Annotated in this window: 209 protein-coding genes, 2 tRNA genes and 2 pseudogenes (2 of these 213 cut by a window edge); 101 read left to right on the forward strand and 112 right to left on the reverse strand. The window is 61.7% G+C overall.

Annotation, left to right across the window (positions count from 1 at the left end; translation table 11 throughout):
• On the reverse strand, positions 1-869 hold the 5' end (the start) of the coding sequence (gene alaS / locus MUN73_RS02710; RefSeq protein WP_250138912.1) for an alanine--tRNA ligase. It extends 1909 nt beyond the left edge of the window; only the first 869 of its 2778 coding nucleotides appear in the window; it begins with the start codon at positions 867-869; its stop codon lies beyond the left edge, outside the window.
• 257 nt (positions 870-1126) lie between these two features.
• Between alaS and MUN73_RS02715 the strand changes: the two genes are divergently transcribed.
• On the forward strand, positions 1127-2758 hold the full coding sequence (locus tag MUN73_RS02715; protein ID WP_250138913.1) for an ATP-binding protein: 1632 nt from the start codon (positions 1127-1129) through the stop codon (positions 2756-2758).
• A gap of 99 nt (positions 2759-2857) precedes the next feature.
• On the opposite strand, the gene MUN73_RS02720 is transcribed toward MUN73_RS02715, so the two are convergent.
• Positions 2858-5947, reverse strand: a complete 3090-nt coding sequence (locus MUN73_RS02720; protein ID WP_250138914.1) for a replication factor C small subunit — start codon at positions 5945-5947, stop codon at positions 2858-2860.
• Between the two features lie 193 nt (positions 5948-6140).
• On the opposite strand from MUN73_RS02720, the gene MUN73_RS02725 reads away from it, so the two are divergent.
• The 6 genes from MUN73_RS02725 to MUN73_RS02750 all read left to right on the forward strand — a co-directional run bounded on the left by MUN73_RS02725 (position 6141) and on the right by MUN73_RS02750 (position 9716).
• Positions 6141-7220, forward strand: a complete 1080-nt coding sequence (locus MUN73_RS02725) for a bactofilin family protein (RefSeq protein ID WP_250138915.1) — start codon at positions 6141-6143, stop codon at positions 7218-7220.
• Positions 7221-7467: 247 nt separating this feature from the next.
• A complete protein-coding gene (samp2, locus tag MUN73_RS02730) occupies positions 7468-7689 on the forward strand; it encodes a ubiquitin-like small modifier protein SAMP2 (protein ID WP_250138916.1) in 222 nt (73 codons plus the stop codon).
• A gap of 122 nt (positions 7690-7811) precedes the next feature.
• Positions 7812-8162: a nuclear transport factor 2 family protein gene (locus MUN73_RS02735; protein WP_250138917.1), complete on the forward strand. Its 351-nt coding sequence runs from the start codon at positions 7812-7814 to the stop codon at positions 8160-8162.
• A 142-nt stretch (positions 8163-8304) separates the two neighbouring features.
• Positions 8305-8847: a redoxin domain-containing protein gene (locus MUN73_RS02740; protein ID WP_250138918.1), complete on the forward strand. Its 543-nt coding sequence runs from the start codon at positions 8305-8307 to the stop codon at positions 8845-8847.
• 8 nt (positions 8848-8855) lie between these two features.
• Positions 8856-9287, forward strand: coding sequence for a GNAT family N-acetyltransferase (locus MUN73_RS02745; protein ID WP_250138919.1), 432 nt, complete (start codon positions 8856-8858; stop codon positions 9285-9287).
• Between the two features lie 66 nt (positions 9288-9353).
• Positions 9354-9716 (forward strand): hypothetical protein, encoded by a 363-nt coding sequence (locus tag MUN73_RS02750; RefSeq protein WP_250138920.1) that lies wholly within the window; start codon positions 9354-9356, stop codon positions 9714-9716.
• Positions 9717-9779: 63 nt separating this feature from the next.
• Here MUN73_RS02750 and MUN73_RS02755 read toward each other — a convergent pair whose 3' ends face one another.
• Positions 9780-11120 carry a tryptophanase gene (locus tag MUN73_RS02755; RefSeq protein WP_250138921.1) on the reverse strand — a complete coding sequence of 447 codons (1341 nt, stop codon included), beginning with the start codon at positions 11118-11120 and terminating at the stop codon, positions 9780-9782.
• Positions 11121-11323: 203 nt separating this feature from the next.
• Between MUN73_RS02755 and MUN73_RS02760 the strand changes: the two genes are divergently transcribed.
• Positions 11324-12970 (forward strand): long-chain fatty acid--CoA ligase, encoded by a 1647-nt coding sequence (locus MUN73_RS02760; protein ID WP_250138922.1) that lies wholly within the window; start codon positions 11324-11326, stop codon positions 12968-12970.
• A gap of 172 nt (positions 12971-13142) precedes the next feature.
• Complete coding sequence (locus MUN73_RS02765; protein ID WP_250138923.1) at positions 13143-14693, forward strand: lipopolysaccharide biosynthesis protein; 1551 nt, start codon at positions 13143-13145, stop codon at positions 14691-14693.
• A 149-nt stretch (positions 14694-14842) separates the two neighbouring features.
• Here the strand turns inward: MUN73_RS02765 and MUN73_RS02770 are convergent, their stop codons facing one another.
• Together MUN73_RS02770 and MUN73_RS02775 are read right to left on the reverse strand one after the other, a co-directional pair.
• A complete protein-coding gene (locus MUN73_RS02770) occupies positions 14843-15001 on the reverse strand; it encodes a hypothetical protein (RefSeq protein WP_250138924.1) in 159 nt (52 codons plus the stop codon).
• 113 nt (positions 15002-15114) lie between these two features.
• The gene (locus MUN73_RS02775; RefSeq protein WP_250138925.1) at positions 15115-16293 is read right to left on the reverse strand and encodes an aspartate kinase; all 1179 of its coding nucleotides are present in this window, start codon (positions 16291-16293) and stop codon (positions 15115-15117) included.
• A 234-nt stretch (positions 16294-16527) separates the two neighbouring features.
• Here MUN73_RS02775 and MUN73_RS02780 point away from each other — a divergent pair, with 234 nt between their 5' ends.
• Together MUN73_RS02780 and MUN73_RS02785 are read left to right on the forward strand one after the other, a co-directional pair.
• Positions 16528-16965 (forward strand): hypothetical protein, encoded by a 438-nt coding sequence (locus MUN73_RS02780; protein WP_250138926.1) that lies wholly within the window; start codon positions 16528-16530, stop codon positions 16963-16965.
• Between the two features lie 123 nt (positions 16966-17088).
• Positions 17089-18771, forward strand: coding sequence for an acetate--CoA ligase (locus MUN73_RS02785; protein ID WP_250138927.1), 1683 nt, complete (start codon positions 17089-17091; stop codon positions 18769-18771).
• 48 nt (positions 18772-18819) lie between these two features.
• Here the strand turns inward: MUN73_RS02785 and MUN73_RS02790 are convergent, their stop codons facing one another.
• Both MUN73_RS02790 and MUN73_RS02795 read right to left on the reverse strand, forming a co-directional pair.
• A complete protein-coding gene (locus MUN73_RS02790; RefSeq protein ID WP_250138928.1) occupies positions 18820-19728 on the reverse strand; it encodes an amidohydrolase family protein in 909 nt (302 codons plus the stop codon).
• 74 nt (positions 19729-19802) lie between these two features.
• On the reverse strand, positions 19803-21395 hold the full coding sequence (locus MUN73_RS02795; RefSeq protein WP_250138929.1) for a DNA-directed DNA polymerase II small subunit: 1593 nt from the start codon (positions 21393-21395) through the stop codon (positions 19803-19805).
• A 197-nt stretch (positions 21396-21592) separates the two neighbouring features.
• Here MUN73_RS02795 and MUN73_RS02800 point away from each other — a divergent pair, with 197 nt between their 5' ends.
• Entirely contained in the window at positions 21593-22687 is a 1095-nt protein-coding gene (locus MUN73_RS02800) for a S26 family signal peptidase (RefSeq protein ID WP_250138930.1), read from the forward strand.
• Between the two features lie 147 nt (positions 22688-22834).
• Here MUN73_RS02800 and MUN73_RS02805 read toward each other — a convergent pair whose 3' ends face one another.
• On the reverse strand, positions 22835-24547 hold the full coding sequence (locus tag MUN73_RS02805; protein ID WP_250138931.1) for a Cdc6/Cdc18 family protein: 1713 nt from the start codon (positions 24545-24547) through the stop codon (positions 22835-22837).
• Between the two features lie 1420 nt (positions 24548-25967).
• Here MUN73_RS02805 and MUN73_RS02810 point away from each other — a divergent pair.
• The 5 genes from MUN73_RS02810 (at position 25968) to MUN73_RS02825 (ending at position 29090) form a co-directional block, all read left to right on the forward strand.
• On the forward strand, positions 25968-26606 hold the full coding sequence (locus tag MUN73_RS02810) for an Era-like GTP-binding protein (RefSeq protein WP_250138932.1): 639 nt from the start codon (positions 25968-25970) through the stop codon (positions 26604-26606).
• 6 nt (positions 26607-26612) lie between these two features.
• Positions 26613-27014 (forward strand): DUF2073 domain-containing protein, encoded by a 402-nt coding sequence (locus MUN73_RS02815; protein WP_250138933.1) that lies wholly within the window; start codon positions 26613-26615, stop codon positions 27012-27014.
• Positions 27014-28000, forward strand: coding sequence for a Zn-ribbon domain-containing protein (locus MUN73_RS02820; protein WP_250138934.1), 987 nt, complete (start codon positions 27014-27016; stop codon positions 27998-28000). The genes MUN73_RS02815 and MUN73_RS02820 overlap by 1 nt, the downstream gene beginning before the upstream one ends.
• A 218-nt stretch (positions 28001-28218) precedes the next feature.
• The gene (locus MUN73_RS22735; RefSeq protein WP_425492713.1) at positions 28219-28308 is read left to right on the forward strand and encodes a hypothetical protein; all 90 of its coding nucleotides are present in this window, start codon (positions 28219-28221) and stop codon (positions 28306-28308) included.
• On the forward strand, positions 28308-29090 hold the full coding sequence (locus MUN73_RS02825) for a DUF7089 family protein (RefSeq protein WP_250138935.1): 783 nt from the start codon (positions 28308-28310) through the stop codon (positions 29088-29090). The genes MUN73_RS22735 and MUN73_RS02825 overlap by 1 nt, the downstream gene beginning before the upstream one ends.
• Before the next feature lie 134 nt (positions 29091-29224).
• Here the strand turns inward: MUN73_RS02825 and MUN73_RS02830 are convergent, their stop codons facing one another.
• Positions 29225-29542, reverse strand: a complete 318-nt coding sequence (locus MUN73_RS02830) for a nucleoside triphosphate pyrophosphohydrolase (protein WP_250138936.1) — start codon at positions 29540-29542, stop codon at positions 29225-29227.
• Positions 29543-29588: 46 nt separating this feature from the next.
• Positions 29589-30167, reverse strand: a complete 579-nt coding sequence (locus MUN73_RS02835) for a DUF7090 family protein (RefSeq protein ID WP_250138937.1) — start codon at positions 30165-30167, stop codon at positions 29589-29591.
• Positions 30168-30609: 442 nt separating this feature from the next.
• On the opposite strand from MUN73_RS02835, the gene MUN73_RS02840 reads away from it, so the two are divergent.
• Positions 30610-31290, forward strand: a complete 681-nt coding sequence (locus tag MUN73_RS02840; protein WP_250138938.1) for a class I SAM-dependent methyltransferase — start codon at positions 30610-30612, stop codon at positions 31288-31290.
• A gap of 217 nt (positions 31291-31507) precedes the next feature.
• On the opposite strand, the gene MUN73_RS02845 is transcribed toward MUN73_RS02840, so the two are convergent.
• Both MUN73_RS02845 and MUN73_RS02850 read right to left on the reverse strand, forming a co-directional pair.
• Positions 31508-32098: a DUF1684 domain-containing protein gene (locus MUN73_RS02845; RefSeq protein WP_250138939.1), complete on the reverse strand. Its 591-nt coding sequence runs from the start codon at positions 32096-32098 to the stop codon at positions 31508-31510.
• A gap of 117 nt (positions 32099-32215) precedes the next feature.
• The gene (locus tag MUN73_RS02850; protein ID WP_250138940.1) at positions 32216-32455 is read right to left on the reverse strand and encodes a DUF7127 family protein; all 240 of its coding nucleotides are present in this window, start codon (positions 32453-32455) and stop codon (positions 32216-32218) included.
• A gap of 151 nt (positions 32456-32606) precedes the next feature.
• On the opposite strand from MUN73_RS02850, the pseudogene MUN73_RS02855 reads away from it, so the two are divergent.
• Positions 32607-33419: pseudogene (locus MUN73_RS02855) on the forward strand (ATP-dependent DNA helicase); the annotation flags it as partial.
• A gap of 66 nt (positions 33420-33485) precedes the next feature.
• Here the strand turns inward: MUN73_RS02855 and MUN73_RS02860 are convergent.
• Both MUN73_RS02860 and MUN73_RS02865 read right to left on the reverse strand, forming a co-directional pair.
• Positions 33486-34739: a hypothetical protein gene (locus MUN73_RS02860; RefSeq protein ID WP_250138941.1), complete on the reverse strand. Its 1254-nt coding sequence runs from the start codon at positions 34737-34739 to the stop codon at positions 33486-33488.
• Between the two features lie 89 nt (positions 34740-34828).
• Positions 34829-35143 carry a hypothetical protein gene (locus MUN73_RS02865; RefSeq protein ID WP_250138942.1) on the reverse strand — a complete coding sequence of 105 codons (315 nt, stop codon included), beginning with the start codon at positions 35141-35143 and terminating at the stop codon, positions 34829-34831.
• 515 nt (positions 35144-35658) lie between these two features.
• Between MUN73_RS02865 and MUN73_RS02870 the strand changes: the two genes are divergently transcribed.
• Positions 35659-36726: a DUF7961 domain-containing protein gene (locus MUN73_RS02870; RefSeq protein WP_250138943.1), complete on the forward strand. Its 1068-nt coding sequence runs from the start codon at positions 35659-35661 to the stop codon at positions 36724-36726.
• A 90-nt stretch (positions 36727-36816) separates the two neighbouring features.
• Positions 36817-37674: a hypothetical protein gene (locus MUN73_RS02875; protein ID WP_250138944.1), complete on the forward strand. Its 858-nt coding sequence runs from the start codon at positions 36817-36819 to the stop codon at positions 37672-37674.
• Between the two features lie 255 nt (positions 37675-37929).
• Here MUN73_RS02875 and MUN73_RS02880 read toward each other — a convergent pair whose 3' ends face one another.
• The 5 genes from MUN73_RS02880 to MUN73_RS02900 all read right to left on the reverse strand — a co-directional run bounded on the left by MUN73_RS02880 (position 37930) and on the right by MUN73_RS02900 (position 42936).
• A complete protein-coding gene (locus MUN73_RS02880) occupies positions 37930-38814 on the reverse strand; it encodes a hypothetical protein (protein WP_250138945.1) in 885 nt (294 codons plus the stop codon).
• An 835-nt stretch (positions 38815-39649) separates the two neighbouring features.
• A complete protein-coding gene (locus MUN73_RS02885; protein ID WP_250138946.1) occupies positions 39650-40426 on the reverse strand; it encodes a hypothetical protein in 777 nt (258 codons plus the stop codon).
• Between the two features lie 333 nt (positions 40427-40759).
• Positions 40760-41797 carry a tyrosine-type recombinase/integrase gene (locus MUN73_RS02890; protein ID WP_250138947.1) on the reverse strand — a complete coding sequence of 346 codons (1038 nt, stop codon included), beginning with the start codon at positions 41795-41797 and terminating at the stop codon, positions 40760-40762.
• A 90-nt stretch (positions 41798-41887) separates the two neighbouring features.
• Positions 41888-42397, reverse strand: a complete 510-nt coding sequence (locus MUN73_RS22740; RefSeq protein ID WP_382181327.1) for a hypothetical protein — start codon at positions 42395-42397, stop codon at positions 41888-41890.
• On the reverse strand, positions 42397-42936 hold the full coding sequence (locus MUN73_RS02900; protein WP_250138949.1) for a winged helix-turn-helix domain-containing protein: 540 nt from the start codon (positions 42934-42936) through the stop codon (positions 42397-42399). The genes MUN73_RS22740 and MUN73_RS02900 overlap by 1 nt, the downstream gene beginning before the upstream one ends.
• Before the next feature lie 370 nt (positions 42937-43306).
• Here MUN73_RS02900 and MUN73_RS02905 point away from each other — a divergent pair, with 370 nt between their 5' ends.
• Positions 43307-45589: a phospholipase D family protein gene (locus MUN73_RS02905; protein WP_250138950.1), complete on the forward strand. Its 2283-nt coding sequence runs from the start codon at positions 43307-43309 to the stop codon at positions 45587-45589.
• Between the two features lie 16 nt (positions 45590-45605).
• On the opposite strand, the gene MUN73_RS02910 is transcribed toward MUN73_RS02905, so the two are convergent.
• From MUN73_RS02910 to MUN73_RS02940, 7 genes are all read right to left on the reverse strand, one after another.
• Positions 45606-48080 (reverse strand): Eco57I restriction-modification methylase domain-containing protein, encoded by a 2475-nt coding sequence (locus tag MUN73_RS02910; protein WP_250138951.1) that lies wholly within the window; start codon positions 48078-48080, stop codon positions 45606-45608.
• 89 nt (positions 48081-48169) lie between these two features.
• A complete protein-coding gene (locus MUN73_RS02915) occupies positions 48170-48469 on the reverse strand; it encodes a hypothetical protein (RefSeq protein ID WP_250138952.1) in 300 nt (99 codons plus the stop codon).
• A 323-nt stretch (positions 48470-48792) separates the two neighbouring features.
• The gene (locus MUN73_RS02920; protein WP_250138953.1) at positions 48793-50436 is read right to left on the reverse strand and encodes an ATP-binding protein; all 1644 of its coding nucleotides are present in this window, start codon (positions 50434-50436) and stop codon (positions 48793-48795) included.
• Complete coding sequence (locus MUN73_RS02925) at positions 50436-51101, reverse strand: DUF8166 family protein (protein WP_250138954.1); 666 nt, start codon at positions 51099-51101, stop codon at positions 50436-50438. Before MUN73_RS02925 ends, MUN73_RS02920 begins: the two co-directional genes overlap by 1 nt.
• A 70-nt stretch (positions 51102-51171) precedes the next feature.
• Positions 51172-52437, reverse strand: a complete 1266-nt coding sequence (locus MUN73_RS02930) for a DNA double-strand break repair nuclease NurA (protein WP_250138955.1) — start codon at positions 52435-52437, stop codon at positions 51172-51174.
• Entirely contained in the window at positions 52437-55148 is a 2712-nt protein-coding gene (locus MUN73_RS02935) for an AAA family ATPase (RefSeq protein WP_250138956.1), read from the reverse strand. Before MUN73_RS02935 ends, MUN73_RS02930 begins: the two co-directional genes overlap by 1 nt.
• Positions 55145-56644: a metallophosphoesterase family protein gene (locus tag MUN73_RS02940; RefSeq protein WP_250138957.1), complete on the reverse strand. Its 1500-nt coding sequence runs from the start codon at positions 56642-56644 to the stop codon at positions 55145-55147. The genes MUN73_RS02935 and MUN73_RS02940 overlap by 4 nt, the downstream gene beginning before the upstream one ends.
• A 258-nt stretch (positions 56645-56902) precedes the next feature.
• Between MUN73_RS02940 and MUN73_RS02945 the strand changes: the two genes are divergently transcribed.
• From MUN73_RS02945 to MUN73_RS02955, 3 genes are read left to right on the forward strand one after another with little or no spacing between them, the layout of a single operon-like run.
• The gene (locus MUN73_RS02945; protein ID WP_250138958.1) at positions 56903-57400 is read left to right on the forward strand and encodes a type II toxin-antitoxin system antitoxin SocA domain-containing protein; all 498 of its coding nucleotides are present in this window, start codon (positions 56903-56905) and stop codon (positions 57398-57400) included.
• A complete protein-coding gene (locus tag MUN73_RS02950; RefSeq protein WP_250138959.1) occupies positions 57400-57891 on the forward strand; it encodes a hypothetical protein in 492 nt (163 codons plus the stop codon). Before MUN73_RS02945 ends, MUN73_RS02950 begins: the two co-directional genes overlap by 1 nt.
• Positions 57854-59110 (forward strand): hypothetical protein, encoded by a 1257-nt coding sequence (locus MUN73_RS02955; RefSeq protein ID WP_250138960.1) that lies wholly within the window; start codon positions 57854-57856, stop codon positions 59108-59110. The genes MUN73_RS02950 and MUN73_RS02955 overlap by 38 nt, the downstream gene beginning before the upstream one ends.
• 247 nt (positions 59111-59357) lie before the next feature.
• On the opposite strand, the gene MUN73_RS22745 is transcribed toward MUN73_RS02955, so the two are convergent.
• Positions 59358-59597, reverse strand: a complete 240-nt coding sequence (locus MUN73_RS22745) for a DUF8139 family protein (RefSeq protein ID WP_382181335.1) — start codon at positions 59595-59597, stop codon at positions 59358-59360.
• A 121-nt stretch (positions 59598-59718) separates the two neighbouring features.
• Here MUN73_RS22745 and MUN73_RS02960 point away from each other — a divergent pair, with 121 nt between their 5' ends.
• From MUN73_RS02960 to MUN73_RS02970, 3 genes are all read left to right on the forward strand, one after another.
• Positions 59719-63030, forward strand: a complete 3312-nt coding sequence (locus MUN73_RS02960) for an AAA family ATPase (RefSeq protein WP_250138961.1) — start codon at positions 59719-59721, stop codon at positions 63028-63030.
• Complete coding sequence (locus MUN73_RS02965) at positions 63020-64378, forward strand: hypothetical protein (protein ID WP_250138962.1); 1359 nt, start codon at positions 63020-63022, stop codon at positions 64376-64378. Before MUN73_RS02960 ends, MUN73_RS02965 begins: the two co-directional genes overlap by 11 nt.
• 161 nt (positions 64379-64539) lie before the next feature.
• Positions 64540-65019 carry a hypothetical protein gene (locus MUN73_RS02970; protein WP_250138963.1) on the forward strand — a complete coding sequence of 160 codons (480 nt, stop codon included), beginning with the start codon at positions 64540-64542 and terminating at the stop codon, positions 65017-65019.
• Between the two features lie 133 nt (positions 65020-65152).
• On the opposite strand, the gene MUN73_RS02975 is transcribed toward MUN73_RS02970, so the two are convergent.
• The 8 genes from MUN73_RS02975 to MUN73_RS03010 form a co-directional block, all read right to left on the reverse strand.
• Positions 65153-66139, reverse strand: coding sequence for an HNH endonuclease (locus tag MUN73_RS02975; RefSeq protein WP_250138964.1), 987 nt, complete (start codon positions 66137-66139; stop codon positions 65153-65155).
• A 226-nt stretch (positions 66140-66365) separates the two neighbouring features.
• Positions 66366-68840, reverse strand: a complete 2475-nt coding sequence (locus tag MUN73_RS02980; RefSeq protein ID WP_250138965.1) for a DUF262 domain-containing protein — start codon at positions 68838-68840, stop codon at positions 66366-66368.
• A 314-nt stretch (positions 68841-69154) separates the two neighbouring features.
• Positions 69155-71335 carry a PglZ domain-containing protein gene (locus MUN73_RS02985; RefSeq protein WP_250138966.1) on the reverse strand — a complete coding sequence of 727 codons (2181 nt, stop codon included), beginning with the start codon at positions 71333-71335 and terminating at the stop codon, positions 69155-69157.
• A 2-nt stretch (positions 71336-71337) separates the two neighbouring features.
• The gene (locus MUN73_RS02990) at positions 71338-75240 is read right to left on the reverse strand and encodes a hypothetical protein (RefSeq protein WP_250138967.1); all 3903 of its coding nucleotides are present in this window, start codon (positions 75238-75240) and stop codon (positions 71338-71340) included.
• A complete protein-coding gene (locus MUN73_RS02995; protein WP_250138968.1) occupies positions 75237-75758 on the reverse strand; it encodes a hypothetical protein in 522 nt (173 codons plus the stop codon). Before MUN73_RS02995 ends, MUN73_RS02990 begins: the two co-directional genes overlap by 4 nt.
• A 7-nt stretch (positions 75759-75765) precedes the next feature.
• Positions 75766-76557 carry a hypothetical protein gene (locus tag MUN73_RS03000; RefSeq protein WP_250138969.1) on the reverse strand — a complete coding sequence of 264 codons (792 nt, stop codon included), beginning with the start codon at positions 76555-76557 and terminating at the stop codon, positions 75766-75768.
• A 5-nt stretch (positions 76558-76562) separates the two neighbouring features.
• Positions 76563-78980: a DNA methyltransferase gene (locus MUN73_RS03005; RefSeq protein WP_250138970.1), complete on the reverse strand. Its 2418-nt coding sequence runs from the start codon at positions 78978-78980 to the stop codon at positions 76563-76565.
• A gap of 254 nt (positions 78981-79234) precedes the next feature.
• Positions 79235-79447, reverse strand: coding sequence for a hypothetical protein (locus tag MUN73_RS03010; RefSeq protein WP_250138971.1), 213 nt, complete (start codon positions 79445-79447; stop codon positions 79235-79237).
• 210 nt (positions 79448-79657) lie between these two features.
• On the opposite strand from MUN73_RS03010, the gene MUN73_RS03015 reads away from it, so the two are divergent.
• From MUN73_RS03015 to MUN73_RS03055, 9 genes are all read left to right on the forward strand, one after another.
• Positions 79658-80098, forward strand: coding sequence for a DUF8112 family protein (locus MUN73_RS03015; protein WP_250138972.1), 441 nt, complete (start codon positions 79658-79660; stop codon positions 80096-80098).
• The gene (locus MUN73_RS03020) at positions 80095-81066 is read left to right on the forward strand and encodes a hypothetical protein (protein ID WP_250138973.1); all 972 of its coding nucleotides are present in this window, start codon (positions 80095-80097) and stop codon (positions 81064-81066) included. The genes MUN73_RS03015 and MUN73_RS03020 overlap by 4 nt, the downstream gene beginning before the upstream one ends.
• A 219-nt stretch (positions 81067-81285) precedes the next feature.
• Positions 81286-82104 (forward strand): DUF8168 family protein, encoded by an 819-nt coding sequence (locus tag MUN73_RS03025; RefSeq protein WP_250138974.1) that lies wholly within the window; start codon positions 81286-81288, stop codon positions 82102-82104.
• Positions 82101-83090, forward strand: a complete 990-nt coding sequence (locus tag MUN73_RS03030; RefSeq protein ID WP_250138975.1) for a hypothetical protein — start codon at positions 82101-82103, stop codon at positions 83088-83090. Before MUN73_RS03025 ends, MUN73_RS03030 begins: the two co-directional genes overlap by 4 nt.
• The gene (locus tag MUN73_RS03035) at positions 83090-83755 is read left to right on the forward strand and encodes a ribonuclease H-like domain-containing protein (protein ID WP_250138976.1); all 666 of its coding nucleotides are present in this window, start codon (positions 83090-83092) and stop codon (positions 83753-83755) included. Before MUN73_RS03030 ends, MUN73_RS03035 begins: the two co-directional genes overlap by 1 nt.
• 126 nt (positions 83756-83881) lie before the next feature.
• A complete protein-coding gene (locus tag MUN73_RS03040) occupies positions 83882-84937 on the forward strand; it encodes an HNH endonuclease (protein WP_382181345.1) in 1056 nt (351 codons plus the stop codon).
• Between the two features lie 235 nt (positions 84938-85172).
• On the forward strand, positions 85173-86507 hold the full coding sequence (locus tag MUN73_RS03045) for a hypothetical protein (RefSeq protein WP_250138978.1): 1335 nt from the start codon (positions 85173-85175) through the stop codon (positions 86505-86507).
• Between the two features lie 46 nt (positions 86508-86553).
• A complete protein-coding gene (locus MUN73_RS03050) occupies positions 86554-86928 on the forward strand; it encodes a hypothetical protein (protein WP_250138979.1) in 375 nt (124 codons plus the stop codon).
• A 169-nt stretch (positions 86929-87097) separates the two neighbouring features.
• Positions 87098-88495: an ATP-binding protein gene (locus MUN73_RS03055; protein ID WP_250138980.1), complete on the forward strand. Its 1398-nt coding sequence runs from the start codon at positions 87098-87100 to the stop codon at positions 88493-88495.
• Positions 88496-88520: 25 nt separating this feature from the next.
• On the opposite strand, the gene MUN73_RS03060 is transcribed toward MUN73_RS03055, so the two are convergent.
• Positions 88521-89099, reverse strand: a complete 579-nt coding sequence (locus MUN73_RS03060) for a hypothetical protein (protein WP_250138981.1) — start codon at positions 89097-89099, stop codon at positions 88521-88523.
• The gene (locus MUN73_RS03065; RefSeq protein ID WP_250138982.1) at positions 89092-89946 is read right to left on the reverse strand and encodes a hypothetical protein; all 855 of its coding nucleotides are present in this window, start codon (positions 89944-89946) and stop codon (positions 89092-89094) included. The genes MUN73_RS03060 and MUN73_RS03065 overlap by 8 nt, the downstream gene beginning before the upstream one ends.
• Before the next feature lie 176 nt (positions 89947-90122).
• Between MUN73_RS03065 and MUN73_RS03070 the strand changes: the two genes are divergently transcribed.
• Positions 90123-90737, forward strand: coding sequence for a tetratricopeptide repeat protein (locus MUN73_RS03070; RefSeq protein ID WP_250138983.1), 615 nt, complete (start codon positions 90123-90125; stop codon positions 90735-90737).
• Between the two features lie 397 nt (positions 90738-91134).
• Here the strand turns inward: MUN73_RS03070 and MUN73_RS03075 are convergent, their stop codons facing one another.
• Entirely contained in the window at positions 91135-91818 is a 684-nt protein-coding gene (locus MUN73_RS03075; RefSeq protein ID WP_250138984.1) for an RING finger protein, read from the reverse strand.
• A 759-nt stretch (positions 91819-92577) separates the two neighbouring features.
• On the opposite strand from MUN73_RS03075, the gene MUN73_RS03080 reads away from it, so the two are divergent.
• The 6 genes from MUN73_RS03080 to MUN73_RS03105 all read left to right on the forward strand — a co-directional run bounded on the left by MUN73_RS03080 (position 92578) and on the right by MUN73_RS03105 (position 97281).
• Positions 92578-93822 carry a hypothetical protein gene (locus MUN73_RS03080; protein WP_250138985.1) on the forward strand — a complete coding sequence of 415 codons (1245 nt, stop codon included), beginning with the start codon at positions 92578-92580 and terminating at the stop codon, positions 93820-93822.
• 847 nt (positions 93823-94669) lie between these two features.
• A complete protein-coding gene (locus MUN73_RS03085) occupies positions 94670-94912 on the forward strand; it encodes a hypothetical protein (protein ID WP_250138986.1) in 243 nt (80 codons plus the stop codon).
• Positions 94913-94921: 9 nt separating this feature from the next.
• The gene (locus tag MUN73_RS03090; RefSeq protein ID WP_250138987.1) at positions 94922-95209 is read left to right on the forward strand and encodes a hypothetical protein; all 288 of its coding nucleotides are present in this window, start codon (positions 94922-94924) and stop codon (positions 95207-95209) included.
• Positions 95210-95262: 53 nt separating this feature from the next.
• The gene (locus tag MUN73_RS03095) at positions 95263-95727 is read left to right on the forward strand and encodes a hypothetical protein (RefSeq protein ID WP_250138988.1); all 465 of its coding nucleotides are present in this window, start codon (positions 95263-95265) and stop codon (positions 95725-95727) included.
• Positions 95687-96166: a hypothetical protein gene (locus tag MUN73_RS03100; RefSeq protein ID WP_250138989.1), complete on the forward strand. Its 480-nt coding sequence runs from the start codon at positions 95687-95689 to the stop codon at positions 96164-96166. The genes MUN73_RS03095 and MUN73_RS03100 overlap by 41 nt, the downstream gene beginning before the upstream one ends.
• Positions 96163-97281 (forward strand): tyrosine-type recombinase/integrase, encoded by a 1119-nt coding sequence (locus MUN73_RS03105; RefSeq protein ID WP_250138990.1) that lies wholly within the window; start codon positions 96163-96165, stop codon positions 97279-97281. The genes MUN73_RS03100 and MUN73_RS03105 overlap by 4 nt, the downstream gene beginning before the upstream one ends.
• 172 nt (positions 97282-97453) lie before the next feature.
• On the opposite strand, the gene MUN73_RS03110 is transcribed toward MUN73_RS03105, so the two are convergent.
• Positions 97454-99541 (reverse strand): hypothetical protein, encoded by a 2088-nt coding sequence (locus MUN73_RS03110; protein WP_250138991.1) that lies wholly within the window; start codon positions 99539-99541, stop codon positions 97454-97456.
• Between the two features lie 268 nt (positions 99542-99809).
• Between MUN73_RS03110 and MUN73_RS22670 the strand changes: the two genes are divergently transcribed.
• On the forward strand, positions 99810-102212 hold the full coding sequence (locus MUN73_RS22670) for an ATP-dependent DNA helicase (RefSeq protein ID WP_250138992.1): 2403 nt from the start codon (positions 99810-99812) through the stop codon (positions 102210-102212).
• Positions 102213-102510: 298 nt separating this feature from the next.
• Here MUN73_RS22670 and MUN73_RS03120 read toward each other — a convergent pair whose 3' ends face one another.
• Positions 102511-103017 carry a hypothetical protein gene (locus tag MUN73_RS03120; RefSeq protein ID WP_250138993.1) on the reverse strand — a complete coding sequence of 169 codons (507 nt, stop codon included), beginning with the start codon at positions 103015-103017 and terminating at the stop codon, positions 102511-102513.
• 143 nt (positions 103018-103160) lie between these two features.
• On the opposite strand from MUN73_RS03120, the gene MUN73_RS03125 reads away from it, so the two are divergent.
• Both MUN73_RS03125 and MUN73_RS03130 read left to right on the forward strand, forming a co-directional pair.
• On the forward strand, positions 103161-108221 hold the full coding sequence (locus MUN73_RS03125) for an ATP-binding protein (protein ID WP_250138994.1): 5061 nt from the start codon (positions 103161-103163) through the stop codon (positions 108219-108221).
• 158 nt (positions 108222-108379) lie between these two features.
• Positions 108380-108982 (forward strand): hypothetical protein, encoded by a 603-nt coding sequence (locus tag MUN73_RS03130; RefSeq protein ID WP_250138995.1) that lies wholly within the window; start codon positions 108380-108382, stop codon positions 108980-108982.
• Between the two features lie 161 nt (positions 108983-109143).
• Here the strand turns inward: MUN73_RS03130 and MUN73_RS03135 are convergent, their stop codons facing one another.
• The gene (locus MUN73_RS03135) at positions 109144-109575 is read right to left on the reverse strand and encodes a hypothetical protein (protein ID WP_250138996.1); all 432 of its coding nucleotides are present in this window, start codon (positions 109573-109575) and stop codon (positions 109144-109146) included.
• A gap of 382 nt (positions 109576-109957) precedes the next feature.
• Between MUN73_RS03135 and MUN73_RS03140 the strand changes: the two are divergent.
• Positions 109958-111520: pseudogene (locus MUN73_RS03140) on the forward strand (ATP-dependent DNA helicase); the annotation flags it as partial.
• Positions 111521-111560: 40 nt separating this feature from the next.
• Here the strand turns inward: MUN73_RS03140 and MUN73_RS03145 are convergent.
• The 6 genes from MUN73_RS03145 to MUN73_RS03170 form a co-directional block, all read right to left on the reverse strand.
• The gene (locus tag MUN73_RS03145) at positions 111561-112022 is read right to left on the reverse strand and encodes an FAD synthase family protein (protein WP_250138997.1); all 462 of its coding nucleotides are present in this window, start codon (positions 112020-112022) and stop codon (positions 111561-111563) included.
• Positions 112019-112330: a DUF7521 family protein gene (locus MUN73_RS03150; protein ID WP_250138998.1), complete on the reverse strand. Its 312-nt coding sequence runs from the start codon at positions 112328-112330 to the stop codon at positions 112019-112021. The genes MUN73_RS03145 and MUN73_RS03150 overlap by 4 nt, the downstream gene beginning before the upstream one ends.
• A gap of 249 nt (positions 112331-112579) precedes the next feature.
• Positions 112580-112891, reverse strand: a complete 312-nt coding sequence (locus tag MUN73_RS03155; RefSeq protein ID WP_250138999.1) for a carboxypeptidase-like regulatory domain-containing protein — start codon at positions 112889-112891, stop codon at positions 112580-112582.
• 123 nt (positions 112892-113014) lie between these two features.
• A complete protein-coding gene (locus MUN73_RS03160) occupies positions 113015-114085 on the reverse strand; it encodes an ABC transporter ATP-binding protein (RefSeq protein WP_250139000.1) in 1071 nt (356 codons plus the stop codon).
• On the reverse strand, positions 114082-115965 hold the full coding sequence (locus MUN73_RS03165) for an ABC transporter permease (protein WP_250139001.1): 1884 nt from the start codon (positions 115963-115965) through the stop codon (positions 114082-114084). The genes MUN73_RS03160 and MUN73_RS03165 overlap by 4 nt, the downstream gene beginning before the upstream one ends.
• A gap of 4 nt (positions 115966-115969) precedes the next feature.
• A complete protein-coding gene (locus MUN73_RS03170) occupies positions 115970-117100 on the reverse strand; it encodes a thiamine ABC transporter substrate-binding protein (RefSeq protein ID WP_250139002.1) in 1131 nt (376 codons plus the stop codon).
• A gap of 144 nt (positions 117101-117244) precedes the next feature.
• Between MUN73_RS03170 and MUN73_RS03175 the strand changes: the two genes are divergently transcribed.
• Complete coding sequence (locus MUN73_RS03175; protein WP_382181359.1) at positions 117245-118399, forward strand: AI-2E family transporter; 1155 nt, start codon at positions 117245-117247, stop codon at positions 118397-118399.
• A 195-nt stretch (positions 118400-118594) separates the two neighbouring features.
• On the forward strand, positions 118595-119164 hold the full coding sequence (locus MUN73_RS03180) for a DUF5518 domain-containing protein (RefSeq protein WP_250139003.1): 570 nt from the start codon (positions 118595-118597) through the stop codon (positions 119162-119164).
• A gap of 260 nt (positions 119165-119424) precedes the next feature.
• Here MUN73_RS03180 and MUN73_RS03185 read toward each other — a convergent pair whose 3' ends face one another.
• The 3 genes from MUN73_RS03185 to MUN73_RS03195 form a co-directional block, all read right to left on the reverse strand.
• Positions 119425-119784: a hypothetical protein gene (locus MUN73_RS03185; RefSeq protein WP_250139004.1), complete on the reverse strand. Its 360-nt coding sequence runs from the start codon at positions 119782-119784 to the stop codon at positions 119425-119427.
• An 85-nt stretch (positions 119785-119869) separates the two neighbouring features.
• Positions 119870-121237: an ABC transporter permease gene (locus MUN73_RS03190; protein ID WP_250139005.1), complete on the reverse strand. Its 1368-nt coding sequence runs from the start codon at positions 121235-121237 to the stop codon at positions 119870-119872.
• On the reverse strand, positions 121234-122052 hold the full coding sequence (locus MUN73_RS03195; RefSeq protein ID WP_250139006.1) for an ABC transporter ATP-binding protein: 819 nt from the start codon (positions 122050-122052) through the stop codon (positions 121234-121236). Before MUN73_RS03195 ends, MUN73_RS03190 begins: the two co-directional genes overlap by 4 nt.
• A gap of 121 nt (positions 122053-122173) precedes the next feature.
• Between MUN73_RS03195 and rpiA the strand changes: the two genes are divergently transcribed.
• Complete coding sequence (rpiA, locus tag MUN73_RS03200; RefSeq protein WP_250139007.1) at positions 122174-122881, forward strand: ribose-5-phosphate isomerase RpiA; 708 nt, start codon at positions 122174-122176, stop codon at positions 122879-122881.
• 88 nt (positions 122882-122969) lie between these two features.
• Here the strand turns inward: rpiA and MUN73_RS03205 are convergent, their stop codons facing one another.
• Both MUN73_RS03205 and MUN73_RS03210 read right to left on the reverse strand, forming a co-directional pair.
• A complete protein-coding gene (locus MUN73_RS03205) occupies positions 122970-123218 on the reverse strand; it encodes a hypothetical protein (RefSeq protein ID WP_250139008.1) in 249 nt (82 codons plus the stop codon).
• Between the two features lie 97 nt (positions 123219-123315).
• The gene (locus MUN73_RS03210) at positions 123316-123738 is read right to left on the reverse strand and encodes a hypothetical protein (protein WP_250139009.1); all 423 of its coding nucleotides are present in this window, start codon (positions 123736-123738) and stop codon (positions 123316-123318) included.
• Positions 123739-123859: 121 nt separating this feature from the next.
• Between MUN73_RS03210 and fni the strand changes: the two genes are divergently transcribed.
• The gene (gene fni / locus MUN73_RS03215) at positions 123860-124918 is read left to right on the forward strand and encodes a type 2 isopentenyl-diphosphate Delta-isomerase (RefSeq protein ID WP_250139010.1); all 1059 of its coding nucleotides are present in this window, start codon (positions 123860-123862) and stop codon (positions 124916-124918) included.
• Positions 124919-125170: 252 nt separating this feature from the next.
• Here the strand turns inward: fni and MUN73_RS03220 are convergent, their stop codons facing one another.
• Positions 125171-125338: a DUF1931 family protein gene (locus MUN73_RS03220; protein ID WP_004267503.1), complete on the reverse strand. Its 168-nt coding sequence runs from the start codon at positions 125336-125338 to the stop codon at positions 125171-125173.
• Positions 125339-125616: 278 nt separating this feature from the next.
• On the opposite strand from MUN73_RS03220, the gene larB reads away from it, so the two are divergent.
• The 5 genes from larB (at position 125617) to MUN73_RS03245 (ending at position 129097) form a co-directional block, all read left to right on the forward strand.
• Positions 125617-126375, forward strand: a complete 759-nt coding sequence (gene larB / locus MUN73_RS03225) for a nickel pincer cofactor biosynthesis protein LarB (RefSeq protein WP_250139011.1) — start codon at positions 125617-125619, stop codon at positions 126373-126375.
• Positions 126376-126577: 202 nt separating this feature from the next.
• Complete coding sequence (locus tag MUN73_RS03230) at positions 126578-126727, forward strand: DUF7563 family protein (RefSeq protein WP_250139012.1); 150 nt, start codon at positions 126578-126580, stop codon at positions 126725-126727.
• Between the two features lie 83 nt (positions 126728-126810).
• Complete coding sequence (locus MUN73_RS03235) at positions 126811-127083, forward strand: GIY-YIG nuclease family protein (protein WP_250139013.1); 273 nt, start codon at positions 126811-126813, stop codon at positions 127081-127083.
• A gap of 80 nt (positions 127084-127163) precedes the next feature.
• Positions 127164-128552: a phosphohexomutase domain-containing protein gene (locus MUN73_RS03240; protein ID WP_250139014.1), complete on the forward strand. Its 1389-nt coding sequence runs from the start codon at positions 127164-127166 to the stop codon at positions 128550-128552.
• A gap of 176 nt (positions 128553-128728) precedes the next feature.
• Positions 128729-129097, forward strand: coding sequence for a hypothetical protein (locus tag MUN73_RS03245; protein ID WP_250139015.1), 369 nt, complete (start codon positions 128729-128731; stop codon positions 129095-129097).
• Positions 129098-129133: 36 nt separating this feature from the next.
• Here MUN73_RS03245 and cysE read toward each other — a convergent pair whose 3' ends face one another.
• On the reverse strand, positions 129134-129643 hold the full coding sequence (gene cysE / locus MUN73_RS03250; RefSeq protein WP_250139016.1) for a serine O-acetyltransferase: 510 nt from the start codon (positions 129641-129643) through the stop codon (positions 129134-129136).
• 182 nt (positions 129644-129825) lie between these two features.
• A complete protein-coding gene (locus MUN73_RS03255) occupies positions 129826-130491 on the reverse strand; it encodes a metallophosphoesterase family protein (protein ID WP_250139017.1) in 666 nt (221 codons plus the stop codon).
• A 128-nt stretch (positions 130492-130619) separates the two neighbouring features.
• On the opposite strand from MUN73_RS03255, the gene MUN73_RS03260 reads away from it, so the two are divergent.
• The gene (locus tag MUN73_RS03260) at positions 130620-130949 is read left to right on the forward strand and encodes a YbjQ family protein (RefSeq protein ID WP_250139018.1); all 330 of its coding nucleotides are present in this window, start codon (positions 130620-130622) and stop codon (positions 130947-130949) included.
• Positions 130950-130984: 35 nt separating this feature from the next.
• On the opposite strand, the gene MUN73_RS03265 is transcribed toward MUN73_RS03260, so the two are convergent.
• Complete coding sequence (locus MUN73_RS03265; protein ID WP_250139019.1) at positions 130985-131575, reverse strand: IMP cyclohydrolase; 591 nt, start codon at positions 131573-131575, stop codon at positions 130985-130987.
• Between the two features lie 110 nt (positions 131576-131685).
• Between MUN73_RS03265 and MUN73_RS03270 the strand changes: the two genes are divergently transcribed.
• The 3 genes from MUN73_RS03270 (at position 131686) to MUN73_RS03280 (ending at position 133552) form a co-directional block, all read left to right on the forward strand.
• Entirely contained in the window at positions 131686-132471 is a 786-nt protein-coding gene (locus MUN73_RS03270; RefSeq protein ID WP_250139020.1) for a homing endonuclease associated repeat-containing protein, read from the forward strand.
• A 134-nt stretch (positions 132472-132605) separates the two neighbouring features.
• Positions 132606-132678 (forward strand) — tRNA-Gln (locus tag MUN73_RS03275).
• A gap of 130 nt (positions 132679-132808) precedes the next feature.
• A complete protein-coding gene (locus MUN73_RS03280) occupies positions 132809-133552 on the forward strand; it encodes a rhodanese-like domain-containing protein (RefSeq protein WP_250139021.1) in 744 nt (247 codons plus the stop codon).
• Positions 133553-133581: 29 nt separating this feature from the next.
• Here the strand turns inward: MUN73_RS03280 and MUN73_RS03285 are convergent, their stop codons facing one another.
• Positions 133582-134952, reverse strand: a complete 1371-nt coding sequence (locus MUN73_RS03285; protein ID WP_250139022.1) for an oxidoreductase — start codon at positions 134950-134952, stop codon at positions 133582-133584.
• Between the two features lie 135 nt (positions 134953-135087).
• Here MUN73_RS03285 and MUN73_RS03290 point away from each other — a divergent pair, with 135 nt between their 5' ends.
• Positions 135088-135420 carry a DUF4234 domain-containing protein gene (locus MUN73_RS03290; protein ID WP_250139023.1) on the forward strand — a complete coding sequence of 111 codons (333 nt, stop codon included), beginning with the start codon at positions 135088-135090 and terminating at the stop codon, positions 135418-135420.
• Between the two features lie 79 nt (positions 135421-135499).
• Here MUN73_RS03290 and MUN73_RS03295 read toward each other — a convergent pair whose 3' ends face one another.
• Positions 135500-136543, reverse strand: a complete 1044-nt coding sequence (locus MUN73_RS03295) for an NAD(P)-dependent alcohol dehydrogenase (protein WP_250139024.1) — start codon at positions 136541-136543, stop codon at positions 135500-135502.
• 149 nt (positions 136544-136692) lie between these two features.
• Here MUN73_RS03295 and MUN73_RS03300 point away from each other — a divergent pair, with 149 nt between their 5' ends.
• The 3 genes from MUN73_RS03300 to MUN73_RS03310 all read left to right on the forward strand — a co-directional run bounded on the left by MUN73_RS03300 (position 136693) and on the right by MUN73_RS03310 (position 139588).
• Positions 136693-137553 (forward strand): hypothetical protein, encoded by an 861-nt coding sequence (locus tag MUN73_RS03300; protein WP_250139025.1) that lies wholly within the window; start codon positions 136693-136695, stop codon positions 137551-137553.
• Between the two features lie 152 nt (positions 137554-137705).
• Positions 137706-138770 carry an amidohydrolase family protein gene (locus tag MUN73_RS03305; RefSeq protein WP_250139026.1) on the forward strand — a complete coding sequence of 355 codons (1065 nt, stop codon included), beginning with the start codon at positions 137706-137708 and terminating at the stop codon, positions 138768-138770.
• Positions 138770-139588 (forward strand): iron-sulfur cluster assembly protein, encoded by an 819-nt coding sequence (locus MUN73_RS03310; RefSeq protein WP_250139027.1) that lies wholly within the window; start codon positions 138770-138772, stop codon positions 139586-139588. The genes MUN73_RS03305 and MUN73_RS03310 overlap by 1 nt, the downstream gene beginning before the upstream one ends.
• Before the next feature lie 33 nt (positions 139589-139621).
• Here the strand turns inward: MUN73_RS03310 and cgi121 are convergent, their stop codons facing one another.
• Both cgi121 and MUN73_RS03320 read right to left on the reverse strand, forming a co-directional pair.
• Positions 139622-140167 (reverse strand): KEOPS complex subunit Cgi121, encoded by a 546-nt coding sequence (cgi121, locus tag MUN73_RS03315; RefSeq protein ID WP_250139028.1) that lies wholly within the window; start codon positions 140165-140167, stop codon positions 139622-139624.
• A complete protein-coding gene (locus tag MUN73_RS03320; RefSeq protein ID WP_250139029.1) occupies positions 140167-142542 on the reverse strand; it encodes an ATP-dependent DNA helicase in 2376 nt (791 codons plus the stop codon). Before MUN73_RS03320 ends, cgi121 begins: the two co-directional genes overlap by 1 nt.
• A 93-nt stretch (positions 142543-142635) precedes the next feature.
• On the opposite strand from MUN73_RS03320, the gene MUN73_RS03325 reads away from it, so the two are divergent.
• Complete coding sequence (locus tag MUN73_RS03325; RefSeq protein WP_250139030.1) at positions 142636-143067, forward strand: universal stress protein; 432 nt, start codon at positions 142636-142638, stop codon at positions 143065-143067.
• Positions 143068-143110: 43 nt separating this feature from the next.
• On the opposite strand, the gene MUN73_RS03330 is transcribed toward MUN73_RS03325, so the two are convergent.
• A complete protein-coding gene (locus MUN73_RS03330; protein ID WP_250139031.1) occupies positions 143111-144319 on the reverse strand; it encodes an inorganic phosphate transporter in 1209 nt (402 codons plus the stop codon).
• Between the two features lie 52 nt (positions 144320-144371).
• Positions 144372-145169: a class I SAM-dependent methyltransferase gene (locus MUN73_RS03335; RefSeq protein ID WP_250139032.1), complete on the reverse strand. Its 798-nt coding sequence runs from the start codon at positions 145167-145169 to the stop codon at positions 144372-144374.
• Positions 145170-145333: 164 nt separating this feature from the next.
• On the opposite strand from MUN73_RS03335, the gene MUN73_RS03340 reads away from it, so the two are divergent.
• Together MUN73_RS03340 and MUN73_RS03345 are read left to right on the forward strand one after the other, a co-directional pair.
• Positions 145334-145579 (forward strand): ferredoxin, encoded by a 246-nt coding sequence (locus MUN73_RS03340; RefSeq protein WP_250139033.1) that lies wholly within the window; start codon positions 145334-145336, stop codon positions 145577-145579.
• A 113-nt stretch (positions 145580-145692) separates the two neighbouring features.
• Entirely contained in the window at positions 145693-146100 is a 408-nt protein-coding gene (locus MUN73_RS03345; protein WP_250139034.1) for a nucleoside 2-deoxyribosyltransferase, read from the forward strand.
• A 181-nt stretch (positions 146101-146281) separates the two neighbouring features.
• On the opposite strand, the gene mdh is transcribed toward MUN73_RS03345, so the two are convergent.
• Positions 146282-147196 carry a malate dehydrogenase gene (gene mdh, locus MUN73_RS03350; protein ID WP_250139035.1) on the reverse strand — a complete coding sequence of 305 codons (915 nt, stop codon included), beginning with the start codon at positions 147194-147196 and terminating at the stop codon, positions 146282-146284.
• Positions 147197-147349: 153 nt separating this feature from the next.
• Here mdh and MUN73_RS03355 point away from each other — a divergent pair, with 153 nt between their 5' ends.
• From MUN73_RS03355 to MUN73_RS03370, 4 genes are all read left to right on the forward strand, one after another.
• Complete coding sequence (locus MUN73_RS03355; protein WP_250139036.1) at positions 147350-148564, forward strand: MFS transporter; 1215 nt, start codon at positions 147350-147352, stop codon at positions 148562-148564.
• 58 nt (positions 148565-148622) lie between these two features.
• Positions 148623-149069 carry a TIGR00725 family protein gene (locus MUN73_RS03360; RefSeq protein WP_250139037.1) on the forward strand — a complete coding sequence of 149 codons (447 nt, stop codon included), beginning with the start codon at positions 148623-148625 and terminating at the stop codon, positions 149067-149069.
• A gap of 68 nt (positions 149070-149137) precedes the next feature.
• Positions 149138-149584, forward strand: a complete 447-nt coding sequence (locus tag MUN73_RS03365) for a GNAT family N-acetyltransferase (RefSeq protein WP_250139038.1) — start codon at positions 149138-149140, stop codon at positions 149582-149584.
• 137 nt (positions 149585-149721) lie between these two features.
• On the forward strand, positions 149722-150489 hold the full coding sequence (locus tag MUN73_RS03370) for an Sjogren's syndrome/scleroderma autoantigen 1 family protein (RefSeq protein ID WP_250139039.1): 768 nt from the start codon (positions 149722-149724) through the stop codon (positions 150487-150489).
• A gap of 30 nt (positions 150490-150519) precedes the next feature.
• Here MUN73_RS03370 and MUN73_RS03375 read toward each other — a convergent pair whose 3' ends face one another.
• On the reverse strand, positions 150520-152961 hold the full coding sequence (locus tag MUN73_RS03375; protein WP_250139040.1) for a DEAD/DEAH box helicase: 2442 nt from the start codon (positions 152959-152961) through the stop codon (positions 150520-150522).
• A gap of 143 nt (positions 152962-153104) precedes the next feature.
• The gene (locus tag MUN73_RS03380) at positions 153105-153578 is read right to left on the reverse strand and encodes a nucleotidyltransferase domain-containing protein (protein WP_250139041.1); all 474 of its coding nucleotides are present in this window, start codon (positions 153576-153578) and stop codon (positions 153105-153107) included.
• Between the two features lie 102 nt (positions 153579-153680).
• On the opposite strand from MUN73_RS03380, the gene MUN73_RS03385 reads away from it, so the two are divergent.
• The 4 genes from MUN73_RS03385 (at position 153681) to MUN73_RS03400 (ending at position 156365) form a co-directional block, all read left to right on the forward strand.
• Positions 153681-153887 carry an antitoxin VapB family protein gene (locus MUN73_RS03385; RefSeq protein ID WP_250139042.1) on the forward strand — a complete coding sequence of 69 codons (207 nt, stop codon included), beginning with the start codon at positions 153681-153683 and terminating at the stop codon, positions 153885-153887.
• Positions 153888-154009: 122 nt separating this feature from the next.
• Positions 154010-154510, forward strand: a complete 501-nt coding sequence (locus MUN73_RS03390) for a TspO/MBR family protein (protein ID WP_250139043.1) — start codon at positions 154010-154012, stop codon at positions 154508-154510.
• Between the two features lie 83 nt (positions 154511-154593).
• Entirely contained in the window at positions 154594-155529 is a 936-nt protein-coding gene (locus tag MUN73_RS03395) for an ABC transporter ATP-binding protein (protein ID WP_250139044.1), read from the forward strand.
• Positions 155526-156365, forward strand: coding sequence for an ABC transporter permease subunit (locus MUN73_RS03400; protein WP_250139045.1), 840 nt, complete (start codon positions 155526-155528; stop codon positions 156363-156365). Before MUN73_RS03395 ends, MUN73_RS03400 begins: the two co-directional genes overlap by 4 nt.
• 51 nt (positions 156366-156416) lie before the next feature.
• Here the strand turns inward: MUN73_RS03400 and MUN73_RS03405 are convergent, their stop codons facing one another.
• The 3 genes from MUN73_RS03405 to MUN73_RS03415 all read right to left on the reverse strand — a co-directional run bounded on the left by MUN73_RS03405 (position 156417) and on the right by MUN73_RS03415 (position 159765).
• Positions 156417-157001 (reverse strand): diacylglycerol/polyprenol kinase family protein, encoded by a 585-nt coding sequence (locus tag MUN73_RS03405; RefSeq protein WP_250139046.1) that lies wholly within the window; start codon positions 156999-157001, stop codon positions 156417-156419.
• Between the two features lie 141 nt (positions 157002-157142).
• Positions 157143-158921 carry a glycine--tRNA ligase gene (glyS, locus tag MUN73_RS03410; RefSeq protein WP_250139047.1) on the reverse strand — a complete coding sequence of 593 codons (1779 nt, stop codon included), beginning with the start codon at positions 158919-158921 and terminating at the stop codon, positions 157143-157145.
• On the reverse strand, positions 158914-159765 hold the full coding sequence (locus tag MUN73_RS03415; RefSeq protein ID WP_250139048.1) for a CBS domain-containing protein: 852 nt from the start codon (positions 159763-159765) through the stop codon (positions 158914-158916). Before MUN73_RS03415 ends, glyS begins: the two co-directional genes overlap by 8 nt.
• Before the next feature lie 135 nt (positions 159766-159900).
• Between MUN73_RS03415 and MUN73_RS03420 the strand changes: the two genes are divergently transcribed.
• Both MUN73_RS03420 and MUN73_RS03425 read left to right on the forward strand, forming a co-directional pair.
• Complete coding sequence (locus MUN73_RS03420; protein WP_250139049.1) at positions 159901-160062, forward strand: DUF7556 family protein; 162 nt, start codon at positions 159901-159903, stop codon at positions 160060-160062.
• 95 nt (positions 160063-160157) lie between these two features.
• The gene (locus tag MUN73_RS03425) at positions 160158-160673 is read left to right on the forward strand and encodes a DUF7974 family protein (RefSeq protein WP_250139050.1); all 516 of its coding nucleotides are present in this window, start codon (positions 160158-160160) and stop codon (positions 160671-160673) included.
• A 133-nt stretch (positions 160674-160806) separates the two neighbouring features.
• Here the strand turns inward: MUN73_RS03425 and MUN73_RS03430 are convergent, their stop codons facing one another.
• From MUN73_RS03430 to MUN73_RS03455, 6 genes are all read right to left on the reverse strand, one after another.
• On the reverse strand, positions 160807-160962 hold the full coding sequence (locus MUN73_RS03430) for a hypothetical protein (RefSeq protein WP_250139051.1): 156 nt from the start codon (positions 160960-160962) through the stop codon (positions 160807-160809).
• A 215-nt stretch (positions 160963-161177) separates the two neighbouring features.
• Positions 161178-162506 (reverse strand): ABC transporter ATP-binding protein, encoded by a 1329-nt coding sequence (locus MUN73_RS03435; RefSeq protein ID WP_250139602.1) that lies wholly within the window; start codon positions 162504-162506, stop codon positions 161178-161180.
• Positions 162507-162534: 28 nt separating this feature from the next.
• Entirely contained in the window at positions 162535-163725 is a 1191-nt protein-coding gene (locus MUN73_RS03440) for an ABC transporter ATP-binding protein (RefSeq protein WP_250139052.1), read from the reverse strand.
• 2 nt (positions 163726-163727) lie between these two features.
• A complete protein-coding gene (locus tag MUN73_RS03445; protein WP_250139053.1) occupies positions 163728-164759 on the reverse strand; it encodes an ABC transporter permease in 1032 nt (343 codons plus the stop codon).
• 2 nt (positions 164760-164761) lie between these two features.
• Positions 164762-165763 carry an ABC transporter permease gene (locus MUN73_RS03450; protein ID WP_250139054.1) on the reverse strand — a complete coding sequence of 334 codons (1002 nt, stop codon included), beginning with the start codon at positions 165761-165763 and terminating at the stop codon, positions 164762-164764.
• A gap of 118 nt (positions 165764-165881) precedes the next feature.
• The gene (locus MUN73_RS03455; protein WP_250139055.1) at positions 165882-167471 is read right to left on the reverse strand and encodes an ABC transporter substrate-binding protein; all 1590 of its coding nucleotides are present in this window, start codon (positions 167469-167471) and stop codon (positions 165882-165884) included.
• Positions 167472-167651: 180 nt separating this feature from the next.
• On the opposite strand from MUN73_RS03455, the gene MUN73_RS03460 reads away from it, so the two are divergent.
• Together MUN73_RS03460 and MUN73_RS03465 are read left to right on the forward strand one after the other, a co-directional pair.
• Entirely contained in the window at positions 167652-168071 is a 420-nt protein-coding gene (locus tag MUN73_RS03460) for a PPC domain-containing DNA-binding protein (RefSeq protein WP_250139056.1), read from the forward strand.
• A gap of 1 nt (position 168072) precedes the next feature.
• On the forward strand, positions 168073-171696 hold the full coding sequence (locus MUN73_RS03465; protein ID WP_250139057.1) for a DNA polymerase II large subunit: 3624 nt from the start codon (positions 168073-168075) through the stop codon (positions 171694-171696).
• A 68-nt stretch (positions 171697-171764) separates the two neighbouring features.
• Here MUN73_RS03465 and MUN73_RS03470 read toward each other — a convergent pair whose 3' ends face one another.
• The 6 genes from MUN73_RS03470 to MUN73_RS03495 form a co-directional block, all read right to left on the reverse strand.
• A complete protein-coding gene (locus MUN73_RS03470; RefSeq protein ID WP_250139058.1) occupies positions 171765-172673 on the reverse strand; it encodes an alpha/beta fold hydrolase in 909 nt (302 codons plus the stop codon).
• Positions 172670-172831, reverse strand: coding sequence for a hypothetical protein (locus MUN73_RS03475; RefSeq protein ID WP_250139059.1), 162 nt, complete (start codon positions 172829-172831; stop codon positions 172670-172672). The genes MUN73_RS03470 and MUN73_RS03475 overlap by 4 nt, the downstream gene beginning before the upstream one ends.
• A 244-nt stretch (positions 172832-173075) precedes the next feature.
• Positions 173076-174086: a metal ABC transporter permease gene (locus MUN73_RS03480; RefSeq protein WP_382181784.1), complete on the reverse strand. Its 1011-nt coding sequence runs from the start codon at positions 174084-174086 to the stop codon at positions 173076-173078.
• A gap of 53 nt (positions 174087-174139) precedes the next feature.
• Positions 174140-174913: a metal ABC transporter ATP-binding protein gene (locus MUN73_RS03485; RefSeq protein WP_250139061.1), complete on the reverse strand. Its 774-nt coding sequence runs from the start codon at positions 174911-174913 to the stop codon at positions 174140-174142.
• A complete protein-coding gene (locus tag MUN73_RS03490; protein WP_250139062.1) occupies positions 174910-175131 on the reverse strand; it encodes a DUF7511 domain-containing protein in 222 nt (73 codons plus the stop codon). Before MUN73_RS03490 ends, MUN73_RS03485 begins: the two co-directional genes overlap by 4 nt.
• A complete protein-coding gene (locus MUN73_RS03495; RefSeq protein ID WP_250139063.1) occupies positions 175128-176207 on the reverse strand; it encodes a metal ABC transporter substrate-binding protein in 1080 nt (359 codons plus the stop codon). Before MUN73_RS03495 ends, MUN73_RS03490 begins: the two co-directional genes overlap by 4 nt.
• A 458-nt stretch (positions 176208-176665) precedes the next feature.
• On the opposite strand from MUN73_RS03495, the gene MUN73_RS03500 reads away from it, so the two are divergent.
• On the forward strand, positions 176666-176965 hold the full coding sequence (locus tag MUN73_RS03500) for a TFIIB-type zinc ribbon-containing protein (protein ID WP_250139064.1): 300 nt from the start codon (positions 176666-176668) through the stop codon (positions 176963-176965).
• A 228-nt stretch (positions 176966-177193) separates the two neighbouring features.
• Positions 177194-178126, forward strand: a complete 933-nt coding sequence (locus MUN73_RS03505) for a ketopantoate reductase family protein (protein WP_250139065.1) — start codon at positions 177194-177196, stop codon at positions 178124-178126.
• A gap of 37 nt (positions 178127-178163) precedes the next feature.
• Here MUN73_RS03505 and MUN73_RS03510 read toward each other — a convergent pair whose 3' ends face one another.
• Together MUN73_RS03510 and MUN73_RS03515 are read right to left on the reverse strand one after the other, a co-directional pair.
• A complete protein-coding gene (locus MUN73_RS03510; protein ID WP_250139066.1) occupies positions 178164-178520 on the reverse strand; it encodes a NifU family protein in 357 nt (118 codons plus the stop codon).
• Between the two features lie 55 nt (positions 178521-178575).
• Positions 178576-178893: a DUF5783 family protein gene (locus tag MUN73_RS03515; protein ID WP_250139067.1), complete on the reverse strand. Its 318-nt coding sequence runs from the start codon at positions 178891-178893 to the stop codon at positions 178576-178578.
• Positions 178894-179053: 160 nt separating this feature from the next.
• Here MUN73_RS03515 and MUN73_RS03520 point away from each other — a divergent pair, with 160 nt between their 5' ends.
• Entirely contained in the window at positions 179054-179440 is a 387-nt protein-coding gene (locus tag MUN73_RS03520) for a hypothetical protein (protein WP_250139068.1), read from the forward strand.
• Between the two features lie 777 nt (positions 179441-180217).
• Positions 180218-180973, forward strand: a complete 756-nt coding sequence (locus MUN73_RS03525) for a PHP-associated domain-containing protein (protein ID WP_250139069.1) — start codon at positions 180218-180220, stop codon at positions 180971-180973.
• Between the two features lie 16 nt (positions 180974-180989).
• Here the strand turns inward: MUN73_RS03525 and recJ are convergent, their stop codons facing one another.
• From recJ to hemC, 6 genes are all read right to left on the reverse strand, one after another.
• Positions 180990-182471, reverse strand: a complete 1482-nt coding sequence (gene recJ / locus MUN73_RS03530; RefSeq protein WP_250139070.1) for a RecJ family nuclease — start codon at positions 182469-182471, stop codon at positions 180990-180992.
• Between the two features lie 62 nt (positions 182472-182533).
• Positions 182534-182893 (reverse strand): hypothetical protein, encoded by a 360-nt coding sequence (locus MUN73_RS03535; RefSeq protein WP_250139071.1) that lies wholly within the window; start codon positions 182891-182893, stop codon positions 182534-182536.
• A 107-nt stretch (positions 182894-183000) separates the two neighbouring features.
• Positions 183001-184116 (reverse strand): CapA family protein, encoded by a 1116-nt coding sequence (locus MUN73_RS03540; RefSeq protein WP_382181393.1) that lies wholly within the window; start codon positions 184114-184116, stop codon positions 183001-183003.
• Positions 184117-184213: 97 nt separating this feature from the next.
• On the reverse strand, positions 184214-184975 hold the full coding sequence (locus MUN73_RS03545; protein ID WP_250139072.1) for a uroporphyrinogen-III synthase: 762 nt from the start codon (positions 184973-184975) through the stop codon (positions 184214-184216).
• Entirely contained in the window at positions 184968-185786 is an 819-nt protein-coding gene (gene cobA / locus MUN73_RS03550; protein ID WP_250139073.1) for a uroporphyrinogen-III C-methyltransferase, read from the reverse strand. Before cobA ends, MUN73_RS03545 begins: the two co-directional genes overlap by 8 nt.
• Positions 185787-186923: a hydroxymethylbilane synthase gene (gene hemC, locus MUN73_RS03555; protein ID WP_250139074.1), complete on the reverse strand. Its 1137-nt coding sequence runs from the start codon at positions 186921-186923 to the stop codon at positions 185787-185789. It abuts the gene before it with no gap.
• A gap of 213 nt (positions 186924-187136) precedes the next feature.
• Between hemC and MUN73_RS03560 the strand changes: the two genes are divergently transcribed.
• The 3 genes from MUN73_RS03560 to MUN73_RS03570 all read left to right on the forward strand — a co-directional run bounded on the left by MUN73_RS03560 (position 187137) and on the right by MUN73_RS03570 (position 191325).
• Positions 187137-187499 carry a group I truncated hemoglobin gene (locus tag MUN73_RS03560; RefSeq protein ID WP_250139075.1) on the forward strand — a complete coding sequence of 121 codons (363 nt, stop codon included), beginning with the start codon at positions 187137-187139 and terminating at the stop codon, positions 187497-187499.
• A gap of 195 nt (positions 187500-187694) precedes the next feature.
• A complete protein-coding gene (locus tag MUN73_RS03565; RefSeq protein ID WP_250139076.1) occupies positions 187695-190019 on the forward strand; it encodes a nitric-oxide reductase large subunit in 2325 nt (774 codons plus the stop codon).
• 127 nt (positions 190020-190146) lie between these two features.
• A complete protein-coding gene (locus MUN73_RS03570) occupies positions 190147-191325 on the forward strand; it encodes a sensor histidine kinase (protein WP_250139077.1) in 1179 nt (392 codons plus the stop codon).
• 37 nt (positions 191326-191362) lie between these two features.
• Here the strand turns inward: MUN73_RS03570 and MUN73_RS03575 are convergent, their stop codons facing one another.
• Both MUN73_RS03575 and hemL read right to left on the reverse strand, forming a co-directional pair.
• Positions 191363-192037 (reverse strand): hypothetical protein, encoded by a 675-nt coding sequence (locus MUN73_RS03575; RefSeq protein WP_250139078.1) that lies wholly within the window; start codon positions 192035-192037, stop codon positions 191363-191365.
• A 121-nt stretch (positions 192038-192158) separates the two neighbouring features.
• Entirely contained in the window at positions 192159-193505 is a 1347-nt protein-coding gene (hemL, locus tag MUN73_RS03580) for a glutamate-1-semialdehyde 2,1-aminomutase (protein ID WP_250139079.1), read from the reverse strand.
• Between the two features lie 227 nt (positions 193506-193732).
• Between hemL and MUN73_RS03585 the strand changes: the two genes are divergently transcribed.
• Positions 193733-194653, forward strand: coding sequence for a DMT family transporter (locus MUN73_RS03585; RefSeq protein WP_250139080.1), 921 nt, complete (start codon positions 193733-193735; stop codon positions 194651-194653).
• A gap of 49 nt (positions 194654-194702) precedes the next feature.
• Here the strand turns inward: MUN73_RS03585 and MUN73_RS03590 are convergent, their stop codons facing one another.
• The 6 genes from MUN73_RS03590 to MUN73_RS03615 form a co-directional block, all read right to left on the reverse strand.
• Complete coding sequence (locus MUN73_RS03590; RefSeq protein ID WP_250139081.1) at positions 194703-196355, reverse strand: ammonium transporter; 1653 nt, start codon at positions 196353-196355, stop codon at positions 194703-194705.
• Between the two features lie 426 nt (positions 196356-196781).
• Entirely contained in the window at positions 196782-197792 is a 1011-nt protein-coding gene (gene hemB, locus MUN73_RS03595) for a porphobilinogen synthase (RefSeq protein ID WP_250139082.1), read from the reverse strand.
• 164 nt (positions 197793-197956) lie between these two features.
• Positions 197957-199474: a glycoside hydrolase family 55 protein gene (locus MUN73_RS03600; protein WP_250139083.1), complete on the reverse strand. Its 1518-nt coding sequence runs from the start codon at positions 199472-199474 to the stop codon at positions 197957-197959.
• A 242-nt stretch (positions 199475-199716) separates the two neighbouring features.
• A complete protein-coding gene (locus tag MUN73_RS03605; RefSeq protein ID WP_250139084.1) occupies positions 199717-200808 on the reverse strand; it encodes an SDR family oxidoreductase in 1092 nt (363 codons plus the stop codon).
• Positions 200805-202415 (reverse strand): succinic semialdehyde dehydrogenase, encoded by a 1611-nt coding sequence (locus tag MUN73_RS03610; RefSeq protein ID WP_250139085.1) that lies wholly within the window; start codon positions 202413-202415, stop codon positions 200805-200807. Before MUN73_RS03610 ends, MUN73_RS03605 begins: the two co-directional genes overlap by 4 nt.
• 169 nt (positions 202416-202584) lie before the next feature.
• Positions 202585-203592, reverse strand: coding sequence for an asparaginase (locus MUN73_RS03615; protein ID WP_250139086.1), 1008 nt, complete (start codon positions 203590-203592; stop codon positions 202585-202587).
• Between the two features lie 154 nt (positions 203593-203746).
• On the opposite strand from MUN73_RS03615, the gene MUN73_RS03620 reads away from it, so the two are divergent.
• The 4 genes from MUN73_RS03620 to MUN73_RS03635 all read left to right on the forward strand — a co-directional run bounded on the left by MUN73_RS03620 (position 203747) and on the right by MUN73_RS03635 (position 206672).
• On the forward strand, positions 203747-204922 hold the full coding sequence (locus MUN73_RS03620) for an MFS transporter (protein WP_250139087.1): 1176 nt from the start codon (positions 203747-203749) through the stop codon (positions 204920-204922).
• A gap of 117 nt (positions 204923-205039) precedes the next feature.
• A complete protein-coding gene (locus MUN73_RS03625) occupies positions 205040-205192 on the forward strand; it encodes a hypothetical protein (protein WP_250139088.1) in 153 nt (50 codons plus the stop codon).
• An 89-nt stretch (positions 205193-205281) separates the two neighbouring features.
• On the forward strand, positions 205282-206100 hold the full coding sequence (locus MUN73_RS03630) for a TrmB family transcriptional regulator (protein ID WP_250139089.1): 819 nt from the start codon (positions 205282-205284) through the stop codon (positions 206098-206100).
• 248 nt (positions 206101-206348) lie between these two features.
• The gene (locus tag MUN73_RS03635) at positions 206349-206672 is read left to right on the forward strand and encodes a 4Fe-4S dicluster domain-containing protein (protein WP_250139090.1); all 324 of its coding nucleotides are present in this window, start codon (positions 206349-206351) and stop codon (positions 206670-206672) included.
• 36 nt (positions 206673-206708) lie between these two features.
• Here the strand turns inward: MUN73_RS03635 and MUN73_RS03640 are convergent, their stop codons facing one another.
• Positions 206709-206873: a DUF6757 family protein gene (locus tag MUN73_RS03640; protein ID WP_173834868.1), complete on the reverse strand. Its 165-nt coding sequence runs from the start codon at positions 206871-206873 to the stop codon at positions 206709-206711.
• A gap of 56 nt (positions 206874-206929) precedes the next feature.
• Entirely contained in the window at positions 206930-207742 is an 813-nt protein-coding gene (locus tag MUN73_RS03645) for a PHP domain-containing protein (RefSeq protein ID WP_250139091.1), read from the reverse strand.
• Between the two features lie 230 nt (positions 207743-207972).
• Here MUN73_RS03645 and MUN73_RS03650 point away from each other — a divergent pair, with 230 nt between their 5' ends.
• Positions 207973-208260 carry a DUF5789 family protein gene (locus tag MUN73_RS03650; protein ID WP_250139092.1) on the forward strand — a complete coding sequence of 96 codons (288 nt, stop codon included), beginning with the start codon at positions 207973-207975 and terminating at the stop codon, positions 208258-208260.
• Between the two features lie 222 nt (positions 208261-208482).
• On the opposite strand, the gene MUN73_RS03655 is transcribed toward MUN73_RS03650, so the two are convergent.
• Both MUN73_RS03655 and MUN73_RS03660 read right to left on the reverse strand, forming a co-directional pair.
• On the reverse strand, positions 208483-208722 hold the full coding sequence (locus MUN73_RS03655) for a hypothetical protein (RefSeq protein WP_250139093.1): 240 nt from the start codon (positions 208720-208722) through the stop codon (positions 208483-208485).
• A gap of 274 nt (positions 208723-208996) precedes the next feature.
• The gene (locus MUN73_RS03660) at positions 208997-210004 is read right to left on the reverse strand and encodes a DUF5784 family protein (protein WP_250139094.1); all 1008 of its coding nucleotides are present in this window, start codon (positions 210002-210004) and stop codon (positions 208997-208999) included.
• A gap of 101 nt (positions 210005-210105) precedes the next feature.
• On the opposite strand from MUN73_RS03660, the gene MUN73_RS03665 reads away from it, so the two are divergent.
• Positions 210106-210279: a DUF5786 family protein gene (locus MUN73_RS03665; protein WP_250139604.1), complete on the forward strand. Its 174-nt coding sequence runs from the start codon at positions 210106-210108 to the stop codon at positions 210277-210279.
• On the opposite strand, the gene MUN73_RS03670 is transcribed toward MUN73_RS03665, so the two are convergent.
• From MUN73_RS03670 to MUN73_RS03680, 3 genes are all read right to left on the reverse strand, one after another.
• Complete coding sequence (locus MUN73_RS03670) at positions 210276-211013, reverse strand: DUF7530 family protein (protein WP_250139095.1); 738 nt, start codon at positions 211011-211013, stop codon at positions 210276-210278. The genes MUN73_RS03665 and MUN73_RS03670 overlap by 4 nt on opposite strands.
• Positions 211013-211951: an NAD(P)H-binding protein gene (locus MUN73_RS03675; protein ID WP_250139096.1), complete on the reverse strand. Its 939-nt coding sequence runs from the start codon at positions 211949-211951 to the stop codon at positions 211013-211015. Before MUN73_RS03675 ends, MUN73_RS03670 begins: the two co-directional genes overlap by 1 nt.
• Before the next feature lie 187 nt (positions 211952-212138).
• Entirely contained in the window at positions 212139-213119 is a 981-nt protein-coding gene (locus tag MUN73_RS03680; RefSeq protein WP_250139097.1) for a YkgJ family cysteine cluster protein, read from the reverse strand.
• 92 nt (positions 213120-213211) lie between these two features.
• On the opposite strand from MUN73_RS03680, the gene MUN73_RS03685 reads away from it, so the two are divergent.
• Positions 213212-213451: a DUF7561 family protein gene (locus MUN73_RS03685; protein ID WP_250139098.1), complete on the forward strand. Its 240-nt coding sequence runs from the start codon at positions 213212-213214 to the stop codon at positions 213449-213451.
• A gap of 134 nt (positions 213452-213585) precedes the next feature.
• On the opposite strand, the gene MUN73_RS03690 is transcribed toward MUN73_RS03685, so the two are convergent.
• The 5 genes from MUN73_RS03690 to MUN73_RS03710 form a co-directional block, all read right to left on the reverse strand.
• Positions 213586-213673 (reverse strand) — tRNA-OTHER (locus MUN73_RS03690).
• Positions 213674-213783: 110 nt separating this feature from the next.
• Entirely contained in the window at positions 213784-214503 is a 720-nt protein-coding gene (locus MUN73_RS03695) for a TOBE domain-containing protein (protein ID WP_250139099.1), read from the reverse strand.
• Between the two features lie 46 nt (positions 214504-214549).
• On the reverse strand, positions 214550-215317 hold the full coding sequence (locus tag MUN73_RS03700; protein ID WP_250139100.1) for an amino acid ABC transporter ATP-binding protein: 768 nt from the start codon (positions 215315-215317) through the stop codon (positions 214550-214552).
• On the reverse strand, positions 215314-216036 hold the full coding sequence (locus MUN73_RS03705) for an ABC transporter permease (protein WP_250139101.1): 723 nt from the start codon (positions 216034-216036) through the stop codon (positions 215314-215316). Before MUN73_RS03705 ends, MUN73_RS03700 begins: the two co-directional genes overlap by 4 nt.
• A complete protein-coding gene (locus MUN73_RS03710) occupies positions 216036-216989 on the reverse strand; it encodes an ABC transporter substrate-binding protein (protein ID WP_250139102.1) in 954 nt (317 codons plus the stop codon). The genes MUN73_RS03705 and MUN73_RS03710 overlap by 1 nt, the downstream gene beginning before the upstream one ends.
• 223 nt (positions 216990-217212) lie before the next feature.
• Between MUN73_RS03710 and MUN73_RS03715 the strand changes: the two genes are divergently transcribed.
• On the forward strand, positions 217213-219024 hold the full coding sequence (locus MUN73_RS03715; protein ID WP_250139103.1) for a helicase C-terminal domain-containing protein: 1812 nt from the start codon (positions 217213-217215) through the stop codon (positions 219022-219024).
• A gap of 251 nt (positions 219025-219275) precedes the next feature.
• Here the strand turns inward: MUN73_RS03715 and MUN73_RS03720 are convergent, their stop codons facing one another.
• Positions 219276-220082, reverse strand: coding sequence for a helix-turn-helix transcriptional regulator (locus MUN73_RS03720; RefSeq protein ID WP_250139104.1), 807 nt, complete (start codon positions 220080-220082; stop codon positions 219276-219278).
• Between the two features lie 460 nt (positions 220083-220542).
• On the opposite strand from MUN73_RS03720, the gene MUN73_RS03725 reads away from it, so the two are divergent.
• The gene (locus tag MUN73_RS03725; protein WP_250139105.1) at positions 220543-221196 is read left to right on the forward strand and encodes a hypothetical protein; all 654 of its coding nucleotides are present in this window, start codon (positions 220543-220545) and stop codon (positions 221194-221196) included.
• Between the two features lie 4 nt (positions 221197-221200).
• Here the strand turns inward: MUN73_RS03725 and MUN73_RS03730 are convergent, their stop codons facing one another.
• The gene (locus MUN73_RS03730) at positions 221201-222439 is read right to left on the reverse strand and encodes a class I SAM-dependent methyltransferase (protein ID WP_250139106.1); all 1239 of its coding nucleotides are present in this window, start codon (positions 222437-222439) and stop codon (positions 221201-221203) included.
• The gene (locus MUN73_RS03735) at positions 222432-223622 is read right to left on the reverse strand and encodes a 60S ribosomal export protein NMD3 (RefSeq protein WP_250139107.1); all 1191 of its coding nucleotides are present in this window, start codon (positions 223620-223622) and stop codon (positions 222432-222434) included. Before MUN73_RS03735 ends, MUN73_RS03730 begins: the two co-directional genes overlap by 8 nt.
• 362 nt (positions 223623-223984) lie before the next feature.
• Between MUN73_RS03735 and htpX the strand changes: the two genes are divergently transcribed.
• Positions 223985-224860 (forward strand): zinc metalloprotease HtpX, encoded by an 876-nt coding sequence (gene htpX, locus MUN73_RS03740; RefSeq protein ID WP_250139108.1) that lies wholly within the window; start codon positions 223985-223987, stop codon positions 224858-224860.
• Between the two features lie 245 nt (positions 224861-225105).
• On the opposite strand, the gene MUN73_RS03745 is transcribed toward htpX, so the two are convergent.
• The gene (locus MUN73_RS03745; protein ID WP_250139109.1) at positions 225106-225345 is read right to left on the reverse strand and encodes a hypothetical protein; all 240 of its coding nucleotides are present in this window, start codon (positions 225343-225345) and stop codon (positions 225106-225108) included.
• Positions 225346-225435: 90 nt separating this feature from the next.
• Here MUN73_RS03745 and pspAB point away from each other — a divergent pair, with 90 nt between their 5' ends.
• The 3 genes from pspAB to radA form a co-directional block, all read left to right on the forward strand.
• Positions 225436-226089 carry a PspA-associated protein PspAB gene (pspAB, locus tag MUN73_RS03750; RefSeq protein WP_250139110.1) on the forward strand — a complete coding sequence of 218 codons (654 nt, stop codon included), beginning with the start codon at positions 225436-225438 and terminating at the stop codon, positions 226087-226089.
• A 313-nt stretch (positions 226090-226402) separates the two neighbouring features.
• On the forward strand, positions 226403-227503 hold the full coding sequence (locus MUN73_RS03755; protein ID WP_250139111.1) for an outer membrane protein assembly factor BamB family protein: 1101 nt from the start codon (positions 226403-226405) through the stop codon (positions 227501-227503).
• 233 nt (positions 227504-227736) lie between these two features.
• Positions 227737-228377: the 5' portion of a DNA repair and recombination protein RadA gene (gene radA, locus MUN73_RS03760; protein WP_250139112.1), read on the forward strand. Its footprint extends 391 nt past the window's final position; 641 of the gene's 1032 nt are visible here — the first part of the coding sequence; the start codon lies at positions 227737-227739; its stop codon lies beyond the right edge, outside the window.

Consider the following 228377-nt stretch of genomic DNA (forward strand, 5'->3'; position numbering starts at 1 on the left):
ATCGCCGCGTTCTCTTTCAGGAACCCGATCATCTCGGGGTAGATCGCCTCGTACACCGTCGGGGTGCCCTGGCTCATCCAGGTCCAGCGTTCGAGACCGTACCCCGTATCGACGATGTACGTGTCCATGTAGGAGTAGCGGTTCCCGTCCTTGAGTTCGTACTCGCCGTCGGGATCCTGCTCCATGCACATGAAGACCAGCGTCGCGAGTTCGAGTCCCCGGTAGATGACCTCGATCGCGGGACCGGCGTTGCCGCCGCCGACCCACGGGTCTTCGATGTAGGTGACCTCGGTGATGTCCGCACCCATCTCGGCGAGGAGTTCGTCGCAGAGTTCGACGGTCCGGTCCTTCCAGTACACCTCGCCGTGGTAGGCGTACTCGTCTTCGTCGACGTCCTCGCGCGTGTTGAACGCGTGGTGGGCCATCATCTCGAACGCCATCGTGTGTCGGCCCGTCTTGCCGACGTTGTCGATGTCCTGCATCCGGATGCAGGGCTGGGAGACCGTCAGCGGGTTCGCCGGCGGCGGCGTCTGGCCGCTCGTCACGAGCGGCTGGAAGTCGTAGATCGACGCCTGCGTGAGCAGGACGTCGTCCCGCCAGCGGTTCGCCGCGACGGGGTAGGGATCGATCCGTTCGTGGCCGTGTTCCTCGAAAAAGGAGAGGAACGCCTCCCGCATCTCCGACAGGCTGTACTCCTCCGCGAACCCGGGCTCGCCGATGAAGTCGTACTCCGCGCACGGCGGCTCACCACAGGTCTCGCGGTCGTGGTCGCGCGTCCAGAAGTGGTCCCCACACTCGGGACACTCCTTGCGCTCGAATCCTTCCTCCTCGAAGTACTCGAGGCGGTATTCCTCCGCCAGTTCGCTCATTGTACGTGTTTGACCGTGCAGCGGGTAAAACAGTTCCGCAACTGGTATGCAACGTCGGTACCGTGACGACGGTTCGGCCGAGAGAACGGTCCAGGCAGCGATCGACCGGCGTTTCGATTCAGCGGTACCCCGGACGGCGAACCGGTCGATCGCCGCGTCTCACCGCGACTTGCGGGCCAGGTCGACCGGTACGTATTTATTGCCGTTCACTCGCTGTGTGTGACGAGGACCTGAAGTCCACACAGCGATCGATTCGAATGAGCCAGATCGTCCTGTACGTCGCTGCGACCGAGTCCGACGCCGTCTCGGGGGCCGCCGCCCTCGAGCGAGCCGCTGCCGGCCTCTCCGTAGCACCGGCCGTCTCGATCGAGACGGTCCGCGACCGAGCGCCGCGGGCCGACTGCGTCGTCTTCGCCGAGACGCCGACGACCGCGGACGGGTCCCACCTGCGCGACGTGATCGACGCCTGCGACGCGACGCCGCTCGTCCTCTACACCGAGCCGGAGTACGCGCCGACGACCGCGCGGGCGACCGACGGCATCGCGGGCTACGTCCGTCGCGACGGCGATTGCTCCGTGGCCCACCTCGCCGACGAGGTTCGCTGGACCTGTCACGCACCGGAGCGGGGAACGGAACGGTTCCCGATCCCGATCGGGCCGGCCGATCCGCCAGCCGATCCCGACGCCCACGGGAGCGAACCGGCCGATTCCGACGACACGCCGTCGACCGAACCGGACGACACCGGGGACGACCCCGACGGACTCGACGTGGACGGCTGGCTCGCGACGCTCGTCGAGGCCGTCCCGGATCCCGCCGTCCGGTACGGGGTTCCGGAGTCCGACTCGGACCCGGAGTCGGACGCCGACCCCGACGCCGTCGTTCGAGACGTCAACACGGCCTTCGAGGACGTCTTCGGGGTCGATCGCGCGGCGCTCGTCGGCACGCGCCTCGCGGATCACGACGTGCTCGAGACCGTGACGATCGACGCGGCGTCGCCCGCCGAACCCCGATCGGACGACGTCCCGCTCCGCGTCGTCGACCGCTGGGAGACCACGGACGGTCGCCGGACCGTCCTCGTCACCGCCGTCGCGCTCGATCGTGGCGACGAGTCGAGCGGCGGACTGGCGACGTTCAGGGACGTCACCGATCGCAATCGACGCAAGCGCGAACTCGCCGCCCAGCAGAAGCGACTCGAGAAGTTCGAGCGGATCGTCGAGGGAACGCTTCGCGACCTGCTCAACGTAGCGCAGGCCTACCTCATGGTCGCACAGGAGACGGACGATCCGGACCACTTCGCGGAGGTCGAGACGGCCCACGATCGACTCGACGAGTGGATCGACACGCTGTCGACCCTCGCCCGACGACGGGACGTGATCACCACCGTCGAACCCGTCGCCCTGCACGACATCACCCGCCGCGCGCTGGCGCGACTGGACGGGGAAGCCGACCTGAACCTCCACCTCGAGGACGATCGGCTGCTCGAGGCGGACAAGGAACGGCTGACGGACGTTCTCGAGCACCTGTTCCGGACCGCCGACCCGGACGCCGGGTCCGGGGCCACCGCTTCCAGCGACTCCGACGCCTCCGGGCCGATCACGATCCGCGTCGGCACGTGTTCGGACGGGTTCTTCGTCGCCGACGACGGCGCGCCCGTTCCGGAAGCGCAGCGCGAGGGACTCCTCGAGCCGGATTCCGAGACGGACGATCGACGGGGCTACGCCCTCGCGATCGTGCGACGAATCGCCGAGGCCCACGGCTGGACGGTGGCGATCGACGAGAGCGAGGCGGGCGGCACGCGCGTCGAGTTCACCGGCGCAGCAGTCGACGCGACCGACGTCTTTCCCGATTCGCTCCAGGAGCCGGCGATCGATCGGGAGGACGATCGGTGATCGACCGTCGGATCAGCGATCGACGGACGACCGACGGGAGCGGCCGCGATCGGCGATCGAACGGCGAGCAGGCGGCAACCGGGGCCAGAGAAGAACCAGTTATTCGTCTTCGAGCGCCAGCGACGCGAGCAGCGCCTCGAGTTGCAGGCGCTCGTTCGCGCCCTCCGTAATGCGGTAGTCCACCTCGCCGAGCCGCTCGAGCAGTCGCACTGTCGCCCGCTCGGGAACGTCGAACTCCCACGCGGAGCGGTGAAGCTGGTCGATCACGTCCCCGCCGGCGAGGCCGCGATCTGTCAGGAGGTCCTCGAGCGCCGCGCGGGCGGCCGTGAAGTCACCGTCGATGGCGTGCTCGACCATCTCCTCGACCTCCTCGGGCCGAGCGGTCGAGGTGAGCGCGAAGACGGTCTCCTCGTCGACGGTCTCGCCCATCACCGCGGCGGCCTGCAGGGCGTTGATCGCCTTTCGCATGTCGCCGTCGGCCGCGTAGACCAGCGCGTCGACGCCGTCGTCGGTCACCTCGATCCCCTCGGTTTCGGCGATCTCGCGAACCTGGGCCTCGACCGCGTCTCCCGAGAGTTCGGTAAAACGGAAGACGGCACAGCGCGACTGGATGGGGTCGATGATCTGGCTCGAGTAGTTACACGAGAGGATGAACCGGGTGTTGTTCGAGAACTGCTCCATCGTCCGGCGGAGCGCGGACTGGGCGTCGCTGGTCAGCGCGTCGGCCTCGTCCAGGAAGATGATCCGGTGGTCGTAGCCGCCGAAGGAGGATCGGGCGAAGTCCTTGATCCGATCGCGGACGACGTCGATCCCGCGCTGGTCGGAGGCGTTGAGTTCGAGGAAGTTCTCGCGCCAGTCGTCGTCGTAGACCTCGCGGGCGATCGCTTGCGCTGCGGTCGTGTTGTGCATGACCGTCGGTACGTCACCCGCAACGTAGTTCCGCGTTCCAGGCACCGTGAGGTCGTAGACGCGACGCTCGTCCTCCATGCGTTCCACGTCCGTCACGCGATCGAAGTAGAGGGTCTCCCGCGAAAGTCGATCGAGTGCGACCAGTCCTTCGACGACTTCCATCGAACACATCTCGTCGGCTACATCGAGAATCCGATCGGCGACGGTCTCGAACCGCGGCAGCGACGCCAGATCGTGATCGTCGTTCTCGACGAGGTTTCGGACGTCGCTGCCGAGCAGCTCCGTTCCGTCCGCGATTCGATTGTCCGAGACACCGAGTGCGTCGATCGCATCCCGGAACGATTCCTGGATTGAATCGGTCTCCGGCATTTCGGTATGCGATTCGAGCGTGGCGAGCAACCTTCTCGCGCGGCTCCCGGTTGGAGATCGCCTCCCATCGGCGTATTCTAGCAAGCGATCCGTCCGGATACCGGTCGTTGCTTCGACCTCCTTTCGTACCTCAAGCGGTTCCAGCGCGTCACGCTGGCCGACCCATGCCGCCGGAACAGCACTCACGGAACGAATGTCGGACCGGACCTGCTCTATTTCTCGCTTGACACGCTGTGCCGCCTCGAGACGGTCGGCCGCCGTCTCGAGAACGCGGTCGACGTCCTCGAGGTAGGACTCGCGGCCGGGGTTTTTGGGGTCCAGACTGTCGGTTACCAGCGGCTTCTTTTTCAGTGCGAGCGTCCGGCACAGGTAGTCGACCGCCGTCTGTGCGGGCATCGTGTCGTAATTCGGATTCCCGGAACCCGCCGTCGCGTCGGCAAGCCGATCGCGCTTATAGTCGATGGTGAATCCGATTGCGTCCTCGAAACGCGAGAGTGCCGAGACACCGGAGACATACAGCGTGTGGTACACCTGTTTCGATCCGGAGCCGTTCGTCGCTCGCTTCTCAACGTGTTTCCGTCGCGTCGGAATCCCAAAGGAAGCGAGCAGATACGAACAGAGCGTGATCAGCGATTCGTCTTTCTGCGTCAGTTCGATCGTTCCCTGATCCGCAACGTATGCCTCCGAATCGAAAACGGCCTGCAGGAACGCCGCTCGCACGTCGTCCGGAGCGTGAACGAGAGTCGAACCGATACCCGATTCCGGTGAATCACCGAAGACGTCGAAGCAGGACTCGAGGAAGTGGTGGAGTGATTTTGTTCGGAGTTCGACGTACGGCACGTCTTTTTGTACGCCACGGGTAGTTTCGACGTCGAACAATTCTCGGGCGATCCGCTCGAACGACTCGCGAAGTGCATCGTCGGTGTTGTAGAATTTGATTCGGCCGTTGTCGATCCGCGCTTCGCTGATCGCGAGTCCGACGAACCGGGCCAGATCCGGCGTGAGTTGCCACGGCGGCGAAATTGGGCTGGATCGGTTGTTGTACGACGTCACGTACTGAACGGACTCGACGTGAGATTGCAGTTCCGATTCCTCGGCGTCGAGCGATCGAAGGTACGCCAGTGAACAGGTCGTCGACGGTTCCTCGAGATCGATCGACACCGTACGTGCGTAATCAGTCGCAGTTTTGCGAGAGATATCGTACTCGGAGACGATCTCGTCGATCGAGTAGCCGCGACGGAGACAGCCGATCACCGTCTTTTTCTGTCGTACGTAGTTTTCTTCTGCAGGGATCTCGTGTCGGCGGGCGAACGACTCCGATACGGTAACGAACGTTCGGTCGCCGTCCATCGACGAGAGCCAGTCGAGCGATAGAGACGAGTCATCGTCAAGAACTGGAGTTTCAAGTGGGCGAACGATACGTTCCCCACCGGAAATCGTTTCAGCCTGCCGCCACGTGAGTCCGCTCTCGTCCGCGACGAGGAGTTTGTGTTCCGGTGTGACCGTGAACTCGTTCCCGTCACGCGTCTCGATCGAAACGAGATCGGTCGCAACCTTGGAGAAAAGGTGTGACGGGGCGACGTACTCGAACGAGCCATCGCTGTCGTACGTCAGTATCTCGAGGTCGTCGTCCGGGGTGTCGAATCCGTCGACGTCGCCGACGACGGTGGAAATGGGGGCGACTCCCTCGTTCGTCAGCACTGGAGTCTCGCCCGTAACACACTTTCCAGTACCTGCCGGCCCCGCGAACATGAGGTGGGGCAGGTCGTCCTGCTCGACGTATCGCTGGAGTCGCGGGACGATGTTCTCGTGGCCCTTGATCTCGTCGAGCCGTTCCGGCCGGTACTTCTCGATCCAGACCTCGGTCTTGCCGGGTGTCGGCTCCGCCGCCTCGGCGTCGGCCTCGCTCATACCGATCGCAAGGGCCGGCCCGCAGATAAATCGCCCGAAGGGCTGTTTCCGACGCGCCGATCGGCACCGATCGATCGAGGCCGAGCCGCGGAGAACGGCCGAGCCGCAAGTTCTCACGCCACGGGCCACCGGACACTTCCCCCGTCGTGAGAACGAGGTGACACCTTTTGGTCGCGGGAATCGTACGAACAGTATGGATCGCACGTCATTTTCGTGGACCCGGGTGCTCGTCGTGGCCGTCCTCGTCGTCGTACTCATCGGAACGCTGCCGATCGTGTCCGTCGCCCAGTCGAGCGAGCGAACCGGCGGCACGATCGTCGTCGAAGAGGGCGAGACGGTCGACGAGATCGAAGCCTTCGCCGGGAACGTGATCGTCCGCGGCACCGTCACCGGCGACGTGAGCGCCTTCGCCGGGAACGTTCACATCGAGGGGGACGTCGGCGGCAACGTCGAAGCCGTGGCCGGCAACGTCGAGATCAGCGGCACCGTCGACGGCGACGTCAGCGGGGCGGGCGGGAACCTCGTCCTCGCCGAGGGCGCGACGATCGGCGGCTCGCTCGAGGCGGGCGCCGGAACCGTCGAGATCGACGGCACGATCGAGGGCGACGCCGCGATCGGCGCGGAGACGATCCGGCTCGGCGAGAACGCCGCGATCGAGGGCGACCTCCGGTACGGCGGGACGCTCGAGGGGAACACCGACGCGGTCGCGGGCACGATCATGGAGGATTCGCGGATCGGGGTCGGAATCGAACCGACGCTCCAGCCGATCACCGGGTGGCTCTTCGCGGCCTACGCGTTCGTCATGAACCTCCTGCTCGGCGCGGTCCTGCTCGCGCTGTTCCCCCGGTTCTCCGCCGACGTCGCCCGTCGGGTCGCGACCGATCCGGTCAGGACCGGCCTCGCGGGCCTCGGCGTGCTCGTCGGGATCCCCATCCTGCTGATCGCGATCGCGATCACGATCGTCGGGATCCCCGTCAGTATCGTCGGCAGCCTGCTGTTCGGACTCCTGGTGTGGATCGGCGTCGTCTACGGCCGGTTCGCCGTCGCCGCGTGGCTCCTCGCCGCCGTCGACGTCGGGAACCGCTGGCTCGCGCTCGTCGTCGGCCTGCTCGGCGGCGCGATCCTCGGGCTAATTCCCGTTCTCGGCGATCTCATCAACTTCGTGATCCTCCTGCTGGGCCTCGGCGCGCTCACGATCGGACTCTACGCGCGCCGCCGACAGAGCCGCGAGACCCCGACGGCGGCCCAGACCGGGGGCCCCGCCGCGGAATAGGGGGCGATCGCGTTTCCCGGTTCTCGATCGCGTCGCGATTCCGATCGCTTCCTCCTCGTTCGTATCGCGGTTCTCGCTCACGTCGCGGCTCACGGGTCGTTTCGCTCCCCGATCGCATCGCGGTTCTCGCTCACATCACGGCTCACGGGTCGCTTCGCTCCCCGATCGCATCGCGGTTCTCGCTCACTGCGTTCGCTCCGAACCGCGCAAACAACGCCCTCAAGACCCTACACTCGTAACGACGGGTATGCACGTCACCGTCGACGTCAAGGGCGAGGACACCCACGAGTTCGACCTCAACGCGGTGGCGACCGACGCCGATCGGGGGCCGACCTACGCCGACCTGCTCCGCGAAGTCGACCTCAGCCCCCACGAGGTGAGCGTCCTCGTCGACGGCCGCCCCGTTCCCGAAGATCAACCGGTCGACCACGACCACGTCACCGTGTTGCGGCTGATCAAAGGCGGGTGAGCCGCGACCGGGGGGTGGAGATCCGGGGTTCGGAGCGGTTCGTCCCGGCGGAACCGTTATACCTGATTTTGTGGAACGTCAACACACCGGCCGGACGATCGACTCCGGCGGGGTGGATACACATGAGTTCGACAGAAGCCGTTCTCGAGCATCACCTCGATGCGTTCGAGAACCAGGATCTGGAGGCCGTCATGGCCGACTACACGGACGAATCGACCGTCGTCACCAGCATGGGGACCTTCCGCGGGCGCGACGAGATCGAGGGGCTGTTCACGAACCTGTTCGACGAGTTCGACGATCCCGACGCCTCGATCACGATGGACGAGACGATCGTCGAGGACGAGTTCGCCTACATCATCTGGCACGCCGAGACGCCCGAAAACGTCTACCAGTTCGCAACCGACACGTTCCACGTTCCCGACGACACGATCGCGTTCCAGACGTTTGCGGGGAAGATCTCGCCGAAGGAGTAACTGGATCGGGCCGGCTTCCGGGACGGCACGGAAGCGACTCCCTTCCGGGACGCCCTGAGTCCGGCCGATCGGCATCCGCTCCCGATCGCGCCACGGTGATGAAAGCCGGATCGTTTTCGGTGTGGCCGGCGTCGGTGGCGCTATGGAGACGCGTCCCACGGGGCTTGGGCTTCGGTTCCCGAACGTCGGACCGGGTCCCGATCCGCTCTCGCTCGTCGACCTGACCGCACCCGTCGCACCGCCGGATCCGACGACGGTCGAGGCTCCCGATCCGGCACACGAGGCCATCGTCGTCCTGCTTCACCGGGACCACCACGCCGGGAACTGCCGCCGTCAGGTCCGGGCCGTCGCCGATCGGTACGACGAGTTCCGCGAACGGGGCACCCAGGTCGTCTCGGTCGTCTCGGAACCGCGCCACCGCGTCCGCGAGTGGCAGGCGCGCTACGACCTCCCGTACCCGATCTGTGCCGATCCGGCCGCCGAGGCGGGCGAGGCGTTCGACCAGCGCGTCCGACACGGGACGCTCGGCCGAACGTTCGACCTCCTGGGCCGAATGCCGGCCGCGATCGTCCTCGACGTCCGCGCTCCGGGTGACGTCGCCGTCCTCGCGACGCATCGCGGCGATTCGATCTGGGATCGGCCCCGAATCGACGCGCTGTTGAGCGACGTCGCCCAACGATCGTGAAGAGTGCGATGTTCGTCCGAACTGCAACCCCCGACGACGTCCTCGAGGTTCGGCGCATCCTCGACGCCGCGATGCTCGAACCCGGGGACGTCGAGGCACGGACCGCGGCGGGAGACGTCCTCGTCGGTGGCGATCGACGCGGGACCGCGAGTGCGGACCGCGACGGTGACGGGTCCCGCGACGACGAACGGATCCTGGGCACGCTCGTCCTCGAACCCCGCGATCGGGGCGGCCACGTCGCCGCGATCGGCGTTCGCCGTCGCCACCAGGGTCGCGGTATCGGTCGCGCGCTGATCGAGCGGGCGCTCGAGCGCGAGGGCCGACTGACCGCGCGGTTCGACGACGGCGTCCGCCCGTTCTACGAGCGGGTCGGGTTCGCGATCGAACCGATCGACGACCGGCGCCACCGCGGGATCGCGGAGGCGACCGAACGGGCGTAGTATGCTCCCATTACCGGTCCGCTCGCCAGCGACTTTTATCAGAGAGAACGTGGTACGTCGGCTCGCATGGCGCTACAACGGATGCTCAGCGGCGACCCCTCGCGGAGTTCGAAACTCTACCTCGCGATCGGCGTCATCTCGCTCGTGAAGGCGATCGCGGTCCGGAACGACTCGGAGCGGTTCCGCCGGGAACTGGTCGACGCCGGCCTGTTCCTCGGCGTCGGACTCCTCTTGCGACAGTACAGCCGGATCAAGGCGGAGAAACAGGCCGAACTGGAGTCCCAGCTCCCCGACTGGCTCGCCGGCGGGTCGTCGGCCCAGTCGTCGGGACTGCGATCGATGGCGAAAGGCCGCCTCGGCGGCGAGTCCGAACCGGCCCCGGAGCCGACGCTCGCCGATCGCGCCCGGGACGTCATCGCCAGCCGATAGCGACGGAAACTGGTCGCGAGGGCGGTGGTTTCTGCTCACGCAACCGTCGAATCGGCTCCGACGCTACGTCTGGACCGGTTCGAGATCGGCGGTGAAGTGGCGGAGTTCGGGAATCGACGGCTCGGACGCGAGCCGGAGCCCGTCGACCTCGGATCGCGTCTCGAGGACCGTCTCGACCGTCTCGACGACGTGGTCGAAGTGTTCCCGGTGGTAGGTTCGACGGGGCACTGCGAGCCGCACGAGTTCGGGGCGATCGGTCTCCGGGAACGCGAAACTCCCCAGTTCGACGCCGCGGACGCCCCCTTCGCGGTAGAGTTCACAGACAAGCGCCTGGCCGGGGAACACGTCGGACGAGAGGTGCGGAAGGACGGCCCCGGCGTCGAGGTACACTGCGTGGCCGCCGGTAGCGACCGGAACACCGGCCTCACCGAGCAACGAGCCGAACTCGCGAACCTGTTCGACCCGATCGGCGACGTACGCCTCTTCGACGGCTTCGCGAAGCCCGACGGCCATCGCCGCGACGTCGCGGCCTGCCATCCCGCCGTAGGTCGGGAACCCCTCGTAGAGGATCGCGCGCTGTTTGCACCGCTCGAAGAGGTCGGGGTCGTCGGTCGCGACGAAGCCGCCGGCGTTGACCAGCCCGTCTTTCTTGCCGCTCATCACGACGGCGTCGGCGTAGGAGAGCTGTTCGCGGGCGATCTCGGCGATCGAGGCGTCCGCGAACTCGTCTTCGCGCTGTTTGACGAAGTAGGCGTTCTCGGCGAACCGGCAGGCGTCGATCACGAACGTGGCGTCGATCTCGTCCGCGAACGCCCGGACGCGACGGGTGTTCTCGACGCTGACAGGCTGGCCGGCCGCCGAGTTGTTCGTGATCGTCTGGACGACCACCGGGACCTGCTCCGGACCGACCTCGTCGACGACCGTCCGGGCCCGATCGAGCGAGAGGTTCCCCCCGAAGGCGGCGTCGGACTCGAAGTCGTAGGCCTCGTCCACCGGACAGTCGACCGGGTCGGCGTCCTGGTTCGCGACGTGAGCGCGAGTGGTGTCGAAGTGGGTGTTGTTGGGGACGACGTCGCCGGCCGAGAGCAGCGTGCCGTAGAGGACGTTCTCCGCGCCCCGGCCCTGGTGGGCCGGGATGACGTGCTCGAACCCCATCACGTCCGCGACGGCCGACTCGAGCCGATCGAAGCACTCCGAGCCGGCGTACGCTTCGTCGGCCCGGACGAGCGCGGCCCACTGCTCGTCGCTCATCGCGCCGGTCCCGCTGTCTGTCAGCAGGTCGACGTACACCTCCGCGGCGGGAACGTTGAAGACGTTGTAGCCGGCCTCCGCGAGCGTTCGTTCACGTTGCTCCCGCGCCGGGAGCGTGATCCGTTCGACCATCTTCGTCCGATAGGCAACCATAGAACCAGTCTCTCGGCCAGGTAGTTCAATTCGAGTGACCGGGGGTGGCGACCAGTGTACTGGAACCGACCGTCGACGGACCGATTCGCCGCTCCAGTCGCGAATCGGTCCACTCGATCCCAGACGTGGAAACCGATGGCCAGCGGCGGACCGGCACCTACTATTATTACAGTCGATTCGCAAGCAACCACTGGGAAGAAATTATGGCCGGATACGATCAGACACTGAAGCCGTTTCTCTGGCGCGCCGAGCGCCTCCACCCCCAGCAGGAGGTCGTCTCGCGAACCCACGAGGGGATCGTCCGCAACACCTACAGCGAGTACGCCGATCGAACGCGACAGCTCGCGAACGCCCTCGAGGAGGCGGGGATCGAGGACGGCGATCGCGTCGGGACGTTCTGCTGGAACCACCACCGCCACGCCGAGGTCTACTTCGCGGCCCCGAACATCGGCGGCCAGCTCCATACGATCAACCCGCTGCTCCCGCCGGAGCACGTCCAGTACATCGTCCAGAACGCCGAGGACAAGGTGCTGTTCGTCGACCAGTCGCTGCTCGAGCCGTTCGAGGCGGCCTACGACGAGGAGGCCTTCGAGACCGTCGAACAGTTCGTCGTCATGGGCTCGGACGTCCCCGAGACGAGCCTCGAACCGGTCACCGACTACGAGTCGTTCGTCGGCGCGCAGGACGCGGAGTACGACTGGCCCGAACTCGACGAGGAGAACCCCGCCGGGATGTGTTACACCTCCGGAACGACGGGCAAGCCGAAAGGCGTCGAGTACACCCAGAAGATGCTCTGGGCGCACACGATGGCCACCCTGACCCCGCAGGGCCTCGGCATCGAGGAGGACGACGTCGTCATGCCCGTCGTCCCGATGTTCCACGTCAACGCGTGGGGACTGCCGTTCTCCACGACGGCCGCCGGTGCGAAACACGTCTACCCCGGCCCGTCGCCAGACCCCGCCGATCTGGTCCAGCTGATCGAGGAGGAAGGCGTCACGATGACCGCCGGCGTCCCGACCGTCTGGCTCGGCGTCCTCGAGTACCTCCAGGAGAACGACGCCGACCTCTCGAGCCTCGAGCGCATCGTCATCGGCGGCGCCGCCGCGCCGGAGAGCCTGATCCGCCAGTACGACGACCTCGGCGTCGAGGTCGTCCACGCCTGGGGCATGACCGAGATGTCCCCGATCGGGACGGTCGCCCACCTCAAGGCCGATCTTCAGGACATCTCGAAAGAAGAACAGTACAAGAAGCAGGCCAAACAGGGCCTGGTCGTCCCCGGCCTCGAGTTCAAGGTCGTCGACGACGACGGGAACGAGGTCCCCTGGAACGGGGAGGACTTCGGCGAACTCTACATCCGCGGTCCGTGGGTAACGGACTCCTACTTCAAGCGGCCCGACGCCAACGAGTCGGACTTCGAGGGGTCGTGGCTCAAGACCGGTGACGTCGTCACCGTCGACGAGGACGGCTACATCAAGATCGTCGATCGCGCCAAAGACGTGATCAAGAGCGGCGGCGAGTGGATCTCCTCCCAGGAACTCGAGAACGCCATCATGGCCCACGACGACGTCAGCGAGGCGACCGTCGTCGGCGCACCCCACGAGAAGTGGCAGGAACGACCCGTCGCGTTCGTCGTCCCGACGGACGACGCCGCGATCGACGAGGACGCCTTCCTCGAGGAACTCAACGAGTTCCTCATGGAGGACTACCCCAAGTGGTGGACCCCGGACTCGGTCGTCCACATCGACGAGGTTCCAAAGACCGCTACGGGCAAGTTCGACAAGAAGACGCTCCGCGAGCAACACGATATCGAGTCGCTTCTCGACGACGCTCCGGACCCGGACGCCGAGTAAGTCCGGTCTACGGCGGGTATCGCACACGGAGTCTTCTCCCGCTTTCGGACGATCGGATCGCTCGATTCGTAGCCTCTCTCGTCGTATTCGGTACGAATCAAACAGCGACCGATTCGACATTCCCTGGAACGATTGACTTTTCACCATCAGATGAAGTGATACGGGTACGATAGTGAGTCGAGACGATGAGGAGACGGTTCCGGACGACGAGCGAGACGCCCTCCTGACGATCGCTCACGGCGCGGTCGTCACGTCCGGCGGGATTTCCGGACAACGGGCACTGACGACGGCGGTCGAGGTCGTCCTCGCACGAGGCCTCGGCCCGATGGCCTACGGCGTGTACGCGATGGCGTGGCGGATCGCACAGATACTCGTCCGGATCGTGACCTTCGGGAGCGTGCCGGTGCTTCAGCGATACGTCCCCGCATACGACGGAACGCCGAAGCGCCAGTCGGTCGTCGTCGGGTTAGCGTACGCGACGACGGTCGGGTTCGGCGTCGTACTGGCGATCAGCGTCTGGCGATTGGCCCCGTGGATCAACGAACTCACCGTCGACCAGCCGTCGTTCGTGCCGACGATGCGCGGGTTCGGATTCCTCGTGGTGTTGCTCGGCGTCGTCACGATCGTCTCCGGAAACTTCCGGGCAGTCGGCTCCGCCCGCGGCGAGGTAGTGTTCAACAAACTGCTCCGCCCGGGGGTTCGGTTCGGCTGTGCGACCGCGGCACTCGCCCTCGGATACTCGGTCGTCGGAGTCGCCGGCGCGATCGTCGTCGGCACTGGCGTCCTCGCAGCGCTCGCCGCCCCGATCGCGGCGCGTGTGACGGGAATCGTGCCGTCTCTGCGCGAGGCCCGAAGCGAGGTTCGACGATTCTACAATCATGCGGCTCCCGTCGCGATGAGTAGTCTCGGAAAAGTGTTCCAGAACCGCGTCGACGTGCTCCTGGTGGGGGCGTTACTGACGACGGTTGCGGCCGGCGTGTACAACGCCCTCCTCGTGTTGATCGCGATCGCGTGGATTCCGTTGCAGTCGTTCAACCAGCTGTTACCGCCGGTCGCATCGGAACTGTACGCCGACGGTCGGATCGAGGTGCTCAACGAGATCTACACGTCCGTTACGCGGCTGATCGTCACCACGGTCGTCCCCGTTCTCGCGATCCTCCTCGTCTACGGGCGAGACCTCCTCGCGCTGTTCGGCCCGACGTACACGCAGGGGTACGTGCCACTGGTCGTGTATCTCGGCGGCGTGTTCGTCGGCAGCGCCGTGGGGGCGACCGGGTGGCTCCTGATGATGACCGACCATCAGTACGCTCGAATGCTCCTCGACTGGCTCCTCGCCGCCCTCAACGTCGCGCTGACGTACACGTTCATCGTCCAGTTCGGCCTCGTCGGTGCCGCCCTCGGCACGTCGCTCGCGATCGCCATCCAGAACGGCATTCAGGTGCTCCTCCTCCGACGGTTCGAGGGCCTGTGGCCGTTCGATCGAACGTTCCTCACGCCGATCGCGGCTGGCGGCGTCACGCTGCTCGTCATGTGGACGATCCGCGTCAGCGTTTCGAGTAGTCTCGCCCCCGTACTCGGTAGTGTCGCCGGGTTGGGAAGCTACATCGTGTCGCTCCACGTACTCGGTATCGATCCTCGCGATCGACTCGTCGTTCGCGAACTCGTCGATCGGTATCGGACCGACCTGACCGAGACGCTACAAACGGCCACTCGATCCGCGTAGGCGAATGGAACCGTTTTGGAGCCGGGAGCAGCGAAGATACGTCGTGTACCGGCGCCGTCGATCGAGTCATACAGTTTACTGCAAGTCATTTCCGGCGCAACCGCGATCCGGGCGGCGGTTGCGCCAGTAAACCGTTACAGCAATCCGTATCAGAAGTCCATCAGCACGAACACGACGAGGTAGGAGACCGCTCCAAAGGCGACGACAGCGCCCATCCAGACGGAGATGATGATCGCCGCCTGTTTGCCGGTCATCTCCTCCCCGTCGAGGATCGTTTCCAGTTCGGTGAGCGAGTCACGGAGGCTCATGACCGAGGATACCCCGCAACGCGTGAAAAATTTGACGTACTGACATCTCAGTGCCGATCGAACACGCCGTTCGTGTGATAAATAGGAGGGTCTAGAACAGGTTCCACAGGAGTCTAAAACAGGTCCTGGGTCAACTCGAGGGTCTCCTCCCGATCGTCCCAGTCGACGAAGATGGCGACGCTGGTCGCGCTGGTGATGATGTCCTGGACGTTGATCCGGGCCTCGGCCAGCGGGTTGACGATGTCGCTGATGACGCCGGGCTGGTTCGGGAGTTCGCCGCCGGTCACGCGGACGACGGCCATCGGTTCGTCGACGGTGACGCTCGAGAGTTCGTCGCGCGCGATGACCTCTCGGTGGAGGATGTTCTCGGCGCGTTCGGCCTCCTCCTCGTCGATGTAGAACGTGACGGTGTCGAGGCCGCTCGCGACGGCGTCGATGTTGACGTCGCTCTCGGAGAGGGCCTCAGAGAGATGGTAGAAGACGCCGGGCTGGTTGCGGATCGCCCGGCCGGCGACGGTGAGACAGGCCAGCGGGCGCTCGCGCAGGTCGACGAGGTTCTGGAACTCGCCTTCGATGCTGGTCCCGCCCGAGAGGAGGTCGCCGTGCTGGTAGTGGACGACGCGGACGTCGAGGTTGCCGTCCTTGTACGACAGCGCGGAGGGCGCGACGACCTCGGCCCCGCGGAACGAGAGGTTCCGGAGTTCGTCGACCGAGATCTCGCCGACGTTGCGGGCTCCCTCCACGACGTTCGGGTCGCCGGTCATGACGCCCTCGACGTCGGTGACGATGACGACCTCGTCGGCGTCCATGTACTTGCCCATCATGACCGCAGTCGTGTCGCTGCCGCCGCGGCCCAGCGTCGTGATCGAGCCGTCCGGTCCCTCCGCGAGGAAGCCGGTGATGACCGGGACCGTCCCGTCGAGCTCCGCGGCGACCTCTCCGGCGCGTCGCTGGGTCTCCTCGACGTTGACCTCGCCGTACTCGTCGGTGACGACCGGCCAGTCGTCGCTGCCGGGCTCCAGGAAGGTCGCGTCGATGTCCCGGGCCGATAGCGCCGCCTTGAGCATCCGGACCGAGGTCCGCTCGCCCATGCTGACGATCTGGGCCCGATCGGCCTCGTCGGTCTCGAAAGTGATCTCCTCGAGCAGTTCGTCGGTGGTCGATCCCATCGCGCTCGCGACGACGGCGATCTCGTGGCCGTCCTCGACGGCCGCCGCGATCGAATCCGCCGCGCGGTTGATCCGATCGCCGCTCCCGAGACTCGTCCCGCCGAACTTGGCTACGACGCGCATACTGGCACCTCGCAATTGCGGTTCGTTCGCGTACCGGTGGCGTGGCTCATGTGCCAGTGCGTAACCAGAGCGAGCAGATAACTGTGTCCCATTGCCCGCATTTTTACCGGGCTTTTGCCCGGAACCGATCGCCGAATCGCCCTCCTCGAGCGGGATCGATCGGACCTCGTGACTGTCCGCTCGTCGTGAACTGCGGGCGGGATTTATGTTCGTGGGTAGCATTGCCACACGCAAATGAACGTACGGGACGCACTCGAGGCCGATGCCGACGCGCTGGCGTCGATCGCGGACTCTCCGACGGACGTCATGCGAAATCTGGTTCACGATCGGACGGTCCGCGTCGCCGAGGACGGCCCGCGCGACCCGAACGCCGACGTCGGCGACTCCCAGTACGACGGCTCGGATCCGGAGGATCTGCTCGGGTTCATCAGTTTCGACGCGAGAGAGGACACCGTCCACGTCACCCAGCTCGACGGTACGAGCGAGGCCTGCGAGCGGCTGCTGGCCGAACCGGTCCGGTTCGCCGAACAGGAGTCGATGGCCGTCGAGGTGCTGGTCACGCCCGGGGCCGAACTGATCGAGTCGGCGGCCGAGGAACTGGGCTTCGAAAGACGGGGAAACGGCCCCCGGTTCAACGGGTCGCAGACGGTCCGGTTCCGTCTCGATCCCTGAGGAGCCTCGCCCCCCACCGAACGCCGTCGATCCAGACCGGACGGCCGACGTTATTTTTATCATATCCGTAGTGTCGAGAATAACCGAAGCAATTATTGCCGACAACGGTGCCTCCCGCGATGTATGCCATCGGATCACAACATGCCCGACTACGAGCAGGTCCGCGAGGGATTCTCGTGGGAGGACATCTACGACGCGGCGGACTGGGACGCACCGGACCGGATCAACATCGCACACGAGGTCTGCGATCGCCACGCCGAGAACAGGGAGAAGGTGGCGCTCTACCAGGTGAGCGAAGACGGCGATCTGACGACGCTGACGTTCTGGGAACTGGCCGAGCGGACGAACCGGTTCGCGAACGTCCTCGAGAGCCTCGGGATCGAGCAGGGCGATCGCGTCTTCTCGTACATGCCGCGGATCCCGGAACACTACGTCGCGCTTGTGGGGACGGTAAAGCGCGGGGCCGTCTTCGGCGGGATCAACGAGCGGTTCGGTCCTGACGGCATCTCCTACCGCCTGGACGACTGCGACACGAAGGCGATCGTCACCACCGCCGAGAACCGTGACACCGTCGCGGATGCGCTGGAGAACGCCCCATCCGTCGAACACGTGATCGTCGTCAGCGACGACGGGACGGGAATCCTGCGCGGAGACGTCAGCTACCACGACGAGATGGAGACCGCGAGTCGCGAGTACGAACCGGCCGACACCGGCGGCGAGGACGACGCCCTGCTGTACTACACCAGCGGAACGACCGGGCTGGCAAAGGGCGTTCTCCACAAGCACCGGTGGGTCACCGGCGTCGCCGCCACCCAGAAGTACGCCGTCGACCTCCAGGAGGGCGACCTGTACTGGTCGACGGGCGATCTCGGGTGGCTGACCGGCCCGATCAACACGCTGGGCGCGTGGTTCTGGGGGACCGCGCTGTTCACCTACGAGGGCGAGTTCGACCCCGCGGAGTGGGCCGACCTGCTCGATCGGTTCCCGGTCACCGTGCTGTTCTCCATCCCGACGGCCTACCGCATGCTCCGCGAGCACGAGGACGTCCTCGAGGGGGTGTCGCTCGATCTGCGCCACGCGCTGTCGATCGGCGAACCCCTCTCGGCGGGCGTCGTCGAGTGGGGCGAGGAGACGCTGGGCGTCACGATCCACGACACCTACGGCCAGACCGAGACGGGGAACATGATCATCAACAACTACCCGACGATGGAGGTCCGGCCGGGGTCGATGGGCAAGCCGCTTCCCGGCATCGAGGCCGCCGTCGTCGACCCCGAGACCGGCGAAGTGCTCGATCCCGGCGAGACGGGCGAGATCGCTCAGCGCGGAGACTACCCCTGTTTCTTCGCGGAGTACTGGGAGAAGCCCGCACAGACCGAGTCGTGTTTCGTCGACGGCCCGGACGGACAATGGTACCTCTCGGGTGACCTCGCGAACGTGGACGAAGACGGCTACTTCTGGTTCGAGGGCCGGGCCGACGACGTCATCCTCTCCTCGGGGTACCGGATCGGGCCCTTCGAAGTGGAGAGTTCGCTCGGCGAGCACGAGGCCGTCGCCGAGGCCGCAGTCGTGCCGAAACCCCACCGGGAGCGAGGGAACATCGTGAAAGCGTACGTCGTCCCCAGCGAGGCCGCGACACCCTCCGAGGACCTCAAGGAGGAGATCAGGACTCACGTCCGCGACGAACTCTCGGCTCACGAGTACCCACGCGAGATCGAGTTCCGCGACGAACTCCCGAAGACAGTCACCGGGAAGATTCGCCGGACGGAACTCCAGGACGAGGCCGAAGAGGAGGTCGAGGCCGACTGACTGCGCGTCGGAACCGGTTCCAGATCGGGGACCCGGGAGCGCGCCTCCCTAGGTAGATCCCGTTTCGAGTACGGGATCGTCCTCGAGTCCCAGAAAGTCGATCGCGGTCCGGTAGAAGATGTCGCGGGCCGTCTCGCGGGGCAGATCACGGGCCAGCAGTCCGGCACGCTCCTCGCGGTAGGGGTACGGGACGTTCGGAAAGTCCGAGCCGTACATGATCGAGTCGGAGCGGTCGATCAGGGTTTCGTCGGCGATCGACGACGGGTCGAAGCCCATCGTCTCGGGGGCCGACGCCGACATCGCGACCGTCGTGTCGAGGTAGACCTGTTCATTGGTCCGCGCCAGATCGAGGAACGCATCGACCTCGTAGGTTCCCATGTGCGCACAGCAGACCCGAAGGTCCGGGTACGAGTTCACCACCTCCGCGAACGCGTCCGCACCGACGTAGGGGCTGTCCTCGAACATCGGCGCAGTGCCGCCGTGATAGGTGATCGGCCGATCGTACTCGGTCGCGACCTCCAGTGCGGGCTCGATGCGCGAGTCCGCGGGACGACACTCCTGGACCGGACAGTGAATCTTCAGGCCGCGAGCCCCGTTCTCGAACGCCTCGCGAACGACGTCGGCGACGTCTTCGTCGTCGGGATGGACAGTCGCGAACGGGATCATGAACGTCGACGCCTCGGCCTGCGCACCGAGCCACGCGTTCAGGTCGCGCGCGAGTCCGGGCTCGTGGGCGTACGGGAGGGCGACGTAGGCCGCGACGCCGGCCGATCGAAGGACGTCCTCGATTCCCGTTCGGGACGTCGGCGAGGAAAACTCCCAGCCGGCCTCCTCGGTGAGCGTCCGCTGGATCGCGGCGGCGAGGCGATCGGGGAACACGTGCGTGTGGGCGTCGATTGCCGGGCGAAACGCGGATGGGGGCTCCTCTGCCGCCGACCGTCGATCGGAAGGTACCATAGCTGTCGGACACCGGTCCATACCGGATCAGGAGTGATAGCTGTACTGCCCGCAAAGAGGCCGGACCCGGGCCGCTAGCTGAACTTCTGGACCGTCACGTCGAGCGTATCGAGGTCGACGATCGGTGCGTATCCCGCGTCGGGATCGATGTTGACGCTCTTCTGGAAGTCCGTCTGGGCCTGCCAGCAGCCGGAGTTGATCGCGAGCACGTTGTGGTACTTGCCGAACCCGAGTTTGTGGACGTGTCCGGTATGGAAGATGTCGGGGACCTCGTCGATCGCGAGGTAGTCCTGCTCCTCGGGTGCGAGACGGGTGTGGCCGCCGAACTGGGGCGCGACGTGGCGTTTCTTCAGGAGCTGGTACATCGCCCTGTGGGGCTCGTCGTAGCTCGCTTTCTCCTCGGGCAGTTCGGCGATCACCTCGTCTAGCGAAACGCCGTGGTACATGAGCACGGACACCCCCTCGATCGTCACCATCGACGGATTGCTCACGATGCGTGGATCGTGAGCCGACATGATCTCCCGGAGTTCCTCGTCGAATCCGGGCTGGGGCTCGGCGAGTCGCACCGCGTCGTGGTTGCCGGGAATCATGACGATCTCGAGATCGCCGGGCACCCGTTTCAGGTGCTCGTTGAACGCCTCGTACTGCTCGTAGATGTCGACGATGTCGAGTTCCTCGTCCTGGTCGGGATAGACGCCGACGCCCTCGACCATGTCGCCCGCGAGCAGCAGGTACTCGACGCGCTCGCCCGCCTCGGTGTGGAGCCAGTCGGCGAAGCGATTCCACGCGTCCGCCATGAACTCCTGACTGCCGACGTGGACGTCGCTGATGAGTGCCGCCTGAACCGGCCGATCGGCCGTCGAGGGCTCGTGGGTCCGGGGAACGTCGGGGAAGTGCATCGAGTCGACGAACGCGATCCCCGAATCGTCCGCCAGCGTCCCCTCCATCGCGAGCACCTCGTCACAGAGCAGTTCGTCCACGAGGTCGACGTACTCCCGGTCTTTCATCACCAGCCACGGGAAGGTGCCCGTGGCGTCCTCGAGTTCGACCAGCCAGTGGCCGCTGGCCGTCGATCGGACGTCGTTGACCAGTCCGACCATCGCGACTTCCTCGCCGCCCGGCATCGACTCGATCGCCGTCGCCGGGCGGTGGTTGACGCGACTCCGCAGTTTCGAGCCGAGACGATCGAGCCGATCCCGGAAGACCGAGACGAAGTCGCTGTACTCGCCGGTCCCGGTACTCGCCCCGGTCATGTCGTTGCTGATTTCGAGCGACCGGAGGTCCGGATCGACCGATCGATCGGCGACCGACGAAGACCCCTCCGTTTCAACTGGAGACGGCCCGACCTCGTGCGTCGAATTCGGAGAGGACTCTCCAGTTGAAACGGAGGGGTCGGTCGTGGAGGGGCTCGCCGCGGACTGCGCCGCGGCGTCGGTCGAATCGCCGGATCGATCGGAGGAGGGTCCAGTCAGCTGGCTCCCATCGAGGGCCGCGTCGACGTGGTCGGTCGTGACGACGAGGGCTCCCTCGGGGAGCGATTCGATGACGCGCTCGAGGACGGCCCGGGAATCGTCCGCGGACGCGATCTTCGTCACCGCCTCACGTTCGGCGTTGTACCCGCGACTGGTGAGTTCGCTGACGATCCGGGCCGGGCCCTCGAGTGGCACACCCCTCGCATTCGTGACCGCGGGGAAAAACGTAGCGAATGCCCGATCGAATCCGGAAACGTAGCAGCCTCGATCTCGATCGAATCCGGTAGCGGAGCGTATCCCGATCCAGGAGGTATCGACGATCGGATTCGAGCGTCGCGGTCGAACCAGCCCGAACAAAACGTTGATTGCCGGCCCCGGCAAAACACGGGACGATGAGCGGTCCCGATTCCGGAGACTCCGCCGACGACGGCCACGGTGACGACGCTCCCGACACCCGCGACGAGCCGCCGTCGGATGGGACCGACGCTCCGGACGAGACGCACGCGAAAGATACCTCGACACGGTCGTCCGACGATTCGACCCGGCGAACCGACGGGACGTCGAATCGAACCGCCGGTGACGAGACTGACTCGACTGGCGACAGCGCAGTCGCCGGCTCGAACGGCGATCGAGACGCCACCGTGGGTACAGCCGCAAACACCGGCGATCGAGGCGACGGCGACGCCGTCACCATCGAGGACGACGGCGTGATCCGCTGGTTCCTGAACACGGACGACGGAACCGTCGTCTTCGCCCGCGACGTGTTGAGCAGCGTGGCGATCGTCGCGGTCGTCGGACTCTTGCTGTTCGGGGTCAGCGGGATCTGGCCGCCGCTGGTCGCCGTCGAGAGCGGGAGCATGGAACCGAACATGGAACGCGGCGACCTCGTCTTCGTCGTCGACGACGATCGGTTCGTCGGCGACGGTTCCGCCGCCGGCACCGGGGTCGTCACGCTTGATAACGGACAGGAGAGTGACCACGAGAAGTTCGGCAACCCCGGCGACGTCATCGTCTTCAGGCCGGACGGGACGGATCACCGGACGCCGATCATCCACCGGGCCCACTTCTACGTCGAGGAGGGCGAGAACTGGGTCACGACCCAGGCGAATCCGTCGTATCTCAACGGAAACGACTGCAACGATATCCGGTCCTGTCCGGCACCCCACGACGGGTTCGTGACGAAAGGCGACGCGAACTACAACTACGACCAGGTCGGGTTGAGTCCCAAGTCCTCCGTCGTCAAACCCGAATGGGTCACGGGGAAGGCGATGTTCCGGATCCCCTGGCTCGGCCACGTCCGCCTGACCTTCGACACGATTCTCGGCGGGACCGTCACCACGTCGCCGACGATCGTCGGGGCGAGTCCCGCCGGAGCAGGTCCCGCCGCGACGGGAACACCCGCCGTCGGGGCCGCGAGCGCTGGCGTCGCTGGCGTCGCAGCGACCGGCGTGACCGCTGCCGTCGCCGTCTCGCGACGTCGGTTCTGACGACGATTTTCGAAGTGATCGTCGATTCTCGAAGTGACCAGCGATTCACAAGGTCGCCGAACACGCCCGTTTCTACTTCCCGAGCATGTCGAGTTGGAACGGCGAAACCTGACTGCCGGAAAAGTACCGCTATCGACGCCGATCAACTCAGTTCTCGAATCGCGCCTGGACGAACGGCTGGATGTCGTCGATGTCGGACAGCCGGGAGTCCGAGAGGAGGACCGCCTCCGTCTCTTCGAGTGGAACCGAGAGGCTGATCTCCTTGGTTCGACCGTACCGGCCCTTCGAGACGACGACCGCGTTGACGATCCCGAGCATGTCGAGTTCGCTGATGAGATCGGTGACCCGGCGCTGGGTCAGCACGTCGGCGTCGATCTCCTCGCAGAGGCGCTTGTAGATGTTGAACACCTCGCCCGTGTTGATGCTGTGAACGCCGTTCTTCTCCAGGAGGATGATCGAGAAGAGGACGAGTTTGCTCTGCGTGGGAAGGGTGCGGACGACTTCGACGACGCGATCGAGTTCGATCTTGTCCTGGGCCTGGCGGACGTGTTCCTCGACGATCGTCTCCGTTTGAGCGCGCTCGGCGAGTTCGCCCGCGGTCCGGAGCAGATCGAGCGCGCGGCGCGCGTCCCCGTGTTCCTGGGCCGCGAAGGCGGCACACAAGGGAATCACGTCGTCGGAGAGCGCGCCCTCTTTGAACGCGACGTCCGATCGGTGCTGGAGAATGTCCCGGAGCTGGTTCGCGTCGTACGGCGGGAAGACGATTTCCTCCTCGCCGAGCGAGGACTTGACCCGGGGATCGAGGAAGTCCGTGAACTTCAGGTCGTTGCTGATCCCGATGATCGACACCCGCGAGTTCTCCAGTTCGGAGTTCATCCGCGAGAGGTTGTAGAGCGTATCATCTCCGCTCTTCTCGACGAGTTTGTCGATCTCGTCGAGCATGATCACGACCACGCGCTCGTCGTAATCGACGGCGTCGAAGAAGACGCTGTAGACCCGATCCGTCGGCCACCCGGTCATCGGAACCTCCTCGAACGAGTCCCGGTCGGCCTCGAGTTCGTCGATCCGGTCCTCGAGTTCCGATCGGGAGGCAAACGGCGTCGAGGCGAGCGGGTGGTCCAGCGGGAGTTCTCGATCGTCGGCCGCGGCGTCACCGGTCGACCCCTCTGTTTCGACTGGAGATTCGGTAGACGCGAAGTCGATATCGTCTCCAGTTGAACCAGTTTCGTTGGGGTCGTTCGACGCCCGACCGGGCGTCCCGTCCGTCGCGACGTCCCCGAAGAGATCGGACCCATCGTCGGTCGATCGTGCGCCAGCGTCGTCGTAGTCGTCTACGTCCGCGCGCAGGGATTCGAGCGTCTCGATGCGATCGGTGATGCGGGCCTCGTTCTTTTCGATGAACTTGTTGGCCAGCTGTGCGAGGACGCGATACTGGGTATCGGTCACCTCGCAGTTGATGTACTCGACGTCACACGGGACGCTGTACTTCTGTGACGTGCTCTCGAGTTCCTTGCTGACGAACTTGGCGCTCGCGGTCTTGCCCGTTCCCGTCTTGCCGTAGATGAGGATGTTCGAGGGCGTCTCCCCACGAAGTGCAGCGACCAGAATCGTCGCCATCTTGTTGATCTGGTCGCTTCGGTGGGGGAGCTCGTGTGGCGTGTAGGACGGACGCAACACTTCCTTGTTCTCGAAGATCGGTTCGCCACTGAGAAGATCGTCGAACAGCCCCTGGTTCGACTCGTCGTCGGCGATGTCGGAACTCCCGAAGTCCGTCGAGAAGCCCGCCGTCCGCTCTCCCTCGACGTCGACATCGTCTACGTCGACGTCGGTTCTCGTGGTTTCTGTGTCGTCGTCTGACATCCGTCGTACACGTACCCCCTTGTTTCGAGTGGAGTTCGGACCCCGAATACAGGAATATCGGTCCGCAGATGGCCTTCTGAGCCGTATCTACTATTCCAGGTCCTCGGTCCGAGTCCAGTTGATGCAAACGAAACAGTGGAAGACCGGCGTATTAAATTCTTCCATTCAATTCAACGTGCCGACCGGATCGGCAGGCGCGATCGAACAGGAGAGAAGCGACTCCTCGAGGGGAAGAGCGGATCGCCCTGGGACCTGATGACGTGACGAAGTGATGATCTGCGTGGATGGTCGAGTGACGGAAGCGAAGAACATTGATTGATCGATGGGACAACTGGTTTGATCGATCGATGGGACGACTGGTTAGTCGGCGATGAAGGGAGAGATCGATCGGAGAGGGAGAGTGGTCGAGGAGAAGAGGTTGATCAGAGAGGGAGAATGATCGGGGAGAGAAAGGGATCGATCGGACGGAGAGAATTATAATATTACCATTCTAGTCTCCTAGTATGAAGTCCGGCTCTAGCCCCCCACCCCTTCGTTTCGGGTGGAGAGACTCGAAGGTGGGGTGGTGGGGGAGGGGGTTCTAAGAACGAGAAGTTTTATGATGGTTGTGGAAAAACAGCATCCGTACTACTAGCAAAGTAGTACATTTACTAGAAAGACTGTTGTTTGTTACTAGACTCTGCTAGATCTAGCGTTCTCAGCCGTCTTTGTTACTAGAGATATCGATTCGCCTCGATTCTCTCCATAGCGGGTCCGACGAACGGGTTCGAGTCGAAAGGAGGGCGTCCAGCTCGTCCCGTCCACGTGGATCCGGCTATCCGACCCGGGACTCCCTCGGCACTCTCCAGTTGAAACGAAGGGGTGGGGGTGTTCCGCTCCTCACCGATCGGCTTCCCGTCCCGATCGGTTCGGGGTCGTTCGCCTTTTGCTATCACTCGCCTCTTGGCCTCACATATCACGAGTTTGTCAGCGTGGCGGGTAGTCGTCGGATCGTCGTCGTTACCGCTTCCGAATCGTGCTACTCCCGCGGCAGTGTTACCCGCGCAGTCAGTTACCCGCGCAGTCAGTTACTCGCGCAGTCATCTATGTTACCCGCGTGGTTCGTGTTACTCGCGCGGAAATGAATTCCCACGAATCGTCGTGCCGGTGATAACCGTCGTGTCGGTGATCGATCTGGCAGTACACGACGATTTCACCCGTTTCTCGTCACACTCCCGCATCACGGCTCTCGACGACCTCGATGCGATCGTTCGGTCGCGAGTTCCAAAATCTATCCCGATCGCGACCTGAAATACGGGTTGTCCTTCGTCGCAGAATTGTATTCAGTAGTATTAGAGAGTCAATATGTCTGACGTAGGCTTAAGTGAGTTCAGTCAGTAGTACGCGCAGATGCACCCCTCGGTGCTGGAGGTCCCCAAGGATGGGATTGTTCACAGAACTCAAAGATAGTATCTCTCGGGCGACGGATCGCCTGTTCTCCGAACAGGAACCGAAACGAATCGGTATCTATGGACCGCCGAACGCCGGCAAGACGACGCTCGCGAATCGAATCGCACGCGACTGGACCGGCGACGCGATCGGGACGGAAAGTCACGTTCCACACGAAACGCGACGTGCACGTCGGAAGGAAGGCGTCGAAATCGAGCGGAACGGAAAGACGGTGACGATCGACATCGTCGACACCCCGGGTGTCACGACGAAAGTCGACTACGAGGAGTTCACCGACGAGATGGAGGAAGACGACGCCATCCGCCGGTCACGCGAGGCCACCGAGGGCGTCGCCGAGGCGATGCACTGGCTGCGCGAGGACGTCGACGGCGTCATCTACGTGCTTGACAGTGCGGAGGATCCGATCACCCAGGTCAATACGATGCTGATCGGCATCATCGAATCCAGGGATCTGCCGGTCCTCATCTTCGCGAACAAGATCGACCTCGACGAGTCGAGCGTCAAGCGGATCGAGGACGCGTTCCCGCAGCACAAGACCGTTCCTCTCTCCGCGAAGGAAGGCGACAACATGGACGAAGTGTACGATAGCATCGCGGAGTACTTCGGGTGAGCAGGCATGCCAAAAGCAACCAATACGGACGACCCGGACGGTCCCGACGGCGTCCAGATCGATCTCATCAGCGGCGAGCGCATGGACGGGATGGCGACCATGGAGAAGATCCGGATGATCCTGGACGGCGTCCACGAGGGGAACATCGTCATCCTCGAGGAGGGGTTGACGCCCGACGAGGAGAGCAGACTCATCGAGGTGACGATGGCCGAGATCAGTCCCGACGAGTTCAACGGGATCGAAATCGAGACCTACCCCAAGTCGGAGACCCGTGACTCGTCCCTGCTCGGTCGCATCATGGGGTCCGACGAATCGACGGCGAAACTGACGGTGATCGGTCCGGCGAACCAGATCGAAACGCTCCACAAGGACGAAACGCTCATCAGCGCGCTCGTGTCTCGAAACTAATGCCACACGAATGCACGAACTGCGGCCGCACGTTCCCCGACGGCTCGAAGGAGATGCTCTCGGGCTGTCCCGACTGTGGGGGGAACAAGTTCCAGTTTGCGCCGAACGGAACGGTCGCGCGAGATTCGTCGGACCGGACCGACAGCGCCGCCACGATCGAGCAGCCCGGCGGCTCCGACAGTACCGGGCCTGCCTCGTCGACCGAACGGTCCGATCCTGACTCCGGTTCCGAAACCGGGGACGGCGTCGCGACCCGGGCCGCCGAAACGGTTCGTGACTTCGTGACGTCGGACTCGTCGGACACCGGTCGATCGGGGACCGGACCAGGGGACGGTGCCACCGGAACCAGCGCATCGTGGCCCACCACGGACACCGAATCGTCGGTCGACCGGAACACCGGCCCGGACGGCAGTTCGGGCGACGTGGGCGAGTTCGGCGAGTGGCCGGAGACGGCACGACGGCCCGAAGACCGATCGACCGGCGACGAAAGCACCACAGCCGCCGCCGATCGATCGGTGTCTACGAATCTGGATCAGTCACAGACTGCGGATCCGGACCAGTCGGCATCTCCGGATCCAGCGCTGTCGGCTGATTCGACCTCGTTTGCGGACGACGAAGACACGGCGCAAGCAGACGCCAGAACCGACGTCGTGAGTCGGGACGACCTCCCTTCGGAACCGCCCACCGCGGGCGACGAACCGTCCCTCGAGGATGCGGACCGCCCATCTCGGCCGGCGGACACCGAGGACGCACCGCCGGAGCACGGCCGCGTCGTCAGCGAACCGTCGGCAGATCGGCCGTCGATCGAAGACCTTCGCGAGGAACTCAACGAGCAGTTCGAGAGCATCAAGATCGTCAGTCCCGGCCAGTACGAACTCAATCTCATGGAACTGTACAATCGCGAGGAGTACATCATCTCGCTGCAGGAAGACGGCCGATACGTCATCGACGTCCCGGACTCGTGGCGCGGCGACGATGCAGAGTAATCGTCCACTGCGAAGCTAATTCCCCGTCGTCGGCAACTCCAGCACCGGGACATTTCGACTGGAACTATCTCCGAATCTGGGACGCCAGTCAATTACTACGGGAAACTAATCCCACCTGAAACGATGGGTTCACGATTCGTCCTGGAGCACGTGCTGTCGCGACGGCGAGTTAGCCCGAGACAGATGGATTTATGCGACGTGACCGACAGCTACCGAGTATGAGCACTCCAACCAAGATCGTCCTCGGTACGGTGGCCATCTCGGCACTGCTTGCGGTCCTGCTCCTCTTCCAGAGCGCCTTCGCCTGATGTTCGAGACCCGGGTAGTCTCGAGTCGGCTCGAAGCGATCCAGGAGGAGTACGCGCCCGACGCACAGGTCGTCGACTGTTCGCGGGACTTCGAGACGCTTCCGCCGGCGCAGGCGGAGGACCTCGGCTTGCTCGCGGACGCGCTCGATCCGGCGAGCTATCCCGCCGAGTGGCTTCCGGACGACGCGCCGACGCTCCTGTCCCGCTACGCGAGTTCGGACTTCACGATCGGGATGCCGGGCGACGGGAGCGTCGTCTGGACGCGCCAGACCGATCCCCCGACGATCATCGTCAAACCGCGGGTCGAAGGCTCGCCCGAGTCCTTCGTCGAGTTCCTGATCGCGGAAGCGTTCGTGGAACTGGACCTCGGGGTTCCCGAACACTTTCTCGGGTTCTTCGAGGCGGACTATCACGATCTGAACCGGGCGGTCGAACTCGATCCCGGCGGTACCTACCAGGTCGCCGCGGCGCTGTTCGACGGATGGGTCGGCCTCCAGAGCCGCGACGTCTTCGCCAGCTGGCACGACGACCATCCGGAACTGGCCGCCGCGTGGCAGGACGCGGGGACCCGCCTCGAGGATCGCGTCGCCGACCTCCCGCGGGCGGTCGCACGCGGCGACACCGAGTTCGCGGACGCGGCCGAACTCGCCTGTGCGGCTATCAAGCACGCGATCGAGTTGCCGGCGCCGTTCGCCGCGCTCGACACCGAGGCCTACCGGGATCACGGGTCCGACTACGCGATCCGGTGGGCCGAGAAAACGTTCGACTCGCTGGCGGACTGAGCGACGCCCATTATCCAGAACCGTTCGACGCCGATCCTACCACTCCGTTCGATCTCGAGTCTACCAGTTCGTTCGACGCCGATCCGCCCAATTCGTTCGATCTCGAGTCTACCAGTTCGTTCGACGGCGGTCCGCTATTCGGATTCGACCCGTTCGAGGACGATCCGATCGTCGAATCCGCCGCGTTCGGCTCGTTTCTCGCGGCGACGCGTCTCGAGGTCGGCCATCGTCCGTTCTCGATCGTCGAGTATCGCACGGATCACCTCGAGAACGTCGGCCAGTTCCTCGAGGTCGCGCGACTCCTCGAACTCCGCCGCTTCCTCCGTGAGTTTCGCGGCGAGTCTTTCGGCGTACTCCGCGTCGTCAGCAGTGTGAATCGCCGGCCGCTCGTCATTTGCCTTGATGATCTCCGGAATCCGATCGCGAACGAGTTTGTCGTACTCGGTAGGCATGTGTTCGAGTGGAAGATACCGGGATGGACTGAACTGAAACAGCGGTTCAGAACTCGGCGTCGACGGTGCCGTCTTCGTCGAGGTCGATCACGCCGTCGAATAGGTCGCGGAACTCGTCGACCAGCGCCGGGTCGTGGGGTTCTTCGGAGAGGTGGAAGAGACCGATCGCGTCGTACTCCTCGAGCAGGACGAGGATCCGCTCGACGGCGTCCAGTGCGCGTTCGTCGCCGGCGTAGTAGGCGAGTTCGGTGACGGAGTCGAAGCTGATACGGAGTTTGCCGTCGTGGTCGCCGAGAAAGCCGTCGATGTGGTCGACGATGCCGTCGACGTCGTCGGGTGCGGCGACGTAGTGGACCGTGTCGCTCGTGCGCCGAGAGTAGCCGCGTTCGATGCTCAGGGTGTCGAGAATCTCGGCGCGTTCTTCGTCGACGTCGTAGTACTCGAGTTTCTGCCTGACTTCGCGGGCCGTGGTTCGGGTGGAGACGACGAGGAAGTTGTCCGTGTCCGTCTTGAGGAAGTCGGTATCGATCCGATCGGTTTCGCCGGTACTGGGATGAAGAAGGAGGACGCCAGTCCCACCTGACACCGTCTCGGGAGTGCCGTCGATTTCGAGCGTGTACTCCATATTGGAGAGAACAACTTTCGGCACTGACTTAAGAGTGGGGATGTGGGTCCCGACGGGTTCGTGCGATCGACTCCCGGAAGCGATAGTTCGTCGACGAGTCACGGATCACGGCCGCTTCTCGTCCGGACGTTTCACTACCGGTCACTCGTCTGGTTCCAGAAGGACTCGAGAGGGCGAACGGTCGTCGTTCGATCGACCTGAATCCGGATGCCCACGGATCGTGGTCTGTGTGCCCCTCTCCACTCTCATGTTTTTAGGCCAGCCTAAAGTATCTACCGATGCCGAACCGGTCGTCGACATCGACGGCCGTCCACCCGAGAGAGATTGTCGACATTGACGGCCGACTACCCGAGAGATGAGATCGAGTGCCCGGCCAGCGCCCCATCTTCCGGCCGATCGTCGATCCGAATCCGTTTTGCCGGCCGGGCCTGATCGTCCACGTATGAGCGTACGCGAGGAGTTCGACGAGTGGGCTACGAGCGGCCGCGACAAGGGCATGGAGGAGCGACACTGGCACACCGCCAAACACGCCCTCGCACGGATGCCCGTCGAACCGGGCGATACCGTCCTCGATCTGGGCTGTGGGAGCGGCTACGCCGGTCGTGCGCTTCGGGACACCAACGACGCCGGTCGGGTCTACGGGCTCGACGGCGCGCCCGAGATGGCCCACAACGCCGCCGACTACACCGAGGACGATCGAGTCGGCTACGTCGTCGGCGACTTCGGCTCGCTCCCGTTCGCCGACGACTCGATCGACCACGTCTGGTCGATGGAGGCGTTCTACTACGCCAGCGATCCCCACCACACTCTCGAGGAGATCGCCCGCGTCCTCCGGTCCGGCGGCACGTTCTACTGCGCCGTCAACTACTACGAGGAGAACGTCCACTCCCACGAGTGGCAGGAGTTCATCGACATCGAGATGACCCGCTGGGATCGCGAGCAGTACCGCGAGGCCTTCCGCCGGGCGGGTCTCCACGTGGCCGAACAGGACAATATCCCCGATCGGGAGATCACCATCCCGAGCGAGGCCGAGTTCCCGACCGACGAGTGGGACACCCGCGACGCGATGGTCGAACGCTACCGCGAGTACGGGACGCTGCTGACCGTCGGCGTCGCACCCTGATCACGATCGTCGAACGGACACCCCCAGACGGCGTCGTCTCTTCCGACGGCGACCTCCGGACGGAGTCGCCCCTCTGTTTCGTCTGGAGCGGATCTCTCCGTCTCGATGCTCCTCGTCCCATCCGATCCTCCCTCCGAACCCCTTCGTTTCCACTCGAGTCGAAACGAAAGTGCCGTCGTCGCCCGCCTGGGTGTCCGTCGCGATCGATCTCGGGGAATCAGTTCGACTCGAACCGCTCCCCCGCCGGAATCGCGATCTCGAGCCAGTTCTCCTCGGGCGGGAGCGGACAGTCGAAGGTCTCGCTGTAGGCACAGAACGGCGTGTACGCGAGGTTGAAATCGAGGACGATCTCGTCGCCCGTTTCAAGGTCTCGATCGGCGGCCAGTTCCATGTATCGGCCGCCCTGGTAGGTCTGCTGGCCGGTCGTCTTGTCACGGAACGGGACGAAGTAGGGTTCGTCGTTCGGACTCTCGAGCTGGTAGGCGGCCAGTTCGACGGTGCCGTCCTCGAGGTCCGGATCGTCCCGAACGAGGTCGAACTCCAGCGTCACGGTCCGGAGATAGCGCATTTCACGACCGGCAGTCGTGTCCATCAGTACGACCTCGGGATCGTCGTGGACCGTTGCGGTCGCCGTCACCCGGTAGTCGGGATCCGGATCGAAATAGTCGAGGCCGGAGAACGCCTCGCGGTCCTCGGGCGGGATCGGCGACTGTGGATGCTCGGCGAAGAACTCGTCTTTCTCGGCGCGTTTCGATTCGAGGTCCTCTCGCCAGCGATCGACGTCGAGAGCGTCGTCGGACTCCGTCATACCCCACGTAACGTGGCGGGAAGGGAATGGCTTGCGCTTCGGGTGAGGGGAACGCGTCGTGTTCGGTTCGCTGGCGAGATTCGAACCGGCGTTACGTCTCGATCGTCAGGTCTGTTCTCACTCCTCGATCGTCAGGACGCCGTTCCGCGCGGACACGTCGCTGGCCTCGGGGGGCAGTTCGAACTCGAACTGCTCGTCGCCGGTGACGACGATCGCCGTCGATCCGATGACGTCGACCGCGAGGTCGTCGCCCGCGTGGCCGAAGTCGATCGCGATGACGCTCACGTCGTCGTACTCGATCGTTCGGACGACCGCGCCGCTGTGATCGACGTTCTGGAGGGACTCTGGGACTTTCATACCACTCGTAGGCGCTCACGCAGTTAAAGCGACACCCCTACAGATTTCGGCCGCCGACGCGAATCGCGAGCCCGGGCCACGGTTTATATTGGATGGGGCGGCCAGTCCAGTCCGTCAACGCTATGGACGACGACCGCCGAGTACGGTATCCATGACGAACTGGCGGCCGGTGTTCGGCCACGACGAGCCCTACGACGCGCAGGTCGACGGCATCGAGACCGCCATCGATACCGCTCGCGACGGCGGCTACACCGTCATCGAGGGCGCCTGTGGCACCGGGAAAACGATGATCGCGCTCACCGCGGGGATCGACCTCGTGCGCGATCCGGACACCGACTACGAGCGCGTGTTCGTGCTCACGAGCGTCAAACAGCAACTGCGCCAGTTCGAGGCCGACCTCGAGACGATCAACGAAAACTTGCCCGATGACTGGAATCCGGTCTCCGGCCTCACGCTCGTCGGGAAGGCAGACGTCTGTCCGTACAATCGCGAAAACGCCGGCGGGATCGACGATGGCAACGTCTACGATCGCTGTGAAACCCTCCGCGATCGGACCCGCGACCTCACGGGGGAGGGCGGCGACACGACGGCGGGTAGCCTGACCGCACGCGCCCGCCAGCAACAGACCGGGCTCGCGGACAGCGGCCGGACGGGGACCACCGCCCGATTCCTCGAGACTGCGGACGAAACGGCCCCGTACCCGCTCGAGATGCCCACCTACTCGGACGGCGGCCCCGTTGGCACGGAGACCGAGTACTGCCCGTTCTACGCACAGTACCTGGAGGACCTCCCTGACGACGAGGAGGGCGACGCCGCGGAGGCCGTCCCCTTCGACTTCACCGAGGCCGGCATGGTCACGCCCGACGACCTCGTCGCTCGATCGGTCCGACACGGGACCTGCCCACATTCGGTGATGGGCGCACTGCTGGGCCACGCCGAGGTCGTCATCGGGAACTACTACCACTGTGACTCGGATCTACTAGTACAAGCTTCCTGAGAACGACCTCGTTGGTCGTGTTATGAGTGTATGCTAAAAGTAGTTCTCCGGGGGTTCCCAGTTCTTATACGGCGCAACCCAAGTTTCGTAGAACTCTTCTACATCGCGCAGTTCACGCCGTAGGTCGTCGAGTTGCCGAGTGATGTCGTCGGCCTCGTGAAATGGGAGGTCGTGCAGGTTCTCCTTATACGCCTCGAAGTCCTTGTAATGAGAGCGTGGGTCGAACGCGTCCACATCTTTCGCCACCGTGCGAAGACGCGGCAGCCGCACGCCGTGTTGCCGCTTCACACGGTCGCGGTGGACGTTGTTGAAGATCCTAATCTGGTAGTTCATTAACCCAACTTTGTTCTGGAACTGCTCCTTTTCGTTGGGAGCCTTTCGCCCACCAGTCAGCGCAATCCAGCCCGAATTCATCTGATGATGGCGCTTTTCCTTCTCGTCCATTTGCTCGTACTTCCCATACGGAGTCGCGTCGAATCCGTCGAGGACGGCGTGGCGGTATGCTACGTAGCTCACGCCGACAACGAGCGGGGCGAACGAGGTGAACACCGCTGACTCCGTGGAGAGGCCGCGCTCGAACACTACGACGACGACTGCGTACATCAGCGGTACGCGCGCGACGAGCCCCCATTTGAGTGGTGACGGGGATAGCTCTCTGAAGCCGTAAAGATCCTCGTAGACGACCCAGCGGAGGCGGCGTGCGACGAACAGCATCCACACGAGGTGGAAGAGGAACGCCGCGAGCGTGCCGAACACCAGTGCAATGGCCGCTAACACGATGAGAAGTCCGGTGAGTGGCATGTAGATAGAGTTCCGCGCGTCGCGGTAGAACGACGACCGAGTGCGGTCGGCACTCTTCGTGAATATGTGCGCGATAGCGTCAAGCCAGCGCCGCCCCGCCAGTACCGACGCGACTACCACCGCGCCGAACGCGAGAATCCCCGGTGCGTTGAGGTAGTAAACGAGCACGAAGAACCCCGTCGGCACAATGGCGAGGATGAGCGCGTACGACAGTTCGAGGTGCTCGGCGCTCTTGTTCGACGGTTTCTTGGCAGCGCGGTATTCCTTCTTGTCTTGCGGATGGTAGGTGATGACGCCGAGGAGATACCAAGCACAAAACGCGAGTGCGACATGTACTGGATCCCCTAGGAGTCTATCGATGTGATTGAAGAAGACGGCAATCAACACGACTGCAGCAGATGAAATAATGTCGCTCCCAATGACTATTCGTTCTACTCCAGCAACAAGTCCAACCAGTAGTGAGAGAGTCGCACTAATTTTCACCATTAGCCAGATGACATGACGAGTATACGGGAAAGAGTCTCTAATGAATTCATAGATAAACATAATAGTCGAGTAGAGTACAAACCCTAGACTCATTCCTCGCCCTCATCATCAGTAGGGCGGTACAACTGACTCGGGTCAGTAATTTCGAGATCGTCTAGGTCTCGGGTGAGCCGCCGTTCATGCTCTTTGAGTTGGTCATCAGTCAATTCCTTGAGTCGGCTTTGCATAATGTCCCTGGGTGGAACAAGCAACGACGATTGGTCAAGGGAGGGATGGAATCCATAATCCCGACGAACCAGTTCTTCTTTTACAGCTCGAATTTCAACTTTGAGGAGGTCTTTTTCGTCCATATTTTCTAATTCAGATATGGTTGGTCTGAGGAGAAATGATGATTCTACGACCATACTGGCCACTACTGGTAATCAGGGGCTCTGCCGGTCTCTTGTTGGCCATCACTCAAGCCAAGGAGATATTCAAATATAAATTCCTATCAAAGCATTGAGATATGTTGGTCGGCAGATTCTATCAGAAAATCACCATACCCATTATTGAGTACAGCACATATTGTGCTGTAGCATGCCGTACTTGGATATGGGGATTTTCCTGACGTGAGTCCTACTATCGTTATACTTCTTGGATATTAGAATCGCTCTTCCCACATCCAGGACATTTGTACCCTGCTGCTTCAAAGTCGAAAATCACTCCTGACTGCGAACAGGTTGAGTCAATGCACTTCACTTGTGCCATGTATGCTGAATATCCCAATACAGCTTATATCTATCGGCTCAAATGATTATTTTGATATGTAGTGTTTGGAAGCACTCGGTGAGCAGATCTGCGAGCGTTCTCCCAAACCAACTTTACAAGCCATTCACCGTGACTCGGATCTATTAACACAAGCCAGCTGAAATTCCTCCTTATGATACGATACCAATTTGCACCGGATCGCGGACATCATGCCTTAGCGTGGGGTCAGGCGGAGGCGTACCCGGGCGACGATAACATTCAGAAGATCAAGGGGAATCTGGCTGAAATCGCGTTCTACGAGTTTTGTCGTCACACCCTTCCAATAGAGCAGTGGCATTGGCACAACGGCGAGTTCCTAAGAAGAGCCGAACAGGAATATTGTGAACACGATTTCACGATCGGGCATAATACTGTAGACGTCAAAGGTCGGAGCCGGGTCAAGGATCTCTTTGACTTGAAATCAATCGATAGTGATCTGGTTGTGCTTGTCGGTATCCCATCTGATCTGGCAGACGACGTTGCCGAAGCAGAGAACCTGCTTGATTTTGCACGGAGAGGGCCTGCAGACTATGATCCAGTAGTGATACTGGGGCTCGTTGACCAGGCAGACATCTCACCGGAGTCGTATGAATTAGACCACCCAGCACCAGGCGGTCCACGAATAGAACGACTTCCGCTGAAACCAGCAGGCCAACTCCCGACTGGGATTGCTATTGAGGACTGGCTTCAACATCATGTTGAGTTCACCTCATCTGGCGACGAGGTCGGACAAAGACAATACGAGGGCATTCGACAGTTCCACACAAGTTCAAATGGCGAAACGCTACTTCCGGGGTCCTTCGTAACCCCAACAGACAGAGTTGGGTTGTACACTGATGGCGAGGATTTCCCTGCTCGTGGTATGGTCGTTGAATGCCCCGATCAACCAGCAGGCGCGACATTCAACGGGGACACGAAGAGGTATGAAACAACCGGTGGCATTACCCACGGACGGACACCCGCTATTGGTGTCATAGCAATAGAACACCTCTCTGAAGAGATCACCGAGGAAATCGGCCAACTTTGTGAGGAACACGTCTATCCAGCTGTATCCCAACTGATTTACAGCCACTATGATGATTCACTCGTCAAATTTACTGGATCATCCGCAGTAAGAAAGGAAGGCCATATACGGAGTACTCGATTTAACAGCGAAAGTCCCTTATCCAATAGTTGGTGGCCTTCTACCGAGGAGCAGTAGTGTTCTGTTCGATCCAGTCCTTCTGAGCCGTTCTGTAGCTACGCTACGAAGGGCATTTATCGGTGCCTAGCGCCGTAATAGTCAGAACCAATGTCGGAAGAACGTACTGAACCAACACCTGTTGAGCGGCGAATCTATCAAACCCTTCTTCATCTCTACCAAGAGCCAGTTACTGATGAAGACCTAGATGCAGCGACTCGTATTAATGGTCCAGATGACTTCGATGCCATCGAATACGAAAATATGATTCCGTCTGTGAAAGCGATGAATTTAGATCACGGCCGGTACATGGCATTAAAGTTCCTCTGGTGGCGGTTCAAGGAGGAAAACGGGTATTACAACCCCTGGCATTTCCAGTTCCTCGTCGAGTCTCTTGAACATAACATATTGGAGAACGTTGGGATTAGCTACCCTAAGAAGCTGAACGACCAGTATAAATCAGACCCTCAGTTCATGCAAGAGATTGGTGAAGTTCCTCGCCTAGGATACTCTACCAATCAATATGCCATCCTCCGCGCTTGTGGATTTATCGAGCACTATCTACGAGACAACGTAGATGTCAAACGTCATCTCCGCAACTATGATGACGACAAGGTCACCTTCGCCCGGTTGATTAATTGGGCGACCAAAGAAGATCGGTTACGGGGAGATACGAGGATGCTTCTCCATTTCGTGAGAGAAGTCAGGAACAACGCTGCTCATAACATGTGGCTGGAGCGGAACTACTCACTCGACATTTTAACCCATGCACGAGAATGTGCAGTCTACGTCATCGACGACATACTTCGGGAGTTATCGAATGAGGGTGGACAACTTGAAGAAGAACTACCAACGGGAGACCGATCACAAGAACTGATCCGACACATTGAATCGGAATTCTTGTGGTGGTTTGACGAGTCTAAGCATAGCTGGGTCACTGAGTTCCAAACGGATGAACCAGACGAGTAGAATTCAATCAACACGCATATCGACTGCTCGCACCTCGACCAGCTCAAAGAGACACGGTTCAATTCCGCGGGTGAGAAACCACTGACAGTCCACGCTGGAATCCTCGTGGAGTTACCGCTACGGTGGTGCTCTGCGTTTTCGCATCGTGAACCGATGCCGGACAAACTCTGTCAGCGATACGGTCGCTGATCCGTGCGCTCTGAGTACGGTCGGGGATTGGACAATCCAACGACGATCCCGATGAGGACTACTCTCTTATCCCTTCATCGTTTGCTTGAGGGCGGAATTCGCGGCGGCTCGCATTTGCCATAGCGGGGGAATCGCCAAGTCGTCCCGGTCAAGTATCCCATCTCTCTCGCCCTTGTCGGGGTGTTTTACCCGGTTGACTATCTCGCGCCACGATCCGACGTCCTCTACGGTCATCCCTGTGCTTTCGGCTATGATTTGATCCTTCTCGTTATATTCGGGTAAGAGTGTGTTCTCGCAAACGTAGTAGAAGTTCGCCGCAGCGGTCCAGAGATCCGACGACAGCGCATCGTCGTACATATGTAGCGCGACGCGGATATCGGCCTCCGCGTCCGATTCAATCCGTTTCGAGCGGTACTCCCGGACGTTTCGATAGACGGATGCCACGTCTCCTACGATCTCGACTTCCTCGGGGATCTCGTTCCTTCCAAGTAGCGCTATCGCAAAGTTACCTGGAGAGAGTTGAGACTGGTATTCCAGCGCGCCCTTCTTTGACGTGTACGCTCCGGACACAACTTGACCGGGACTCTGTGAAAAGAAAACTGGGTCGTCCGTGCATAAATTGAGAGAAATCAACAGGTCGAAGATATCAGCATGATCTCGTAGAGGTGGTTCCAGCGTTTCCAGTGACTGATCAGAAACGATCCACCAGTGACGCTCCGGATGGTCCACAGACTCCTCCACACGTATCTCGCGCTCACTGGTGACCGTTCGTCGGCCGTGGTAGGCCTGCTCGTTGACCCACAAGTCAATCGATTGGTTCTGTCGGAATTCTATGTCGCTCCCGTCGTTCCGGATCGATTTGACCTTGTTTGCTTTCTCGTCAACCCGTGATTGATTTCCCGTCCGGATCTGACTCAAGGGCCGAAGATAAGATGGAACGTACGTAGCCATCTCGTCAAAATACTCTGTCGTCTCATAATAGCACTAGCGGCACTATTCTCGCTGAACGCCGGTACACTTCCCCTTCTAAGTCGCCCATCTTCCAATATGACTCTGGAAGAATCGGTTCGAGAACTAGAGGAGCGTCTTGACCTCAGCCAGAGCGAGGGGATTGAGGAGACCGGCCGAATGGTCGCTCAACTCCAGGATTAAACACCCAGCAGTCAGCTCATCAACTGACCCGAATATCAGAAGTCAGTTGGTGGAAGGAGATCACAAAGAACTGGAGCTTGTTCAAGGAGTGCGTCAAAGAGCGGTTTAGTGTGTCGATATAATGCGTGATGTTCGTCGACCGTATAGGCGGATTCTTCGTTGTGTGATTGGGTGAGGAAGCCATTGTCGAATAGCGGTGTGAGCGTAGCGTCCAGTGCTGCATCGGTGCGTCCCGACTCGATTTCGAGTGTGTGGCGAGTAAACTGCGTACGGAAATCACGGGTGCAGCAGCCTAACACGTGGGCGCGTCGATCAGTGAATAACTCGTTTAACGCAGTACGATGGGTCCGTGTCCAGTAGTCATCGAGTCTAACGTAGGTTCGGACGATCGGTGAAAGATCGTTAAGAGTTCCGTTGGCGTGCACGATGCCGAGATCGTTGAGTGCATGGTGGTCCTGGGTGTCAAGAGACTCACCCAGTGGGTGAAGGACGGTTTGGAGTGCATCATGATACCGCGACGTGAGAAACTCACCAGCGACAACATGCGCGTTTCCGATGTACCGGGTTGGATGGATTGCTTCGTGATGATCGGGATTACGGTGATCAACGTGAGTTCGTGGATAAGTCATAGTCTCTAGAAGAGTTCGTCAAGGGAGCGTCCGTCTTCTATGTCTTTGTTCAGGGTGCTCGGATCAGTTGGTGCTGCGTCTGCGTAGATCGGTCTTTCAAGTCCCTTCGAAACCAAGTTACTGTAATCTAATTCGTCCGGTTCACTGTAATCGAATACCTTTTTGACCAGTTCTGGTAGTTCTGGACGAGGCGCTGTTTCGTGCCGTTGGGCTGTCTCTGATTTTTGCGTTGCATCGTGAATGGCGCGCAGGATCGGAAGTCCGTGCAGGTAGTTGTACTCCGAGAGGAGTCGTACGCCAAACTCAGTAGGGCCCCAGAAATCAGCGGGAAGATCTCTTTGTCCCTCGTTTTGCTGGTAATGATATTTCTCAAGTATTCTGTGATCGGCGAGATCATTGAGTTGGTCGCTAATCGTAGATCGACTCTTCGGAAGATAATAATCAAACTCGGTGACGGAAACCAAGTGGTCCGGATGACCAATAATCAGTTGGATGATGTCGTGGCGAGTCTCTTGTGACAGATACTGCCAAATCGATTCAATTGCGTCGTATGGGTCTGTCGGATCGACATCGAATACCTCCTCGACGTGAACGTCCCCATCTGTACTATTTTGATCAGATGATTCGGTAAAGTTACGGCCCATACATGAAATACGAGATAACCGATTGTCAGTTTTACGTCGGATATTATCGAAATAACCGTCATGGTTGGCTATTCTCCCCTCAGATCTCAAGCAAACCGCGCTCAGATTCAGCACTACGGAGGCGACCAGTGCTGTCAATGGCTCTGATTCGGCCCGTATGCTTATTGTGGTAGGTTCTAACATATCAGGCATGGGTAAGCGGAGAACCAACGGCAATAGCGGGGAACGAAAAACTGGAGACGACACTAACTCAGACGTATTTACGCCCGATGACATCGAAAAGTTGGTAGAGAACATGGCCAATCGTTCGACGTCGAAGAAGGGTTCAAATGCCGGTGGTACGTCGAGAGAGAAATATACCTGCAAGTGCTGTGGGACAAGAGTGGATTCAGGAGTACACAAGTGTAGCCGCTGTATCGAAGCGAGATGCGCTTACGGCGAGAAGAAATGCAGATTCTTTTGATATCCGGTTCAATGACGTCGGAATCTCGTTGATGGGTGATCCTCCAAGTACCGTCGTCGCTGCTCCATCTTTGTTTCTTCACTTCTCTTGTCGTAATGTATGTCGAGTACTTTCGAGCTAACATTCATCCGGTTGCTCACGACTTCAGTCGGGACATTTTGAGTAAGATGGTAGGTGATGGATCCTCGACGGATCGCGTGAGGTGCGACAGACGATGGACAAAGGCTTGCTGACTTCCGGTTATCGTTCAGTGCTTCGCACTCGTCGAGATCACGTCCATGAGGGCAGTACCCGGTGTAGACGCACGGACGTGTCCATCGGTATACCGTCATTCTCATTGTGTTTTTGTGAGCTCGACCATGGGTTGTTGCCAAAAGAGGTTCTCGACCCTCATCGTCACGGGAGTTAGGACGTTGATGATAGAGCCAGTCGTCGAGAATTTCGCATGTTTCTGGATCCAATGCGACGAGGCGTTCTCCTTGTTCTTTATTTTTCAGTGGAGTGGATTCTCGATGACGGATCTCAAGGTACCGGTCGTCCGATTGGTAGTCCTCCACATCTAATGCGTGAGCTGCCCCAACCCGCATTCCAGTTGTCCACAAAAGGCGAATTAGTACGTGGCCAAATGAGGCGTATTCGAACCGGTAGAGGTAATCCAGGAGTTCATGTGCTACGTCTTCGGTGAGAATATCGTTGCTCTGGTTATCGCCTCGATTGAGTTTGGGAGAAAGTACCTTCTCGTGTAGATTAGCGGGTACTGCGTCAATCGATTCGCAGAATTTGATAAATACGCGTAGCGTGTCCATCTGGGTTTTCACTGTAACGATATTTAGTTCGCCTTCTTTACGCCGCCAGATCTTGTATTCGTGTAGCTGTCGTCCCGTTAGTGTATTCAGGTCGGTGATGTCTTCCTCTTCGCACCAACGCAGAAAATGCCCAATACGATATTTGTGGGCTTGAAGCGTATTTGCGGTTACCTCTGCCCGTCGCTCGTCAAGATATATTTTGAACGCCTTCGTCGGGTGGATTGGCTCTAATTCGGTCATAAAGTATGCCCGTGGACGGGTATTCCTCCCACCGCTCCAGACACTATAATTCTATCAGCAGCTTATAGCAGCGAAATCGTGAACGGGTAGTCACTCGAAGAGAGACGATGACGTGTCGAACCCGATGGGTCGTTCCCCCTCCCAGTTGACGGCGCGGATCGCATCCTGAAGCGATTTGATTCTTTGCTCAACGACATCAAGCGGATGCGTGTCGATGAATTGCGCTCGCTCGTGAGCGACGACCGTCGAGCCGTCGTTCACTTGCAGGTGTACCGGACCGAGGTCATGATGAGTGTCGTCTTGGTGCCAGCCGACCAGCAAGCTTCGATCCGGTTCAATCCAGTTGATCCAGTAGTGCTCATACGGATCGCTCGTTCGCAATTGAAACCCGATTTCGACGCGAGCAGCCGTTACTGGATAGTCGTCATCGCCGAGAAACTGGCGCGGATTCACGTCGCCAACGACACGATACGGGCCAGCTTCGCGCGGCTCAGCGCGCCGTCGTCGAACGTTGTCACAGTCAGCACTGAGCCGTTGTTGGATACGGTCGTGGAGCCGTTTGCTCTGCAGGTTCGCCCGGTTAGCGAGAAATACAACCATTAGGCGAACGTCGAACGCGAGTCAGTTCGGGACGAGGAGAGTTCGACGACGTCCCCGTACAGTTGGAGGGCGTGCTTTACAAGTCCGAGTTCCGTGTTGATCGCTTCCCAAGTAGCGATCACGTTGCGATGCTCTCTGAGCTCTTCAGCCGACAACTCATCCGTAGCGAGTTGCTCTCGGAACTCCGTGAGCGATCCAACGTTGTACTCCGCCGCGAGTTCCTCTTGCTCCGCTTTCAGCTTCGTGAGCTGGCTTTCTAACTCCTCGCGCGAGTGCTCCTCAATCAAGTCTGTCACTTCGTCGAAGAGCATCCGGACCGGATTCAGATCGTACGCCTTCGTACCATCGATGGTCGTCTCGATGACCCAGTCGTCGCTCTCCAACCGCTGGAGTTCGTCGTCTGCCGTTGCGCGCGAAACCGCTGCGCGGTCCGCAATCTCCTGTACTGGCGTTGGCTCGTCCAGTAACTCTACGACATGTCGAACGCGCTCACGCCCACTCATGCTGTCCGTCCACGATCTCTGGGTCGAGTCAGCCATCGTACTGGCACTTACACCGGTCGGCTCAAATAATTTGGCTCTGTTCAAATATACAAACAGCGCCAATAGCGAGGCTCGGCATCTCTTACTGGAGAGAAGATTCGTACGGTGGTGATTGCGTACGGACTAGGAGTCGATAGTGGAGACTGGATCGCGTATCCTGTTTAACTTCGTCTGTATGGTCAGCGCTTTCCGTCAGATACTGAACCAACGATCTTCTCCCACAACTCCATTCGTACTCACACTCATTGTGCTGTCAAGACCCCAGAAGCGCTTCTGGGTCTCTGAGATCCCCCCAACGGCAGGTCGAGCAGCGAGAAGCAGTTGAATCCTAGGGCGGATTTATTGCCAACTAGTTGTACTGTAGTGTATGGATGAACTTACGGCGAACATCTCATTTGACAGGTTCGTCGACATGCCGGAATTCTACGGGTCAGGCGCGGCAACGTATCGCCTGGCGATGGTGAAGGAACGCAGTGACTTCCTTGACCTGTTCGAAGGCGCACGCCACGTTGACGCAGTAACCTACGCGGAAACCCCTGAGTTAATGGTGGAGATGCTGACCGAGCACGAGATTGGCTCCTTAGACGTTCTCATCGGAAATGCTGACGATTACGCTGACCGAGTCAACGAGGTTTCGACGGCGCGCTCACTCGTGCAACTTCGCCAAGATGGCCGGCTCACGGTTCGGCTGAAGAATCAGAAAACCGTCCACTCGAAGATCTACCGGATAGTGATGCCAGACGACACGGTAAGGCTCGTCCACGGCTCCGCAAACCTCTCACGGAACTCCTGGGAATACCACACGAACCAGATCTCAGTCTTCACAACCGATGTAGGAACCGAGTTAGATGAGGAGTTTAAGAGATTCATCGACCAGTATCGGGAAACGTACAGCGACCAGACGCTGCTTGACGGACTCGTTGAAGCGCTTGAAGAGGCTGATTCACCCGAAGAACGGGAAAACCGCATTGAATACTGGGTCGGAGTCGGTGATCTCGACGTGAGTGACACAGCCGCCCTGAATCAGGACGCTGTAGAAGATCTAAAAGACGTCGCGGACCGAGTCACTGCGGTCGTTGATGACCCCGAAGAGGCCGACGAGACGGTCGCGTTCATCGAGGAACCCGAGAACGCCGACCGAACCATCGTCGAGCCCGAGGAATCAACAAGCGAGGACGAAACAACCGAGACCGAGGACAGTGACGAGTCACCGGATTTCGGACTTGTTGAATCCGATCACGAAACGAACCTCACGGACACACTCGATCGTCCACGAGTTAAAGCACCTGATGAGAAAATCCGGATGGGGACGAGCAAAGTCGACAAGGCCACAGCTGATGAGTTCGGGGTCAGCCTCCGTGACCGCGGCGCGACCGTTGAGGATCACAGCATCACTGCACCGCTGAGCGCGTATAACAACCAGGTGAAGGAATCTACAGCCATCCCGACGATGTCTATCCTGCCAGAGGCAGAGCAAGTCGTGATCGGCGAAGACGACGAAATGATCCTGGTTGCTACTGACGAACCAACGCCTGAAGTCCTGAACCACTGTCTCGAAACGATCGAAGACTACATCGAGACTGTCGAGAACCACGGCTACACGCAGTCAGAAACAGCGGTAATGGCTCAGATGTACGAAGCGTTCCTTTACGGGTTCTGGGCTCCGTTCGCAAACCAGTACGCTGAGGCACTCTCCTCGCCGTCACGGACACTGGATAACGTTCTCCAACACCTCTATATCGAAGGGAAAAGCGACGCCGGGAAAGACAAACTCACCGAATACATCCTTCGACTCATCTCCGATAACACGGTCATCTCCGGCGTGGACGCGGACGATGTCGGAGTCGGTGAGATCCGCGGCATCCGCGAATGGGACACGTGCTTCCCGTACGCCATTATCGACGCCGAAAAACGCAAAATCCAGAACTGGAGTCCGATCCGGAACTACTGGGGAGACTGGACACCGACCAGCGTTGACCAGCCGTGCTTGATCTTCACGACGAACGACGCGCTACCCAAATCGGAGTTTCGGAACCGGATGAAGATCCTGAGTATGGACGTCTCGTTCCCATCGAACCCAGAAGACCCGGGATTCCAAGAAGCACAAGAAGACCTCGCGGCTGTACTAGAGCGACAGAACCCGATCTTTAGTTACGTTGCTCGACGGATGCTCACCGAGCAACCATGGACCGACGGTACCGGCACGATCGAAGACGTGCGCCGTATCATCCGGGACTTCTACGAGGAAGCCGACCGAGACCAACCGGAGTACTTCCCCGCTGACGAACCAGCCGAGAAAACGTACGACACGGGCCGGATAAAATGGCAGCGCGACATCCAGGGCGGCCGCGTCTCCTTCGAGCCCGAACCCAGTGCGATCACCGCTGACTTCGACCGAGAAGAATACGAAGTATACGACTACGAGAAGCGCCTCCCAAAACGATTCATGTCCGATAAATCCGGATCCAGCGTCTACATCGGAGCCCCAGACGAGTTCGCAGAGTGGATCGGGTACCCGGTTGAGGAACTGTTGAACGGTGGTGCTGCCGAAACAGGCGGGGTTTCTCAGTTAGTAGATGAAGAAGGAGACCATGAGGACGAGATTAGTACTGAATCTAGTGGCATCTTCGCGCGGTTGCTCGGGAGATGACCCTCATTTGAGTTGCTCAATTAGGATTCGGGACTGGATTTGAAGACTGTTCTATCTGCGTTTCGATGACAGAGGAGATTTGATCCTGTACTGGCTCACAGTCGTTGTTCTGCCGCGACATCTCGCGCAGATCATCGAATAATTCAGCGAGTCGGGTGACAACCTCACCGGGGAGGGATGTTGGATCGAGAACGGGAACTGATTCAAGTTCGCTCGGTTGGATCGCGTCGAACCCGCCGTCGCGGGTTTTCTTGTAGTCACGTACGACCAGATCGAAGACGTCGCTGTTCAGAAACGCTAGCAATGCTTTCAATTCGAGTTCGCTGAGCGCCACGTCGTAGAACGCGTACATGTTGTTGGTGTGCCGAGCAGTAGCCTCATTTAGGACGAAGCGGAACCCGTCTCTGCTCGCGTTCCGAACGAGGACACGGCGTGAGTGTTCTCGCCTTGGGCGATACCAGTACGATCGGTTTGCGAGGCAACCTATCTCGTGAAGATCGTGGTCAGTCACGCCCTCTCTCAAGTACTCGACAACCTCACTCAGTTCGTGTTCTTCACCGTCGCTCTCGATGCTGCTTCCACTGACCACTTGCTCTCGGAACGCTTGCGCAGACGCTGGGACACCAGGTAATTCATCCGGGTCGAACAACCAGACGTCTCGATCGTTAGCTTGCAGTTCCTCCCAGTCCTCGTCTCGGAAGTCGTACCCGTCGATATACATTGGTCGACGAATGAGACGTGACAAACACTGCTCATCGAGTTCTGCGGCTTCGACATCTGCCTGTGATAGGCAAAAGAAATCGACGCACCCAGTCGTCTTTCCTCGATGGATTGTTACGAGATCGCCGAGCGGTGTAAGACTGCTCGTGTCGATGCTGTGCGGATCAAACAATGCTTGCCAGTTGCGACACGGGGATAACTGTGTCTGCTCTACACGGTTGACGAACCCCCAGTCCGTACTACCGTGCTGTCTACTATTGACTGCCTCGCGGAGCGTTGCAGTTCCGGGCCACTCGTCAATACGGACAAACCGCGTCGTACCTACAGGCTCTGTACACTCTTTCGCCTCAAGGAATGCGATGAGAGCGGTCGTTTGAGCTGTCTCGAAAACTCGTTCACCGGCTGGGTCAAACTGCACGAGCGCTTTGACGTCAAACTCATCCAGCAAGAACTGTTTGAGGGACTCACCGTAATTCGTCGCAAGCCAACTCTGCGGAGTAATGATCGCAGCACGATCACCTGTATCGAGAAACTGTCGTGCGTGGTACCAGAAGTACGCATACAACGGTGTTACGGCGCTTATTGTTCGTCCCGTTTCTTCCTCGGCTTGCGCGATTACCATCTCTTTGTAGGTTGTTGGAAGTTCGTGGTGACGGGTGTATGGTGGGTTGCAAATAATTGCGTCAACGGCCTCATCAAGATCGTCTGGTGACAAAGAGAGAAAGTCGCTCGCTAATGGTTCATGTGCTTGACCGGCGAGTCGCTGAGCGGTTATTCCCATGTGAAGTGCGAGTGGACTGCGATCAACTCCAAGAACGCGAGCCGGATCAGTACTGACGCTCCATCGCGGGTGACACGGTGTCGACAACCCGCCAGCACCCATTCCTGGATCAAGGACAGTATTGTTGCCGGTGGCTGCCCACGTGCGCATTAGTTCCCCTAGTTCAGGTGGTGTTCGGTGCTGTCCGAGTTCCCGCCGTTCCTCTTTCGGGATCAGCGATTCGTACAGTGCTCCGATGTCTTCGGCTGGTCGCGGCGAGTACAGCAACCGGTGCCGTTCGTCTACGACTGCTTCTATCTTCTCCTCGCTAGCGAAACAGACGATCTCATCAAGGATCGACTCACAAAACACAGGATCCTCCGTTTGCTTCCCCGCCTGTCGTACACCCCTTGGAAGGTCATCCGGGAGCGTCGGTACTTCTCCGCACTGGTCGTTGTATTCGCACAGTACCGACCTCAACAAGCGTTCAAAGACGGCCTGGCGAGCAACGATCCGTAGAACCGTCTTCCTTCGTGACGAATCGATTCCGTGGGTCTCACACCAAGCATCAATATCGTCACGAAGTAACTGCGAGGTGCTCGCCAGAGAAGGAATGATGGTGTTCGCAGCTGCCTTGATCTTCTCGACGAGTTGCTCTCCAACGCGCGGAAAGAACACGAGAGAGTCCTCATCCCACGTGTAGTCAAGCCGGTCAGTTACTCGGTCGGTGAACTCATCTTTCTGTTCGGGAATCCACACTGGTATCCCAACGTCAGCACCGGTACGGTAGAGTTCCTGCTTCGAAAACGGTGCCGGAAGAGGTTGCTCGTTATTCGTGAGGCGATCGATGACGATGTCGATCTGCTCAACTCGAAGCGCTTCCAAACTAACCGGAGTAACCGGAACTTCGTTCGTCCCTACTCTATGCTCGATGCGTGGTGAAGTAGCCGAGTCATAGACAGTACAGGCTTCAGACCGCTGCAGTGTTGTTCCTATTACAGGTGATACCATGGAAACCTCGCTACGGGAACGATCCGCAGTACGCCAGCCACTACGTGAGTAGTGGAGTTCCGAGGCGAGCCCTATAGCTACGTGTCGACTCAATGCTCGAATTCGTCGATGACGATGCTGCTATGGATAGCGCGGTTCTCACACCAGTCCAACGCCGCTTCTTCATCGAAGAGACGAAGCTCTTCACCAGCCACCCACTCACCCTCACATAGTTTCGCGTACTCTGTAGCAGCCCCGCCTTCGCAGTGGAGAAGGTACTCTCCGTCTGTAGTCTTGTACAGGGTTTCAATTAGGTAATGGTAGTCTCCTCTGTCGGTGCTATGCGCGTACTGGACGATCTGTTCTGCTCGATCCGTGTCGTACAATTTCCGGTCGATCACTCGTTGCATCGCAGACAGGTGAAATAACCTGATGTATATAATACCTTGCCCAGAGAATACCTCGATACTACGCTATTACGCCGTGTAACACCGAAATCCAGACTCACAGCACGACCCTCATACTGACAGCACGACCATATCGCCAATAGTGTTGATTATTTGACTTTATTGGGTGAGACCAACTACGAACCAAGCAATTCGCCGCGCGCGACGACCAGGACAAGCATAGCTAACAATGACTTCTTCGAAATCCAGAGACGGCTCCAGCACCTCCAAAAGAACGGATTGGACTGAAGCAGTAGACGAATAGCCGTGATCTGGATGGGACGGAATTAGTCGAGACTTTGGACGCCAGTTGAGTCGCCCTCACCGAAGTCAGCTGCTTCGGACCGCGATGGTTCGCGCTGGCGCTGATCATAGGCATCACGCCATTCGTCGATCACTGCGCGACTCTCAGCACCGTGTTCTGTGCGCCGACGTCGCACTTGGATGAGTGCTGGCGTGTTCATCGCGTCGCCTGAGACAATTGCTTGCCCGGGCGTCAGTCCAGGTAATTCGCGGGTGACGTCCTCACCAGCAGCCTCGACAGATTTCTTAATCGCGTCCTGGTCGTTCGGATTCCGGATTTTCATTGAGATCTGTGTCCCGCACTGCGACAGCACGTCCGGGTCAATCTTTGACGGGCGTTGACTGATGATTCCGAGTCCGAACCCGAACTTACGCCCCTCGGACGCGATCGTCCGCATGATCCCAAGTGATGGGGCATCGCCTGACGCGGGAGCAAACCGATGCCCTTCTTCGAACAGTGCAAAGATAGGATGGTCAACCTCAGTGTCACGTCCTCGCACGTCATCGAGGCGCTCTCGGTAGAGTCGGCGGACGAGAACTGTCGTGATAAGCTGCTGATCCCGTTTGTCCAGTGTGTCCATCTGGAGGACTGTACATTGGCCAGGGTCCACGATATCATCAAGCGGAACGTTTTCTTCAGGGTGGAACAGGTCGTTCCGTTGAATCGAGCGGCGAAGCCGCCATTCCAACGCCCCGACGCTGGAGTCATCTTCACCGTAGATTCGTTCCATTTCGTGGATGAGGTCATCTACTCCCCAAGTACGGCTCTCCTGGTTCTGCATCGAGCGCCACGCTGTCGAGAGCCGTTCTTGCATCCTGTTGCTCGGGTTATCCAGGATTGCCATGACGTCTCCGATCTCCAACTCGGAAATCCGAACGTGGAGCCGATCCGGATTGTAGTACACGACATCCGGCCTGTATCCGTCCTCACCCTCGAACGCCTCGTGACCCTGCATTTCGTCCAGCGTCCCGTATTCGCCGTGTGGGTCGAACACCAGTAGTGAGGCGCGGGAACTGGGCCGCATCATCTCTTCAATTAAGACGGACGCGGTGTAGGATTTCCCGCTACCAGTCTCTGCGAGGATCGCTAAGTGCGTCGAGACGAACTCCTCAATAGGGACATGGATATTCGTCGCTTCCTCCGCTCGATTCAGTAACCAGCCAATGTGCGCGACGCCTCCCAACTCAGTCACGTCGACGCGGTCGGTTTCGCACCCGAGGTTCGGCAGCACCGTTTCGAGCTGAGGATCCGGTGCAATAGACAAGGGCGTTCCCGGATCAGGAAGTTGCCGCGGGTTAGCGAACGTCGTCATATTCGCATCATAGTACCCGATAACCGTCGCTGTCAAACGGTACAACTCCGTGTCGTCGTTCGGGACACCAAGTGTCGCCGCGACCGTGTCTGGCGCAACTCCCGGATCAGCGAGGAACCCCTCCGGGAGCCCTCTGATCAACTCACGGTTCGTCACGCGAGCAAACACCGACCGGGTTTCGTCTTCGACCGAGACCGAGTACGTGATGAACTCACCTGTCTTGATCGTCCTGTCCGCTGGTGCAACGAAGACGAACTCGTTCGGTCCGTCCCCAGGGCCGGCGACCGTCCCGATGACGTCCGAGCGGGCCGCCATTAGACCACCCCTCGCTGCTGGCGCGCCTGCCATTTTACGTTCTGCTCAACCACGTCTAATACACGCTGACTCGAATCGTCCTCCGGAAGCATCCTTCGCAACCGGTCGATGAGCGTCACGACCACTTCTGACCCGAGATCGCCTGCAATATCTACGAGTCGATCCATATACGCCAACTGTATTTGCCCATCGACGCGGTGGAACGCTTCAACGAAGTGGTTCGGACAGTGGGACACCGTGTCGTCGACTTCCAGCGTCCATCGCGGCATTTGGTGACTTGGATCCGTGATCGCCCGATCGTCAGTGATGACCGCGGTTCCCAGCAACGCAATTCCGACAAGCGTCGTTCGCTCCTCAATGTATCCTGGAGTGAACTGTGCCTGATCGTCTTGCGCTAATCGTGGCCCAGTTCGTCCCTGATCTGGATCCACTAACTGCGTGTCGTAAATCACGCCGACAATCGCGTGTTCAGTCCCGTCAACAGTCTTCTTCATGAAGACCGGTTGCCCGAACTCGCGTTCGTGCAGTTCCGGCGGTCGGTCGCAGTCCCGTTCCTTGTACACCTCCGCGACGTAATCGAGGTGGCTGTTCGAGGACACGATGCTTCCGATCCGGACACACGAGTCTACGTCCGGTGAATCACTGGGTGTTGATGCGTTTGTCATAGATTTCGATTGGTGTTACTGCGTGTTGCTTGCTCAATGCGGGCTCCCGAGCCAATGCGATGAGCGATCATCATCGGCGGCGGAGTTCCTTACTGAGTGCTTTCGCGTTCCATTCGAGCGGCACGTCATTTGAGTCAGCCCACCGCTGGACAATCCGGTGGAACTGTTGACGATCTTGGTGATCGAGTACGGCGTCACTATCGGCCTGCTGGAGAATTTCAGGGTATCCCCGCCCGACACCGGCCTCTGCACGAACGATTTCAACAGTGTATTCGTACATCGAGTCATACCCAGCAGGCCCGTCGCTTCGACATAGCCAACCGGGGAACTCGATCCGGTCGAGACCGGCACCAGGCGGGACGTTCAGGTACGAAAATAGGATATCGTCCCGGAACTCGTACCGCTCGCCCTCATACGTCGTCTGTAACGCGTCAACACTCCCATCACGCTTCGATATAAACGGAATCGTCGTATCGCCCCACGGACTCATCAACTCGGTCAAGACGTGCGCATCTGGGATGACGCGATCAGTCTCGAACTCATCCTGCAATAGGAGTCGCGTCATCTTCACGAGTTCAGTCGCGCTCGTGCCCGCAACGTATCCAACCAGCGGGATTTCGTGGTGTTGACTCGCCGCGATCACCCGGCTTAGCGTCGATATGTATCGATCGCGCGTCTCCGGCTTCAACGGATTCGCAAACGATGCGATCAGCGGCCCGTCATAGAACACGATCGGCGTGTGTTCTATGTCACCGGCATCACGAGCAGCTGCCAGGTTTACGAGTTGTTTGATGAGTAACGAGCCCTCGTATTCGAATCGGTGGTGGCCAACGAGTTGCGAATCGACGAACCGGTAATCTCCGTCCTCTGATTCCTGCGTGATCTCGTCGGGTGTCAACAGTCGCCCGTCGACACCTCGGTCGAGTCGCCCGTCGGCATGATGGTAATTGACCGCCCACGCCGCCTGCACGTACGCCAGAGGCACGTTGAACTCTGTAGTTGGTGGGAGTTGCGACCCGTCGACAGCCATAACCGGCACATCACGGAGAATCCCGCGCGCCCACTCGTTGATCTCCTCGTGGTTTTCCCACCCATCACTTTCGGAATGGGGGACAACGAGACTGCTAGCGGAATCGAACTCGTCGGTCGGGTACGCTCCAGGATATGACGCCTGCTGTAACGCGTCACGTATCTTCTCGCTCGTCCACTCCTCAGGGAGCCGCTGGAACGCGTCTTGATACCGCTCGACGATCCCCGTACCATCGTCCAGATACGCTTCGATTGTCTCAACGCTGGACTCCAACTCGGCAGCAACCCCGTGTTTGTCGATCGGCATTAATTCACGGTCACCTCCGACGACTGCTGGTCCTTCTCCACGGTGACCGTGTAATCCGTCATCGAATCGAACGTCTGATCGTGGCTAATGACCGTAAGCTGTTCAAAACTGTCCAACTGCTTCAACTGCGTGACCAGATTCCGCTTCTTCTCCCGGTCCAGATTCGCCGTCGGCTCGTCGAGGAACGCCACCCCGACCGACGCCAACTGTTCAAGGATGGCAAGCCGTACTGCAAGCGCAGCCGCCATCTTTTCACCGCCACTCAGCGTCGTGAACGACTTCCGCACGTCCGCATCGTGCACGACGATCTCGTAATCGCTCGTCCACTCCAGCGTCTCCGCGGATGCGCCACGGATCGTCCGGAACAACTCGTTCGCTCGTGTACCGATCCGATCCGTAATGATCTCACGCATCTTCGGCCCCGCTTCTCGCACGTTCTCCCGTACCCACGTAGCAAACTGCTGATCCGCTTTCAACTCCTTCAACTGCTGCAACTTCTCCTGGCGCTCCTCTAACTTCGCCTCTAACTCTTCGATTTCCTCTTGCGTCTCGGTCAGCGCTTCTTCTTTATGCTCTAATGACCGCCGATCACCAGCCAGTTCCTCTTTCAAGTCATCGATCTCTCCGTCAAGCGTCTCGAAGCGTTCTTCATCAAACGATGCTTGTGTCTCTTCCAGCTCAGCCTCCGTCTCTTCGAACTCGGCTTCGAGCTCCTCAAGGTCATCTTCCAATTCCTCGACTCTCTCCCGACGTTCCTCAACTTGCGACGCCTGCTGCTCGTACTGTAGATACGTCTGATATGCCTCCTCCGTCTCTTCTAGCGTTTCCTCGACCTCAGCGATCTTCTCATCCAGCCCGTCGAACTCGTCTAACTCATCCTCAATCCAGTCAAGCACCGACTGTTCCTCTTCTAACTCAGAGCGCTTTTCTTCCAACTCCTCTGGTGCATCCGCGTGCTCGTCTACCCGGAACTCTGCCTTCTGGTACTCGTCATACGCCTCTTCCAAGTCATCACGTTCAGCTTCGAGGTCCGGGAGTTCCGCTAACTCGTCTTCTAACTCCGACAACTCCTCCTCAGTCCTCTCTTTCTCCTCACCGAGTTCGTCGAGATCGCCTTCTAACGACTCGATCTTGTCCTGATGAAGAGAAATCTTCTCAACGCGCTGTTTGACCTCGTTCGCTGCCTCATGCCGCTCACGGAGCTTCTCAAGCTCTTCAGCAAGATCCGCACGCTCCGCTTCAATCTCCTCAATTCGCTCTTCTCGCTGCTCAATCGTCTCCGACCGATGTTCTTCGTTTAATGGCTGATCACACGTCGGGCACGGCGCATCAGCATCCGTATCACGCAACCGCTCTAACTGCTCTTCGAGTCGTTCCCGCTCGTTCTTCAGCTGTTTCCGACGAACCTCTTTGTCGTTAATCTCCTCCCCGATCTCGTCCGGATCCGTTGTCTCCGCCCACTCTTCTTCGATCTCGGCAATCGTCTCTTCTAACGACTCAATCTCCGCTTCCGTCTCCTCTATTTCTGCAGCGAGTTCCTCGATCTCCTGCTGGAATTCCTCGACGTCGTCTTCGCGGTCTTTCAGTGACTCAATCCGGTCATCCAGTTCCTCATACCGCTCCTTCTCAGTTTCAAGCGACTCTAACGTCTCTTGTGCTTCTTCCAGCGTCTCTGACTGCTCCTCAAGCTGCTCAACTCGGAACTCGATCGATTGAATCTCCTCTCTCTGTTCGTCGCGCTGGTCCTCAAGCGCGTCTCGCTCTTCCTCCTCCTCTTCTAACTCATCTAGTCGATCACTCGCATCCTGATACTGCTGATACCCGTCGCGGTTTGCCTCGCACTTGTCTTGGGCTTCCTCGGCAGCTTCAAGTTCCTCCTCAGCGCTTTCCAGTTGGTCCTCTGTCGCCTCGATTTCCTGATCCAAGGACTTAACCTCGTTTTCGAGGGACTCGATCTTCGCTTCGACAGCCTCTAACTCCTCATACTCTGCTTCTTTCTCCGATAACTCGGCCTCTTTCCGCTCGATACGCGCTTCGATCTCGTCAACTGCTTCAGCCAACGATTCTGCTTCCGCTCGTTCCTTCGGTAGGTTCTGCACTTCGCCAGTGAGCGTATCGATATCACTCCGAAGATCCTGCTGTTGCTTCTCAATCGCGTCCGGGATGTCTTTGAGTTGCTTCCACGATTCCTCGTACGCATCGAGATTCAGCAACGCGTCAAACGTCGATTTCCGATTCCGAGCCGTCTGCGAAAAGTCAGACAGGAACCGCGTCTGCGGGACCCCGATACACGACTCCCACAAGCTTCCTAACTCATCGCCATCCTCAACGTCGAACCGAACGCATACCCAGTCCATCAACTGGCTTTTCGAATCGATGTCCTGGTCTATCCACTCATCACTTTCAGCGTCGTAGCGATGCACCCCGTAGTTCGACCGGCCAACCGACCTAGTAACTCGGAACCGCTCCGTCCCGTTTTCTGTGGGCGTGTCGAACGTGACCTCGACGGTCCCTGAGCTCGCGCCTTCTCGAACGAAATCCTTGTTGTTGAACGGCAGCGAATCGAATAACGCGAATCCGATCGCTTCCTGAATCGTTGATTTTCCTGCCCCGTTCTCACCGAGAATCGCCGTCACACCGCCCTCGATCGGTACCACTGTCCGGCCTTCGTACGACTTGATGTCTTCCAACGCGACTTCCGTGATTCTCATTCGTTCACCACCTCCGCAGCCTCATCAGTCTCAGTACGTGACTCCTCACCCTCAGTTTCCGCAGCGTCACCATCCGCGAACGGATCCTCATCAATATCGAGGACGACGTCGTCAGCTAACTCCGGGAACAGATCCCGCCGCGCTGAACTAACCGAGTCTTGGATGTCCTCAACCGCTTCTTCGGCTTGCGCCATCTGATGTGCGTCACCTAGCACGTCAGCTACATCCGACGCGTTCTCAGCGTACATTGACTCCTGCGCGATCGTCTCGAACACGCTATCCTCCAACGCTGCCGTGTTCAACTGACCGTCTTTGAACACCTCTCCCTCATCAATCTCCGAGATGAGTTGCTGCACGTTCGCAGTCCGAATCCCAGTATTCACCTGAACGTACAGCGCTTCACACGTCTCTTCCGCGTACGCCGCGAGTTCGTCTGTTCGGAAGTCCCCGCGGCTAAACTGCAGGGTTCCTGTGAACCGCAGATCAAGAATCGGATCTCGCGGCTCACCGCGCGCCGTATACTTCGACTGCCCACAGTACTCCTTGACCGCCGACTGTTCGCCTTGCACGTGCTCCTGGAACGCCGACTCTAACTCGCCTGGCGACTCGTGCGGCGTCACATCGAACTCGATACGGTAGTACGGCCGGCGCTTCGACTCGTGATGCGCCACCTCGTAGTTAACCGACTCATCGCTTCCGGACGCATCGGGACTCAGGTTCACCGAATAGTATCCGTGTTCCCAGTCATCCCGTCCTTCACGCGTATTGTGTGCTTCTGGTGAACCGGGGTTGTAGATCCAGTCACCGGCCTCGTACCGTTTGTGGATATGCCCGAGCGCAAGGTAATCCACGACCTCCTTTACCCCCCGCAGTTCGGTGTGCGTCACTGTCCCACCTAACGTCGGCACCTCGTCTTCCATCCCGAAGTGCGCCAGCAATACCGTGAACGCCGGCTCACCGTACTCCTCGTTCGCTGCTTGGATCCCATTCGCCACTTGCTGAAGCGCCTTCCCCGTTTTCGCGCCACGCCACTGCAACCCGAACACACGAACCGGACCATCGAACTCCTCCCTATTGAGGTCATAGAACCCCGCGTACTCGCCCGGATCCTCGGGATCGTACGGTTCGAATCGAGCCGTATCCGGATCCGCATCCAGATCGGCTTTCAGGAAGACAACTTGACCGCGTTGGTGCAGGTAATTCAGCCACGTTACGTCACGCGGCGTCAAATTCTCGTCGTGGTTCCCACGCGAAGCCAGGACTGGAACGTCGTCCGGTATCTGGTCGAGTTCTTGCTCGGTCTGATGGAGAACTTTTGGGCGGAGATCCCGAGAATGGAACAGGTCCCCTGGTAACACGATCGCCTCAGTCTCGCGCTTCTCAACCATTTCTTGGAAAGCGGTGCGTGTAGACGACACCATGTCGTCCTCACGTTGGTTCAGTCCATACTGTCGATGGCCCAGGTGTGTGTCCGCGATGTGTCCAAATGTTAACATTGTCGGTGAATCATAGATGGTCAGTGTTTCGCTGAGAGTGGTCCCAAATTACGCGACTGAACGTCTATGACTACATGAAACCGGATAGCTATTAAACGTCAGTTAACCAAAGTGGAAGTGAAAATATAGACTCGTGACAATAGCCACCGCCGAGTTACCGGTGTCCCCTGTTCAAGTGTGATTCAGAGTACCAGCTACTCGGGTGGCACTCATGGAAACGCTCAAGCAACCAGAGATTGTTGGCCAATCCAGAATCAGATGCCACGGATCGACCAAATAGACCGACGAACCGACGTGGTGTTCATTCTTTTCCACCATGCGGGATCGATTCACGGCATCACGAAGCTCCAGAAACTCCTCTTCCTAGTTGAGGAGGAAACTGAGTTTTTCAAGGAATACGGCGACGAATTAGCTTTCGAGTTCACCGCCCACAAAATGGGACCGTTCTCACAGCATGTTTATGAGGAAATTCGCTTCCTCCAGCAATTAAAGGCGATTGAGACAGAACCAATGCCGGGCGAACCCGACGACGAAGCGTTAACAAACAAAGTGTTTCATATCACTCCGAAAGGAGAGAAAATAGCATCAGAACTATCAAATAGACTTGAAGACGAATACGATAACGAGCTCAAAGAGTTAGTTGAGACATATAACTCAATGAAGCTGCGAGAACTACTTCGATACGTCTACAAGGAATATCCCGCGTTCACAACAGAATCAGAGATCAAGGATGAGATATTAGCAGAGGCCTCATAATGAGTACAGAAGATCTGATCCGAACAATCCAAGTTGAAGAAAATAAAGCAACAACCGGTAGCGAAAACGAATTTTACATCCCAGAAAAATATCAGTTAGGTATTTTAACAGACCATCTCAAAACCCACGGCTTTGAGTACACGACAGAGGGGCGCATATTCTGTTACCCTATCGATATTCTATGCGCTCGTGGAGAGACAACTGTTGCAATTGAAATGAAGGCAGACAAAGTAAGTCGGGGAATTGATCAGGCATGGCGGAACACAGATTTTGTTGATTTCTCCTACCTCGCAGTGTGGGAAGAACGAGTGACTGACTCCCTGATCGAACGTGTTGAGGAGACTCCAGTCGGCTTGTATGCGATTTCAGAAGACGTAGAACAAGTCTCTACACCCCAAAAAACAGGGGAACAATTATGTAGCCGGAGTGTCGTGTTCTCCTCAATAGAAGATAATGTTCGAAACGACACTTCGGTACAACAGCCTGAATAACAAGCATGCCGTCGAAGGAGAATACCCTCGGTACGATTCGCTCATCATCGACGGGAAGATGCTCGCTTATTCTAAAAAGGCACTTCCGCAACTCATCCAGAACCTGAATCAAGAGCGAAGTCTAGATTACTACATTGATCCGATAATCTCTGACTTCAGAACAGGAGATAATTTCAGGTATTCTGACGGCACAATACGAGGATGGTACGACAGCTACGTGGGAGAATTAGGAGACCCCCTGAAGCAAACTCTATTTGAGTTCGATAACGTGAACCCTCGTCACTTAGACGAGGAAACTATTCGCGGGATCAGCAGGTCAGTCGTCCTCTATCAAGAGAACTTTGTTGCAACTCAACTGGAAGAGGAATCGGGAAAATACGAAGAGGTTGACCCCACCGAAGTAACGCCAAAAGCCGTAATCCCATGGCATCACCGCATCAACGAGAAAGCGGATCTAGGACCTAATAGAACAATTCTAGACACAGCAGCAGCTGAGGCTATGCTTCCTCTCAAACCGTGCATCCACACAACCAAGTCGTTCATCCGAGACCGCTCAAATAGAGCAAGCTTAGTTGAGTTGGTACAGGCCTATGATGTGAACAAGTGCTTCTTATTGATCGAAGAACTTGGGAAACACGACACCTACGAAAGCACCTATAGAGACGTTATCGACCTCGTCTACGATATTTCTGAAACAGGAATTAAACCCCATTTCTACTACGGAGATTACTTCTCAAATCTTCTCTCCTACTTCGGATTAGGTGGAACAACATATGGCGTAATGTATGGCGAAGAGTACACTGAAACCACAGAATATACCGATCAGAGCGGGATGCTTCTCCGATACTATGTAGATCAGATCAAAGACTTCCTCAAGGTACCTGCAGCAGTCGAGTTGATGAAACGAACAGACTCTACGATGTGTGAATGCGACATCTGTCAGCGCCATTATGACGACTGGAACGAGATCATAGCACACCAAGAGAGCGATGAACCCCTCATGAACCATCTCCAGAAACACTACGTAGAAAAGAGATGGCGTCACGCACGCCAGGTAGAAGAAAAATCGTTTGACACGGTTCTGTCGGAACTAGAATCCGATTATGAGGAATACGTCTACCCATATACAAACGCCCGGCAAATAAGCCCCAACAAGAACTTCGATTACCTCCCTCGATGGATTCACGCGATCAAGGACCGGGCAGAGCTCGCGGAATAACGAGACACCTCATCGTATTGGGGATACAATGTCAGGAACTATCAGTAACGGCTGACGGACGCTCCACGACAAATATGGGCGGACCCCGGCTATTGACGAGACAAATGACTGAGGGCAATAGGAAAGTCGAAGAATCTGTGGCTAAATTACTAAGCTGGGTCACTAACTCAGCGTTTGTACTTCTTCGCCGAAATCAAACCATACGTCCAAGCTGTCCATTAGTAGCTTAGGCGGAATAGAAATTAGGTCACTCGGATGGATCATTGATCGGCGGCCGTAAGTCACGCCAGCGGAAGTCGGCTTCCTCACCGGAATTAAAGGCGACTCGATATAGACGAGAATCCCGTGTATCATTGGTGACCGAACTCGCATCATCAGTTAGCACTGCAGTGATACGGCCGTGCTCTCCGTGATACAGTTCGTAGTCCGGATCAGTCTCATCAGGAATATCAATCCGAACGCGATCGTCAACTGAAAAGCGTTGCATTTGTGTTGTGTATGGTGTTGGCCTCAATTAGTTTCTGCAGTTGGTCTACCTCTGGCGGCGTTCATCTATAGTCACGTCAACGGTATACCTTTATGTGGTTCCTGTGACGATTCCTGACAAGATGACTACTACGCCTTCGTCTTTGGATCTGAAGCAGTTGGTAGAAAAATATATTGACGATCATGACTGGGGGCGAGATAAGGCCCATGTTCAGAATACGTCGGAAGCAGTCCGTCAACTGGTTGAGGGGCTCGTCGAAACAGGTTCTATCGACGAGTCGGCGATGCGAACGGTGTACAATCTGTGTCAGAACGATAACGCCCTAAAACCAGAGACGAAAAAGCAGCGGATTGACGATCTCGATATCGACGCTAACACAAAAGCTCCCATCAAGGAACGGATCGACGAAGGAACAGGTATCATCGGGAAAGGCACCTACTCTGTACCGATTGAAGGATATGAGGAGGAAGCGTTCAGCCTTCTTGCTACGGCAATCAGGTCCGATGACCGGACTGAGATTGACGCAGCAATTGAAGAGTTCGCTGCCCTCGAAATCGAAGGGATACAGAACGGAATCATTTCTCCAATCCTCTACTTTCTCCACCCAACAAAATACCCGATCAGTAACGACCGTTCACGAACCGGAATGCAGCAGTTCTTCAACTACGAGATGTCTGGTCGCCTCACAGCTTACCTTGATGAGGTAGAGCGATTCTATGAGGTTCGAGCTAACTATCCGTTCAAAGAGGATTTCCGGCATCTGGATAGTTTCTTCAATTGGATCGAACAACAGGAGTCTCCATTAACTGAGTCAACTTCGACGCCACACGTTGAGATCCCCAGTGATGTAGAAATTTACTGGGTGAATCAGCACAATCCATCTGAAATTGAGGAGGAATATCTTAGAGCAAAGACCGATGGTCTCTGGCATCACAACCTACCGAAATTGTCTGTCGGAGATGTAGTCTTCCACAACTTCGACAATGAACTCATTGGCATTTCCACTGTAGCTGATACTGCTGAAACGTACACATCACGGGGCGAGGAATACTATCGAGTAGAGGTTGATCTGCGCTCGTTCGGTAAGCCAGTGGTTGTTGACGATGACCTCAAGGAAAGACTCGGGCAAGACGATCATCGTTTAGAGAAGTATTACCCAATCGATAAGAACGAGAATCTCAACGAAGCATATTTGGCGAACCTATCCCGGTCTGCTGCGGAGTTTCTGTTAAGCCAAGTAGATTCGGTTGAGGCAACCAAACCCTCCGACAAAGCTTCAGACGCTCCGAAACGAATCTGGCAAATCACGCCTGCGAGAGGCGGCACATACTGGGAGACGTGGGAGCAAACCGGAATCGCGTCTATCGGATTCGGACTCGACCACAAGATAACGGACGACGTAGAGGACATTGACGACGTGGACGAGTTATCCGAAGAGGAACTCGTCGAGATTGCTGCAGACACCGGCGACAACCACGGTCGTGGTATGGCTTACCGGTTCCAGTACGAGATCGACGAAGGTGACGTGATAATCGCAAAACAGGGACGGCGTTCGACATCAGAACCAGACGTAATCTATGGAATTGGAGTTGTTACCACTGATCATCACGAGAAAGACTTCTCTGAGATCCATCACACAAGCATCGTTGATGTTGACTGGAAAGTGACTTTCGGGCAAAGTGGAGTAGACGTGACTGTCGATAGTGATTCTGATTCGATCAAAGCCTACACACTTGATACGCTCGACCCCGAATACTACCACCAACTAGCATCTGAACTCGCCGTAGAGGGCGACACGGACCTTGATGAGCTTCTCGCCCTCGTCTTTGATGAGTCAACTGGCATCGATGAGAGCGAAATAGTAACGGCGAGCGAGGGTGCGGACTACTTCTGGATCTCTGCTAACCCCGCGATTTGGGAAGTCGACAGCATCAAAGACGGTGGTGAGGTTTTCTATACTGCGTACAATCGCAAGGGGAACAAACGCCGAATCTTCGGCGCATTCGAGGAAGCTGCTCCCGGCGATAAGGTACTGTTCTACGAGTCTCACCCAGTCCAAGCTATCGTCGCAGAGGGTACGATCGTGGAGGGACTTCACGAAGGAGAACACGAAAAGTACGACAACCCGGTCAAGGGGATTACCATTGAGTACAGCCGCCCCATCGAAAACATCTCGTGGGAGCAACTCACCGCAGTTCCTGATATTGAGGGGGCCGCACCCATTAAAAACCGAGCTCAGGGAAGTCTCTTCCCACTCACCGAAGACGAATTCGAAACTATCCTCGCATTAGAAGACCCGATCAAAGATGGTGTCTCACAAGACGCAATCGACCAACTTACAGCGAAACTCACCACTCCTGAGATCGAAATAACCGTCCCCGACAGCCTCTACTTCGACAATAACGATCGGCTGCGACGCGAAATCGAAGCCTCACTACGGTCTGGAAAACACATTATTCTCACCGGTCCGCCTGGAACCGGGAAAACCAAACTCGCCCAAGCAATCTGTGAATCTGCAACGACCTACGAACAAGTCGATGACTACCGGTTCACGACCGCCACATCCGAATGGACCGCCTTCGACACAATCGGTGGATACGTCCCATCCACGAGCGACGGGGGTCAGAAACTCCTCTTCGAACCCCGTCTCTTCCTCAAGTGCTTTCGACGAGACCGTGTAGTCAATGAGTGGCTCATCATCGACGAAATCAACCGCTCAGATATCGACAAAGCGTTCGGTCAGCTCTTCTCAGTCCTCTCTGGCGATTCAACTGAACTCCCCTACGAACGGGATCGTACCGTCGAACTCCTCTCACTATCAGAATCGACGACCGACGAAGAACTCGCAGACATCATTGGAAATCCGGACGCCTTCCCGGTGACACCATCCTGGCGGTTAATCGCCACAATGAACACGTACGACAAAACCTCGCTGTACGAAATGTCGTACGCGTTCATGCGACGCTTCAATTTCATCCACGTTGGTGTCCCGCCGCTCACTAACGACGGCGAGGTCCGAACGTCACTCCTCGATCCAAACGGAGCTGATAACTACGCGACCGCCTGGCTTGACGACGACGAGACGCTCCGCCCAGTTCTCCAAGACATCTACCCAGTCATCGCGGTCCTGTGGCAACGCATCAACGAACACCGCGTTATCGGCCCATCAATCGTCTACGACATTATCCGGTACCTCGAATCATACAACGACACCGATGGCGAGCATATCAATGCCCTCACGTCCGCCGTCGTCTCACTCGTGTATCCACAATTGGAAGGCATGCGGCCTGAACAGCAGAAACGACTAATCCGATCACTCACCGATACAAACGTCGCTACCGAAAACGGTTCTGTTAACCTGAATCTCGACGGAGAGCGACTCCGACAGCAAGCATCTGATTTCTTCGGCATCACCTTCACGGATGACTCGTAAGCTCACCGCTGACGACCTCGTCGACGCTACTACCGAAGAGTTACTCACCTATCTTCGGACCGGCGCGTTAAACACGCAAGCGCTCACCCACTCCCTCAATTACGAAGGCCTCGATATCGAGGACTGGGATCGCCTCAAACGCATCCACTTCTGCCTCACTGACGACGTTCACAACTTCATTACTGCACTCCCAGACCGCGTCCGGCGCATCAAAACCGAACACCAGCGCGAACACCTCCAAACCCGCGGTGAAATTCGCGGCTCAATCAACTGGGGCTCAACCCTTCGAGTTCAATCCGAAACCGGTTACGCCGACCGTAGCCAATTCGTCTGCAACACTCCCTACACCGAATACGACATCCCCGAAAACCGAGTTCTGAAACGTCTTCTCTGGGAAATCCACCGAACCGTCACGAAAGAACTTCAGAGCATCGAGTACGAGTGGCGACGAGAAAACTGGACTGACGACCAACTCACCCAGTTCACACGGTTATACAAACAAAACGTCCACCTCAACCGCATCACTGACGGTCAATCAATCTCTGTCTCTGGGAAAGACATGAACGCGGCTCGACGATCACGCCTCTCGATTTACTCCGACGCATACGACCTCTACGACAAATACCAACGCCTCCAATCCGACACCTTCGACCCAGACATCACCGACCTCCTTGCTGAAACACTCGTCATCCCAACCGAGACACCAACACTATTCGAACTGTTCTGCTGTTTCCGCATTATCCGAATACTCGATCGCCGCGTTCCTGGGTTCTCACTTCACCCCATCGACGGGCAAAGCAACGCCCTTGCTCACCTCGAATCAGACGAGACACGCATCGAAATCTACCACGACAGCACCGGAAACCTCAGCTTCCATGAACCACTCAACCCAGAACACCGACCGACACACCCTTCGTTCGCCCGCTACCACGATGCCCTCACCGACTACAGCAACACCCTCGAAACCCTCACCGGCAACTCCCACGACCCCGTCCTCTACAGTGGCCGCCCCGACCTCATCATCGAAATCTACGACACCACAGCCGACGATCAACTCGTCTCCGTCCTCCTCGGCGAAATCAAACACTCAAACACGACACAAACCTTCAAACAAGGCCTCGAAGAACTCCTCACATACCGCCAATTCGCCAACCATGATGGGTACCTCATCGACGACCCAGACGTCACAGTCACCACCCTCCTCATCACAAACGGCGTCACAACTTCAGGCGAAAGCAGCACCGTCACCCATCTCGACGGAACGGACCTACTTACTCCGCAATCAGAACAACCCCACGATTGGATCAACTTACTCACCGACCCACTTGCCAACCTCAACCAAGCATAGTACTCCAACTACAGCTGGTACACTCATCAACGGGACTCTAGGTCTTGACCTTCTATAGTTGAGTGCAATAATTGTGCCACTCACATGAACATCTTTCAAGTTTTCAATTACAGCACCAGATAGGGTAGGGTATTAAATCTGATGAGATTGTCAATTCGACTATGAGTGAGGCTACCACAACCTGTGATCAGTGCGGGATAGAGATACCAACCGAGGAAGAGCAAATCACCATCTACCCAGAGACGTACTGCTTCGACTGTTTCGACGGCGACTGTGCTCGCTGCGGTGTTGATATTAGCGATGCCGATGATCGAGTACAGAAATTTGATGATTATTTTTGTACAGAATGCGCCGAGCGGTTATGCTACAACTGTGGAAAACACATCGAGGATTTAGATAATCGGAACGTGATCCGAGGACTCGTTCGTTGTAATCAGTGTAAATGGCATATGCTCGGCAATCTTTGCTGTGGTTGTGGGACAGATATTTCGAATTCAACTCAAAAAGTGGCTGCGGGAGGGACACACCGATACTGCGCTGATTGTAAGAAAGATTTACCCGATGATGTGGAAATCGAGGAATACCCCTTCGATTTTGAGTCTCCCAACGACAATAACGAGGAACAAGACGCGCCATTCTGAATACTACTCTACCGGGTTATCATTTCCTCGCAATCTATACTGGTACTTAATCAACTTCGACACTTCACAAAGACTCTGGCATTGTACTAACCGCTATGTTACACCACGTTGCTCCGTCAGTTCAATCCCTATTCTACACCCACGCGAGTGACGCGTTGTGCTGCGCAAGGTACTCCGGATTCAGGATCTTATTTCGAAGCGGGACTCGTTCACCGTCTTGCTCGATAATCGTTCGCTGTAACAACTCGCTTTGCGTCTTGAACGACGGATTTACGTGCAGTCGGTAGTCTCGATCGATCGTGAACAGGCCACGGTCGAACGCAGCGTGATGCGTCTTACTCAGCGGGAGTACGTTCATCAAATCCGCCCTGTACTCCGGGTAGTCACTCCACGATAATACGTGAGCCACGTCCAACAACCCAGGGTGATCAACACCCGAGATCGGGCATTCTTGGTCATGACGCGAAATCACCGTCGCACGGAACTCAGGATCAACCGCACGAGCGTGAATCGTCGTCGCGTACGTCCCAGCACTCATTACCTCGTCGTCCATTGACGGCGCCCAGTCTGAATCACCCCATTCCGCAACAGCGTTCTCGACGAACGACCGGCCTTCATTCGTCAACATGAACGCGTCGCCTCGCTCCTCGACGAGCCCCATGCTCCGCAACCAATTCACTCGCTGACGAGCCATATCCGTCTCCCCACGACTCCACCCTAACTCCGGATGCGTATCCAACTGCTGGTCACTCACCTCCCCAAGCGTCATCGGCCCAGCCGACAACGCATACAGCAGACTCCGAAGCCCAACATTCCGATCACACATAATGCGAAGCAACGTCCCCACATCACCCTGCTCAATGTACTCACGGCCAGGATCACCGAGTCCCCAATGGTCGTTCGTCTGGCGGAGGAACCCGACCTGCTGTAAATAACTCACCCGGCGCATAATCGAGTCCCGACTCGACACGTTCTGGAATGAACCACGATGCCACCCTACGAGTTCATCCGTCGTCGGGTGATGCGCCGCCACGAACTCAAGCACCGCATCCAACGTCTCAACATACCGCGTCCTACCACCGAACATCGGGACAATACTACGCAGACGATTCGGAGCCATGTGGAAATAGTGACAGGGTCCGATGATGATACTTTCCCCCGATCAACAGTAAAGTGTTGACGGAGAATGAACGTCGGTACGACTCTGGAATCGTCAATCGGTGGCTGCAGGCTCACAGCGGGTTCTGTTGAATCTCTTTGCCACCGATCTCAATGTAGATCGATGAAAATCGTTATCGGATCAATCTGGCAGCGGTATCACCCTATGACGGGTTATCTTCAGACGATTAGTCTGTGACTTGGGATTGCAAACCGCCAAGCCGCCGGTCTTCTAACCGGTTCCGCATATCTCGTTTTACGAGCTCTTCGATATCGTCTTTAACAGTTTCAAATTCATCAGGTTGTGTCGAGAACGCGAGCGAATCCAATGTGTCTGCGATGAGATCTGCCTTTCGGGAAGCAACATTTTGATAATTCCAGTAATGGTTGAAATACTTCTCAACCTCGCTGAGGTTAGCTTCGTTCGATTCGTCAGTCGTAAAGTCAATCTCAGATGACTGGAGCTTTTCCAGTTTTCTTCTATCCAAATCACCATCTGCAGTAAGATGTTTATTAGCTCCAATCTCACGAAAATCGTCATCTAAGTAACGGTAGAGTTTCCGAGAGAAGAGACGATTTTGAATCGATGTATTGATATCTTCGCGGAGGAGAATCACATTCCCCAGATCGCGGACAAACCGGTCCTGAATACCGGAAATGATATCTTCCGCTCGTTGCGCAGCCTGACTATCATCATTCAGATTGATAGCGTCTAACTGTTCAAGTTCTACAACTTGGTTCGCAATCTGAGTGTCAACGTCATCAGTTTTGAAGAACAATTTTAGCCACGCATAAGGGTCATAGGCATCCTCACGAAGCATATTCACTGGAAGTACGTGTTCTAAATGAATACTATCTACATTCAGTTCAACAGAGATTGAGGATGCACCACTTTGCTCGTAGTGCATCTCTGAGGAGAGTTTCCAAAGCAAATTCTTCAGGTTCTTGTTCCCCCACTCAGTTTTTTGTACAAGCGTTGTTACGAACCCTGATCCAAACATTTGTGGTGCCGCTTCACGGGCCTCTCGGACCATGAAGTTCTCTAAATCAGAGGCAGAAAATTCATCCTCGTCTTCAAGCCGCCGAAATTCATGTGTTGCCTTGACATATAGTGGCTCAACGGTATTTGCTGGCGTCTCGACGAACACCCGTCGAAAGCTAATATTCTCAACAGCTCGCATGACTTTGAGCAATAGTTGGTTCCCACCCGGAGATTGGTCTACAGACTGGTAGACATATGTAACGAGCGGACGCCACTGAATCGTTCGAAGACCATCTAATCGAGCAAGTATCTCTTCACATTCTCGCTTGATGCCACTGATATCTGATTGCGCACTCGTGAGTTCGCCACGTTTGATATCTAAATAGTACCGTTTGAAGGTCCCAATTTCCGTTAAAAGCTCTCTCGCTTCATCAGCGGTCTCCATCCGTGGGTCCGCGCCAGATTCACCGTCTTTCGTCCGGAACACGTCAAGCAATGCTTTGTTCACATCAGAGAGTTTCGAGATAGACTCATCAGTAGCAGCAATAAAATACGTCAGGAACCGCTTGATCTCTCGGCTATCAGCGCCAAAGGACTTGATTACGTCTTCCCAGATCTCAGTGTACTTATCAGCATCAACTTCCCCAGCAAACCGATTGAGAATTCGCGCTCGAATTAGGTCTATTTCGGCTAAATCTAGACCCTTATCATTGAGCGACTCGAAAATATTCATCCGGAGTGTCGCCTCTTCTGACTCAATTGAACAAAGTGAGATCACAAATGACCGAAGAACGTAATTCTTGAGATTAATTAACAGGATAACTTGTCGTTCTTGATCGTTAATATCCTCTAAAAGAGCATCGAGATGGTTATCAAAGAAATTGTAGGCGTGAATGAGCCGCTTGTGCGATTCGGCGAAATAAATATATTCATTCTGTTCAGCGTCTTCAAATTCACTTTTAAGAGACGAATCTCCAATTCTATCAATTAGCTCACCTACCTGAATAGCCTCTTTGAAACGTGCGTCGTATTTTCCCCGATCCATCTCTTGTCTGTCTTCAAGATACTCCTGTCGGCGAGCCGGTTGTAGGAGGAATTTATTATAGAAGTCAGTGTCGTGTTTATTGAGTCGAATTGATGTTGTTGTAGCTGTAAATTCCCCAGTATCATACAGTACGTCTTTCAGTTGGTCAAGTGTGCTATTGACGAACGAAGCTAAATCCGGATATAGATCATCCGCTCGTTCTTCCAATTTTTGTTTAAGAACAAACAGGAATATTGAGGTGGTTGTCAGTCTCTGTTGTCCATCGATGATTTCAAGCCGTGATCCACTCCCATCTTCGGCAATATAGATGCTACCAAAATACAGTCCAAAAACTTGCTCCCCCGACTGTTCTGCCGGCATATGAACGAAATCTGTAATGACTTCCCAGAATTCTTTGATCTGTTTATGTTTCCACGAATAAAGTCGCTGATACGGCGGAACGGCAAAATGATTATCAAGTAAAACTTCATGTAAATCCTTCCGATCAATTTCCATTTTATCCTTGATTGACTCGCCAAAGGCAGAGAGGTTCCCAAATGGAATTTCGCTATCAAACCGTAGGTCATCGGATCCGCCTGCTGATTCGTCTAAATACGCAATCACCCGAGAGGAAGCGATATTGGACGGGTCAGTCATATTGATGAATGCTACTGATGTTGGCAGCTGTTTAATTATTCTGCTTTGTAAAGTGGAGCCGAATGTAAATAAGCTAGAATAAAACGTTCTGTCAATATTTCTTCGCACTACTTCCCGTCACATCGATCTGTAATCATTTAGCCTATACAAACAGAACAGGCGTGTCGTACTCGCCGTGATTTGTGTTGTCTCCACCCGAACATATACCGAGACCCGTTCCCGAATGGCTGGTTCTGCCTACCTAAGGAATCATTATAATTTTGATTTTGTAAGTTGATCTCCTATTAAGGTAAATCATCAAGAAATATATTTTCTCACCAAGTTAGTAAAGCTATAGGAGGCAACATCTCATGAAGACTAATTCCACCATGGACATATCGATCATCGTCACTGCTATTTGTTAGAATGGTCCGATGTTTTGCGAAAATGAAATCTTCATCAGGTAGCCGATAGTCCTCGCTTGCACTATCCATTGCTAAGTGGCATCCTTTCGGTTTCTCCCACGGACCACCACGGGCATATCTTGTACCTGATTTGTATGCATCGTAGTTGCTCACTCGGCGTTCATCATCTGCTCTGGTAGCTCCATGGTCACTAATGAGTATGATAGCACCTTCGTCAGATGGATCCAATTCTGGAATTTGTGTGATTTGATGGGCTATATTGTCTTTGAAGAATTGGATTGGAATCTGTCGGAAAGATCGGTCTCCTTGAAGCTGTGAAGTTATACTTGACTGACCGCCAAAGTTGTGAGTCAGCTTATCTGAGAAGTGGTAGATGAGCGATTTGAGCCGTGCCTCCGATTTCATGATCCTTTCTGCTTTCCGTCTCTTGCTGGATACACCAGCCGGGTTCTGATATTTTAAATCGTCTCCGTGTAGTCCAGTGGAATCACGGAACCAGTCCTCTTCATCTGCATTCCCTACGTTGTACAGGTATTTCCCGTACTCATGCTCAAGTTCCCTTGGGGACTTCCCGGTCAATAGAGTATTGCGGGCGTACGGTGTTGCCGTCGGAAGAATCGAGACGTAGGGGTGATCTTCAACTATAGAGAAGGTGTCATTGAGGGTTTCTCTAATACCTAGCCAATGATCAAACCGGAGACCATCAAAGACAATTACATAGACTGTGGGGTAGTCTTCGACTGCCTCCAGAATATATTCGTCTAAGATATCCCAGCTGAGTGTGACATTTGAATCGTGGATCCACGAGAGGTAGTGGTCATCGACTGCGTCACAGAAGCTCTGGTCGGTCCTCTGCCACAGGTCTTCGAACTTCCAGACCAGTTCTTGGCGGTTGATCTCGTCGACGATGTGGCCTAGTTCGGAGAGGTCTTGGAAAATGTCCAACCAGTGGTTGGCATCAGAGATCTCACTGTCTATTTCTTCGTTGATGCTGGCGAAGCGGTTGATGAAGTCAATTGCCTTGGACAGATTATCGACATCGTGATTTGCTGCCTGAAGTTCTGTAAAGACAGTCTCGTGGCTGGTTTCCACTTCCTGTGCTTCTACTATAGAATCAACAGTTTGAGAGGAAATTGATGAAGCCGCGGTAGGCAAAAGAAATCCGGTTGCTGCTTCTGAGGGTGAGGAGTTCCCTGCACGTGTCTGAAGGGTTTCTCTATTGATGTCCCTGTCTGCTTGATTGATTTGATCTTGGAAACGGTCTGGGTCGAGTTCTAAGGCAAGGCCGAGAATTTCACTATAGTCTTCATCAGGTGGTGACTCAAGTAGTGCGTCAACCCAATCAAGGTCCTGACCAAGCGAGTTCAAGCACCGGACAGTCCAGACGGCATTAGCAAATCTTCTACGCTCCTCATCAGACGATAGAACTGGAGCAAATTCCGCTACCTTCGGCAAACGAGATTTTGCTTCAGCCTCAAGAACATCCTGAACCGTGATTTTAAGATCTGTATCATCGAAATCAGATGTCTCGAAGATCCCTTTCTCTGTAGCCAGATTATATTGATCATTGACATTAACCGGGTTCCGGAAATCCACCTCTGAGGCATAGTATAACAGCAGTTCGATGGTCTCTTCTCTATCAAACCGTCCAGTAATCCCGTTCCATTTACAAAACGAGATAAAGTCCTCTATCTGTTCCGAGAGATAGTTGTCAGCAACTGCGTCAAGGATCAGCGGAAACTCTACTTCACGCAGAAGATCTGTCGGAGTAAGTTCGACGGGTGCAGAGATACCCTGTTCGTCAAGGATATCTCCCAACTCTGCTGTGAGCTGTTCGCTATCCCATGTGGAGAGAGCGATGACCATTGGTTGCCCCGTTTCCCGTGAGGATTCATATTCCTCTCGAAAATCTAGGTAGCGGTAGCGGTCGTATGTGATTATCTCGTACTCATAGTGATCAGTTCCAATCTCCTCATGATCAAGTTCATCCAGCAGACCATACTGGTCATCGATAAGAACAACAGGAGAGGCTCTATCAGAGAGAAACCCCGTAACTAACTCCTGAAATGTATCTGTCTTAGCTGAAGCCATGTTCACTGACTCACTTCCTGCTTCACAACCTGTTTCTCAGAATCCTCACCCTCCAGATGGACTCGTGCCATGATGTTCTCAGCCGACACCGACTGCTTCTTTTCGTCGATCTCCCGTTGGATGGCCTCTTGTAGTTGCTCAATCTTTCCGTCAAGCTCGCCTGGAGCAACTGGCTCATCGAACATCTCTGTAGACACGTGGACGTCGATAACCGCGGTATTAAGCTCTTCAATGACCTCGTCAATTTGGCCGACTAGCCCTGACCGGTCATGAGAAGACATACTAGCGACCTCTGAGGCATCTGCAGATAGGAAGTCCTCTAGCCACTCTGCCTCGATACTGGGGTCCTCTTCCGCTTCTTCCAACACGTCCTGCAAACTCGACAACGCCCTCTCAAGATAGCTATCAGGCTTTAAGCTGCTGATATCCGGCTTGTCGAAGGTATCTCCCAGTTCAAATCCGCAACTACAGGTCAGGTTCACGCCCTGAAGCTGCGAACTCACTTCCCTGTTACAGGGCTGTCCTACATCTAACTCTTCTAACTGCTGGCGTAGAGCGGACGCGAGTTCGTTATCCGCAAAGTTGTAATCGACCTTGTTCAGGTCTTGTAGCGCCTTGAACGAGTCCGAGGTTAGCCGGGTTTCAATCTCTGTATTAACCTCTTCTACCTTGTCGTAGTAGTCATGGTGGGCTTGGCGGTACCGTTTCGTATACTGATCCTCGAACTCCTCGACAGTAGATTGAAGATTCCCGGCTGCAACCTCATTTCTGATGACCTTGGGGAAGTCAAGATTATCGCGGACCTCCTGAACATACGAGTCCAAAGAGTCATCAGGCCAGTCTTGGAGAGCCTGGCTAGCTCGGGTGACAATGTTTTCATAGTCACTGAGGAAGACGGACAGGGAATCAAAAGTATCTACAGCATCTTCGAAGTCATCGACACTTCCGCATGTATCGATAACCGTGTCGTACACCTTCTCCAAGTTACCGCCAGCACTGGTTGCATTGTAATCGGCGGTGATGACGGTCTTGAGGTCTTCAAGATCGGACGTGAGCGTGGGATCTTCCTCCACTTCCGACATCAGGCGTTCATATCGGTTAATTCGGTCATCGATGTCGTCAGTTAAATCCTCGAAACGGTCTTGGAGAGAGGTCCAAACAGCGTTGTAGTTCTCCTGTTTGCGTTCTCGGCTGACATCCTCCGATAGAACGATATCTGCTATGTTTACGATATTAGTCCAGTTATCAGGAGCAGTCGGCGTCCTGATCGTCTCTATCTGCTTCCCGAGGTCATTATTCGTGAACTGGGCATCCTCAATGTTGGTGCTGGAGACGACACCGCCCTCAATGATATTGCCAGTCACGGTTGCTTCTAACTTACTCTCCTTCACCAGTGAGAGGACGTAGATCGCAATGATTCGGGAGCTTAGGCCGATTGGCTGTGTCCGCAGCTCATTGTGGATTCGCTGGATAGGAAGACTGTCATCGTCATCTTCCGTCTCCTCCTTCAGAAGCTCAATGATCTTGTCCGTGTACTGATTGTCTGAAAGATCGAGTTCCTGTGGATTCCTTTGGGTGGTAATCTTGAGGCCTTGAGCAAAGTTGTTCGCTGCGCTCTCATACCGGGAATCCATGGAGGTCGTTATCTTCCCGTATTTGACGATGCCCTCCAAGATTTTGTTCGTCTGCTTGTCTTCCCAGACGTTGTTCGAGGGGAAGGTGAGCTCGTTTTCGTTGTAAGTCCGGTTTAGAGGCTCTTGTACGATTTCTTGGACGTTGTTCTCAAGGCTTTGCTGGAAGGTGAAGTCGATGTCCGATAGTTCTGCAGAGAAGGCGTTTCCTTGGCGGAAGCAGTCCTTGATTATGCTTGGAAGCTCCGTCTCCACATCTTCTAACTGGCTTGCCGCCATTTCGCGTTTCTCGCTGGCATGGGGAGCATCGCTTCGCTCGTAGTCAGTAACAAGCTCAGTTAGTGCCTCGTATTCTTGGAGTTTGTTCACTTGGCGGTCGGACAGATCACGGGGGAGCCATGCGACGACACGTTCATCGTCTGCAGTGTCGAGAAGATCTTCGACATCGTCCCTAGCATCAGGGTCAGGGCGTTCTTGCACGTAGAGCCAGAACCGTTGGTCTTCGAAGTCGTCAGGTGTATTGACGCTTTTCCACCCGGTCAGATCTGCGATTGTGAGCTCCCCATCGACCTTGATATTCGTTTTCGTCCACGTGACGCTGAGGCTCTTGTCTTGGTCGACGTCTTGGAAGAGACCATACTCACCTAGTACATCTGCGAAAATGTCCCTGGCGTTGTCCTTGTCTTTCTCTCCGATTTTCTGGTTCTTGTCCTCCTGGATTGTGATTTCTTCTTCGACTTGGAACTCGTACGTACCGTTGTTACTGACGATGTACGGGACCTGGGTAAGATCCTCAAGGACCTCTTCGTAGTAGATAACGTTCCCTTCAGGATCCTCTACCACTTCTCTCATCAGCGAGTTTGCTACACCGTGAGGCGTGATGCCTCGCTTGGAGATCGCATTGAGGAAGAGGACCTTGATCACGTTGTTGGCAAACTCTTGATCCTCTATGGAGGGCAGATAATCTTCGACAGTTCTCTGGTAGTTCGAGTAGAGCTGAGGATGATGGGTTTTTAGGGAGTTAGTAGTTGTATCGCCGTATTCAGCGCCGAACTCATCGAAGAGGTAGTCGGGAGTGATGAGAGTTTGCTCCTTGGCGTGGTGCTGAACGGCACTGTGTAGTGCCTTGATCCCTGTTCTGTTGGTGTTATCGAAGGAGCTTGCCCGGTTAGCTAGTTCAAGGGTTTGCGGTGTGAATGGGAAGATCTCCTTGAAGTCCCCTATACGGGCATCGTCTACCCAGTCAAACCGGTCAGCAAAGTAGGAGTAGTACTCCTCGACGTATCGCTCGTTCTTACACTCCTTTATAACACGGTTGACAGCTATCTCTTGGAACTCGCGTTTCGTCCGGGTGAGAGTGAGGTTGTGTAGCCGGTCCTCGGCAATCAGCTTCCCACGTTGACTGGTAACCCTCTCATTCTGCTCTAATGACTGCTGGGCAGCCATCACCATGGTAAACGGGAACTCGTCTTTGAGATCAGCTAGCGAGAAGAGAACGTCTTCGTCGTTCTTTGCCTCATCACCCCGTCGATTGAGGAACTCAGATATCTCGTCAACGATATAGAAGATGTGATCGAACTCCTCAAGAATCTCATCTAAGGCCAGTTCGAAAGAAGTTCTAAAGTCCTCGTCGACATCCAGGGAGATGCTTTCCTCTCGAAGCCAGGTGCGGATAGCACCCACGAACATCTCCTTGTCCGTATTTTCCCAGGCCTCTTCGTCCCATGTACCGCCAGACTTCTCCAGGTAGTCGAAGAACGCTCGCTTATCCAGAGAAGCATCCTCGAAAGCATCGATGAGCCGGTCGTCCCGGCTTACAGGAAGCTCATTGCCAGTGGCCTCCAGGTATGCATCTTTCGTCTGCTCAATGATGTTTCTGTGCAGACTTTCTTGTACGTCTCCTCCTCCAGCTAAACTGAAGGGGATGACGAGTACATCTTTCTCAGAAATTGGGCTTCCGAGACTGACGAGCGAGTCCCGTTCAAGGTATTCGTAGGCTTCCGGAGTGTGAAGCCGGAAGAGACTGTAGAGGCTTGCGAGGACGTGGCTTTTACCGCTTCCGAACTCGCCCTGAAGCCAGAATGTCCCGCCTTGATCGTCGGGGATTCCAGAGAGTATTTTGACGAGATGTTTTTCGAGTTCGTCTGTGACGATGAAGTTGTCCAGAATATCATCTGGATCTTCTTCGGCGTGTTGAAGGTCGATTGCTCCACGAATCTTGTCGGGAAACGTGATTACCTCGTCGAGAGGTTTGAGTTGATCTCTGGATGTCATTTTTTAACCTGGATAACTGTGGTGAACGGCGTAGTCTCTAATTCTTTACCATTTACGTATATGTGCTGTCCTTCAACCGTGGCGTCGGCCAGCACAACTGCCTTCTTCTCGTTCTGCGCGATCCTCTGAACTGCAGGAATCAAATCGAAGTCATATCGAAGCGCGACCTCAAACCTCTCTAACATTACGAGAGAGGCAGGTTCAAACTGTTCTTGGAGAATAGACTCAGTGGCATCAGAGATCCTCTGACGGATATGCTTAGGTTCGCCAGTAGTTCGTTCTGCCATCACCAACTGCTCGTAATCTTCTTGCTTCGTCACCAACTCACTAACGGATTTATTCAAATTGACAACTGGGAACCCATGTGCGTCCGCTATCTGACCCTTGACTGCTTTGTCAAGAAGATCGCGCTCTCCAACAATCAACCAGACTTCTTTCCCACCGTCGCCTTCAGCGTGGCTCTCCAGAGCATCAGCGAGTTCCGGCAACCGCATCTCGTAATTTGAGAGCTCGGTCATGGTCTACTCACGTGGAAACCCCGTTTTCTGCACCGGACTCAGAGAGTCCAGCCAGCTCCGAGCTGATGTCCTCTGGATTATACCGTAACTTCACTTGCTCCATATCACTGATAAACGAATACTCCCACACGTCGGCATTCCACCCATCATAGATGAATTCCTGCAGGGCCTCATCATCGAACAGGCCTGCACGCCTGGTTAGTGAATTCTGAATATCCTCAACGAAGTACATCTGAGGGTCACCCAACTCGTGGTGGAGAGAATACACAAAAGCCGGTAAGGAACGATTCCCTGTAAGAAGATACCTGTCTTCATCTCCATCCGCCTTCTCGATAAGATTGAACTGAGTGAAGCACCGGAGGATATCCTTCGTAGTTCTCTCCTCGTTCCCTACCTCTTTAGTCTCGAAGAAGTTCTCTAACTCTGACTTCGTAATCGAATTGACATCGTTGAGCTTTGGTGCAAAGAACTCTTCGAGAACCGTGGATAGAACCTTGTTGGACAAAGCGTAGTGATAGAAAATCGCAGACCTGAGTGAGTCATCCGAGAGATTCTTCGCAGACCCTACGAGAGGAGTACTAAGAGGGTCCTCGTTTGCCTCATCGAAGTAGGGATCGTCGACGAACAACCGCTTAGCGAGAATAGCGGCGTACCGCTTTCGAACCTGCTTGCTATTCTGTGGAAGCAGATCTTCCACAACATGCTGCTTCAACGCCTCCAGCGAGTCAAACTCAGAAGCCTCTCGAACAACTTGGATCGCTTCGTCAGCCAGAACCACACTGATATCTTTTCCTTCCATGTGTACTACTCCTGGTCAATGTCCCCTAACGTAGATTGTGCCGGATCGATCTCGGGATCGCTTTCCTCATCGCCTCCGTCTGTCTTTTCGGCCTTGGCCTCGCTGATCCGGCGACGTCGACGGATGTTACTCTGTACGTCATCAGGTAGTTCCTCGATGTCGATGTAGTCGTAGAGGAGAAGTGCGTCTCGGTGACGGTCCTCGTCTTGGAGATACCGGATACCGTACTCCAAGACGTGTAGTGGAGGTGCCTCTTCGATGTGTTCGTTGTTTTCGAGCTTGGAGACAAACTGGTCGACGGCATGTTCTTGATGACCTTCCTGACGTCGCTCGACCTCTAGTTTCTCGTCCTCCGTTTCTGGCAACCGCCACTTCTTACGGTCCTTGATGAAGTTCCGCTCAAGCAGTTCATCGAAGTTCTCCGGTTGCTGATCGACCTCGTTGGTGACAACCTCGTAGAGGTCGGAATACGTGGAGCCACCGTTTTCTTCGAGGTATTCTTCGATAGCGCGTTGGGCAATCAGGTCTGTGGAGAAGTACTCCAGATCGGGGTCGTATTCTTGGTGGTAGTCAGGTGGATGCCACCTGGTCCTGCCACGATCATCGATGTTCTTCTCGTAGTTCTCCTCCAAGATTGATTCCCAGTCGGGACGGAGATTCAGGGCGTTGTTCTTCTTTAGAGTTTTAATCACTTCATGGAAGACTTGTTCTGGGAGGACTCCCCGACCGAGATATCCTGAACGGACGACGTTGTCTATCGCTGTCGTGACCCTCTCCATGATGTCTTTCGGTATCTCCTCGGGAGGGGTTTCGAACTCAGCATCGTCCATAGATTCTGGAAGTTTGAAGTAATTGACAACGGTGTCTCGCCGCTGTGCTTTGTCCTCCTTCATCTGCTTCCAGGATTTCTGCTTCATGTCCAGAGATAGGCTACCATTGTACGGGGTGAACCCGATGTCAATGATGGCGTTGTTGAACCTCTCCCACATAGCAGGATCACTATTGTTGAAGGTAATCGTCACCCAGCGACCAGGCTTGAGTTTAGCGTAAATTTCTTCAAAGACCTCATGAATCTCCTCCTCCCATTTGTCCTCATCTTTGTCCTCTCGCTCACTGCTATCGCTTACGACAATTTCCTTCTGAAAGTCTTCCTCTTCTTCTAACCATGCTGTCCAGAGAAGGTTCACCTCTGCGTATGGAACCGTATCGCCGTATGGCGGATCTATGAAGACGTAATCAATTGATTCATCAGGAATGTCATTGAGATCCCGGGCGTCATCTGTAAATACTCGGGCGTCACTATCTGGATTATAGTCACTCTCAACGAGGTCCTTGAAGTGTTCCCTTGCTTTCCGGACGTAGCGATTATATTTGTTGTCGAAAGAGTTCCAGACATTGATCTCCTTGTTTTTCGGCGGGATGTAATAGGTCCCCTTCATAATACTCGTGTTTGGCCGGTCTTGAGCCATTTTACTCGTATTAGCGGCTATCCCGGTGAAGGCGAAGAGTAGGTGTTGTCGAATAGGACCTTCCTCTGTTTCGTTGACAATAGCCTCTCGGAGCTTCGCTAGGGCAAGTAGGTTTCTTTTGCTATATAGGTCACAAACCCTCATTCCTTCAGAGACGTTGATACGGGAGTTAGGTAGGAGTTCCTTAGTTGGATACCAGTGAGGGTTTTCTTTTTTCTCGATTTCATCAAGGAGATCAACATCTTTTTGATCGATATCGCGCTGTTTGTTGCCTCGCCCACCGCAGCTCGGGCAATCTAATGCAACCCCAACAGGGACACGATCAAGAGCTTCCTGAGTACCTGGCTTAAATTCGTTATCACAATTCGGGCAGATATATTTCGATGTGTAGTCTTTCTTCTCTATCTCATCTAAATTCAGCTCTGACCCACACCGCTTGCATTCGTGAATCTCACTGTACCTCATGTAGGCAATAGTGCCCATAGAGTTGCAGTCAATGCATTTTGCCCGGTACAGATTTTGGATTTCTTCCTTAACTGAATTCTCTACACGCTCGTAGGCATTATCTAGCGCATTGATATCGATTGGAGCAAGATTGTTCTTGGATATCCATGTAGCAGCTGGACTGACATCATTAAGAATAGTTTTCCGCCCACAAGATAGGGCTGCGACACCAGTCATACCACTACCACACATTGAATCAAGTACAACGTCACCTTCCTCCGTCAGTTGCTCAATGAAATACTGTATGGCCGGATAGGGTTTCTTGGTCCAGTAAGTATGAGAATATGCTATTGGATTTGTCCGATCTACTTCATCCTCAATTCCGACTGGAGGTTCCGGATAGGAATCGTAATCGTCGTTAATCAGCGGAGACACGTCCCCATTCTCAAATGCCTCAAATGGTTCAGAGTGGAGATTGCCTTCGACTAGGTTATCTTGTTTTCCAGTCATATTCTAAGGTGTCTCGTTGAGATGGTTAGGGGTTCACGGAAGGATGACTTAAAACCTGCCACAACTGCTGAGAGCACATATACAAAAAACACTACCTTTGGGCGTTCTACAATACGGTTTCCGTGGCATAGCGAATTAGAATTAATATGATTATTTCTATATGCATGATTTTGGCCAACTATTAAATGTCAGGATAAGAATTTTATTGTTTTATTAGTATAATGTGGGGGTTAAAATGATGTATGATAGATATTTCACTCAGAGTTCTTGCACACCACATCACGTAGCTCCTCAAGAAGGTCCTCTCGATTCTCGGCTAGAATCTCGGTATCTTCGTCGATGTTTTCTATTTTCGTACGAATGCGACTGACGACTCGATACTGATAGTTGTCAGAGACCTCTGCTTCCCCTCTTAGAATTTCTCGTTCACGCTCAGTAAGGAGTCCACGATACTGATCATCAACCATATCTCAGGATGGTCGGTCCACTCCCATAGTACTTCTTACTGCCCTCAGTCACAAGATTATAATTTGGCACATGGGTTACTGCCTACAGTAATCTTAAGTGACTGCATGTAGTAATCAGAATTGTGGAAGCTCGGCTCTATAGGGCGAGCCGGTCACAGCAAGTGCCCAGGTGGTAAGGACACCTGAGCCGGGCTCCCTGGAAGAGAACCCATGAAAGAATCAGAAATCCCTACTCAAGAAGCCATCGACAGGATACGGACTGAAGAGATAATACAATTACAACAAATTTCGCTCGGGGAAGGGGCCGCGACATGTTTGGTGTGCGTCACTTCTCTTTGTGAAGGAGATGAGGTTGTTGTGTACGTGTTTCGGCCGGCTGGAGAGGTGATGGTTCAGGTCGGGTACGTTCTGTGCGGTGAGGATCGGGACGGGTATCTGTCGGAGTTTACACTCGGCTTGCGAGAACTGCTCGTCAAGGGCCGTGTTGGTTGGTGCTCTGATGGGGCGATGCAGTCGTCGTGGCCGGTTCTGCTTGCTCCTGAAATATTGGGTGTGAGTGAGGCGGCGACGAAGTCGATTCGGTGGTGTGCGACTGCTGCCGACCAGGCTGAACCAGATGTACCGAGTGCGGAAAGCGAGGTGGGGCGATGATGTCGAGTGACGAGCCAGAACTAGACGCGTCAGATCTCGATATCGAGCTGGAATTCCCACGGTCGCTCGATGAGATGTTGCTGCCGGACGTGTACATTGGGCTCGAAATCGACCTGTTGTCACCTGGCGATGGGATCGTGACGGATCGACACCACGCCTCAGCAGATCGGTATGAGGCGGATGATCCGATGAATCAGATTGAGGGCCAGATTTCGCCGTTCACGTTGAGCGGTTGGCTGCGCCACGGGTGCGAGCAGGTGCTCCAGATTGCTGGTGCGTCGGCGTGTCATCCGGGTGAATCGGACGCGGATTATATGCGTGCGAACGTGTATGAGCGTGATCTGGAGTCCGGATACCATGAGAAGGGGAGTTGTCTCGACGATCACGATGATGGGTGTGTGGTATACGATTTGTTCGGTGGGTTCGGTGATCAGCCGGGGAAGTTGTTGCGTCGTCCGGTGTCGTTTTCGCCGATTCGGAGGAACGTAGATGTCCTGCAAGGTGAGGCGGAGGCTCATTACCGGCAAGTGTCGAATCAAGTCCGGTCGCGGAACGATGAGGACGGTGGGAAGCCGCTTCGGCAGGCGGATCGTGATGTGCTCGGGAACGTTGAGGGGACGTGGAAGTTGACGCTTCGGGAGTTGAAACCGGAGTTCGTCGGGTTGCTGCTGGAAGCCGTATCGTTCCTTGACTTGCATAGTGACGAGTTCGCGTTTCAGGTTGGTGGTGCACGGAATTTCGGCGCTGGGATCGCGGACGTGCGGGTTCTTAACCCGCTGTACTCTGAGCAGGAGGTGCGGCGCGTGTTCAACAGGGCGCAGGCGACGACATCGTCGATGGAGCAGAAGGATGCGGTGTGGGCGTCGGAGTGCCGACCTGAGTTTGTGCGGGCGTTGCAAGCGCGGACGGCGGCGCGTGATGGTGACTTACCGATGCCTGATGGTGGCTCGGGAGGTGAGTCGGCGTGACTGACGATCGTGATTCGACTTCGAATGCGGTGGATGAGCTAAACGAGTTAGCACCGGTGTCGTCGAAGTTACGGCCGGTGCAGGTTTCGGACCGTGACGGAGCGGTGTCTGAGCGTGGTGGAGACGTCGGGCAGTCGGAGTCTGGAGAGCTGAATGAGTTAGCGCTGGTGTCCACGGAGTTGCTTCCTGTTCAGGAGCAGTCGGAGGATGGTGGTGTTGATGAGCGATAGTGGTGGGTCGTCGAGCGCGGGTGTGGATGACGTGGTTGGTGAAGTTGAGCCGATGGTGGCTACGTATCGGCACGACGTTCACAAGGCCAGATCGCGGTCGCATGAGCATGCGGAGGATGTGTTTCGTGGTGTGCGGGTGAACGAGGACGTGCCGCTCGGCGCGGATCATGATGCGGCGTTGTTGAGTCGGCCGCGCGGGAAGCCTGAGCGAACGCTGGATGCGCACGAGTCGTGGTTCCGCGTGTCGTTGCTGACTGGTGAAGTGGTGTCGACGAGCGGGACAGTGGATGATGTCGATGTCGCATTACGTGAGGTGATCGAGAGTGATGATGCGGGCGCGTTGCACGAGGCGTGGTTGTCGAGTGATGTGCCGGCGATGTTCAACGAGTCGCCGTATTACCCGTACACGAGCCTGAAGTTCCACACGTTGCTCGTGGCGGCGTTGCTGGATAATTACCGGGCGGGGTTCGGGTTCGATGAGTTGTTCCTCGCGGTGTCGCTTCGTGACGCTGTCCCGGAAGTTGTGCCGCATCGGACGGTGTTGTCGACGGCAGGGTTCGCGTTGTACGTGACTGGTGACCCAGCTGGGCGACCGGCGGCGCGGCTCGGTTCGCGGCCGGCACGGTCGTTCGCAGACGTGTGGTCTCGGCTTCCAGAGTTCCCGTTCGATGTGGATGCGTCGCGTCGGTGGCGCGTGTTGGATGCGCAGTTGCGGCGGATCCGGTCGTGGTCGGTCGCGTTGCAGTTCATCGAGGAGTACGTTGCGGCGCTAGGCCCGGCTGTTGAAGACGCGGAGGTGGTGGCATGACGGTGGTGCAGCAAGTGTTGTTCGAGTTGGAAGCGCAGTACTTCGGGCACCCATATGCTGTGTCGGGGAACGCGTTGTTCAACGCGATCGCGCGCCGAATGGATTCAGGGGACGCTCGAGCGTTACACGTGAGTCACGGCGTGTTCGTTCCGGGTGAGTACGGTGAGTTCCCGGCTGGTACGTCCCATGAGGGGTACGCGGGGAAACTCGGGCAGTCGCTTCCTGAGGTAGAATCGTGCGATGACTTGTTCATCCTTCGTGACTCGGCGTACCGGTGGTTGTTGGATTCGCGGCCGCGAGATGCGCATAACGCGCACCCGTTACAGACGCATGGTGACCGGGTGGTGTTCGATTCGACGTGCTGGTTCGGTCGCCCGCCTGGCCAGCGGAATCGACGCAGATCCGTGTCGTGGTACGTACACTGCTACTTGCACGCTGATAGCGAGGATGTCCTTCCGTTATCCGAAGAAGTTCTTGACGAGTTGCGGGTCGGTGGTGGTCGGAATTACGGGTTCGGTGCGTTGTCGGTGGCTGATACGCAACTCGTGGATTTGGATGCGCTGGATTACTCGCGGGTTACGGAGGCTGCGGAGCTCGGTGAAGCGTTCTGGGTCGAACTCGTGTCGCCGTACGTGCTGGAGAGTGAGTTCCCGGGTGCTGACTCGCAGTCGGTGCCGTGGTGGTGGGACGTCGACATGGAGGCTCCCGGGACTGGCTCGTCCACTGAGACGATGGGTGGGCTACGTCGTCGGGAGACACGGTTCGTCGACGGCGCGGATTCACATGCCCTGGTGACGGTCGATCACGGGCAGGTTGTCGGCTACGCTGGTAGCGATCCGGTTGGGACGGCGAAAAACGGGGTGTTGCGTATCGGGACGCACTCCAGGTTCGGGTTCGGTGAGTTCCGGGTTCGCCCGGCGAGTGACGATCGTGTGCCTGAGCGTAGCCCTGTCGAAGGGGATGGTGTCGTTGAGGGTGATGCGTAATGTCGGAGTTGACGCTGGTTGCGTTCGATATTGAGACGACTGGGTTCTCGGTGGATGATGAAGTGACGGTTGCAGGGTTCGCGTTCCCGCTGGGGGTTCGCGTGTTTGTCCAGACTGGTGGTCGGGACGCTGGTGGTGTTGCGGAGGTCGTGAAGGAGCGGGTGGAGTGTCACGTGCAATTGTCGACGCACGCGTCTGAGCGGGCGTTGTTGGAGGCGGTCGGGGAGTTCTCGCGTGACCGGTTGGCTGGTGATGACGTGTTGCTCGCGGCGTTTAACGGGGAGACGTGGCGGTCTGGGTTCGATCTCCCGTTCTTGCGGACGCGGCTCACGCGGAACGATGTTGCGTGGCCGTTCGATGAGTTACCGTACACGGATTTGCTGCCGCTCGTGTCGAAACGATTCAACACGACGGTTGGTGAGGATGAGTGCCGGGATCTCGTCGGCGTGTACGACACGTTGTGTGGCGGTTCGGCTGGCGAATTGGATCCGTTTGAGGAGTGCAGTGAGGCCGTCACAGCGTTCGAGAATAGTGAGTTCACACCGCTCGTGTTGCATAACGCGGCGGATGTCCTCAGGGCGCGAGAGTTAGGGTTGCTCGCGGAGCGGTACTGCTCGAAATCGGATTTTAAACTCAAGTCGTTGACTTCGACGAGGTATGGGTGAGGAACGGTCGTTGAGACTGTACTCGGGTGGTGTTGGGTTGTGAACTGCGAATTGAAGCGATACACCAGCAGGTAGTCATCGAGCGGTGTGGGACCGAACACGAATCGATAGACGCAGTACGTAAGAATGGAAGATACTGACCGACGATCTCACGACGAATCGAGTGACGAATCGACAACGAATGGGGACACCAGGGTGCTTGAGCCGGACGCGTGTCACGAAACGGTTGATCCGGAGACACGCGAGGCTGTGATGGAAGAGTACGGGCACAAGTGCCAGCTTTGTGGGCGGTGCGGGCCGGAGGAAAACGGGTTAGCAAAGTTGCACGCACATCACATTGAGCGGAATCCTGAGGACGTGGACGAGCACGACATGGAGAACCTCACGCTGATCTGCCGGGCGTGTCACAGTTGGCACCACCAACAATCGGAGCCGGAGGATGCCCCAGTGGACATTACTGAGGAGGATCTTACTGTTCTGTTACCGCAAGACATCGAGATCTTGCAAGTCCTCGCAGATGACGGGCCAGGACGGACGGGTGACATCGCGGGTGAATTGACGGCCGACTTGTCGGTCTCCGCGGTTCGAGAACGGTTGTGGGTGCTGATGGGGCTCGATAACCGTGTGGAATCACGTGACCGGCAAATCGTCGATAAAGACGTCGAGACGGGCGAGTGGGGGTTAACTGAGCAGGTCGAGAACTCGGCTCGCGGGCACATCCCGGACGATCAGCAACTGTTGTTGCAACGCATGGAGGATGAGCAGGTGCGGCGAGCGCTGGAGCGTGGATGTAACCGGAATGATGTGATCGACGCATTCGGGATTACGCGCCGCACGACGTTCAACAAGATGAAGCGGGCGTACGCGTACGACTTCCCGCTGGATGCGTTCGGTCGCGGTGGGCGTCCATCTGAAGCAACTCGATCGGAACAGGATACACAGGTCACAGAGAGTGAGTCTGACGAGCAGCAACGACTTGATGACGTCACTGAGGAAGAAAGCAGTGATCTGGGAAGGACTGAAACGTGGGGCACGCCCGAACCAGACTCAGATGAACAAACAGCGCGAAATGGTGATCAACGAGACAAGCGATCAGTAGCGGAAGACAGCGTTAGTGAGGAACTGCGGACGCATCTTCAGCAAGCAATCAACTCGCTCCAAGAAATCAATTCAGCGCTCTAACTGAAGAACTGGAGCGAACAACTTAGTGATTTTTGGGTCTGTTGAAAGCCTCAGCGGTTGATACAAATAGCCTGCTAAGTACAGAGGAGTATGCAGCAAGCGGTCGATATTCGCTTTTACGGCATCGATATTGGGACGGCCAGTAAACAATCGAAGGTGTGAAATTGATCGTAGATATTGTACCCATGACAGTCTTTGGGATACTCTTACTTGATGTAGTACCGATACTGGTTGTATGACCCGTCTTGAGGAGGCTCTTGAGTGTCTAAGATACGACCTACAGGAAGAGGAGTACCGAGTTCAAGTCGGGATGGGGGCAAAGCTACAGAGAATCCTTAACGACTACATTGAGGAAGAGACAAACTTCGATTCTCAGAGGCACAAACTGACAAAACGAACATTGATTTCGGCTTTCCAAGACGCTGTTATTGAGGTAGCCGAGGAAACGCATGAAGAGGATGCTCCGAATTTAGACAGTCTATTTCAAGATAAAAAGGGGGAAGTGCTACGTGAAACTCTTGGACATAACCTGATCACATATACCATAGTCTTCCCGTTGAACCTGCGAGAAAGCAGTAAAATACCGGATTCGTTTTCTACACCCAACGCTGATTTTGAGCGGATCTCGGAGACTGAGTGGAGAGAAGAGTATGAGGAACCTGCACGGAATCAGGATGAGACGAGTCTGGTTGCATTTCTAGAGGAGTCACCAAACGACCTTTACGAGAGCGATGGTTTGGGTGGTGTCTTCACGTATTGGAAGACCGAGTACGATTCTCGTGACCACCACTACGCTTTGAGCCGGATTCCAGAGATTGTACGGCTTCTTTTGGGGAAGCTGAATTTTGTTTTGTGGGAACGCAGTGCCGATGTTCCGCAACCTGCGAGTAATGAGCGGCCACCGAATGCCCGGTGGTCTCAGTTGAAGGAACCGTTCGTGTATCTGGTTTTCGATGGTGACGAGTATCTGAATTACTGGCCGTATGATTACGATCTGCGGCGGGGTTCTGAGGGCGGTCGCCGTGATACTGATAAGAGGATGGAGAAGTTCGGTGAGTTTCCCGATCTCTCCGCTGCCCGTGAAGACTTGAGCAGTGTGGACGAGTTCTTGGCGAACGCGATTTTAGCATATCAGGATGGTATAACCGAGTCTTCTGTTCATCAGTCCTTCTTCGCGTTTTGGCGGGGTATCGAGAACTTGGCTCAGGTCGAACGTGGCCAGGCTAAGGAGGTTGCGGTTGATAGAGCGTTGTTCGCATTGGAGAGTATGACTGAGAAGGGCGTGGTGCGAGAGGAGCTTCAGGAGGCTATCAAGGAAATCTATGGTAAGCGGAATGAGCTTGTGCATCAGGGACCTCACACCGGTATCTCTCGGTATCACCGGGCGGCTGCGAAGATTCTCCTTGATGTCCTGATTGAGCTGTATATCTACTATTACGAGGAGGGATACTCTGCGGCAGACTACAGACGATTGCTTGAATACGGTACGAGGTCCGCTGAGGAAAGAGAAGAAACTATTCGGGTGATCAATGAGATCAAAGAGCTCCTAGAGGAAAGTGAGGAGGACTAACATTTCACAAATACCTTCTTTACAAGTCGGTCGGAACTTTTCGTCTATGTCGGAAGCAGAAGCAGACAAGATAGAGCGATTCACAAGTCGTGTTGAGGAAGAGGCCGGTCACGAAATCTGGGTTGACCAAGAATTGGGTGACGATCTCGGCTGGTTTATGGTCGAGACCCAGATCGAACTCCAAGGTAGATCCTTTGATGCGGAAGTAGATTTTAACTTGTCTGAATCAGAGGTCTCTCTGCTGTACGCCGAGATCACTATCGACCCAAGCGACGAAGAAGAGGAAACAGTACTCGATGAGGAAGCGGAACGTATTGACTGGGGTGACGACTACGTGTTGTACGAGCTTTACCCGACCGAGTCCAAGGTTAAAGAGGTTGTCGACGAGCTGCGTGCGGTGCACTCTGAGATCTTCTGCTGAGTTCGGGACGCTTACTGGGACTCGTGTTAAAATACAGCTATGTTTTCAGCACATCGCTGGACCCCATCACTTCCAGAGGGGTTCGACAGGCCGTGCGAATACGTGATGGTGTTCTATACAGTTCAGTTTGGTGGCAAGGTTCATCAGGGAGGGGTTTGTCGTAGAACGCATGTCTGTAACGACAGGGAAATTCGACTTGAATATGGAGGAGGTCCTTGAAGCGTGGGGACCGTCTGACGCGTTACGAGAGATCATTGCGAACGCTCTTGACGAAGCTAGCCTTACGGGTACAACTGAGCCTGATCTCTATGAAGATGACGAGGGTCGGTGGCACGTTCGGGACTATGGCCGCGGTCTCCAGTACGAGCATTTCACGCAATCCGAAAACGAAGAGAAGCTGGCCAAGCCTGATGAGGTGATCGGGAAATTTGGTGTTGGACTCAAAGACGCTATTGCGACGTTCCACCGGCATGGAATTGACGTTACGATCCATTCGGCACACAATATTTTCACTGTTGAAGAGGCTCCTAAGCACGGGTTCGAGGAAATCGAAACGCTCCACGTTGATATTCAAGCTCCCGAGGAGGACATTGAGGGGACGGATGTTGTACTGGCAGGTATTAGCGAGGAGTCTGTGAAAGCAGCGAAGGAGAACTTCATTCGGTACACAGACGGTGAGTTACTGGAATCTACTCGCTTCGGGGATGTGTATCGCGTTCCGGAAGGGGAATCAGCGTCCGTATACGTTACTGGGCTTCGCGTCGCAACTGAGGAAAATTTCCTGTTCAGTTACGACATTACAGCGACTACGAAGAAAATTCGTGATGCCCTCAACCGGGAGCGTTCAAATGTCGGTCGAACTGCCTACACTTCCCGCGTGAAACAGATTCTACAGGCCTGTGAATCTGGTGAGGTAGCGCAACGCCTCGTTGATGACCTTCAACGGTTCACGTCGGGTGAGACACATGATGAGCTTGGGTGGAAGCCAATCCAGGTGCATGCTGTGAAGGTTCTTAACGCGAAGAAGGACGTGGTCTTGGCAACCACGGATGAACAAGCACGTCATCGAGACCTGTTGGATCACGCTGAGAACGATGGGTATCAAGTTGTGACGATTCCCGATCGTATTCAGCCAGATGTAGAATCGGAGACTGACACTGACGGAAACGAGATTCGGGGGGTCGATTTGTACTCAACTGAGTATGAGGAGAGTTTCTCGTTCGAGTTCGTGGATGAGGACTCGATGACTGATCAGGAGTTAGCTGTCTGGGAGTTGCGGGAGCCGGTGTTCGATATTATTTCGTGCCCACCTGACTACTCAGTTCGTGTCTCAGAAACACTTCGAGCAACAGATGGGGATAACACGATGGGCGTCCATCAACCGGCAGAGAAACAAATTGTGCTCCGACGATCAGTCCTTGACGATCCAGAGGAGTTCATCGGAACGCTCCTTCACGAGCTTGCTCATACTCGCACACCGTTCCCTGATCAAACACGCGAATTCGAACGTGTCCTTAGCGATTTCCTCGGGACTGTTGGGTATGAGGCAGTCCATAGAACCAATTAAACAGGAGCATTCCTCGACGGTCACTTCAGAGGTCTATTGATTGCTTGATTGCTGGGGCGTACACGTTGGTGAAGTGGTGTTGGAGTGTGGTGAAGTGTTCGTCGAGAGCTTCGGAGTCAGTGAGCGGGATAGCGACAATCCCGGGGGCGTGTTTTTGTGGGCTGTACCACTGGTCGTCGTAGAATCGAATGTCAGACCAACTGTCGTCGGCAGTAGTGGCGTTGCGGACGGTGTCGTACACGGTTTGGGAGCCGTTCTGGAGTTTGTACTGGACGTACGCGTACGCGCCATCATCGGTTGGTGCGTCGTCGATCGTGTCCGGTGTGACCCATTCGACGCCGACGTTGAGTTTCGTGTTGGCGTCGGGGGCGGCGTCGTGTCTGATTGGGGCTTCGGTGCGGATCGTGGCGAGCGTCGCGGTGTATTCGGGGCCGAGTGCTTTGTCGCGGAAGGTGACGTCGGTGTCGTACCCGGCGCTGCGCAGCATTTCGCGGCCGGTCGTTTCGAGCGTGTCGAGGAGCGTGGTTTCGAAGTCGTGAGCGAGTTGCCGTGCTTTCAGGTACCGGTCGGTTTCGAGGCCGGTTGTGATGATGTCGTCACTCATTGGTGTTGGTGGTGAGGTAGGCGTACTGGTCGGTGAGCGGTGTGTGCCGGAGCCGGGTTTGATCGGTGAACCCCGTGGTTCCGGACGTAGCGTTCGTGATGAGAGGGGCGGGTGCGAATTGGCAGAGAACGGTTTCGATAATGGTGATGAACGAGTACGCGCTCGCTTGCCAGTGCGGTGTTGCAGTCGTGTCTGTGAGGAGTGTCTGCCGGAGACTATGACTGATGTCACGCCAGTACAGGACGGTGACGTCCGGTTCATCAGGCTGCGTGCCTCGAAGGATCGAATGAGTCTCTCCGTCGTCGAGTTGCGATCCGGTGGTTGCCCGAAGCGCTTCGTGATTGGTTTTCGGGAGAAGCAAGTAGTGGTCCCAGGCTCGTCTCCGGTCGTGGTGTTCGATGAGTCGAGCAGTATCCGGGGTTTTCGCGTAGTTCTCGTCGTCGATCTTCACCTCGATCGAAATCCCGGTCTCGGGGTACTGAATGAGAACGTCGGCTCGACGGTCGTGCGTTGTATCCGAGCTGAGTGGGACATCACACTGGACACGAGTAGGTGATTCAGTTCCAGAGACGCCAAACAGATCGGTGGTGAAGCTCGGCGGTGCGGTATCACACAGGTGTGCGAGCCATTGTGACCAATTTTCTTCTTGTGCGGTGCGGAGTGGCCCGTCGTCACGCCACTCGGCGCACAGCGGGTCTCGATCGAAACACGTTGCACTGTCTCGCCATTGCTCGTTCAACGATTCGAACAAGGCTTCCAAGTTAGCGATCGTCTCGGTATTGGTGACGCTGGCTTGTTCCCACCAGTCGTCGACGACATGCCACTGAGCCGCTTGATCAATCGGCATCCCAGTCTCCTCGTTGTATTGCTAGCAGACTCATTCGTGCAACAGTATCCGTATGAGATGCCTTAACATTCCTGTTCAACAGGAGAGCTGATAGAATTTCGCCATAGGGTACTGCTCGTGCTGGCATTTCATTACAAACCAGAAAGTTATGTTTTACAAGGTTGTGAATTCGCTATATGTTCGACAAGATCACCAGTTTGTTCCAGTCAGGGTCCGCTGTGCCTGATTTGATTGCAGTGCTTAATCTGGAGGAGTGGTATCTGGATCTTTCTGATAAAGAACGTCAGAAAGTCCATCAGTATAGTACGGCGTTCGGGACCGGCGGTGAAGTCAACTTGCTTGAACAGAGTGTTTCAGACACATCTCAAACGGCGCAAGAGTATCTGAAAGGCGTGGGTTCGACTGCGGCGAGCGAGAACGATTACGAGTTCGCGGAGCAGGTATTACAAACGGCGCTCAAGTTCGAAGACGGGTCGGCTACGAGCACGCACTTCACGTACACCGAACTGATCGACGTCTACTATAAGCAACGCGACGAGTGGGATGACGCTATCGAAAAGTGTATCAAGTACTGTAAGAAGGACATCGAGATCGCTGATGAGTTTGTTGCTGAGTTCGGAGACGTGCCACGAATTCCATCGTTCAAGCGACTCGCCATTATTTACGAGAAGCAAGACCAGTACGAGGAAGCACTCAACGTTTGTGATCAGGCGCTCGAAATCGGGACGACAGACGGAACGAAAGGCGGGTTCGAAGGCCGGAAAGAACGGATACGGAAGAAGATGGACTAACTCCAGGCTGTCTCTCGCCAATCAATTTCCGACTGTTACCCACGAACGTCTCGTCAGCAAATCAGATTAGTTGTCATCTCCAGCGAGGAGAGAGCGAGTGGTCAATGAGAGGTCCGCTATCACGACGACTGTAGCGACGACAAGGACGATCCATAGCGCTGAGTCCGATAGAACTCCGACGAGGACAGCAGTAGCAACGATCGCCGTGATCCCGAGAACCAGTGTCGTGAGAAGCGAACGCACCACACCCATGCTTCTATTCTTGATGCGGAGTGACTTTATCTCTTCTGCGGCTAACACATGAGAGGCCAGGTATTGACGGTAAGCAAATCTGAGAGGGAGCGACTTCCTGATTACTGGAAAACTTCGCGTTTCTGCGCGGAGAGGACGTCAAGCCTCAAGATGAATTAAAGGTGATTTGATCTATCTTCAGTGCTCGACCCTCAACGAAGTCATCAGGGAGTGCATCCCGATAGTCTTCCTCCGAGATCACTCCTGCTTTCTCAAGATCCCCAAGTAGGAAATTCAATCTACCAACAGTGACATCGTCTGATGCTTCACAAAGAACTGCGAACTGCCGTAATCCGTGGATCCACATGTCTTCATCAGCTTTGAGCGGGTGAGGAAGGAGGACACCACGAGATTCGAGGACTTTCCGGTACTTTTTCACAGTTCGTGGATCGGTGCGACCGGCACTATGCACAGCTCGCTCGATATCAGAGTGGTCAACTTCTCCTTCTGGAAGGCTAGCAAGGGTTTTTTCTATCCCTTTCCGAACTTGTGGTTCAAGATCAGTAAACGCACCCACATCAGTGCTGTGTGAGTGAGCAGCCTCATCGTGCGAGGAAAGGGACGCTGAATTGTTCATGAGTTCGAGCATTTTTTGCTGTCGTGAGTTCATTTGTTCCAGCTGCTCTTCGATACGCGCTGATCGATCGCGGTTCATGTACTCTTTCATCGCTCGTTCGACGAGTCTCCCCATCTCTCCGTGTATTCTCCCTTTCGTTTCGAGGGTGAAGTTTCGAAACTGCTCCTGGACAGTTTCATCTACCCGTACGCATAGCGGTTCTCGCTCACCCATTCAAACCACCTCTTTCGAACGATGATTGAACTTGAACGATTACAGTACGATTACGAAGTACACTGTTGCTAGTAGAATATATTACATTACAATTACGTACCAGTGCTATTCGTAGCCGGTTCCGCGAGTTGAGTTGCAAGATTCTCGCACTTTTTGAGTCCTTTCCTCGCTCCCGTCTAGCGGTTTCACTAGAAGAGAAGGAAGTCTCCCCTCCTCTTTTTCGTGGAGCGACTACACACGCACACAGCTCGTGATGCACTTTGTAGAGCGAGTCTCTGATCTGCTCCTTTACGGAGAGTTGAGGGCTGCTATATTCGTTTGAGGTGCCAATGGACATCTGAATTGATCAGGCCTAACCGCGAGTTGTTTAAAAGGGTAAGGGTTCTACGGATAATTGGGCAAAAATCTCCTCAATCTTGAAGGACTGGCGTAGAATTTATCTAAATACATATAATATTAACAAATCCTCTTGAGATAATACCGTATCTTATCAATAGATCCTCTCCCTGTCTATGGCTTCCGAATCTTTCGTTGCAATGCAAAGTCTCAGGTCGGATCCAGCAAATTAGACGATCCTATTGTCGGCTCGATTCTAAACGAGAATCGGAATAGAAGACTCAATATCGACTTCTTGATTTCGGTAGCCTGTATTTGTATACTAGCATTAGAAGAAACCGAGATGTTCGCGTCTGGAAAGGTAGTTTTCGGTAAATCCACCCGGGCTAACCCTTTTGCTTGTCTGAGGACTAGTTCTTAGTAATGAAATTAAGCCCATTTGAAACCACTACGCGTAGAGATGAGTGGCTTCGGACCGCTCCTCTCTATGGTAAATCCAGCCACCCATACTCAGAGGACCGGTACGCGTTCGAGGTCTTCCCATCATATCCAGACGAGGATACAAGCGATTGGAAACGAGTTCCAAGAGACTCAGACGAATACGAAAAGCGTTCTTTTAAATTCAATATTGAGAAGGCGAACGTTTGGTCGGACTACATACTGGTGCTCAACACGTATAATCGACCAACGTTACGATGGTACTCATGTGAGGCCTTCAAAGACGAGTTCTTATACGATCCGTTAGACCCGCCCCGACCACAAGGAGTTGATCCACTCAAATGGAAAAAACTCGCTGAAAAACGTATCCGCGGTGGTATCGATCGAACCCCGATGCGTCTCGATACTGATAAACGAACATTCCTCCAGCGACTTGTAAAACTCTGGAACGGAGACGTCGTATGCGGTGTCCATCTCCTGTGGGATCAATGTCCAAGTATCCATCAGCTCACTAAAGATCTTGATGAGGATCGTCTCAACCGCCTCTACTACGATACCACTATCGACCGGGAAATCCTTCTCACATACCGTGATGCATGTTGGTTCGACCTTGAGACCGAGTTTTTAAAACCAACCGCTCTGTTTCGAAAACGAGTCTGGTACGATCTCACTCAGAAATGCCGTCTCCTCATCAATGGTCGGTCAGAATTCCCTGACCTCAAGGGCGGTCCGCTTGAAGGATTAGTTCACCGAGTGACAGTCGGTCTCGTCGCTCTCAAAAACACCTTAGAAGGAAACGAAGTCCGGCCGTATTTGGACACTTCTGAATACGTCGTTGACCTCGTGAGTAGAGATCCTGAGGGGCAAGTCTACACGTACGAGATCATGACCGATCACAACAACAGAGAACTCTATAGAAAGACGTATGAGAAATTGAAAGTGCTGGATCAACACGGTAAGAAAACGATCGCTGTCTTTGACTCGCGGGAAACTGCTTACAAGGTATTCAATTACTGGCACAACCAGGGTCTCGGTGTCCTTCCTAACGGGCCATTCAAATCAGATTATAGTGTTGAGAACGGCCGAAACCAAATACAGGATGCATACGAGAGCGAGACTCATGAGTGGGCAGTAGCTGACTGGACAACGACGTGGAAACTCAAACAACAAACACTCAGCTCAAACAGCATAGATCTCAACCGAGAACAAGTATTATCACTAGATTGGTAGATTATTGTTCCGGAGGTGTTTGTCTAACTTCTCTAAATGGGGTACGGTACACTAGTTATACTGGTTTTTTCTCAAGGGGTAATTCTATCGTTTTCTGGGCTTAGACCCGATTCCGGAGTGGAATTCCCCTCCGGAATCAAATCAGCGAGAATTGCCTATGATAGAATAGAGATAAATTGAATTCCACAATGCGTTATGCGAAATCGATAGGCAGGACGGCGGAGCGGTGCAATTGAATATCACTATGATCTCTTCGAAAGTCACAACCGGCAGTTAGCAATCGTGCTCGTATCCACGCGGAAAAATACGACGCTAAATTAATGAATAATAGGGTGGTCTATTGATATTGACAATGAAATCTTCGAAACCGCTAGCTACCTCCATCAATTGAAATCCACAATGGAGAATTCGAATTCAATAGCTGTCGCTACAATCGTGCACGAGACTGGTTCCTACGAACTCTATGACATCAACCATCCGAAATCTCGGTGATAGTACCGCTGGCTACTACTTCCGGAGGTTCCGTATCAGTGACTACGTTGTTCCACCGGTGAATTGCTGGAGATAACCCCAATTGATCGACGCAACGAAATCTTCGAAATCAATAGCATGCACTCTATTCGGCGCTGAATCCGTAAGATTCTGGAACTCAGGGAAATAGATCCGAACTCCTCTCAGGGCAGAGTTTTAAATACACCCCGATCAGAAAAAGTGTGAACCGATGACAAAACCAACTCAAGCGACAGACGACTCTCATACAGGGTCCGTCCGTTCCGTACGCGATCTCCCACCCTGGAATGGACCCTTCGTACTTAGTCAAAACATCAAGATCGGAGAACAATTTATAGTGGAAGCCCTCTACCGCGATCCAGATCCAACCCCACCTGAACTACACGATCCGGAAATAAATTGGGAGGCAGTCAACATCATCATCGAGACCGAAACGAGTGAGATCCCTGCAATCATGATGACAGGCTACGTCCGGTACCCACTCCGTTTCGAACCCGGTGATAAAATCGAGCAAATGAAAGTCGAATGGACTGGTCGTCGTTGGAAAAAGCGGTTCGAAAAGACAGCAGGACGGAGGTAGTGTACAGTCATGTCCACACATGTAGACGTGTCCATCAAGGAAGACGAAAAATCAGTGGATGAGTTCTGGAAAGCCGGAGAGCGAGTGGATGACTCACGGGAGGTCGAGAAGTCCCTGGATGAGTTACGGACAGCCAAAATCACTCGAACAGAGGAACAGGGGGTCATTGGTGTCCCTGTCTTCTTTACACTAGAACATCTCGAACGCCAGGGCATTGACCCTACCGAAACCGACCACATCGTCGTTCGAATCGAGAAGGGCTTCATTCTCTTTGAACCGCTTGATAGAGACGACTGACGATGGCGGGGTAACTTTCCAAGCGTTTAATATAGTGACCAATAGCGAGTGTGGTGACCATCCGTTCCATGCCCGGGAACAGTAGCCAAACGCAGCCAACGATGACGTACCCTACCAAGGAGCAACACGCCCGTTGGAAAGAGGAAGCCAAGCAGATGGACATGTCGCTTTCGGGGTTCATCCAAGCGATGACGGAAGCTGGGCTGAAGAAGTTCGATGTTGATGTCGAACCGGATGAGTCAGTTAGTGAGTTGCGCCGCCAGCGAAACGATTTGAAGCACGAATTAGATCGCACTCGGGATCGGGTTGCGAAATTAGAACACCAGTTACAGACGCGAGAACGGGAGGCGATCAAGGCATTCGTTCAGGAGAATCCCGGCGTAGAACTCGGTGACATCATCCAGGAAATGATTGAAACGACATCTGACCGAGTCCCAAAACAAGTTGAAGGACTGGTGACTGTTGGAGAACTCCAGTATGAAGACGGAGAGTACTATTTCAATGACGAAATCAAGTGATCCCCTCCACCGTATCGGCGTGTACAAGACGCTTGAGCAGGTGCCGGATCATTCTCGTCTGTACAATTCTGCGACAGCCTTCGAGGGACGAGATGTGTGGGCGGAGTACGTTGAGCATGAACTCTCGAATCCTGCACAGACTGTTCAGTACGAGACGGAACTCGTTGAGGAGTCGTGGAAAGAGCATATGCGTCAGCGCGGTCGTCATCCAGCGCTTGCCCGTCCTGACGATGTCGAGTCGTGGTTTACTGGCTTAATCGATAGGATGCAGACGAAGCGAGCGTACAATCCGTACTGGGTACGGTTAGAGGATTTCTACACGTATCTGCTGTGGCATACTGAGTACCCGCATTCGCACCATCCGCCTCGAATGGCGGCCGTACAAGGTGGTGTGACACGCGAGGTCTGGGAATACAAAGTTAGTGAGTGGTCAATATGAGCAAAGAAAAACAATCGGTAGACGATCAGCGAGAACGGATCGGGGAAGAGTTCAATCGATCAGTAGACCCGTTGAAGCAGTACGATGAGAGTTTCGTCCAGATGCAGGAAGACGGTGTTGAGCCGTTTGAGATGTTTCTCGATGATGTTGTTCGGGACAGCAATCGAAGGGACAGTACTGTTGACGAATACGAACGATCGATACGGCATTTCAAAGAGTATGTGACGCAGCAAGGACGACACCCGGCGTGCGCGAACCCCACGCTCGTTAACGGATTCGCAGAGTACGAATTCCAACAACGAGACAACGGGAAGGAAACGGTCAAAACGAAACTCAACTACGTCAATAAGGCGTACAAGTACTTTCAAAACGAGAACGTATTCCCGCACACAGAGGAGTACAACCCTGTGGATAACGCCTGGGAGAAAATCACGTGGCCAGAAGAGGAGGAGAAGGATTACCCAAAGGTCACGCGAGAAGAAATGCGTGAAGTGTTAGCTGACATCACGCACGTGTTTAAACTCGCGGTGATACTGATGGGACTCAAATTGGGGATGCGACAGGGAGAAATCCGGAACGTGAAGTTAGAAGATATTCACATCGAGAACGCGGAGTTGCAAGACCATTACCCTGAATTAGGAAGTCACCATCGTCTCGCCGGTCAGAAAAACGCGATCTTCATCCCTACAAAATACCATCGACCGGGGAACAAGTCGCGGTACCCCCGAATCCTGCCGCTCGACGAGGAGATGCGTAGCGTGCTGACGCAATACTTGCTGATCCGCCCTGACTGCGGTGAACCGTGGGTGTTTCTCTCACAGACACATCACGACCGAATCAAAGATAAAGACGGGATCAACAGGCACTGGAAAGAACAGGTCCGTTCACACATCTCGGCTGAAGCGTACGAGAAGGAACTAACGAGCCACTTCGGCCGGCACTGGTTCTCCACGTTTTGGAAGATGGAGAATCCGATCGAAAAGGAATACGTCCAGTACATGCGTGGGGACAAGATCGGTGACGGCCGGGAAGGTGAACCGATTGACGAGTACCTTCACGGGTACTATTCGGATATCGAAGACCAGTACCGGAACGAAATCTATAAACTGCTATAGTTTAGGTGCCATAGAACGGCTCTTATACCTACTATGCAGGCATCGTGATTCGATAAGTACAGGAGAACAAGTTATCGCGTATTGACGCCAATATTGGCCACAAACGAGATCCATACAGATGAATAACCAGCTTTTTGGTCCAAAACTCAGGTTTCAATACGGCTGATGGACCTTACGCGACCTCTGTCTCATAATCTCCAATGTAGTCCTTTACCGACTGTGGCGGAAAGAGGACCCCTTCAGCTGCCTCTCGCAACCTTTCGTGGATGAACCAGTGAGGATCTCTACGTGTAGCAATCGAGCGGGATTCGTTTAACTTATCGACACTACGAGACAGGCATTCTTTCGCCTCCTGTCTTCGAGATGTTTTCTCGACACCGTCGTCAGTTTGGTCAACTGTAGCTATATGCAACAACCCGTTGATGATAGACCGGTAGGCCGCGAGTTCTATACGGGCAATACTTCGAATACGCTCCAGCAATTCCTCGTTCTGTTGAAGGCCCTCTGCTCGAATAGATAAGAGCCTGAGCGCGTCTTCATACTCTCCTTTCGCAACTGGAATTGCAGTCAGAGCCAATATTTCGTGGACGACTGCATCCATCCATCGTTCTGGTTCCTCCTCGATGTCAATTCTCTCTACAATAGAGGTGAAGGTCAGGAGAGCCTCATGAAACTCACCCCGCTGCATTTGTTCGTTCCCTATCTCAAACGCTTCCTCAACAGAACCAGCGGATTCTGGAACGACATACCTCTCAAACGATGTCTCTACGAATCCCTCCTCAAATCCGATCGGCCGCGCTTCAATAGTGACACCTGGTACATAGCGGGCCCCACGAACCCGAATAGGTACCCCGTTCGATTGTATGAAGAGACCTTCAGAGGTCCACTCTTGGCTTGAAGATGAAATGGTTTCTTCGGAGCCAAACACCCCCAATTTGCTCAGTTCTTCTGCGGAAACCTGAACGGCATCTGAATTGATCTTGGTGACCGGTAAACAAATCCGTATTTCGTCATCAAGCGGGATTTCAGGGAGTACAACCGGAATATGGCTATATTCTTCGATGATACCCTCACAAACAGTAACGAATTCCTGTTCAGAGGGTCGCCTGGATTCGTCTAACGCTTTCAGCGTTCCGGTGACGTATTCTTCGCAGCTCTCCGTGATTGCTACCGAGATTTTGTCTGGTACTGTACTGGTATCTCGGGGTACCGTCACTAGGGTACCGTCCTTTGAACCGACGAGTAGATTCTGTCCTATCTTACTAACTTCTATGTCTACGCGGTCACCAACAGCAAGTTGACTTTCATCTCGCGGTCGCCGTGGTGTCGCAATTGCAACGTTTCCGTATACGGATTCAATCGCTACGTTCACCCATTGGTTTGCTGCGACAAGTTCGCTGTCGATAATGATTGTCCACTCGCCGTGATATGCGACTCCGAGACCGTGGCCGGCAAACGCAACAAATACCTCTATTTCTGAATCGTGCAGGTTGTGGTTGTATTGCCGCGACTCGATATTCAATATCTTCTGGAGGCCTGTCAATCCTGTAAGATTTTCCAACTTCTCGATATAGTTCCGGGCGTCTGACCGGTACCCCGAACTCCAAACTTGGGGGGTCAAACACATTGTCCAGTGCCCCCTGTATTCCACGCCAACTGTCCATTCGCCAACGACCGCCTTTGGGAGGCTACCCAGATTTATCTCCTTGCCTGCTGCACTGTCTAGAATTGCGTTGCCGTTGTTGCTCAATCTGTCCACTCGACCGAGATGGAACGGATCTGGAAGTAGAGTTCGACCATCGGACGTATCTCGGATGTTACGAGCCTCTGGTTTGAGGAGTGGCTGGGGGATGTCCACTTCATTCTCCGCCTGAGATGATCCTGGGAGTTCCCTGTCTAATCCTTCGCGGAGACCACCGATGAACGATGGGTGAGCTTCGACATATGACCGAAGTTCATCTAGCTCCTCCTCTGAGACGGATGGTGACTCGTAGTATTTCTGCCCGGGCGGTTTTCCAAGTTCTAGGTCATCCTGTGATGAGGATTCAAAGTAGAGATCGCCCAGAAGCCGAAGTGGTCGACAGAGCTGGTGGGGAATCGTAGCTTCATCACCTGGTGATGGAACTGAGTATCCCAACTTATCAAAGAAAGACCGTGCCCGAGGTGTAACCTGATATGTACTCGGCCTCGGATGCTTGGGGTGGGGTTTCCAGCGAACAATAAGTCCCTTGTCTGTAGTCTTATTGCGAAGGGTTGGCATAGAGATCTAATGCTCAGACGGAATTATGAGATTACCGGTATTTCTCCCCTTCTTTGTTGTATCTAACTGTGATCAGTGACACAAACCGAGGAACAGCCACCCAATTACGCTGTTAGGCCGGATCGCTATTCGGGAGCAAGGTTGGTGATTCACCTGTGTTCAACTCTTTTTGCTAGAAGAGCAGAGGAACACAGACGGCGATCTCGCCGAGACCAGTCAGTGAGTGGAAACGGTTTTTAGTCTATCGCGCTGCACATACTACTATCCCGTGTCTGAGACCTCTGAGGTAAATTGGGAGACCTATTTCGGCTTTAGCGACCCGTACGAAAATCAAAACGACGTCATCGAGAATATCATCGACACAGCCCAGGACTCTGGATACCTGGCAATGGAAGGCCCGTGCGGAACGGGGAAAACGATGGCCTCGCTTACTGCAGCCAGCTATCTCATCCGAGAGACCGACCAGTTCAACAACGCTATCGTCGTCACCCCGGTGAAACAACAGCGCCAACAATTCGTCGAGGATCTCCGAGTCATCAACAGCCAGTTAGAGGAACCGCTTGCCGGCGTCGCACTCGTCGGAAAACGAGATCTGTGTCCGTACGGACGCGAAGACGTGTTCCCTGACGGGAGCAGCGTTCAGGAACGATGTGATGACCTTAGAGAGGCAACTGCTGACCTCGTTAGCGAAGACAGCAACCTCAAAGTCCAACAGCAATTCGAAACGGACGCGACGCCGGACTCATCACCGATTCCTGAGGAAGAGAAATGGTGGGATCCAGCGAAAGGCCGGGTACTCGTTGAGAACGCGCAACGAGACCCGATGGACGAGGATGCTGCACCACTCCATACCGCTGGCAAGACTGCGCCGTACGCTCGAACACAACCATCGACGACCCCGGAAATGACGGAATCAGGGAACCGCCAACTGTACTGCCCGTTCGAGGCGGACTGGTACGGCCGTGACAAAGGCTCCCCGGTAACGTTCGAATCAGGGGACAACCACGTTGTCACGACCGAGGAACTCCTTCCGAATGCCGTCGAAATCGGGACTTGCCCTCACCGCGCGATGACCGTGCTCATGAAGAACGCGGACATCGTGGTCGGAAATTACAACCATCTCTTCGACAACGCTAGCCGCCATCTCACCGCCCCAATACTCGATGAGCAGACGCTCGTCATCATCGACGAGGCCCACCGGATGGAGGAACGCGTCCGAGACCTTCTCACGGACACGATCGGGTATTACACAGTCAAACGCGCCAAGAACGATCTTGAACAGGTTCTTCGGCCGGCGCGTCAAGGACCACAAAACAAACGCGAAATCAAGGCGCGGCTTGCGGCACATGACGTCCCGTTCGAGGCCGTCGAAACTGCTGAGGCGTTCTACGACGACGTGATGGAGTGGTTCGAGACTCAGGTAGACGACGAGCTCCGGGACCAATTTGAGCAGTATGGAACTGGCTTGTCGTGGAACTCGCTACCGGACAATGATATCGAGGTACCGCTCCGGGATCCAGATGAACCTGAACCGGACGAGTTCACGCGCTGGGCCGAACAGGCAGGGTACGGTGGAGACACGTTCCGGATGCTAAGCAAGGTCGGACTCGCCGTCGAACAAGCATTAGAGCAAGAAGACATCGACCGGGACTGCGTCTGCACCGCTATCGGAGCGCTGTTCGGGCAGTGGTGGGAACGCGACCACGTCGACTACTTCAGAGAAATCGAATTGGAGTATTCGAAGAAGGACGATCGAGACGTCGAAAAGCCGTGGATGAATTACTACAACGCGTCGCTCGTCATGTACAACTGCATGCCGTCGGAGAAAATCAAGGAAATACTTGACGAGTTCGGCGGCGGCGTCCTCATGAGCGCGACTCTCGAACCGCTCTCGATCTTTGAGGAAGTAACCGGCTTAGAAGAGTTGGCGACTGATGATGAGGAACCGCGAATCGTCTCCTCACGCACGTACGATTTGACATTCCCCGAGGAAAACCGCGCCAGCTGGATCGTCGACGTCGAAGCGTTCAAAAAGCGAAACCGAGGCGAACCCGCGCTTGAAAATAAAAACAGTACACGAGAGCGCTACGCCTACGTCGCACGAGAAATCGCACGCAGCCATGGAAACATCCTTCTTGCGTGGCCAAACTATTCCGAAGCCGAATGGGCGGCGAACCGCCTTCGAGAGGAGATTGAGAAACCAGTCCTGCTTGACCAGTCATCGAGTCACGAGGAGACTAGGGAACTGAAACGCGAATTCGTTCGTGGCGAGCCGAAAGTTCTCGTAACGAGTACTCGCGGCACGTTAACTGAAGGCGTCGATTACGAAGGTGATGAGCTGCACACGTGCGCTGTGTTTGGTATCCCGTTGGTGAATATCGGTTCACCCAGAGTCCGAGCCGTCCAATACGCGTACGGTGACCGATTCGGAACAGAGAACTCCTTCACGTACGCACTGACGATCCCCGCAGTCCGACAAATTCGCCAAGCATTTGGACGAGTCATTCGTGGACCGGACGAACGCGGTGTGCGAATTGTCGTCGGGAAGCGATTCGTTCCTGATGCTCTACACTCTGTTTACGAGTATTTCCCAGAGAATGAGCGGGAAGAGTTTGTGCGGATGAAACCTGATTTCCTGGCCTCACTGTTTAGGGATTTCTGGGAGAACTGAACGGGTCTCAATTCGATCCTAGACATTACTCTCGACGGTGCTAGACCCGTGTGTCCAGATCAACTGGTGACTCAGTCCTGTACCGAGATAATGTGTCCTAAAACTATAACGACTACTAGTATCGGGATATCGTACCATCCGAGAGTACCACGTCAGCAAACCATAGCACTGTACCACGATACAGTACCACATTTCTGTACCACGTCTATGCTCCACGAACCAGGTACACAGTTGTGTTCCGTGAATGAATTCGGGAGCGATGAACCCGATCTCTTATACACAGAAAATAACTGGGGAGCTACGATGCAGGGTCGGAGAGTCCTTGCTCTTCGTCGTCTGGTTCTACTGTTATTGAAACGTCGATATCATCGGAAGGATTGAGTCCCTCTGCGAATGTAGCCCCCATTCTAATACTCAATTCAAGTCCTGCTGGTTGGAACGCTTCATAGAAGAATGCTGCAATCCGCGCCCAGAGAATAAAATCTTCCATAGCCTCATCTGTGGGGTTTTCCTCGAACATCTCTTCCTGAAAGAAGAGCCCAGGGATAGGTTCCTTATCAAACCAGTTCCACCGCTGGAGGATTGCGAGATCGGTGAGTGCCTCCTTCACACCTTCTTCGAGATACCACTGGTAGGCCTCTGTTGGGGGTTCTTGTTCGCCATTCATAGAATCAAGAATCGACTGGACATCAAACCCGTCTAAGAAACCACTCCACTCATCTTGCGCTAATTTTCTAATCTCCGCTTCACTCGGATCATCGAGAATGGGGAACCCACAGTTCCCGCAGTAATTCGCTTCTGGCATCGAGAGGTCGTCTCGACAGCGGATACACGTTCCCATACCGGTTCTTAACCGATATAGGGCATAAATTAAGACCCCAAGCTCCAATAGTGGCAATTCCATGACTATTGCTGAACTACATAACCATAGCGTAGGAAGAGGAGTTCATGGCTGATCCGGTTCCCTATCGCACAGTTGGCGCAGTCCCAACTGATCTCGACACAATTGCGGATGTCTTCCAGAACCACTACTCATATTATCAATCCCTCGACGGGGAAGTCGCTCACCAGCAGCAGACTGGTGAAACCCAGATCCGCCGCGAATACTCCGGCCGAGTGGTATTCGAACTGCTACAAAATGCGCTCGATCGTGCCGATGAAACCGTTGTAGTCCGGCTCGCAGAATCTTCGCGTGATGACGGTGCTTACGAGTTACTCGTAGCGAACGATGGCGATGGTATCCGTGTTGACCCATCGTACGACTATGAGAATCCGCCTGACGCCGGCGGATCTGATCGCCGTCGTCCGGATTTCAACGCACTCTGTTCGCTGCACACGTCGAACAAATCCCCGGACGAAAGCATTGGCACCAAAGGTATCGGATTCCGCTCTGTCTTCGCCCTTGGAACGCATGTTCGTGTCTGGAGTAACCTCGACACCACGTCAGACTCTGCGTGGTGGGGGCTGGAAATGCACTCACCGCTTGACCAAACCACGTGGATCAATCGCAGCGAGACGCCCGCTGTCGATCGAGGCCAGGACCGGTTCCTCAATGGCACGGTACCGCGTCTCGATGACGCAGAACCACGGCCGAGCTACCACTTCCCACTTCCGCTCTACACCGACACCCAACCAGAACCGGTCGAGAATGCCAAGGAACTTTCGACGGCTATCGTCGTCCCAATCCCTGAAGCACAGTACTCGACGCTGCGTGATCGCGTCGCGGAATTCAAGTCCCACCACCTGCACTTCGTTGGTCTTGACCCTGACCGACGTGATATCACCGTTTCTTTTGAAACGCCGAGCGACGACCCACCGTCATTTCAGCGTACTACCTGGCCCTCGACAGTCACCTCCGAAATCACCCCGCAACGGCGCACAATCGCCGCGTACACCTCCTCAGCATTAGCTGGCGATGCCGAGAAAGCCGATCACGACGTCAAAGAACCAGGAGCTGCGATCGCCTGGCCTCCAACCCCGACGCGTGGTGGCGACGGCACTGGCAGCGACAACGACACGTCAGCCAGTATCTACGGATACCTCCCGACGTTGATCGACGCCCCGTTTGGTGTTGATATTCACGGTGACTTCCAACTCAGCATCGACCGGACAAACATCAGGCTTGACGACGACCAAATGGGGCCATACAATCGGAAGCTCCTAGAAATCGCTGCCGAGCTGCACCTCCTCCGAGTAATCCGAACCGTCGATGCTGATCTAGAACACGCCATCGAATGGACATGGATCCAGCCCTCTACAGTCACCGAAACCACCCCTGCAGCGACGAGCCAGCAGCGTCGTGACTTTTGGCAGTTTCTCAACCCAACCCAAGGTGACTCCGACGCCGCCGCACACGTCATTAGCCATCTCAAAACCCTGCTGTTCCCTGGTGGAAGCAAAGACACCGAAACGTACACCCATTGGGCAACCCTTGCGGACGCCTATTTCGAAGCCCAAGACGAGTGGCCGATCGAAACGTTCGAACAGTTCTGGGCCGCTTCGATAGCCTGGATCGACCAGCTTTGCTCGACAAAATACCGGCGAAAAAACTGGCGTCGAACCGCGCTCGCCCTCTGTAACGCCCTCCGCGAACACCACGCTACCGTCGCCCCAGTCATCCTCACCAACGAGTCGAATGAAACAGACAGCTCAACGGCAGTGTCAGCTGTGCCGCTTCCAGACCGCGCTGACAGCGATCACCCTACCGGACACCAACAGCGTCATGACCGGAAACTGTTCCTACAAAGCACCGATGCCTCAAGTCTCACCCTTCCGACGGCACTGACAGCCGACGACCGCGCCGTCACCACGTTCGATTTCGCGTCCGATCTGTACTCCCAGTCCCCAAATGCACTCAACACCACCCCGTTCAACCGATGGGAAGTCCTCCGAGAACTCCGACAACTTCCGAACGCCTCCGTCGCAAACTGGTCCGGATCGCCACTCGCAGGAACTACTGACGAAGCCGTCGCCCGCCAGCAAGAACTCATCTCATTCGCCGCAGAGCTCTATCTCCTCGACACCGGGACTAGCCACGACACCCCCACCAGCCTCACCCAGAACGGCCCTGGCTGGCGTGCACTCCCAGCCCCAAGCGACGCCGCCCGTCGCGCCGGCCGTGCCATCGCAACACTGTACCTCCCAACAACAGACGAGAAATGGGCACCCGCCCGTCAACTTACCCAAGCCGACGTTGATGAGGATCGTCTCGGTGAACTCCCGGAGGAACTCTCATTAGACGATTTCCTCACGTTCCTCGGCGTTGCCCCCGCACCACCTCATGAAGACGCACCTGCAATCACACTTGTTGAAGGCGGTTCCGAAAACGGCGTTGTCCCTCGTAGAGACGCACCACCGGCACTCACCGCCCCCGGGCCCGGGACAAGGGACCTCACGCTCGGCGAACTCCCTCTGGACCACAGCACCGACACACCGGAGTCGTGGTACGATGCGATCACGGCAGCCGAGCCGTGGCTACAACCGCTGTTGGACGCCGAACACGACGCAACTCAGACCGGCGAGGAAAACGCTGAAGACGATGACGTCATTCCGGATCGAATCGATCTGTTAGACCCACTCGGCGAACGGGCATGGTACCCGGTAGATGACACTACCCGCGTCTACGCGTCCCCACCAGCAACCACCGAGAACGTAACCGGAGTCCCACCGCGAGACCTGACGTTGCTATCCGCCTACCAACCCTATCTCGCTGAACTACTGTGGTCCGTCGATCAAGCCGCAGTCAACGACGAACTATTGATTACGCTCGGTGCTATCGATGGCACGGCACGCGAAGACCTCGCTGCTGCAAACGCAGCCCCAGCTGTCCGACTGTTAACGCAACTCCGTACGCACACTGATCCAACTGCGTTCGCCGATACACCGAGTATCCGCGATGCGTACACGAGCCTCTTCGAACGAATCCTCGACGCAATCGTTCGGAATGGTCCTTCCCAGCCCACCAGTGACGACCTTGCAGTTCTAACGTACCGACCGGCCGGTGAACAACGGGCACTCTCGACACGCCGACTCGAATGGCGGTCCCTTGACGACCTTGCTGCAGACCCAGCCTGGGTCGCCGCCTCCCCCGCCGATCAAGAAACTATGCGGCGATGCTTCCCGGACGAACGCCTCGTTAGCGCCACCATAGGCCCGGAACTCCTCGATGACTATCAACCGCTGTCTGACTACGGCGTCACCATCGAGCAAACCGTGCAATTCGACGCCTTTGACGAACCGGACCACGATCCTGACGTCGCCGGTGAAGACGTGGCGTCGACGATCGCCGATGAACTCGCCGAAATCGTGCCGAGTCTATTAGCACTCGCCGACGCCGATCAACACCTTACTGTCAATCTCACCGACGACGTTGAACAATGGAGCCCCAACATATTCACCCCGGTCGCCAACGTCTGGCTCGAATATACCGCGACCTTCGGCACCGAAACCACCCGAACCACGACGAAACACAAAAACGACGACGGAATCGCCCTGCTCAACGCTGATTCCGCTAATGGTGAAGAACCAGTGACAAGACGCATCATTTTCGACGTAACCAGTGACGGCAGCCGCCCACCGTTGGCCGCGTTCGGCCGACCGTTGGCCGAGCTCCTGCTTGAGGACCACCACTCGCAGGCCGCCTCACTCTTCGAACGCGCACTCCAAACCTACGAAACTGATCCCGAAGACCTCGACCAACTCCTTGACCGCCGTGACGCGACACCACTCGTTGAAACATACGAACACCGAATCAACCCCCTCGACACCGACCAACGAGATGTGCTGCTCACCAAAACCGAGCAGGCACTCAACACGTTCAACATCGAACTCCAGACTACTGCTGTCACACGCCTCCGAACACTCACCCCTGCAGACCTCCAACCGACGCCAGAAACCCCACGGGATTTGTCTGAGGCAACAATCAACGAAGAATTCGGTCAAATCGAGCTATCCACCCAACAAGAACCATTCCGACCCGCGGTCCACTGTCGAACGGAGAACCAGCGCCGCTGGAACGAGTGGTTTGACACGTACCAGGAACACCTCGTTCCATACCTCCTTGACCTCCTCCAGTCTACCGTCTTGGAAGACATTGAGGAAGACACCCTCACCGACCGACTCCACGAGTATATCACAACGACAGAACTTCAGCAGCTGCAGTTCCACCCTGACGCAGCTGTCCAGCACTGGCTCACCAAGGAAGGTGTCCCTGACGCTGACATCCCTGATGACCTTATTGAGGAAGCCCGTCAGTTCATCCCGGAGTACAAACGTGTCACAACCGTAACGAACGCAACTGATATCGATAGTAGCTGGTCACGTCATTCTCTCTCCGACCCGGAACCCTCCATGCGGGAAACAGGGACCGTTGATCAATCCGACGTGTTCGACCGTATGCGGAGCCAGAAAACCGTCGGGACGAACGCCGAACACGCCGCCCTCGAAACCATCACTGAACAAACGCACAACATTCTCGACGAGACTCGTGACCAATCCACGGTCGAAACGATTCACGGCCCCGTACAGGACGCATGGGATGTCCTGTACTGGCCCATCCCGGACGGCGGCGTCACTGCCAGTAACCTCACCTCCGCACAACAAACCTATGAAGAAACCCGGAACCGCGACGATCTCAAAGCAGGGCTGCACCTTGCCAACGTCTGGGACGGCGCTGGCTACGACCTTCTCGGCCTCGAACGCGACTCAGAAAACCGCGTCCAACCAGTCCGATACGAAATCAAAGCAATCTCCGCAACTCGCCCAGTCGTCGGCCTACACCTGACGAGCAAGCAACTCGCCGTCTACGAAACCGTCCGTGATGACGAGAACGACGATCTAAGATATGCTGGTGACTGGCAACTCTGGGGCGTTGAAGACGACGGCACCGCGACTGAATTCACCGACACCCTGGACGAACTCCCCAACGACGCCCTTGACAAACTTCGGACCGAAGGCTTCGAACACGACGGTCTTATCCTCCGTGTCACCCGCACCGAACCCACGGATTGACGAGGCAGTTACCAGGCAATCCCTATTGATTCGCCATGAAGATGGCTGATTAACCGAAAATCACCGACTACGCATAGAATTTACAGAACAGTTTCTGGACAGAGTATATGGTGCCCAGTGGAGTTATTATGTAATAGAAACATATCTGAGTTGACTTCATGGGTGACCACTCAACGCAACCATCGGCTGGGGAGGGAAAGGAAACAGTCGCGGACATGATGCAGCATTTAGATGCGGCGAAGGAATTAGATCGATCAACCCTTGATCGCAATCAACGCCAGCCCAAGACAAAACTACAGCGTGAATTCACGAGCCGCACTGATGTCGCGGTGTTAGCGAAAAATTATGAGACGCGGTTAGAAGAGACTGTGGAGTTTGAAGCGGTCACCCATCGGTCGAATAGTGTCTGGAAGACAGTTGCTATGGGTGTTGAGGCCCACGGCCGACTTCCTCTCTATTATCGATTAGGAGAGATGGTCGCATACAAAGGATACATTACAGATGTCATAATCGAGCCAGACCCGACATCTGAAAAAGCGGAGAAATTCATAGACTACGTAACTGAAGACGACACCTTTGCAGAGTCAAATGACATCCTCGGAAAGATGGCATATATTGTCCGAGGTGGAGAACGCATTGAGGAACCGTTCCCGCAGACAGAACTGGTGAAAGTAACCAACGATGAGAATATCGCCGAGGGTTATCGATACCAGCCAGCGCACGTCTACCAACGTGATGGCGATTTTCCTGACTTTCCGTAGCAGTAGATAGTAGCGCGTTTTCTTTATTCAGTCTCTCGCCTAAATCTGAAACTGCCAGATCGTGTCGGGGTATCTCCGTTGCTTGTTACGCATCTATAGTCTGCTCTACCCGATCAACAATCCGCTTCTCAAGATATAATATTTATTAGGATAAGTAGTGTTTATGAGCTAGCACTTCTATACATCACATCAATATCTTCATCAGAAGTGTCCAATTCATTTACTATTTCCTCCATAACTTCCTTGTCGCCTTCGAATTCAACGGGTATAGGCCCTTCATCGTAAGATATCCCAGTTAATTCTTTTTCTATCAATTCGGCAGCCATCTCACATCCAGTTGTTTTTACAGGCCTTTCCGAAATTTCACAATCATATGCTTCCAGACTTGCCCCTTCTTCAAAAATACGTCCTACTAAAACAGCGTCACCTGCATTAATGGAAACAATTGGGATATGAATTACACGTGGGCGTCTCATCCCTGAGCCCCAGCTAGCGGGATCTGGACCTACGTGCGCAACTGTTTGCTGGTCAGAATCGAGTTGCTCATGTAAAGTCATCATGATCGCGGGTGAAATTTCTGTGTATTTCTCCATACTCACTATCCATCTTGTTTGACCAAATAGTTCACACGCACATAGAAGATTTTACACTTTTGCTACAGGGATTGTCTAGTTCACCATCTCCGCGACAGACGTCCAACCATATAGTAATCAGAGTGGTCAATCAACTACCTGTACTGAACGCGAATTTCACGGCGTCCACTGGATAAAGAAATCGCACTACCAACTACTTATAGTAGTGAACTGGTCGGACACTCACTGAAGAGAGTGCTCAATAGGACTCACCTGCCCTTGGAAAGGTAATAGTGTACAAGATAGACCCGCAGAAGGCAACGGGTTCGAAGTACTGTGACAGAGCTTGAAATCTGGTTCTGTATTGAAAGTCCAGTTAGCTACTAGTAGATCAGAGTCACGCTACCACGCGTTCGATCCGACCACGACCACGGCGTTTACCGGCGCGTTGCTCGACGACTCGACGTTCGTCGTCTGCGACGAGGCCCACATGCTCGAACCGCGCGTGCGCGACCTCGTCAGCGACGGGGTCGCCGACGCCACGCTTCGAGACGCCGAGACCGAACTCTCGCGGGTCATCCAGCCGATCAGGTTCGAACGTGAGGGTCGCCGGGCCGAGGGCGGGTCGAAGACCGCCAACGCGGACCTCGTCCGGGCGGAACTGAACGACAGCGACGTCTCGTACGACGAACTCGAGCGCACCCTCGAGTTCGTCCGGGACCTCCGGGCCGAACTCGATCGGCGGGTGACGGCCTATCTGGATCGACACTATCGCGGCTGGGAGTCGGACCTCACCGACCTTGACGACGAGGAGATCCCGCTCCGCGACCCGGGAGAACCCGCGGAAGACGAGATCACGGAGTGGGCGCGCGGAGCCGGCTACGGCGACGTCGACTGGGTCCGCGTCGAGGCCGTCGGGGCCGTCGTCGCGCGGATCCTGAACGAGGCCGAAGACGAGGAGCGCACCCGCGCCGCGCCGACCGTCGGCCGCGTCCTCGGCGAGTGGTACCGCTGCGGTCACACCGATTACTTCCGGGAGATCGACCTCGAACGCACGTGGGACGAGACCGAACCGCCGGACTCGTGGCGGCGGGCCTACACCGCCAGGCTCGCCCTGCACAACTGCGTCCCCAGCGACGCGATCGGCGATCGACTCGGCCAGTTCGGCGGCGGGATCCTGATGAGCGCGACGCTCGAACCGATCGAGGCCTTCACCGAGGTGACGGGACTCCAGTACCTCGCGAGCGAGGAGGACAGGCCGGTCGTCGAACGCCGCTACGGCCTGCACTTCCCCGCAGAAAACCGCGAGAGCTTCGCCGTCGCCGCGCCAAAATTCACCTACGACAATCGCGGCAGTCCGGAGGAGACGAACCCGACCCGAACCCACTACGCCGACGCCATCGCGAAGGTCGCTCGCGTCCCCGGGAACGTCCTCGTCGGGATGCCCAGCTACGCGGAGGCGGAGTGGGCCGCAGGCGTGCTCGAGGACCGCGTCGACAAACCCGTCCTCCTCGACGCCGCCAGCGACGACGAGACGACCCAGTCGCTCAAGGCCGAATTCTTCGCCGGCGACGGCAAGGTGCTCGTGACCAGCCTCCGGGGAACCCTGACGGAGGGTGTCGACTACAGCGGCGATCGACTCGCGGCCGCGGTCGTCTGCGGCGTCCCGATCGTCAACACCTCGAGCCCCCGAACGAAGGCCGTCCGCCGGGCCTACGACGACGAGTTCGGCGACGGATTCGTCTACGCGCTGACGATCCCCGCAGTACGAAAAGCGCGCCAGGCGATCGGACGAGTCATCCGATCGCCGGAGGACGTGGGCGTCCGGGTCCTGCTCGACGAGCGCTACGCCCGCGATAGCTGGGACTCCGTTCGACCCTATCTCCCCGACGACGGCGAGTTCCAGGCCGTGAGTCCCGACATGCTCGAGCACGGCCTCGATCGATTCCGATCGCGACGCTCCTGATCGCCGTCGCTCGCCGTTTCGGTCCTCGATCCGCTCGTCGTTAGTCGTCGCTTTGCATCGCCGGCATCCGTTCCCGCCGATTCCGGATCCGCTCTTTGATCGCACTGCTCGAGAGAATCTCGCCGTCCGCGGGCTCCTTCGCGCTCGCTCGTTCGACCCGGCAGTCGATCCCCCACGAGTCGAGCATTCCCGCGACTTCGTCCTCGCCGTGGTGCTGGTCGTGGCCGAGCACGAGCACGTCGGGATCGATCGCCCGGATCGGGACCGAGAAGTCTTCCTGGTGGCCGACGCGGGCGTGATCGACGGCCTCGAGCGCCGCGACGACGTCCCGCCGTTGCTCGTCCGGGACGATCGGGGGCGATTTGTGCGTGACGGTCGCCGAGTTCGCGACGACGACGTGGAGTTCGTCGCCCATCGACGCCGCCTCCTCGAGGTAGTGGACGTGGCCGGGGTGGAGGAGGTCGAAGGTACCCATCGCGACGACGCGGGTCCGGTCGGTCATCCCGACCACCGGACCGAGATGGTCTCCGTGGTCGATCGATCGACGAACAGCGAGTACAGCAGGACCCCGAACCCGCCCGCGGTCGCCGAACTCTGGGCGGCGACGCCGAGGCCCACGTTCCCGCCGAGCAAGTGGATGGCACCGCCGACGACCGAGCCGAGGACGATGCAGGCGAAACCGAGAGCGAGCGCGCGAAGCGCGGGTGAACCGGTTCGCCGGAAGGCCCGGTAGGCGAGCGTCGCGACGGCCCCGCCGGTGACGAGCGTCGCCGTGTTCCCTGCCGCGATGAGGAGCGTGTATTCGTTCATGGATCGTCGTTCCGCCGGCCGCTCGCTGGTCGGCCGCCGCCGTCGCAGTCTCGTTGCCGGCGGTGGCCGATGCCAGCGTCGCGATCGCGTTACTGGCTAGGCCTCCCTCGCCGTACTTTAGTACCGTTCCGATTTCCCACGGCAACGGAATTGTCCCGAACAGGTTCGGGTGGCTATGTGAAAACGACCCTGTGGCGCCGACGGGGCCGGTTCCGGTCCCGTCCCGAGTGCCGATCGCGCCCCGAGCGGTTACCGCGCGCCGACCCGCCGACGGGGCCGGAGCGACGCTTCGTTCGGCACGACCCGGACGAGCGTCGAGACCGGATCGTACGCCACGCGATCGGTCGGCGCTTTCGCCGCGGTGAGCTTCCAGAAGCCGGGCGAATCGAACCGGAGTCGGCACAGCCCCCGGTCGTCCGTCCGCGCCGACTTCGTCTCGGTGTCGACGAGCGCGTTCTCGATCGGCCGACCCTGCGCATCGCGGACGCGAATCGTGATCGGCGTTCCGGCCGCTATCTCTCTCCGTTCGACCTCGAGCCGGAGCTGACGGGTAACGTGCATGTGGGTTGCTACCACGACCACGTGGAAAAGGCACCGCCTGCAGGTTCCGTGTTCGATCGCGTCGGCGCGAGGATCTGCCGATCCAGCCCCGCACTGATTCGATCCGGCCCTGCAGGCGATCGCTCACGCCAGGTCGACGACGTGGGCGTCCTCGGGTTCGAACCCGACCCTCAGTTCGTCGCTTTCGGGTACCGCGGGCAACTGGAGGACGATCGGGGTGCCGTTCCACCGGCCGTTGACCCGGACCGTCTCCCCGAGGAATTCGCTGGTCTCGACGGTGACGGCGAACCGATTGCGATCGGCCGACCGCGAGAGCGCGCCCGGGCGCACGCAGAACGTCGCCCGATCGGTCCCTGCGGGGAGGGCTGGCAGCGTGAACGTCTCGTCGCCGACGGCGACCCGCGCGTGGTCCCCGTCCCGACCCTGTCCGTCGCCACCGTGGTCCCGAACCGTGCCGTCGAAGACGTTGTTGTCCCCGACGAACTCGGCGACGAACCGCGTCGCGGGTTCGCGATAGAGGGTCTGCGGCGTCGCGACCTGTTCGACACGGCCGTCGTTCATCACGGCGACCCGATCGGAGATCGCCAGCGCCTCCGCCTGGTCGTGGGTGACGTAGACGGTGGTGATCCCGAGTTCGGACTGGATCCGGACGATCTGGCGGCGAAGCGACTCCCGGAGTTGCGCGTCGAGCGCGCTCATCGGCTCGTCGAGCAAGAGTAGATCGGGGGCCGGCGCGAGCGCGCGGGCGAGCGCGACCCGCTGGCGCTGCCCGCCCGAGAGCTGATCCGGGCTCCGATCGCCCATCCCCGCGAGATCGACCAGGTCGAGCAACTCGGCGACGCGCTCGTCGACGGTCGTTCCCGCGGGCGGCTCCCGGAAGCGCAGGCCGTAGCCCACGTTCTCGGCGACGCTCATGTGCGGGAAGAGCGCGTAGCTCTGGAAGACGACGCCGACGTCGCGATCCTCGGGCGGGACGCCGGTCATCTCCTCGCCGTCGAACCGGATGCGCCCGGTCGTGGGCGCCTCGAACCCGGCGATCGTCCGGAGGGTCGTCGTCTTCCCGCAGCCGGAGGGGCCGACGAGGGTGAAAAACTCCCCGTCGCGGACGGTGAGATCGACGTCCCGGAGCGCGACGGTCTCGCCCGTGCCCGTCCCGTACCGCTTCGAGACGCCCGCGAGACGGAGTTCGGTCACCGTTCGAACCTCCCGCCGACCCGATCGACGACGACGAAACTCGCGGCGGTGACGACGAGCAGGACGGTCCCCATGGCGATCGCGGGGCCCGATCGGCGTCCCAGATAGCGTTCGACGGCCACCGGCATCGTGTAGGAATCGGTCCCGCTGGCCAAAATCACCGTCGAAGAGAACTCCCCGATCGAGATGGCGAAGGCGAAGGCGGCGCCGGCGACGATCCCGCTGGCGACGAGCGGGAGTTCGACGTCCAGCAGCGCCCGGTAGCGCGAGGCGCCGAGCGCCCGCGCGGACTCGACCATCGCGGGGTCGAGGGACGCGAGCAGCGGCGAGACGTTCCGCGTGACGAAGGGGTAGGCCGCGACGGCGTGGGCGGCGACGATGGCGACCGCGCCGGTCACCTGGAGCCGCCAGCCGCCGGGCAGGGGGATGCCGAAGACCAGCCCCTGCAGGAGGCCGATCCCGAAGACGATCCCGCTGACTGCGAGCGGAACCATCGCGAGGGTGTCGACGATCGTCCCGGTCCGACCCGCACGCGCGGTCAGCACCGAGATCACGACCCCCATCGGGACGGCGATCGCGAGCGTTCCCAGCCCGAACAGCAGCGAGTTCCGGATAGCCGGCAGCGGCTTGGTCTGGAACGATTCACCCTCGAACTGGCGTTCGAGCAGGAACCCGAAGTGACGAAGTGTGAACCCGCTCCCGTCCGTGACGCTCCCGATCACGAGACTCGCCATCGGACCGACGAAGACGACCAGGGCGACGAGTCCGTAGCCGACGATCGCGAGACGGCGGGGGGAAAGCGCGGATCGAACGGTCGGGAAGAGCGGCTCCCGATCCGGCGGCGACGCGGCCCTGGCCAGCCCGGACTGGGCGGACTCGTACCGGAGGTAGGCGTAAGTCAGGGCGAGCGAGAGGATCGTCTCGAGGACCGCGAGCGTCGCGGCCTCGGTGTAGGCCAGCCGCTGGACCCGATCGTAGATCCAGACCTCGACGGTCGCGAGCTGAAGGCCGCCCAGCGCGAGCACGATCGGGAACGTCATGAACGTGAAGATGAACGTGAGCAACGCGCCGGTGAGGACGGCCGGCCGGAGCTGCGGGACGACCACGTCGAGGAACGCGCGGCGCTCGCTCGCCCCGAGGCTGCGGGCGGTTTCGACCGTTCGGACGTCGACGGACTCCCAGGCGGCGACCGTGACCCGGGCGACAAGCGGCGCGTTGTAGAAGGCGTGGGCGACGATCACGATCGCCAGCGGGTTCCACTCGATGATGGGAATCGGGCCGATCCCCCCGAGTCCGAGCAGGGTGTTGAGCGTTCCCGTGCGGCCGAACATCGCGTAGAAGCCGACCGCGACCATGATTCCGGGAAGGACAAAGGGGAGGATCGTCAGCGATCGGAGGGTCCGCCGGCCGCGGAACTCGTAGTTCGCGAGCACGTAGGCGGCGGGCAGTCCGAGCGCGACGCTCGCGATCGTCGAGAGCGCCGCCTGGTAGGCTGTAAAGCCGAACAGCCCCATGCGGACGCCGGGCGTGTCGATCGTCGGCCACGGGACCGGGAGCCCGACGCCGGGGATCGGGGACGCGATCGAGAGCGAGACGGAGAAGGTGCCGAGCCAGCCCACGAGCGCGCCGAGGTGACTCCCGATCGCGAGCGGGTCGGCGAAGACGTCGGCGAGAACGCCGACGTAGAACGGATCGGTTAGTACGTCGTGGAACGCCGCGAGCGTCGGCACTCCGTCGTCGACGACGGCGTCGACGAAGACGACGCCGACGGGGAGATACAGCATGACACCGAGGACGCCCGCCGTCGCGAGCGCCGTCAGCGAGAGCGCGTGGCGTGCGAGCCAGTCGCGGCCCCCGTCGAGTCGACCCGATCGGAACACGGCGCTACTGGCTGGCGAACTCCCGCGCCCAGTCGTCGACCCATCCGTCGAGGTTGCCCCGCAGTTGGTCGTAGCCGACGGTCACCGCTTCCGGCGGCTCGTGGGCGTACTGGTCGAACGATTCGTCGAGGTCGACGAACTCGTCCGCGACGGCGGGGAACTGGACGTTTCGCTGGGCGATCTCGGCCTGGGCGTCGTTCGAGAGGACGAAATCGAGGAACGCGTAGCCGAGATCGACCTCCGAGGCGCGCTCGAAGATCCCCATCGTCTCGGGGTTGGCGTACCCCTGATCGTTCAGGAACGCGATCTGGTGGCGGCTCATGTCGTAGCCCTCGTCCGCGGCGAACACCTGGTCGGTCGAGTAGGAGACGACCATCGGCCGTTCTTCCTGCATGTAGGCCCCGTAGTAGGATTCGCTCCAGTCGTCGATGATGCGGACGCCGTTGTCCACGAGGTCCCGCCAGTAGTCGAGGTAGCCGTCCGCGCCGTAGGCGTCGATCGTCCACAGCAGGAACGCCTGGCCGGGATCGGAGGTCTGGGCGTTCTGGGCGATCAGGGCGTCCGCGTACTCGGGGTCGGTCAGGTCGTCGAACGATCCCGGTTCGTCGACCACGCTCTCGTCGTACACGAGGCTGATGTACCCCGTGTCGTAGGTCAGTACGCGGCCGTGCGGATCCCCCACGTCGAGCCCGTCGCGGATGCGGTCCGATCGATCGATGCGATCGAGGTTGAGTTCGCGAAAGAGGCCGCCGTCCGAGAGGTTGTCGTCGATCCGCGCGAGGTCGTCGACGTTGATCCCGAAGTAGACGTCGGCGTCGAGGTCCGCCTCCTGCTCTTCGCGCCGGATGTATTGGTTGATCCCCGAGTTGGGGAGGGTCCACTTGAGTTCGGCGTCGGGATACTCCGCCTCGAACTGCTCTTTGAGCCACGGGCCGGCGGGGTTCTCGCCGTCGACCATCGACTCGTAGGTTGCCACCGTCACAGTCCCCTCGAGGTCGGGGTCGTCTGGCTCCGGATCCCCGTCTTCCGTGTCGTTGGCCGGTCGTTCCTCGTCCTCGCCGTCGCGCGTGAGACAGCCGGCGACGCCTGCGATCGCTCCGCCGCCGACCGATCCGATAAACGCTCGCCGTCTCATTACTCGGTTGTTCAACTGTGTGATCTTAAGCGTCGTGGTCGGCCGTCGCCGTTCCGGCCGAGCGAACGACGGTCGCCGTTTGTCACTCGACCTGACGGGTCACGGAGTCCGAAGGGTTTTACGCTCCGACTGAGATCCACCGTTGTGACCGCGAGTCCGATCGATCCTCCGGGCGGCGATTCCGATTCTGGGGCCGGCGACGCACCTGCCGATGCGACCCGCCGGTACGTCCTGGCGGGCGTCGTCGTGGGACTCGGACTCGTCACCGGAGCGATCCTCCTCGAGGTGCTCGGGACGATCCTGTTCGCGCTGACCGTCGCGTACGTCCTCATGCCGGTTCACGGTTGGCTCGTCAGGCGCGGGCTTACCGAGTGGACGGCCGCTCTGGCGGCCACGCTGGTCGGGTTCATCGGCGTCGTTGCCGTCTTCTCGCCGATCGTCGCGACGCTGTACTTCCGAATCGACGAGATCATCGCCGTCGTCGACGATCTCCCGCGGGAACTCCCGATCACGGTCCTCGACGTGACCTACACGGTCGAGGCCGGTGCGGTGCAGGCGCTCGCGATCGACTACCTGCGCGGGGCTGCGGTGTCTCTCGCGTCGGCACTGCCGGTCCTCGCGATCAAGCTCGCGCTGTTCGTCATCCTGCTGTTCGCGCTCCTGCTGAAGGGCGACGCCGCCGGTCGGGCCGCCGTCGCGCCGGTTCCCCGCGGCTATCGTGACATCGTCTACGCGCTGGCGACGCGCGCCCGGGAGACGCTGTACGCGATCTACGTCCTCCAGCTCGCGTCGTCGGTCGCGACGTTCGCCGTCGGCTACCCGTTCTTCCTCGTCCTCGGCTACGACATGGCGTTTACCCTCGCGCTCATCGGCGCGATCATGCAGTTCGTCCCGATCGTCGGGCCGAGCGTCCTGATCGCTCCGATCGCGATCTATCACGTCACCGCGGGCGACCCCGTCGCGGCGGCGCTCGTCGGCGTCCTCGGTCTCGTGATCGTCGGCTGGCTCCCCGACGTCGCCGTCCGGCCCCGGCTCGCCCGCCGCTCGGCCGGCCTCCCGGGAAGCCTCTACTTTATCGGCTTCACCGGCGGCCTGTTCACGCTCGGCGCGATCGGGGTCGTCGTCGGCCCGCTGATCGTCGCCGTCTTTGTCGAAGCGGTCGACCTGCTCGCCGCCGAGGTCAACGGCAAGGTGACGTTCACGGAACTCGCCGAATCCGGGGCCGGCGATCCGCCGAGCGACGCCGACGAGTCGTCTCCCGCGACCCAGGCCGAGGAGTCCGGCTTCGCCGACGACTGATACGGTCTGTTGTGATCCGTTTCCGGTGATCGCCCGACCGGAGCGGCGATCACCGGGAACACGTTACAACGATCCGTATGACTCGCTCGACCCCTTCCAAGTCCGACCGCCGGGTTCTCCGGACCCGTGGATACGGCCGGTCTCGAACCTGTGAAGCCACCGTTACTTTTCACGCTGCCCGTCGTTTCGTCCACTATGACCACCGAACGAACCGTCATCAACGCGATCATCGGTGCCGTCATTGGCGTCGTGCTTTCGTTTATCCCCTTCTCGACCGTCGTCGGCGGAGCCGTCGCGGGCTTTCTCGAGGGACCGAATCCCCGCGAGGGTGCGATCGTCGGCGCGCTCGCCGGCGTCATCACGTTCCTCCCGATCGCCGGCATCGCGGTCATCGCGCTCGGCGTGCTCGGGTTCGGGATGGGCGTGGCGGCCGCCCCGATCGAAGGCTTCGCGGTCGCGACGGTCGTCGTCCTCGTGTTCGCGTCCATCGTGTTCCTCTACACCGTCGGGCTGTCGCTGCTGGGCGGCTACCTGGGCGCGTACCTCGCGATGGAGTACCCCGACCAGCGCACGCGAACCCGGGACACGATCGGGCTCTCGCGGACCGATCGCTCGAGGCGGGATCGATCGGGACCGATCGATCCGACGCGCCCGCCCGGACCGGCCGGGGACGGGTCACTGGATCGCGATCGCGAGGAGGACCAGCCACAGGAGACCGACGCCGCGTTCGACGCCGATCGCGATACCGAGCGGGAACGGTCCTGACGAGTCCGGACGCGTCGTCGATCCCTACGCAGTTTGGGAGCACTCGTTTCTCCGCTGAAGCGCTACGAGAGGGTGCGGCAGCGCACCACAGCACAGGTCACGCGACCCCCACATCATCACCTGCGTCGCGTGGTGCCTGCCAGGTACCCCTTCTCTGCGGTCGAAATTGCCGGCCAGCGCTCTCGCCGTGACGCCGTCGCTCTGTGACTGATATTGCCAGAAACGAGACGTCGCTCGATCGGTTCGTACCGGAATCCGTCTCAGTGACCGGTGGACTGCTCGTCCGAACTGTACAGGTCTGCCACGGGCCGACCGGATCGCCGCCGCCCAAGGACCCGCTTCGCGTTGCGAACGAACAGCGACGGACTGTCGGCCGGGAAGAGTCGCGCGGGGGACCGGAACGTCGCGATCAGCGTCCACATCGACCCAGCGGCGAGCGCGCCGGCGGCGGAGAAGGTCATCCCGAGCGTGAAGAACGTGGCCGCGTAGACGAACCCGATCGCCATCGACGGGAGACTCGTTCCCAGCGGGACGTTCGCGTTCGCGTCGCGCAGCGTCGGCGCGAGAAAGACGATCGACAGGCTGCTTCCGATCATGAAGACGAGATCTTGCCACATCATCAGAACTGCTTACTCGATCACGAGTAAATAACTTCCTCGGTATCACAAACGGTCGGCCGTCCGGACGGTCACGGGGCGGAGACCGTCACTCGTATCGGAGTGCGTCGATCGGATCCGTACGCGCCGCGCGCCAGGCCGGGTACAGTCCGGAGAGCACGCCGACGAGGATCCCGACGACGATCGCGAGGACGACGTACTCGTAGGGGTAGACCAGCGGCAGGCCGATGTACCACGCGCCGACGTATCCCCCGACGAGTCCGAGCGCGGTCCCGAGGATCGCCCCGACCACGCCGAGGATCACCGCCTCCGAGAGGAAGAGGCCGAGAACGGCCCGGTTCTGCGCGCCCACGGCTTTCATGATGCCGATCTCGCGGGTGCGTTCCGTGACGCTCACGAGCATGATGTTCGCGATGCCGATCGAACCGACCAGCAGGGAGATGGCCGCGATGCCGACGATGAAGTTCTGGAGCAGGTCGAGCACGTCCTGGAGTTGCTGGAGCAGTTCCGCGCTCGTCTGGAGGGTCGCTTCGAGTCCGGCCTCGTCCATCAGCGTCCCCGCGTCGGACTCCTCGCTCTCGAGGTAGGCGGTCGCGCTGTCGCGGGCCCGTTCGACGTCCGCGCTGTCGGCCGACTCGGCCTCGACGACGATCGCGAGGAACAGCGCGTCGTCGCCGGTACCGGGTGTCGTAGTGGACCCGTTCGTTCCCGGTTCCGCGGTGGACTCGTTCGTCCCGGTACCCGGCCCGAATCCGGGTCCGAGTCCGTCTCCCGCTCCGTCGTCCGATCCCGGCATCGCACCGACCGCCTGCTCGGTGTAGAACGGGTCCGTCGGCACGTAGACCCGCGGCGAGGGTTCGAACCCCTCGAACGGACTCAGTCCCTCGGAGGTGTCGGTGATCCCGACGACGGTGACGGTCGTCCGCTGGCCGCCCTGCAGGACGACCGTGAGTTCGTCGCCCACGGAGACGTTCTCCTCGAACTGGTTCGCCACGGCGGGGTTGATCACCGCCTCGCGTTCGCCCATCTCGAACTGCCGGCCCTCGTCGAGCGAGTCGCTCCTGATGTAGGAGGGGCCGGCCGCGACCAGCGCCTCGCTCTGGGGCGAGAGTTCCCCCTCGTACACCAGCGCCTGCGTCGACAGCGGCATGTAGCCGTAGGCGGCCTCGACGCCGTCGCGCTCCTCCAGGGCGTCGAGATCGTCCTGGCTGAACACCGGCTGAGCCCCGGCGAGCGGCCCGCCCTCGGTACCGGGTTCGGACGCCCAGCCGTAGACGTTGCGCTGGTCGTCGGGACTGATGTCGCCGATGACCCCCGCCTGGAGGCTCGCACCCAGCGTCACGAAGGCGATCACCGCCGCGATCCCGATCACGATCCCGAGCGTCGTCAGCGACGATCGGAGTTTGTGACCGCGGATCGATCGCCACGAGAGCCGGAGACTCTCGATCGGGTTCATCCGTCTCCTCCGCGGCGATCGCCCGTTCGCTCACCGGCCGGACCGCCGCCGCTCTCTTCGCCGTCGACCGTCGGCGCCCTGTCGTCGCCGATCGCCGGGTCTCCGTCGTCGTCCGGCCCCACCGATCCCAGTTCCTCGATCCGTTCGATTCGCCCGTCGAGCAGGTGGACGATCCGCTCGGCCCGCTCGGCGACGTGGCGTTCGTGCGTGACGACGACCATCGTCGTCCCTGCGTCGTGGAACTCGGCGAAGAGGTCGAGGATCTCCCCCTCGGTGTCGGTGTCCAGGTTGCCCGACGGTTCGTCGGCCAGCACGATCGCGGGGTCGTTCACCAGCGCCCGGGCGAGCGCGACCCGCTGGCGCTGGCCGCCCGAGAGTTCGTTCGGCATGTGATCGACGCGGTCCCCGAGGCCGACCCGTTCGAGCAGTTCGCGGGCCCGATCGCGGCGATCGTCCCGACTCACGCCCTGGAACAGCTGCGGGAGCGCGACGTTTTCCAGTGCGTTCAGCCGGGGCATGAGGTTGAACGTCTGGAAGACGAACCCGACTTCGGTCCCGCGGAGGCTGGTCCGCTCGCGATCGCTGAGCCCGCTCACGTCGCGACCGTCGACGACGACCTCGCCCTCGGTCGGGGTGTCGAGACAGCCCACGAGGTTCATCAGCGTCGACTTGCCGGAGCCGCTCGGCCCCATGATCGCGGTGTAGGAGCCGCGCGGAATCTCGAGACTGATCCCGTCGAGGGCGTGAACCGGCTGGCCGACCTGGTAGGTCTTGCGGACGTTCGACAGCGAGACCGCCGTCTCCGAACTCGCCATGGAGGGTGGGACCACAACCGGATGGAAAAAGGTTCTTCCAACGCCCGTTTCGCGAGACGCGATCGGCCGCGGGCGAACGCGGAGGTACAAGTTTTTATCGTCGCCGCTCGCTCGTCGAAGCATGAAGACGGACGGCGGAACGGACGCGGCGAAGCGCCGCGCCGGCGAACGGGCGGCTGAGGACGTCGAGGACGGCTTCGTCGTCGGGCTCGGGACTGGATCGACGACCGCGTACGCGATCGAGGCGATCGGCCGCCGGGTCGGGGATGGCCTCGCAGTCCAGGGAATCCCCACCTCGTTCCAGTCCCGCAAACTCGCCCTCGAGGTGGGCATTCCCCTGACGAGCCTCGATGCAGTCGCGTCGATCGATCTCGCGATCGACGGCGCGGACGCGGTCGTCGACGCACCCGGTTCGGACGCCCACGGCACGCTCGTCAAAGGCGGGGGCGCGGCCCACACTCGCGAGAAACTCGTCGATTCGGCGGCCGATCGGTTCGTCGTCGTCGCCGACCCGTCGAAACTGACCGATCGGCTCGAGCGGTCGGTACCGCTCGAAGTGCTCCCCGCGGCTCACACCGTCGTGGCCGATCGAATCCGCGACCTCGGCGGTGAGCCGTCGCTCCGGGCGGCCGAACGCAAGGACGGGCCGGTCGTCACCGACAACGGGAACCTGGTGCTCGACTGTACGTTCGGCGAAATCGAGGAGCCTGCGACACTCGCCGATCGCCTGTCGGCGCTCCCGGGCGTCGTCGATCACGGCCTGTTCGTCGGGCTGGCGGACGCGACCTACGTGGGGACCGACGGCGGGGTCGAGGTTCGGCAGTACTGATACGGTCTACTGTACCGATGTCCCGGTGCAACTGCAGGACGAACGCGAGTACACCGGAACTGACGGACAGCAGTCCGTACGAGGCCTCTCAGAGCGATTCCATGAAACCGCACGCCGGACAGGAGAGGCACCCGTTCTTGACGATCGTGTAGCTCCCGTGACAGCGCACACAGGGAGAGCCGATCGAAACTCCTGCCTCGCGACTTATGGCGTGAAGCGTCCGTTTCAGCTGTTGCTGTTGTCGCTCGAGCGCGTCGATCCGATCGGCCAGCGCGGCGACCTCCGCGAGCACGGACTGGTTGCGTCGCTTGGGACCCAGGGTGGAACGTGGAGACATACGGAGGGTACGCCGGCGGCGGTCATAACCGTCTCTGTCCGGGGGCTGTCGTGACAGGCGACTCGATTCTCGGGAACGCAGTGGTCTCGGCCTCCGCTCACCGGGTCGATCGATTCGCACGGTCCGCGTCTTCGGGTGCGTCGGCGCGCCGAGAGAGGGCGACGACGGTCAGGTAAAGCACGCCGAGCAACCGGGCGGCGGGCTCGATCCACGGTTTCAACTCGAGGTCGTCGGTGTTCTCGTAGACGAGGTGCTGACTGAGCGTGATGATCGGGCGCGGCACGAGTGCGAGCACGATCCCGGCGAGGCCGAGCAGGACGCCCACGACCGTCGAACCCTGCCGACCGCGGGCGAGCAGCCAGACGAACACGACTCCTTCCAGACGGGCGCCCCAGAGCGCCCACGGGCGCAACTGTGCGTCGGACGGGTTCGCGAGCCCGACCCGCTCGCAGGCGTCGATGACCGGCCGCGGCTTGACGATTTCGACGAGGCCGAACGCGAGCAGCAGTTTCCGGAGCATACGCGGGCTACACCGTCGATCGGCAAAAACGCGGTCCTCGGTTTCAGCGATCGCCTCCCCGGCCAGTTCGAATGAACACCTTTTCAACGGATTCTGCCCTCCGTTCCGGTAGAGCGATTCGATGCCCGAGACAGCCGATCGCAAAGACGACCACGTTCGCATCATCGAAGAAGAAGACGTCGAGACGTCGGGGACCGGGTTCGCCGATATCGACCTCGTCCACGAGGCCCTGCCCGAGATCCACCGCGACGAGATCGACACGACGACCACGCTGTTCGGCCACGAACTGGCCGCGCCGATCGTCATCGAGAGCATGACCGGCGGCCACCCCAGCACGACGAAACTCAACCGTGCGCTCGCCGAAGCCGCCCAGCGGACCGGCATCGCGATGGGCGTCGGGAGCCAGCGGGCCGGCCTCGAACTGGACGACGAGGACCTCGTCGAGTCCTACACGATCGTCCGGGACGTCGCCCCCGACGCCTTTCTGTACGGCAACGTCGGTGCGGCCCAGCTCGTAGAGTACGACGTCGCCGACGTCGAGGAGGCGGTCGAGATGATCGAGGCCGACGCGATGGCGATCCACCTGAACTTCCTGCAGGAAGCGGTCCAGCCGGAGGGCGACGTCGACGCTCGCGGCTGTCTCGACGCGATCGAGCGGGTCGCCGACGCCCTCTCGGTGCCGGTGATCGTCAAGGAGACCGGCAACGGCATCTCGCGATCGACGGCCACGCGACTCGCCGACGCCGGCGTCGACGCGATCGACGTCGCCGGCAAGGGCGGGACGACGTGGTCCGGGATCGAGTCCTACCGGGCGGCCGCCGTCGGCGCGGACAGACAGGAGCAGGTCGGCAAGCGATTCCGCGCGTGGGGAATCCCGACCGCGGTCAGTACCGTTGAGGCGGCGGCGGTCCACAACTGCGTCGTCGCGAGCGGCGGGGTTCGATCCGGTCTCGACGTCGCGAAGGCGATCGCGCTCGGTGCCCGTGCCGGCGGACTCGCGAAGCCGTTTCTCGGCCCGGCGGGGCAGGGCACCGACGCCGTCGTCGACCTGATCGAGACGCTCGCGCTGGAACTCCGGACTGCCATGTTCGTCACGGGAGCGGCGTCGATCGCGGAGCTTCGGGAAACGGAGTACGTCGTCCTCGGGCGGACGAAGGAGTACCTGGCCGAGCGGCGCTGACTGCGGTTTTCACTCACGGATATTCGTAGGGAGTGCTCGCGATCCGATAGTAGCCGCTGAAACGAGTTACACACTGATCGCACTGTCCGCGATTCTCGCTCGCTCCGAATCGCGCTCCCGCCCTGCGATCGGGTGTGCATTGACTTTCAGCGGCTACTATCGCCGTCGGTACCCGTCGTCGACGCGCCAGTGACCGCCGAGCCGTCGGCTGGCCGTCGTGGGTCCGATAAAAATGTGTTCGAGTGGCGAACCTTACAGGTCGCGGGGCTGGACCGTCTTCCGGTCGTTCGCTTCCGCACGTCGGGCGGCGTCTTCGAGCAGCTCGTCGACTTCCTCGTCGAGTGCGTCGTAGAAGTCCGAGGCGACGTTCTTGTCATCGAGCGCTTCCTTCACAGCGGCTTTGACGATAAGGTCTGCCATACGATGTATCCGTTTCCCTTACCCCTATATAAAAACTTTGGTTACACACTGAAATACGGGGGTTCCAGCCCCCAATTCGACCGTTTCGTGATCTGGAATCACCGGAAAGTATATTGCGGATGAGTTTCTGACCGCGCGATCGGCCCGGCGATCGGGGCAAATCTGGCTCGCGCGCGGTCCTACGGTCGGTCCCGCGCAGTTCGGTTGCACAGTTCGCGCGGCTCGAAACCGGCCCGCCGGGTCGACGGATTCGAGTACGTGGGCTTCCGACGAGGGATATGCGCGAACTCCTCGAGGCCGTCGCCGACGGCTCGCTGTCGCCGGCCGAGGCCGAAGCCGAACTCAAGGGGTACGTCACCGGTGATGCGGGCCGATTCGACGCGGCTCGACAGCAACGTCGGGGCATTCCCGAAGGGATCTTCGCCGCGGGGAAGTCGGCCGAACAGGTCGTCGCCCTCGTCGAGACCGCACTCGAGACGACCGGGCGAGCGCTCGTCACTCGCGTCACCGATCGACAGGTCGCCGCGCTCGAGTCGGCGCTCGACGATTCGTTCCCGAACGCCACCGTCGATCGGCGAAGTTCGACCGTTCACGTTCGGACGCCGGCGTTCGAACCGCCGTCGCTCGACGCGACGATCGGGATCGCCACGGGCGGGACCGTCGACGGACCGGTCGCGGACGAGGCCGAACTCGTCTGCGAGGACGCCGGCGCGACCGTCGATCGGGTCGACGACGTCGGCGTCGCCGCGCTCGACCGGATTCTGGACCAGCTCGATCGGCTCCGGGACGCGGACGTGCTGGTGGTCTGTGCCGGCCGCGAGGGAGCCTTGCCGACGGTCGTCGCCGGTCTCGTCGATACGCCCGTTATCGGCGTTCCCGTCTCGAGCGGCTACGGGTTCGGGAGCGACGGTGAGGCGGCACTGGCCGGGATGCTCCAGTCGTGTACGGTGCTGTCGGTGGTCAACGTCGACGCCGGCTTCGTCGCGGGCTCCCAGGCGGTCCTGATCGCGCGGGCGATCGACGACGCACGGGACTGAGACGGTCTGCTGGAACGATTTACCGACACAACCGCAGGGCGGTCGCGGTTGCACCGGAACTGACGTACCGTACAGGAGTCCGTACGGTGGATGCGGAGAGCGGAAAGATATTCTTGCGGTAGGAAAAATCCAAACGGCGTTTGGGAAAGACTTTTTAAATTCGTGCCGGGTAGGTACGATTGCCGGCCCGTGCCGGTGTACCATGCCCACATGTGACCACTGCGGCGCGCACGTTTCCGAACGGTTCGCCCGCGTCTTCGCCGACGAACGCGGGAACATTCTCGCGTGTACGAGTTGCTCGGCCAATGCGGGGATCGCGGAAGTCGCCAAAGAGCGCGCACGCGGAACCTGAATCGCCGTCGAACCGCCTCCAACCACCACGCGCCCCCATCGCAGACGAGCCGCTTTTTGCTCCCTCGTCCGTACCGACGGTCGATGGCAGACCGCTCGGCCGACGGCGACCACGTCCTTTACGTCCTCGAGTGTGCCGATGGCACCTTCTACACCGGCTACACGACCGACCTCGATCGGCGACTCGCCGAGCACAACGACGGCGCAGGTGCGAAGTACACCCGCGGTCGGACGCCGGTCGAACTCCGGTACTGCGAGGCCTACGGGACGCGATCGGCGGCCATGTCCCGCGAGTACGAGATCAAACAGTTGACGCGGGCGGCGAAAGAACGGCTGGTCGACGGCGACGATCGGTAACTCGGTGGGTCGATCCGACACACGACTCCACAGGTGGACGTCAGCGCCGCTTTTTTCGCCACTGCCATTGACGTCCGTGTATGGACGTGATCTCGTTCGGTACCGACGGCTGGCGGGCACCCCTCGAGCAGTTCACCACTCCGCGCGTGCGCATGGTCGGGCAAGCAGTCGCCTCGTACCTCCACGACGAAGGTCTCGCGGGCCCGGTGGCGATCGGGTACGACGCCCGCGAGAGTTCCCGCGGCTTCGCGGAGGAACTGACCCGCGTGCTCTGTGCGAACGGGTTCGACGTGCTCCTCCCCGAGCGCGATCGCCCGACGCCGCTGTTCGCCCACGCGATCGTCGAGCGGGACCTGGCCGGTGCGCTCGTGATCACCGCTTCGCACAATCCGCCCGAGTACAACGGCGTGAAGTTCATCCCCGACGACGGCGCGCCGGCGCTGCCCGACGTGACCGACGCGATCGCCGATCGCCTCGCCGATCCCGACCCGCTCCCCGCGGACGAGCACGGGACGGCGCGGGAAGTCGACGTCGTCACGCCACACGCCGACGCCGCGATCGACCTCGTCGCGGACCTCACGGGCGACACCGATCTCACCGGCCTGGCGATCGCCTACGACGCGATGCACGGAAGCGGGCGGGGAACCACGGATCCACTGCTCGAGCGCGCGGGCGCGACCATCGAGCGGGTACGCTGCGAGCGGGACCCCGACTTCGGCGGCGGCGCACCCGAACCCGCCCCCGAGAACCTGGAGACCCTCGTCGAACGGGTCACCGTCGGCGACGCCGATCTCGGCATCGCCAACGATGGCGACGCCGACCGGATCGCCGTCGTCACGCCCGAGCGGGGCTCCCTCGACGAGAACCTCTTTTTCGCCGCGCTGTACGACTACCTGCTCGAGAGCGAGGCCGGTCCTGCGGTGCGATCGGTCTCGACGACGTACCTGATCGATCGGGTCGCCGAGGCCCACGACGAGGCCGTCCACGAGGTACCGGTCGGCTTCAAGTGGGTCGCACAGGCGATGGCCGACCACGACGCACTGATCGGCGGCGAGGAGTCGGGCGGGTTCACCGTCCGGGGCCACGTCCGCGAGAAGGACGGCGTCCTGCTCGCCCTGCTCGCGGCGGCGATGCACGCCGACGACCCGATCGACGACCGGGTCGATCGGCTCCTCGCGGAGCACGGGACCGTCGTCCAGGACAAGGTCAGCGTCGACTGCCCCGACGATCGGAAAGAACGGGTGCTCGCCGATCTCGAGGACGAGATTCCCGGGACCGTGGCGGGCACCGACGTCGAGGACGTGAACACGGCCGACGGGTTCAAACTCCTGCTCGCGGACGGTTCGTGGGTGCTGGTCCGACCCAGCGGCACCGAACCCGTGTTGCGGGTCTACGCGGAGGCGACCGACGAGGAACGGGTCCGGCAGTTGCTCGACGCGGGCGCGGACCTGGTCGACCCGCTGGTCTGACTGGTATCCCGGCCGATCCGCTGGTCTGACTGGTATCCCGGCCGATCCGCTGGTCTGACTGGTATCCCGGCCGATCCGCTGGTCTGACTGCTGTACAGATCGATCGTTCCGCTACCCAGTCGCGGGTTGCGTACTCCGGGCCCCCCTTTACCCGCGTCGGTCCCGAGTATCCGGCCATGAGTGGACGGAACGAGGACGCGGCCTACACCGAACTGACGCCCGACTCGTGGCACCAGAACGACGAGGGAACGTACTACATCGACTGCCCGGAGTGTGGCTCCGCGGCCACGCTGATGAACGTCGTCAAACACGGCCGCTGTAACGCCTACCTCGATCAGCAGGCGGACGAAACAGAACTCGACGAGGCGGCGATGGACTGCACGGCGAAACTCTGGTTCGAACTCGGGTACGTCTCCGATCCGGACCCCGGAGCGACGTCGTCGGACGCCGAACAGTCCGCAGAGAGCGTCACGACGGGCGAGGGCGTCCCCGCCGAGGGGTCGCCATCGGGCACCGACGGCACGGTGAGCGAGGAACAGCAGTAGTCCGGGCACCGTCGACTCCCCACGTGCCTCCGCTTCTCAATCGACCCGCTTCGCTGGCACGCCGGCGACGATCGCTCCGGCCTCGACGTCCGACCTGACGACCGATCCCGCACCGACGGTCGCGTCTTCGCCGATCGTGATGTCGCCGAGCAGCGTCGCGTTCGCGCCGATCCGGACGCCGTCCTCGATCGTGGGGTGGCGCTTGACCGGTTCGTTCGCGTCGCCGCCGAGCGTGACGCCGTGGTACATGTGGACGTCGTCGCCGATCTCGGCCGTCTCGCCGATCACGACGCCCATCCCGTGATCGATCGTCACGCGCCGACCGATCGACGCGGCGGGGTGGATCTCGACGCCGGTGAGCCAGCGGACGACGTGGGAAAGCAGTCGCGCGGCGAGTCGGTAGTCGTGGTTCCAGAGTCGATGGATCCCGCGGTGGCTCCAGACGGCGTGGAGGCCAGGGTACGACAGCAGCACCTCGAGCCACCCCTTCGCGGCGGGGTCCCGTTCGAGCATCGCCGCAATATCCTCGCGAAGCCGCCCGATCATCGGTGATCGTGGCTCTCCGCCGGTGCTCGATCGGTCCGCGCAACTGCGATCGACCGCCGATCCAGCGTCGGCGGGCAACAGCCGGCCACTGCGCGGCGGGAGCGATTCGTATCGGTGCACGCGGGATGGCCGGGTCGTCCCATAGCCGACAGTATCAGTTCGGATACCATAAAAGGGGCCGCCTACTCCCCGCGGGCGAGTCGGCTCCCGATCCGATCGGGCAGGCCAGCCTCGGCGACGGCCGCCTGGACGGCGTCGACGTCGTACTCGACGCGGTGCGTCTCGACGGTCAGGCCGTCGAGGTCGACGACGGCGTAGGCCGCCCGCGGATCGCCGTCGCGCGGCTGGCCGACGCTCCCGGGATTGACCACGATCCCGTCGGCGTACCGTTCGACGTGCTGGACGTGGGTGTGGCCGAGCACGAGGACGTCCTCGTCGCCGAGCAAGCGGGCCGAGAACTCGTGCGGTCGGGTGTAGCGCATGTACCGATCGGGATCGTCGGGGTGGCCGTGGACGACTTTGAGCCGCCCACCGTACTCGCGACGCTCGACGGGCAGGTCGGCGAGCCACGCGCGCTGGTCGTCCGAGAGTTGCTCCCGTGCGTGTTCGACCCCCGCCTGGGCCATCCGGTTGAAGCGGAACGCGGACCCCTCGATGGCGGCGTCGTGGTTTCCCATCACCGTCGGCACCGCCCGATCGCGGAGTTCGTCGACGCAGTCGGCAGGCCAGGGGTTGTAGCCGACGACGTCGCCCGCACAGACGAGTCCGCCCACCGGCGGCATGTCGTCGAGGACGGTCTCGAGGGCGACCCGGTTCCCGTGAACGTCGGAGATGAGCCCGATCTGCATACGCGCAGGTAACAGGTGCCAGCGGTATGTAGGTTGGGCGGCGATCGCTCTCCCGCTGCGTCCCGGAGTTACCGAGTCTGCAACTCCGACTCCACGTTTATGTTCCCCCCGTGCGCACGGTCACCTGCATGTCGGATATCACCATCACGACGACGGACGGCCTCGACGGACGGGAGGTCACCGAATACCTCGGCGTCGTCTCCGGCGAAGCGGTCATGGGCGCGAACGTCGTCAGCGACATCGCGGCTGGCATTCGCGACGTCGTCGGCGGACGAAGCGGTTCGTACGAGAAGAAAATCGAGACGGGACGCCAGGAAGCGATCGACGACATCCGCGCGGAGGCCCGCGAACTCGGGGCCGACGCCGTCGTCGGCGCCTCGTTCGACTACGAGGAGATGGCCGAGGGGATGCTCTGGGTCAACCTCTCGGGCACCGCGGTGAAGACGCGGCGGGAGTAACCGCACCGCGGTCGAGACCGGATGCCCGTCGGCGATCAGTCGCCGTTCTCGATCGCCGTCTCGAAGCCGTCGTCGGTCCGCGCGACGCCGGCGGCACAGACCGCGTGCTCGAACTCGTGAGCGTAGGCCTCGCTGGCGGCCTCGGAGGCACTCTCTGCCCCGAATTCGATCGCCTCGGGCGCGTTCGTTTCGTAGGTCGCCACGAGCGTCGGTTCGTCGACGGTCTCGACCAGTAGCGCGTCCTTGCGAACGGTGCCGATCAACGCCTCGCCGTCGGCACCGATCGTCGCCGCGATCCGCGGCGTGTCGTAGTCGTCCTTCTCGTAGTCGAGCGCCAGCAGGCTCTCCGCGAGCGCGTCCCGGGCCGGATAGCCCAGCTCGAGTTTCTCCGCGATCGGATCGACGTGCGAGCCGTTGCCGAAGGCGGCCGTCTCGCCCGTCGGGGTGTCGACGACGCGCAGGCAGTTGTAGGAGACGTAGGGATTGTCCGTCTCCGGGGCGTCCGCGGTGGGACCGACGGTGAGCGCCTCCTCGCGGGCGGTGATTTTTCGGTTCGGGAACGATCGCGACGACACCCGGTAGGCGCCGACGTCGGGACCGACGACGACGAAGCGTCCAACGTACATACTCGGGGGTGCGCGGGAGAGGGGAAAAGGGATGTCGGTTCGCCGCGGGCCGCGATCGATCCCAGCAGAGGCGCCGCGACTTTATATACGATACCGCGGCGAACGGGGGTGTGACCACCGAAGCGGACTGTCTCGATGCGTTACGGGAGGCGGCCGATCGGCTCGGCGAGTCGCCCACGAAAGCACAGTACGAGGAACTCGGATTGCAGCCAGCGTCCGCGACGATAATCAGGACGATGGGAGGATGGAACGATGCGAAAGAACGGGCAGGGCTGGAAACCTCGTATTCGAGAGGGTCCAGAGTTGGACCGAAACCGGACGATGTCGAACTGCCTGCGGAAACCTCGTGGGACGACCTTTCTGTCGACCAGCGGTGGCACTATCGAAACGCCGAATGGAACGCGAAGCGGTCTCTACGCCGTCGTTCCCGGCTTCGTTCGTGGCTCAACGATCGGAAGCGTGAACGTGGATGCTCACGGTGTGGCATCGATACTGCCGCATGTCTCGACTTTCATCACGCTGATGGAGAAAGCAAAAAGATGGCAGTCGGACGAATGGTTACGTTCGGCTACGGGAAAGACGCACTTCGCGACGAGATTGCAAAATGTGACGTTCTGTGTGCCAATTGCCACCGGATGGTGCACTACACACCACCGAAAGAAGAGCGCAGGCAGTGGGTTCACGATCGCAAACGTGACGCTGGATGCGATCGATGTGATAAGTCAAATCCCGCCTATCTGGATTATCATCACGTGGGTGATGAAAAAGAAGCGACTGTCGCGGAGTTGACTGCGAATGGCCGATCGAAAGAGCGTATCCGTACCGAAATTGAACGGTGTCTCGTTCTCTGTGCGAACTGCCACCGAAAAGAGCACTACGACCTGTCATCCCCGTGAAGAGGGATCTGTACTTCGTGTCTCTCCTGGCTGTCTGATCGTTCCGACTCCTCGGTCCAGTTCGTAACACTCTAATATGGACACCCACTACAGACTGGTACGTCGTCGGTAATCGAGACCGGCGAAACATGTCAAGTCCATTAGGGTAGCGGCCAATCCTCCGAGCTTCTGGGGCTCGGGACGCTGGTTCGAATCCAGCATGGACTACTCCTCAGCTTCTTTCGTCTGGAACATCTTCTCAGTCTCGGCCATCGATCTCCAGTCGAAACGAAGGGGTTTCCGACTGATCGGTCCCGCACCAGAAACCATATTTTCCCATCGATACTACCGATCACGTATGAATCGACGGACGTTCCTGGCGATCGGCGGGGCGGCGACACTCGGCGGCGTCGCTGGCTGTCTCGGGAGCGACGACAGCGACCCCGACGGCTACGGCCCGGAACCGGAGACGGTCCCCGAAGAGCGATCGATCGACACCGGGAGCTACCAGACGCAGACGTTCGAGGGGGTCACGGTTCCGCTCGCGCCGATCGACGACGTCTTCTACTGGTACCAGCGACAGGAGGCAAGGATCGCCGATGCGCGCGGGTCGGACCAGTACGAGCAGGCCCACATCGTCGGGGCGCCGCTGAGTCCTGCACCAGACGGCGAGGGGGGCGATTCGCTCGACGACTGGGACACGGACGACCGGATCGTCACCTACTGTGGCTGTCCGCATCACCTCTCGGGGTTGCGCGCCGCGTGGTTGATCGACGAGGGTTACGAAGAGGTGTACGCGCTCGACGAGGGATTCGGCGCGTGGATCGACCGCGGCTATCCGCTCGCGGGGTCGGCGGTCTCGGCGGAGCGGGAGACGTACGAGATTCAGGGCTGGTCCGACCCCGCCTACGCCGGCGAGATGGTCATGTTAGAGCAGGTCGACGCGGATCGGCTCGAGGCGGCACCGATCGCCGACGACGGCTCGTACACCCTTCAGCTTCACTACGGCGGGTCCACCGACTCCCGGTTCCGGGTCGAAGCGCCCGATTACACCGTCGAGGGGACGCTCGCGGCCCTCACGAGCGACGTCGTCACGGGCTAATCCCCGTCGAGTCGGTCACGTCCGAGTCGCTACAGTTCGGCCGACTCGTAGGCCCCGTTTTGCTCGAGTTCGCCGCGCTTCCGGAGTACGTCCGGCGTTCGGCAGATTCCCGGCGCGCCGGTCACCTGCGGCACCGTGCAGTTGTTACAGTTCTCACAGAGCACCCGCGTCGCCCCGTTGTCCGTGTCGAGTAATCGCGCTCCCAGTCGGGGCTCGGCGTAGAACGGCCGGGCCATCCCGACTGCGTCGCAGACAGGTGCCGAGCCGTTCCCGCCGCCCGCACCAGCCTCGTCCGTCACGCCGTCGCCGAGCAGTCGATCGATCTGCCCTCGTTCGCGAATCCCGCCTTCGGCGAGGACCGGGATCGACACCCGCTCGTACACCCGGCGACAGAAGTCCGCGTTCCACGCGGGGTCGAAGTCGTACTGGAGCGACTGCACGCGATTTCCGAGGGCGACGAGTCGTTTCCGGGCCGGCCCGCCGAACGCCGCGTCGTACCCCTCCTGGAGCGCCTCGTTCGCCCAGGCCCGATCGGGGTACTCGCCGCGGACGATGCTCATGTCCCAGGCGACCGACGTCTGCACGGGGACCACCGCGTCGTAGCCGATCCGCTCGAGTCGCCGGGCGATCTCGACGCCGTCGTCGAGCGAGAGCTTGCGGCGGACGATCGGTGCGGGCGGCGCGGGCGTCTCCGCGGGCACCTTCGTTATCAGGGGGACGTCGCCGGCCCGATCGCGGATCTCGTCGTGGACGAGCGCGAGAAACTCGAGTCGGGCCTCGGGCGAGCCGCCGAACTCGTCGCCGCGACGGTTGTAGAACGGCGACAGGAACTGCTGGACGATGCCCATGTTCGCCCCCGCGAGGTGGATCCCGTCGTAACCCGCGTCGACGGCGCGGCCGGCCGCCCGGCCGAAATCCGCGGCGAGGTCGTACACCTCGTTCGTCGAGAGGACGTGGGGATCGTACGAGAGGAAGCCGAGCCGATCGAGGGCCCGTAACTGCCACGGCGGTCGCGACACCGCGAGTTGTTCGAGGTCCGGATGCTCCCGGCGGTACTCGGCGTGCCACGTCTCCATGCTCCGGAGGCCGCCGTGTTCGAGCTGGACGAAGATCCGGCTCCCGTGGTCGTGGATCCGATCGGTCAGCCGCGACAGTCGCGAGACGAAGTCGGGGTCGTGGATGCGGGTCATCCCCGGTGCGGCACACCCGCCCTCGCCGCGGACGATCGTCGCGCCCTGACAGATGAGGCCGACGCCCGATTCCGCGGCGGGTTCGAGGTCGTCAATCAGGGTATCGACGGCGTCGGGGCCGTTGCCCGCACACTCGAGCAACGGCGCGCGGTAGAGTCGGTTGGGAACCGTCAGCCCGCCGATTTCGATCGGATCCTCGAGGCTGGCCATGGCCGGGCTTCGACGGGTGCGTACAAGAGCGTGGTGGCGATCGCGCGCCGGGAAGTCTCCTTTCGGACTGTTTCTGATCGTCCAGTAAGGGCCTAATAGAAGTATTTATATGATTGGTATATGATGTGAATGGTGATGTCTGGAGATTCAACTGTCAGTGATCGATCGGCGTTCGAACGAGGATCGCTCGGCATCCAGATCATGCTAGCGATCGTCACGCTCGGGTTCTACACGCTCTACTGGACGTACAGCACCGCCCGACAACTGGACGACGGGACGGACGCGAGTCTGACACCGATCCTGGCGTTCGTTCCGCTCCTGAACGTCATCGCGCTCTGGCAGATCTCCGACGCCGCCGAGGCCGTCACCGACCAGAGCAAGATCGTCCTGTTCGTCCTGTTTCTCTTCGTGCCGCCGCTGTCCTGGTACTGGGTCCAGTCCGGGATGAACGACGTCACGGCGAACTGATACGGATCGTTGTAACGAATCACAATAGACCGTATGAAACCACCGTCGGCGAACGAACTCCGACGAGCCGTCGCCGGAGTCAGGGCGGCAACACGACCGCGCGGCCCTCGATCTCGTTGTGTTCGAGCCGTTCCGCGACCGTGTTGATCTCGTCGAGATCGTGTCGTTCGGTGTGCAACTCGACCGCGCCGCGATCGACGAGCGAGACGAGTTCCTGGAGTTCGGCGTACTTGCCGACCAGGGTCCCTCTGAAGGCGAACTCGCCGTTGACCAGCGCCTGACTGGGTTCGTGGATGTGGCCGCCGTAGCCGACGATGTGGTGGTCGCCGCCGGCGGCGACGATCTCGGGTGCCAGTGCGGTCGTCTCGTCCCGGCCGACGAAGTCGACGACCTGCTGGGCCCCCGCGTCGTCGGTCAGGTCCGCGACGACGTCGGCGAGGTCCTCCTCGGCGGAGTTGACCGTGTGGCGAGCGCCCAACTCGTCGGCGAGTTCGAGCGCCTCGTCCTTGATGTCGACGGCGACGATGTCCGCGGCGCTCATCGCGTCGAGACACTGGATGCCGATGTGGCCCAGGCCGCCGACGCCGATGACGACGCTGGTGTCGCCGGGGTTCAGTTCGTCGACCGCCTTCTTCACGGCGTGGTAGGCCGTGATCCCCGCGTCCGCGTGGGGCGCGATCTCCGTCGGGTCGACACCGTCGGGGAGCGGGATCACCGCTCGCTCGTTCGTCCGGAGGTACTCGGCGAAGCCGCCGTCGGTCGTGAGGCCGTTGAACGCGCTGTTCTCGCAGTACATGTCCTCGCCGAGGCGGCAGGGCCGACAGATGCCACAGGTCTGGACGGGGTGACAGATCACCGGATCGCCCTCCTCGACGAGCGTTACTTCGTCGCCCGTTTCGGCGACGATGCCGGCGTTCTCGTGGCCGAGCGTCATCGGCAGGTCCTGGGGCGCGTACTCCTCCCACATCCCCTCGATGATGTGGTTGTCCGTCTGGCACCAGCCCGCGCCCTCGACCTCGACGAGGACGCCGTCCGATCGATCGATCTCCGGGCGATCGACGTCGTCGATCGACAGTGCCTCGCTCATGTCGTCGGTGTACTCGTGGAGTCTGGCTGCTTGCATAGTGGCACCGGATGACACACCGTACTACGATAAAAATCCCCGCGGCGAACCCGGCGCTCGCTGACGGCGATCGACGGTTCGACGGAACCGTCGCACGGAACGTAGCTGACCCCTGTTATTGATGTGTGCGTCGGTGGTGATCGTGGAACATGGTACCGGGGATACGCCGGGCAGTCTCCGAAATCCGCGAGAACTACGACTCAATCGACTGGTGGCGCAATCGCGTCTTCGTGCCGTACGTGGTCGGCACGCTGACCCGACTCCACCCCGCGTATCCGGGCTACGACGAGGCGGTCCGGGTCATGGACGAGGACTGGGACACGCTCGTCGTGCTCGATGCCTGCCGCGCCGATTTCTTCGAAACGGTCGCCGACGTCGAGATGTTCGACGAGTACAGGCGCGTCGTGAGCCTCGGGAGCCATTCCAGCGAGTGGATGCGGCGAAACTTCGGAGAGCGGGAGTTCGGAGATACGGTGTACGTCTCGGCGAATCCGCACACGGCGCTCGTCGCCGGCGATTGCTTTCACGAAGTCGTCGAACTCTGGGAGAGGGAGTTCGACGACGAGGCCGGCGTCGTCCTCCCCGAAACCGTCGTCGACGCCGCGATCGCGGCGAACGAGGAGTACCCGCACAAACGACTCATCGTTCACTTCATGCAACCGCACGGTCCCTTCGTCGGAAGCGACGTCGATGACCCCTCCGAGAACGAAGCCGCGCACTGGCGAGCGTACACCGAGAATCTCGAATACGGGCTCTCGTACGCCCTCGATCTCTCACGGACGCTCCCCGGCCGATCGGTGATTACGGCGGACCACGGTCGGCTGTACTCGACCGGGCTCAAGCGATCGCTCGGCCTCTATGCACACAAGGCCCGGCTCCGGTTTCCGGAACTGGTCGTCGTCCCCTGGGCGGCGATCGACGGGGAGCGGCGAACGATCAGCACGGGCGAGACGTCGGAGGCGACCGGAGTCCGGGTCGAAGAGCGGTTGCGTCAGCTGGGGTACCGGTGATCGACTCGGACTGGGGGGTCTCTCGACGCATCGTCTCGTTCCCGTCCGAAGGCCGGTCGGTACCTCGAACCAACCGATTCAGTCATCCTCGAATATAGTCTCCCCGAAACGTAAAAAAGAAAATGATCCCTGGTACCGTGTATCACGGTACGATGTACCAACACGACGGTGAGGACGTGTTCGTCATCGACGCGCACGTCCACCTGTGGGATGCCAGGGAGGACAACATCGTCCACGAGGGTGGCGAGGAGTTCATCCAGTGCTTCTACGACTACCACACGACGTTCACGCCGGAGGAGCGCCAGTGGGATATGTCGGAGTATCGTCACTACGGGGCCGATCGGATGGTCGAGGACCTGTTCGGCAACGCCGCCGCCGACATGGGAATCTTCCAGCCGACGTACCTGACCGACTTCTACGACGAGGGGTTCAACACGACCCACCAGAACGCCGAACTGGCGACCGAGTACCCCGAACGGTTCGTCCTCAACGGGACGTTCGACCCCCGGGACGGCGACGACGGGATCGAGTATCTCGAAGAACTTCACGAGACGTACGACATTCCGGGCGTCAAACTCTACACTGCCGAGTGGCGCGGCGACTCGAAGGGGTGGCGACTCGACGACGAGGAGGCGTTCCGGTTCTTGGAGAAGTGCCAGGAACTCGGTATCGAGAACATACACCCGCACAAGGGGCCGACGATTCGGCCGCTCAATCGCGACGCCTTCGACGTGAAAGACGTCGACGACGCTGCGTCGTCGTTCCCCGAACTGAATTTCGTCGTCGAACACGTCGGCCTCCCCCGACTCGACGACTTCTGCTGGATCGCCGCCCAGGAGCCGAACGTTTACGGCGGACTCGCAGTCGCCGCCCCGTTCGCCCAGAACCGCCCCGGCAAGTTCTCCGAGATCCTCTCGGAACTGCTCTGGTGGCTCGGCGAGGACCGTGTGCTGTTCGGCTCGGATTACGCGATCTGGAACCCCGACTGGCTCGTCGAGGAGGTCATGGAGGCCGAACTCACCCCGGAACACCGCGCGGAGTACGGCGTCGAGTGGGATCTCGAGACGAAACGGAAAGTGATGGGCGAGAACGCCGCCGAACTGTACGATATCGACATCGAGGAGAAACGCCGGACGTTCCAGGACGACGAGATCAGCCAGCAGTTCGATCTCGGTGACCACTACGCGAGCGAAGAACCGGCGGCGGCCGACGACTGATGTCGACACCCGAACCGACCGACGGTGCGGGCTCCGAGGGCCCCGATCGGGCCGCCGTCCGCGATCGACTCGATCGCGTCACGGATCCCGAACTCGACCGGTCGATCGTCGAACTCGAGTACGTCGACGCGATCGAGGTCGACGGCGACCGCGTCACCGTCCGGTTCACCTTGCCGACGGCGTGGTGTTCGCCCGCCTTCGCGTGGATGATGGCGATCGACGCCCGCGACGAGGTCGAAACCCTGCCGAACGTCGCGGACGCGCGGATCGTCCTGCGAGAGCACATGCACGAGCGCGAGATCACTCGCGGCGTCAACCAGCGGCTTTCCTTCGCGGAGGCCTTCCCGGACGCCGACGGCGACGTCGCCGCTGTCCGGGTGGAACTCGACCGGAAGGCTCGCATCGCACGCCAGTACGACGCGATCGAGGCGTTGCTCGAGGCCGGACTCGGTCCCGGGACGATCGTCGACCTCACCGTCGCGGATCTCGACCGACCGGCCGATCGTGCCGCCGTCTCCGCGGCCGACGACGACGCCGAGAGGATCCCGATTGCCGTTCAGGGCGAGGCAGTCGTCGTCCCGGTTCCGGCGGTCCCGCTCGATCGCTACCTCGAGAAGGCACGGACGACGGGCGTCGTCTCGGACTCCGACGACGTCCTGTTCCGGACGCCCGAGGGGGATCCGATCGACGCCGGGTCGTTCGACCTCGTCCACCGGCGCGGACGGCTCGCGAAAGTCAACATGTCGAGCCAGGGCGGGATCTGCGACGGATTGCGCGAGGCCAGGGAACGGCGGTTCGAGGAGGCCGGAGACGACTGAGCCGATCGGTCGCTCGACCGCGTTTCGGGCCGCCTACTTTTGGACCTCGAGCAGCGCGACTCGCTCCCGGACTAGCGCCCCGAGCGAGGCGTCGGTCGCCGATCGCTCGGCGTCGGTGATCGAGAAGAAGGTGTGGATCGTCTCCCGATCGACGGCGTCGAGCGTGGGCTCGATTCCGACGACTGCGTCGAGGTCCCCCAGTGTCTCGATCGTCGCCGCCTCGGCGTCGGCCGCCGCCGTTTCCTCGGTCTCGTTTTTGTCCTCGTTCTCGCCCGTGCCGTCCACGAGTATCACCGCCGGTCCCCCTCCCTCGTCGACCCCCATCTCGAGGGCGCGATCGATCTGGCGGCGGCCGGCGGCGTACAGCAGGATCTCGACCGCCCGATCGCGGGCGACGTTCTCGCCGCGTTCGATCGCCCGATCGGCAAGTTCGACGGCCCGTTCGAGGTGGGCGCGATCGGCGACGTACCGCGCGTCGAACGCCTGGACCGTCGTCCCGTGGCGATCGCCGATCGCGCCGAGGTCGGCGACGAACGAATCGAGGTCGTCGATCGCGAGTCTGCATTCCAGCAGGTCCATCAGAAATCACCCAGGCTAGACTGGCTCTCGTCCGCGTCGTCGCTCGCTTCCTGTGCCGGGTCGGCGCGACCGGTGCCCTCGCCGCCGTCGGTCCGGTCGTCGTTCGAGCCACCGCTCCTCGTGCCGGCCGTCGGCGTGGCTGGTTCGACCCCGTCCATCGAAGGGTCCTCGCGGCCGGCGTTCTCGAGGATGGTCTCGGCCGTCTTCTCGCCTTTCAGCGCGCCGAGGACGACGCCCTTGTCGGCGGTTCGCAGATCGGCGGGCTCCTCGATCCCGCGCTCATAGAGCCGGCGGGCGCGTTTGCGGCCGACGCCGCCGACCGAGACGAGTTCGAGCAGTTCGTCGCCGACGCCGTGTTCGACGCGGGCGCGCGCCTCGCGGACGGCGACGGTCCACTCGCTACCGATCTCGTTCGCCAGCGACTCGGCCGCGCCGAGCAGCCACTCCGCGGTGTCGACTTTCCCGCGGAGGTCGCCAGGCCCGATCTTGTACCGCTCCGTGATCGTGTCTTCGTCGTCCTCTTCCGCCCAGTCCTCGAGCAGTTTCCCCGTCTTGAGGGCCGACAGCCAGTCCTCGAAGCGCTCGTCCTCGAACTCGCTCGGCGGGTCGCCCAGCAGTTCGGCCTCTCGCTCGTAGAACAGTTCGCCGTACTGCTCGTCCTCGCCCGATCGGAGGTAGAGTTCGTACATGTCGGGCGTGCGCGAGACGAGTTGGTAGAGTCCGAGCGCGGTCGGTCGATCGTCGGCCGACTCCAGCCCGTGGACGATCTCGGCGGCGCTCATCGGATCGAGGTAGAGCCGGGAGACGGTGTGGCCGAGGCTGGTGGCTTCGAGGTCGACCTCCTCGTCCTGACCGGCCATCTCGGCCGCGGAGGTGAAGCCGTCGGCGGCCGCCTGCTCCCCCGCGTTGCCGCCGTCGCGCTCGATGAAGTCGTTTCGCTCGAGGTAGCTGAGGACGTCGTCCGCCACCCGCTCGAGTCGACCTGGTTCCGTCGATTGACTCGCGTACAGGGTCTCTTCGAGAAAGTCCAGTAGGCCCCCGCGGGTCCGGGCGAAGCCGGAGGCGATCGTCGCGAGCACGTGCGTTCGCAGGGCGGGTTCGGCGGCGAGTTTCGATCGCACGGGTTCGGGATCGGCCCAGACGTAGCGATCGAACAGTTCCTCGCTCTCGTCGTGGCTCTTGGCGAGCAGGACGGCCTCGCCGTAGGGGTCGAGCCCGGGGCGTCCCGCCCGGCCCATCATCTGGTGGACCTCGAGGACGTCGAGCGGGGCCATCCCGCCCGCGGTGGGGTTGAAGCGCCGCCAGTCGCGGACGACGACCCGGCGTGCGGGGGTGTTCACCCCGGCCGCGAGCGTCGGCGTGGCCGAGATCACCTTCAGGAGCCGATCGCGGAAGGCGTCCTCGACGAGCGATCGGTGTTCGCTCGCCAGGCCCGCGTGGTGGAACGCCGACCCCCGTTCGACGCACTCCGCGAGTTCCTCGCTGGTCTCCGTGTCACTGACGTCCCGGATCTCCGCGGCGAGATCGGCCAGCTTCGACCGCTCGTCGTCGGTCAGTTCGTGGGTCGCGACCCCCCCGAGACGACGGCCAGCGGCCTCCGCGTTCCGCCGGGAGTTGACGAACACGAGCGAGGAGCCACCCTCCTGGAGGATGTCGCGGACGAGTGCGGCCTCCTGCTTTTCCGAGCCTTCGACGGGCACCTCCCGCGTCGAGCCGTCGTCGAAGTTGAGGGCGTTGCCGTAGTGGACCCCCATCCGGAGATCGATCGGCCGCCAGTCGGTATCGACGAGCGCGGCGTCGAGCCAGTCGGCGATCTCGTCGGCGTTGCCGACCGTCGCCGAGAGCGCGACGACCTGCAACGCGGGATTCAGTTGCCGGAGTTTGGCGAGGGTGACCTCGAGCGTCGGGCCGCGGTTGGCGTCGTCGATGAGGTGAACCTCGTCGCTGACGACGCAGGTGAGATCGGCGAGCCAGTCGGCCCCGTTGCGCACGAGCGAGTCGACCTTCTCGCTGGTCGCCACGATGATGTCCTTCGTCGCGAGCCACTCGTCCGTGCTCTCGTAGTTGCCCGTCGTGACGCCGACCGTCACGCCGAACCCCTCGTAGGCCTCGAACTCGGCCTTTTTCTCGCTGGCGAGCGCTCGCAGGGGGACGATGTAGAGCGCTTTCCCGCCCCGTTCGACGGCCGACAGCATCGAGAGCGCGGCGATCATGGTCTTCCCGCTGGCGGTGGGGACGGCGGCGACGAGGTTCTCGCCCTCGGTCGCACCGGCTTCGACCGCCTCTGCCTGTGGCGGGTAGAGCTCCTCGATCCCCTCGCGCTCGAAGTGCTCGATCGCGCCGGGCGGGAGCCCCGACAGCTCCTCGACGTTCATTACCCGGGATTGGCGCGTCCCGCGGTTTAAACTGTCGTCTTGACGGGAAGCAATCGTCGACAGATCGATGAGGGTGGCGAGCGAAGCCCGCCCATGATCGACCCCGATCGAGTCCTCGTTCCCACGTTCGGTCGCCCCGGCGAGGACGATGCCCTCGCGTACGCCCTCGAGACGTTTTCCGAGGCCGACGTGACTCTGCTCGCCGTCGTTACGCCGCTGGACGCGCCGCTCAGCGAGGGCGGCGTGCTCGAGCGAAGCGACGAGCGAACCGCGGCGGCGCGCGATCGCGCCACCCGACTCCGATCGGCGGTCGACGAGGGGGCGCGCGATCGGGTCCGGATCGAAACCGTCGAAGGGCGACCCGGAAGGGTCGTCCCCCAGTACGCGACCGAGGAAGACGTCGACCACGTCGTTCTGTCCGGCCACGACGACGGTTCGATGGGCTTCGCGCGGCGGTTCCTCGGTCGCAGGATCGCGACCACGGTCGTCGAGCGAACGCCGCGGCCGGTAACCGTCCTCGAGTGACGGCCGACACTTCGTCTGCCCTACCGGGACCCGATCGCCGACGTCAGCCGCCGATCGCGATCGCGAGCACCCGGTAGAGGCCGTAGCCGACGACGATCGAACTCCCGAGCGTCAGCAGCCAGAACGTGACCGTGAACCCGATCTTGCGCCGGGAGACGCCGGCCGATCCCGCGGCCAGCCCGCCGCCGATGACCCCCGAGAGGATGATGTTGTTGAGCGAGATCGGGATCCCGAGCGCGATCGCCAGCTGCGCGATGACGAAGCCCGGCACGAGCGCCGCGATCGATCGGCGCAGGCCAAGCTGGGCGTACTCCCGGGAGGTCGCCTGCAGGAGTCGCGGCGCGCCCATCCACGCGCCGGCGAGGATGCCCGTGGCCCCGATCGCGAGCAGGGTGATTCCGGGGAGGCCGAGTTCGATCCGGAACAGGTTCTCGAGCGGGCCGGTCGCGAGCCCGACCTGCGAGCCGCCCGACGAGAAGGCGACGATGCCGCCGAGGGCGAGCAGGAACGTCCGGATCCCGCCCTCCACCGAGGCGAGGACGCGTCTGCGGATCCAGGCGAACGCGAGCGCGCCGACGCCGATCGTCACGAGGACCGTCCCGACGTCGATCCCGGCGGCCAGTTCCGGGCCGCCGCCGATCTGGCGGGAGACGAACCGCGCGAGCGTCCCCTGGTCGGCGTCGGGATCCGGGATCACGCCGAGCCTGACGTTCGCCACGATCGCGCCGACGATGCCTGCGAGAAGCGGGACGCCGATCGCCTCGGGGACGTCGTCGCGGCGCAGGGTGACCGCGGTCGCGTACGCCAGGCCGCCGGACATGAACGGAACGAGCAGCCAGAAGGTGCCGAGTCGCCGGTAGGTCGCCATCGCCGGGTCGCCGCCGAGCGAAAGCCCGACGCCCACCATCGCGCCCGTGGTCGCGAACGCCGCCGGAATCGGGTATCGCGTGTAGATACCGATCGCCATGAACGTCGCCGCGGTCAGCAGACCGGCGGTGGCCGCGAGCGGGGTGATCGCGACGCCGTCGATGAGATCCGCGCCGATGGTCTCGGAGATACTCCCGCCCTGCAAGAGCGCCCCCGCCGCCGCGAGCAGGCCGATCACGAACGCCGCCCGCATCGTCGAGATGGCGTTCGCCCCGATCGCCGGCGCGAACGGCGGCGAGTTGCTGTTTGCACCCAGCACCCATGCCATGAACAGACAGGTCAGAATTGCGGTCCCGACGAGCACGGCGAACGACAGTGCGACCATCTCGTCCTCCGACGTTCGGCCACGCGACGTAAAAGACTACCTCCGCTCTCGGCTACGCTTCCGGTTTGGAGTCCCGTTTGTCGAGGACCGCCCGGTAGTACGCGCCGTCGTCCCGGTGGACCGATCGCACCTCCCACGGCGTCCCGATCGTCGCCTCCGCGAGTCGATCGGGGGAACAGAGGAGGAAGTGAAGCGTGGGGCCGATTTCGCGGTCGGAACTTCCGTCGCCGTCCGTAGCCTCCCGTTCGAACTCGAAGTGGAAACACCGGTGGGCGATCCCCGGCCGGGGATCCGGTCGGTAGCCGAAGAAGTCGTCGTCCAGCCGCGTCGGGTCGTAGTTGTCGACGACGGCTAGCGCTCCACCGTCGGTGACGCGGGCGAACTCGGCGAGCAGATCGCTGATTCCCGCCAGCGACCCGCCGAGACCGAGTTGCGTTCCGACGCAGAGGACCGCCCCGAACCGGTCCCGATCGAACGCGAGGTCGAACATGTCCATCTCCAGGGGATTCTCGACGCCGCGTTCGCTCGCGGCCGCGACGGCGCCCGGACTCGCGTCGATCGCCGTTACGTCGACGTCGCGCTCTTGCCACCACAGTGCGTGCTGGCCGGCGCCACAGCCAATGTCGAGAGTCGGCTCCCTGTCGGCCAGCCGCGACAGCAGAGCGACCCAGTCGTCGTCCCACTCTTTTGGGGGTTCGAAGTAGAACTCCTCGACGCGGCCGTCCTGTGTGTCCGCCCCGTCGCGGTAGCGCAGGCGTCCGGGCGCTCCCCGCTGGAACGCCAGCATGGCTCGTCCGAGCGGATCGGCGGTCTCGCGCGATTCGATCGGTCGCTGACGGTCGACTGTCATAGCCGGATCGACGCCGCGATCGATAATAAAATCACGATGACATATGGTTCCGTGTAACGTATAGCACGATTGGCGAGGCGGGGGCGCGGCGACGAACACGGCTGGAGACGCGGCTCTCACGTGGTCCCGTCACTGCTTTACCGTCGTCACCCGAACCTCCGCCCATGAAAGTCGAATTCGACGAGGACACCTGCATCGGGATGTTCCAGTGCGTCGCAGAGTGGGACGCCTTCCAGAAGGACAAGTCGCGCGGGAAAGCGGTCCTCGAGGACAGTGAGGAGGTCGAGGACGGGGTCTTCGTCCGCGAGGTGCCCGAGGACGCCGAACTCGACGCGAAGTTCGCCGCCCGATCGTGTCCCGTCGACGCGATCAGGATCTACGACGACGACGGCGAGCAGTTGATCCCGTAACAGCCGTACACCGGGGTCGGTCGACGGCGGCAGTGACGGACCGTCGACGGGGCGGTTCGGTTCGCCGGCGGACATCACAATTGTCATCAGGAACTGTCGCCTATCCAGCCGGTATGGAGATCTTTTTCAGCGGCTCCATCAGGGGTGGCCGGTCGGACGTCGACATCTACGCGGCCCTCATCGATCTCCTCGAGCGACACGGCGAGGTACTCACCGAACACGTCGAGGCCGAAGAGACGGCCCAGGGGCTCTCCGATGCCGACATTCACGAGCAGGACGTCGCCTGGCTCCGGCAGGCCGACGTCGTCGTGGCCGAGGTGACGACGCCCAGTCTCGGCGTCGGCTACGAACTCGGGCGAGCGGTCCAGTGGGAGAAACCGGTGCTCTGTCTCTACCGGCCCGACGGGGACCACGACCTCTCCGCCATGATCCGGGGCAACGACGCGGTGACCGTCGAGGAGTACCGCGACCCCGCGACCCTCGAACCCGTCCTCGCGTCGTTCGTCGACGAACACCGATAACGGCGGGACCGGACGCTCGTCAGCGTCCCAGCGCCGCGTCCACCAGTTTCGATTCGACCGCTCGGAGCAACGTCGACGCCGCGCTCTCCGATCAGCCCGGTTCGCCCGCGTCGATCCGCAGGGGCGATTCCGATCGCTCGCGCCCGAGGCGGACGGCGAAAAAACCGGGTGGCGTGGGCGACTACGAAATCTTGTCGTACTGCTCCGAGAGCTTCTCGGCGGCCTCGCCGAGCTGGTTGCGCTCGAACTCGGTCAGGTCCCACTCGACGATCTCCTCGACGCCGTTCGAACCCAGCTTCACCGGGACGCCGAAGGCGGTGTCCTCGTGGCCGTACTCGCCCTCGAGTGCGACGCTGCCGGGCAGGACTTCGCCCGTGTCCCGGAGGATGGCCTCGACCATGTGCCCGACGCCGGTCGCCGGCCCCCACTCGGTCGCGCCCTTCTTCTCGATGACGTTCATCGCGGAGGTCTGGAGTTCCGAGAGGAGTTCCTCCTTCTCGTCCTCGTCAAACGAGAGGTCCTGCCCGTCGACGCGCACCTTGGAGAAGACGGGGACCTGGGCGTCGCCGTGTTCGCCGAGGATCGTCGCGTCGACGTTCTGGACCGGCGCGTCGAAGCGCTGGGAGATGACGTAGCGGAACCTGGCGGAGTCGAGTCGGCCGCCGAACCCGATCACCTTCTCGCGGGCCCGATCGCCCGTCTCGTAGAGGTGGCGGTTCAGCAGGTCGACCGGGTTCGACGTGGTGACGGTGATGAAGTCGTCGTTGTGCTCGGCGAGCGAGGAGCCGATGTCCTCCATGATGGGCGCGTTGTCGCCCGCGAGGTCGATCCGCGTCTGGCCGGGCTGGCGCGGGATGCCGGCCGTGATGACGACCACGTCCGAGCCGGCGGTGTCCTCGTAGCCGCCCTGTCGGATCGTCGTGTTCGAGTCGTAGGCTACCCCGTGGTTGGTGTCGGCAGCCTGGCCGATCGTGTCGTCTTCCTTGTCCGGAATGTCGACGAACACGAGTTCGTCTGCCACGTCCCGAAGCGCGATGTTGTAGCCTGCGGCGGCCCCGACCGTGCCGGCCGCGCCGACCACGCTAACTTTCGTCATACCACGTAAAAATGGACCTCCATCCGCGTTAAATCCGTCGGATTCTCCCACGCGAACCCGAACGTGACGATATATGATACGTCGATCGTCGAACCTGGCGCGCCCGATCGGCGTTCCAGAACGCCTTTCGTTACCGTTCGACTGACGATTCGTATGCATCGGAACGATCGCGCGATCGCCCGATTCGCCATGCTCGGGCACGCGACGTTCCACTGGTACGAACTCACGATCCCGCTCTTCGTGGTGGTCTGGCTGGACGCGTTCGACGTCTCGCCGGCCGTCCTGGGAACGGTGGTCGCGGTGGGGTACGCGCTCGTCGGCGTCGGTGCGCTCCCGAGCGGCGCGCTCGCGGACGCGTACGGGTCGCGACGGCTCGTCCTCCTCTCGATGGCCGGGATGAGTGGCGGGTTCGTGCTCGTCGGTCTCGCCCCGACGGTCCCGGTTCTGGGACTCGCGCTGGTGGTCTGGGGGGCCGCGGCGAGCCTCTACCACCCGGCAGGACTCTCGCTCATCACCCGCGGTTCGGAACGACAGGGAACCGTCCTCGCGTACCACGGCGTCGCGGGCAACGTCGGGACCGCGATCGGGCCCCTCGTTGCGGCGCTCCTGCTCACGGTCTTCGACTGGCGACTCGTCGCCGGTCTGTTCGTCCTCCCGACCGTCGTCGGCATCCTCGTCGCCGCCCGACTCGATTTCGACGAACGGGCGGCAGTCGATCCCGGGAGCGAATCTGTGCGGCCGGACGCCGGCGATCGACTTTCCAGGGTTGTCGCCCGGACCCGACTGCTGTTCGTCGGCGGCTTCCTCGTCGTGTTCGCCATCGCGATCCTCGCGGGCACGTACTACCGTGGCCTGTTCACGTTCCTGCCGGACGTCCTCGCCGGACTCCCGGTCTTCGAACCCGTCGAGGTCGCGGGCGAGACGTTCGAACCGAGCCAATACGTCTACGCGGGGCTGTTACTGATCGGGGCTGCCGGCCAGTTCGTCGGGGGTACGGTGAGCGACAGGCGATCGCCGGAGCGAGCGATCGTCGTCGCGTTCGCCGCGTTGCTGGCCGTCACGGCTCTGTTCCCGTTCGTCACGTCGGCCGGACTGGTCGCGACGATCGCCGTCTGTGCGGCGCTCGGCTTCGTCGTCTTCGCGGAGGTGCCGATCCACCAGGCGCTCATCGGCGAGTACGTTCCGGCGGAGATCCAGGGGCTCTCCTTCGGCTACACCTACCTCGGCGTCTTCGGAATCGGTGCCGCGGGGGCCTCGATCGCCGGGATCGCCCTCACCTACGGCGGCCCGACCCTGCTGTTCGCCGCACTCGCGACGCTCCCCGCAACCGCGCTCGTCCTCGCGGGCGTCCTCCTCACCCGATCGTAGGGCGGGCTCGTGGCGCGGGATCGAACGCGTCTTTGCGCTCGCCGTCTCGCGCTCCCGTATGCGCGTCAGCGTCATCGGCGGCGGCACGATCACGGACGAGGAGACCGACGTCGCGGCGGCAGTCGGCCGCGAACTCGGGTCCCGGGGCCACACGGTCGTCTGCGGCGGCCGCGGCGGGACGATGGAAGCGGTCTGTCGCGGCGCCAAAGCCGCGGGCGGGTCGACGATCGGAATTCTCCCGAGCGATCGCCCGGACGAGGCGAACGACTACGTCGACACGGCCATCGCGACCGGTCTCGGCCACGCTCGCAACGCGCTCGTCCCGCTGAACGGCGACGCGGTCATCGCGCTCGCCGGAGGTCACGGGACGCTCACCGAAATCGGCTTCGCGGGCATCTACGATCGACCGATCGTCGGGCTGGGAACCCACGACGTACCCGGCGTCGAGACAGTCGAGACGCCCGCGGCGGCCGTCGACGCGGTGGAGGACGCGGTCCGTAGCTGAGACCGACGGGGCCGACGACGATCGGCGCGAACCGGCAGGACCTTTTCCTGCCGCGACCTGCCGCCGATATGACCGATCGCGACGAGGGCTCGTACACGATCCGCGAGGAACTCCCCGACCCGGAGACGTTCGCCGCGCTCCGCGAGGCGGCCGGGATGACGTCCCGATCGATCGAGGGAATCGAACGGGGCCTCCCGAACTCGCTCTACGGCGTGATCGCGGTCCACGACCCGACCGGCGAGGTGGTCGGCATGGGCCGGATCGTCGGCGACGACGGTACCGTCTATCAGATTTCGGATATGGCCGTCCGTCCGGATCACCAGCGGCAGGGACTCGGGAGCCGGATCATGGACCACCTCGAATCGTACGTCGAGGAGACGGCTCCGCCGGGCGCGTACGTCAACCTCGTGGCCGACGTCGACGGCTTCTACGAGCGATTCGGCTTCGAGGAGACCCGGCCCGCCTCGAAGGGGATGTATCGCCGAGTGGAGTGCGACGACGGGGCCGATCGGTAGCCGGCCTGTGCCGATCGGGCCGGCGTCGACCCCCGATCGGTGCGGTGACGACCCGTAGCCAGGGGCGGGGCAACCCTCGATCGATCGGGACTCCATACTTCGCAGGTTTTTCGACACTCCAGCGTCTCTAGACGCACATGAGCGACTTCGACAAGGAAGCCGAGCGCGAGAAACTTCGCGAGAAGTACGAGCGCGACAAGGCCGAACGGGAGGCTACCCAGCGGATGAGCGATCTCTTGCTCAAGGGGGCCACGATGACGAACACCCACTGTGGCACCTGTGGTGACCCGCTTTTCCAGCAGGACGGCACGACGTTCTGTCCGAGCTGTCACGGCAACCCCGACGCCGTCGAGGGGACGGACCTCGAGGCCCAGCCGGCCGAGGAGTCCGCCGGCGGCGACGCGACCGACGAGGCTGACGCCGCCGAATCCGGCGACGAGACCGCTACAGCGATCGATCGCGGCGACGGCGAACCCGGCGACTCGGCCTCCGAAACCGCTGGCGACGGCCGACCTGAATCGGCCCGGGACGGAACGTCACCGGCCGGGGAAGCGACGCGGGGGTTCGATTCGAACGCGACGGCCATCGACGAACCGGGCGACGGCGAGGAGACGACGTCCCGATCGCCGGCGGAGACGGGCCGCGAGGCCCGGACGCCGTCGCGGCGCGATTCGTCCGGGCGTGAGTCGTCGGCCCGATCGGCCCGCGAGGGGACCGCACCGTCGCGTCGATCGTCCCCGGCGCGGGAGTCGCCCGCGGGCGATCTCGACGCCGCCCACGCCTCGCTCGTCGCCGCCCTCGAGAAGTTCGCCGCCGAGGCGGCCGAGGCGGACGATCCGCGCTACGCGAGGGAGTGTCTCGAGGCCGCGCGCGAGGCGAGCGAGACGCTCGACGTGCTTCGGTGACGGCCCGCTGACGATCGCCGGACACGGGGCTCAGCCCGTGTACTCGCTCCCGATCACTTCGCGAATCCGCTCGGCGGTCACCTGCCCGACGCCTTCGGCCTCCTGCAGTTCGTCCTCGGTCGCGATCATCATCGCCTCGACGGTGCCGAACTCCTCCAGCAGCGATCGCGCCGTGACGGGGCCGATCTCGGCGATCGAGGAGACGACGTACTCCTGCTGTTCGGCCAGCGTCTTGGACTGCTTCTCGCCGTGGACCGAGACCTCGCGATCCGCGGTTTCCTGTTCGCGGCCGGCGATCACGGCGAGCAGTTCCATCGTCTCCGACTCGTCCTCGGTTCGCAGGACGCTCGCGCCGAAGTCGACCGCGAGACTCGAGAGCGCGCCCCGGACGGCGTTGGGGTGGACGTCCCGCTGTTCGTACAGGCCGTCGCCCTCGACGACCACGATCGGGCGCGAGTAGTGACGAGCCATCGCGCCGACCTGCTCGAAGACCGATCGATCCCCGCCGACCAGCGAGTCCACGAAGTCGGCCACGGACTTGCGTTCGACGACGACGCGGTCCGAGCAGACGTAGTCGCCCACCTCGAGCGTCTCGAGGCGCACCTCACACTCCTCCCGTCGAGAGAGGTCGCGGGCGATGTTGGCGTCCATCTCCCGCTGGTCGGCGACGATCTCGATCGCGTCACCCTCGGCGTGCGGTTCGTGGGTTTCGACGTCGTCGTCGGCCGATCCGTCTTCGGAACCGGTACCCGATTCCGAGTGAGTATCTCCGAATTCTTGCAGGCCGGGCTGGCCTGAAACCCCTCCGCTTCCGGTGGAACCCCCGCTCCCGTCCCCCGGTTCGGGGCTCTCGCCGTCCACTTTCGCTCCGGTGTCGAACGCCGCGAGTGACTGCTGGGCCGCGTCGAGTTCGTCCTCGATCTCGTCGGCCATCCCCTTCAACTCGCGGAGTTCAGCCTCCATCTCCTTCTCGCGGCGGCGAGAGATCCAGAAGTAGGCCTCGTCGCGGGTGTCTTCGGCCATGAGGACGACGACACGGCCCTCGGACTGGCGGCCCGTTCGCCCCTTGCGCTGGATCGATCGGATCGCGGTCGGGACGGGTTCGTAGAAGAGCACGAGGTCGACCTCGGGCACGTCCAGACCCTCCTCGGCGACCGAGGTGGAGACGAGCACCTCGAACTCGCCCGCCCGGAACTCGTCTAACACCTCCTTCTGCTGGGTCTGGGTCATCCCGTCGGAGCCCTCGCGATCGCCCTGGCCGACGAACCGCTTCGCGTCGAAACTCTCCGAGAGGAAGTCCGTCAGCGCCTCCGCGGTGTCCCTGGATTCGGTGAAGACGATCACGCGTTCGCCGTCGTCGAGCCCCAGCGTCTCGGCGAGCAGCATTCTGGTCTTCCGGTACTTCGGGTGCAACTCGTCGAAGCGCTCGGCCTTGCGCATGGCCTCCCGGACGCGGGGATCCGAGACCATCCGCTGGCTCGCCTTCGACGCGCCCGACGATCGGGCCTGGTTGCGCTGGCGATCGAAGTACCGCCGGAGTGCCTCGACGCTCTGGGTCTCGACGAGCGTGACGGCCTGCCGGAGTTTCATCACCTCGGCGTGGACGGACATCCCCTCGAACCCCTCCGACTGGTCGTTGTTGATCAACTGCTGGAGTTCGGCGCGCATCCGGTTGAGGTCCTTCTGGGACTGGTCGGGCTGGGTCGAGTCCGCGACGCCCAGTTCCTTCAGCTTCTCGAGGCGGTCTTTGATGACCTCGTTCAACGCGTCCCGGATCTCGAGCACCTCGTCGGGGAGGTCGATCCGCTCCCACTCGACGTCGGTATCGTGGGTGAACTCGGCGACGTCGGCGTCGTCCTCGGTCATCACCTCGATCTCCTGGATACCGAGATTCTCGCAGACGTCGAGGATGGCCTCCTCGTCGCCGCCGGGGGAGGCCGACATTCCCGTCACGAGCGGGTCGCTGGCGTCGGCGTGGTAGCGCTCGGCGATGTAGTTGTACGCGTAGTCGCCGGTCGCGCGGTGACACTCGTCGAACGTGCAGTGGGTGACGTCGGAAAGCGAGATCCGACTCCCGACGAGGTCGTTCTCGATCACCTGCGGCGTGGCCATCACGATCGTCGACTCCGCCCACAGCGCGGCCCGGTCCTCGGGACTGACGTCGCCGGTGAAGACGACGATCTCGTCGTCCGGAATCTGCAGGGCCTCCCGGTAGAACTCCGCGTGCTGCTGGACGAGGGGCTTCGTCGGCGCGAGCATCAGCGACTTCCCGCCGACTTCGTCGAGTCGGCGGGCCGTCACGAGCAGGCTCACGGTCGTCTTTCCGAGCCCGGTCGGGAGACAGACGAGCGTGTGGTGGTTCGCGGCCGTCCCGGCGAGTTGCAACTGGTAGAGTCGGCGCTCCAGGAAGTCGGGTGCGAGCAACGGGTGCTCGATCGTCGGCTGACTCCCGTTCTCGTCCGTCGCTGCCATTGGCGATCGTTCATCGTCGCCGCGAATAAGGGTTCCCGTACCGCGGTGAAAGTGATATCGCGGCCGCCGATCGCCGGTTCGGCGCGCCAGTCGGAACTTCACGACCTCGTTCCCGCAGTCGCCAGCGGTCCCGTCGGAACCGCTCACTCGCCGCTGTATTCTTCGAGAAGGGCCGCTCGTTCCGATCGGCCCAGCCGTTCGTACGCTGTCGCCTCGTAGTCGAGCGAGAGCACGGGTACGCGAACGCGGCCGGTATCCACGATCGTTCGATGGTCCGTGACGTCGACCGGCGGGTCCCACGTGCCGTCGTCCCGACGCTTCTGTACCGCGCCCATGATCTCGACCCGAACGCCGTCGAGGTCGATCGCCCCGAAGTGCGAGCGGATCCGCTCCGATTCCGAGACCGAGACCGGGTCGACGACCCGCTCCGAAAACGCGTCTTCGATCGCGTACGCGCCATCTTCGGTCGTCTGCACGTCGATATCGTCCGGCGACAGCGGAACCCCCTGGAGGGCGAAACTGGTGCTTCCCGTAAGCGCCCACGTTACGTCGCGATCGTCGAGCGCCGTCGCGAGCGTTTCGAGCGCGTCGAGGTACCGATCGTCGAGTTCGGGCATCGCTTCTCGATCGTACTCGGATCGGAATCGTAAGTGTCCGGGTGCGATCGACCGGACACGATGGGAAAACGAGTTTGCGTCGAAGTCCGTAGACAAACAAATATGGCCACGCGCATTCGGGTAGATGGTGATACCTATGAAGCGCTCGCGGCGCTGAAAGGCGACGACGAGACGTTCGACGACCTGCTCTCACGGCTTATCGGAGAGCGGCGGAAATCGATCCGAAACGGTGCTGGACTGTGGGAAGGCACCGACGCGGCCGAGAGAGCGCGAGCGATGCAGGTGTCGGCGACGCCGAGAACACGATAGACAATTGCTTCGTCGTCTCCGACTCGGACTTCGATGTCGCTGGAATCACCGACCTCATCGAGGTCGATTTTCTCGACCGATTTCGGCCCTACCGATAAGGCGATTCGCCGCTTACAGAACGTATGGAAACCTCCACGATCGGCACCCGACTCCCGGACGGCAAGTCGATCGGAACCGCGATCGGGTTCGTCCTCCTGGTCAACCTCGTCGGGGCGCTGCCGGCCACCACCTCCTCGCCGGACTCGTCCTGGTTCCGGAGCCTCGAGAAACCGGCGTTCTACCCGCCCGATATCGCGTTTCCGATCGTCTGGACCCTGCTGTTTACGCTGCTCGGGATCGCGCTGTGGCTCGTCTGGCGCAGCGACGCCGACGCTCGCGGGGCCGCGCTGGGACTGTTCGCCGCGCAGATGGCGTTCAACGTGGCCTGGACGCCCGCGTTCTTCGGACTCGAGCGGCCGCTGCTCGCGCTCGGGGTCATCGTCGTCCTCTGGATGCTCGTCGCCGCCACGATCGCCGCCTTCCGGCGGGTCGATCGTCGCGCCGCGGCGCTCCTCGTCCCCTATCTCGCATGGATTACCTTCGCGGCGGTTCTCAACGCCGAAATTTGGCGGTTAAACGCCTGACGGCGGAGGGGGTTCCGTAGCACCGTTTTTCTCCCCGGAAACTAATCAAAACGATAATGTGTTCGTCCGGAAAAACTCGACGTATGCCCGCGATCGAACTCCGCGGCGTGACCAAACGCTACGGGCGTGCCGGTCTCTTCAGGGGCCGGTCGGTCACCGCCCTCCACGACCTCGATCTCACCGTTCGAAACGGGGAGATCTTCGGCTTTCTGGGCCCGAACGGGGCCGGGAAGTCGACGACTATCGACATCCTGCTGGATTACACCGCCCCGACCGAGGGATCCGTCCGCGTCCTCGGTCACGACGTCGCGACCGAGAGCACCGCCGTCCGCGAACGCGTCGGCGTCCTCCCCGACGGCTACGGGCCGATCGGCGAGCGCACGGGCCGGGAACACGTCGAATTCGCGATCGAGGCGAAAGACGCGGCCGACGACCCGGACGACCTCATCGAACGGGTCGGCATGCGCGGGGTCGGTGACTATCCCGTCGAGCAGTACTCGAAGGGGATGGCCCAGCGACTCATGCTGGCGGTGGCGCTGGTCGGGAATCCCGACCTGCTGATCCTGGACGAGCCCTCGACCGGCCTCGATCCCAACGGCGCGCGAACCATGCGCCGGATCGTCCGCGAGGAGAACGAGCGCGGCGCGACCGTCTTCTTCTCGAGTCACATCATGGAGCAGGTCGAGGCGGTCGCCGACCGGGTCGCCATCCTGGACGGCGGCGAACTCGTCGCAGTCGACACGATCGACGCGTTGCGCGAATCCTCGGGGAGTACGGCGACGGTCACGATCGAACTGTCGACGATTCCCGGCGACGCGCTCGATCGCGTCCGATCGATCGAGGGCGTGACCGGGCTGCGGACGGACGGGACGACCGTCACCGTCGCCTGCGACGACCGGGCGAAGGCTCCGGTCATCGCGACCCTTCACGGCTCCGTCGCCGACGTCACGGACGTCACCACGAGCGAGACGTCGCTCGAGGAACTGTTCGAGACCTACACGCGGGGTGTCGCCCAGTGACGTCCCCGGACACCCTCGCGCTGTTCGTCCGCGAGGACGTCCTCGACACCGTCCGGGAGCGCCAGTTCCACCTTCTCGTCGGCATCTACGTCGTCCTCGGCCTCCTGGTGACCTACGCCGCCGGTCGATCGGCGTCGGCGACCGGGTCCGACGTCGAACTGGTGCCGCCGTTGCTGGCCCTGTTTACGATGCTGACGCCGTTGCTGGCGCTCGGCTTCTTCGCCACCGCGATCGTCGAGAAGCGCACGAGCGGTGCGCTGAAAATCGTGCTCGGGCTTCCGATCCCCCGAGAAACGGTCGTCCTCGGGACGTTCGTCGGGCGAAGTCTCGTCGTCTGCACGGCGGTCGTCGTCTCGTTGCTCGCCGCCGTGCCGGTCGCCCTGCTCCAGGGTGTCACAGCCGATCCCGTCAGGCTGGCCGGTGTCGCGGCGCTTCTGGCGCTCCTCGGCGTGACGTTTACCGCGCTCGCCGTCGCCGTCTCGGCCGTCGTTCGGACGACGACGCGGGCGACCGTCGCCGCGTTCGGACTGTTCGTCGTCTTTTTCTTCCGGCTCTGGGATCGCCTTCCATACACCGCGCTGTACGTCCGGCACGGCTTCTCGTACCCGGAGACCACCCCGGAGTGGGTCGCTTTCGTGACGGCGCTGAACCCGGTCGCCGCGTACACGTACCTGCTCACGGGGCTGTTCCCCGACCTCGACAGCGGGACCTTCGTGACGCCGCCGGCCGATCCGGCGTTCTACGAAGCGCCGGCGTTCGCACTCGTCGTCCTCGTCGGCTGGATCGTCGTCGCGACCGCGATCGGCACCCTGCGGTTCCGGGCGACGGACGTCTGATCGGGCGACACGCGTCTGGTCGATCGTCCGGATACAGCCCCCGATCGCCCGTCAGACCGGGAGGTACTCGATCGCGAACCACGCGAGCACGGCGGCGTAGATCGGGATCGTCAGGTTGTCGTCGACGATGTAGGTCCGGATCTCGAGGGTAACGCCGTCGGCGAGGGTCGCACCCACCGCGGCGGCCATCGCCGCTACGAGTCCCAGGAATGGGATTGCGATCACGGTCGAGACCAGGAACATCGTGATGAGGACCTTCGGCGGCTTGATCCGCTGCAGGGTGTTGTCCGAGACGGCGCCGCTGATCGGATCGCCGAGCGAGAGCATCAACATCGCTGGGAGGGCGATATCCGGTTCGAAAACCACCACAACGGCGGCCATGCTGATCATGTACAGCGCGTAGCCGGCGGGGTTGTCCTGTTCGTACTCGCGGGTGAGTACCTCGTAGAGCCGCCAGTCGAGTCCGATCCGGAGACGGACGAACTCGAGGACGATCGTCCCGGTCGCGAGGACGACCATGAGGATCTTAAATCGGGGCCACGTCAGCCCGAGATCGAGATAGTTGGCGAGCAAATAGAGGGCGACCAGGCCCGACCCGCTGGCGTGGACGAGTCGCCGCTTCAGTTCGTCGGCCATCACATCGTGCCTCGAGAGATGTGACCTTCAGTCCGTCGGTTAGTTCTCCGGAGCGCTATATAGTACTTAAACAGCGATCGAGATCGGCGGTCGGCGGCCCGGTCGCGACTCGGCGCTGGCCCTGACGGGCCGTCGTGACGATCACTCGAGGTCGTCGAACTCGCGGTCGCCGGTCCGGAGCGCCGACATCGTCTCGGGCAGGTCCTCGATCGGGATCCGTGTCTGCTCGGTCGAGTCCCGCTCGCGGACCGTGACGGTCGCCTCGTCCGCTTCGATCGTCTCGTAGTCGACCGTCACGCAGAACGGCGTGCCGACCTCGTCCTGGCGACGGTAGCGCCGACCGATGTTGCCGGAGTCGTCGTAGGTGACCGACAGGCCCGCCGCGCGCAGGTCGTCGACGATCGCGCTGGCCTCGTCGACGAGTTCCGCGTCGCTCTGGAGCGGGAAGACGCCGACGAACGTCGGCGCGACCTCTGGCTCGAGTTCGAGGTAGGTCCGTTCCTCGCCGTCGACCTCGTCCTCGCGGTAGGCGTGGTGGAGGACGGTGTAGACCAGTCGATCGACGCCGAACGAGGGTTCGACGACGTGGGGAACGATGTGTTCGCCGGCGATCGTCTCCTCGTCGACCGAGAAGCCGGTCTTCTCGACGGGAATCTCGTGCGTTTCGCCCTCGAGTTCGATCTCGACGGTGTCGCCGTCGAACGCGGCTCGGTCTCGGCCTGCGAGCGTCTCGAGTTCCTCGACGACCGCCTGCGCGTCGCCGCCGAACTCGGGGCCGAGATAGCTCATGTCCGGATCGACCGTCGCGCGCTCGACGGTCTTCGGTTCGTCGTACTGCTTGAAGATCGTGAACCGATCGTCGGCGTATTCGGCGTGTTTCGAGAGGTCGTAGTCGCTCCGGTAGGCGAAGCCGGCCATCTCGATCCAGTTCCCGTCTATTTCGCTCTCCGCGTCCCAGCAGTCCGCGGCGTAGTGGGCCCGCTCGCCCGAGAGGTGCTGGCGGAACCGGAACCGGTCCATGTCGACGCCGACCGCGTCGTACCACGGCTTCGCGACGCCGAGGAAGTAGGCGACCCACTCGTCGCCGATGATGCCCTCGGAGACGGCGTCACCGATCGTCGTCTGAATCTCCTCGCCCTCGTCTTTGTTCTGCTCGCTGGCGGGATAGAGCGTCACCGCGACGTCTTCGACGGCCTCGAGGTCCGGGTCGTCCTCCTCGGGGTCGACGAAGTACTCGAGTTCGGCCTGCGTGAACTCGCGCGTGCGAATGATCGATCGGCGCGGGCTGATCTCGTTGCGGTAGGCCCGACCGATCTGGGTGACGCCGAACGGCAACTGGTTGCGGGCGTACTCCTTCAGGCGGGGGAACTCGACGAAGATGCCCTGTGCCGTCTCGGGCCGCAGGTAGCCGGGCTGGGAGTCGCCGGGGCCGATGTTCGTCGCGAACATCAGGTTGAACGCCTCGACGGCCTGGCCCGCGAGTCCCGCGCCACAGGAGGGACAGACGAGTTCGTACTCGGCGATGACCTCCTCGACCTCGGGAATCTCGAGGCTCTCGGCGTCCTCGTACATGGTGTTGTCCTCGACGACGTGGTCCGCCCGGTGGCTCTCGCCACACTCCGGACACTCGACGAGCATGTCGTCGAAGCCGTCGAGGTGGCCCGACGCCTCGAAGACGGGTTCGGGCATGATCGTCGGCGCGTCGATCTCCATGTTGCCCTCCGCGACCGCGAACCGATCGCGCCAGGCGTCCTCGACGTTGCCCTTCAGGGCCGCGCCCTGCGGACCGAAGGTGTAGAAACCGCCGACGCCGCCGTACGCGCCGGACGACTGGAAGAAGTAGCCGCGGCGCTTGGCCAGTTCGACCAGTTTCTCGCTCGTTGCCTCGCTCGCGTCAGTCGTCGCCTGTTGCTCACTCATAGAGTGCCTCCAGCAGATCGATATCCCGGGCGATACCGACCAGTTGCTCGCCCGCGACCATCGGGATCTGTTCGATGTCGTTGCTGATCAGCTTCTGTGCGGCCTCCTGGATCGACGTCGACCCCGAGACCGTCACCACGTCGTCGCTCATGAACTCGCTCACCGGTTCGGCCGGGATCTCGATGTCCCGCGTCGGCAGGTAGCGGCTCCCGACGGCCTTGATTCCCTCCCAGGACCACTCGTCGTCCTGGTCGCCGAAGTTGTCGCCGGTCTCCTCCTCGCCCTCGACGATGCGGGCGACGTCGATGATGTCGACCTCGGTGAGGACGCCGCTCATCTCCCCGTCGTCGTCCAGTGCGACGGTGTACGGCACGTTGGCGTAGGAGAGTTCCCGCTCGGCGACCGGCAGCGGCGCGCCCTCGTAGGTCGTGTTCACGTTCTCGCTGGCGTAGGTCTCGACGTCGCCGTCGGCCTCCTGGTCGCCCGTCGCGATCGCGTGGATCACGTCCGTCACCGTGACGATTCCCTCGAACTCGCCGTCGACCACGGGGACGCGCCGCGCGCCCTCCTCGACCATCGTCCGCGCGACGTCCTCGAGCGCGGTTCCGGCCGTAGTCGTCGGGACGTCGTCCAGCAGCATCACCAGCTGGTCTTCGTCGGGCTGTTCGATCAGTGCGTCCCGCGAGACCAGTCCCCGGTACTCGGGCCCGTCGTCGGTCGATTTGATCACCGGCACGGACGAGAACGACCGTTCCTGCAGGTACTCGAGCACGTCCGATCGGGTGCCCGGAAGGTCAACGGTCACCACGTCCTCGCGGGGCGTCATCGCGTCGGCTACGTTCATGTCCCCACCGTAGGGCAAAAATGAGTATAAACCCAGTGCTTCACGGGCCGCCGAACACGTTCGGCTACCGACCAGTCCGCGAACTGGACAGTCCGATTCGACGAGTTTATATGTGGGTGGTAGTCACATACACACATGGTGCCGAACCCCCACACCGTGTCCGCGGACGACACGATCGTCGGCTCGATCGACTCGACGGAATCGAGCGACGAGTACGTAATTGCAGACATCTCTGCCGACGGGGCGTGGCTCTCGATGGAGGCCGACGCCGCCCCGACGCTTCCTGCCATGCGATAATTCTCGCTCGAATTCGCGGCCGACGACGTCATGCCCGTCGACCCCGACCGTCCCGTCACCCACTGTTTAGTACGGGCCCGTAGACTGTCCAGCCGATGGTCGGACCTCGCCCGCGTGACGGACTGGGAACGGACGCGGACGACGAGTTCGGGTTCGAGGCCGACGACTCGCGATACACGGCCGCGACCGTTCTCGCGTCACTCGTCCCGGGAGCGCTCGCCCGCCGCGTGATCGCCGTCTCCGTCGACACCGATGCCGATCGGTACGCGCGCGACGATCCGGTCGCGTTCACGGTCGACTTCGAGAACCGTCTCCCGGTGCCTGTCGAGATCCCGACGCCTCACCAGCGCCGCTGGGGGTGGACGATCGACGGCGAACTCGAGGCCACCGACGAGCGCCGGTACACCCGATCGCGGCCGTCGGCGTTTCGCTTCCGCGGCGGCGAGCGCAAACGGGTCTCGGTCACGTGGAACGGCCGCTTCGAGCGCACGGGGGGCGATCGCCACGAGTCGATCGTCCCCGGCCCCGGCGAGTACGAGATCCGGGCGTTCGTCGCGACCCACGAGAACCAGTATCGGCCGAGCGACTCGACGACGGTTACGATCGAGTAGGGTCCCCTCTCCTCGCGGGGCTATCGCGATCGCTACGCGGGAGTGTAGCGTTCTCCGGAATCAAAATCGAGAGTCCCCGCAGGAGGCGGGGTCGAGCGATCGTCGCATGTGCGTTCGATGCACCTCGACGGCGTTACCCCGTCAGGAAGCCGCCCGCCGGCGCCTGCCGATCGGGACGGCCGGTTTCGCTCTTCTGGACGCCCGAGAACTCGGGCGAGTGTTCGATCGTTCGCTGTACTTTCGCGCCGATGCTCGTGTACGTCGCCACGATGGCGAGGATCTTACTCATACACGAGTAAATAATCACCCACTGCTCTTAAGCCTTTTTGCGACGGTTCTTCACGTTGTGTAATCGTTCCTCACTAGTTGGTCAATCGCTAGCACGACTGTTCAAAACCTATATCGTTCCTGATGCGTTGCTCTCGAGACCGATCGTCGAATCGGGGACGGCGCGGCGACGGATCGACCGGGCGATCGACCGATCCGCTCTGGATCGTCGATCGCTCACCGGTCGTCGCGGTGCAGGTGACACGCCGAGAAGTGTTCGCCGTCACCGTACGCCGATTCGACCTCGTAGGCGGGTCGCTCCCGCGCGCAGATACTCCGCTCGGCAAAGGCCGTCAGCAGTCGCTCGGTCGCCGTCTCCCAGGCGGTGCTCTCGTGGGCGTCGACGCCGTCGTCGCCGTTTCCGGTCCCTTCGCGATCGGTCGCGAGCAGGTCGATCGCCTCCGCGACGACGTTGCCCGCCTCGCCCCGCGGGAGGTCGCCGCCGAAGAATTCGGCCTCCATCTCGGCGGCCCGCATCGGTTCGAACGTCCGGCGCTTGACCGCCCGCATGAACGCCCGCGTCTGTGCCCACTCCTCGTCGGTCCAGTCGTACGCGTCGGGCGCGATCAGTCGCGGACATCGCGTGCGGAACCGACACCCTGACGGCGGATCGATCGGACTCGGGACCTCTCCCTCGAGCACCCCGCGGGCGCCGTTCTCGCGGGGATCGGGGACGGGAATCGACTCCAGCAGTGCCTTCGTGTAGGGGTGCTGGGGGTTCTCGAACAGTTCCGTCTTGTCGGCGACCTCGACCACGTGGCCGAGGTACATCACCGCGACCCGATCGGAGATGTGCCGAATGACCGAGAGGTCGTGGGCGATGAAGAGGTAGGTGAGGCCGAACTCCTCCTGTAACTCCTCCATCGTGTTCAGCACCTGGGCCTGGATGGAGACGTCCAGCGCGGAGACGGGTTCGTCGCAGACGACGAAGTCGGGGTCGACCGACAGCGCCCGCGCGAGGTTGATCCGCTGGCGCTGGCCCCCGGAGAACGCGTGGGGATACCGGTTGTAGTGGTGCGGATCGAGGCCGACCTTCTCGAGCAATTCCTTGGCGCGCGCCTCCCGTCCCTCGTCGTCGAACATGTCGTGGGCGCGCATCGGCTCCTCGATGATCTGGCCGACCTTCATCCGCGGGTCCAGCGATGACTGGGGATCCTGGAAGATCATCTGGATCTCCGATCGCTTCCGCCGGAGTTCCTCGCCGCTCATCTCGGCCAGGTCCTCGCCCTTGAACCGGATCGTCCCGTCCGTCGGGTCGAGCAATCGCAGGATCGTCCGTCCGAGCGTGCTCTTGCCGCAGCCGGACTCGCCGACGAGCCCCAGCGTCTCGCCCATCTCGATCTCGAAGGAGACGTCGTCGACGGCTTTCACGTGATCGACGCCGAAGCTCACCGGCGGGAACCGATCGCGTTCGACGTTGATCGACGCGAACAGCCCGGAGTCTGACTGGAAGTACTTCGTCAATCCGTCGACCTCGAGCAACGTCTCGCCCTGTTCGAGATCCATGTCCCCGAAGCCGATCGGGTCCTCGGGCTTACTCACGTCGATCACCTCCGTCGGACCCGCCGTCCGTCGAGGTGGCTCCACTCTCGACGGACGAGTCCGGTCCGGAGTCGCCCTCCGTTCCCGTTTCGCCGACCCTCACGTCGGCCTCGTCACCCGGTTCGAGCGGGACGCTCTCGGTGTACCCCACGTCGAAGACGTCGTGTTTCACGCAGGCCGCCCGGTGCGGGTAGCCGTCTGCTCGATCGATCTCCCGGGTATCGGGGTGGACCTGCGTACAGACCTCCCGGGCGTCCGGACAGCGGGGGTGGAACCGACAGCCCGAGGGTGGATTGATCGCCTCGGGCATCACCCCCTCGATCGGCTCGAGGTCGGTGGCCCGATCGGGGCGGGGCATCGAGTTCAGCAGAGCCTCCGTGTAGGGGTGTTTCGTGTCGTAGAACAGTTCGTCCACGGGGGCCTGTTCGACGATCTCGCCGAGGTACATCACGTTCACCCGATCGCAGATTTCGGCGACGACGCCCAGGTCGTGGGTCACCCAGATGAAACTCGTGCCGTATTTCTGCTGGAGTTCGTCGACGAGGTCGATGATCTGGCCCTCGACGGTGACGTCGAGCGCGGTGGTGGGCTCGTCGGCGATGATCAGGTTCGGCTCGCAGGCCAGCGCCATCGCGATCAGCACCCGCTGGCGCATCCCGCCGGAGAACTGGTGGGGGTACTCCTCGTAGCGCTCCTCTGGATCCGGAATCCCCACCTCGCGGAGCATCTCGATCGCCTCGGCCTTCGCCTCGTCGCTCGGCAGGTCCCGGTTGAGTTCGATGAACTCGCGAAGCTGCCCGCCCACCGTGAACACGGGGTTCAGCGACTCCATCGGGTCCTGGAAGATGACGGCGATCTCGTTGCCGCGGATCCGGGTGCGGATCTCCTCGTTCGAGAGCATGTCGTCGCGCTCCCGGAGTTCGCCGTCCGGCCCCTCCTCGAGGCCGAAGATCGTCTCGCCCTTGTACGTGACCTCGCCGCCGACGATCTCGCCGGGACTCTCGACGAGGCGGAGCAGGCTCATCGAGGCGACGCTCTTGCCGGCGCCGCTCTCGCCGACGAGTCCGACGATCTCGCCCTCGTAGACGTCGAAGGAGATGCCGTCGACGGCGCGTACTGTACCGGTTTCCGTGAAGAACTGGGTCTTGAGATTTTCGACGCGGAGGAGTGGATCGGGACTCATTGTTAGTCCTCAATTCGGGGATCGAGGGCGTCCTGCAGGCCGTCGCCGAACAGGTTGAAGCCCATAATCGTGATCATGATCGCGATTCCCGGCCAGATCGAGAGCCAGACGTTCGAGTGCATGTAGCCGTGTGAAATGTTGAGCATCTGTCCCCAGTCCGGGGTCGGCGGTTGGGCGCCGTAGCCCAGGAACGAGAGCCCGGCGACGATGAGGATCGTCACGCCGATCTGGAGCGTGGCGTACACCAGTACCGGCGCGAAACTGTTCGGAACGACGTGTCGCAGGATGATGTTGCGATCGCGTACGCCGGCCGCCTGGGCCGCCTCGATGTAGTCCATCTCGCGGATGCTCAGGACCCGACTCCGGATGATGCGAGCGAAGACAGGAATGAACGCGATTCCGACGCCGAGGACGGCGTACCAGATGTTCGCGCCGCCGACGAAGACGGTGAAGACGATGATGAGGATCAGTGGCGGGATCGCGTAGATCGTCTCGACGATCCGCATCAGGACGTCGTCGACGCTGCCGCCGTAGTACCCGGCCACGGCACCGACGATCGTGCCGCCGGCGAGCCCGATGAACGTCGAGACGAGCCCGACGAACACCGACACCTGCGTGCCGTAGACGATTCTCGTGAAGTAGTCCCGGCCGGTGTGGTCGGTTCCCAGCGGATGCTCGAGCGTCCCGCCCGCCGGAAGCGGGTTCCACGGCTGCTCGGCGAGCGGGAAGTACGGCGGCATGTGCTGGGTTCCTTCCCCCGGCGGCGGGATGCGAGTGGGATGATCGAAGATCGGTAACAGCTTCGCGAACGTGAAATCCGAGAGGCGCCCGAAGGTGAGCATCGACAGGTTGCTGTCCACCGCGGCGTACACCGCGATACTCAATACGGCCGCCACGATGTACAGTCCCCATCGGGCAGTCGTATCCCGTTTGATCCGTGCGACGGTGTATCGCCAGCCGACGCGAGCCTCGACGTCGTCGTCTTCGGCCGCCGGTTCGCGACTGCCTTCGAACTCTGATTCACTGACCGCCATGGTTACTCACTCTCCCCGTAGGTGACGCGCGGATCGACGTACGCGTACGAGATGTCGGTAATGATCACGCCGAGCACGAACAACACGCCGAGCGTCATCGTGATGCCCATCACGAGCTGGTAGTCGTTCTGCTGGATCGCCTCGACGAAGAGCAGCCCCATGCCGTTGATGTTGAACACCGTCTCGACAAGAACCGCACCGCCGAGCGCCGTCGACAGGTTGAGACCGACGATGGTGATGATCGGCAACTGGGCCACCTGGAAGGCGTGTTTCCGCAGGATCGTCCGCTCCGGGACGCCGTACGCGCGGGCGAGTTTGACGTACTCGCCCTGGAGCGATTCGATCATCTGCGTTCGTTCGACGCGCATGATCGTCGCCATCTGGAGCGTCCCGAGCGCAATCATCGGCAACAGCAGGTGTCTCAGCGACTGGTAGTACAACTCGACGTGACCGTCGATCCCCGGATAGGAACTGGGGGGTCGCCACGGGTAGTAGAGACCGCTCGAGGGCAGCCAGCCGAGTTTGACCGCGAAGACGAGGATCAGGACGATGCCGATCCAGAACGACGGGGTGCTGACGCCGACGAGCGCGGCGATCCGCGAGACGTGATCGGTCGGTTCGTTGCGCCGATTGGCGGCGACGATGCCGAGCGGGATCGCCGTCGCGAGCGCGAACGCGTACGCCGACAGCACCAGCAGGAGCGTCGGCCCGATCCGATCCATCATCAGGGCGGTGACCGGTCGCTGGTAGTGGATGCTCTGGCCCAGATCCCCCTCTAAGAGGCCAGCCATATACGTCACGTACCGCTCGTGTAACGGTCTGTCGAGTCCGTATCGCTGTTCGATCGCCCTGACCAGTTCCTCGCTGTGTTCCTGTCCCTGGAGCATGAGGCTGACGGGATCGCCCGGCCCCAGGTTCGCGAGCAGGAACGTGATAATGGAGATCCCGATCAGGACGGGAACCGCCTGCAGTAGTCTGTATATCGTGTACTTGAGTAGCTTCATGTGTTCACGAGTCGGTCGGTTCTCGCTCCGATCGCGTCGGCGTCGACGGTGCCGGCGACCGGCCCGCCGACGGCGCCGTCCGAGCGTCCGGTTCGATCGCCGGACGAACCCGCCACGGTCACTCCATCGAGACGTTCGTGTAGTCCGCGACGAGGGTCGGGTTCCTGGTCACTTCCGGATGTGCCTGGAGGCCCTGAACGTAGTCGCGGGAGGCCATCGTGTTGTCCTGGGTGAACGCGGGTAGCGCTGGCAACTCCTCGACGATCTCACGGATGACGGGTTCGTAGAGGTCGTACCGCTCTTCCTGGTCGGCCGAATTGCGGCCGGCGGCGATGTCGTCGTGGAACCCGTCGCTCCCCTCGTAGTAGTGGCCCTGGTTCACGCCCGCCTGACTCTCGTGGAAGAGCGGGTAGAGGTAGTAGTCCGGGTCGGGGCCGCCGGTCCAACCAAGCAGGTACATCTGGTAGTCGTCGGCGCTCCCGCTCGTGTACGTGTCGACCAGCGTCGCGAAGTCGAGCACCTGCACGTCCGCACCGTAGCCGATTTCGTCCAGTCGCGTGGCGATCCGCTCGGCCAGTTGTGCGCGAATCCCCTCCGGCGTGATGATCGTCGGCGAGAAGTCGTCGGGGGCGTGCTCGTCGAGCAGCGATTCGGCCTCGTCGGGATCGTACTCCGGCAACAGCTCCTGGTACTCGTCCTCCGGGAACTCCCAGACCTCGTTGACGACCGGCGGGATCGGGCTATACATCGGCGAGGTCACGTTCCCGGCGTTGGACTCGATGAAGTCCTGCATCGAGAACGAGTGGGCGATCGCCCGTCGGACCTCCGGGGTCGCCGTCGGACCCTCGTTACAGTTGAACGCCATGTACATGAACGTGGGACTCTCAGTGGAGTGGAGATTGACGTTGTCCTCTCCCTCGAGGACGTCCCAGTCGTCGTTCGGGATCCCTGCGATGGCGTCGGTGTCTCCCGAACGGATATCGGAAACGCGACCCGCCTCGTCGTCGTGGGCAACGAAGCGGACCTGCTGGAGGTTCGGCTCGAGGTCGTCCCAGTAGTCGTCGTGTCGCTGGATTTCGACGTACTCGTTCTCCTGAAGTTCGGAGAATTCGAACGGGCCGGAGCCGACCGGATTCCTGTTGAACTCTTCCCGGTCATCGGTACGGACGGACTCGGGAACCACCGTTACGCCCATCGTCGCGAGTTCGAACGGCCCGTACGGTTCGTCTCCGAGGTCGACCTGAAGCTGGTAGTCGTCGACGACCTCGGTGCTCTCGATCATGTCGTACGTGGACGCGTTCTCCGTCTCCTCTTCGACCGGCGCGGTGAACGAGTGGGCGACGTCCGAGGCGGTCACCTCGTCGCCGTTGTGAAACGTCGCCCCCTCCACGAGTTCGAAGATGTACCGCGTCCCGTCGCGCTCGACGGTCGGCTCGCCCGTCGCGAGTTTGGGCTGTAACTCGAGGTCTTCACCGTACTCGTAGAGTCCGTCGAAGACGAGCTGAATCACCTGAAAACTGTACGCGTCGTTCGAGACGACGGGATCGAACTGCTCTTCTCGAGATTGTTCCTGCGTAAAGTGAAACTGTTCGACACCGTCGGTCTCGTTTCCGTCACCACCGATACACCCTGCGATCGTGGCTGCACTGACCGCTGCACCTGCTGTGAGAAGCCGTCGTCGGGTGACGGAGTTCTGGTCTGGTACCATCCTGATACACAATTATAATTCATCACGTTTTGGTATCAGCAGGGTACCGATCGCAAATCTGTTCTTACCACGGAATAATCTACTCGATACCGAAATAAACTACCACCGTACCTGTGCATCGGTCGCAAGGATCGTTCACGACCGATGGTCTTTTTCTACCGGGGCACACAGATGGGTGGTATGAACTATCGGGCGGTCGAGACCGATGCAGAGTACGTCGCCCGCCTCGAGACCGGGGCCGACTGGCGCGCGGAGATCGAGTCGCTCGCAAACGAAGTCGATGCCGACGCGGCCTGGTTTACGGCGCTGGGCGCGGTGCAGGACGCGGAACTGTGGTTCTACGATCAGGACGACTGCGAGTACTACCCGATCGAATTCGACGAGCCACTGGAGGTTGCGAGTTGCGTCGGGAACGTCTCCCTGCTCGACGGCGATCGGTTCGCACACACCCACGTCGTCCTCTCCGATTCCGACGGCGACGCTGTCGCGGGCCACCTGAACGAGGCGACGGTCTGGGCCGGCGAGGTCCACATGCGCGTGTTCGAGCAGGGGCTCGAACGGGAACACGACGAGACGACCGATCTCGACCTCTGGCTCTGACATGCGCGAGGCAGACAGACAGTACTTCCAGCGGCTCGAATCCCAGCTCGACGAGGCGTTCGACGTCGCCGAACGCGCGAAGGAGGGCAGTTTGGATCCCGAACCCGAGGTCGAGATTCCCGTCGCCAAGGACATGGCCGATCGGGTCGAGAACATCCTCGGGATCGAGGGCGTCGCCGAGCGCGTCCGCGAACTCGAGGGGCAGATGAGCCGCGAGGAGGCCGCCCTGGAACTCGCCAAGGACTTCGCGGAGGGCGAGGTCGGCGATTACGAGACGAAAGCCGGCAAGGTCGAGGGCGCCGTTCGGACCGCGGTCGCCCTGCTCACGGAGGGGGTCGTGGCGGCCCCGATCGAGGGGATCGACAAGGTCGAACTCCTCGAGAACGACGACGGGACGGAGTTCGTCAACGTCTACTACGCCGGGCCGATCCGATCGGCCGGCGGGACCGCACAGGCGCTCTCGGTGCTGGTCGCGGACTACACCCGCGCGCTCGTGGGGATCGAGCAGTACGAGCCGCGCCAGGAGGAGATCGAGCGCTACGCCGAGGAGATCGGCCTCTACGACAAGGAGACCGGCCTCCAGTACACGCCGAAGAGCAAGGAGACGAAGTTCATCGCGAAACACATGCCGATCATGTTAGACGGGGAGGCCACCGGCGACGAGGAGGTCTCCGGCTTTCGCGACCTGGAACGGGTCGACACCAACAGCGCCCGCGGCGGGATGTGCCTCGTCATGGCCGAGGGGATCGCGCTGAAGGCTCCGAAGATCCAGCGCTACACCCGGAACCTGGACGAGGTCGACTGGCCCTGGCTCCAGGACCTGATCGACGGCAACTACGGCGGTGACGATGCCGCCGAAGCCGACGAAGACGACGGTGACGATGGGGACGAAGAAGCGGAGTCGGCCGACGACGCGGACGAGGAGGCCGCGGCTGGCGACGATCCCGACGCCGACGAATCGGCCGGTCCGCCACGGGTCGACGAGTCCACGAAGTTCCTGCGGGACCTGATCGCCGGCCGGCCCGTCTTCTCCCATCCCTGTGCCGAGGGCGGATTCCGCCTGCGTTACGGCCGGGCGCGGAATCACGGCTTCGCGACCGCCGGCGTCCACCCCGCCGCGATGCACCTCGTGGACGACTTCCTCGCGACCGGCACCCAGATCAAGACCGAACGGCCCGGGAAGGCGGCAGGGGTCGTCCCCGTCGACTCGATCGAGGGGCCGACGGTCAAACTGGCCAACGGCGACGTGCGCCGGATCGACGACCCCGAGGACGCCCTCGAGATTCGCAACGGCGTCGAGAAGATTCTCGACCTCGGCGAGTACCTCGTCAACTACGGCGAGTTCGTCGAGAACAACCACCCGCTTGCACCCGCCTCCTACACCTACGAGTGGTGGGTTCAGGATCTCGAGGCCGCGGGCGCGGACGTCCAGGCGCTCGAGGACGATCCCCACGTCGACCTCGAGTTCCCGACCGCCGATCGCGCCCTCGAGTGGGCCACGGAGTACGACGCGCCGCTCCACCCCGAGTACACCTATCTCTGGCACGACCTCTCGGTCGACTCGTTCTGCTCGCTGGCCGAAACCGTCGCCGACGGCCGGGTCACGGACGACGGCGAGACGCTCGTGATCGACCACACCGACGTCGTTCGCGACGCCCTCGAGACGATCGTCATCGAGCACCGCCAGCGCGAGGACCGCCTCGAGATCGACGACTGGAACCCGTTCGTCCGAACCCTGGGCTTCGAGATCCGCCACACCGCGACCGACGGGGCCAGCGTCCAGGGGAGCGATCCCGGGGGGCGGGTCGTCGAACTCGAACGGACCTGGACCGACGACGACCTCTCCGAGCGCGCCCGCAACTGGGGTCACGAGGAGGTCGGAGAGAACGCCATCGAGGCCGTTAACGAGGTGGCACCCTTCGCCGTCCGCGAACGGGCCCCGACCCGGATCGGGAACCGGATGGGCCGCCCCGAGAAATCGGAGCGCCGCGACCTGAGCCCGCCGGTCCACACCCTGTTCCCGATCGGGGAGGCCGGCGGCGCACAGCGTGACGTCGCGAAGGCCGCCAAACACGCCGAGACGATGTCGGACACGCCCGGCGTCGTCGAGATCCAGGTTGGCCGGAAGCGTTGCGAGAACTGCGACAGTGAGACCTTCAAGAACCGCTGTCCTGACTGTGACGAGCGGACGACGCCCGACTACCGCTGTCCGGACTGCGACCAGCGGGTCGACCCCGACGAGGCGGGTCGCGTCGAGTGCGACCGTTGCGAGGTCGAGGCGACTTGCGTCGAGACCCGGGAGATCGACGTTCACGAGGAGTACCGCGACGCCCTGGAGTCGGTCGGCGAACGCGAGAACGCCTTCGAGATCCTCAAGGGCGTCAAGGGGCTGTCATCGACGACCAAGACGCCCGAACCGATCGAGAAGGGGATCCTCCGTGCGAAACACGACGTCTCCTCGTTCAAGGACGGGACCGTCCGGTACGACATGACCGACCTCCCGGTCACCTCGGTCCGCGCGAGCGAACTCGACGTCGACGTCGGCCAGTTGCAGGCGCTGGGCTACGAGGAGGACGTCCACGGGGAACCGCTGACCCACGAGGATCAACTGGTCGAACTCAAAGTTCAGGACATCGTCCTCTCGGACGGCGCGGCCGAGCACATGCTCCAGACCGCCGACTTCATCGACGACCTGCTCGAGCAGTACTACGGCCTCGACCCGTTCTACGAACTCGACGATCGGCAGGACCTCGTGGGCGAACTCGTCTTCGGGATGGCACCGCACACGAGCGCGGCAACTGTCGGGAGGGTGATTGGTTTCACGAGCGCGGCGGTCGGATACGCTCATCCGTACTTTCACGCCGCGAAACGACGAAATTGCGACGGTGACGAGGACTGCGTGATGTTGCTCATGGACGGTCTTTTGAACTTCAGTATCAGTTTCTTGCCAGATAAACGGGGCGGGCGTATGGACGCGCCTCTGGTCATGTCCTCGCGGATCGACCCCGCCGAGATCGACGACGAGGCCCACAACATGGACATCGTCTCGCAGTACCCCCGCGAGTTCTACCTCGCCACTCGAGAGCAGGCCGATCCCGAGGACGTCGACGTCCAGATCGCCGAGGACACGCTCGGCACCGACGGCGAGTACACCGGGTTCGAACACACCCACGACACCACCGACATCGCGATGGGACCCGACCTCTCGGCGTACAAGACGCTCGGCTCGATGATGGACAAGATGGACGCCCAGCTGGAACTCTCGCGAAAGCTCGCGGCCGTCGACGAGACGGACGTCGCCGAGCGGGTCATCGAGTACCACTTCCTGCCGGACTTGATCGGCAACCTCCGGGCGTTCTCCCGACAGGAAACCCGCTGTCTCGACTGCGGCGAGAAGTTCCGCCGGATGCCCCTGACCGGGGACTGTCGCGAGTGCGGCGGCCGCGTCAACCTCACCGTCCACAAGGGCTCCGTGAACAAGTACATGCAGACCGCCATCCAGGTCGCCGAGGAGTACGACTGCCGGGACTACACGAAACAGCGGTTAGAGGTCCTGGAGCGATCGCTCGAGAGCATCTTCGAGAACGACAAGAACAAGCAGAGCGGGATCGAGGACTTCATGTAAAACGGTCCGTATCGGGGCCGTCTCTCTCTCACGGGCGACCGAATGTGAACGCCGATCGCTGCCGCCGATCAGTCGCTCGCACTGCCCAGTCCCGGCATCTCGGCGTCCGGATACTCGATCGTCGGCGCACACTGCCGGTCCGGCAGCCACTCCAGCAGGGCGTCGTTGAATCGCTGCGGCCGCTCTCTCGGCGTCCAGTGTCCGCAGTCCTCGATGAGTTCGAGTCGGGCGTCCGGGATTCGTCGTTCGGCCCGGATCGACCACTCGGGCGGAACGAGCGGGTCCCGTCTCCCGTGGACGAGCAGTGTGGGAACGGCGAGCGAGTCGAGATCGTCGACGAAGTTCGTCGCTACTCGGCCGCCGAAGGAGAGTTCGTTGTTCTGGAACTGCGTGAACGCCTGCAGCGATCGCGGGGTCTTGAGTTTCGCTCTGACGTCGTCGACGAACGCCTCCGGCAGGGCGTCCGCGTCAGCGACGAGGCTGTTCAGGACGAGGCGAACGCTCCGGTTCGACACACTGGCGGCGATCTTTCCGAACTCGGCGGCCCCCGGAATCTGTGACAGGTGTTTCCACGTCAGGGCTTCCGGGAGCCGACCGCCGAGCCCGTAACTGTTCACGAGCCCCAGCCGATCGACGCGGTCGGGATTGGCGAGCGCGTAGCCAAGCGCTGCGCCGCCGCCCATGGAGATGCCGACGAGAGAGACGCTCTCGTAGGGCAGACTCGAGAGAAAGCCGTCGAGGACGTCGACGTAGCTCTCGATCGTGTGCTCGACCGTACCGGTGCTGTTCCCGTACTCGGGCCAATCGGGTGCGTAGACGCGGTACTCCGACGCGAGGGCGTCGACGGTGTGGCGCCACGACACCGTCGCGTCGTCGATTCCCGCCCCGTGGAGCAAGACGACGGGCGGCCCGTCGGTGCCCGCGCGCCGATAGGCGATGCGACAGCCTCCGACGGTGGCGACGCCGGTGCCGGTCATACTCGCCGGCGGTCGCGGGTCCAGTTCGCGCCCGCGACGGTGTTGTTCGGGGCGGTCGGTCCCGGTGCTTGTCCCTCGCCGACGCGTTCGCTGGCCCGTGGACTGGCCGATCGACTCGTCCCGGACCGCGTCGATCGCGCCGTGATACCAGTACTCATTCTACACCACTCTGGACGGATCCTTAATAATGGTTATGGTCGTATTTACAACCAGTTTACATCGTTGTGCCTATCTACCGGTCCGATCCCGTTCTCGCATTCCGCCGCGAGCATCGGTGGCGTCCGTACCGGAACCGACTCGCCTTCGGCCCGGTGCTTCCGGACACCGTCTCCTCCGTCGACCCGACCGTTCGTGTCCCGGGTCAGCCCCGGGGTGGGACTCTCCCGCCGATACGTGCGCGACTCACTCTTCGGTTCCTCCGTCCGCTTCGATGCCGTCTCGGGATTGCCCGGCGCGACCGCGTCCGGGCCTCGGTACGATCGAAACCAGTTTCGCTCTGGATAGTTTCCGGGTAGCCAGAACGACGACGTACGCCCCGATCGCCACGACGACGATCGAACCGCCGGCGGCGATGCCGTAGACGTACGAGACCGTCACGCCGAGGATCGCCGCGAACTCGGCGGCGAGTATCGCGAGGAGGATCGATCGCTTGAAGCTCCGGGCGACGAGCGATGCGGTCGCGACCGGAACGACGAGCATCGCCACGACCAGGATGACGCCCATGATCTGCATCGCACTGACGACGACGAACGCCGTGAGGACGACCATGAGTCGCTTGTATTGCCGAACGCCGATTCTCGCTGCACCGGCGGCAGTCGCATCGAACGTAACGTACAGCAGCGGCCGGTACACCAGCGAGACGGCGCCGCCGACGAGCAGACACATGAAGACGAGGAGCCCGACGTCCGCCTTCGAAACGGTCGCCAGGCTCCCGAACAGGTAGGCGTCGATCCCGACGGCGATCCCGCCGTCCGTCGCCGTGATGAGAATGCTCCCGACCGCGAATCCGCCGGTCAACACGATCGCCAGCGACGTATCGCTGTATGCGCCGGCGTGTTCGATCAACAACTCGACGAGCAGGGCCGTGACGACTGCCACGACGAAGGCTGTCAGCAGCGGCGACAGCGACAGCGAGAACGTCGCGTTGACGAACAGCCCGACGGCGACGCCCGCGAAGGCGGTGTGTGCGAGTGTATCGCCGATCATCGAGAGCTCACGATGCACGAGGAACGTCCCGACGAGCGGCCCGATAACGGCGATACATACCGCACCGAGGTACGCTCGCTGCATGTAGGGGTAGCCGAGCAGCGATACGCCGAGGTGGGTCGCGAGACCGTCCATCGCCGCGCCGTAGACGTCGTCGAGGACCCATTCGAAGAGATCGAACGCGACGCCGAGGAGCCACGCGACCATCGCCGTACCCTCGGTCGTCGTTTCGGGTGCAGGGGGAGTTCGTGTCGCCATCGTCAATGATCGTGGTGAACGACGTGCTGGTCGGTTCCGTACGCGTCCGCGAGGGCGTCGGTCGCGACGAACTCCGACGGATCGCCGTCGAAGTACAGACGGCGGTTGAGACACGCGATTTCGGTCGCGTACGTCGTGACGACGCCGATATCGTGCTCGATGAGGACGATCGTAAGCCCGGACGCGTTCAGGTCGCCGAGGAGCCTGTAGAACGCCTCTCGGGACTCCGCGTCCACGCCGACGGTCGGTTCGTCGAGTACCAGGAGGTCCGCTTCGGACGCCAACGCGCGGGCGATGAACACGCGCTGTCGCTGGCCGCCGGAGAGCCGGCCGATGCGGCGGGACGCGAGGTCCGCGATCCCGACGCGTTCCATCGCCTCGTCGATCGCCCGGCGGTCCGCCCGCGAGAACCGGCCGACGAGTCGGTGGGGGTACCGTCCCATCGCGACCACCTCGCGCACCGTCACCGGCATGTCTCGTGCCGTCTCGGTGGCGTCCTGTGCGACGTATCCGATCCGTTCGCCCTCGTCGAACTCGTGAGCGCGATCGCCGAAGAGCGTCACCGATCCCGAATCCGGGCGCTCGAGGCCGAGTACCAGTTCGAGGAGCGTGCTCTTGCCGCTCCCGTTCGGCCCGACCAGTCCGAGAAACGCACCCGGTTCGACGTCGAGCGAAACGTCCTCGAGAACCGGTCGATCGCCGTACCGGAACGAGACTCCGTCGACGCTGACGATCGGATCCGCCCCGTCCCACTCGGTCGCTGGTCCGGCGATCATCGCATCTCCCCGCGGGCGACGAACGCGTCTCCGGATGCGGTTATCCACGTCGTCGTCTGGTACGGTGTGGCCACGTCCGGCGGATAGATCGTACAGACAGGCCGTTCCGCAGGGCCGACGACGACTGCCATCAGTCCGGATCGAGACGGATCGGTCGCTCCCGGATCCGCCGACCCGGTCCACTCCGGTTCGAAGTCGGTCGGCGTCGAATCGGTCATCGCGCGTCGAGGGCCTCCGTTAGCGTTTCGAGGTTGATACGCTCCATGACGTCGATGTATCCCCAGCCCTCGTCGGCCCACGCCTGCGTCCGGCCCGGGATCGGCGTCAGCGGGAGCACGTCCCTCGCGTCCGTCTCTTCGACGAGTTGCTCGGCCGCCGTTTGCGATTCCAGCGGATCGGCACAGACGTACTCGAGGTCGTGTTCCGCGATGACGTCCTGTGCGCGCTCGATGTCCGCCGGGGTCGGCCGACTGTCGGGCGCCAGCCCTGTCAGCGTCTCGATCTCGAAATCGTACCGGTGACCGAGATACTGAAACGCGTCGTGGCCGGCGACGAGCACGACGTCCCTGGAGGCGTCTGCGAGCGTCGATCGGAACGTCTCGTCGAGCTCCTCGAGCCTGGTACAGTACTCGTCGGCGTTGTCGACGTACGCGTCCTCGTTGGCACCGTCGATAGCCACGAACCCGTCGCGGATGGTCTCGACGGCCGTTATCGCACGCGTGGGGTCGAGCCAGAAGTGGGGATCACCGCCGGCGTGGTCGTGATCGTGGCCGTGATCGTGATCGTCGTGTTCGTCGTGGTCGTGATCGTGATCGTCGTGTTCGTCGTGATCGTCGTGATCGTCGTGTTCGTCTTCGTGATCGTCGTGGTCGTGATCGTCGTGGTCCTGTTCGTCTTCGTCCTCGTGGCCGACGTCGAGCCGATCGACGCTCGCCCCGGCGTCGACGAGGTGAACGTCCGCGTCGTCGTCGGTGAGACTCTCTACGAGATCGTCAGCCCAGGGCTGGAATCCCTCGGACACGCGGACGAAGAGGTCCGACTCGAGGACTTTTCCCTGGATCCTCGGCCCCGGTTCCCAGCCGTGGCCGTGCTGTCCGATCGGAACCAGCGTCTCCGCCGTTGCGGTTTCGCCGGCGACTGCGCTCGCGAAGTCTCCGAACACGAAAAACGAGGCCTGGGCCGCCGTCTCCTCGCTGTCGCTGTCGGCTGGCGTCGATACACACCCAGCGATCGCGCCGATCGCGGCGGATCCGATCCCCATCTCGATGAATCGTCGACGAGTCTGTCGCACCATGTGTTACTAAAACTCCTACAGCAGATAATAAGAACTGTGATCTAGACCGTGGAGATTAATAGACAAGAGGGTGCCGTCGAATCGATCGGCCCGAGGTCGGGCGGCGGAGACCGAGCGGTGTCCGGGGCTCAAACACGACACCGCCGACTCCGGGCCGGAACGCAATCGAGCGGTACCCGGTCCTGCTGTCGCTCGGACGCCGAACCCTCTCGTCGAGGATTCTCCGGCACTCGGCATGGTCGCCGTCTGCCTCGCCGACCGTCGGCGAGAGCAGTCACGACGTTCGTCGGTTGCGCCGGTCCCGGAACTCTCGCTTCGGTGACCGGCCCGAATTGATATCGCGCTATTTGGTTTAATGAAGAATTTCGATCGGAATCCCTGAACGTCACGGATTCCTCTCATTCCGGCGTGCTGGCGTCCCTGCGGCCTTTATACGACAGTATCGCGTGGGATATCATATGGCCGAAGAACAGCAGCAACCACGGCTCGGCTTCGGAACGGAGGTCTACACCGAGGATGGGTCCAGAATCGGACGGATTCGTGGCTTCGACGAGGAGGGGTTCTACGTCACCCTTCGGGCCGGGATGGGCGGGCTGAGCGTCGAACACGTCCGATCGGGCCACGAGTTCGGCGAGGCCGAACTGATGTGGCGGTGTCTCGAGTGCGGTGAGATGGGAACTCTCGACCAGGACCTCCCGGAGACCTGCCCGTCCTGTGGAAGCGATCGGGAGGATCTCTACTACTGGACCGAGGACTGATACGGTTTACTGTAGGTCATTTCCGACGCAACCGCGATCCGGGCGGCGGTTGCGCCAGTAAATCGTTACAGCAATCCGTACGAAACTGCCGAACAAACCGGTTCACGGTTGTCCAGTAGTGCGAAGCGGTCGGCGCTGCCCCGGTGGCGTCTCGTGCTCGGCGACGCCCAGGGACTCGCCTCGACGGGACCCGAACCGTCTTTGACACCCTGGTGCGACGAGTGATACATGAACATCGTCGTCTTCGGGGCCGGCAGCCTCGGGAGTCTCGTCGGCGGGGCGCTCGCTCGCGAGCACGACGTCACGCTGGTCGCCAGAGACCCCCACGCCAGTGCCGTTCGCGAGTCGGGACTCCGGCTTACGGGCCAGTTCGACGATCGGGTCCGGCCAGAGGCGACGACGGACGGCCGGAGCCTCGACGCGGACCTCGCGGTCGTCACGGTCAAGTCGTTCGACACGCCGGTAGCCGCCGAGACCCTCTCGACGGGATCGTTCGATGCCGTGCTCTCGTTGCAAAACGGGATGGGGAACGAGGCGATCCTCGCCGACCGGCTCGATAACCCGATTCTGGCCGGTACTGCCTCCTACGGTGCCGTTCTCCAGGAACCCGGGGTCGTCGAGTGTACGGGACTCGGCGCGATCGTTCTCGGCACACGAGAGGGCGGCGGGTCGCAGATCGCCGACCGGGTCGGTGAGGCCGTCGATCGGGCCGGCCTCGAGACGACCGTGGCCGAAGACATGCCCCGTCGACTGTGGGAGAAACTCGCCGTCAACGCCGGGATCAACGCAGTCACGGCCCTGACGCGGACCGAAAACGGGGCGGTCCTCGATGCCGACGCGAACGATCTCGCTCGGGCCGCGGCCCGGGAGACGGCGCGGGTCGCCCGCGCGGACGACGTTCGCCTCTCGAATCGGGCGGCCCTCGCCGCGATGGAGAACGTGGCCGCGGCGACCGCGGCGAACACCTCCTCGATGCACCAGGACGTTCGCGCCGATCGGCGGACCGAGATCGGCGCCATCAACGGCTACGTGGTCGATCGGGCAGCCGAACTGGGGATCGAGGTTCCGACGAACCGGGCGCTGACGGCGCTGGTGCGAACGTGGGAACGAGGACGCGGCATCAGGAGCGAAACCGGCGGCTTCGGGTCGCGAAAACCGTAACAACCGACGCCGTAATAGCGGCGGGACGAACGTGGGGTTAGAACGGTGCTTCGGGGCCTTCGTCGGCGCTGCCGTCGTCGTCGACCGTTTCGCCGGGGAAGGAGGGGCTCATGCCGCCGCCCGCGTCGCCGCCGTCCATTCCGGTCGTGGCGTTGACTTTCTCGATCTCGGGAATCTCCTTGACCATCCGGCTCTTGATCGCCTGGATCGTCATCGGCGAGATCCCACAGCCGCTGCAGGCGCCGCCGAGGGCGATCGAGACCTCGCCAGTTTCACGGTCGAGGTCCTGGATCGCCGCGCTACCGCCGTGCATCTGGATCTGCGGGAAGTTCCGTCGCAGGAAGTTCGCGACGCGGTCTTCGAGGTCGTCCCCGTCCTGGGTCTCGGTGCTCATAGACGCCCCTTGGGTGTCGGAGCCCCTAAACCTTCCGTCCCGTCTACCTCCGGTGTCACGCAAATCCGAAGACGCGCTGGAGTTCGTTCTCGATCTCTTCGACGTGGATCTCGAGGACCTCCTCGAAGCGCTCCTCGTCGACGAGGACGCCCGACAGCCGTCCGTACGGGTCGTCGGGCAGTTCGACGCGGAACTCGCCGTCGCCCTCGTAGAACGGCTCGCTCTCGTTGAGCACCTGCTGGTCGATCGCGTGCACGAGCTGTGAGTCGTACTCCTCGTTCATCCGGTTGAACGCGTTCTTGTACGCCTGCTGGAGTTCGGGGAAGTAGTTGGCGTACTTGTCCTCGAACTTCTCGGGATCGAAGTCGGCCATGGTGGATACGAACGCGAGCGAGGACAAAAGTGGGCCGATCACCGGTTCGGGACGGATCGTCGGACAGTTACGACGAGTGATACGGTAGGGGGAGCCTACATACGGAGAGTGCGTATGCAAGCGGAACCAACTCCCGGTTCAGTCGCGGACATCCACCACTATGCCAACCGATCAGCACCCGATCCCACGCGAGGCGTTGCCGCCGGGATGGGGTCCTGCGGAGCTCCGTGACGGGTACGTGTCGTACCGTCACAGTACGCTTCCGCTCGAACTGATCGCGGATTGTACGCGCCCGGACCGGTCTCACCCGAGTCTCGGACTGGGTCGGTGCTGGGAACTGAAGCACCGCTACGCGCTCGCCGACCGATCGATCACCGAGACGATCGGCCGCGTCTCGACCCGTCGAGCCGCCGTCAATGGCCTGCTCGAGTGTATGAACCGGATCCACGAGGTCGTCGACGAGCCGGCGGATCGGATCGAGATCCAGGACGTTCTCCATCGGGTGTCGCTCGCGGACGTCGTCCCCGACTGCAGCCCGTCGCAGTGAGCCGGTCGTCATTTCTTATATCGGTATGCGACTTATACTGCGCCCGGCGGCTGGTCGATCCTCTGGAATAACTGGCCCGACGTGGCTATCGATCCGGTCGACTCCTCGCCCCCGAAGGCAGACCTCGGACGGATCCACCACGTTCCGGAACTCCACACTGCGATCGGCTCGACTCGCCGTCGATGACCGCGGGTTCTTCCGGCTTTCAACTCCCGACCGGCCCTCACCCGTTGGTTCTGACTTTCATCGTCCGACCGGTACGACGTTGTGACGGGATCTGTGTGGGCCGAAGCAACACTTCGGATTGCTAGCACGCAACACGATACTACGGCGATTCCGTTTCCAGTTACCGTCGTCGAACCAGGAGTCGCCCGTCGATAAATTACATATGACGATACAGAATGTGCGTCGTCGGGGTGGACGGCCGGCCCGGCATCCCGCCGCTCGAATCGTCACTTCTGACGCGCCGGGGTCGGCTGTCGGAATACCGCGACCGGCGATCGAACCCTGGGTGTCGATCGATCGTGTCCGGGTCGATATCGATTCGATCGTGGACGTCCGAGAGTGGGTGTGGATCGCCACGGCGTCTGGCCGAGACGTCGTCCTCGTGACGACGGCCCCGGACGGCGATCTCACCTGACGTCCCCCCAGCTCTCCTCGAAAGCGGCACCTCACGGCTGTCAGCGCCAATTCTCGTTCCGTTCGCGGCGCCTGGCAGGTTCGGAGTGCTTATACTGGCGTCGGCAGTACGTAGGTACCAGCACGGACCGATCGTCGATGACACCTCAGCTCTCCTTTGCGATCGACTTTCACGTCCACTCGGACGAGTCCTACGACGGACACGAACCGATCGAACTCGTCCTGGAACACGCGGCCGACATCGGACTCGACGGCGTCGTGATCACGGACCACGACGAGATCGACGAGTCCCTGCGCGCCGCCGACCTCGCGCCGGAGTACGGTCTGGTCGGCATCCCCGGCGTCGAGGTGTCGACCCGCCACGGCCACCTGCTCGCGATCGGCGTCGAGGAGCGACCCGATCCCGGCCAGCCGTTCATGGAGACCGTCGAGACCGTCCGTGACCTCGGCGGGATCGCGATCGTTCCCCACCCGTTCCAGCGAAGCCGCCACGGCGTGCGGAAACGGCACATCGAGGACGCCGACGCGATCGAGACGTACAACTCGATGCTGTTTACCGGCTACCGGAATCGTCGTGCGCGGACGTTCGCCCGTCGACGCGGCTATCCCGAGATCGGCGCGAGCGACGCCCACTACCTGCCGAACGTCGGCAGGGCCTACACCGAAATCCTCGTCGAACCTAGCGCCGAAACCCCGTCGAAGGCGGCGATCGACGGCGACGACCTCGTCGAAGCGATCCTCGAGGGACGAACGCAGATTCACGGCAAACGGACCCCGGTCCACAAGAGCACGGTCCAGTACGCGAAAGGGGCGGTTCGCAAGTCGACCTACGTGCTGACCTCGCGCGCGCCGCTGGTGCCGACGATCCCCGCGTCGATGGATCGATCGGGGTAGGTCAGGGGACAGGTCGTCAGGACAGTTGCTCGCCGACGATCTCGTCGGCGCGTGCGACGAACTCCTCCTCTCGGCCCTTCGGGACCGTCGCCCCCGCTGCGACGTCGTGACCGCCGCCGTCGCCGTCGACGGCCCGGGAAGCCTTGCCCACGACGATCGAGAGGTCGAGTCCCTGCCGAACGAGCGAGTGGGTGCCGCGCGCGGAGACCTTGACCTCCTCGTCGTTCTTTTCTGCGAACGCGAGGATCGGTTTCGATCGGCTGATCCCCTCGTTGCCCATCGCCATCCCGGCGACGATGCCGACGATCGTCTCGCGGATGCGATCGCCGGCGTGGAACCACTGGAGGTGCTCCTCGTGGGTGACGCCCTCGCTCGTGACGAGGTCGATCCCGTTCGAGAGGTTCCGGCGGTGGTTTCGCAGGAGTTTCCGGGCCCGTTCGAGTGCTCCCTCCCGATCGCCGAGACAGACGCCGAGACCGACGTCGGCCCGCTCGTACCGGGCGGTCGCGTTGAGTAGCGTCGAGAACTCGCTGGCGTCCCGCAGCTCGGTGCCGACGGGTTCCCCGGCGAGGACGTAGGCGGTCCCGACCAGCCCCTCGATCTTCGATGCGGGGACGCCGCTCGAGACGGCTCGTTTGACGAGCGCGCTGGCGACGGTCTGCTTCTCGTCGTTCGTGAGTCCGGCCCAGCGCCGCCACTCCCCGTCCCGTTTCAACTCGAGGTCGAGCCCGTCGAGAAATCGAAGCGCGCCCTGCTGGTCGTTCGAGATGCCGGGGATGTGGACGTCGGTGGCGTACTCGAGGAGTTTCGGGAGCGGACGCGTCTGCTTGCCGTAGAGTGCGAGGTCCGTCCCGGTCTCGAGGACGCCGGCCTCAACGCCCTCCGCGACGATCCGTTCGTTCGCGCCGTGGAGTTCGCCGCCGGAGGCCTGCATGTCGCCGACCGCGCCGACGACGGCGAGGGCGGCCAGGTCGCGATTGTCCGCGCGGGCGGTCGTCCCGGTGCCCGCGTCGGTCGTGGCCGCACCGCCGTCCGCCGCGGCAGCCCCGGTGCTCGTCTCGGCGGCGAGCGCCCGCGCGAGCACGTAGCTCGCCCCGGCACCCGACAGTTCCGAGGCGCCGTCGATCCCGAACAGGAGCGGGTTGAGGTGGTACGCCGTCTCCCGATCGGCCGGCTGGTGGTGGTCGGCGATCACGGGGGTGAACGCGCCCGCGTCCTCGTGCTCGCCGATGCTATCGAGCTGGCCGCTCCCGAAGTCCGTAAAGAGGACGGTCTCGTAGTCGGTGTCGGCGATCGCGGCGATCGCCGCGTCGTCGAGTTGCTTCTCGAAGACGGTCTCGAAGGGGATCCCCGCGCGTTCGAGCGCCTGGGCGGCGATCGCGGCGCTGGTCAGTCCGTCGGCGTCGATGTGGGACGCGAGCAACACGCGATCGGCCTCGCAGAGTCGCTGTGCACAGCGGGTCGCACGGTCCTCGAGGTCGGGGATCGGGCCAGCCATCGAGGTGTGGTTGGTGCGGCGTCGCTCATAAACCTGCGGTCTGGTGCTGGGCATCTCGGCCGTCAGATTCCGACGAGTTCGAGCGGCGGTCTGCGAAGCACGAGCAACAGGACGTTGTTCGTCACGAACAGGGCGTACAGACCCACCATCACGATCACGAACCGCAGATCGAGCGGCTCCGAGAGCAGGTGGCCGATCGCGACCACGATCACGGCGTAACAGATCGCCGCGAGCGGGACGCCGGGCAGTCCGAACAGCCCGTAGAAGAACACGGTGATGGGGTTGAGTTCCGACGCGTACGGAACGACGAAAAAGAGGGTCGCGGCGATCGCATCGACGATCCAGAGGACGAAGAACGCCGCGCGCAAACTGATCGTCCCGGGCGGATCCAGCCTGAACGGACGGGCGGACGTGTCTGTCATTACGACCGAGAACGGCTCTCGAGGGCATGAGCGGACGCCTTGCCACCGCATGTCGGGTCCCGGTCGAACGCGCACAACCGGTCTACGGCGAGCGGGTAAGGTGTAGCCTACAGCGAGAGGACCAGATCGTCGCCGTCCTTCTCGTAGCTGGTTTCGAACGGGGCGGAGCGCTCCCGCATCGTCTCGTGGAGCCACGTCGCGGCGTCGTCACCCGCGGGGTGGACCGCGTAGTCGTCGATTACGACGGGGACGAGTCGGAGTTCGGCGATCGAGCCGCCCTCGAGACCGACCTCGAAGAGGAAGCTGCGATCGTTGCGCAGGTCCTCTTTGACCACGTAATCGTCGACGATGTCGCCGGTGTCGTGGAGGATGACGCCGTCGCCGTACCGTTCGACGCCCTGTACGACGTGGGCGCTGTGGCCGTGGACGAGGTCGACGCCCCGATCGACGAGCCAGCGGCCGAACTCGACGTACGTCTCGTCCGGCCGTTCGACCCAGTTGGGGCCCCAGTGGATCGACGCGACGAGCAGATCCGGGTCCCGCGCCCGTGCCCGATCGAGCGCGTCGTCCACGAGGCGGCGCGTCTCCGCATCGTCGGGATCGCACTCGAGGTAGGCCGTCCCGGGGCGCTCGTCGGTGGCGCCGTACTCCGCGTAATGATCGGCGACGGAGACAACTGCGACGTCGACCCCGTCGACCGAAAACGAGGCGGGCGCGTACGCCGCGGCCGGTGTTTTGCCGGCCCCCGCGTGCCCGATCCCGCCGTCGGAGAGGGCCTCGAGCGTGTCGACCAGCGCGGTCGGGCCGTAATCGAGCATGTGGTTGTTCGCCAGCGCGGCGAACCGGACGTTCCCCGCCTCGAGGGCGGGGACGGCCCACGCCGGATCGGCCCGGAAGTAGTACGCCCGGTCGGGAAATCGCTCGCCTCGCGTCGACAGACAGCACTCGAGGTTACAACAGACCGCGTCGAGGGAGTCGAGTCGCGATCGGAGGTCGCCCCAGACCGCGGCCGGATCGACGCCCCGTCGCCCGTAGCGCTCGTCGAGGTTGCGCCCGAGCATGGCGTCGCCGACGAACCCGATCGTCGTCCCGGCGTGGTCGCGCTCGAACTCGTCCCTGGCGTCCCCGTCCGCTGTCGACTCGGCGGTCGGTTCGAGGCAGCCGCTGACGCCGAGAGCGGCACCCGCCGCGCTCGCGAGGACCCGTCGTCGACTCCTGATCACGCAGCAGTCGTTCGTCCGGACAGTCAAAATAGTTGAGTTCGAACGGCGATCCGATCGTCGATCGAGCGCTGGTGACGAACAGCGCCGTTTACGGGAGTCAGCGTCGCGGTTCGTCGACCGATCCCGCCGCGTCGATCGTCTCGCGGGCCAGGGCGTCGAACGTCGCCTCCGCTGGCACCACGTCGACGTCGATCCCCTGTGCTTCGGCGGTCCCTTTCGTCGGTTCGCCGATCGCGCCGACCGTCGCGTCCCGCAGCCCCGCGAGGGCGTCCTGGCGGAGTCCGCGCTCTTCGGCGGCCTCTAAGAAGTGTTCGACCGTCAGCGACGAAGTGAAGCAGGCGGCGTCGAGGGCTCCCTCGGCGGCGAGCTCGGCCGATTCGCCGCTCCCCTCGGGACGAACCAGCCGGTAGAGAATCGTCTCGTGGACGTACGCGCCCGCGTCCTCGAGTCCGTCGAGCAGGACGTCGCTCCCGTGATCGCTCCGGGCGACTTCGACGCGCGCGCCGTCGACCGCGTCGTCGAGGTCGGCGACGAGTCCGCTCGACGTGAACTCTTCGGGGACGAGATCGACCGCGTAGCCCACGTCGCGAAGGGCATCTGCCGTCGCGGGACCGATCGCACAGACGGTCGCGTCGCCGGGGTCCCAGCCGGCGTCGGCGACGAGTTCCGCGCCGGTCTTGCTCGTCAGAATCGCGTAGTCCGCGTCGGTCCGCGGGACGGCGTCGGTCGGTTCGACGGCCAGCATCGGGTCGGGAACGGGCTCCGCACCGAGCGATTCGAGGAGGTCGGCGGCCTCTGCGAGTCGATCGTCGTCGGGACGGAAGACGGCGACCGTGGGGGAGCGGGTGGCGTCACGCATCGTGTTTCCTCTCCTCGTTCGGAGTGCCGTAGTCGTTCCGCAGGAACTCCACGACCGAATCGCGCGTCCCTGCCACGTCGCCGATCACCGTCACTGCGGGTGGTTCGATCCCCGCCTCGTCGCGGGCGTCGACGATCGTCTCCAGGGTCCCGGTCGCGACCTGCTGGCCGGGCCAGGTGCCGCGCTCGACGAGCGCGACGGGCGTCTCGGGGGCCATCCCGGCCTCGATCAGCGCCGTCGTGTAGTCCGGGAGCCGACCGACGCCCATCAGGACGACGATCGTGCCGCCCGTCGCGGCGAGTGCCTCCCAGTCGACCGCGGACTCCTCCTTCGTCGGGTCTTCGTGGCCCGTGACGAACGAGACCGACGAGGCGTGATCGCGGTGGGTGACCGGGATCCCCGCGACGGCGGGCGCGGCGATCGCGGACGTGACCGCCGGGACGACCTCGAACGGCACCTCGTGGGTAGCGAGGTACTCGGCCTCCTCGCCGCCGCGACCGAAGACGAACGAGTCGCCGCCCTTGAGCCGGACGACGGACTTGCCCTCGCGGGCGAGTTCGACCAGTCGCTCGTTGATCTCGGACTGGGGCGTGCGATCGCCGCCGGCACGCTTGCCGACGTCCTCGCGGCGCTCCTCGGGCAGCAGGTCGATGATCTTCGGCCCCGGCAGCTTGTCGTGGAGGACGACGTCGGCGGCTTCGAGCAGGCGTTTCGCCCTGACCGTCAGCAGGTCCGGATCGCCGGGGCCGCTGCCGACGAGGTAGACGGTGCCCGGCTCCGGCCCGTTCGAGTCGGTCGACCCGTCGGTCATCTACTTCCCCTCCGGCTGGTCGTCCGGTGCTGGTCCGTCGTCGCCCTCGGTGTCCTCGCGCGCGGCGTCGATCAGGTCCGCGGCCCCGCGATCGGCGAGGTCGGCCGCGAACTCGCGGGCGGCTTCGGCGTGGGTCTCGACCGGGAGGTCGCGGCTCGCAGTCACCGACTCCTCGCCGTCCCGGTCGGAGACGTGGACCGACGCGTGCACGTACTCCCCCTGAACGACGGCGTAGATGCCGATCGGGGCGATGCAGCCGCCGCCGAGTTCCGCGAGGAGGGTACGCTCGACCGTCGTCTCGACTCGGGTTCGCGGGTGATCGATGGTCGACTGGATCTCGCGGGCGGTCTCGCCGTCCGTCGCGACCACCGCGAGCGCGCCCTGGCCCGGCGCGGGGACGAACGTATCCGTCGGGAGCGGCTGGTAGTCGACGGCGTGTGCGAAGCCGCTTCGCTCGAGGCCCGCCTCCGCAAGGACGATCGCGTCGTACGCGGTCTCGACCTCGCGACCCAGGGCCTGCTTTTCGAGTTCCGAGAGGTCGTCGAACCACTCGTCGACGGTGCGGTCGTACTCCGGTTCGAAGTCCTCGTTCCCGGTATTTCCTTTGCGTTCTTTGTCGGCCTCCGATCGCTCCTGGTGTTCGTCCTGGAGTGCGGGCGCGAGCAACTTCTCGAGGCGCGTGTCCACGTTCCCGCGAAGCGGTTCGACCTCGAGGTCCGGCCGCTCGGAGAGCAACTGCGCGCGCCGGCGCAGGCTCGACGTGCCTACGGTCGCGCCGTTCGGGAGGTCCTCGAGCGCCGCTCCGTCCGGCGTTACGAGGGCGTCTCCCGGCCGTCCCCGTTCGGGAATCGCGGCCGTGACGAGGTCGTCGGGCTGTTCGGTCGGCATGTCCTTCATCGAGTGGATCGCGCCGTCGAGGTCGCCCTCGAGGACGCGCTCGTCGAGTTCGCGGACGAACGCACCCGTCTTCCCGAGTCGGTGGATCAATTCGTCCCTGATCTGGTCGCCCGTCGTCTCGACGGTCACGAGTTCGACCTCGTACCGCCGGTCTTCCAGGGCCTCCTGTACGATCGCGGCCTGCCGCCGGGCGAGTGCAGACCCCCGCGTCGCCAGTCGCAACGTCCCGCGCGTTCTCATAGACGAATCATGGTCGCCTCGAGTATGAAAAGCGCACGCTTGTCGCGTCCGACGCGTGCGATTCGGTGCCGGCCGCCGCGATCGGTCCTTCCACGCGCGAGTCGACGACGATCGATCGCGCCCGGATTGAGTGAATGAGAATCACACACAAATTTTACGTCCAACATATTCGGGAGGGAGCTTATACTATAAGACCTTGTTCGATCCGAGCGCATGGACGACTCCCTCTACGAACGACTCGGTGGCGAGGACGGCATCGCCGCCGTCGTCGACGATTTCTACGATCGCGTCGTCGCGGACGAACAGGTCGCACACTACTTCGAGGACGTCGATATGCAGAAACAGCGCGCACACCAGGCCCAGTTCATCAGTTCCGTCGCCGGCGGCCCGGTCGAGTACACGGGCGCGGAGATGGAAGCGGCCCACGCGGATCTCGATATCGGCCCGGCGGACTTCGAGGCGATCGCGACCCACCTCGACGACGCGCTCGCGGCGTTCGACGTCGCGGAGGACGATCGGCAGACGGTGCTCGCGGAGATCGCCCGCTACCGCGGCGCGATCGTCACCGCGGACTGATTCTCGCACGGGCCCGTCCACGGACGTTCTCGGCGCTTTTCGGCCCGCCGCGACGGGCCGTCGTCTGGACCGCTGGTTCAGGTGACTCCGATCGGATCGCCCCTAATCCCTGTCGCGAACGCGTTCGGGGCCTCTTCCAGTCGGTAGGAAAAGCCGGGCCGTTTGACGGGTCTTGCACGTCGATACCCGACTGGAATGAAGGTAAACAGAAAACAACTCGCCACGTTCCTCGCGGCGATCTTCTTCGTGAACCTCATCGTCATGGCCGGTGGGGCGTGGCTCTCCTACGAGAACGAACCGGAGATCCCCGAGACGATCGTCGGCCCGGACGGCGAGACCGTCGCGACGAGCGACGACGTCCAGACGGGGAAGATGGTTTTCCAGGAGAACGGACTGATGAACCAGGGGTCGGCCCTGGGTCGTGGAAGTTACTACGACGTCGACTACACTGCCGACGCTCTCGAGTCCAAGACCGACCACATGCGCGACTACTACGCGCAGGAGGAGTACGAGACGGCCTACGAGGATCTCGACGCGTCGGAGCAAGCGGCGATCGACGAGACGGTCCGGCAGGAACTCCAGTCGAGCAGCTACGACCCCGACGAGGTCGAGTACTCCGCCGCGGAAGCGTACGCCCACGAGCAGGTGCGTCAGGACTACGTCGAAACGTACTACGAGGGCGACCGCGAGCGCGGCATTCAGGAGGGGCTGATCCCGACCGCGGAGGAAGCAGAGCAGTTCGCGGACTTCGCGCTGTGGACCGCCTGGATCTCCCACACCGATCGGCCGGATTCGGACGTCTCGTTCACCAACGACTTCCCGTACTCGCCCGCCGCGGGCAACGACGCCGGCGGGGCCGTAATGACCTGGAGCGTCATCGCGATGGTGTTGCTGGTCGCCGGTGCCGGGATCGCGATCTGGCTCTACCAGGCCGTCGAACTCCCCGAACCCGAGGCGAACGGCGTGTCGATTCCCCACCCGAAGGAGATCGACCTGACGCCGAGTCAGATCCTGAGCACCAGGTTCGTCCTCATCGGGGCCGTACTGTTCGTCCTCCAGACGTTCCTGGGTGGCCTGCTCGCCCACTACTACGTCGAGCGCGACGACTTCTTCGGCCTCCACGAACTCGTCGGGTTCGACATCCTCGAGTACCTCCCCTGGACGATCGTCCGAACGTGGCACGTCGACCTGGGGATCCTCTGGATCGCGGTGATGTGGCTCGGTGCCGGCCTCTTCCTCGCACCGCTGCTGACGGGTCGCGAACCGCGCAGACAGGCCCTGTACATCAAGGGCCTGATCGCCGCGTTACTCGTCGTTGCCGTCGGCGGCCTCGCGGGCATCTGGCTCGGCGTCAACAACTTCTTCGGCGGCGAGTGGTGGTGGCTCCTGGGTAACGAGGGGCTAGAGTACGTCGAGATCGGCCGCATCTGGCAGGCCGGCCTGCTGGTCGGCTTCCTCGGCTGGACCGCGCTCGTGGCTCGCGGGTTCAAGCCCCTGCTCGATCGCGAGCCCCGATACGGGCTGGCCCACATGATCGTCTACGCGGGCGGCTCGATCGGCCTGCTGTTCATGGCTGGCTTCCTCTACACGCCAGACACGAACTTCGTCATGACCGAGTTCTGGCGCTGGTGGGTCGTCCACATGTGGGTCGAGGGCGTCTTCGAGTTCTTCATCCTCGTCGTCATCGCGCTCACGCTGGTCTCGATGAACCTCCTCTCGAAGAAGTCGGCCGAGAAGGCGGTCATCTTCCAGGCCGCGCTCGTGATGGGAAGCGGCATCATCGGCGTCTCCCACCACTACTGGTGGGCCGGCCTCCCCGAGGTCTGGCTCCCGATCGGCAGCGTCTTCTCCACCCTCGAGTTCATCCCGCTGCTGTTCATCCTCTACGAGGCGCTGGGCCAGTACCGCGCGATGGACGCCGCTGGAACGGACTTTCCCTACCGGATGGCGTTCTACTTCATCGTCGCCTCCTCGGTCTGGAACTTCTTCGGGGCCGGCGTCATCGGCTTCTTCATCAATCTCCCGGTGATCAGCTACTTCGAGAGCGGGACCTACCTGACCGTCGCCCACGCCCACGGCGCGATGTTCGGGGCCTTCGGCTTCCTCGCGATGGGGATGGCCGTCTACATCCTCCGGGTGACCACCCGCGCCGAGCACTGGTCCGATCGACGCCTGCGCCTGTCGTTCTGGCTGTGTAACGCCGGTCTCGCGCTCATGCTGTTCCTCTCTTTGCTCCCGGTCGGCTTCCTCCAGCTGGAGGTCGCGTTCACCGAGGGCTACGCCGCCTCGCGGAGCCTGGAGTTCTACAACACCGGGATCGTCCAGACGCTGTTCTGGCTCCGCATGCCCGGTGACACGCTGTTGATCCTTGGTGCGATCGTCTTCGCCTGGGACGTCGCCGCGAAACTGCTCTTCCAGCGCAAGGCGACCGTCGGCGAGTCGTCGGATACCGGCTCACACGTCATCGCCGATCGGCTCGTCGCAGACGACCGGGTCGACCCGGTGAGCGACGACGACTGATCCGCTCCCTTTTTCCGGCGTGTCGTCGGTGACCGGCGCGGTTGGGTGCGTTCGATCCGCGTTCTCCGGCTGCGGCGAGGTTCGACGGGCCAGAACTGTTAACAGAACCTGCCGTCCTTTCCAGCGTATGGCTCCTTTCGGGCCCCGCGGTCTCGTCTCCGGAGCACGGATTCCGGAGTCCGTGAGCGCGTTCGGGGCGGCACTCGTGGCCGTGCTGCTCGGCGAGTTCTGGCTGTTCCCGGTATCCGATCCCGGAAGCGGGGCTGACGGGTTGTTTCTGGTGGGTGTGGTGACGTCCGTCCCCTTTCTCGTCGGCATTACGGCCGGCGGCTACTGGCTCCGCACCGCCGACCTTTCGCCGGCCCGATATCCGCGCATCGCGGGCTGGTGTCTCGCCGGCCTGATCGCCTTCCTCGTCGTCAATCTCGGGCTCATCGCCGCGATGCCGACCGAGACGTGGCTCGCCGTCTCGTGGGTGCGGTGGGCCGTCGCGATCGGAACCGGGACGGGGTTACTCGTCGGCTGTATCGAAGCGCGCGCCATCGAGCGCGCGCTGGCAGCCGAACGGGCGGCGCTCCGGACGGAACATCTCGAACGGCAACGGGACTATCTCGACTACCTCAACGGCCTCCTCCGACACGAGGTGTTGAACACGGCGGCGATCATCAACGGGTACGCGACGCTGCTCCTCGACGAGGAGCCGTCGCTGACCGATCACGGCCGGCAGTGGGCGTCCGTCATCGCCGACGAATCCGACGAACTGACGACCGTGATTGACGACGTCCGCGTGCTCTTGCAGACGACCGAGGGGGAGTACCAGCTCGAACCCGTAGACATCTCGCAGGTGCTGGCCGACGAAGTGCGAAAACTGGACCACAAGTGGGGTCCCGTCGACGTGGAGCAGTCGATCCCCGAGGCCGTCTTCGTCCGGGCCGACGGGCTGGTCGCCCGCGTCTTCGGCAACCTCCTCTCGAACGCGGTCGAACACAACGACGCCGAGACGCCCCGGGTCGCCATCGAAGTCCATCCCGGCCCCGAAACCGTCCGGATCGACGTCGCGGACAACGGCCCCGGTATTCCCGAGGATGCGCTCGATTCGCTGTTCGAGCGCGGCGAGCGCCGGGGCAGCACGCACGGGCTGGGGCTCTACCTGGTCGACCAGTTGGTGACCCGATACGGCGGGACGATCGAGGTGGCCGACACGGGACCTGACGGGACCCGGTTCGCCGTCGAACTCCCGGCGGCCGAGGAACCGGCCGATCGATCCCCCGACGATCCGGAACCGGCCGATCGATCGGACGCGTGAGACGCGCCCGACACGCCCCGATCGCTCGCCCTCGATCTCACGGCGTTCCAACCGCCTTGTGCCGCCTGGCGAGGTAGTAGCCCGCCACGATCGGCTGTAGCGGAGGGACGGAGAGACTGAGGAACGCGATCCCGAGGTAGACGCCCGGATTCGGCCGCCAGTCGTCGCCGTAGGTACAGACGTGGGCGGCGTCCTGGTGGATCGCGATCGGGAACGCCCCGACGGCGACCGCCCCCGCCAGGCCGATCGCGGACGTGAGCAGGCCCGGGAGCGCGAGGACGAACGCGACGACGGCGACCAGGGCCCCGATCACCGTCGATCCGAGCGTGACCGCCACGACGAGCCACCAGGCCGTCCACCCCGGCTTCGTCCCGAACCGCCTGTGGCGACGGGCGAGGTAGAAGACGCCCGCGACCGGGGCCCAGACGATCGCGAACGCGGCATTGAGCCACGGGTTCGGCTTCCAGTGGCTGCTGACGCCGCCCCGGCGACGAACCCGGCGGGCGTCGACGAAGAGCGCGACGGCGAGCGCGATCGTCAGCAAGGTGTATCCGAAGGTACCGACCAGCACCAGCCCCCGTTCGAGAAACGGGACGCCGGGGTCGGCCTCCCGGACGACGCCGATCAGGCCGACGCCGATCACCGGCGGGAACAGAAAGCAGAGCCGCTCGATGGCCCGCCCCCAGTCGATCGTGTCGAGACTTCTCGCCATTACAGTATCAGCTGACGTGACGTTTCGACCGACGTCGGTTACGTGTACCGGACCCCACCCGTTCGGGTCCGGGGGTTTCGATCGCGATCCGATCGGCGACGTGGTACGTATTCAACGGGAGCTACAGGGCCTCTTTGTACGCCTCGAGTGTCCGTTCGACGTCCTCCGCGGTGTGGCCGTAGCTGACGAACTGGCACTCGAACTGGTTCTGCGAGAGGAAGATCCCCTGGTCTCGCATCTGGCCCCAGAAGACCCGTCGCCAGCGCTCGGTCTCGGCGCTTTTCACGTCCGTTGCGTTTTTCGGGCAGTAATCGTAGCGCGGACAGGTCGGGTCCTGCCGACAGCCGGCGTCGCACTGTTCCTCGAGGGAGTCCGGACCCGGTCCGTCCCGGGTGAAGATCACCTTGAACATGCTGTCGGTGCCGGTCACCGTGTAGCTCGGCGCCTGGTCGGCGACGATGTCGCGGAGGCCGGTGCGGAGTTCGTCGCCGAGGCCGTTGACGTGGTCGTAAACGTCGTTCTCGGCGGCGAACTGCAGCGTCTCGAGGCCGGCGGCCATCGTCACGGGGTGGCCGGAGAACGTGCCGGCCTGGAAGACGTCGCCCGAGGGGGCGAAGTGCTCGATAATCTCGGCGCGGCCGCCGATCGCACCGACGGGGAAGCCGCCGCCGACGATCTTGCCGAACGTCGTCAGGTCGGGGGTGACGCCGAACTCGCTCTGGGCGCAGCCGAGGCCGCCGACGCGGAAGCCGGTGATGACCTCGTCGAAGATCAGCAGGGAGCCGTGTTCGTCGGTGATCTCGCGCAGGAACTCGTGGTACCCCTCCTCGGGGTAAACGATGCCGTAGTTCCCCAGGATGGGTTCGGTCATCACCGCGGCGATGTCGTCGCCGTGCTCCTCGAACACCTCGCGGATCGCGTCCTCGTCGTTGAACGGCACCGGGAGCGTGTGCTCGGCGAAGGACTGGGGGATGCCGGCCGAGGACGGCGCGGGATCGTCCGCGTTGCCCTCGACGAGCGTCGACTCCTGGGCCCCGTGGTAGCCGCCCTGCATGACGACGACCTTGTTCCGGCCGGTGTACCCCCGCGCCAGCCGAACCGCGGAGGTGGTCGCCTCGGTGCCGGAGTTGACGAACCGGATCTTCTCGACGCTCGGGACGTGGCGCACGACGAACTCCGCGAGGTCGACCTCGATCTCGGTCGGGGTGCCGTACATCGGCCCCTCGCTGGCTCTCTGCTGGATCGCCGCCTGGACCGACTCGGGCAGGTCGTGGCCCAGCAACAGGGGACCGAGTCCCATCACCCAGTCGACGTACCGGTTCCCGTCGGCGTCGACGACGTGCCCGCCGTCGCCCTTCTGGACGAAGAACGGGTACGGCTCGATCGCCGCCCGAACTGCCGAGTTGACGCCCCCGGGCATCACGGAGAGGGCCCGATCGTACAGGTCGCGCGAGTTGTCGTCGTTCATGCGCGGGCCTTTGCGTCGGGACGGGAAAGTAGTACCGAGGTTCGATCGCCTCACAGAGACCGGTTCTGGTTCTACGTCTACTGTCGGATACCTGTGAATACCACGAACTGTCCTGACGCTGTCGTCGCGTTCTCACGCGTATCGGAGTGTCCGTCGTCCGATCAGTTTCCGGAACGCGATCACTACCGTTAAACGACTGAATCGCCGACTCGCAGAATACCTTCCGTATGCGCTATCGACTCCCTGCGCTGTTCCTGCTCGTCGCTGCGATCTGGGGCACGACGTTTCCGGCCGTCCGCGTCGCCGTCGCCGTCGTTCCTCCGGTCCTGTTCGCTGCCCTCCGATTCGACGCCGTGGCGATCCTCGTCCTGGGGTACGCCGCCGTCCGCGGTCAGCGGGTTCGCCCCCGGCGCGGGGAGTGGGCCGGTATCCTCGCCGGCGGCGTCTTCCTGATCGCGATGCATCACGCCCTGCTGTTCGCCGGCCAGCAGTACGTCACGAGCGCCGTCGCCGCGGTCGTCGTCGCGACGGTGCCGATCCTCACCGCGGGTCTCTCGCGTGCGTTGCTCCCGAACACCGGCCTCGGCGTCGTCGGCGCGATCGGTCTCGGACTCGGTTTTCTCGGGACGGCGATCGTGGCCGATCCGGACCCGGCGGCGCTGTACACGGCCGAAACGTTCGGCGTGCTCCTCGTCTTCGCCGCGGCGATCGCGTTCGCACTGGGTACGGTCCTCACCCAGCGGACCCGGACCGGCCTCCCGGTCGCGTCACTCCAGGGGTGGATGATGCTCGTCGGCGCGCCGGTGCTCCACGGCGTGAGCGTCTCGCTCGGAGAACCGCAGTCGGTCGAGTGGACGCCGGCCGCGGCCGTCGCCTTCGTGTACCTCGTTCCCGTCGCCGGCGGGCTGGGCTACCTGCTGTACTTCGACCTGCTCGATCGGCTCGGTTCGGTCGAGATCAACCTCGTCACGTACCTGTTGCCGGTCTTCGCGGCGATCGTCGGCTGGCTCGCCCTCCGGGAAGCGCTCGCGGCGTCGACGATCGTCGGGTTCGCCGTCGTCGCAGTCGGCTTCGCCCTGGTCAAGCGGCGGGCGCTCGCGCGACTCGTCGCGAGAGGGCCACAGACGAGCCGGAAACTGGATCGGTAACGCGCGAAAAAACGGTCGTCGGTCGGCTATGGGATGTCGTCGTGGTCGATCAGACCGCGTCCGTTCCGGTCTTGCCGGTCCGGATCTGGTAGGCGCTCTCGACGGGGGTGACGAAAATCTTCCCGTCACCGGGTTCGCCGGTGTGTGCGCCCTCGCTGATCGCGTCGACGACTTCGTCGGCGGGGATGTCCGCGACGACGCACTCGATCTTGACCTTCTGGTGGAGGTCGACGGTGTACTCCTCGCCGCGCCACTGCCCCGTCTTGGCGGGCTGGGAGCCGCGCCCGGAGACGTTCGTGACGGTCAGCGAGGGAGCACCGGCTTCGGCCAGCACCGTCTTGATCGCGCCGAGGCGATCGGGGCGGACGATCGCGGTCACCATCTTGATCTCACCGCCGTTCGGATTCCCGCCGTCGGGACGGAGCACCTCGCTCCCGGCTGCCCCGCCGTCGGTCGCCACTTCTGGCTTGCCGAACTCGGGGTAGGTGTCGACGCCGTGTTCGGAGACGTCCAGCCCGTCGCGTTCGTGTTCGGGCGTGACGCGAGCCTGGCCCGCGGCCTTGAAGGCGAACCAGATGAGCGCGGTCGCTCCGACCGTCCACGCGGTGATGAGGAGGACGCCGGTGAGCTGGGCGACGAACGCGTTCGCGACGCTATCGACGACGCCCGGCGCGGCGACGAACGGGAACAGCAACGTCCCGAGGATCCCGGCCGAGCCGTGGACGGGGAACACCGCACAGACGTCGTCGATCTTCAGCCGCTGTTCGACGAACTCGAAGACGATCGGGAGTTGCGCACCGGCGAGGCCGCCGACGACGAACGCGCCCCACCACGCGGCGGTGTCGGGGATCGCGGTGATGCCGACGAGGCCGGCCAGCAGGCCGTTGGCGACGTACAGCGTGTCGACTTTACCGGTCTTGAGCCAGGCGACGAAGCCGGCTCCCATCGCGCCGCAGGCCATCGAGATCGTGGTGGTCATGGCGACGCGGCCGAGCTGATCGCCGAGGAACGCGCCCTCGCCAACGATGGCGGAGGTGCCGACGTTGAAGCCGTACCAGCCGAACGCGAGGATCAGCGTGCCGAGGACGGCGAAGGTCAGCGAGTGGCCAGGAATGACGTTCGCGGTGCCGTCGTCGTTGTACCGGTCCATGCGCGGGCCGAGCACCCACGCCGCGGTGAGCCCGGCGATGCCGCCCATCCCGTGGACGATCATGCCGCCCGCGAAGTCGGCGAACGGCGTGCCGGTGAGCGTCTCGATGTGGCCGCCGGCCCACGTCATTCCGGTGACGACGGGGTAGATGACCGCGGCCAGCAGGAAGGTGTAGGTGACGTACGCGCGGAGCTTCGCCCGGCCGGCGACGGCCCCGGAGACGATCGTCGCCGCCGTCATGGCGAAGACGGCGCCGTACAGCCAGCCGATCCAGCTACTCGCGTCGCCGGTGAACGCGGGTTCGAAGCTCCCGCCGGCGACGACGCTCTCGATCCCGACGCCGATCAGGAAGAAGACCGTCACGCCGACGCTCCAGGTCAGCAGGTTCTTCGTCAACTGGTTCGCCACGTTCTTCGAGCGCACCTGCCCCGCCTCGAGCATGGCGAAGCCGGCGTGCATGAAGAAGATCAGGAACGTGGCCACCAGGATCCACGTGTTGTTGATCGCATCGATCAGCATCTCGGGGTCCGACTGCAAGAGCGTCGACTCCATCAACTGACCACCCCCGGCGGTTTCGTTCCACGATCGAATGTTTGTAGACGAACGTCCACGCCTGAACTGTTCGACATCATGGATGTGTTCTGATTCACGTCTAATCTCGATGAACTTGTCTAATATAAGGATTAGCGTTGACAAATGGCTAATTATCTTGGTGTAATAGGGTCAGCTGGACAGATCTAAAGGTGATATACTGTGTATAAGGGTGTTGAATATTGCGTATCTTTCGAGGAGTGTGGATATATTCCACGTTTGTAACTCCAGTTTCGGGAGCTACTGCCGTGAAACGACTCCGATTCCGATCGAAAGATCCCAATTCGGCTCTCGCGCGGCAGATGTTGCCACCCGGGACGCGCTGCCGATCGGCCGCTGGACGTTCGTCCGAATGTGTGCTGGAGTGCGGCCCGAATACCGCTCAGGTCACAGTCGTACGGCGACGTCCTCGGCGAAGTAGGTCAGAATCAGGTCCGCGCCCGCCCGCTTGATCGACAGCAGCGATTCGAGCGCGACGTCGTCGAGGTCGAGCCACCCCTTCTCGGCGGCGGCGTGGAGCATCGCGTACTCGCCGGAGACGTTGTAGGCGGCGACGGGGTGGTCGAACTCCCGCCGAACGTCGCTGACGACGTCGAGGTATGGCAGGGCGGGTTTGACCATCAGTACGTCCGCGCCCTGGTCGGCGTCGAGTCGGACCTCGCGCCTCGCTTCGCGGGCGTTCGCGGGATCCATCTGGTAGTGCCGGCGGTTCCCGAACGCCGGCGCGCCGTCCGCGGCGTCGCGGAACGGGCCGTAGAAGGCGCTCTCGTACTTGGCCGCGTAGCTCATGATCGGGACGTGTTCGTACCCCGCATCGTCGAGCGCGTCGCGAATCGCGGCGACCATCCCGTCCATCATGCCGCTGGGCGCGATCATGTCCGCCCCCGCCTCGGCCTGCGAGACGGCGATCTTCTCGAGCGCTGCGAGGGTGGCGTCGTTGTCGACCGTCAGCGTCGGCTCACAGGCGGGGCCGCCGTCCGCGACGTCCTCGCCGCGGAGTTCCTCCTCGAGCGGGCCGCAGTGGCCGTGATCGGTGTACTCGCAGAGACAGGCGTCCGCGATCACGTAGGCGTCCGTCTCGCGGGTGATCCGTCGCGTCGCCTCCTGGACGACCCCGTCGTCGGCCCACGCGCGCGTTCCCTCGGGGTCCTTGGACTCGGGGATGCCGAACAGCATCACCGCCTCGACGCCCGTCTCGAGGACTTCCTCGACGCGGGCGACCGATTCGTCGATCGGCACCCGCTCGTGGCCCGGCATCGACTCGATCGGGACGCGCTCGTCGGTCGTCGCATCGACGAACACCGGTGCGATCAGATCCGCCGGGTCGAGGCGCGTCTCGCTGACGAGGCCGCGCACCCGGTCCCGTCGAAGCCGCCGGGGACGGTGTGTGAGATCCATACGCGAGCATTCGGCGGCGGGCGCAAAAACGACTCGCTCGCGACCGGGAGTCGCATCGACGCCGGCACGACGGGCGGACGGCTCATACGGTTTACTGTAAGTCATTTCCGGCACAACCGCCGCCCGGATCGCGGTTGCGCCGGTACATCGTACAGCAATCCGTCTCAGCCCGAGGTACCCCACTCCCGGAGTTCGCCGTCGACGACGACCCGACTCCCGACGTCGTCGAACGTGACGCCGCCGTAGGCGACGCGACTGCCGGGGCCCACGTAGATGCCCACGGTGCCACAGTCGGCCGCGCGGGCGGTCGTGAGCGTCGCGTCGACGTTCTCCCGGAACCGGAACGACTGATGGTCCGCGCCCGTCGCGGTGATCGTACTCAGTTTCAGGTCGTCCATGTCGTCGAAGACGATCGTGTTCGTGAAGGCGCCGTCGACGGTGAGGTTCGAAATCGCGGCGCCGTCGAACCCGCTCGCGTACAGCCCCGATCCGGCGGCCAGACCGTCGTCGTCGGTCCTGATGGTCACGTTGTCGATCGTCAACTCCCGCCGGCCGCTCTCGAGTTGGCCCAGCGAGATCCCTCTCGCGTTGTCGATACACGAGACGCTCTCGATGGTCAGGTCCTCGATCGCCGCGCCAGTGTCGCCCCTGATGGCCGAGTGCTGGCATCCGGTGATGTAGCCGTCCCTGATCGTGATCGACTCGTTGCCGTCGCGGTGGACGTGGACGCCGTACTCGGGACCGTTCTCGGGATCGATTTCGAAGTTCTCGAGCCGGCAGTGTTTCACCGGCGTTTCGTCGTCTCCCGTACGCCGATACTCGTCGCCGTCCTGGACGCCGTTCGCGGCCGTGCCCGCGCTCTGGTTGTCGAACTGGATCGGCGCGTCCGAGTCGCCGTCCCCGCCGCGGGTCGCCCGGAAGCCGTTCACGACGACGTTCTTCGACGAGACGACGTCGATGTGGTGATAGTAGATCGCGTCGCCGTAGATGTTCGCCAGCCGGACGGTTTCGGCGTGGGCCGGAAGGATCCCGTTCGAGTCCGGCGAATCGATGCGGACGTTGCAGACGCCCCAGTTGGACGCGCCGTCGTATCCGCTCGCGTCGTACCCTCTGTTGGTGAGGAGCGCCCGCCCTTCGTCGCCGTCGGAGCGGGGCCCCTCGAAGACGGTCGATCGACCCGCGCCCACGAGGAGCGTATCGTCGCCCACCAGCGGCGTCCGTTCGAGGAGGTATCGTCCCGGCGGGAAGTAGACGATCCCGCCGCCGGCCTTGGCGACCGTCTCGAGGAGTTCGTGGACGGCCTGGCCGACCTCGGTCGACCCGTCCCCCTCGATTCCGTGGGCCTCGACGTTCCACACGGGCGTCTCCTCGGTCCGTACGTGGGCGATGCGCGCCGCCTCGACGCGCGTCGCCTCGAAGTGACTCGTTCCCGGCACCGGCCGATCGGAACTCCCCCGACCGCTGAAGTAGACCCAGTCGTCGTTCGCGGCGTCCCAGCGCCAGGTGATCCCCTGGTCGGTCGCGTGGTACAGTTCGTCGTCGTACTCGCCCGTCGCCGGTCGCTCGGCGATCGGGCCGCGAACGATCGCGTGCTCGTCGACCGCCTCGACCGTGTCGGTGTGATCCCACTCGTCGCCTGGATCGTACGTCCCCAGGCCGAGTCGTGGCGTTCGATCGACCATGGTCACTCGCTTCCGTACGTGCGTCCGTACGCCGTCCCGTACCCGCGTCCGGACGCGGTTTCCGTTCCCGATCGATCGTCCGCGCTGCCCGAACACCCCGCGAGCGTCGCGCAACTACCCGACGCTGCGAGAAGCACGTCCCGCCGTCGCAGTTCTGAGCCGTCGATCTGACGATACAATTTCCGGGAGATACGCCCTCGAACTGTCAAATATCTTCCGGCTCGGCGGTCACGATCGTACGGTCAGGCCATCGCCTCGTCGCCGATATCCGGGTTCTCGCGGACGAACGCGACCAGTTCGTCGACGTAGGATTCGAACGGTGGACAGTCGATCCCGGTCCCCGCGAGCGCCCGGCGCGTGTTCGGACACGCGTACCGCGTCGGGTGATCGAGGTAGTCGATCGTCGCCGGTTCGGCCGGTAGGCCGCGCACCGCGGCGGCCCGCATGAGTCGCTTCGTGATCGATTTCGTCCCCGGCACCGACAGGACGCGGTGGCCCGCGGCGTCGGCGATCGCGTCGACGAAGTCCGGCACCGACAGCGGTGCGGGATCACAAAGCTGGTAGACCTCACTGACGGTGTCCTCGCGGCCGCTCAGGTGGGCGATCGCGTCGATCACGAAGTCCCGAGGGACGACGTTGAGTTCGGCGTCGGCTGCGCCCGGCAAGCCGGTCGTGACCGAGAACGCCGCCGGCTGGGAGAGGATCAGCCGGAGCAGGTAGTACGGGCCGTCGTACTTGCCCGTCTCGCCGGTTTCGCTGTCGCCGACGACGATTGCAGGGCGGTAGATCGTCGCGGGGAGCCCCGCCTCCATCCGTTCCTGGACGAGGACTTCGGCCTCGTACTTCGTCCGCTCGTAGTGGTTGTTGAACGACTGGCCCTCCTGCAGGTGATCCTCGGTGAAGACGCCGTCGTAGCGGCCGCTGACGTAGCACGTGCTGACGTACTGGAACCGATCGACGTCGAGATCCGCGGCGGCGTCGAGGACGTGTTCGGTCCCCCGGACGTTCACCGCCTCCGCGGGTTCGGGATCGACCGCGAGGTCGTAGATCGCGGCGAGGTGGTAGAGTTCGTCGACGGCGTGGAGGTCCGCGAGATCGCCGTCGCCGAGTCCGAGATCGGGGTCGGTGATGTCCCCCTCGTAGAGCCGAATACCGTCGCCGTCGGGACCGGCGATCGCGGCCGCCTGTCGCTCGGCCAGCTCCCGGTACTGGGGCTGAACGAGGCAGGCGATCGGGCCGTCGCCCCGGGCGAGCAGGCGTTCGATCAGCGCCGAGCCGAGGAAGCCGGGGAAGCCGGTGAGCAACACCCGCGGATCGCGCGTCCCGTCGCTCATCGGACCCACCGCCGGAGCCCCGAGACGATCGGAAGTCGCCGCTGCAGGCGCGTCAGTGCGATCATCCCGCGGGCGTACCACGAGTCCGGGATGCCCGGCGGCGCGTCGAGCGGCCCGATCCGGGAGGTGGCGATCGTCCGCGGTTCGAGGTAGCGCTCGATCCCCTCGCGGCCGTGGCGTCGACCGAGGCCGGAGTCGCCGACGCCGCCCATCGGGGCGTCGACGGCGGCCCAGCCGGAGACGTAGGCGTCGTTGACGCAGACGGTGCCGCAGTCGATCTCGCGGGCGACGGCGCGGCCCCGGTCGCGATCGCCGCTCCAGACGCTCGCGTTCAGGCCGTAGTCGGAGTCGTTGGCCCGCTCGATCGCGGTCGCGGCGTCGGGAACCGGTTCGACCGAGACGACGGGGCCGAACGTCTCCTCGCAGGCGACAGTCGAATCCGGCTCGACGTCGGTCAGGATCGTCGGTTCGTAGCAGAACGGCCCGACGTCGGGCCGGTGACGACCGCCGGTGAGCACCGATGCGCCCGATTCGATCGCGTTCTCGACGTGGGATTCGACCCGATCGAGCTGATCGCCGTCGATCAACGAGCCGACGTCGGCCTCGAAGTCGAAGTCGAAGTCGGTGCCCAGCGAGAGCCGACGCGTCGCGCCGACGAACGCGTCGCAGAAGTCGTCGTACAGGGACTCCGCGACGTAGATCCGCTCGGCCGCGAGACAGAGCTGTCCGGCGTTCGTGAAGCAGGCCTGGACCGCGCCGCGAGCGGCGGTCTCGACGTCGGCGTCGTCGAGGACCACCAGCGGGTTCTTGCCGCCGAGTTCGAGCGAGCAGTCGATCAGGTTCCGCCCGGCCTGCTCTGCGACGATCCGGCCCGTCTCGGTGCTCCCGGTGAACGCGACGTAGTCGACCCGATCGATCAGCGCCGGGCCGACGATCGGTCCCTGACCCGTGACGACCTCGAAGACGCCCGGTGGCAGGCCGGCCTGCTCGAGCAACTCGGCCAGCGCGAGCGCGACGAACGGGGTCTTCTCGTCGGGTTTGAGGACGACGGCGTTGCCGGCGATCAGCGCGGGGATGGCGTCGGTCAACGAGAGCGTGACCGGGTAGTTCCACGGCGAGATGACGCCCACGACGCCGACCGGGTCGTACGTCACCCGCGCGGTCGTCGCCGGCGGGAACGCGCCGCGTCGCCGCTCGTCTTCGACCGCGGCGGGCCCCCGATCGGCGTAGTACGAACAGGTCAGCGGGACGTCGAGGATCTCCTCGACGGCGTGGTTGCGGGATTTGCCCGTCTCGAGTTGCAGGAGGTCGAGCAGTTCCGCGCGGCGCTCGAGGACGAGGTCGCCGAACCGATCGAGGATCGCGGCGCGTTCCTCGACGGGCCGATCGGCCCACCCCGTCTGGGCCTCGCGGGCGCGTTCGACGTCGACGTCGACGTCCCGCTCCGTACCTGCGGGGATGGTTCCGATCTCGGTATCCGTCGCGGGTGCACGGACGGCGATCGTACCGGTCCCGTCCCCCGCGACTCGCTCCGAGAGGGCGGCGAGTCGATCCGGGGCGAGGTTCGTTTCGGAGAGGATCTCCGGTGGTGACTCAGTGAGTGCCATAGCGTCGGTTCTATCCGTCACGAGTGTGCGTTCGCTGAAACGTCTTCGTGTTACGGTCAGAATTCCCGAAATCACGCCGGGGAACCGGTCACGATGCGCTCGGTCGCGTTTCACGTGCCGACGGCCGGGTAGGATCGGTCGTGAACGGAGTTGACCGGCAGGTAACGTCTCAGGCGATCGAGTCGACGCCCTCGAAGGCCGCCCGGACCCGATCGGCGACCGTCGTCTCGTCGTCGGCCGTCGAGACCGCCAGTGCGGCCCTGATCCGGGCCTTCCACGGCGGGAGGTCGCCGCCCGCGATCGCGCCATCCTCGAGCAGGGTCTTCGCGCCGCCGGGGCCGCCGTACAGGCCGGCCGCCGCTCCGGCGTGACAGCGCGAAGTGAGCACGACCGGCACGCCGGCGTCGATCGCGTCTTCGAGCGCCGCGCCGAGGTCGCCGGTCGCGTTCCCGAGGCCGGTTCCGGCGACGACGATTGCGTCGACGCCCTCCTCGAGCGCGCGCTCGACCTGTCGGCCGTCGACGCCCATCGCGTTCGTGACGAGTTCGACCCGGACGCCGGGGTCGATTCGCGCGCCCGGGATCGGATCGACGTCGCGTCCCGGTTCGCGGAGGAACCGGAACCCGTTCGGAGTGAGTTCCGCGACCGGCCCCGCGTCGGGCGACTGGAAGGTCTCGAGTTTGCTCGTGTGCGATTTCACCACCCGGCGGGCGGCGTGGACGGCGTCGTTGAACGCGAGGTAGCTCCCGCCGGCCGCTCGAAACCGATCGTGGCCGGCGGCGCGGACCGCCGCGAGGAGGTTCGTCGGGCCGTCGGTTCCCAACTGGTCGAAGGGCCGCTGTGCGCCCGTGAAGACGACCGGCACGCCCTCGGCGACCAGCGCGCAGTAGTAGGCCGACTCGGCCATCGTGTCGGTGCCGTGGGTGACGACGACGCCGTCCGCGCCTTCCTCTGCGGCGCGCTCGACCGCGTCGACGATCCGTCCGGCGGTCTCGAAGTCCATCTGGAAGCCCGAGACCTGGCAGACGTCGTCGACGTCGATCGCGGCGTAGTCGGCCAGTTCCGGGACGGCCTCGACGAGGTCGTCGCCCGACTCCGAGGGGGTCTTCCCGCGTTCGCCCCCGCCAGAGGTGCTCGCGATCGTTCCGCCCGTGCTGACGACTCGAACGTGTGGCATGCCCGTTCCTCTCGTCCCGAGGCAGTAAGTCTCTCCGCGATCGACCGACGGCAGACCGGCGAATCAATACCCTCATTGGCCGGCGTCGGTGACGTGGAGACGAACGCGTGTACCGACTGGCAGGTGACGAGGAGAGGAGGGCACTCGAACGCGAATGATCCGCTGGCGATACCGACAGACCGTCCTGGCGCTGTCTACGCTCGCCTTTTTCGCGACCATGGCCGGCCGACTGGCGATCAGCCCGGTCGTCCCGCTGATCACCGACGAGTTCGGGGTCTCGGAAGCGGCGATCGGCGCGGCGTTGACGGGGATGTGGATGGCCTACTTCGCCAGCCAGTTCCCGAGCGGCGTCCTCGCGGACCGCTTCGGGGAGCGCCCCGTGATCCTCGTCGCCGTCGGGGGAACCGCGGTTGCGAGCCTCTTTCTCGCGGTCGCGCCGCTCTTTGCACTCTTCGTGGTCGGCACGATCCTCCTCGGCGGCGTCGCCGGCCTCCACTACAGCGTCGCGACGACGCTACTGACCCGGACTTACGACGACCTCGGGACCGCGATCGGCGTCCACAACAGCGGCGGCCCCGCGGCCGGCCTGATCGCCCCGCCGATCGCGGCCTGGATCGGCGTCCGGTACGGCTGGCAGCCGGCGGTCGCAATCGGTGCGGCGATCGCCGTTCCGGTCGCCGTGCTGTTCGCGTGGCGGATCCGCCCGACGGAGCCACGCCGGCCCGACCAGCCCATGCGCGATCGGTTCGAACTCGGACCCGTCGTCGCGTTGCTCTCGCGGCCGGAGATCGCCTTCCCCGTCGTGCTCGCGACCCTGGGCGCGTTCGTCTGGCAGGCGACGTCCTCGTTCCTGCCGACCTTCCTGGTCGCCGACCGCGGCCAGTCGCCCGAACTCGCCAGCGTGGTCTTCGCGGCCTACTTCGTCGTGCAGGCGATCACGCAGGTCGGCGTCGGAGCGGCCTCCGATCGGTACGGGCGCGACGTCACCACGGCTGGCTGTATGATCCTCGCCGCCGCCGGGTTCGTCCTGCTCGTCGCCGTCCCGGGGCCGATCGCGCTCGGCGCGGCGGTCCTGCTGATCGGCACCGGCCTCGGCTGGGGGGCGGCCCTGCTGCCGCGGTTCATGGACGTCCTCTCGGACGCCGAACGGGGGGCCGGCTTCGGCCTCGTCAGGAGCGTGTACGGCTTCGTCGGCGCGCTGGGATCGGTCGTGACCGGCACGCTGGCCGACCTCTTCGGCTGGGGCGTCGCCTTCGCCGTCCTCGCGGCCCTGCTCGCGCTCGTGTTCTGCGCGCTCGCCGTCAACTGGGCGCTGTCGCTCGGCTACTGAGATCGACCGATCGTCACGGGCGGCCGTCGACCCCGGTGTTTCGACTGGAACAACGGGCCGGGTGTTCCTCCCGTAGTCACGAGCGCGTTATATATGTCAGTGGAGTACCCCGCGTCGATGGCCACGACGCAACGGACGAGAGGAGCGGCACGGTGTACGGACTGCGGCCGGGCGATGGCAGTCTGGCTCTCGACGGGCGACGTCGTTCACCCGATCGGATGCACCGACGGCTGTCCCTGCGGCGGGACGAAGTTTCGCGTACTCGCGTGATCCGCGAACCGCGTCAGTGCGTTCGAGAGCCGATCCCCCACGTCGCCTGAAAGCCCCGGCCTTTAGCCGTTTCGTGGCGTCGGTTCGGTGTGTCGAGCACCGAGGAAGCGGTCCGAACGCTGTCCGATCTCGGCCTCACGGAGTACGAGGCGCGCTGTTTCGTCGCGCTGACTCGCATCTCGACGGAGACGGCCAGAGAGATCAGCGAGGTCGCCGACGTTCCCCGATCGCGGGTCTACGACACGATCGAACGGCTCGAGCGGAAGGGACTGGTCAGCATCCAGCAATCCGATCCTCGCCAGTACCGCGCCGTTCCGGTGGAGACGGCGTGCGATCGGCTCCGCGACGATTACAACTCCCGGATCGACGCCGCAGAAAACGCCCTCCAGCAGGTCGAAGACCCCGGCTCCGTGGAGAACGAGGGGATGTGGTCGATCTCGCGAAGCGAGTACGTCACTGATCGCGTCGTCACCTTCCTCGAGGACGCCGCCGACTCGATTCATCTCCTCGTCGCCAGCGAGGAGGTGATCGGCGATCGCGTCCGCGAGTACCTCCGCGACGCCGTCGAGCGGGACGTGAGCGTGTTCGTCGAAGTGCCCACGGACGAATATCGGGCGGAATTCGAAGACGAAGTTCCGGATGCGTCAGTCGTCGTCGCGCCCGACCTCGACGCGACGGACCCGGTGTACGGCGAATTTCCGGCGAAGATCCTGCTGATCGACGGGGAATCGGTCGTCGCGACCGGGATCAAGGAGCGCGGCCTGCCGGACGTCGTCCAGGAGACGGCGGTCTGGACCTACGGCCGCGATCACGGGTTCGCCGTGTGGATGCGCGAACTGCTGGACAGCCGACTCGCGAACCGATCGGCCGATCGGGAGTCGAATCGGTCGGAACCCCCGGACCGCTGATCGAAATCCGGGCGCGATCGATCGAGTGGCCAATTCGCGTGTACGCACCCCACGGGCGATCCGTCGGTCACGGCGCCGGAGGGAATATATAAATGCTTGGTCGTTCTGGATCACCGACGTGTCACCCGGCCGCCCGATCCCGGTCGCTCGTGCCGGTTTTAGGCCGTCCTAACTCGATCGATCGCCGACGCCACAGGGGAGACAGTGCATACTTTTAAGTATCCATCCACCGTTTGACCCTGCTAGCAATGGCCATAGATCCACAATTTACGGAAAACCGCGAAAACGTCGACGAACACAACGGCCACGAGGTCTGGGGACCCGTCGACGAACCCGAGGAACTCGGAATCCACGGCACGCACGTCGCGGTCGACTTCGATCTCTGTATCGCGGACGGGGCCTGTCTCGAGGACTGCCCGGTCGACGTCTTCGAGTGGGTCGACACGCCGGGCCACCCCGAGAGCGAGCGGAAGGCCGACCCGGCCAACGAGGCCCAGTGCATCGACTGCATGCTCTGCGTGGACGTCTGCCCGGTCGACGCGATCGACGTCGACGCCGGCCGGACGGCCTGACGGCTCGGGACGATCGAACCGGCGCGAAAATCCTCGTTACTCGGCTCGGTCGACGTCGACTTGCTCCTTGAGTGTCTCGAGCCCGTCGGCTTCGGCGAGTTCCTGCAACCGCTCGCGGAAGTGTTCCTCGCAGAGGCCGACTTTGAGCCCTTCGGATTCGGCGGCGAAGGCGGCCTCGCGGTCGCAGTAGTGGCAGTTCATAGACGTCCCTTGGGACCACGATGCATTGAACCCTCCGCTATCGGCCGATAGTTCTGTCAACGCTCTTCCAGGCCGAGCCGATGGTACTCGTCGGCGGTAAGGCCTGCGAGTCCGAGTTCGTCGCCGTGAGCGTCGCTTCCGCCGGTCACGAGCAAACCCTCCCGTTGGATCGTCCGCTCGACCGGCTCCAGACCGACGTCCCGATCGTAGGGATACGGCAACTCGACGGCGTCGAGGTCGCCCGCCCTGGCGAGGGCCCGTTCCGGGTCGCCGTACCGGAGTGGATGGGCCAGCGACACGATCGCACAGGCGTCGGCGAGCACGCGCCGGCCGCGATCGAACGACGGGATCTCCCGCGCCACGAAGCACGGGTCCCCGTCCCCGATGAGGCCGTCGAAGGCGTCCCGGTAGTCGTACTCGACGTCGGGATGAGCCGCGATCGCGCGGGCGACGTGGGGCCGGCCGAACCCCTCGTCGACGGTCACGTCGAGGTCGACGCCGAGGCGGTCCTCGACGCAGTCGACGATCGCCTGGCCCCGCTCCCGGCGGTTCTCCTGGATCCCCTCGACCAGCGCCGCGAGGTCGGCGGTCGGTTCGACGCCATATCCCAGCAGGTCGACGCGCTGCGCGCCGTCTCCGCCGGGGTCGATTTCCGACGTCTCGTCCGTCAGTTCGACCCGGAGTTCGATCCCGTGGACGATCGTCACCCCCTCGCGTTCGATGACGGGGTCGTCGAACGGCTGGAGTCGATCGTGGTCGGTGAGGGCGACGACGTCCACGCCGGCGTCGCGGGCTGCGGCCGGGACCGCCTCGAGTTCGAGCTGGCCGTCGGACCGCGTCGTGTGGACGTGCAGATCGGCGTACGGCATACCGCACTCGAGTCACGCCGACCGGAAAGGCGTTTCTCATGCGGTCACCGGTCGGTCCGAAGCCGGGTTCGCGGATGGTGTGACGCGGTTCGACGGCGATACCGAGGCCGATCGCACGGCCGCGATCGATCGTCCCTCGAAGGTCCCTCTAGCAGTATAAGGTATGGGATGACGCTAGAGAACGTATATGGACAATGTTTATAATTATCGTTCACGCAGGTTTGCGTGTAATGCTGCTCAATGGCACCGGCGAAGTCATCGACGACTACGAGTACCCCGCGACAACCGAGGAACTGATCGCAGAACACGGCGACCGCACCCTCGAACTCCCGAACGGCACCGAGACGGTCGCCGAGGTACTCGCCCGGCTCGAGTCCGAAACCTTCGAAACTCCGGAGGACGCCCGCTTCGCCGTCTACTCTGCAGTGAGCGACAAGGCGGTCGGTCGCGTCGGCTACAGCGATCGCGATCCGACGCCGGTCGGCAGTCCGTACGCGCCGGACGCCGTCTCGTTCTAGGGAACGAACTTTTTTAACGGGAACATCGCGACCAGCCTCCGGCTGGTCGCTCAATCCCCGCCAAAAAACTTCGATGAAAAAAGGCCGAGTGCGAACGAAGTTCGCACTCGGGGAAACCGATCGCGAAGCGACCGGTCTGCCTCTCGTGGCGATCAGCACGGGTGGCTCACGCCTCGGTCATTCTCGAGGCGCGTGCCGAATGCTTGACGAGAATCTAGCATGTTACTCTGCAGATCCGTCATCGACGGATCGTTCGTTCCCGGCAGCGACTGCCGACTCGATTCCAGTGAACAGCCCATAGATACCGAGACACAGGCCAACGATGATCAACAGGCCAAACGTCGAGGTAGCGACGAACAGTTCTGCCCAATCGAGGCGGGTCCACTCGGGGGCAAGCGCATAGCCGATATACGCGGCTATCCCTCCCAGAACCACTGCTGCGGTAGGTCTGCCGTGGCCCATAATTTTCGCGCCCGTGACGGAGGGTATAACGACTTTTCCTTATTAAATATCCGGCCGAGTCACTGTCTACGGGCCGTCTCTCGGACAGTGGGGCGGTCTCGCCTGTTCGAGACGCGGGTAGTGAGCGGCAGTTCCACTGCCAGTAGCACGTGAACAGTCGCGTTCACCAACCGTCTCGTGGCTCCTCTCACGGGTGCGACAATAACTGAGAAGCGACCCTCGGCACGACTGTCAGTTCGACCGACGGACTGTCCCGGCCATCGCTGGGGCCGTCTCAGTCCAGAAATTCGATCGCGTCGTCGAGATCCAGCGGAACCGACCCCTTCCGGTAGCCCTCGACGTGGCCGTCCGGGCGGACGCGGTAGACGACCGCCGGTCGGTGGCGGACGTCGGGTTGTTCCCCGCGAACGGCGTTCCAGGCGTCGTCGCGGAAACTCGAGCAGTCGACGAACAGGGTCGCGCCGCCGCCGTGTTCGGCGAGCTGGCCGTTGGTCTTCGTCTCGGCGGTGTCGCGGACGGCCGCGACGGGACCGGCGGCGGCGCGGTTTTTCGGCGGCTGCGGGCGCGTGACCTCGACGAGGCGGTTCGTCTCGTCGTCTTTCGCGCGGAAGTCGAGCGAGTGGCCCGTCGTCACCTCGATTTCGGGGACGACCTCGTAGCCGGCGTCGACGAGCATCTTCGCGGCGATGAACTCGGCCATCGCGGCGCTCATCCGGACCCGATCGACGTGATCGCTGGTTCCGAGTTTGCCGGACATGACGTGTCGGTACTCGTCCAGCGCACCCGTCGCGAGGAAGTCCTCGAAGAACTGCGTCGTCTCACGGCGGCCCGCGTCGGGGAAGCCGGCGGCGTGTTCGCGGAAGAACGCTCGCGTCGATTCGCGGCCGTCCTTGGACATGAAGACGGGGAGGAAGAACCACGAGATGTGCGGATAGTCCGCGAGCCACGGATCCTCCTTGTGGAGCGTCGAGAGCAGTTCCCGCTGGGTCCAGCGGGCGACGTGATAGGGAATCTCGCGCCAGCCGAACTTGTCGGTGCGCCACAGCGACGACGGCGTCTCCGTGTTTCCCATCCAGTAGGCGCCGTCCTCGCTGTGGGCGAACAGTGCGACGTCGCCGTTTGCCATCTCGAAGCGGTGTGTCGTCCAGTCGGCACCGATGTCGTGTCGCGGTGCGACCGCGGTGGCCCCGATATTCGATCGGAGCGGCTGGAGAATGTCGTGTCGAACGCGTTGCTCGCTCCAGGTTTCGGGCGAGTATCGAAAGCGAAGGGGCCGTGCCACACCCTCGCTACGGCTCCGGGGTGCATACGTTTTACGCGCCGGCCGGGCGTTAACGACCGTTACATTAATGTGCGACAGCTTCCTACATGAGTATACTTACCATGTCAATGGGTGCCTATGATGAAGACGAGCACGAGCGCCGCGAACAGCAGGCCTCCAAGGTCGACACGGATTTCGACGACGAGCGGACGATCTATCACGGCGAGGTCGAGTACGACTCCGGTGATTCGGCCGAAGCACTGCTGAACAAGTTCGAGGAGATCCAGTCGAACTAGTGGTAGCCGTTCGAGTCACGTTCTTCTCCCCGAATCCCTGATCGACGCTGCAGCCGTCCGGAGAGCGTCGCGACCGTCGCGACCGCGACCACGTGGCCGACGAGCACCCCGAGCAGGAGCGGATGGCCGAGAACGAACGGGACCAGCAGCAGCTGTCCAGCGGCGAAGGCGACGTTGATCCCGTCGGCGCGGGCGTACCGATCGCTCGTTTCCAGGTCGAACTCGTACGTGACCGATCGCCAGAGGCCGGCGACGCTCGCCCACCAGCACGTGCCGATCCGGTAGACCACGTCCCAGCAGACGAGCAGCGCCAGCGCGACCGCCGGGGCGGGCGGCTCGGGTCCGAGCCACGCGACCAGCAACGACTGGCCGGTCGTCCGCGGATCGGTGACGAACAGGTACGTCACGAGCAGGACGAACGCGACGACGCCGAGTACGACCTCGACGCTAGAACCGAACAGGACCCGCCGGTACCCCTCTGGCGTCGGGAGCCCGCGAACGGCGCGACTGAACCGGAGCATGAGCCAGCTTCCCCCCGTCGCGACGAGCACGGCGATCGTTCCCGGCACCACCGCCTCCCAGAGACCGTAGCTGGCCGCCACCGCGAGAATCGCGAGTTCGAACGCGCAGAACTGGACGACGATCGCCGCCCGATCGGAGAGGTCGAGCCCCGGAATCGCGCCGACGAGGCTCTCGTAGACCCACGTCTCGCCGTACTCCGGTGACCGGGCCATTACTCGGTGCCTCGCGTCGCCGCTCGCTTGCGAACGACTCCTCCGTCACCCGTTTCCGCTTCGATCGCGTCGCGGACGGCGGTCTCGAACGGCGTCAACTCGATGTCGACGAGCCGCTGGAGCCGATCGTCGGTCACCACGACGGGGTTGCGAACGCCCTCGATCAGGGGATGAGCCAGGCCAGCCGGGACGTCGGTGACGAGATCGACCCAGTACGCCGACAGCCGCGGACTCAGGACCGGGACGGGGACGATGATCGGTTCGCGACCGGTCGCCACGGCGGCCGTCTCCGTCAGCAGGTCTCGATACGTGAGCACGTCCGGGCCGCCGATCTCGTAGACCTCGCCGGCCGTCTCCGGCAGGTCGAGGACCGCGAGCAGGTACGCGATCACGTCGTCGATCGCGATCGGCTGGCAGGCGACGTGGACCCACTGGGGCGTCACCATGACCGGTAGCCGGGTCGCGAGCTGGAAGATCATCCTGAAACTCGCGCTCTCGGCCCCGACGATGATGGCCGCGCGGAGGACGGTCACGTCGGCCGTCCCCTCGGCGAGCGTCGACTCGACCGCGCGACGCGAGGCGAGATGGGGTGACAGGTCGTCGCCGTCGTCGCCGAGGCCGCTGAGATAGACGATCCGATCGACGTCGGCGGCGTTCGCGGCGCGTTCGAAGTTCCGCGCCGCCCGCCGGTCCCGTTCGACGAAATCGCCGTCGGCGTCCATCGCGTGGATCAGGTAGTAGGCCACGTCGACCCCGTCGAGACTCGGCTCGAAGCTGCCGGGTTCGAGCACGTCTCCCTCGACGACGGTTACGTCGGGGGCCGGGTCGTACGTGCTGGCGTCCCGGACGAGAACGGTAACCGCGTGATCGGTGTCGCGAAGGGCAGCGACGAGGCGACGGCCGACGAACCCGCTGGCCCCGGTCACCAGAACGTGCATGCGGCCACGTACGCGGGATGCGGGCTTAAGGCTCGTGTCGCGCCGACACGGTCCCCCGATCGCCGTTCGCGGTGGGTCATACTGCCGGACAAAACGGTTCATACATCGATCGCACTCGAGACGCTGTCGTCAGCGACGACAGCCGTCGAAACGCGATCGAGTATTCACTGACTGTTATCCGGTAGTATCACTCGATCGCGTCCCAGCCCGGCGTCTCCGGGGCTCCTCGTGCCTCCTCGATCGTCTTCGCGACGTCTGCGGGCGGAACCGTCCCGTCGGCCTGCCGGTGACGTTCGGCCCACTCCTGGATGGCGGGGCCGACCCAGGTTTCGCCGGGTCCGTCCCTGCCGGTCGCGTGTTCCCCGGGACCGCCCTCGGCTCCTGCCGCGATCGCTTTCGCCTTTGCCTCCTCGTAGTGGGGCTCCGAGATCGCGATCGTGCCGGGACTCGAAGCCGCGGCGACGGCGACGAGTTCCGCGCGGTCCGTGGCCGTGAGGTCGCCGCTCGCGGCCCTGCCGACGATCCCCTCGAGCCGTTCCGGTCCGGGATGACAGAAGAGTTTCGCCCCGATCGCCTGCGACCCCAGCAGGAGTCCGTCGCGGTCGTCGTGGCCGTCGTCGACCAGGCGATCGCCGCCGAAGGCCGCCTCGACACGCTCGCACTCGGTCTCCTGGTCGAGCGCGAGGTTGTGCTCCGGATAGGCTCCGCACTCGTCGGGAAAGAGCGCCTCGTCGTTGTGGATCCGACACTGGAGCGTCGTAGGGTCGAGGAAGACGCAGGTGGGGAGCCACGCCGGCTCCTCGCGATCGAAGGGAGCGACCGGCTTCGGTGGTTTCCGGAGTCCGACGAAAAACGCCGGACGGCCCGCGACGGCGGCGACGCTGATCTCGTCGATCTCGACGCCCTCGCTCTCGTCGGCGGCGCGCCAGAACCGGGGCGTCATAGCCGCCGCCAGCCCGCGATCGAGGACCGTCCGCACCTCGTCGCGGGTCAGCGGGACGAAGGTCGGGTCGTCGTCGAGAGGCTCCCTGCGTGGCCCATCGGCATCCGGGTTTCGGGGGCCGCGGCGATCGGGCTGGCTCCGGCCCCCGTCGCGGCCGTCGGCCGACTCGAGCAGCGATCGCCAGTCCAGACAACAGCCGGCACAGCCCTCACAATGCACCTCCATGCGCGGCGGTACCACGGCGTCGCCTATAACCACTCGGGCGGCGTCTTCGGGCCGGGGGAACGACTTTCAGCGTCCGGGGCGCAGTCGATCGTATGGGACAGGGTACCTGCGACGGCTGCGGTCGATCGGTCACGGCCGCCGGGAGCGTGGCCAACCTCTGGACGTTCGGCGACCGGGACGGGAGCGAGGGGACGGCCATGACCCTGGAGTTCGAGGACGGCTCCGAACACCTCCTCTGTTATCCCTGCATCGAGGTCCTGCCCGACCACCCGACGGCGACCGACGTCGAACGGCTCTCGCAGGTCGACGGGGAGACGTCTCGGCTACGGTGAATCGCCTCGGGGTATTCTCCTGTACTGCTCGATAAAAACGGGACGCGGCCGCGATCGGGGCGGTCGCGGCCGAACCGTAACCCAACCGGAACCTGGAGTGTCTGTACTGCGATCGTGCCGCACTGCACCGCAAGCGGAAGGGGTGGGATTCGAACGCCACGAGGCACGATGGCCGCCGCGGGCCAGAGGCACCGCGGTGCTCTTCCGCTGAGCGACCCTTCCGCACCTGAGTCCGACGGCCGAGTTCGTATTCGTAATCCGTCGGCTACCGGCGGGTAACGGCGGCCTACGGACGAGTGGGCTCGGCAGGGAGCGCACGTCGGACGACCCGATCACGAGGACGTCGCCGAGTCGGGCGACGCGACCGCCGTCGCTCGTGCCGCCGTCGCCTTGAACGAGGCGACGACCTCCCGCCCGATCGCGAGGTCCAGCCGATCGCGACTCGCTCGCGTGACGAGCGCCTGCAGTTCGGCGTCGGCGTCGCCGTCCAGCGCGAGGGTCACCCTGACGATCGCGTCGCCCTCCTCGAGGTCCTCGACGGTCCCCGTGAACCGGTTCCGGAGGCTGGTTCGATCCGCGTCGGGCACGTCCCCGGGATCGGTCAGGACGACCGCGTCCGAGCGAACGCTGACCTGGACCGCAGTCGCGTCCGGCGGCACGAGCGCCAGGATCGATCCGATCGGCGTCTCGACGGTCGCGAGTTCGCCCGTCCGGTCTCGGACGGTCCCCCGAAAGACGGACTCGGTCACCCGCGCGACGCCGCCGAGTTCGGCGTCGTGTCGATCGAATCGCCGCCGGAGGGATCGCGCCGTCGCGGTGAGTTCGGTCCCGCCGCCGCCGCTCCCGCCTCGCCGGCGTTCGGTGATCGGGCCGACGGCGTCCTCGATCTCGACGATCCGGTTCTGCAGGCGCGCGTACGATCGCCCCAGTTCCTCGGCCGCCCGGTGCATCGAGCCGTGGCGGTCGATCGCGTCGAGCATCTCCATGTCCCGTCGATCGATCGTGACGTCGTCGACGGCCAGTTTCGTGGTGTACTCCTTTTCGATCGTCATGGTAGCCTCGGTCTCGAGCGGGGTACGCAGCGGGCGGACATGCGAGTCAGTATATCAGTTCGCCGTCGATAAACTTCCGGGCTCGCCCGTCGCTCGGCTCGTCGAACACCGTCTCCGTCTCGTCGACTTCGATGATCTCGGTGCCGAGCATGACGGCCGTCCGGTCCGCGACCCGGCGGGCCTGATGCATGTCGTGGGTCGCGACGACGACCCCGATGCCCCGATCTCGCGCCTCGAGGACGGCGTCCTCGATGACCGCCGTGTTTCGCGGGTCGAGGTCCGACGTCGGTTCGTCGAGCAGGAGGACGTCGGGGTCGTACGCCAGCGCGCGGGCGAACGCGACCCGCTGGGCCTCGCCGCCGGATAGCGATTCGGCGTTCTGATCGCCCTTCTCGGCCAGCCCGACTGTCTCGAGGGCCTCGATGGCGTCACCGGTCCCGTTGGCTCCACCGACGAAGCGCGCGAACTCGTGGCGGATCCGATCGGGCCACGGCTGTCGGACCCGAAGCCCGTAGGCGGCATTTCGCCGAACGCTCGCGTCGAAGAGGCTCGCCTCCTGGAAGACCATCCCGACGCGACGGCGGTACTCGAGCCGTCGCTCGTCGGAAAGCGCCCAGACGTCCGTGCCCTCGTAGGCGATCGTCCCCGCGTCGGGCGCGTCGAACAGCGCCAGCAGGCGCAACAGGGTCGACTTCCCGACGCCGGAGGGGCCGATGACCGCGACGACTTCGCCGGGCGAGACCGACAGCGAGACCCCATCGAAGACGAGTTCGTCGCCGTACGCGCGGCGGACGTCGACGGCCTCGAGCGTCATCGGTACCCCCCTTCGTCGCTACCCAGTCGGATCACGATCGCGTTGACGACCAACACGAGCGCGAGCAGTATCGCACCGAGGAGCATCGCCGTCTCGAACCGCCCGCGCTGGGCCTCGAGCTGGATCGCCGTCGTGAGGGTGCGGGTCTTCGAGGTGCCGTCCGCGCCGGCGATGTTCCCGCCGACGATGAGGACGGAGCCGACCTCGCTGATCGCTCGGCCGAAGCCGGCGAGGACGGCGGTCGCGATCCCGTAGCGGGCCTCCTTGATCGTGACCAGCGCCACGTCGAGGCGCGTCCCGCCCATGGCGTAGGCCGCGTCACGGACGCCCTCCTCGACGCTACTGACCGCGGCGAGGCTCACGCCCGTAATGACCGGCGTCGCGAGGACGAACTGCGACATGATCATCGCTTCGCGCGTGAAGACGAGTTCGAGCGGGCCGAGCGGCCCCTGGTTGGACACCGTAAACAGGACGACGAGTCCGACGACGACGCTCGGGAACCCCATGCCGGTGTTGATGATCGACGTCAGCAACCGCTTTCCGCGGAAGTCCGCGAAGCCGACGAGGAGCGCGATCGGGAGGCTACAGAGCGTGCTCAGCGAGACCGCCATCACGCTGACGTACAGCGAGACGGCGATGATGCTCCGGACGTAGTTCCACTCGAAGGGGAACGGGACCCCGGCCAGCAACGGATCGGTCACGACGCTCTCGAGTAGCATCACCCGTCCGATGAATCGTTCGACTCACCGCCGTCGGCGCTCCACCCCTCGGGGACGTACTGCTGGAAGTTCGGCTCCTCCGAGAGCGCCTCGGGGTAGAACAGCTGTTCGCCGTTGGCGGTGTAGTTCTCGATGAGCTCCTGTCCCTCCGGACCAGTGATGAAGCCGATGTACGCCATCGCGAGGTCGTACTCGACGCCCTCGTGGACGGCCGGGTTGACGGCGACGATCCCGTACGGGTTCGAGAGCAGTTCCGGTCCGTCCTCGATCGGGCCCTCGACCTGAATCTCGAGGTCGATCTCCTCCTGCATGTCCAGATACGTCCCGCGGTCCGACAGCGTGTAGGCCCCCTGCTGGGTGGCCGTGTTGATGACGTCGCCCATCCCCTGTCCCGTCTCCTGGTACCACTCGCCGAACGACCCGACGTCCAGACCCGTCTCCGCCCAGAGTTCGAGTTCCTTCGTGTGCGTTCCGGAGTCGTCGCCCCGGGAGACGAACGTCGATTCAGATTCGGCGATCGCCTCGAAGGCCGCGACGACGTCGTCGCTACCGCCGATCGACGCGGGATCGTCCGCGCCGCCGATGACCACGAAGTCGTTGAACATGAGGTCGCGCCGGTTGACGCCGTACCCCTCCTGCATGAACTCGTCCTCGAGCGATCGGGCGTGGACCATCACCACGTCCGAGTCGCCGTTGCGCGCGGTCTCGAGGGCCCGTCCCGTTCCCTGCGGGATGGCGTCGACGCTAACGCCGTACCGGTCCTCGAAGGGCGCGTTCAGTTCGTCGAGCAGGCCCGTGTTGTACGTGCTCGAGGTCGTCGTCAGGGTGAGCGTTTCGCCGACGATCTCCCCTCCCCCGTCGGATTCCTCACTGGTGAGTGCCGCACAGCCGGCGAGGCCGACGGCTGCACCGCTCCCGATCGCGGCGACGAACTCCCGCCGTTGTATCGTCATAGATACTACGACCGATCGAACGGAGAAATATCTTTGGGTGGGTGAGTAACGAGATCCGGTTACCGCGGCTCGCATCTCGGCCCCGATAGGCGATCGTTTCCGAACTTCTCTCGATCAGATAATCGAATTCGGTTACGTAATGCCGGCCCGAAATCGGTTACTTTCGATCAGCGATCGAGACGGTCCGTAGCATTTAGGACGCGGCCCCGCGGTGACTCGAACGGTGAATCCGGATCGGATCTTCGAGGCGTTCCCCGCGCCGAGCTATCGCGGGGCCCAGGAGCAGGCCCTCCGGGACATCCGCGACGCGTTCGCGGCGGGCAACGACGTCGTCCTCGTCCGCGCGCCGACCGGGAGCGGCAAGTCCCTGCTCGCACGGGCGATCGCGGGCTGTGCCCGGACGATCGACGAGGCCGACCCGAGCGAGGCTTCGGGCGCGTACTACACGACGCCGCAGGTGTCCCAGTTAGACGACGTGGCGGCCGACGACCTGCTCGCGGACCTGAACGTCATCCGCGGCAAGTCCAACTACACCTGCATCCTGCCGAACGAGCGCAACACGCCGGTCAACCAGGCACCCTGCGTCCGCGAGCGCGGTTACGACTGTTCGGTCAAGCACCGCTGTCCGTACTTCTCCGACCGGGCGATCGCGTCGAACCGATCGATCGCGGCGATGACGCTCGCCTACTTCATGCAGACCGCGGGCAGCGAGGTCTTTCGCAAGCGCGACGTCGTGGTCGTCGACGAGGCCCACGGCCTCGCCGAGTGGGCCGAAATGTACGCGACGATCCAGCTGGGGCCGCGAAGGGTGCCGTTCTGGGACGAGTTGCGCGTCCCCGCCGTCGACGGGCCGGACCGGGCGGCCCGCTACGCCGAGGCGCTCGCCCAGCAGTGCGAGCGCCGGAAGGACGACCTGCTCGCCCAGGACTCGCTCTCGCCCGCGGAGGTGCGCGAGCGCGATCGGCTCCAGGAACTGATCGGGGAACTCGACTGGTTCGTCTCCGACTACCGCGACCCGGAGAGTCCGACGACGTGGCTGGTCGACCAGTCGGAGCCGCGCTCGGCCGACGCCACCGACGGCGAGGGCGAGGACGACGAACCGCAGGGTGGGCCGCTGACGATCAAGCCGATGAACCCCGAGAAGTACCTCCAGCACACCGTCTGGGATCGCGGGAACAGGTTCGCCCTGCTGTCGGCGACGATCCTCAACAAGGCGGCCTTCTGCCGACAGGTCGGGCTCGACCCCGACAACGTCGCGCTCGTCGACGTTCCGCACACCTTCCCCGTCGAGAACCGGCCGCTGTACGACGTCACGCAGGGGAAGATGACCTACGAGCACCGCGACGAAACCACGCCGAAGATCGCCCGGACGATCGTCCGGATCATGCAGGCCCATCCCGACGAGAAGGGGCTCGTTCACGCCCACTCTTACGACATTCAGGAGCGGCTGGCGGATCTGCTGGCCGATTTCGGCGTCGGCGATCGGGTCCGGACCCACAGTCGCGAGGACCGCGACGCCGACCTGGAGGCGTGGAAGGCGACGGACGATCCCGACGTCTTCCTCTCGGTCAAGATGGAGGAGGCCCTCGATCTGAAGGGTGACCTCTGTCGGTGGCAGGTGCTGTGCAAGGCCCCGTTCCTCAACACGAACGACTCCCGGGTGGCACACCGGCTCGAGGAGGGTCAGTGGGCGTGGTACTTCCGGACGGCGCTCCGGACGGTGATCCAGGCCTGCGGGCGGGTCGTCCGCGCACCCGAGGATCACGGCGCGACCTACCTCGCGGACGCGAGCCTGCTCGACGTGTTCGATCGCGCCCGGTCGGACATGCCCGACTGGTTCGCCGAGCAGGTCGATCGAATGGCCGACCCCGATCTGCCGGGGTTCGAGCCACAGGCCGCGCTCGCGAGCGAATCGTCGGCAGGCGCAGCCACGGGGACGGGTCGGACCGATCGCGACGCCGCGCCGTCGCGGGGACGGTCGGGACGGTCGTCGCGCTCGAGTCCACTCGCCGACGTCTGGGATACCGACGAGTAACGTTCGTCTCGCCGTCACCGGTGAACGTGCCGCACGCCGGTCAAAGATAGCCGCCGAAACGCGGCGGATCGGAACTGGCTCCGAGTACTGGCATGACCTCGAATTCGATCCACCGTCCGGGCCGGCACTCGAGGCAAGGAACGCACGGATAAACTATCTACCTCCCGGAATATGTTACGTGCTGTGAAACATGTTGCATACGACAGGCCACGTTCCGCGATGTGGGGCAACGGACGAAATCGCCGATCGCCCTAGGCCGGTTCGTCGATCGCGATGGCGTCGATCCGGCGGGCAGCCGACTGCAGGTTCCGGTAGCGACGGGTCGCCCACGCCCGGAGCCGGGGGTCCGTGCTCTCGAGGGCGACGACCAGGTGGCCGCTGTCGTCGCAGGCGCCGAGAAACACCGTCTCCCCGACGAGCGCGAGCCCCATCGACGGGTCGTCGTCGGTGACGTACAGGTCGTAGTGGTCGAGCGAGAGCGACTGCCGGAACCGATCGGCGTAGCGCTCGGCGGCGACCTCGAACGTCGATTCGCCGAGGACGAGCGACGTCGGCGTCCCGGACCGAATGACTGGCGCGTGGATCGTCAGGAACTGGCGGTTGATGACGGGCGAGACGCCGCGGAGTCGATCGTCGTCTCCGACCGCGGCCGCGATCCGATCGGCGTACCACTCGATCGGCCGGTGCGGGTTCGTCTCGGTCGCGGTCGCCAGTTCGGCCGTGTGGAACCAGTCGACCTCGAGGGCGGCGGCGTCGACGTCGACCCGGGAGAGGAACGGCTCGACCCGGTCGAGAATACCGAACCGGGTCCGCGTTTGCCGGTAGGTCTCGAGGGCCAGTTCGCCGGCCGCCGTCGCCGTGTAGCCGCCGTCGACGCGGGCCACCCAGCCGCGATCGGTCAACTCGCCCAGGGTCCGGTGGACCGTCGTCCGGGAGACGTCGGCGAACGAGACGAGGTCGGCAGGCTGGGCGGGTTCGTCGGTCAGTCGATCGAGGACGTCGACGCGGGCGGGCGACCCCGAGAGATAGCCGATCCCCCGGTCCTGCTCGTCGGTCATATACGTTCTCGCTCACTCGCGGCGAAGTAAACAGTTCTGTTCGACGCTCGAGAGCCCTAATTGAATCGGACGAAGAATCGGCGCGATCGCGAGGAGGTACGGACCGTTGTCCGTCAGTTCCGGCGCAACTGCGCCCCGTCTGCGGTCGCGCGAGTGCATCGGAACAGCAAGTCCGTACGAAACGGCTAGAACAGCGTCGACGCGCCCCAGGCGACCATCGAGGTCATCATGAGGGCGGCGAAGAGGAGCGCGATGATCTGGTTCTTGTCCATACGTGGGCCAACTTGTTCCGGCGGCATGAATTTGACGACCGATCGATCGGTTCCCCCGACGCGCGGTGGCCGTCGGTCGTGACGAGCGATCCGCGACGGCCGGTCCACCGGCCGCCGGACGTTGGAAACTCAAACAGCCGTTTCACGTTACGTCACGGTTTATTACGTCAGCCGAGCATGTCGATCACGTGAAACGACGCACACTGCTACTCGGATCGACGACGCTCGCAGTCGCCGGATGCGTCGCTGACGACGGCGAGGATCCGGGGACCGAAACCGATGCCACGGGTGACGACGAGAACGCCGACGACGCGGACCCGGACTCGGTCGCCGGGTCGGTCGACGGCGAGATAACGCGGCCCGAGTGCGAGGTCGAACCGGAGACCGTCGAGGTCGAGTACGGCGATGAAGCCCGCGAGTACGAAACCGCAACAACCGTTCCCTACCCCGATTCCCCGTCGTCGTTCGATCGAGACGCGGCGGTCGACTACGTCGAGACGTTTGACCACGCCTACGTGACACACGACGTCCTCTGTGACAGGCAGAGCTCGGGATCCGTTCTCGACGTCGGCCACAGCGTCCGGACGACCGAGACGTTCGAGTGGTACGACGACGTCACGGTCGTGTTCCTCCTTCGGGCGGGCGGTGCGGTCTCGGGCACGGACGGCGAGGGGAACCTGTGGGAGGCAGACATCGGCTACGGCGGCGTCGTCTACGCGATCGACGAGAGCGGCGCGGCACGCGTCGAGTTCGACGACGCACCCGCGCTGGATGGGGACGAGTACGAGTCGCAAGCGCCCGACCCGCTCGAAAGCGGGGAGCTGGTAGCCACGTTCGAGTGAGCGGTCACTCGAATCGGGCGTCGACGACCACGTGAACCACGCCGGCGCTGTGACTTTTGACCCGCCGCCGATCGAGTACCGTTAGCTCTCGATCGGCATCGTCGGCCGCCCGTTCGAGTCGCTCGATCGGCCGCTCCCAGAGTCGCGGTTCGGGCGTCGCCTCGTGGTAGTGGACGACGCCGCCTGGACGGAGCGCGGCGAGGGCGTCGTCGAGGAACGCGTGGGCCTCGTCGTCGCGAGCGTGCTCGTCCAGTTCGTCTCCATCGTACTCGTCTCGCCCTCGGTCCTCCTCGTCGCTCGCGTCGGTGGCGCTCCCGTAGTATCCCATCACGACCCGATCGACCGCGAGGTCGGCGCTGGCGGGACGGCTCTCGCCGTCAACCGGGTGCCGGCCGGCGGGCCCGCCGACGAGGTCCCGGCAGTCGGTCATGTAGGCGTCGACCCGATCGGTCACGTCGTTGCGCATCGCGTTCTCGACGAGATAGCGGAAGGCGGCCGGATTGCGTTCCGTCGCGGTCACCCGCGCGCCGGCCCGGGCCATCGGGAGGGTGAAGTAGCCGATGCCGGCGAACATGTCGAAGACGTGTTCGTCCGCCGCGACGAGGTCTCCCATTCGGGCCCGTTCGGCCTGGTTGCCCGGCGAGAACATCACCGTCGCGGGGTCGAGGCCGTACCGGGTGCCGTGTTCGACGTGGACCGTCTCGGTGTCGCGTTCGCCCGCGACGTGACGGGTCCGGGGCTCGCGATAGGTGCCCGCTTCGCCGTCGTTGGCGATCCCCTCGTCGGCCAGCACGCTGTCGGCCTCGCCGTGGAGTTCGAGTAGCGCCTCGCCGAGAGCCCTCTCGTCGGGACAGTCCTCGGGGATCGTCACGAGGATCACGGACCCGATCACGGCCCACGACCCCGGCGCGGACTCGATCTCGCCCTCGCTCCAGCCCCGATCGGCCAGCAGGTCCGCCAGATCCCGGGTGCGGGGCTCTGGATCGACCTGGCGCACGACGTCGAGCACCCGCGTCTCCGTCGGCGGTTCGGCGACGGGCAGGGCGATCCGATCGGGGGCGCCCTCGCGATCGGCCTCGACCGCCCGCACCTTCCGCGAGTCGTCGTAGACGTCCTCGGCGCGCAGCGACTCGATCGCGGTCTCGGTGCGGGATCGCTCGATGATCGCGGCCAGCGGGGCGTCCGCGTCCGGGTCGGGGAGCGTCGGTGCGAGCGAGTCGCTCGCGTCGGGGTCTTCACTCATCGCGCTCGTCGCTCGCGTACGGGTCGTACGGTTCCGATTCGTCGTCGCCCGTCTCCGGATCGGGATCGGGGAGGATGTGGAGTCCGGCGCGACTCTTCAGCACGGGGACCGTCTCGGCGTCGGGATCGAAGTAGTCCGGCCGGGAGACGGTCTCGGCCTGGTAGGTCTCGGGATCGAGCACCTGAACGGCGTGCTCGTCCTCGACGGTGACGACCGTCGTCTCGACGGCGTCCTTGCGCTCGCCGAGTTTCCGCGCGTCGGGGGCCGCGCCCTCCTCGTAGTCGGCCTCGTACCGACCGCCGGTCGTCACCCGGGTCCCCTTGAGGTTCCCGTGGGCGCTCCGGACGAGGACGGGGCCGCTCTCGTCGTCCGCGAGATCGATCACGTCGCCCGGCGTGTACGGCGGCAGGCGGACCGCGAACGTGACGCGGTAGACCTCGTTGCCGTCCTCGTCCTCGGTGACGAGCGTTTCGGCGTCGTTCACGGTGCCGCCGAACTCCTCGACCATCTTGTTCGCGATCTTCTTGCCGATCTTGTTGGTCGAGACCTTGATGTTCAGGCCGTCGTCGACCTCGCCCATCTCGGTGACGAAGGCGTTCCGATCGCCCGTCGCTTCCATGTCGGCGACGACGGCGTTCGCGATCTCTTTCGCGCGGTCAATCTCCTCGCTCGTTGGCGTCCGATCGTCGGCGCGGATCTGGACGACGCTGGCGTAGTAGTCGCCGGCGATCCGGCCACACCGGGTACAGGTCTGGCGGGCGATCCGGACCGGGACCGTCACCTGCTCTTCGACCGGCGTTCCCCGCACGACCCCGGTAAAGTAGGCGTGCATTCGGATCGTGTTCTCGTCGACCTGCTCGGGTTCGACCTGCCAGGCGACGTCGGTGACGTCGACGTGGACGCCCAGCGCCTCGCTGACCTCCTCGATCGCGACGTCGGTGTAATCCTGCGCGCCGACGTCGACCCACCGGTTCCCGCGGTGGACCGCGCCACACTGGGCACAGACGCGAACGTCGATCCGGTCCGGCGCGTCCACGAAGTCGAAGTCCTCGAAGTAGCACTCGTCGCAGAGATCGACCTCGGTGCCGGGTCGGAGGGGATCCGCGGCTTCGTCGGCGTCGCTGGCCGATCGATCGGGCACCGGATCCCCACACCGGGGACAGAACGCACGCGACTCGCTCATTATCCCCGATTGGTGATTGACGGAGTTAAACGGCGCGCTCTCGCCGCCCGGTGGCCGATCGCGCTCGACGCTGGATCCCTTCGAGGGACGACCACCAGTCAGTAATTCTCACTCTCTGATAACTCTACACGAAACGAGGGGGTCGAACGACGCCGATAACCGCGTCAGACGGCAGTCTGACTGATCGAACCGCGACGTGTCAGACGAGGTTACGTAACGCGGTCTCCATGCGAAACGAGGGGGTTCGTCGCGCCGATCGACGATCGGTCCCGCCGCCGAGACGTCCGCTTCGAGTCCGTCGATCGATTCGCCTCCTCTCACTCGACAGGGTACTTATTTCTCCGGAGCACCTACGAGTCGATATGGACTGGCAGCCCGACTGGGGTCTTCGCGCGCGGATGTTTCTGACGATGTTCCTGCTGTTCGCGCTGTACATCGTCTTCGCCGGCGTGATCACCGCGTACATGGGCGGCACCATCTTCGTCTTCGCGTTCCTGTTCGGCGGGATGACGGTCGTCCAGTACTACTTCAGCGACACGCTGACGCTCAAGAGCATGGGCGCGAAAACGGTCTCCCGCGAGGAGTACCCACAGCTTCACGCCTCGATCGATCGCCTCTCACAGCAGGCCGATCTGCCGAAACCCAAAGTGGCCGTCGTCGACTCGAAGGTGCCGAACGCGTTCGCCACCGGCCGGAACCAGAAGAACGCCGCCGTCGCCGTGACGACCGGCCTCCTGCGGACCCTCGACCGCGACGAACTCGACGGCGTCCTCGCGCACGAACTCGCCCACGTCAAGAACAGGGACATGATGGTGATGACCTTCGCCTCCCTGCTCGCGACGATCGCGTTCATGGTCGTCCGGTGGGGCGCGTTCTTCGGCGGCGGCCGGAACCGGCAGGGTGGCGGCGTCGTCGTCGCGATCGTCGTCTCTCTACTGGTCTGGATCGTGAGCTACATCCTGATGCGGGCGCTCTCGCGCTACCGCGAGTTCGCCGCCGATCGCGGCGCGGCCGCGATCACCGGCAAGCCCTCGGCGCTCGCGTCGGCCCTGCTCAAGATCTCCGGCGAGGTCGACAAGGTCCCCGATCGGGACATGCGCGAGGAGGCCGAGATGAACGCCTTCTTCATCATCCCGATCAAGTCCGGCATCGTCGGCCGCCTGTTCAGCACCCATCCGTCGACCGAGCGCCGGGTCGAACAGCTCCGGGACCTCGAACGCGAGATGGAAGCGTTCTGATACGGTTTCCTGTACGTTATTTCCGGCGCAACCGCCGCCCGGATCGCGGTTGCGCCGGTAAATCGGTACAGCAATCCGTATGAGTCGACTGCCGGTCACGACGACCGGCGATCGAACTGCCGGCGCGCCCGTCGTTATACTACCGGACAACAGTCAGTGAATACTCGATCGCGTTTCGACGGCTGTCGTCGCTGACGACAGCGTCTCGAGTGCGATCGATGTATGAACCGTTTTGTCCGGCAGTATTACTCCGGTGGGATGCCGTACGGCCGGGGACGTCGCGGGGGCCGCTTCCCCACGTAGAACGCGAGAACGACGAGCCCGCCGATAACGGGCAGGAGAAAGAACCCGACGGCGAATCCGACGGCCCACATGTCCGCGGTGTCCATGGCTCGCGCTCTCGCGTCGCGATAGATCATCGCCGCGCCGAGGAGCGCGAGCACCGCAGCGACGGGGAATCCGATGTCGATACTGATGCCGACCATACTGGCCGTTCAGACGACACGACGATACCGTTTCCGTTCCCGGGCAACCGAATAGCACCATTTGAAGGGATCGCCCCCGTTGGCCCACGTATGGGACTGCTCGACGGACTCCGTGCCGTGCTGGGGTTGCGCGCCGAGGCCGACGCCAAACGGGACGCCGATCCCGACGACCTGTTCGGGATGAGTACCGCCTACCTCACGATGGAAGCCGATCTGGGCTACGAATCGGCGGACGTCGGTGCGCTCTGTTTCTCCGGCGTCGACTCGAGTAGCTTCCGCGAGGCCGTCGACGAGGTCGAGGCGATCCTCGAGGCCGGTCGCGAGGAGACCGGCACCGAGTTCTCCGTCTCGTCGGACGAGCACGGCTACCACTGGGTCGTCCTCGAGGACGAGGACCCGGAGGACCTCGTTACGAGCATGCACTTCGCCGCGGACACGTTCATCGAACACGGCTACGGGTCGCGCCTGCTCGCGGCCGTGTTTGCCTACGAGAAAGGCGATACCGCGCAGCGGTATCGAGACGGAGGCGGTGGAACCGCCGGAGCGGATGGATCGGCTTACTGGATCTACTCGTTCCGCCGCGGCCGGTTCTACCCGTTCGCGCCCCGTCCCGGCCGCGAACGCGACTCGAGCGCGGAGTTCAAACTCGAGGCGGCACTCGACGGCGAACTCGAGATCGAACGCGAGAAGGAGTACTGGTACCCGCTGTGGCCGAGTTCGGGCGGGAAACACCCCTGGGAGTGACGAAGCGGCGTTACAGGCGATCGTCGCCGATCGACCGGTCCCAAACTGTGTTGGAGACACTGGTATGTCCGTTTCCACGGTACGGAAACGTACGGCAGGGCGGCCGACGCCACCTCATCCCCACCCCCATCACGCAACTGCGCCATACACCAGTTGCCCCGTCCTGTCCGTACCCCTTACCCCACCCACCCCACTCCTTTCCGAGGACCCACGACTCACCAGCGGCGAATCCGTCGGCCCGGACCGGTTCGCGGCCGCCCACGACAGATCGTATCAGTGGCTACTATAGGGCCGCGTTCGGTACGCCCCACCAGTGACCGACTGGAACCAGTTCAAGGGCGATCGCGCGAACGCGGGCCTGCAACGCGACCTCGCCGGCCCGTACCGGGTCGCGGAGGCCTGGACCGCCGACCTCTCCGGGCCGATCCGATCGTCGCCGGTGCTCGATCGGGACACCGTCTACGTCGGCACGAGCCACGGTAACCTGTTCGCGTTCGATCGGGAGACGGGCCGTCGGCGCTGGGTGTTCGAGACCGTGACGGCGATCGACGCGACGCCGATCGTCACGCCCGACCTGGCGTACGCGGGGACGGCCGACGGCACGATCCACGCGATCGATCCCGGCACCGGTGAGGCGGTCTGGGAGACCGAACTCCCCGGCGACCTCACGACCTCGCTGTCGCTGTCCGACGGCCGACTGTTCGCCGGCCACGCCGACGCGCACGGGGTGTCGGCGATCGACGCGGACACGGGCGAACTGCGCTGGAGTCACGAGACCGGCGGGTCGGTCGTCGGCTGTCCGGCCGTCGACGACGATCGGGTCTACGTCGGGACGGCCAGGGAGACCGTGGTCGCTCTCGCGATCGAGGACGGCGCGGTCGAGTGGGAGGTGCCGGCCGACGGTGCGGTCGCCGACGGCCCGACCCTCGCCGACGGGCGCGTGTACGTCGGTGACGACGACGGAACGTTGCTCGCGCTTTCCGCCGAGACCGGCCAGTCGTGGTTTACCTACGAGATCCGGGACGCGTTCACCTCGTCGGCGACGGTGCTCCCCGACGAGGAAACCACGTTCGTCGGCGCGGCGGACGGCTACCTCCACGTCACCGACACCACCTTCGGCCGGCGCAAGGTCCGGGGCTGGCTCTTCTCGAAGCAGGGAATCGCCCTCGACGGCGAGATCCACTCGAGTCCGGTCGTCACCGGCGACGTCTGTCTCGTCGGCGATTCGTCGGGATCGCTCTACGGCATCGACGTGGCGGAGTTCGACGTTCTCTGGCACTTCGGGACCGACGGCGCGATCACGAGCACGCCCGCGATCGCCGCGGAACGGCTCTACGTCGGCAGCGACGACGAACGACTCTACTGTCTCGAGTGGGACGCCGACGAGCCGAAACCCTGTTCCGGACTACCGTGAGCCGTTGACGGCGCAACCGTACGGCGGTTCGCGGTTGTGCCAGTAACTCGTTACAGCAGACCGTACGAGTCGCCTCTGCCCGGTCCCGACGGCTGGTCGTCTCTCGACGCGATCGCTCGGTTTCGCCGGTCGACCCGATCGGAACGAGTCCGGAAGCCCGCCGCTTGCCCCCACTTTCACTTTCACTTCCCTGTTAACGAGGCTTTATGAGGGGTCCGGCACAACGCGTTGGTATGGCAGACGCAGACCTCGAGACGCTCCCTGGCGTCGGACCGGCAACCGCAGACAAACTCCACGACGCGGGCTTCGACTCCTTCCAGAGTCTCGCCGTGGCCTCCCCCTCCGAACTGTCGAACACGGCGGACGTCGGCGAGTCCACCGCGGCCGACATCGTCAACGCCGCCCGCGACGCCGCCGACGTCGGCGGCTTCGAGACCGGTTCCACGGTCCTGGAGCGACGCAACGAGATTGGCAAACTGAGCTGGCATATCGACGAAGTCGACGACCTGCTGGGCGGCGGGATCGAGACCCAGTCGATCACCGAAGTGTACGGCGAGTTCGGCTCCGGCAAGTCCCAGGTCACCCACCAGATGGCCGTCAACGTCCAGCTTCCCAAGGAGGTCGGCGGCCTCCACGGCAGCGCGATGTTCATCGACAGCGAGGACACGTTCCGCCCCGAGCGGATCGACGACATGGTCCGCGGGCTCCCGGACGAGGCGATCGATGCCGCCCTCGAGGACCGCGAGATCGAGGGTTCGGCCGACGACGAGGACGCCGTCGACGAACTCGTCGAGGATGTCCTCGAGAAGATTCACGTCGCGAAGGCGTTCAACTCCAACCACCAGATGCTGCTGGCGGAGAAGGCCAAGGAACT

The sequence above is a fragment of the Halosolutus amylolyticus genome (assembly GCF_023566055.1).
GTDB lineage: Archaea > Halobacteriota > Halobacteria > Halobacteriales > Natrialbaceae > Halosolutus > Halosolutus amylolyticus.

What these genes read in the sequence shown, in the direction of transcription:
- MUN73_RS02715 (WP_250138913.1), top strand. Translation starts at nt 1,127, where the DNA reads ATGAGCCAGATCGTCCTGTACGTCGCTGCGACCGAGTCCGACGCCGTC.
- MUN73_RS02720 (WP_250138914.1), bottom strand. Translation starts at nt 5,947, where the DNA reads ATGAGCGAGGCCGACGCCGAGGCGGCGGAGCCGACACCCGGCAAGACC.
- MUN73_RS02725 (WP_250138915.1), top strand. Translation starts at nt 6,141, where the DNA reads ATGGATCGCACGTCATTTTCGTGGACCCGGGTGCTCGTCGTGGCCGTC.
- samp2 (WP_250138916.1), top strand. Translation starts at nt 7,468, where the DNA reads ATGCACGTCACCGTCGACGTCAAGGGCGAGGACACCCACGAGTTCGAC.
- MUN73_RS02735 (WP_250138917.1), top strand. Translation starts at nt 7,812, where the DNA reads ATGAGTTCGACAGAAGCCGTTCTCGAGCATCACCTCGATGCGTTCGAG.
- MUN73_RS02740 (WP_250138918.1), top strand. Translation starts at nt 8,305, where the DNA reads ATGGAGACGCGTCCCACGGGGCTTGGGCTTCGGTTCCCGAACGTCGGA.
- MUN73_RS02745 (WP_250138919.1), top strand. Translation starts at nt 8,856, where the DNA reads ATGTTCGTCCGAACTGCAACCCCCGACGACGTCCTCGAGGTTCGGCGC.
- MUN73_RS02750 (WP_250138920.1), top strand. Translation starts at nt 9,354, where the DNA reads ATGGCGCTACAACGGATGCTCAGCGGCGACCCCTCGCGGAGTTCGAAA.
- MUN73_RS02755 (WP_250138921.1), bottom strand. Translation starts at nt 11,120, where the DNA reads ATGGTTGCCTATCGGACGAAGATGGTCGAACGGATCACGCTCCCGGCG.
- MUN73_RS02760 (WP_250138922.1), top strand. Translation starts at nt 11,324, where the DNA reads ATGGCCGGATACGATCAGACACTGAAGCCGTTTCTCTGGCGCGCCGAG.
- MUN73_RS02770 (WP_250138924.1), bottom strand. Translation starts at nt 15,001, where the DNA reads ATGAGCCTCCGTGACTCGCTCACCGAACTGGAAACGATCCTCGACGGG.
- MUN73_RS02775 (WP_250138925.1), bottom strand. Translation starts at nt 16,293, where the DNA reads ATGCGCGTCGTAGCCAAGTTCGGCGGGACGAGTCTCGGGAGCGGCGAT.
- MUN73_RS02780 (WP_250138926.1), top strand. Translation starts at nt 16,528, where the DNA reads ATGAACGTACGGGACGCACTCGAGGCCGATGCCGACGCGCTGGCGTCG.
- MUN73_RS02785 (WP_250138927.1), top strand. Translation starts at nt 17,089, where the DNA reads ATGCCATCGGATCACAACATGCCCGACTACGAGCAGGTCCGCGAGGGA.
- MUN73_RS02790 (WP_250138928.1), bottom strand. Translation starts at nt 19,728, where the DNA reads ATGGTACCTTCCGATCGACGGTCGGCGGCAGAGGAGCCCCCATCCGCG.
- MUN73_RS02800 (WP_250138930.1), top strand. Translation starts at nt 21,593, where the DNA reads ATGAGCGGTCCCGATTCCGGAGACTCCGCCGACGACGGCCACGGTGAC.
- MUN73_RS02805 (WP_250138931.1), bottom strand. Translation starts at nt 24,547, where the DNA reads ATGTCAGACGACGACACAGAAACCACGAGAACCGACGTCGACGTAGAC.
- MUN73_RS02810 (WP_250138932.1), top strand. Translation starts at nt 25,968, where the DNA reads ATGGGATTGTTCACAGAACTCAAAGATAGTATCTCTCGGGCGACGGAT.
- MUN73_RS02815 (WP_250138933.1), top strand. Translation starts at nt 26,613, where the DNA reads ATGCCAAAAGCAACCAATACGGACGACCCGGACGGTCCCGACGGCGTC.
- MUN73_RS02820 (WP_250138934.1), top strand. Translation starts at nt 27,014, where the DNA reads ATGCCACACGAATGCACGAACTGCGGCCGCACGTTCCCCGACGGCTCG.
- MUN73_RS22735 (WP_425492713.1), top strand. Translation starts at nt 28,219, where the DNA reads ATGAGCACTCCAACCAAGATCGTCCTCGGTACGGTGGCCATCTCGGCA.
- MUN73_RS02825 (WP_250138935.1), top strand. Translation starts at nt 28,308, where the DNA reads ATGTTCGAGACCCGGGTAGTCTCGAGTCGGCTCGAAGCGATCCAGGAG.
- MUN73_RS02830 (WP_250138936.1), bottom strand. Translation starts at nt 29,542, where the DNA reads ATGCCTACCGAGTACGACAAACTCGTTCGCGATCGGATTCCGGAGATC.
- MUN73_RS02835 (WP_250138937.1), bottom strand. Translation starts at nt 30,167, where the DNA reads ATGGAGTACACGCTCGAAATCGACGGCACTCCCGAGACGGTGTCAGGT.
- MUN73_RS02840 (WP_250138938.1), top strand. Translation starts at nt 30,610, where the DNA reads ATGAGCGTACGCGAGGAGTTCGACGAGTGGGCTACGAGCGGCCGCGAC.
- MUN73_RS02845 (WP_250138939.1), bottom strand. Translation starts at nt 32,098, where the DNA reads ATGACGGAGTCCGACGACGCTCTCGACGTCGATCGCTGGCGAGAGGAC.
- MUN73_RS02850 (WP_250138940.1), bottom strand. Translation starts at nt 32,455, where the DNA reads ATGAAAGTCCCAGAGTCCCTCCAGAACGTCGATCACAGCGGCGCGGTC.
- MUN73_RS02860 (WP_250138941.1), bottom strand. Translation starts at nt 34,739, where the DNA reads ATGGTGAAAATTAGTGCGACTCTCTCACTACTGGTTGGACTTGTTGCT.
- MUN73_RS02865 (WP_250138942.1), bottom strand. Translation starts at nt 35,143, where the DNA reads ATGGTCGTAGAATCATCATTTCTCCTCAGACCAACCATATCTGAATTA.
- MUN73_RS02870 (WP_250138943.1), top strand. Translation starts at nt 35,659, where the DNA reads ATGATACGATACCAATTTGCACCGGATCGCGGACATCATGCCTTAGCG.
- MUN73_RS02875 (WP_250138944.1), top strand. Translation starts at nt 36,817, where the DNA reads ATGTCGGAAGAACGTACTGAACCAACACCTGTTGAGCGGCGAATCTAT.
- MUN73_RS02880 (WP_250138945.1), bottom strand. Translation starts at nt 38,814, where the DNA reads ATGGCTACGTACGTTCCATCTTATCTTCGGCCCTTGAGTCAGATCCGG.
- MUN73_RS02890 (WP_250138947.1), bottom strand. Translation starts at nt 41,797, where the DNA reads ATGACCGAATTAGAGCCAATCCACCCGACGAAGGCGTTCAAAATATAT.
- MUN73_RS22740 (WP_382181327.1), bottom strand. Translation starts at nt 42,397, where the DNA reads ATGGTTGTATTTCTCGCTAACCGGGCGAACCTGCAGAGCAAACGGCTC.
- MUN73_RS02900 (WP_250138949.1), bottom strand. Translation starts at nt 42,936, where the DNA reads ATGGCTGACTCGACCCAGAGATCGTGGACGGACAGCATGAGTGGGCGT.
- MUN73_RS02905 (WP_250138950.1), top strand. Translation starts at nt 43,307, where the DNA reads ATGGATGAACTTACGGCGAACATCTCATTTGACAGGTTCGTCGACATG.
- MUN73_RS02910 (WP_250138951.1), bottom strand. Translation starts at nt 48,080, where the DNA reads ATGGTATCACCTGTAATAGGAACAACACTGCAGCGGTCTGAAGCCTGT.
- MUN73_RS02915 (WP_250138952.1), bottom strand. Translation starts at nt 48,469, where the DNA reads ATGCAACGAGTGATCGACCGGAAATTGTACGACACGGATCGAGCAGAA.
- MUN73_RS02920 (WP_250138953.1), bottom strand. Translation starts at nt 50,436, where the DNA reads ATGGCGGCCCGCTCGGACGTCATCGGGACGGTCGCCGGCCCTGGGGAC.
- MUN73_RS02925 (WP_250138954.1), bottom strand. Translation starts at nt 51,101, where the DNA reads ATGACAAACGCATCAACACCCAGTGATTCACCGGACGTAGACTCGTGT.
- MUN73_RS02930 (WP_250138955.1), bottom strand. Translation starts at nt 52,437, where the DNA reads ATGCCGATCGACAAACACGGGGTTGCTGCCGAGTTGGAGTCCAGCGTT.
- MUN73_RS02935 (WP_250138956.1), bottom strand. Translation starts at nt 55,148, where the DNA reads ATGAGAATCACGGAAGTCGCGTTGGAAGACATCAAGTCGTACGAAGGC.
- MUN73_RS02940 (WP_250138957.1), bottom strand. Translation starts at nt 56,644, where the DNA reads ATGTTAACATTTGGACACATCGCGGACACACACCTGGGCCATCGACAG.
- MUN73_RS02945 (WP_250138958.1), top strand. Translation starts at nt 56,903, where the DNA reads ATGCCACGGATCGACCAAATAGACCGACGAACCGACGTGGTGTTCATT.
- MUN73_RS02950 (WP_250138959.1), top strand. Translation starts at nt 57,400, where the DNA reads ATGAGTACAGAAGATCTGATCCGAACAATCCAAGTTGAAGAAAATAAA.
- MUN73_RS02955 (WP_250138960.1), top strand. Translation starts at nt 57,854, where the DNA reads ATGTTCGAAACGACACTTCGGTACAACAGCCTGAATAACAAGCATGCC.
- MUN73_RS22745 (WP_382181335.1), bottom strand. Translation starts at nt 59,597, where the DNA reads ATGCAACGCTTTTCAGTTGACGATCGCGTTCGGATTGATATTCCTGAT.
- MUN73_RS02960 (WP_250138961.1), top strand. Translation starts at nt 59,719, where the DNA reads ATGACTACTACGCCTTCGTCTTTGGATCTGAAGCAGTTGGTAGAAAAA.
- MUN73_RS02965 (WP_250138962.1), top strand. Translation starts at nt 63,020, where the DNA reads ATGACTCGTAAGCTCACCGCTGACGACCTCGTCGACGCTACTACCGAA.
- MUN73_RS02970 (WP_250138963.1), top strand. Translation starts at nt 64,540, where the DNA reads ATGAGTGAGGCTACCACAACCTGTGATCAGTGCGGGATAGAGATACCA.
- MUN73_RS02975 (WP_250138964.1), bottom strand. Translation starts at nt 66,139, where the DNA reads ATGGCTCCGAATCGTCTGCGTAGTATTGTCCCGATGTTCGGTGGTAGG.
- MUN73_RS02980 (WP_250138965.1), bottom strand. Translation starts at nt 68,840, where the DNA reads ATGACTGACCCGTCCAATATCGCTTCCTCTCGGGTGATTGCGTATTTA.
- MUN73_RS02985 (WP_250138966.1), bottom strand. Translation starts at nt 71,335, where the DNA reads ATGGCTTCAGCTAAGACAGATACATTTCAGGAGTTAGTTACGGGGTTT.
- MUN73_RS02990 (WP_250138967.1), bottom strand. Translation starts at nt 75,240, where the DNA reads ATGACATCCAGAGATCAACTCAAACCTCTCGACGAGGTAATCACGTTT.
- MUN73_RS02995 (WP_250138968.1), bottom strand. Translation starts at nt 75,758, where the DNA reads ATGACCGAGCTCTCAAATTACGAGATGCGGTTGCCGGAACTCGCTGAT.
- MUN73_RS03000 (WP_250138969.1), bottom strand. Translation starts at nt 76,557, where the DNA reads ATGGAAGGAAAAGATATCAGTGTGGTTCTGGCTGACGAAGCGATCCAA.
- MUN73_RS03005 (WP_250138970.1), bottom strand. Translation starts at nt 78,980, where the DNA reads ATGACTGGAAAACAAGATAACCTAGTCGAAGGCAATCTCCACTCTGAA.
- MUN73_RS03010 (WP_250138971.1), bottom strand. Translation starts at nt 79,447, where the DNA reads ATGGTTGATGATCAGTATCGTGGACTCCTTACTGAGCGTGAACGAGAA.
- MUN73_RS03015 (WP_250138972.1), top strand. Translation starts at nt 79,658, where the DNA reads ATGAAAGAATCAGAAATCCCTACTCAAGAAGCCATCGACAGGATACGG.
- MUN73_RS03020 (WP_250138973.1), top strand. Translation starts at nt 80,095, where the DNA reads ATGATGTCGAGTGACGAGCCAGAACTAGACGCGTCAGATCTCGATATC.
- MUN73_RS03025 (WP_250138974.1), top strand. Translation starts at nt 81,286, where the DNA reads ATGAGCGATAGTGGTGGGTCGTCGAGCGCGGGTGTGGATGACGTGGTT.
- MUN73_RS03030 (WP_250138975.1), top strand. Translation starts at nt 82,101, where the DNA reads ATGACGGTGGTGCAGCAAGTGTTGTTCGAGTTGGAAGCGCAGTACTTC.
- MUN73_RS03035 (WP_250138976.1), top strand. Translation starts at nt 83,090, where the DNA reads ATGTCGGAGTTGACGCTGGTTGCGTTCGATATTGAGACGACTGGGTTC.
- MUN73_RS03040 (WP_382181345.1), top strand. Translation starts at nt 83,882, where the DNA reads ATGGAAGATACTGACCGACGATCTCACGACGAATCGAGTGACGAATCG.
- MUN73_RS03045 (WP_250138978.1), top strand. Translation starts at nt 85,173, where the DNA reads ATGACCCGTCTTGAGGAGGCTCTTGAGTGTCTAAGATACGACCTACAG.
- MUN73_RS03050 (WP_250138979.1), top strand. Translation starts at nt 86,554, where the DNA reads ATGTCGGAAGCAGAAGCAGACAAGATAGAGCGATTCACAAGTCGTGTT.
- MUN73_RS03055 (WP_250138980.1), top strand. Translation starts at nt 87,098, where the DNA reads ATGTCTGTAACGACAGGGAAATTCGACTTGAATATGGAGGAGGTCCTT.
- MUN73_RS03060 (WP_250138981.1), bottom strand. Translation starts at nt 89,099, where the DNA reads ATGAGTGACGACATCATCACAACCGGCCTCGAAACCGACCGGTACCTG.
- MUN73_RS03065 (WP_250138982.1), bottom strand. Translation starts at nt 89,946, where the DNA reads ATGCCGATTGATCAAGCGGCTCAGTGGCATGTCGTCGACGACTGGTGG.
- MUN73_RS03070 (WP_250138983.1), top strand. Translation starts at nt 90,123, where the DNA reads ATGTTCGACAAGATCACCAGTTTGTTCCAGTCAGGGTCCGCTGTGCCT.
- MUN73_RS03075 (WP_250138984.1), bottom strand. Translation starts at nt 91,818, where the DNA reads ATGGGTGAGCGAGAACCGCTATGCGTACGGGTAGATGAAACTGTCCAG.
- MUN73_RS03080 (WP_250138985.1), top strand. Translation starts at nt 92,578, where the DNA reads ATGAAATTAAGCCCATTTGAAACCACTACGCGTAGAGATGAGTGGCTT.
- MUN73_RS03090 (WP_250138987.1), top strand. Translation starts at nt 94,922, where the DNA reads ATGTCCACACATGTAGACGTGTCCATCAAGGAAGACGAAAAATCAGTG.
- MUN73_RS03100 (WP_250138989.1), top strand. Translation starts at nt 95,687, where the DNA reads ATGAAGACGGAGAGTACTATTTCAATGACGAAATCAAGTGATCCCCTC.
- MUN73_RS03105 (WP_250138990.1), top strand. Translation starts at nt 96,163, where the DNA reads ATGAGCAAAGAAAAACAATCGGTAGACGATCAGCGAGAACGGATCGGG.
- MUN73_RS03110 (WP_250138991.1), bottom strand. Translation starts at nt 99,541, where the DNA reads ATGCCAACCCTTCGCAATAAGACTACAGACAAGGGACTTATTGTTCGC.
- MUN73_RS03120 (WP_250138993.1), bottom strand. Translation starts at nt 103,017, where the DNA reads ATGCCAGAAGCGAATTACTGCGGGAACTGTGGGTTCCCCATTCTCGAT.
- MUN73_RS03125 (WP_250138994.1), top strand. Translation starts at nt 103,161, where the DNA reads ATGGCTGATCCGGTTCCCTATCGCACAGTTGGCGCAGTCCCAACTGAT.
- MUN73_RS03130 (WP_250138995.1), top strand. Translation starts at nt 108,380, where the DNA reads ATGGGTGACCACTCAACGCAACCATCGGCTGGGGAGGGAAAGGAAACA.
- MUN73_RS03135 (WP_250138996.1), bottom strand. Translation starts at nt 109,575, where the DNA reads ATGGAGAAATACACAGAAATTTCACCCGCGATCATGATGACTTTACAT.
- MUN73_RS03145 (WP_250138997.1), bottom strand. Translation starts at nt 112,022, where the DNA reads ATGACCGACCGGACCCGCGTCGTCGCGATGGGTACCTTCGACCTCCTC.
- MUN73_RS03150 (WP_250138998.1), bottom strand. Translation starts at nt 112,330, where the DNA reads ATGAACGAATACACGCTCCTCATCGCGGCAGGGAACACGGCGACGCTC.
- MUN73_RS03155 (WP_250138999.1), bottom strand. Translation starts at nt 112,891, where the DNA reads ATGCACGTTACCCGTCAGCTCCGGCTCGAGGTCGAACGGAGAGAGATA.
- MUN73_RS03170 (WP_250139002.1), bottom strand. Translation starts at nt 117,100, where the DNA reads ATGAGACGGCGAGCGTTTATCGGATCGGTCGGCGGCGGAGCGATCGCA.
- MUN73_RS03180 (WP_250139003.1), top strand. Translation starts at nt 118,595, where the DNA reads ATGACCACCGAACGAACCGTCATCAACGCGATCATCGGTGCCGTCATT.
- MUN73_RS03185 (WP_250139004.1), bottom strand. Translation starts at nt 119,784, where the DNA reads ATGATGTGGCAAGATCTCGTCTTCATGATCGGAAGCAGCCTGTCGATC.
- MUN73_RS03190 (WP_250139005.1), bottom strand. Translation starts at nt 121,237, where the DNA reads ATGAACCCGATCGAGAGTCTCCGGCTCTCGTGGCGATCGATCCGCGGT.
- MUN73_RS03195 (WP_250139006.1), bottom strand. Translation starts at nt 122,052, where the DNA reads ATGGCGAGTTCGGAGACGGCGGTCTCGCTGTCGAACGTCCGCAAGACC.
- rpiA (WP_250139007.1), top strand. Translation starts at nt 122,174, where the DNA reads ATGAAGACGGACGGCGGAACGGACGCGGCGAAGCGCCGCGCCGGCGAA.
- MUN73_RS03205 (WP_250139008.1), bottom strand. Translation starts at nt 123,218, where the DNA reads ATGTCTCCACGTTCCACCCTGGGTCCCAAGCGACGCAACCAGTCCGTG.
- MUN73_RS03210 (WP_250139009.1), bottom strand. Translation starts at nt 123,738, where the DNA reads ATGCTCCGGAAACTGCTGCTCGCGTTCGGCCTCGTCGAAATCGTCAAG.
- fni (WP_250139010.1), top strand. Translation starts at nt 123,860, where the DNA reads ATGCCCGAGACAGCCGATCGCAAAGACGACCACGTTCGCATCATCGAA.
- MUN73_RS03220 (WP_004267503.1), bottom strand. Translation starts at nt 125,338, where the DNA reads ATGGCAGACCTTATCGTCAAAGCCGCTGTGAAGGAAGCGCTCGATGAC.
- larB (WP_250139011.1), top strand. Translation starts at nt 125,617, where the DNA reads ATGCGCGAACTCCTCGAGGCCGTCGCCGACGGCTCGCTGTCGCCGGCC.
- MUN73_RS03230 (WP_250139012.1), top strand. Translation starts at nt 126,578, where the DNA reads ATGCCCACATGTGACCACTGCGGCGCGCACGTTTCCGAACGGTTCGCC.
- MUN73_RS03235 (WP_250139013.1), top strand. Translation starts at nt 126,811, where the DNA reads ATGGCAGACCGCTCGGCCGACGGCGACCACGTCCTTTACGTCCTCGAG.
- MUN73_RS03240 (WP_250139014.1), top strand. Translation starts at nt 127,164, where the DNA reads ATGGACGTGATCTCGTTCGGTACCGACGGCTGGCGGGCACCCCTCGAG.
- MUN73_RS03245 (WP_250139015.1), top strand. Translation starts at nt 128,729, where the DNA reads ATGAGTGGACGGAACGAGGACGCGGCCTACACCGAACTGACGCCCGAC.
- cysE (WP_250139016.1), bottom strand. Translation starts at nt 129,643, where the DNA reads ATGATCGGGCGGCTTCGCGAGGATATTGCGGCGATGCTCGAACGGGAC.
- MUN73_RS03255 (WP_250139017.1), bottom strand. Translation starts at nt 130,491, where the DNA reads ATGCAGATCGGGCTCATCTCCGACGTTCACGGGAACCGGGTCGCCCTC.
- MUN73_RS03260 (WP_250139018.1), top strand. Translation starts at nt 130,620, where the DNA reads ATGTCGGATATCACCATCACGACGACGGACGGCCTCGACGGACGGGAG.
- MUN73_RS03265 (WP_250139019.1), bottom strand. Translation starts at nt 131,575, where the DNA reads ATGTACGTTGGACGCTTCGTCGTCGTCGGTCCCGACGTCGGCGCCTAC.
- MUN73_RS03280 (WP_250139021.1), top strand. Translation starts at nt 132,809, where the DNA reads ATGAATCGACGGACGTTCCTGGCGATCGGCGGGGCGGCGACACTCGGC.
- MUN73_RS03285 (WP_250139022.1), bottom strand. Translation starts at nt 134,952, where the DNA reads ATGGCCAGCCTCGAGGATCCGATCGAAATCGGCGGGCTGACGGTTCCC.
- MUN73_RS03290 (WP_250139023.1), top strand. Translation starts at nt 135,088, where the DNA reads ATGTCTGGAGATTCAACTGTCAGTGATCGATCGGCGTTCGAACGAGGA.
- MUN73_RS03295 (WP_250139024.1), bottom strand. Translation starts at nt 136,543, where the DNA reads ATGCAAGCAGCCAGACTCCACGAGTACACCGACGACATGAGCGAGGCA.
- MUN73_RS03300 (WP_250139025.1), top strand. Translation starts at nt 136,693, where the DNA reads ATGGTACCGGGGATACGCCGGGCAGTCTCCGAAATCCGCGAGAACTAC.
- MUN73_RS03305 (WP_250139026.1), top strand. Translation starts at nt 137,706, where the DNA reads ATGTACCAACACGACGGTGAGGACGTGTTCGTCATCGACGCGCACGTC.
- MUN73_RS03310 (WP_250139027.1), top strand. Translation starts at nt 138,770, where the DNA reads ATGTCGACACCCGAACCGACCGACGGTGCGGGCTCCGAGGGCCCCGAT.
- cgi121 (WP_250139028.1), bottom strand. Translation starts at nt 140,167, where the DNA reads ATGGACCTGCTGGAATGCAGACTCGCGATCGACGACCTCGATTCGTTC.
- MUN73_RS03320 (WP_250139029.1), bottom strand. Translation starts at nt 142,542, where the DNA reads ATGAACGTCGAGGAGCTGTCGGGGCTCCCGCCCGGCGCGATCGAGCAC.
- MUN73_RS03325 (WP_250139030.1), top strand. Translation starts at nt 142,636, where the DNA reads ATGATCGACCCCGATCGAGTCCTCGTTCCCACGTTCGGTCGCCCCGGC.
- MUN73_RS03330 (WP_250139031.1), bottom strand. Translation starts at nt 144,319, where the DNA reads ATGGTCGCACTGTCGTTCGCCGTGCTCGTCGGGACCGCAATTCTGACC.
- MUN73_RS03335 (WP_250139032.1), bottom strand. Translation starts at nt 145,169, where the DNA reads ATGACAGTCGACCGTCAGCGACCGATCGAATCGCGCGAGACCGCCGAT.
- MUN73_RS03340 (WP_250139033.1), top strand. Translation starts at nt 145,334, where the DNA reads ATGAAAGTCGAATTCGACGAGGACACCTGCATCGGGATGTTCCAGTGC.
- MUN73_RS03345 (WP_250139034.1), top strand. Translation starts at nt 145,693, where the DNA reads ATGGAGATCTTTTTCAGCGGCTCCATCAGGGGTGGCCGGTCGGACGTC.
- mdh (WP_250139035.1), bottom strand. Translation starts at nt 147,196, where the DNA reads ATGACGAAAGTTAGCGTGGTCGGCGCGGCCGGCACGGTCGGGGCCGCC.
- MUN73_RS03355 (WP_250139036.1), top strand. Translation starts at nt 147,350, where the DNA reads ATGCATCGGAACGATCGCGCGATCGCCCGATTCGCCATGCTCGGGCAC.
- MUN73_RS03360 (WP_250139037.1), top strand. Translation starts at nt 148,623, where the DNA reads ATGCGCGTCAGCGTCATCGGCGGCGGCACGATCACGGACGAGGAGACC.
- MUN73_RS03365 (WP_250139038.1), top strand. Translation starts at nt 149,138, where the DNA reads ATGACCGATCGCGACGAGGGCTCGTACACGATCCGCGAGGAACTCCCC.
- MUN73_RS03370 (WP_250139039.1), top strand. Translation starts at nt 149,722, where the DNA reads ATGAGCGACTTCGACAAGGAAGCCGAGCGCGAGAAACTTCGCGAGAAG.
- MUN73_RS03375 (WP_250139040.1), bottom strand. Translation starts at nt 152,961, where the DNA reads ATGGCAGCGACGGACGAGAACGGGAGTCAGCCGACGATCGAGCACCCG.
- MUN73_RS03380 (WP_250139041.1), bottom strand. Translation starts at nt 153,578, where the DNA reads ATGCCCGAACTCGACGATCGGTACCTCGACGCGCTCGAAACGCTCGCG.
- MUN73_RS03385 (WP_250139042.1), top strand. Translation starts at nt 153,681, where the DNA reads ATGGCCACGCGCATTCGGGTAGATGGTGATACCTATGAAGCGCTCGCG.
- MUN73_RS03390 (WP_250139043.1), top strand. Translation starts at nt 154,010, where the DNA reads ATGGAAACCTCCACGATCGGCACCCGACTCCCGGACGGCAAGTCGATC.
- MUN73_RS03395 (WP_250139044.1), top strand. Translation starts at nt 154,594, where the DNA reads ATGCCCGCGATCGAACTCCGCGGCGTGACCAAACGCTACGGGCGTGCC.
- MUN73_RS03405 (WP_250139046.1), bottom strand. Translation starts at nt 157,001, where the DNA reads ATGGCCGACGAACTGAAGCGGCGACTCGTCCACGCCAGCGGGTCGGGC.
- glyS (WP_250139047.1), bottom strand. Translation starts at nt 158,921, where the DNA reads ATGAGTGAGCAACAGGCGACGACTGACGCGAGCGAGGCAACGAGCGAG.
- MUN73_RS03415 (WP_250139048.1), bottom strand. Translation starts at nt 159,765, where the DNA reads ATGAACGTAGCCGACGCGATGACGCCCCGCGAGGACGTGGTGACCGTT.
- MUN73_RS03420 (WP_250139049.1), top strand. Translation starts at nt 159,901, where the DNA reads ATGGTGCCGAACCCCCACACCGTGTCCGCGGACGACACGATCGTCGGC.
- MUN73_RS03425 (WP_250139050.1), top strand. Translation starts at nt 160,158, where the DNA reads ATGGTCGGACCTCGCCCGCGTGACGGACTGGGAACGGACGCGGACGAC.
- MUN73_RS03430 (WP_250139051.1), bottom strand. Translation starts at nt 160,962, where the DNA reads ATGAGTAAGATCCTCGCCATCGTGGCGACGTACACGAGCATCGGCGCG.
- MUN73_RS03435 (WP_250139602.1), bottom strand. Translation starts at nt 162,506, where the DNA reads ATGGATCTCGAACAGGGCGAGACGTTGCTCGAGGTCGACGGATTGACG.
- MUN73_RS03440 (WP_250139052.1), bottom strand. Translation starts at nt 163,725, where the DNA reads ATGAGTCCCGATCCACTCCTCCGCGTCGAAAATCTCAAGACCCAGTTC.
- MUN73_RS03445 (WP_250139053.1), bottom strand. Translation starts at nt 164,759, where the DNA reads ATGGCGGTCAGTGAATCAGAGTTCGAAGGCAGTCGCGAACCGGCGGCC.
- MUN73_RS03450 (WP_250139054.1), bottom strand. Translation starts at nt 165,763, where the DNA reads ATGAAGCTACTCAAGTACACGATATACAGACTACTGCAGGCGGTTCCC.
- MUN73_RS03455 (WP_250139055.1), bottom strand. Translation starts at nt 167,471, where the DNA reads ATGGTACCAGACCAGAACTCCGTCACCCGACGACGGCTTCTCACAGCA.
- MUN73_RS03460 (WP_250139056.1), top strand. Translation starts at nt 167,652, where the DNA reads ATGAACTATCGGGCGGTCGAGACCGATGCAGAGTACGTCGCCCGCCTC.
- MUN73_RS03465 (WP_250139057.1), top strand. Translation starts at nt 168,073, where the DNA reads ATGCGCGAGGCAGACAGACAGTACTTCCAGCGGCTCGAATCCCAGCTC.
- MUN73_RS03470 (WP_250139058.1), bottom strand. Translation starts at nt 172,673, where the DNA reads ATGACCGGCACCGGCGTCGCCACCGTCGGAGGCTGTCGCATCGCCTAT.
- MUN73_RS03475 (WP_250139059.1), bottom strand. Translation starts at nt 172,831, where the DNA reads ATGAGTACTGGTATCACGGCGCGATCGACGCGGTCCGGGACGAGTCGA.
- MUN73_RS03480 (WP_382181784.1), bottom strand. Translation starts at nt 174,086, where the DNA reads ATGGTCGCGTGGCTCCTCGGCGTCGCGTTCGATCTCTTCGAATGGGTC.
- MUN73_RS03485 (WP_250139061.1), bottom strand. Translation starts at nt 174,913, where the DNA reads ATGATCGCCGGACCAGCGACCGAGTGGGACGGGGCGGATCCGATCGTC.
- MUN73_RS03490 (WP_250139062.1), bottom strand. Translation starts at nt 175,131, where the DNA reads ATGACCGATTCGACGCCGACCGACTTCGAACCGGAGTGGACCGGGTCG.
- MUN73_RS03495 (WP_250139063.1), bottom strand. Translation starts at nt 176,207, where the DNA reads ATGGTGCGACAGACTCGTCGACGATTCATCGAGATGGGGATCGGATCC.
- MUN73_RS03500 (WP_250139064.1), top strand. Translation starts at nt 176,666, where the DNA reads ATGGCCGAAGAACAGCAGCAACCACGGCTCGGCTTCGGAACGGAGGTC.
- MUN73_RS03505 (WP_250139065.1), top strand. Translation starts at nt 177,194, where the DNA reads ATGAACATCGTCGTCTTCGGGGCCGGCAGCCTCGGGAGTCTCGTCGGC.
- MUN73_RS03510 (WP_250139066.1), bottom strand. Translation starts at nt 178,520, where the DNA reads ATGAGCACCGAGACCCAGGACGGGGACGACCTCGAAGACCGCGTCGCG.
- MUN73_RS03515 (WP_250139067.1), bottom strand. Translation starts at nt 178,893, where the DNA reads ATGGCCGACTTCGATCCCGAGAAGTTCGAGGACAAGTACGCCAACTAC.
- MUN73_RS03520 (WP_250139068.1), top strand. Translation starts at nt 179,054, where the DNA reads ATGCCAACCGATCAGCACCCGATCCCACGCGAGGCGTTGCCGCCGGGA.
- MUN73_RS03525 (WP_250139069.1), top strand. Translation starts at nt 180,218, where the DNA reads ATGACACCTCAGCTCTCCTTTGCGATCGACTTTCACGTCCACTCGGAC.
- recJ (WP_250139070.1), bottom strand. Translation starts at nt 182,471, where the DNA reads ATGGCTGGCCCGATCCCCGACCTCGAGGACCGTGCGACCCGCTGTGCA.
- MUN73_RS03535 (WP_250139071.1), bottom strand. Translation starts at nt 182,893, where the DNA reads ATGACAGACACGTCCGCCCGTCCGTTCAGGCTGGATCCGCCCGGGACG.
- MUN73_RS03545 (WP_250139072.1), bottom strand. Translation starts at nt 184,975, where the DNA reads ATGCGTGACGCCACCCGCTCCCCCACGGTCGCCGTCTTCCGTCCCGAC.
- cobA (WP_250139073.1), bottom strand. Translation starts at nt 185,786, where the DNA reads ATGACCGACGGGTCGACCGACTCGAACGGGCCGGAGCCGGGCACCGTC.
- hemC (WP_250139074.1), bottom strand. Translation starts at nt 186,923, where the DNA reads ATGAGAACGCGCGGGACGTTGCGACTGGCGACGCGGGGGTCTGCACTC.
- MUN73_RS03560 (WP_250139075.1), top strand. Translation starts at nt 187,137, where the DNA reads ATGGACGACTCCCTCTACGAACGACTCGGTGGCGAGGACGGCATCGCC.
- MUN73_RS03565 (WP_250139076.1), top strand. Translation starts at nt 187,695, where the DNA reads ATGAAGGTAAACAGAAAACAACTCGCCACGTTCCTCGCGGCGATCTTC.
- MUN73_RS03570 (WP_250139077.1), top strand. Translation starts at nt 190,147, where the DNA reads ATGGCTCCTTTCGGGCCCCGCGGTCTCGTCTCCGGAGCACGGATTCCG.
- MUN73_RS03575 (WP_250139078.1), bottom strand. Translation starts at nt 192,037, where the DNA reads ATGGCGAGAAGTCTCGACACGATCGACTGGGGGCGGGCCATCGAGCGG.
- hemL (WP_250139079.1), bottom strand. Translation starts at nt 193,505, where the DNA reads ATGAACGACGACAACTCGCGCGACCTGTACGATCGGGCCCTCTCCGTG.
- MUN73_RS03585 (WP_250139080.1), top strand. Translation starts at nt 193,733, where the DNA reads ATGCGCTATCGACTCCCTGCGCTGTTCCTGCTCGTCGCTGCGATCTGG.
- MUN73_RS03590 (WP_250139081.1), bottom strand. Translation starts at nt 196,355, where the DNA reads ATGGAGTCGACGCTCTTGCAGTCGGACCCCGAGATGCTGATCGATGCG.
- hemB (WP_250139082.1), bottom strand. Translation starts at nt 197,792, where the DNA reads ATGGATCTCACACACCGTCCCCGGCGGCTTCGACGGGACCGGGTGCGC.
- MUN73_RS03600 (WP_250139083.1), bottom strand. Translation starts at nt 199,474, where the DNA reads ATGGTCGATCGAACGCCACGACTCGGCCTGGGGACGTACGATCCAGGC.
- MUN73_RS03605 (WP_250139084.1), bottom strand. Translation starts at nt 200,808, where the DNA reads ATGAGCGACGGGACGCGCGATCCGCGGGTGTTGCTCACCGGCTTCCCC.
- MUN73_RS03610 (WP_250139085.1), bottom strand. Translation starts at nt 202,415, where the DNA reads ATGGCACTCACTGAGTCACCACCGGAGATCCTCTCCGAAACGAACCTC.
- MUN73_RS03615 (WP_250139086.1), bottom strand. Translation starts at nt 203,592, where the DNA reads ATGCCACACGTTCGAGTCGTCAGCACGGGCGGAACGATCGCGAGCACC.
- MUN73_RS03620 (WP_250139087.1), top strand. Translation starts at nt 203,747, where the DNA reads ATGATCCGCTGGCGATACCGACAGACCGTCCTGGCGCTGTCTACGCTC.
- MUN73_RS03625 (WP_250139088.1), top strand. Translation starts at nt 205,040, where the DNA reads ATGGCCACGACGCAACGGACGAGAGGAGCGGCACGGTGTACGGACTGC.
- MUN73_RS03635 (WP_250139090.1), top strand. Translation starts at nt 206,349, where the DNA reads ATGGCCATAGATCCACAATTTACGGAAAACCGCGAAAACGTCGACGAA.
- MUN73_RS03640 (WP_173834868.1), bottom strand. Translation starts at nt 206,873, where the DNA reads ATGAACTGCCACTACTGCGACCGCGAGGCCGCCTTCGCCGCCGAATCC.
- MUN73_RS03645 (WP_250139091.1), bottom strand. Translation starts at nt 207,742, where the DNA reads ATGCCGTACGCCGATCTGCACGTCCACACGACGCGGTCCGACGGCCAG.
- MUN73_RS03650 (WP_250139092.1), top strand. Translation starts at nt 207,973, where the DNA reads ATGCTGCTCAATGGCACCGGCGAAGTCATCGACGACTACGAGTACCCC.
- MUN73_RS03655 (WP_250139093.1), bottom strand. Translation starts at nt 208,722, where the DNA reads ATGGGCCACGGCAGACCTACCGCAGCAGTGGTTCTGGGAGGGATAGCC.
- MUN73_RS03665 (WP_250139604.1), top strand. Translation starts at nt 210,106, where the DNA reads ATGTCAATGGGTGCCTATGATGAAGACGAGCACGAGCGCCGCGAACAG.
- MUN73_RS03670 (WP_250139095.1), bottom strand. Translation starts at nt 211,013, where the DNA reads ATGGCCCGGTCACCGGAGTACGGCGAGACGTGGGTCTACGAGAGCCTC.
- MUN73_RS03675 (WP_250139096.1), bottom strand. Translation starts at nt 211,951, where the DNA reads ATGCACGTTCTGGTGACCGGGGCCAGCGGGTTCGTCGGCCGTCGCCTC.
- MUN73_RS03680 (WP_250139097.1), bottom strand. Translation starts at nt 213,119, where the DNA reads ATGGAGGTGCATTGTGAGGGCTGTGCCGGCTGTTGTCTGGACTGGCGA.
- MUN73_RS03685 (WP_250139098.1), top strand. Translation starts at nt 213,212, where the DNA reads ATGGGACAGGGTACCTGCGACGGCTGCGGTCGATCGGTCACGGCCGCC.
- MUN73_RS03695 (WP_250139099.1), bottom strand. Translation starts at nt 214,503, where the DNA reads ATGACGATCGAAAAGGAGTACACCACGAAACTGGCCGTCGACGACGTC.
- MUN73_RS03700 (WP_250139100.1), bottom strand. Translation starts at nt 215,317, where the DNA reads ATGACGCTCGAGGCCGTCGACGTCCGCCGCGCGTACGGCGACGAACTC.
- MUN73_RS03705 (WP_250139101.1), bottom strand. Translation starts at nt 216,036, where the DNA reads ATGCTACTCGAGAGCGTCGTGACCGATCCGTTGCTGGCCGGGGTCCCG.
- MUN73_RS03710 (WP_250139102.1), bottom strand. Translation starts at nt 216,989, where the DNA reads ATGACGATACAACGGCGGGAGTTCGTCGCCGCGATCGGGAGCGGTGCA.
- MUN73_RS03720 (WP_250139104.1), bottom strand. Translation starts at nt 220,082, where the DNA reads ATGACCGACGAGCAGGACCGGGGGATCGGCTATCTCTCGGGGTCGCCC.
- MUN73_RS03730 (WP_250139106.1), bottom strand. Translation starts at nt 222,439, where the DNA reads ATGAGTGAAGACCCCGACGCGAGCGACTCGCTCGCACCGACGCTCCCC.
- MUN73_RS03735 (WP_250139107.1), bottom strand. Translation starts at nt 223,622, where the DNA reads ATGAGCGAGTCGCGTGCGTTCTGTCCCCGGTGTGGGGATCCGGTGCCC.
- htpX (WP_250139108.1), top strand. Translation starts at nt 223,985, where the DNA reads ATGGACTGGCAGCCCGACTGGGGTCTTCGCGCGCGGATGTTTCTGACG.
- MUN73_RS03745 (WP_250139109.1), bottom strand. Translation starts at nt 225,345, where the DNA reads ATGGTCGGCATCAGTATCGACATCGGATTCCCCGTCGCTGCGGTGCTC.
- pspAB (WP_250139110.1), top strand. Translation starts at nt 225,436, where the DNA reads ATGGGACTGCTCGACGGACTCCGTGCCGTGCTGGGGTTGCGCGCCGAG.